A 229,304-nucleotide genomic window follows, 5' to 3' on the forward strand; every position below is an offset into this window, starting at 1 on the left:
GTGAGACCGAGGTGACCTCGGGTGGTTGGTTGCCGGAGTCCGAGGTGGCTCTGCAGCTGACCGATGCCGCGGGCGACCCGGTGGGCCAGCCGGTGACGGTGACGACGGACGGTGAGGGCAACGTGCCCGCGGGCACGGTCCTGCCGGTCCCGGAGGACGCTGCTCCCGGTGAGTACACCGTCGTCGGCACCGACCCGGATGGCGCTTCCGCGGAAGCTCCCGTCGAGGTCTACGCCCCGGCCGTCGAGGCCACATCGCCGGTTCCGGCCGGTGGTGAGACCGAGGTGACCTCGGGTGGTTGGTTGCCGGAGTCCGAGGTGGCTCTGCAGCTGACCGATGCCGCGGGCGACCCGGTGGGCCAGCCGGTGACGGTGACGACGGACGGTGAGGGCAACGTGCCCGCGGGTACGGTCCTGCCGGTTCCGGCGGATGCCGAGCCCGGTGAGTACACCGTGGTCGGTACTGACCCGGACGGCGCTTCCGCTGAAGCGCCGATCGAGGTCTACTGGCCGACCATGGAGGCCGAGACTCCGGTCGCCCCGGGTGACTGCTCGGTGATCACCTCTGGCGGGTGGCTGCCCAACAGCGAGGTCACGCTCCAGCTGGTTGACGCCGAGGGCAACCCGGTGGGTGACCCGGTGGTCGTCACGACCGATGGCGAGGGCAACGTGCCCGCAGACACCTGTGTCGAGATCCCTGAGGGGACCGAGCCCGGTGACTACGAGATCATCGGCGAGGACGACAACGGAGGACAGGTCTCGACTCCCGTGGAGATCACCGAACCCGACGCGATCACGCCGTCCGTCTCGGTCGACCCGGCTGAGGTCGAGCCGGGTGGGTCGACCACGGTGACCGGTGAGGGTTACACGCCGGACTCGACCGTGACCGTTCAGCTGGTCGACGGTGCTGGGGACCCGGTGGGTGACCCGGTGCCGGCGGAGACGGACGCGGCTGGTGCCTTCACGGTGGATCTGCCGGTTCCGGAGGATGCCGAGCCCGGTGAGTACACGGTGGTCGGTACCGACGACACGACCGGTGAGGCTGCGGAGGCGCCGCTGGCGGTGACCGACGGCTCCGGTGGGGGTGACGGTCTGTCCGTCTCGGTCGACCCGGCTGAGGTCGAGCCGGGTGGGTCGACCACGGTGACCGGTGAGGGCTACGCGCCCAACGCACCGGTGACGGTGGAGCTCGTCGGCCCCGAGGGCAACGTCGTCGCGACGCTGCCGGCGGAGACGGACGCGGCTGGTGCCTTCACGGTGGATCTGCCGGTTCCGGAGGATGCCGAGCCCGGTGAGTACACGGTGGTCGGTACCGACGACACGACCGGTGAGGCTGCGGAGGCGCCGCTGGCGGTGACCGACGGCTCCGGTGGCGGGATCGACCCGACCATCTCGGTCGAGCCCGCCGACGTGTTCCCCGGTCAGGAGGCCACGGTCAGCGGCGAGGGGTACACCCCGAACGCGACCGTGACCCTCCAGCTCGTCGACGCCGAGGGAACCGTGGTCTCGGAGGAGCAGGTCGAGACCGACGAGAACGGCTCGTTCACCCTCGAGGGCACGGTTCCGGAGGAGTTCCTCCCCGGTGACTACACCGTGATCGGCACTGACGACACCACGGGCGAGGCCGCCGAGGCCCCGGTCACCGTGCTGGACGCCTCCGCGGGTCCGGTCGTCAGCGCAACGTCTCCGGTCCCGGCCGGAGGTAGCACCGAGGTGGCATCGGGTGGTTGGGCACCGCAGTACGCGGTGACCCTCCAGCTGGTCGACGGCGAGGGCAACCCCGTCGGCGACCAGGTCGAGGTGATGACCGACGGTGACGGCATCATCCCGGCCGGCACCACCCTCGCCATCCCGGCCGACGTCGCAGCCGGCGAGTACACCGTGGTCGCCACGGGCGCCGACGGCGACGAGGCCTCGACCACCATCGAGGTCTACGCACCGCACATCTCCGCCACCACTCCGGTTCCCACCGGTGGCGAGACCGAGGTGACCTCCGGCGGCTGGCTGCCGGAGACCCGGGTGACGGTGCGGTTCGGCAACCCGATCGGTGAGCCGGTCCTGGTCATGACGGACGCGAACGGTGAGTTCGTCGTGACCCTGCCGGTGCCGGACGAGGCCGTCGTCGGAGAGACGTACGACCTCAGTGCCGTCGACGCCAACGGCGCCGAGGCGGCGACCCCCGTCCAGGTGGTCGCGGCCGACGGCGGTGACGGCGACGGCGACGGTACGGGCCCGTCGATCATCGTCGAACCCGACGAGGTCGACGAGGGCGGATCCATCGAGGTGATCGGTGAGGACTTCCCGCCGAACACCGACGTCATCGTCGAGGTCGGCGATGACAGTGGTCCGCTCTGCCCGCCGATCGAGGTGACCACGGACGACGAGGGCTCGTTCACGACGACCCTGGAGCTCTGCCCGGCCGTCGGGCCCGGTGACTACCTGGTGGTCGCCAGCCCGGCAGACGGCAGCCCGGGGGCGACGGCCGACCTGACCGTCCTTGGTGCCGGAGACGGTGGTGGTGACGGAAGCGGTGACGGTGACGACACCGGTGGCGGGAGCCTTCCCGACACGGGTGCCGACGTCGCGTCGCTGACGTTGCTCGCGATGACCATGCTGGTCGGAGGCGCAATCCTGCTGCGCACCCGTCGGCGGGCTCGCAGCCACAGCAGCGGACGATGACCTGACGCTGTGCCCTGGTTGTCCCCAGGCCGGGGCACAGCGCAGGCATCACCGCACCAGGGGGTCAGCATGACCTCCGACCGATACGGCAGGGCCGCCCGGCTTCGGCTGGGCGGCCCTGCTGCGCCACGATGAGACCCTGACGAGCCACGGAAGAACGATGCCCAGGATCGCCATCCGCAGACGGATTGCCACGGCGGCGGTGCTCTGCGCACTCGTCGCGGTCCCGGCGTGCACCGAGCAGCCGGTCGAGGAGGTGGGCGGCGCCGGCCCGAGCCAGGAGCCGCGGCACGAGTGCCCCGACGGTGAACCGCTCGCCGAGACGCTGTCCAACGACGCCGCCTGGCAGATGTGCTGGCAGGTTGAGCCGCAGCGGGGACTCGTGCTCACCGATATCCGCTACACCCCACCGGGACGCGAACCCGTCCGTATCGCCGTCTCGCTCTCCCTTGCCCAGCTGGAGGTGCCCTACGACAGCGGTGAGCGGCTCACCGAGGACCTCACCGACGCGGGCTTCGGCGGCACCGCCATGCAGACGCTCGGCGAGACCGAGTGCGTGGGGGAGCGGATCGCCACCGCGGTACCGAACATCGGTGACGGCACCCACGGCAGCAGCCCCACGCGAGAGGTCCTGTGCTCCGAGGTGCGGGACGCGGGTCTCGCGTACCGGCTGCAGGACGACGGCGAGGTGACGGCCGCGCGCCGCACCGACCTGACCCTGACGACGATCTCCAAGGTCGGCTGGTACGAGTACCTCAACACCTACACCTTCGGCGCGGACGGCTCGATCCGCCCCTCCCTGGGCGCGACGGGCGACCTGTCACCCGTCGACTACACCGACCATGACCACGGCTCCGCTGTCGGGCCGGGAGACACCGACCACGCGGCCAGCCACTCCCACAACGCCGTCTGGCGCGTCCACTGGGCGCTCGGCGGACGCGGCGGCCTCGCCGTCGAGCAGTACGACGCGGACCCGACTGGACGGGCCGGGCCGGAATCACCGATCCTCGCGGGGCGGCTCACCCCGCTCACCGAACCGAGCACCGCACGATGGACCGACCGACGCTGGTGGCGTGTGCTTGCCCCGGACCGGCGCAACGCCGACAACCACCCGATCTCGTACCAGATCGACCTCGGTGGCACGGACGGGTTCACGTTCGTCCGGGACCAGGAGCGCCACGGCGCCGAGACCGGCTACGACATCGCGTTCACCAACGCCGACGAGTGCGAGGTCTTCGCGGTCGCCAATCGCGGGGCCTGCGGGGACGGCGTCCTGGACTACGTCGCCGACGGTGCCGACGAGCCGTTGGATGACGTCGTGTCCTGGGTCGCGGTCGGGTACCACCACGTGCCCCGCGACGAGGACCAGTCGCCGATGGAGATGCACTGGCAGGGCTTCACCATGACGCCGCGGGGCCTCCTGGCGCAGCGGCCGGACGTCCCGGCCGGCCGCGAGGACCTCAACGGCCGTCCGCAGGACGCGGAGTACTGACGGCCCGGCTCACCCGACCACCGGCTCACACCGTGAGCTCGACCGGCCGACCCGCCCGCGCCGAGGCGTAGGCCGCCTCGACGACCCGTGTGGTCCGCACTCCCACCCGGCCGTCGGGCTGCGGCGCCCGCCCGGACCGCAGCGCGTCCACGAACTCGGCAACGAGATTGCCGTCGAGGTCCGTGCCGTAGGGCAGCCACACCGGGGACGTCCGCGGCTGCGAGTAGCCGTCCACCCGCTGCACGAACGCGTCCATGTCGGCGACGCCGTCCGAGCCGACCACCTGCAGCGTGAGGCCGCCCCACGTGGGGTAGTCGTCCGGCTTCGACCAGCTGCAGTCGACCGTCACGACGATCCCGCCCTCGTACTCGAGCGAGACGAGACCGCCGGTCTCCGCACCGGCCCGTCCGGCGTGCAGTATGCGGTTCGACTGGGCGTAGACGCTGCGCACCGGTGTGCCGTCCAGCAGCGCGTCCATGAGGTCCGCGACGTGGACGGTGTGGTCGGTCATCGCACCGCCGCCGGCCAGTGCGGGATCGGCGAACCAGGCACGCCCGGAGGGCAGCTTCCCGTTGTTGGTACCGGTGATCGCGCACACCGTGCCGAGGCTCCCGGCGTCGACCGCATCCCGCAGCGCGGCGAACGCAGGGGAGAAGCGGACCGGGAACGCCACCATGAGGTGCACGCCGGCGGCCTCGCACGCCGTCACCATCGCCTCGGCGTCGCTCACCGACGTCGCGAGCGGCTTCTCGCACAGCACGTGCACGCCGGCGGCGGCCACGCGTTCGACGTCCGCCCGGTGCCTGGCGTTCTCGGAGCACACCACCACGCCGTCCGGTCCCCACGCCAGCAGGTCCTCGAGCGTCTCCACATGGTCCGCGCCGAGGGCCGAGGCGAACGCGGCGCCCCCGCTCTCGCCGGGGCGCTCGCCGTGCGTCGGATCGGCGGTGAGCACCTCCACCCCAGGTGTGCGCAGGAGGTTGCCGATGTAGGCCCCGGCGTGCGGGTGGGCGAAGGAGAGCACGCCGATGCGCAGCGGGCGGGCGGTGGGGTCTGCGGTGGTCACGAGGCGCGCTCCAGGGTCGGTTCCAGGTCGACCACGTCCCCGGTCCGCAGGGACGTGCTTGCGGCCTCCGCCAGGCGGACCGCCTCGAGGCCGTCGCGGGCGTTCACCCGCGCGCGCCCCTCGCGGCGGACCGCGGCGAGGAGCTCCCGCAGCTCGGTGAGGTACGGGCTCTCGGTGAACGTCGCGCCCGGCAGCAGTCCGCGGCCCTCGCCCGCGGCGCCGTTGTCGAGCCGCAGCGGGGCGTGCTCGGCCGAGTCGTGGCGGACGAACCCGTCGGTGCCGGCGATCTCGAAGGTGGTCCGGAACGTGCTGCCGGGCGCAGCCCAGGTCCCGGTGACGTAGCTCAGTGCCCCGGAGACGTGAGTCAGCACCACCTGCGCGCTCACCACCCCCAGCCGGTCCGCCGCGTCCGGCGTGACCGACTCACGGGCGAAGACCCGCGCGACCTCGCCGGCCGTCCACCGGGCGAAGTCGAGGTCGTGGATCATCTGGTCCATGACGATGCCGCCGGAGAGGTGCGGGTCGGCGAACCACGGCTTGACCGGGCGCGAGCCCAGGCGGGTGAACCGCTGTACGGCCACCTCGCCAACCCCGCCGCCGGCGACGTGCTGCTGCATCGCCGCGTACTCGGGGAAGAACCGCACCACGTGCGCCGGGTAGAGCGCCACCCCGGCCGCCTCCGCCCGCTCGACGAGCTCGGTGACCTCCGCCGTCGTGAGCGCGAGCGGTTTCTCGCACACGACGTCGAGCCCGTGGGCCACGGCCGCGGTGACGATCTCGCCGTGCGTGTAGGTGGGCGTGACGACGTCAACGAGGTCTGCGCCGTCGAACGCCTCCTCCCTGGTGGCGGCCACGGTGCCGCCGCCGTGGGCCGCGACCAGCTCTTCCGCCCCCTCGTGCGAGTAGACGCGCACGTCGGCACCGAGCGTGAGCCACGCGTCGATGTGGGGGTTGGCGATGCCGCCCGCGCCGATCATGGCGACGCGGAGCGTGTTGTCGGTACTCACACCGTGGCTCTCTTCCTTCGATCTGTGGCGGCCTGGCTCAGCCCTTGGTCCCCGAGAGCGCGATGCCCTGGACGAAGTGGCGCTGCAGCAACAGGTAGACGACCAGCATGGGCAGGCTCGCGAGCAGTGACCCGGCCATGAGGACCGGGTAGTTCGTGAGGAACTGACCCTGGAGCGTGGTCAGTCCCGCGCTGATCGGCATGACGGCCGGGTCGGTGTTGACCACCAGCGGCCACAGCAGGTCGTTCCACGCCTGCATGAGCGTGATCACCGCGAGGGCGGCGAGCGCCGGGCGGACGAGGGGAAGCATGATGCTCCAGTAGATCCGCAGCCGTCCGGCACCGTCCAGCAGCGCGGCCTCCTCGAGCTCGCGCGGGATCGTCAGGAAGAACTGACGCAGCAGGAACGTGCCGAACGCGGAGAACAGCCCGGGCAGCACGAGCGCGGTCAGCGAGTTCAGCAGCCCCAGGCTCACCATGATCTCGTACTGCGGCAGGATGAGGAGCTGGCTCGGGACCATGAGGACCGACAGGAACAGGGCGAACAGCAGGTTCCGACCGGGGAACTCCAGCCGCGCGAAGGCGTAGGCCGCCAGCGAGCACATGACGAGCTGGCCCAGCGTGCGGACCAGCGCGACGATCGCGGTGTTGCCGAGCTGCTCGGCGAACGGCAGCACCTCGAAGACCTCGGCGAACGCCTCGGGCCGCCACTGCGCGGGCAGCAGGCTCACCGGCACGGCGATGGCCTCGGCCTGGGTCTTGAAGGCGGTCAGCACCTGCCACAGGAACGGGAAGACCATGACGACCACCCCGGCCGCCAGCACGGCGTGGGTGGCGACGGTCCCTGCCCGGGTGCCCCGGGCGGAGCCGCGACGCTGGTCACGCATACTGCACCCACCTCCGCTGGAGCCGGAACTGCACGGCGGTGAGGGCCGCGATGAGGAGCATCAGCAGGAAGGCCAGCGCGGTCGCCGTGCCCTTGTCGTTGTTCACGAACGCCGTCTCGTAGAACAGCGTCACGATCGACTGGGTGGCGTTGTGCGCGGGGTTCGCGCCGCTGGACTGCGTCATGACGTAGATGAGGTCGAAGATCTGCAGCGTCGCGATGACGTTGATGACCGTGCAGAAGAAGATGCTCGGGCTGAGCAGCGGCAGGGTGATGTGGAAGAAGCGGCGGAAGGGGCCGGCGCCGTCGATCTCCGCAGCCTCGGAGTACTCGGTCGGGATCGCCTTGATGCCGGCGATGAAGATGACCAGGTAGTAGCCCACCTGGGACCACACCTGGACGATGCCGATCGCGACGAGGGCCGTCGCCGGGTTGGCGACCCAGTAGGTGCCCGGGATGCCCACCATCTCGAGGAAGGAGTTGATGAGCCCGTACTCGCCGTTGTACAGCCACTTCCACACCATGCCGCTCGCGACGGGCAAGGTGATGAACGGGATGAAGTACAGGGCCCGGTAGACCGCCACGCCACGCAGGCCGGGCTTGTTGAGCAATGCGGCGATGACGATCGCGACGGGGATGACGAGCAGCCCGATCGCCATGTAGGCGATCGTGTTCAGCAGCGCCCGCCAGAACAGGTCCGAGGAGAACACCGCGGCGTAGTTCGTCAGCCCGCTGAAGGTGTTGCCGCCGAACGGGCCCCAGTGGGTGAAGCTGAGGAGGAAGGTCGAGATCGCCGGGTAGAGGTACAGCGCGAGCAGGCCCAGGGCGACCGGTGCCACGAAGAGGTACCCGACGACGGCGGACCTGCGGCGGCCGGACCTGCGGCGCCGGATCGGGGGAGCGGCGGGTGCAGTGGTGCCTGCGGTGCCCGTGGTCGCGCTCATGCGGTCGGCTCCGACTCCAGGACACGGTCCATCTCGACCGCGAGGGTCCGGGAGGCCGTGGCGATGTCACGCTCCGGGTCGCCGATCCAGGCGGGAGCGAGGTAGGTGTACTGCATCCGCTCCCACGCGTTGGTCTCCATGGAGGTGGGGTAGGCGGTGCAGTCGGGGATCTGGTCGATGAAGGCCTGCAGGTTGAACTCGGGTTTGGACGCCAGATAGTCCCCCTCGGTGCCCATGAAGCTCGGCAGGATCGACCCGCTCGCGCCCTGGATCTCGCCCACCTCGCGGCCGGCCATGAACTTCACGAACTCGTAGGCCGCGTCCGGGAACGGGGTGCGGGCGTTGACCACGTTGGCGAGGCCGTGGATGACGTTGCCGCGCCGGTTCCCCGACGGAAGGACCGCGATGCCGGTGCGCTCGCGGACCGCCGGGTCCTCGTAGGCCGGGACGGCGTCGTTCGGGAGCCCGTAGTACATGGCGACCTGACCGCCGAGGAACAGCGACCGTCCGTCGGTGTCCGAGGTCGCCATGGCGCTCGGCGCGAGATCGGCGTTGACCATGTCGGTCCAGAACTCCAGACCGCCGATCGTCTCCTCTGTCGCGAAGCCGGACCGTCCTTCGTCGACCACCCAGCCGCCGTTCTGGAAGATCGCGGGGTACATGTTGCGCTGCCGGTCCAGCGCCGAGCTGATGCCGTACTGGCCGCGCGAGCGGTCGCGGAACTCCTCGGCGGCATCCCGGACGGTCTGCCAGGTCCAGGTCTCGTCGGGGTGGCCGATGCCTGCCCGGTCGAAGATCTCGGTGTTGTAGTACAGGGAGATGCAGTCGTAGTCCTTCGGGATGCCGTACTGCTCGCCGTCGTAGCCGTAGAGCTCCACCAGGTTCGCCGGGTGGTCGGCGGCCAGGTCGACGCCGTCGGTGGCGAGGCGCTCGCCGAGCGGCAGCAACGTGCCGTAGTGGGCGAACCGCTGGATGTTCGGCGCGTTCATCCAGAAGACGTCCGGGGCGCCGCCGCCGGTGATCGACGTCTGCAGCCTGGTCCAGTAGGTGACGAACGGGGTGAGCTGCAGCCGGATCTCCACGTCCGGGTGCTCGGTCCGGAATGCGGAGACGATCTCCTGCATGGCGGGTAGCTGCAGCTGGTCCCAGATGCCGTAGGAGATGCGTGCGACGCCCGCGGGACGGTCCTCGTCGGCCGAGGAGCACGCGGCGGTCCCGCCGAGCGAGGCCAGGGTGCCGGCGGAGAGGAAGGTGCGGCGTCTCATGCGATCCCTTCGGTCGCCGTCGTCGGACCGGCGGCGGCTCTCGCGGCCGGCGCGGTCCGCGTGGTGGTCAGCAGGGGCCGCAGCCTGGGCGCCGAGCGCGCGGCGAGCAGCAGAGCCCGACGCACACCGCCGAGGGTGACGGCCGCGTCGGCGAGCTCGCCGAGCGCCAGCGGGGGCGCGACGTCGTCCGTCGGGACGTGCCGCCGGACGGCGTCGAGCAGCGCCTCGCCGGCACGGGAGACGCCGCCGCCGAGGACGACGACGTCGGGATCGATGACGTGGACGAGCGTCTCGACGTCGAGCGCAAGGTGGCGCGCGAAGGCCTCCACCCGGCGGCGCGCGGACCGGTCGCCGGCCGCGGCGGTCGCGAAGACCTCCGGGATCCGCGGGTCGAGCTGGGAGGCGCCGTCGCCGAGCAGGACGGTAGGGGTGTCGAAGAAGAGGGCCGGGATGCTGCCGATCTCGCCCGCGCCGCCGGTGCGTCCGGCATGCACCTTCCCGTCGATGAGCAGGCCCGCGGACGTACGACGTCCGACGTGGAGGTACACGACGTCCTGCGCCATCCGGGCGGCACCCGCCCAGTGCTCGCCGACGGCGGCCAGGTTCGCGTCGTTGACCACGTCCACCGGCTTGCCGGTCCACTGCTCGAGTGCGCGACCGACGTGGAAGCCGGACCAGTCCGGCACCACGGTCGAGCGCCGGATCCGGCCGGTGCCGTCGACGATGCCGGGGACGCCGACGCACAGGGCAGCGAGGTCCTCGACGTCGGCGGCGGCGCGGGCGGCGGCCTGCCCGATCACGCGCTGCACCCGGGCCAGGCGCTCCTCACCCGGGCACCCGGGCGGCAGGTCCGCCTCATGTGACGCCCGGACCGTGCCGGCGGCGTCGGCGACGACCGCCCGTGCCGTGTGGACACCCACGTCGACGCCGGCGACCAGCAGCACGCCGGCGTCGACCGTGAACGTCCGCGCCGGGCGACCGGTCCGTCCGGGGTTGGTCCCGGGACGCGACCGCACCCAGCCGTCCGCGACCAGCTCGCCGAGGATCGCGGTCAGGGTCGGGCGGGACAGCCCGGTCGCCTCCCGTAGTTGGGCCTGTGTCGGTGCGCCGTCGAACCCGATCGCGCGCAGCACCCGGTCCGTGTTCGCGGCGCGCTCGGACGAGCCGCGCACAACGGTGGTCTCGGGCACGCCGTCTCCTCGGCGAGTTCTGTCAATGGCCTTGACGGAAGTCGGACGCGACATTAGCGGCCCCTCGGCCGGGCTGTCCAGAGCCGGCCGATGCCCGGTGCCGGCGGGCGCCGGGCCGATCAGCGACCGTCTGCGACGAGCGGCGGGATGCGCCGCAGACCGAGCACGCAGCAGCCGGTGAGCACGAGCAGCGCGCCGGCGAAGCCGGCCACCCCGGCCCAGCCGGCCGCCGACCACGCGAGCCCGCCGGCGCCACCGAGCACGGCCGCGCCCGCGTAGAAGGCCACGAGGTACAAAGACGCCGCCTGGGACGTGGAGACGCCGCCGGCGTGCGCCCGGGCGGGGACCCATCCGCTCGCCGTGCCGTGCAGCGCGAAGAAGCCGCCGGTGAGCAGCGCCGCCCCGGCGACCACGACCGGCAGGGAGCCGGGCAGCGTCACCAGCAGCCCGACCACCGTGACGAGGAAACCCAGCGGGGCGACGGCGCGGCGGCCCCGCTGGTCCGCCAGACGGCCGGCCACGGTCGAGCCCAGCGTGCCGAGCGGGTAGACGAGGAACACCAGGCTCGCGGCGCCGAGGCCGAGCCCGAACGGCGGCGACGTCAGTCGGAAGGCGAGCCCGTTGAAGACCGCGACGAAGGCGCCCGCGCCGCACAGCCCGATCCCGTAGAGCATGAGGAGCGCCCGGTCCGTCAGCGCTCGCCGGGTCATCGTCAGCAGTGTGGCCCAGCCGATGCCCCGGGTCGGGACGAAGCCGCGCGAGGGAGGCAGCACCAGCCGGACCGCGACCGCGCAGACCAGCGCGACCAGGGCGGCGACCCCGAGCGCCCACCGCCAGCCGGCCGCGTCGGCCACGGCCCCGCTGAGCAGCCGGCCCACCATGCCGCCGAGCGCCGTGCCGCCGATGTACAGCCCGGCGGCGCGCGCCTGGGTCGTGGGGTGCAGCTCCTCCCGCAGGTAGGCGGTCGCCACCGCCGGGAAACCGGCGAGCGTGACGCCCTCCACGAGCCGCAGTCCGAGGAAGATCGGCCACGTCGGGGCCACCGCGCTCGCGGCAGCGAGCACGGCGGAGACCAGCAACGAGAGGTGGATGAGCGGTGTCCGCCCGACGAACTCCGAGACCGGGCCGACCACGAGGAGGGCGAGGCCCAGGCCGGCCATCGTGGCCGACAGCGCGAGCGTGGCCTGACCGGCCGCGATCCCGAAAGCCTGCTGCAGCGCGGGGTACACCGACTGCGCGCTGTACAGAAGCGCGAACGTGGCGACGCCCGCCAGGAAGAGGGCTCCCGTGACGCGGTAGTAACCCGAGCTGCGCTCTCGATAGCCGTCCGCGGTCACTCCCGCAGGCTGCTCCTCGTCGCGCCGGAGGTCCAACCGACACGTCGGACGGGGCACCCGTCGGCAGTCTGCGGCGCATTTTCGCGCCGTTTCACCCCGGATAGGCCGTTCGCTGGGTATCGTCGAGGTGAACTGTCCAGATTGTGAGAACTGCTGAAGAGGCCAAAGGAGCCCATCCGATGACGCAGCCAGCGGCATTGGCACCCGTCACCAACCCGACGACACCGCGTCGGGGGCCCGGACGACCACGTCACGCCGAGACCGAGCCGCGCGCCTACCGCGCGGCACTCGAGCTGTTCGGTCGGCGAGGCTGGGCCGGGCTGACGCTCGACGGCGTGGCCACCCACGCCGGGATCGGCAAGTCGTCGATCTACCTGCGTTGGCGCGGCAAGGAGGACCTGCTCCTCGACGCCGTCCGCGACCTGCAGTCCCGCCTCCCCGTGCCGGACACCACGGGCATGGGGGTGCGCGACTACCTCCTCACGCACGCCCTGGCCCGGGCGGAGCTCTTCCGCAGCGACTTCGGCCAGGCGCTGGCCAACCTCTATGCCGCCGCGGCGAGCGACCCCGAGGACTTCGCCGAGCTCTGCTCCGTCGACGTCGCCCGCGGCATGCGTACGCACGCGTGGCGCGTCGAGCAGGCCGTTGCGGACGGTGAGCTCGGGCCGCAGACCCGGGTGGAGCCGCTGCTCGAGGCGATCGAGGGAGCGATCTTCGTCCACGCGGTCTGCTCCCGCGCGGGACGCTCGGACCACGAGGGCGGCGTCGAGGACTTCGTGGCCACCGTCGTGGACGTCCAGCTGCGCGGGAGCCAGGGCTGACCGGTCCCACCCGTCCCACGTGACGGCGTCCGGCGAGCAGGTGACGCGGCGGCGATAGTGTCGAGTCGTGCGAGCGGCTTTCGGCGCGACCTACGACGTCCCGGACGGTTACCTCAACACCCCGAGCGTGGGCGTGCCGCCCCGGCAGGTGGCCGAGGCGGTGCACGACGCGGTGGCCCGGTGGCGCCGGGGCGCGGACACCCCTGCCGACTTCGACGGCGCCGTGCTGGCGGCCCGGTCCGGCTTCGCGCGGCTCATCGGCGTCCCCGAGGACCGCGTCGCCATCGGGGCGAGCGCGTCACAGGTCGTCGCGATGGTCGCCGCCGGCCTCCCGGCCGGCGCGCGCGTCCTGACCGCGACGGGTGAGTTCACGTCGGTGACGTTCCCGTTCGCCGCCCGACCCGGCGTCGTGGTGGAGGAGGTGCCGCTCGCAGAGCTGCCGCACCGCGTCGCCGGTCACGATCTGGTGGCGGTCAGCGTCGTGCAGTCGGCGGACGGGGCCGTCGCCGACCTCGCCGGCCTGCGTGCGGCGTGCGAGTCCGCCGGAGTCCCGGTCCTGCTGGACGCCACCCAGGCGGCCGGCTGGCTGCCGCTGCGGCTCGACTGGGCGGACTGGGTGGTCTGCGCGGCGTACAAGTGGCTGCTGGCCCCGCGCGGCGTCGCGTGGATCGCCGTGCATCCGCGGGCGCACGAGCGCACGGTCCCGGTCGCGGCGAACTGGTACGCGGGCGAGGACCCCTGGGACACCACGTACGGCCTGCCGCTCCGGCTCGCCGGGGACGCCCGGGCGTTCGACCTGTCGCCGGCCTGGATGTCGTTCGTCGGGGCGGCAGCCTCGATGACCTACCTCGCCGAGCTCGACCTCGACGCGGTGCACGCCCACTGCACGGGTCTGGCGGACAGCCTGCTCGAGCAGCTCAGCCTGCCGCCCGCCGGCTCCGCCATCGTCGCGCTGCCGGCCGAGGGTGCCGCAGACCGTCTGGCCCGCGCGGGCGTGGCGGCGAGCGTGCGTGCCGGCCGGGCCCGCGTCGGGTTCCACCTGTACAACACGTCCGAGGACGTGGACCGGGTGGTCGGGGCGCTCGCCTGACCGACCACCGCCCGGACGGGAGCGCACGGGCGAGGTGGGGTCATCAGGCAGACGGACGTGTCTCGTCGGTGTCCCCGGCATGCCGTCCGTGACCGGGAGAACGCTCGCCCGCCGTGAAGTCGTCAGCGTCGGGGTCGAGGGCCGAGGCGTCGCGTCGGTACCCGTCCGCCTCGTCCCGGACCTGCTCCGCCTCGGCGGCGCGGTGCTGCGCCTCGTGCTCGAGCCGGTCGGCCTCCGCACGGGCGCGCTGTGCCTCGGCGTCGATCGCGGCGGCCTCCGCGCCGCGCTCGCGAGCTGCGATGTCCCTGTCGTGCTCGGCCTCGCGGAGCTCCGCAGCCTGCTGGCGGCGCTCGGCAGCGCGCTCCTGCTCGCGACGTGCGCGGGTCTTCCTCGTGACGGCTAGGACGACGCCGATGACGATCACGACGACGACGACGGCGATGACGATCCAGATCCAGGTGTCCATCCGTACCTCCTCGGTCGGCTGCCCCCCGCTGAGACCATGGAACTCCAGGTCGGACCGACCGGCCACCTGAGACCGCTCAGCGACCGCCGTCGAGCAGGGTGAGGATCACGCGGGCCGAACGCTCCGCCGCCTCCCCCAGCCCGAGGTGGAAGCTCTCGACCTGCTCGCCGTACTCCTCGACCGGCCCGCACAGGTCCGAGATGCCGCGCACCGAGAGGAACGGCAGGCCGTAGGAGAACGCGACCTGCGCGAGCGCCGTGGACTCCATGTCCGTGCTCAGCGCGTCCGGGAAGCTCTCTCGCACGTGGGTGACGTTGACCGCGGTGACGAAGGAGTCGCCGGAGACCATCTGCCCGACGCGCAGCGTGCCGGCAGGCGGCGAGAGCGTCCGCGCTGCGGCGAGCAGGTCCGGGTCGGCGTCGTAGGCGACCGGCATGCCGGGGACCTGGCCGCGCACGTAGTCGAAGGCGGTCGCGTCGGCCCCGGTGTAGGTGTAGGTGTCCCCGGCGACGACGTCCCCCACGCGCACGGACGTCCCGAGCCCGCCTGCGGAGCCGGTGGACAGGACCGCCCGGGGGCGGCACTCGCTGAGCGCGGCGACCAGCGCCGCGGCCGCGTTGACCAGGCCGATGCCACTGCGGACCAGCAGGATCGACGCGCCACCGATCTGCACGAGCTGTCCGCGGGCCCGGCCGCGCTGCCGGACCGGCCCGGCGTCCGTGGCGGCCTGCGAGTACGGGCGGACCTCCTCGTCCATCGCCCCGATGACGACGGCGTCCACCTCGGGGCCCCGGCCCGGGGGCCGGGCGGTCCCGGGCGGGTCCGCGGTCGGTCCGTGCACGCCGCCGGTGGATCCGGTGCTCACGCGGTCACCGTCGCCCACTCCTGGCGCCGGGCGAGCATGGTACGTGCGGCCTGCTGGGCGCCGGAGAGCGTGTGGCTGGCGGCCCAGCCGCACTGCGTCTCGTTGGCGGCGGGCACCTCGTCGGCGTCCGCGACGTCCTGCAGCGTGGTGGCGACGAGGTCGAGCACCTGCTCGTAGGGGTGCTCACCGGCGAGCAGCAGGTAGAAGCCGGTCTGGCACCCCATGGGCGAGAAGTCGACGACGTCGTCGGAGTGGTTGCGCACGTGCTCGGCGAAGGTGTGCTCGAGCGAGTGCACGACCGGCATCTCGAGGTGCTCGACGTTCGGCTGGCAGAACCGTACGTCGTACTTCGTCAGCACGTCGCCGCCCGGCAACCGCTTGGTGTCCGCGACGCGCACGTACGGAGCCGCGACGGTCCGGTGGTCCAGGTTGAAGCTCTCGACGTTCATCGGCATGGCGATGCTCCTTCCGGTGCCTGTCCGGACACCATCATGGGGCCTGGACCGGGCGGCTGCTCGCCACCGGGTGGTCGGGGCGGGCACCGGCGCCCAGGACGCCACGCACCTCCGCGACGTCGACCTCCGCGAGATCCGACGGCGACCACGTCGGCGTGCGGTCCTTGTCCACGAGCACGGCGCGGACGCCCTCGGCGAAGTCCGGCCGACCGATGAGCCAGGAGGCGGCCCGGGTCTCGCGTTCGAGGCAGTCGGCGAGGGGCGAGGACCGGGCGGCAGCGAGCAGCTCGAGCACGGTCACGAGCGAGGTGGGGCACGCCGCACGGAGCGTCGCTGCGGTCTCGGCGGCCCAGCGCGCCGCCGGAGAGTCCGTGCCGGCCCGGGCGTCGAGGCGGGCGAGGATCTCCTCCGCACCTTCCCCGGCGAAGTCCCCCTCGACGGCGTCACGGATCGCGCCGGTGAGCGTCGCACCTTCCGCGGGGCGCCGGGCCCGGCGGTCCAGGGCGGTCAGGCCGTCCCGGATCAGTGCCTCGACGAGGTCGCCCGCCTCCTCGGTGGGGACGTAGTGGGTGGCGAGGCCGAGCGCCAGGGCGTCGGCGGCGCCGACACGGGCCCCGGTGAGGGCGAGGTAGCGGCCGACGGCGCCGGCCGGGTCGCCGTCGAGGCGGCTGAAGGCGTACGTCATCCCGACGTCCGTGGCGAACCCGAGCGCCGTCTCCGGCATGGCGAGCAGCGATCGGTCGGTGACCACGCGGACGTCGCCGTGCACGCTGACGCCGAGCCCGCCGCCCATCGTGACGCCGTCGAGCACGGCGACGTACGGCTTCGGGTACTCCGCCACGAGACGGTTGAGGGCGTACTCGTCGACGAAGTAGCGCTCGGCGGCGTCGTGCCGGCCGTCGAGCACGGCGTCCCGGGCGCTGCGCACGTCCCCGCCCGCGCAGAACGCCCGTCCGGCCCCGGTGACGACGACGGTGCCGACCGCCTCGTCGGTCCGCCACGACGTGAGGACCTCGTGCAGGCGTCGAACCATGTCGTGGTCCAGCGCGTTGAGCGCCTCCTGCCGGTCGAGCTCGATCCGGCCGACGCCGCCGTCGACCCAGGTACGCACGGTCATGGCGTCACGATCTCACGCCGCTCAGCCTCGGCTGACCAGGCCCTCCTCGACGAGCCAGTCCATCGCGACGTCCGCCGGTTCCTGGCCCTCGACGTCGATCCGGCCGTTGAGCTCGATGAGCTGCTCGGTGTCCAGCCGTGGCGAGATCTGTGCGAAGACCTCCTCGATCTCGGGGTTCTCCTCGAGGACCTCGGTCCGCACGATCGGCGCGACGTCGTACGGCGGGAAGAACTGCCGGTCGTCCTCGATGACGGTGAGGTCGAGGGACTGGATGCGTCCGTCCGTCGTGAAGATCTCGCCGAAGTTGCACTCACCGTTGGCCGTGGCCTGGTAGATCGCGCCGGTGTCCAGCACGGAGATGTTCTCGGACGGGATGCCCTGCGGGTCGTCCAGCGGGATCCCGTAGTGCTCGAGCATCGGCTCGAGACCGTCCGACCGGCTGCGGAACTCGCTCTCGACGCACAGCGTGCGCTCCTCGACGGGTACCTCGGCGAGCTCGGACAGACTGTCGATGCCGATCTCCTCCGCCGCCTGCGGCCCCATCGCGAACCCGTAGGTGTTGTTCATCGGTGCGGGCTCGAGCCAGGTGATCCCGTTCTCCAGGTCCGCGTCGTGGACCGCCTGGAACTGCTCGTCGAAGTCGGCGATCTTGGGCTGGCCCATGTAGGAGGTCCAGGCGCTGCCGGTGTACTCCCACTGGACGTCGGTGTTGCCCGAGAGCATCGCCTCGCGTGCCGCGGCCGAGCCGGGGATGTTCGTGGCGTCGGTGACGTGGTACCCGGCGGCCCGGAGGGCGAGCACGGCGATCTTGCCGAGCAGGAGCTGCTCGGTGAAGTTCTTGGCGCCGACCGTGATGGTGACGTCTCCGGCGCCCTCGATCTCCTCGATCCCGGCCGGCGCCACAGGCGGCGCGTAGCCGGACGCGGGCTCCAGGCCGCAGGCGGCCAGCGGCACGACGGTGGCCAGTGCGGCCAGGCTGGTGAGGGAGCGGGTACGGCGTTTCATCACACACCTCGGGGTCGGGCGACGTGCTCGACGACCCGGCCGAGCCAGTCGATGAGCAGGGCGAGCAGGGCGATGAGGAGTGCGCCGGAGACGAGCAGGCGGGGCAGGAAGAGGTTGACGCCCGTGGTGATGAAGATGCCCAGGCCACCGGCGTTGATGAAGACGGCCAGGGCCGCGGTGCCGACCAGGAGCACGAGCGCGGTGCGGAGACCGGCGAGGATGACGGGCACGGCGATCGGCAGCTCGACGCGCCACAGGACCGCGAGGGCGGACATGCCCATGCCGCGCCCGGCCTCGATGAGACGCGGGTCAACACCGGACAGGCCGACCATGGTGTTCCGGAGCACCGGGAGCGCGGCGTACGCGACCAGCGCGATCACCGCGGTCCACCTGCCGAACCCGAGCGTGGGCACCATGGCCAGCAGCACGAAGAGCCCGATCGCGGGTGCCGCCTGACCGATGTTGGCGACGGCCACGACCGGTCCGGCGAGCCCCTTGAGCCGCCCGCGGGTCAGCAGGATGCCGAGCGGCACGAAGATGACGATGACGATGCCGGCGGAGACGAAGGTCAGCCACAGGTGCTCGACGAACGCCGTGCCCAGGGCGCGCCAGGAGAGCGTCGGTGCCTCGCCGAACGACAGCTCGGCCGTCAGCCGCCAGACCAGCCAGCCGGCCGCCACGGCGAGGACGGCGACGGGCTGGACGATCAGGCTCCGCCAGGGCTTGGTCCCCTCGGTGGTGTCGAGGTCCGCCTGTGCGGTGCGGGTCTGGCTCACGACGCGCCCCCGGCGGAGGGCGCGGGGTTGTCCTCGGCCCGCGGCCCGCTCGACGGCGTCATGAAGGACATCACGGCATCGACCGTCAGGTAGCCGGCGTAGGTGTCCCGCCGGCCGGTGACGATGACCCCGTTCTGCGAGGCGGTGAGCATGGTGTCCAGCGCCTCGTTGAGCGTGGCGCGGCGGGCGAGCGTGGGCAGGTCCTCGTCGACCTGGCCGCCGATGGTGTCCTCGCGCTCGAGCTCCTCCAGCCGGTGCCAGCGCAACGGACGGTCCCGCGCGTCCAGGACCACGACGTAGTCGTCGCCGGCCGCACGTGCGCGGGCGACCGCGTCCGCCGCGGGCGTGCCGACCGTCGCCGTCGTGCCGGTCCTGAGCTCGACGTCGCTGACCCGGGTGAGGTCGAGGGTCTTCAGGGCGGCCCCCTTGCCCACGAAGTCGACGACGAAGTCGTCCGCCGGGTTGGTGAGGATGACCTCCGGGGTGTCGAGCTGCACGATGCGCGCGCCGACGTCGAGGATCGCGATCCGGTCGCCGAGCTTGACCGCCTCGTCGAAGTCGTGGGTGACCATGACGATGGTCTTGCCGAGCTCCTCCTGGATGTTGAGCAGCTCGTCCTGGAGGCGCTGGCGCGTGATCGGGTCGACCGCGCCGAAGGGCTCGTCCATGAGCAGCACGGGCGGGTCGGCGGCGAGGGCGCGCGCGACGCCGACGCGCTGCTGCTGACCGCCGGAGAGCTCCCGCGGGTACCGGTTCCGGTACGTCTCGGGGTCGAGGCCGACGAGGTCGAGGAGCTCCTCGACCCGGGCCTCGATGCGCGCCTTGTCCCAGCCGAGCATCCCCGGGACGATGCCGACGTTCGCGGCGACGGTCATGTGCGGGAAGAGTCCACCGGCCTGGATGACGTAGCCGATGCCACGGCGCAGCTCGTCGGCGTTCTTCCGGGTGACGTCCTCGCCGTCGAGGACGATCGAGCCCGAGGTGGGCTCGATGAGCCGGTTGATCATCTTCAGGGTGGTCGTCTTGCCGCACCCGGACGGACCGACGAGGACCAGGATCTCGCCGGCCTGGATGTCGATGTCGACGCTGTCCACCGCCGGCCGTTGCTGGCCGGGGTAGCGCTTGGTGACCTGCTGGAGCTGGATCGAGGCACCGGTGGCGCTCGACGCGGGTCCCGGTGCGACGCTCTCGGTGGTGGTGGGCTCAGGCACGGATCCCCCTGGAGATGGTGAGGCGGGCGACCAGCACGAGCAGCAGGTCGACCACGAGGGCGAGCAGGACGACGGCGATGGTGCCGATGAGGGCGAGGTAGGTGGCGTTGGCGCCACCCAGTCGCGACAGGCCGGAGAAGATGAGCCCGCCGAGCCCCGGGCCGAGGACGTAGGCGGCGACGGCGGCGATGCCCATGACCATCTGGGCCGAGACCCGGATGCCGGCCAGGATGACGGGCCAGGCAAGCGGCAGCTCGACCCGGGCGAGCGTGGCGAGCCGGCTCATGCCGATGCCGCGGGCGGACTCGACCATGCCGCGGTCGACGCCCGAGAGCCCGACGACGGCGTTCCGGAGAATCGGCAGCACGGCGTAGAAGGTGATCGCGACGACGGCCGGGACGACACCGAACCCGAGGGCCGCGAGCAGGAGGCCGAGGAGGGCGAAGGACGGGATCGTCAGGCCGATCGCCGAGGCGGAGTTCGCCATGGAGGTCAGCCGGGGGCTGCGGTACACGAGCACGGCGATCATGAGAGCGATGGCCGTGGCGAGCACCACGCACTGGAGCACGAGGCTGACGTGCTGGTACGAGAGGAAGAGGATCTCGTCCCGTCGTTCGACGACGTAGGCCCACATGTGGCTCTGATCCCCTCCGGTGGCGGTCGCTGGTCGGCGCCGCACACCTGGTGGCTGCCGCAGGTGTGCGCCAGTGGTGCGGCAGCCGTTGACCGTACAGGTATCCCCATGACCGTGCAGGTGCCAAGACATGGCGCCGGGCCACATCAGGCAAAGCGCGCGCCAAGTTCAGTGGTGAGGCCGGTGCGAACGTCGTCTCACATCGCAGACGAACTGTCCATACTCCGCGGGCTCGCCTTGCGGACCGCGCTGCAGTGTGCCTGCCTGGCGTCGCAGATCCGCGACCCGCCGGATCCGCGACACGCCGACCTGCCGCGACACGCCAGAACTTCCGGTCGAATCTCCGCCGACTGCCGCGGGTGGGTCTCCTGCGATGCCCACAGCGTGTGGATCGATCGCCTCCGGTGATGTCCACAGGTCCACGGCCGCCCGCGCCCGCGCCGCCGGAGAGCGCCACCGGCGGTGCGGGCACGGTCCATGTCAGTGGTCCGCGGAAGACTGGTCCAAGACCGGCTGGTCACCGCCGTCGAGGGGCGCTGCGAGCTCTGTCCACAAGGCGTCCCCAGGGGCGGCCCGGCCGGTCCACAACAGGGATTCAGGCCGAGCCGGCGGTTCGAGGCGCAACACGCCGAGACCCAGCATCTTGGGGTTCCACCACCCAGGGACCCCCAGGTGTAGTGTTGAGGGACCGCGGAGAGGCATACTCCCGGACAAATCACACGGATGTTGTTACACGAGGGTCAGACGTGGTTCTGACCAGTGACGACGCACAAGACAAGGAGTTCGGCCCGGATGAGCATCACCGTCTACAGCAAGCCGTCCTGCGTCCAGTGCGACGCCACCTACCGGGCGCTGAACAAGCAGGGACTCGAGTACGAGGTCGTCGACATCACGGCCGACGCCGAGGCGCTCGAGAGCGTCAAGGCACTCGGTTACCAGCAGGCGCCGGTGGTCTTCGCGGACGGTGACCACTGGTCGGGCTTCCGCCCGGACAAGATCAAGGCGCTCGCGGCGCAGAAGGCCGCGGTCAGCGCCTGAGGTCGACGGACGGGACACGCAGTCTTCGGCCGGACCACCGCGGCCCGGTGGTCCGGCCGAACACCAACCGTCACCGCTCACGGAGCGGACGGCGGGCAGGGGGAACAGGCATCGCTGAAGGAGGGCAGTGATGGGCACGATCGTCTACTTCTCCTCCGCCACGAACAACACGCACCGGTTCGTGGAGAAGCTCGGCATGTCCGCGCACCGCATCCCGCTACGGCCGCGCGACCCCTTCCTGCGCGTGGACGAGGAGTACGTCCTCATCCTCCCTACCTACGGGGGCGGTGACGGGAAGGGCGCGGTGCCCAAGCAGGTCATCCGGTTCCTCAACGACGAGCACAACCGGTCCTTGATCCGTGGGGTCGTCGCCGCCGGGAACATGAACTTCGGTACGGGCTACGGCCTGGCGGGCGACATCGTCGCCGCCAAGTGCGGGGTGCCGTACCTCTACAGATTCGAACTCATGGGAACGACCGAGGACGTGGAACGCGTCCGCGAGGGATTGGGGCAGTTTTGGCAGCAACGCTCACTGATACCGGCGTAAGTGTGGCCGGCGCGCCTCAGCTCGACTACCACGCGCTGAACGCGATGCTCAACCTGTACGACGCGGACGGCAAGATCCAGTTCGAGGCGGACAGGGAGGCGGCGCGCCAGTACTTCCTCCAGCACGTCAACCAGAACACGGTGTTCTTCCACACGCTCAAGGAGAAGCTCGACTACCTGGTCGAGGAGGGCTACTACGAGGGCGAGGTCCTCGCGCGGTACTCCCACCAGTTCCTCACCGAGCTGTGGGACCTGGCGTGGTCGAAGAAGTTCCGGTTCGAGACGTTCCTCGGCGCGTTCAAGTACTACACCTCGTACACGCTGAAGACCTTCGACGGGAAGCGGTACCTCGAGCGCTTCGAGGACCGCGTCGTGATGGTGGCCCTGACGCTGGCCGACGGCGACGAGACGCTCGCGCGCAGCATGGTCGAGGAGATCCTGTCCGGCCGGTTCCAGCCGGCCACCCCGACCTTCCTCAACGCCGGCAAGGCTCAGCGCGGCGAGCTCGTCTCCTGCTTCCTCCTGCGGGTGGAGGACAACATGGAGTCGATCGCCCGTGGCATCAACTCCGCGCTGCAGCTCTCGAAGCGGGGTGGCGGCGTGGCGCTGTCCCTGACGAACATCCGTGAGTCCGGCGCCCCGATCAAGAAGATCGAGAACCAGTCCTCCGGCGTCATCCCGGTGATGAAGCTCCTGGAGGACTCCTTCTCCTACGCGAACCAGCTCGGGGCGCGGCAGGGCGCCGGCGCGGTGTACCTCAACGCGCACCACCCGGACATCATGCGGTTCCTCGACACCAAGCGGGAGAACGCCGACGAGAAGATCCGGATCAAGACGCTCTCCCTCGGCGTCGTCATCCCGGACATCACGTTCGAGCTCGCGAAGAAGAACGAGGACATGTACCTGTTCTCGCCGTACGACGTCGAGCGCGTCTACGGCAAGCCGTTCTCCGAGGTCAACGTCTCCGAGTGCTACCACGAGATGGTGGACGACGCCCGGATCAAGAAGACCAAGCTCAACGCGCGCGGCTTCTTCCAGACCCTCGCCGAGCTGCAGTTCGAGTCGGGCTACCCGTACATCGTCTTCGAGGACACGGTGAACCGGGCCAACCCGGTCAAGGGCAAGATCACCATGTCGAACCTGTGCTCGGAGATCCTGCAGGTCTCGACGCCCTCGACGTACGAGGACGACCTGTCCTACGCCGAGGTCGGCAAGGACATCTCGTGCAACCTGGGTTCGCTGAACATCGCCAAGACGATGGACTCCCCGGACTTCGGCAAGAGCGTCGGCACGGCCATCCGTGCTCTCACGGCGGTCTCGGACCAGACCCACATCTGGTCGGTGCCGTCGGTGGAGAAGGGCAACAACGACTCCCACGCGATCGGGCTGGGGCAGATGAACCTGCACGGCTACCTGGCGCGGGAGCGGATCCACTACGGGTCCGACGAGGGCCTGGACTTCACCAACATGTACTTCTACACGGTGGCGTTCCACGCCATCACGGAGTCCAACAAGCTCGCCATCGAGAAGGGTCGGGCGTTCGCCGGCTTCGAGGATTCGAAGTACGCCACCGGCGAGTACTTCACGAAGTACATCGAGGGCACCTGGGAGCCGCGGACCGAGCGGGTGCGGCAGATCTTCGCCGACGCGGGCGTTCACATCCCGACGCAGGACGACTGGCGGGAGCTGGCGGAGTCGGTCAAGCGGCACGGGATCTACAACCAGAACCTCCAGGCGGTCCCGCCCACCGGCTCGATCTCCTACATCAACAACTCGACCTCCTCGATCCACCCGATCGTGTCCAAGATCGAGATCCGCAAGGAAGGCAAGATCGGGCGCGTCTACTACCCGGCGCCGTACATGACGAACGACAACCTGGAGTACTACCAGGACGCGTACGAGATCGGCCCGGAGAAGATCATCGACACCTACGCCGAGGCCACGCAGCACGTGGACCAGGGCCTGTCGCTGACTCTCTTCTTCAAGGACACCGCGACCACCCGGGACGTCAACCGGGCGCAGATCTACGCGTGGCGCAAGGGCATCAAGACGCTGTACTACATCCGGGTGCGCCAGATGGCGCTCGAGGGGACCGAGGTGGAGGGCTGCGTCAGCTGCATGTTGTGACCCGTCGGCGGGCCGGGTGTCCCCGGCCCGCCGCAGGGCGTTCACGACGGCGGTAGCGTCCGTCGTCGCCGGTGGCTAACCCACCAACCGCACGAACCGACCCGGCTGAGAGCCGGACAGACGTACAGGAGAGGCACCGAGAGTGTCGGAGAAGCTCAAGCTGGTCAGCAGCGTCCAGGCGATCAACTGGAACCGTGTCCAGGACGAGAAGGACGTCGAGGTCTGGGACCGTCTGACGGGGAACTTCTGGCTTCCGGAGAAGGTGCCGCTCTCCAACGACATCCAGTCGTGGGCCACGCTGAACGACGACGAGAAGCTCATGACCACCCGGGTGTTCACCGGTCTGACGCTGCTGGACACCATCCAGGGCACGGTCGGTGCGGTCTCGCTGATCCCGGACGCCGTGACCCCGCACGAGGAGGCCGTCTACACGAACATCGCGTTCATGGAGTCGGTGCACGCGAAGTCCTACTCCTCGATCTTCTCGACGCTGATCTCCACCAAGGAGATCGACTCCGCCTTCCGCTGGTCCGAGGAGAACGAGAACCTCCAGCGCAAGGCGCAGATCGTCATGGACTACTACCGCGGGGACGACCCGGAGAAGCGGAAGGTCGCCTCCACGATGCTGGAGTCGTTCCTCTTCTACTCGGGCTTCTACGCGCCGATGTACTGGTCCAGCCACGCCAAGCTGACGAACACGGCCGACCTCATCCGGCTGATCATTCGCGACGAGGCCGTCCACGGGTACTACATCGGCTACAAGTTCCAGAAGGCGCTGGAGAAGGCGGACGCCGCGCGCCGGCAGGAGCTCAAGGACTACACGTTCGAGCTCCTCTTCGAGCTGTACGAGAACGAGGAGCAGTACACCGAGGACCTCTACGACCCGCTCGGTCTCACCGAGGACGTCAAGGCGTTCCTGCGCTACAACGCCAACAAGGCACTGAACAACCTCGGGTACGAGGCGCTCTTCCCGTCGGACCAGACCCAGGTCAACCCGGCCATCCTGTCCTCGCTCAGCCCGAACGCCGACGAGAACCACGACTTCTTCTCGGGCTCCGGCTCCAGCTACGTGATGGGCAAGGCGGTCAACACCGAGGACGAGGACTGGGACTTCTGACGAGCCCGAGGCACGCAGAGCGAGCGCGTAGCGCACGGCTTTGGGACAGGGCAGGATCGCCCCGCCGCCCGCGTGACACTCAGCGGTCGCGGGTCCGCGGGAAGCGCCACACCACGAGCCCGACGGCGACGGCGATGATGCCGGCGCACCACGCCAGTGCCGCGCCGGTCGAGGTCTCGCCGCCGACCAGGAGCCCCCGGATCGACTCGATCACCGGGTTCACCGGCTGGTAGGTCGCCATCGGCTGCAGCCACTCCGGCATGGTCTCGATCGGGGCGAAGGCGCTGGAGAGATAGGGCAGGAAGAGCAGGCCGAACCCGTAGGCGTTGGCGCTCTCCGGGCTGCCGGCCACGAGGCCCACGAAGGCGAAGAGGGCGGTGATCGCCACGATCCACAGGGTCACCAGGCCGAGCGCACCGAGCCACTCCAGGACCGTGGCGTCCGGCCGGAAGCCGACCGCCAGGGCGACACCCAGGACCACAACGGTGGCGACGAGGTTGCGGATGACGCTGGAGACCGTATGCCCCACCAGGACGGTCGACGCGACGATGGGCATGGTGCGGAAGCGCCGCATCGCGCCGCGCGTGATGTCGTGGTTCACCGAGACCGCGACCGAGGCCGCGCCGAAACCGGCCGTGGTGAGGATGATCCCGGGAACGACGTAGTCGATGTACCCGTCGCCGGCGATGGCTCCGCCGAAGACGTAGGTGAACAGCAGCATGAGCATGATCGGCAGCACGATGGCCATCAGCAGGCCCTCGCCGTCACGCAGGCTGTGACGGATCGAACGTCCGATGAAGACCCCGCTGGATCGGAGCGGTCCGACGCCGATCGGGACGGCCGTGCGCGGCGATGGCGGGGCGGGTGAAGCGGTGAGCGTGCTCATGCGACGGCCTCCTTGGCTGGCGTGCTGCTGGTGAGGGTGACGAACGCGTCGTCGAGGGTGGGGGAGCGGAGCTCGACGTGCAGGTCGCGCTCGGCCGGGTCCAGGCCGGCGAGGGCGCGCTCGACGGACGTGACCGTGCCGTCGGTGTCGATGCTGCGGATCTCGGCGCCGTCGTCGTCGAGGACGACGAGGCGCTGTCCGCCGACGCGCGCCGTCAGCTGGGCGGCGGTTCCGTCGGCGATGACCCGGCCGTGGTCGAGCACCGCGATGCGGTCCGCGAGAGCCTCGGCCTCGTCGAGCGTCTGGGTCGTGAGGAAGATCGTGGTCCCGCTCGCGGCCAGGGTGCGCACGTCCTCCCACACCCGGCCACGGCTGACCGGGTCCAGACCCGTCGTGGGCTCGTCGAGGAAGAGGACGTTCGGCCGCCGCAGCATGGAGGCCGCCAGGTCGAGGCGGCGGCGCATACCGCCGGAGTAGGTGGCGACCGTGCGCCCACCCGCCTCGGTGAGGCCGAACTGCGCGAGCAGGCGGTCGGCGCGGTCCGGGGCGTCACCGCCGAGCCCGAGCAGGCGCCCGAGCATCACGAGGTTCTCCCGACCGGTGAGCAGGCCGTCGAGCGTCGTCTCCTGGCCGGTGACGGCGAAGTGCCGGCGCGCCCCGGCGGGGTCCCGCGCGACGTCGACGCCGCAGACCTGTGCGGTCCCGCCGTCCGGCCGGACCAAGGTGGTGAGGATCGAGACCACCGTCGTCTTGCCCGCCCCGTTCGGTCCCAGCAGGGCGAACACCCCGGCCGTGACGTCGAGGTCGAGGCCGTCGAGCACCGGTTGGTCGTAGGCCTTCCGCAGGCCCGAGATGTGAATGGTGCCGTCCATCGGCCTTCCCTCCGTAGTGTTTGCGTCGCACACAGTATGTAGTACATACAGTATGCGGTCAACACAGTTTGGCAGGCATACTGTGGTGCACGGTTCCTTGACGCCGGTCCGGAGGTGACGCGTGGCAGATGACGACGACGAGGTCTCGCGCGTGGTGGCGCTCGCGTGGGGCGTTGCCGCAGCACCGCAGCGCGGGCCGAAGCGGGAGCTGAGCCACGAGCGCATCGTCGAGGCTGCGATCGAGATCGCCGACACCGAAGGGCTGCAGGCGGTGACCATGCAGCGGGTCGCCCAGGCGTTCGGCTTCACGACGATGGCGCTGTACCGCTACGTGGCGACGAAGAGCGAGCTGTACACGCTCATGCTGGACGCCGCCGTGGGCGACGAGGTCGTCCCCGTCGACGCCGAGGACTGGCGGACAGGCCTCGAGCAGCTGTGCCGGTGGCTCCTCGGCATCTACGAGGCGCACCCGTGGTTGCTCGAGATGCGCCTGTCCCTCGAATCGCTGCTGCTACCGGGGCAGGTGCGCGTGGCGGACGCCGGGCTGCGCGCGATGGAGACGCTCCCGGCCACACCCGAGGAGCGCCTGGGCCTGCTGCAGCTGCTCTCGACCTTCGTGCGAGGACACGCGCGGATCATCCATGACGTCGAGCACGGGCCACCGGTGTCGGCGGCGACGGCGGGTCTGCTGCGCGAGGTGGTCACGCCGGCACGGTTTCCTGGACTGGCTCCCGTGGTGCAGTCGGGCGTCTACCACGGTGCGGACGAGCCGGACACACCGGACGACGTGGGGCTCGGTGACCCCGAGGGGTTCCGGCTCGGGCTGACGATCCTGCTCGACGGGATCGAGTCCGCCTTCGGCGGCAGGGACGCGCCACCGTCGTCCGAGTCCGTGCGCGCGCTGAGCCCGCAGGAGCAGCTGGAACGCGCGCAGAGCGAGCTCGAGCGAACGGTCGCGCTCCGGAAGGCGACCCAACGCCGCGCCAACGAGCTCGTCAAGGCGGAGAGCCGGGCTCGTACCGCCCGGGACCGGGCGAAGGAGGCGGCCAAGGCCGCCGCCAAGGCCGCGGCGGCCTCGGGCACGAAAGAACCTTGACTCGACCGGCCCGGACCCCGGGGGTCGGAGGAGGCCAGAGGCAGGAGCTCTCTTACGTCGGCTTCCTCCTCGACAAGTCCGACCTTGCGCGGCTGCGTGCCGCCCTGGTGTCGGCCCGGGGATAGCCCGTGCGGTACCGCGTCGGTGGCGTCCGGGTCGGCGGTCCCCCAAGGTGGTGGGAAACGAGCGATCAAGGCACATCTGTCTTCACGCGGTCAGGACGAGGGTTTCGGCGACCACAAGCCGTCCGCGTCCGTGACCGGCTCGGCGCCGTCGATGAGCTCGTCGATGTCGGTGACGAGTGCGGCACGCGGGGTGTCGCCGGCGAGCGCCGCCCGGATCGGATCCGGCTCGATGGGCGAGGCTGAGGCCACCAGGATGGCGATTCCCGAACCGAACGCCGTGCAGCACCGAGCCTCGGACAATCATCGCCACGTGCTCGAAGGTCTCCCGCAAGGTGGCGAGCTCGCGCCGCGTGAAGAGGAGGTCGGGCCCCGCGACGGAGTTGACGACCAGCCGACCGCCGGGGTTCAGGATCTCCCGCGCGCGGCGGAAGCACTCGAGCGAGGTGAAGGCCGGGGGGATGCGTCCGCCTGCGAACACGTCGACGACCACGCCGTCGAGGCCGGTCTCGTTCGTGCGGTCCAGCCAGCAACGGCCGTCGCCGACCGTGACCGTCACGCCGGCCGGGACGCCGAACCGGTTCCGCGCCAGATCGACAAGCGCGGGCTCGAGCTCCACGACGATCTGCCGGGAGGCGGGCCACCGGTCGGCCACTGCGCGCGGGAGCGCAAGCAGCGCACCACCGATATGTGCGCACGACCCCGTCGTGCCGACGTCGAGCGCGGCGAGCATCCAACGCGCCGCCGGGAGGGGCGGGCGAGCACCTGGCGACCCGACCTGGGACTGCCGGATGCGGTCCACCCACAACGACCACCCGTCGGCGAGTTCGATGAGCTCGGCGACGGTGCCGTCGGACAGGGTGACCTCATCGCGAGCCCGCTTGCGGGGCGCGGGCGGGATTGACATGCGGTGATCGTGCCAGACAGCATCCCGGCACCATCGGTACTCTCGATGCGCAGAAGACCAGGTTGCGCAGGGCGGCAGGAGGCATCGCGGTGACGATCTGGGAGGTCGACGACCGCGACGACACGGTCGAAGGGCTGGACGAGGACGGCAAGCCGGACCCCGCCTACGCCGCTGCGCTCGGCCTGGTCCCTGCACCGCTGGGGCGACGGGCGATCGGGTTCGCCATCGACGTCGTCGTGTATCTCATGCTCCAGGTGCCGTACTGGTTGCTGACGGTCCCCCTCCTGCTCATGTTCTTCCAGGGCCGGATCAGCTGGTACGGGGTCACGGAGCACCCGAACCTGGTGTGGGCGATCGTCGGTATCTCGGTGTCGTTCGGTCTGAGCCTGGCGTACTGCGTCGTGCAGATCGCCTTGCATGGCCGCGCCGGTCGGACGCTGGGCAAGGGCGTCATGGGGTTGCGGTCAGTGAACGTCAAGACCCTCGAGCGCCCGGGCATCGGTCGGGTTCTGCTGCGTGCCATCGTGCTGTGGGGGTCAGGACTCTTGATCGTCGGCCCTCTGGTGTTCCTTCTCTCCCCCCTCTTCGACGAGCAGAAGCGGGGCAGGGGCTGGCACGACATGGTGGGGCGCCTCTGGTTCGTCGACGCACGGAAAGGGCTCAACCCTTACGACAAGAAGCGCATGCGGGTCGCCCGCAAGACCGTCACCGCAGACCCGGTACCGCAGGCGAAGCAGCTTCCGTCGCTGGCCACCCGGCCAAGCGGCGACCCCGAGCCGTACCGACCGGGCACGCGGGTGAGCGCGGGGGTGCTCGGCGTGGCACGACCGTACGACGGCGGTCAGCGCCCGGTGGTGGGCCTCGGCACCCACGAGATGCGCGCGGAGCCCGAGGTCCAGAGCGCGGCGACACCGGGCACCCCCGTCCTCGGCGGTTACCGGCCGTCGGGGAAGCAGGAGGAGGCGCCGGCGTTCCCGTCGGCTTCCGCTCGGCCACGCCCGGTGGCTGGGCCGGACTCCGGCATCGTGACCGAGGCTCCGCATACACCGTGGCCGGCGGAGGAGCAGCCGGCACGACCGCCGTTCCCCCAGCAGTCCGCGCCAACCCAGCAGGGCCCGCCACCGGGCAGATCGATCCCAGCAGGGCCGGCGCCGGCCAGGCCGAGCTCGCCACCGGCGCAGGCACAACCGGTGCCCGAGTCGCGGCCGGCCTACGCACTACGCACGGACGCCGGGGAGACCCACGCCATCACCGGGCCGACGGTGCTGGGCCGGAACCCGGTGGCGACCGAGCGCGTCCGGGGCGCGCGGCTCGTCCCCGTACCCGATGACACGCGCTCGGTCTCCAAGACGCACTTCGCCGTACGTCCCGTGGCCCAGGGCGTGGAGGTCCTCGATCATCGCTCGACGAACGGAACCTTCGTGGTCCACGACGGTGCCGAACGCAGGCTGACGCCGTGGGAGCCGGCCATGGCGCTCGCCGGCGACACGATACGGTTCGGTGATCGCACTGCGGTGGTGGTGCGCGCATGAGGAACGTCGCTGGCACCGTCGACCGCATGAACCGGGGGCGTGAGGCGTGAAGGTCAAGCTGACGTTGCTTCGAGACGGCGTCCCACCGGCGGACATCGTGGTCCGCGCCGACTCCACGGCCACGGCGGCGGACGTCGCGCGGTACATCGCCGCCGGCGACCCGGCCAGGACGGTCAAGGCGCGGCCCGAGGATGTGCTCACCCTCGCGGTCGCGCCGCCGACCGCGGAACGTCTCGAGCCACTCCCACCGGATGTCCCGATCGGCGAGGCGCCGATCGGCTCAGGGTTCGCGGCGGCGGTGCACAACCTGGGACCGCAGAGCGCAGAACCGGCAGCTGTCGGCTCGCGTGACGTCGTCGGCGTGCTCCGCGCGGTCGAGGGCCCGCTGCGCGGCCAGGAGTTCCCACTCACCAAGGGACATGCGTCCATCGGGCGGGACCCGCGCAACGACATCGTGCTCGCGGATCCCATGGTGTCCAAGCGGCATGCGCGGATCGAGGTGTCCGGCCCCGTCGAACTGGTCGACCTCAACTCGGCCAACGGCGTGCTGGTCGACGGCGTTCCCGTCCAGCGCGTGCGCCTGATGCCCGGCGAGCCCCTGGTCATCGGAGGCACAACCCTGGTCATGTACCTCGCTCCCACACAGGAGGAAACGACCCAGGCAGAGCCGGTGCTTGAACGTGGCGGCGGGCTGCTGTTCAACCGGAGTCCGCGGGTCGAGGTGCGCTACCCGGGAACCAGGTTCCCCGCACCACGGATGCCCACCGAGAAACTCGGAAACCTCTTCCCGTGGACCGTGCTGCTCGCACCGATCTTCATGGGCGTCGTGCTGTACCTCATGACCGAGCGGCCGCGCGTGCTGCTGATGGTCATCATGACGCCGTTGATGATGCTCGGGAACTTCGTCAACCAGTCGCGCCAGGCGTCCAACAAGCAAAACCACGCGGCCGTGCTGTTCGAGCGGCAGTACGAGGAGCTGGAGGAGAAGTTCTACCGCGGCAAGCCCGAGGAGGAGCGGGCCCGGAACGAGGAGGTTCCACCGGTCGCCGAGGTGTTCGAGCACGCGATGCGCCTCGGGCCCATGCTGTGGACCCGACGTCCCGAGCACTGGAACTTCCTCGCCGTCCGATTCGGCACCTGCCGAGACGAATCTCGGAACTCCATCCTGGAACAGGACCAGCCCGATGGCCTGCCCGAGTACATCGATCGCATGGAGCGACTCGCAGAACGCTACAAATTCGTCGACGACGTGCCCGTTCTCGAGTCGCTGCCTGCCGTCGGCTCCGTCGGCGTCGCCGGGCCGACCGGCCCCGCCTCCGACGCGATCCGAGGTCTGGCCGTGCAGGTGTTCGGCCTCCACGCACCGAACGAGGTGGTGGCCGTCGCGTTCGCGGACGGCGAATGGGTCCCCGAGCTCGAGTGGATCAAGTGGCTTCCGCACACCTCCAGCGAGACGAGCCCATTCCGGGATCTACCTCTGGCGGACTCTGAGCCGACCGCCAACGCACTGCTCGCGAACCTCGAGGAGTACGTACTCAGTCGGACAGACAAGCCCGAGCGCAGGGGACCCTTCGATGAAGAGTGGAACCCGATGCTGTACGGATCGGACGTCAACCGAGCCAGTGAGGGATTGAGCATCAAGGGGCCCATCTCTGTCATCGTGCTCGTGACGTCCAACGCCCCGGTGGACCGGGCTCGGCTCACCCAAGTCCTCGAGCGTGGCGCGGACATCGGGGTGCACGCGCTCTTCGTCTCGCCGACGATCGAGTCCCTGCCGGCGGTGTGCCGGAGCTTTCTCGACGTCACCCCGGGACTCGAGGACGCGAACGCCGGCCTCGTCCGGAACGGCGAACTGATCGAGCACGTCAAGGTCGAGGGCGTCTCGGGCGCCTACATGGACAGCTTCGCCAAACGGCTCGCACCGGTCGTCGACGCCAGCACGGTGGTGCACGACGCGTCCGACATCCCGAGCGCGGTGGGCTTCGTGTCCCTCGTCGGGTACGAGGTGGCGGACGACCCGGACGCCGTTGTCGAGCGCTGGCGGCAGAACAACACGATCATCGACCGGTCGGACGCCCCGCGGCCTCGCCGCAAGAGCGCGGGAAACTTGCGCGCGATCGTCGGGCAAGGTGTCTCTGACGCCATGACGCTGGACCTGCGGTCGCAGGGACCGCACGCGCTCGTCGGCGGCACGACCGGCGCGGGCAAGTCCGAGTTCCTCCAGGCGTGGGTGCTCGGCATCGCCTCGGCGCACAGCCCGGACCGCGTGACCTTCCTGTTCGTCGACTACAAGGGCGGGTCTGCCTTCGCCGACTGCGTGGACCTCCCGCACTGCGTCGGCCTCGTGACCGACCTCAGCCCGCACCTCGTGCGCCGCGCCCTCACCAGCCTCCGGGCCGAGCTCCACCACCGGGAGCACCTGCTCAACCGGAAGAAGGCCAAGGACCTCCTGGAGCTGGAGCGGCGGCAGGACCCGGAGACGCCGCCAGCCCTGATCCTCGTCATCGATGAGTTCGCAGCGTTGGCGACCGAGGTTCCGGAGTTCGTCGACGGCGTGGTCGACATCGGTCAGCGCGGCCGCTCGCTCGGGATCCACCTCATCATGGCGACGCAGCGTCCGGCCGGTGTCATCAAGGACAACCTGCGTGCCAACACGAACCTCCGGGTCGCGCTGCGGATGGCCGACACGCAGGACTCGGAGGACGTCGTGGGGGAGCCGGTCGCGGCGACGTTCCCGCCGACGCTGCCCGGCCGCGCGGTCGCGAAGACCGGCCCCGGCCGGCTGGTGCACTTCCAGTCCGCGTACGCGGGCGGCTGGACGAGACGCGACGAGGTCGACGAGGTCGATGTCAAGGTTGCCGAGCTCCGGTTCGGTTCGACGACGGAATGGGAGCCGGAACGGGCACCGGAGTCCGACACGGTGGACGATCTCGGACCGAACGACCAGAAGCGCATCGTCGACACGCTCGTCCGTGCGGCTGACGTAGCCGACCTCCCCGTGCCGCGCCGCCCGTGGCTCGACGAGCTCGGTGACGTCATCGAGCTGCGCGACCTCCCTGGCGAGGGAGACACCCGCATCGTGCTCGGCATGGCCGACCTGCCCGAACGGCAGCGGCAGGACCCGGTCCACTATGCGCCGGACCGGGACGGCTCGCTGGCCGTCTTCGGGATGTCCGGGTCCGGGAAGTCGAGCGTGCTCAAGACCATCGCCACCGCGGCGGGCATGCAGCCCGAGATCGGGACGGCGGTCGTGTACGGCCTGGACTTCGCCTCCGGTGCCCTCGGCGTGCTCGAGCGGCTGCCGCACGTCGGATCGATCGTCGACAGCGACGACCCGGAACGCATCCAGCGGCTCCTGCTCACGATCCGGCGCGAGCTCGACCGGCGGTCCACGCTCTTCGCGAAGGCGAGCGCCGCCAGCCTCACGGAGTACCGAAAGCTCGCCGACCCGACGATGCCGCGGATCCTCCTGCTCGTCGACAACTTCGTCGACTTCCGCAAGGAGTGGGAGTACACGTCGGTCCGGATGCCGTACTACCGCGGCGGCTTCATGCGTGTGCTCGGCGAGGGGCGTCCCCTGGGTGTCCACGCGGTGATCACGGCGGACCGAGGTGGCTCGGTCCCACCCGCCGTGCTGTCGAACATCTCCCGCCGGCTGGTGCTCCGGCTGTCCGACCCGAACCAGTACGTCGTCGTCGGCGCGCCGAAGGACGTGCTCGACGAGGAATCGGCGCCGGGGCGCGCGCTCGTCGACAAGAACGAGGTGCAGATCGCGATCCTCGGCGGCACCACCAACGTCGCCGACCAGTCGAAGGCGCTGAGGACACTCGCGTCCGAGTTGCGGGCGGTCGGGGTGCCCGAGGCGCCCGAGATCGGTTCCCTGCCGACCCGTCTCGACGTCACGGAACTCCCGGACCGTGTCGATGACCTGCCTGTCATCGGGATGGCGGACGAGACGCTCGCCCCGCGCGGCTTCGACCCGGTAGGCTCGTTCGTCGTCACCGGGCCCGCCCAGAGCGGCAAGACGAACACCCTGCGAGTCCTCGTGACGGCGCTCGAACGATTCGACCCGGGCGTCCGGCTGTTCCACTTCGGGAGTCGGCGCTCCGAGCTGAACGACTACCGCGACTGGATCCGCAGCGCGGTGCGGCCGGACGACGAGAAGGCGCTCGCTGAGGAGCTCACCGAGCTCGTCAAGGACGAAGCGGCGACCGCCCGCATCCTGATCGTGATCGAGGACATGACGCACCTGGTGGACGGCCCGGCGGACCGGCCGATGCGTGCGTTGCTGCAGGCTGTCAACGACAGCGAGCACATGCTCGTAGGTGAGGCCGACGTCACCCGTGCAGGCGGGAACGTCGGTGTCCTCGGGGAGTGGAAGTCGCTCCGGCAGGGCATCGCGCTGAAGCCGGACACCTACGACGGCGACAGCATCTTCAAGGCGTCGTTCGGGCGGGTGAAGCGATCCGACTTTCCGATCGGGAGAGGATTCTTCGTCCAGGGCGGTCGGGTCATGCTCACCCAGACGCCGCTCGTCACCAGGGACGGTCGGCCGGCACGCCCCGCTCCTGTTCCCGGCAACGGTGCGCGCGCCGACGAGTCGGCCCCGGCCGCGCCCGTTGGGTAGTACTACCCATTGCAGCACGCTGAAGGCGGCTCCTAGATTGATGCGCGGCAGGACCAGAACGAGCCCGAAACCTGAGAAGCAGGGAGGCAGGAACGCATGTCTGACTTCAACATGAACTACGAGGAGATGCGGGACACCGCGACCAAGTTCCACAACGGGAAGGACGCGATCGACACCGTTCTCGACGAGCTCCGGCAGAACTCCTCCGACCTCACGGCGGAGGGCTTCACCACCCAGGTCGCCTCGGACCAGTTCGACGGCAACGTCGAGGACCTCATCAGCCAGCTCAAGGACGCGGGCGACGCGCTGGACGCCATCGCGGACCAGCTCGACCTCATGGTCCAGAGCACCGAGGAGTACGACGAGGTCCTGGCCGGCGGCTGAACCACCGTCCTTGGACCACATCTCGTGGGGTCGACCGCATGGTCGGCCCCACCGGTCTGTCCCGGCATGGTGTGCGCCGGCGTCGGTGACCTTGCCGGACGGCTCGGGGTGGAAGCCCTAGAATCGCCCGGGGCTTGCCACGAACGAGGAACGAGGGGGTCAGCGTGCCGCGAGGGTGGCGACGTCGCGCAGCGCTCGCCGTCGCGGGCGCGGTCACGCTGGCCGCGTGCGGGGCGAGCCCTATGCCCACGTCGGTGGTCCCCGATTCGCTGGTCACGGTCGGCTGGGCCGAGAACCTCACCGGCACCAATGCCGCGGCGAGAACCGGCGCCGCGCCGGGTAACCTCGACGTCGCGGCGCTGACCCGCAGCAGGTTCGCCACGGAGGTCGAGGGCGCCGTCGTTCCCGACGAGTCGTTCGGGACGGTGACGATCCGGGACCAGGAGCCGTTCACGGTGCGTTACGACCTTGCCGAGCCGAGGTGGTCGGACGGCATCCCGCTCGACACCGCCGACCTCCTGCTCGCGTGGGCGGCAGGTTCGAACTTCCACGCACCGGAGAACTTCAACCCCGTCGACGCGATCACCGAAGACGGTTCGCTGGATGTGCCGCAGGACGTGGCGTGGTTCGACTCGGTGCAGCGGGGCATCGTGCAGAGCGACCAGGTCCCGTCCTACGACGAGTTCGGTCGGTGGATCGAGGTCCGGTTCGCCGGTCCGGTCGTGGACTGGCAGACGGCACTCGACGTCGCGGTCCCAGCGCACGTCGTCGGGGCGCGCGCGCTGGACATCACTGACCCCATGGAGGCCAAGCAGGCCGTCATCAGGGCGATCGTCGAGGGCGACGCGGAGGATCTCGCGGCGATCGCCGACGTGTGGAACACCGGCTTCGACCTCACCGGCGATGACGCGCCTCCCGCCGGTGCCCTGCTCTCGTCCGGGCCGTTCCGGATCGAGGAGATCGACTCCAGCCGGCCGGACGCGCAACGGGTGCGTCTGATGGCCAACAACGAGTACGCCGGCCAGCCCACCCCGTTCCTGGAACGGGTCGAGCTCATCGAGGTCGGCACAAACCAGCTGGACGACGTGGGCGACCTGTACAACGTCACCCAGATCGCGCCGACGCCGGACAACCGGGAGGCTGTGCGGGACCTGGAGCGCCTCGACTTCCCTGTGACGTCCACCCACGACGGCACGATGTGGACGTTCATGCTCCGCACTGATCGCGGACCGTTCAGGTCCCGTGAGGCTCGTCTCGCCTTTCTCCGGGCCGTTCCCGCGGGCGAGATGCTCGAAGCGGGTGCCGGCGAGTGGCGAGACAGCTACGAGGCGGCGAATACGCTGCTCTTTCCTCCGGGTGCTGAAGGTGAGGAGATCGCCATGGAGGACTCGGGCTTCGTGGAGCTCATCGACGGCGCAGAGGGCGAGCCCGCACAATGGCGCGCCGGCGCCGGCGTCCCCGACGGTGCGGACGTGTGCGTGCTGTCCGAAGTAGGCGACCCTTTCGCCGAAGGCGCCCTGGACGCGATGCGGGACGGTATGGCGGAGGCCGGGTGGGACGTGTACGGCTGCGGCGGCGGCGACATCGCGGCGGCCTCTCAGATCAGCGACGAGTGGAACGCCGTCTTCACCCGGGTGCCGGTGCCCACCAGCCCAGCAGAGCTCGCGGTCCAATGGGGCTCCAGCGGGCTCGCCAACCACACCGGCCTAGCCGACGAGCGACGCGACCAGCTCATCCAGGCGTACGGACGAGCGACGGACCCATATGCCGTGCGGGACGCGCGGATCGCGATCGAGACCTCTCTCGTCAACGACGCCGTCGCCTATCCGATCGCGATGAACCCGGTGGTGACCGTCGCGGACCGTGACGTGACCGGGGTGGCGCCGGTGCCGGGCCGGGTCGCCGGCCTGGCGGCGTCCGCCGTCACGTGGCAGGTGGCGACCGACTGAGAGCCGGATACCCTGCCGACCGGAGGAGGGTGGGTGACATGACAGAGAACGAGGACAACCCGCACGCGGACCGGGAGAAGCGCCTGGAGGAGGCCATGAAGGGCGCCGAGCTCGCCGGGATGGATGTGACACCGGAGACCTTGCGTGACGGGCTCGACTACATCGACGGGCTCATCGACGAGGATGAGCTCGCCGAACGCGTCAAGGAGCGCTACGGCATCAGGGACGTGCCGGCGAAGTACTTCCCGGCCACGCCGCGCGACGACGAGGAGTGATCGATGTGGTCGAGCTCAAGGGCATCGGCCGCTGACGCTCCGTGTCAGCCCACCGTCCTCGCGGATGCCGACGACGGCTCGGGTGCGACGGCGAGCCCCACCCGCAGTGGTGAGTTCTCCCCATGGTGCGGCCTACGGGACGTGTTCTAGCGTCTGTGCTCGGTAACGGACCTTGGGGGACAGATGGGCATCAACATCCCGGGCGAGCTCTCGTTCGTGCTCGATCTCCTCGGCTACGAGTGGCCGGACATCGACGAAGATGAGTTGCAGAACGCCGCGGTGCTTCTGCGTGAGTACCGTGACGACCTCGAGCAGACCTTGCTCGACCTGGACACGCGCATCGACTCCGACTTGAATGACGCGTTCGTCTCCCAGGCCGGTCTGGCGATGATCCAGGCGTGGCAGGACAACCGCACGCAAAACACCGAGCAGGTGCTGGAGGTCCTGCCGGGTGCCGCGGACGGCGTCGATGCCCTGTCCTACGCGGTGCTGGGCATGAAGACGAAAGTGATCGTCGAGCTGACGATCACCGCGGCGCAGATCGCGGCAGCTGTGGCCGCGGCGGTCTTCACCGGTGGCATGAGCATGGCGGCGCAGGCCGCCATCATCGCGGTTCGGAAGAAGGCCCTGGACATCGCGACCGAGCTCGCCGTCGAGGTCATCGCGGCGGAGATGCTCGTGCGCGTCATGACCCCGCTGCAGGACGACGTCGAGACCTGGATCCAGGCCGTGCTGACAGCCCCGGTCGTCACTCCGGCCGGCAGCCCCGGCCAGCTCATGGAGGTCGACTACACGATCATGACCAACCTGGCCGACCTCATCGAGCAGACGGCTGACGAGCAGGAGGCCCTGGGCGAGGACTACGCCGCCCGCTTGCTCGCTCTGCCGATCTTCACCGCATAGGAGCCACCGATGCCACACCCGTTCAGAGAGCTGGTCCAGGAGATGCTGGACATCACGCCCGATGCTATGCGGAGAATCAGCAGGGGAAACGGCGATCGCGGCCGCGACACCGCGCAGCGCACCCGCGACAACACGAACGACATCCAGGACCACGACGGCAACGTCCACAACGACGTCAACAGCAACAACGGCCCGGTCAGGGAGTACGAGGTTGGCAGGTACGAGGACCTCAAGCGCCGGGAGCAAACAGGCGACGGCCTGGAGCACGACCACATTCCGTCGAAGCAGGCGCTCAAGCTGGCGGCGCAACGGAAGGCCGCCCGCGAGGGCAAGACCTTGTCCGAGGCCGACCTGCGGCGGATCGAGAACCGTGGAATCTCCATCGAGATCATGCGGGACCTGCACGTCGCGGGCCGTACCTGGGGCAGCAAGAACAAGGCTCTGGCCGACGTTGACTCCCAGGACCTCGGCGCGGCGATGTGGAGGGACCTCCAGGCCCACTGGGATAACCTGGTCGACAAGGAGGACGTGGACCTCAACGGGGTGCTGGACCAGTTCGCCGAGCTGGTGAGGCGCAACAAGGAAGCGGGGATCGACATTGGCGACGTCTGAGTGGACCGGCGAGATCGGGACCTACCTGGCGGCTATGGGGGGCCGTGAGGGTGATGCCGCGGTCGACCGGGCCATCGCGCTCGCCGGCGGCGCGCTCTCGGCCAACGAGTACAACATCGACGTACCGACGAAGTACGTCGCCTCTGAGGGCGGGACGGAGTTCATGTTCGAAGACGGGGTGCTCCACTCTGTCCTCCTCCACGGACCCGGATCGCAGGACGGCGCCTACCCGCGCCCGTCTGCTCTCATCGACGGCCTGAGCCTCGACTCCGGTCGGGAGCAGCTGGAGTTCGTGCTCGGCGAGCCGCACCGCTCGACACCCGGATACGTCAAGTACAAGGTCGGCGACTGCTTCGTGAACTTCACCTTCGCGGATGACGTCGTCAAGGACGTCCAGGTGCAGCGGACGGACGTGGGTGCCGACGCTCCCGTCGCGCCCGCTCCAGCGCCGGAGGCGGAGATCAGCGGCGAGCTCGCCACCATCATGGCCGCGCTGGGGACGGAGTACGGCTCCCGCGAGATGGGTGCCGTCGTCCTGCTGACCGGGCCGAACGCACGCGAGCACGCCATGGAGGACGGCAAGGCCGGGCGGTATGTCACCTTCGGCGACAGCGGTGTGGACCTCCTGTACCGAAACGACCGCCTCGTCGGCGCCACGGTATATGTCTCAGGGGAGGAGCGGGACCTCTACCCCCGCCCCGAGAAGCTCATCGACGGTCTCCGCCTCCCTGCGCGCCGCATGAAGGTCAACATGGTTCTCGGCAGCCCGACAGACAGGTCGTCCGACATCGACCTGTACAGCGTGGGGGAGATCGACGTCATGTTCGACTACGCCGACAAGTACGTCCGCACCATCTCGGTCGCGATGCCGGGCGCACAGGCGGAGTAGGCGCCGGCGCCGTCAGCTCAGGGCGGTCGCGGCGTGGTGCATCCAGCCCTCCACAGCGGTGCGCGCCTTGCGGGGGAGCGATCCCGGGCTGGGAGCCGGGCCGGGTGTTGCGAGGGCCGCCGCCCACGGGACGCGGATCAGGGGGAGACCGAGCAGCACGGTCGTCGACCGGGGTGACGTGCGCCGGTAGACCTGGTTGAGGACCAGGCTGACCCGTTCCATGAGTCGCGGGTCGCCGAGCGCGGAGGCCGCGTCGACGAACGCGCGTGCGTCGGCGACGCCGAGGTCGGTGGCCGGGGCGACGACGACGAGATGGCACTCGCCGGAGGCCAGGACCTCGGCAGCCGCGTTCGGCGTGTGCACGCCGGCGTCCCAGATCGCGGCGCGAGGGTTCACGGCGTGCACCTCGTCCCCGCCGGCGCGCTCGACCAGACCGCCGCGGTCGGTGCCGAGGAGCGTGGGGGCTCCCACCGGCGAGCCGCGCAGCCCGGCGAAGGCCGTTGCCGCCAAGGTGGTGGAACCCGCGCCGGACGAGGTGCTGAGGACGGCGAGCGTCATCATGCGATCTCCACCTCCGGCGTCGTGGCGACCTGCACGATGTGCGGGTTCTCGCCGCGGCGGAGGAATCGGCCCCGGCCCGGCGGGAAGCGTTCGGGGTAGATCCGCGGGGCGATCATCCCCTCGCTCCGCTCACCCGACATGAGCAGGAGGGAGCCGCCGGTCTCCCGCGTGGTCTGCATGAACGGGACGTAGAAGCCGCGGCTGGCTCCTGCGACGGGCCGGGAGACCACGACGTGCAGCTTGAGGTCGCGGGCCGCGACCAGGTGCGGCAGCAGCGCGTGGAACGGGTCGGCGCCTCCGGCGGAGACGAGGTCGAAGTCGTCGATCAGCACGACGATCCGCGGACTCTTGGCCTGCTCCTCCTTCGACCGCTCGGCCCGTTGCTGCAGCTCCTGGGCGATGGAGTTCGCCAGCCCGGCCGCCTGCCCGGCGTTCCGGGCGTGCGCGGCGAGGTACTTGTCCTCGACGACGCCGGGCACGTGCCCACGGATGTCGACGACGGCGATGGCGAGCTCCTCCTCGGTGAAGCGCTCCTGCAGCCCGACGGCGATCGTCCGCAGCAGGGTGGACTTCCCGCACTTCGCGTCGCCGAGAACCACGAGGTGCTGGTCCTCGCCGCTGAAGTCCCACCATGCGGTGTCCATCGTGTCCTGGCGGATCCCGAACGGGACGACGTCGGGCTCGTCGAACGCGTCTGGCAGCTCGTCGCGGGTGAAGTGGTGCGGGAGCAGCCGGATCGGTGCCGCCGACGGACCGTTCCACGCCTCGGCCGTGCGCTTGGCGAGATCCTCGAGCTCGTCGCCGACCTCGTCGTCCGGGACAAGGTCGAGGACCGGGAGGGCGACGTGCCCGAGGTGCTTGTTGTCCAGCAGCGCCCGGCCGGGGGTGTCGGCGGAGAGGTTGCCGGAGAGCTTGCGGTCGATCTGGGAGTCGCCGGGATCGTTCATCCGCAGCTCGACCCGGGTGCCGAACAGCGACTGGTGCGCGATGCGGAGGTCGCCCCACCGGTTCATCGCCATGACGAGGTGCAGGCCGAAGCTCGAGGCACGGAGCATGATGTCGACGAAAGCGTCCTCGAGCTCCTCGAAGTCCTGCCGCAGGGCCCCGTACCCGTCGACGAGCAGCACCACGTCCGGTGCGTTGAGCTCCGGCACCTTGCCGGCGGCATGCATGGTGCGCAGCTCGGTCATGGAGTCGACCGCGTACTTCTTGAAGATCCGCTCACGCAGCGCGAGCATCCCGGCGAGCTCCTCCAGGAGGCGCAGGAGCCGGTCGCGGCTCGAGCGTGCCGCCACGCCGCCCACGTGCGGGAAAGGCTCGATGCGCTGCAGCCCGCCACCGGTCAGGTCCATGCCGTAGATGGCGACGTGCTGCGGGGTGTACGTGAGTGCAAGGGACGCCGCTACGGTGCGCAGCAACGTGCTGCGGCCGGTCTGCGGTGCGCCGACGATCGCGACATGGCCGCCCGCGCGCGTCAGGTCCAGCACCCACGGCGCCTGGGACTGCTTGGCCGGGTCGTCCTCGAGCCCGAGGACGATCTTCAGGCCCTCCGTGTTGCGCTCCTCGAGCAGGCCGCCGAGCGCCACCCGCTCCGGCAGCGGGGGGAGCCAGACCGGACGCACGGCGATCTCGTCGTCGCGCAGCCGCTCGACCGCCTCGTCAACGAAGGTCCGTTCGGTCTCCGGGCGTGCCAGCTGAGGGGCGGAGGACTCCTGGCCCGACGCTCCCGCGGCGGAGTCGCGGCTGATGCCGTTGAACACGGGCAGTGCGAGCGGGCGTGGTGTGCTGTCGACCTGCTGGGGCCGGCGCTGCCGGTTGACGGGCCCGGAGACGTACCCGGCACGGAACCGCGAGTAGACGCTGGTGTCGACCTTGAGGTAGCCGTAGCCGGGGAGCGCCGGCAGGTGGTAGGCGTCCGGGGTGCTCAGCACGGTCTGCGACTCCGCCTCGCTGAACGTCCGCAGGCCGAGGCGGTACGAGAGGTAGGTGTCCAGGCCGCGGAGCTTGCCGCTCTCGATGCGTTGGCTGGAGAGCAGCAGATGCACCCCGATCGACCGGCCGATCCGGCCGATCTGGAGGAACAGGTCGATGAACTCCGGCTCGGCGGTCAGCAGCTCGCCGAACTCGTCGATGACCACGAACAGATGGGGCATCGGCGGCAGGTCCGGCCGCTCCTCGCGCAGCGCGCGGTAGTGCGTGATCGACGGGGAGGAGTCCGCGGACTTCAGCAGCTGCTGGCGCCGGACGACCTCACCCTGGATGGAGGCCCGCGCGCGGGTTGTCAGCTGGGGGTCGTCGGCGAGGTTGTCGATGAGACCGGCGAGGTGCGGCAACGGCGCGAACGGCGCGAACGCGGCGCCACCCTTGTAGTCGACGAGGATCATGCTGAGGTCCTCGGGACCGTGGGACATCGCCAGCGAGAGGATCAGCGTCCGAAGCATCTCGGACTTTCCGGACCCGGTGGCGCCGATGCAGATGCCGTGCGGCCCCATGCCGAGCTGGGCGGACTCCTTGAGGTCGAGGAAGACCGGGCTGCCACGGTCGTCGGAACCGAACGGCACCCGGAGGAACTCGGCGGGCGATCGGGGCCGCCAGAGCTCATCCGGATCGATGGTGGCAGGGTCCTCGACACCGAGGAGCTCGGTGAGGTCGAGGACCGGGGTGCCCTCCTCGTCCTCGCGGGCTCCGGTGGTCAGGGACAGCCGCATGGCGGACATGGCGCGCGCGGTCGCGGCGAAGAGCGTTGCCGACGCCTGGTCCGCCTCGAGCTCGACGTCCACGGCCTCGGGCGTGCCGGCCTGGGTGGTGACAACCCCGTCGCCGACGTTCAGCCGGACGTCGACGTTGTCGGGCTCGTCCATGCGGTCGGCGAGGACGTGGATCACGGTGATGCCGAGCTCGGCCAGCGTGGCGGACACCGGCAGCGTCGAGGCGCGGCGGCCGTGGTCGTCGACCAGGATCACCAGTCGCGCAGGGTCCGACCGGCGGGCCCCGGAGCGCCGGGTGCTGGTGGCGTGCTGGCTACGTGCGGCGAGCTCCTCGCCCAGCACCCGGGCGAGGCTCTCCATGTCCGGCGCCACCCGGCGGGCGGGGACGGGGCCGTCGAAGAGCTCCGGATCCTGGGCGTGCGGCAGCAGGTCGACGCCCTGCCAGTCAGCCGCTTGGTCGGGGCTGAACGTGGCCGCGATGACGACGTCGTCGGGTGAGTGGTGCGTGGCGAGCTGGAGCAGCATCGAGCGAGCCGCCGCCACCGCCTCATCGCGCGCGCCGACGACGGCCACGACGTGCGCTCCCCGTAGCTCGACCGGTACCGGCATGGCGGGCACGGACGAGTAGGCGGACGTCACGATGCTGACCTCGTGCAGAAGGCTCGGGTCATGCGGCTTCAGCGGGGACTCCGGTGGCGGGACCGACAGGGCGAACCACGGCACCGAGCCACGACCGAACCGGACGCGGAGGTAGTCACTGTCCTTCTTACGTCGCTCCCAGAGGCGGCTCGGGTCCCGCACCAGCGACATGAGGGCGGCGGGTTCCGGGTCGAGCGTCGCTGCGGCGTTCCGTGCCGTCGCCGCCCGCTCACGCAGGTCCCGGCGAGCCGTCTCGAGATAGTCCAGGTAGAGCTCGCGCTGCATCCGGGCCTGTCGCGCGGCGCGGCCTCGCTGGGACAGGGCCATGCCGAGGCCACCGACGATCGCGGCCACGAAGACGAGCGCGGCGATCATGAGGAACAGCGGGTTGCCGTTCCGCATCACCACCATCATCGTCACGGAGGTCAGTGCCCCGATCATCGGCATCATGTACTGCATCGGGGTACGGGCCTGGTCCTCGTCGACCGGAGGTGGCGGAGAGACGGTCTCCGGCTGGGGCCGTTCGAGGGGAACGGTGTGCCGCGTGGGTCGATGGACGAGCTTGACCGTCATGCGCGCCTCCCGCGAGCTCGGTCGACGAGTGTGGTCGCCAGCCGCAGCGCACCGAGGTTCGTCGTGGCGCGCAGGCGAGTGCTCGGGGCGGGCGAGGTTGCGGCGTGGGCGAGGTCGTGCGGCAGCACCACGGCCGGGATCGGTAGGCGATCCAGCACCACGCGCAGCGCTCCGGTGAGCCGCGCCTGGGTGTCGACGACGGCCAGCACGGCTCTCGTGCCGGCGCCTTCGGCGGTGTTCGCCAGGTCCAGGCCGTGCTGGATGGCGGGGAGGTCCGCGGCCGTGGTCACGCACACCAAGGACGAGGACGCGGTCACGTCACTCAGGTCGTCGGCCCGGCGGACACCCCAGTCGGTGACCACGAAGTCGAAGAAGCGGGATACCGGTGCCACGGTCTCCCACCAGCGGGCGTCGGCGGTCGTGCGATCGGCATCGGCGAGGTCGATCGCGTACCCACCGCCGGGTGTCCGGGCAAGCCCTTGCACCGCATCAGCGGCTTGCCGCGCTCCCGCCCGTTGCGCGGCGGTCCCCGGGTCCGGCGAGGCGTCGTCGGTCAGCCCGGCGCGCCAGAGCACCGATCGGCGGCCGGAGGAGGCGTTCACGGCCAGGATCCGGCCCCCGCGCCGGGAGACGAGCACGGACACGGCGAGGCCGGCCGCCGTCGAGGTGCCGACGCCGCCGGCGACGCCGACGAAGCCGACCCGGGTGCTCAGGGGCAGCGGTCCGCGCACGCTCGCGTCGAGCGAGGTGAGCTCGCGGATACGACTCTCGGCGCTCGTGGAGAGGACCGTGGAGATCATGCCCATCAGAAGGCCTCCACCAGGTCGGCGAACACCCCGAGCATGGCCAGCAGCAGCGGAACGACGGCGACCACGGACAGCAGCTCGAGGATGTTCCCCCACCGTCGCAGGCGTGCCTTGCTGTGCTCGCTCGGTCGGCTCCCGACCGCGACAGCCAGCGCCAGCACGACACCGACGGCGATGGTCAGCGCCCAGCCGGTCTGATCCGTGCTGATCTGCACGAGGAGGATGACCAGGCCGGTGCCTCCCGCGGCGAGGAGCGCCAGGCGCTGGGGCACGAGCGGCATCACGCGAGCCCGGAGCAGCAGGATCAGCGAGAGGGCGACGGTCAGCCACTGGCCCCACACATTGTCGTCGAGGGCAACGATCCACAGCGCGGCCCCCACCGGAAGGGCCGCGGCCACGACCGCCCACGTCAGTGCCCGGAACATGTCGACGACGGTCCGCGCGGCGTCATGACGGTCGACCGGCTCGCGGTCGAAGACTCGGTCGTCGAGCCCGGAGAGCCCGCTGAGCGTCATGGCGATCCCGGGCAGCAGCCCGATGGCGAGCGTGCCGACGGACGCGAGGAGGGCGGCGGCGTGCGAGACGGTGAGCCCGGCATGTCCGAAGCCGACCCAGGCGGCGACGAGCACGACGCCGGTCGCACCTCCGACGCCGAGCGAGGGGTCGCGGAAGCCTGCGACGCTGACGACTCCGGCGACCAGGCACACGAGCGCGAAGGCGACGAGCGCGGTCGCTGCCGGCAGGCCACCGGCGAGGCGAGCGGCGACGTCCGACGCCAGCACGAAGCAGGCCCCCACCGCCAGCGCCGCGATGACGACGGCGGGTCCGGCTGAGAGTCGGCGTGCCGTCACGACGCCCATTAGCACCACTGCCGCCGCGGCGAGTGCCAGGACGGAGGGCGCAGGCACGGACAGCACGGACCACCAGGTGGTGGCAAGGAAGCCGAGCAGCACGGCTGCGGCGGCTGCCGCGACGATTCCCCACACCGGCCGCCACGCGTCGCTCCGGACGGCACCGGCGTCGGCAACGATCTCCGTCACGTCGGCGACCTCGGGCGGAGGTGGCGCCTCGTCGATGCGGACGATGCGCAGGATCGAGCCATGGTCGACGCCCTGCTCGGCCAGGGTGAGCGAGCCGTCCAGCTGCTCACCGACCGTGGTGACCAGCACCACCGGGCGGGCCGAGCGTTGCTGGGCGTCGCCGACGAGGCCGAGCACGTCGGGCAGCAGCGCGGCAACCGGCTCGTCGTCCGGGAGGACGAGATCGGCCTTGAGGCTCTCACCCTGGATGGTGACGCGGGTGTAGTCGGTCATTCCTCCGCCTCTTCTTCGACCACCTGCTGGGTATCGGGGTCGATCGTCACTCCGGTCTCGGGATCCGTGTAGTGGCCGGTCTCCAGGTCGACGTACCAGTTCGTGCGGGGATCGACCGTTCGGCCCTGGGGATCGGTGGCCATCCCGGTCTCCTCGTTGATCTCCCAGCCGGTACGCGGATCGATCGTCACACCGGTCTGTGGATTGACCAGATACCCGGTCTCCTCGTCCTCCCGGAATCCGTTGCCGGGCTGGATCGGGCTGGCGCTGAGCGCCTCGCGGTAGGCGGCGACGGCCTGCTCCTGGCGTTGCTCGGCCAGCAGGTTCACGACGAAGGAGTATCCGAGGCACCCGACGCCGGCGACGGCTGCCAGCACCACCGACCCGATGAACCTCTTGAGGTTGGTGTTCACCGGGCGCCGGTAGCCGTCCCCGTACGCGATCGCCGAGGCGAGTCGGTCGCGGTGCGTCTTGGTGGTGTTGATGAGGGTCTTGTCGGGATCGATCATGCGAGCGCCCTCGATGCCTGGGTCCCCGGCGAGGCCGGCGCACTGTCGGTGATCTCCATGACCTTGTCGCCGAACGCGATGCGGGAGCCGACCGGGACGTTGACACGCGCTCGTGGCGGGATCCGCTCGAATCGTCCGCCCGGCCGCGCGACGGCGGTGCCGTTCGTCGAGCTGAGGTCCACCACGATGAGCGAGTCGACCGAAGGTTCTAGGAGGGCGTGGCTCTTCGACATCGTCCGGCTGAGGTCGGTGACGCCTACGAGGCGGTGGTCCATCCCGGGCGGGTTCGTCGGGTTGCGGCCGATGATCGTGGCGCTCTCGAGCCGGTGGGTGAAGCCGTCGTCGGCGACGAGGACGAGACGGGAGACGAGCTGGACGTTCTTTCCCCGGCCCCACTGGTTGCGGTCGGACACCGCCGTGGCGGGTGCGGGCTGCAGGTGGAGCGGATCTCGGCCTTTCCGGAGGTCCACGGTCAGGGCAGCACCACGTGCGAGCACGTGCGGGAGGGCGGTCCGTCGGTCCACCGTGCGAAGGCGGAGCAGTCGGTGACCCGCGCTCTGACCTGTTCGGTGTCGGTCGAGCACGAGCAGCACGGTGACCACGACGGCGGCCGCACCGGCGACGACGACGGGCGCGCGCCCCGAGCCGCCGGCCGACCCGGCCAGGCCGCCCGCAACCGCGGCTGCCACCAGGACCGTTCCGACGTCGAGGAGCAGGCTCAACAGCCGGCGGTCCGCTCTCACGACGCCGTCGAGCAGCCTCGTCGGCGAGACAGGTGTGCGGACGCCGTCGGACTGCAGGGGCGAGGTGCTGACGGGTTGGAACGCTCTCATCGTGGTCGTGGGCCACGTCCCGGTCCTCGGCGCGCGGGCGTGACCAAGCCTCCTCACTAGGTGGTCAGCAACGGACGCTAGCGTGCGACGGACGGTCTTGTCGTCGGTGGCTCAAACCCGGTGGGGAGTTGTCCCCATGGTTGTCGGCCCGCGGGATCCGTAGCATCGTGGTCGTTGGCTGTGCCACGACCGATCAAGCCTCATCAAGGCTCAGGGGGTTATCTGACATGAAGTTCTCGATGGAAGTCGACACCATGAACACGTTCGGGCAGACGTCCGAACGCCAGACTGACGATCTCGGCACGCTGGTGCGGAACTTCTTCGCCGCGACCGAGCCTGCCGAAGGCCAGCTCTCCGGCCCGCAGAAGGCCCGGCTCGACGAGTTCAAGCTGCGTCTGGACGACACGATCTCGGCGCTGCACCGCGGCTCCGGGGTGCTTGTCCAGACCGCGGCCGACCTGAACCAGACGCTGCACACGTTCGTGAACGAGAGCGCTGAGACGTACCGCAGCGCGCAGGGCTCCTCGAACTTCGAGGCAGCGACGACCAAGCTTGCGCCGGGCGGCTCGACGTCCGTCTGACGCGACCGGACAGACTTCGACTGGAACACAAGGAGCGGACTCATGGGCAAGAGCAACGACGGCGTCTTCGGCCACAACACCGGCGTCTCGCAGGAGGTCCAGTACGACCTGGACGCGCACGCCGGAAACCTCGAGAACTGGCTCTCGGAGAACATCGCCGCGGCCAAGGCGCTTGCGGGCGGGTACGTGCACGACGGCGTCTCCGACCAGCACCAGGCCATCCTCGCGGACTTCGTCCAGAACGGTGAGGAGACGAAGGGCATCATCCAGATGCTGCGTCAGGCGATGACCGAGAACGACGAGATCGGACAGGGCGCGCAGCGACGCGCCGAGGGTGCCCTCCCGATCTGATGCGCGTAACCCTCGGTGGCCGGCGCGGCGACCGAGGGCACCATCGCCCGTGCCGCGGAGTGCGGCACAGGGCTCTCTCCGGTCGGTGGCGGCATGATCGGCCACGCGGGTGGCACTCAGATCTAGGTGGCGAGGTTGGCGTGAGTAAGTGGAATATCAACCCCGAAGGGGTCGGGGGCGTCCTCGAGACGGTCGCGGAGGACAACCGGCAGCTCGGCAAGGCCCTGAGCGAGAGCAACTTCACCAGTGTGGTGAGCGGACTCGACTGGGGTGCACCCATCACGTCCGTGGTCCCGATGGCCTTGGGGAACCTGTTCACGGACCAGGAGCAGAACCTCAAGACCATCACGAACACCATCGCCGCGGGCACGCTGGGCGTCCTCAATGCGACACTCGCGTACAACCGTGGTCACTTCGAGATGGCGGCGACGTTCCAGTCGAAGATGAGCGAGACCGCTGAGGACGGGAAGTTCCGGTGGTGGGAGCAGCACGGCTACCACGTCTAGGCGGGAGTCTCTGATGCACGTCGTCCATCCCATCGTCGACGAGTGGACCGATACGTACGCGGTCTTCGTCGCATCGTCCCGTCACGTGCTGCTCACCGAGCCGCTGGCCGGGTTCCTCGACTTCACCAAGTCCGAGGGCCTCAAGCCGATCCTGGTGACCGGCCCGGAGGCGAGGATCAGCCCCTTCGTGTCGTTCGCGATGCTGCACGCCGGAGGACATTGGGTGCTGCAGACCGAGGACGGCGTCTTCGACGGGATGTCCGGATTCCGGATCGGGTCCTTCGCCGAGCTGTGGAGCTCGGTCCCGGGGCCGCGTGACCGCTGGCACACGTACACCGCGTGGAGCCCGGAGCCGGAGGGCGCACTGCTCTTCGACCTCTTCGCACACCAGCGTGCGGCGATCGACACGCAGGTGGGCCACGTCGGCGCGGCGATGGTGACGGCGCTGGGTGGCGGTGCGCTCGACATCTGGGGAACGACCGAGCCGCTCACCGAGACCTGGGACGTCGAGGCCGTCACCGAGACCGCTCGCCGCGGCATGCCGGTGTCCGACGTGATGCACGCGCGTGCTGCTGACGACTCCTTCTGCGACATCAGTGTGGAACGCACCAAGCGAGGCATCCTCGAGCACGTCAAGGGCGGCGTCCCGGTCGGCCCGTATCCCAGCGAGCCGGACGAGCTCATGGCCCGCGCGACGACGGCTCTGACGATGGCGGCAGAGCGGTTCCAGCCGACCGTCGGGTTCGTCTCGTTCACCGAGTCTGACGGCCAGTGGCAGGAAGCCCGCGCGAATCGGCCCGAGCTCCCGCTCGCCGTCGTGCTCGGGCCTCGCGCGGTCCACGACCTCAAGCTCGACGCGGACGAGCTCGGGAAGTGGTACGACCTGACCGTGCTGGGACGGAGGCGCACCCCGTGTGTGCTCGTACGGTTCACCCAGCCCGACACAGGGTTGTGGAGGCAGTTGACGATGTTCGCCTACGACCTCGGCATCGAGCGCATCTACGCCGCCGCCGGCTTCACGGAGAACTGATGCCGACCGAGATCGTCCTGCTGAGCGACATCGAGCCCACCGACGAGCTCCTGAAGAGTGCGGTCGGGAGCCTCCACCCGGACGGCACCTTCGTCAGCTTCCGTGGCGGCCAGATCCGGCAGCTCCTGGACCGTGACGGCCGCGCGCTGCTCTCAGTCTTCCCCACCCGGCCGGTGAACGAGGCGCGGGAGGCGACCGCCTCCGTGGCGACCGCGCCGGCGAGCTTCGGGCTGTGGACGGACATGACCATCCCGCACGGCGACGACGGCCGTGGCCGCGAGGCCGCGGAAGCCGTGGCGGCTGCCGTCGGCGGAGCGGTCACCGATCGGACCTGACGGGGACATCTCCCCATCGCGACCTGAACCAGACAATTCGTAGCATTCCCAAGATGCGCCGGAGTACGAGGAGAACGGACATGGGGGGCGTGAACCATGCTTGACGCGGGTGGTGGCGGCGGCAGCGGCCAGATCGGGAGCGGCTTCGAGGCACCCGTCGACGGCGAGGGCATGATCTCGCCGGCGATGTTCACGCTTCGGCACGAGACTCTGGACACAGAGCCGATCACCGATGCTGCCACCCTGCTGCGGGATATGGGCAAGAGGACGGCTCGCAACGTCAACCAGATCCACGGCAAGTGGGAGAATCTGAAGGCTCATTACGAGGCGCCGGAGGACCAGCAGGTCTACGCGCTGATGAACGATCCGAAGGAAGCGGCGGGGGAGTTCAAGCAGATCTGCTTCGACGCGGCGGACATCCTCGACACCTACGCCTCGAACCTCCAGAAGATGAAGCCGAAGCTGAGGACGTTCACGACCGAGGTCGAGAACTGGCGGAACCCGATCGTTGCGGACGGCTACAAGGTCGAAGTCGAGTCGTCCGAGGTCTCGACCGCGAGCGGCGCTTTCGACTGGGTGCCGGGCGTGGGTGACGACAAGGTGATGGCCCACTGGAAGGAGGACACCGCCTCCGTCCAGCAGAACGAGGACTTCCTGACCGAGTACGCAGGTTTCGTCCAGGAGGTCAAGACCTACGCTTTCACCGCCCACGACGACATCAACGCGTTGTGCCAGAACGTGGCGCCGAAGGCGAACAAGGATCTCGAAGCCCTGGAAGGCGTGACTGCCGAGCAGCTGGTGGCGAACTGGGGACCTGCCCAGGAGAACCGCACCTGCGGCGAGAGCACGGTTCACGGCCTCAACGAGTTCGGTAAGTCCACGTGGGAGGGCATCTACACCCTGGCCGGGTTCGAGCCGGGCGGCTGGTGGCCGGACGGCTGGTCCACAGAGAGCCTCGGCAACACGTGGAAGGGCATCGGCGACCTCGCCCTCTCCACCGTCGTGACCTTGGGAAGCCGGCCGACGGCCGCCGACTGGGCCACGGCGATCGCGACGCCGCCGGACGAGCGGAGCTGGTACCAGAACCGCCTGATCACCGCCCGCGACGCCGGCGCCGGGATCATCGGGTACGACCCCTATTCCGACGACCCGTGGCACAAGTGGAAGGACGACCCGGTCGCGGCGGGCTTCGAGATCGTCCCGGGCATCGTCACGGCCGTCGTGGGCACCAAGGGTGTCGGTGCGGCCACGAAGGTCGGGAAGACCGCACGCGGCGGAGGCGGCGGTGTGCCGGGCGGCGTCCCGGGTCTGCCGCGCTGGCTCACCGAAGGCGGCCTCAACACGAGCAGGCTGACTCCTGACTTCGATACGCCAGGCCGAGGCCGTGTCCCCGGCGTCGACATGAGTGATCTCGACTCGCTGACTCCCGGACCCGGCCGTACCCCGGACGGTGGTCACACGCCGAACGGCGGTGGACGCACTCCGGACGGTGGGGACAGCACGCCGGACGGCGGTCACCGGACTCCTGAGGGTGACCGGACTCCTGAGGGTGACCGGACTCCTGAGGGTGACCGGACTCCTGAGGGTGACCGGACTCCTGAGGGTGACCGGAGCCCTGAGGGTGACCGGACTCCTGAGGGTGACCGGAGCCCTGAGGGTGACCGGACTCCTGAGGGTGACCGGAGCCCTGAGGGTGACCGGAGCCCTGAGGGTGACCGGAGCCCTGAGGGTGACCGGAGCCCTGAGGGTGACCGGAGCCCTGAGGGTGACCGGAGCCCTGAGGGTGACCGGAGCCCTGAGGGTGACCGGACTCCTGAGGGTGACCGGACTCCTGAGCAGCAGGAGGTGCCGACCGGCAAGCTTCCCCCGAAGGGCCCGGCGAACTCGTTCGGTTACGACGAGAACGGCAACCGGCTCCCGTACGCCAACAGCCGCCCGAGCTACGCACCCGACCAGGTGGAGGAGGTCTGGCGGGATGCCATGGACGAGAACGGCGAGGTCTGGGTCCGGAACCGTGACGGTGAGCTCGTCCAGATCGAGTGGGAGCCTGGTCAGCCGCGCCGTGGCGTCTGGGACATGGGCCACACCCCCGGCAACGAGTACCGCGACCTGCGCCACCGGTACCTCAACCACGAGATCACGAAGGAGCAGTTCCTCCGGGAGTACCGCGACCCGGACAACTACCGGGTCGAGGACCCGGGTCGGAACCGGTCGCACGTCGACGAGGCCCCCAGCTCGAACGGTTCGTCGAATCCGGGTGGTCCGGCGTCGGCCGCCGCACCGGATGCTCCGCGGACTCCCGACGTCGACTCGGACGCCGGAGACGGAGCTCGGCCGACGCCGGACGACGACGGCTCACCTCAGCCGGCCGGCAGGCAGGGCGACGCTTCGGACACCGACCGCTCGACGCAGCAGGACGGTGACGACGCACCGGGTGACAGTGACGCCTCGCCCGACGAGTCTCGGCGCACCCCGGATGCCGAGACCGAGCCGGACGCCGGGGCCAGCCCGGACGCCGAGACCGACCCGGACGGCGGGAGCGGCTCGGACGGCGGGAGCGACCCGGATGCCGAGACCGACCCGAACCACGATGCGCTGCACCGGTATGACGACGTCGACGAGGCACCGGGAGACGGTGCCAGCGATGCCGAGGTCGAGGAGTGGGTCAACCAGACGCACGAACGGCACCCCGAGCTGTCGACGGACGACATTCGTGCTCTGCGTGACTACACCACCAACGACGGCTACACGGCGATGAACCCGGCCCTGCGCGACCCGTCGACCATGACGCCGGAAACGCAGGCCAGGATCGACCGCACGGTCAGCGCGCTCGGCGAGCTCCCGTCCTACGACGGGCTGACGTACCGCGGGACGAACCTTCCGCAGGATGTCTACGACAGCCTTCCCGAGCTCGCGCGCAGCGGTGAGCCGTACAGTGACCGGGCGTTCATGAGCACGTCGATCGACCCGGCCGTCGCGGACGGATTCTCGGGCGGTCCGACGGCGACGGTGTTCCACATCGACAGCTCGACGGGCGCGAACGTCACGCCGTTCTCCGCCTACCGCAGAGAGGCCGAGGTCCTCATACCGCCGGGTGCCTCGTTCGACGTGGTCGACGTGAACGACGTCAACGGAGTCCGGCACGTGGTGCTCCAGGACGTGCAGGCCGCCGCACCGCAGCCTCCGGCGGCCGCTGGGACCGCACCGGCGCCCGACGGCGGTGGCGGCGTAGCGCCGGGGCCGGGGGCGGCAGCCGCGGAGGAGGACGTGGTGCCCCCGACCGACACCTCGACCGCCGGCAACGGGAGCCGGGTGCGCGGGGCGACCAAGGAGTTCGGCGAGGCTGCGAACACCTTCAACGACCAGAGCGCGCAGAAGGGTATCCGGCAGGGTCGTGACCATGAGACCGTCGAACGCGGCCTGGATGAGGCCGACGAGATGGCACCGGCGAACCGCGGGGCCACGGAGTGAACGGACGAGGTGAGACCGTGGCGAAGCACCTCCCACGCGGTCTGTCTCGTGACCAGTTCCGTGAGTGGGTGCAGCAGAACTGGACGGATGGGCTCGCCGCGTCGTCACCGGTGGATCCGTCGCGGCTCAGCGCTGCGAAGCGTGACGACCACCCGCACCTGGAGCCGGCCGGCGGCTACGTCCTGCACCTGTTCGACGGTGCGTGGGTGTCCCTCGACGCAGACGGCGAGTCACGAATCGGTCGGGTGCGCGGTCTGTCCGAGGGCCGGCTCGTCGTCGAGATCGACGGTCAGACCTACCTCGCGGCCCGCCGCGACGGAGTCGCGTGGCCGGCCGGTGTCGATACGATGACGACGCCCGACCGTAGGATCGATGTCCTCGCCCGGCCCGCCGGCGCGGACGCGGATGACGAGCGCTGGTCGATCCGCACGGCATGGTTCGAGGAGGATCTATGAGCACCCCGTCGCCGGGCAACCTGACTGCCGCTCTCGAGAAGCTGCCGCCGCTCGAGTCGACAGCTTTCCGGGTCAGCCCCGAGGGCGCCGAGTTCGTCCGTGACGGTCAGATGGTGGTCACCGCGGGACCGCTCAGCGCGACGCGTGACCCCGCCCTCCTCGGCGCCGCCCCCGTCCTGTACGCGATCGCCGGCCGGACCGGCCGGGACATCTCGCCGTTCTCGGCGAACCGGACCGAGCAGGAGACGGTCTTCCTGCCGGGAACCGTCTTCGCGCTGTGGTCGACCATCGACGTCGACGGACGCGCCGTCCGGCTCGTCTTCGAGACGGAGATCGGGCAGACCATCGACGGCGAAACGGTGGAGGCGTTCACGGCCTCGGTCAGGGCGGCCGTGACAAGCCTCGACCCGGCGGCCGTGCCGCCCGACCGCTTCATCGGCGACATCGCGTGACTCGTCCGTGCGCCGCCGGCGCCGTTCGCCGCGATCTCCCCGTGGCCGCCGACCGTAAGCAGACATTCGATTGGAGAGTCAACGTTGGCTGACCTAGGACATCTCGCCCAGTACGGCTCGTTCGACGAGTTCATGGCGAGCTACGAGCCCTCCCAGGCGGCATGGACCGCCGGCTCGGGTCAGCCGTTGCTGATGTTCGCGCTCTCCAACCGGGACACCGACGCCCGAACGGCCATAGCGACGCGCCTCCTGGACGACGGTGCTGACGTGGGCGTCACCCTGTCGGACGGCTCGAACATGCTCCACGTCCTGCTCGCGCGCAAGACCCATGACGTGGAGGCCGAGGTGCCGATCCTCCGTCGGCTGATCGAGGGCGGGGCCGACGTCAACGGGGTGGCGGCCAAGTTCGGTACGCCACTGGAGACGGCCGCCGAGATGTTCAAGTTCAGTGACGAGACCCTGGCGCCGTTCTACGACGTGCTCCTCTCGCGTGAAGACCTGGACCTGCTGCGCGAGTCTCGCGGTCGCCCGGTCATCGACAACCTTCGCAGTCTCCGGGCGAAGCGTGCGATCCTCGTCGAGAAGGCGGAGACGTACCTCCGCGAGCGCGGCCTGGTCTGACGACGACTGAAAGGTGGATGCAGGTGCCTAGCTACCCCGAGTTCATCCCCAAGGCCGGGGCGTGCCTGACGACGAAGAACGTCCTGTCGGGTGCGGGTCGTGTCCGCTGGGCCGTGCGTGAGGAGCCCAAGGCGCCGGCCGACAACGGATGGCGGATCTTCTCGCACCTCGACAGCGAGGAGTACCTGGCAGACAGCTCCAACTTCCAGATCGTCGACTTCAACGAGGTCTGCGCGATCGAGCCTGCCCTGATCGGGATCTGGGACTTCGAGACGGGCTCCGACCTGCAGATCGTCGACGACGGTGACGGTGTCAAGATCGTCGACACCCCCAGCGGCCGGGAGATTTCCCCCGAGCATTTCTACGTCCCACCGCAGATGCGAGAGCAGGCCTGACTCGCCGGGCGACATGCTCGAGTCCGGCGAGCCGGAGCCCGGCTGACTGCCCGGTCCGCCGCCCTAGTCGCCCGACTCCCGGGTGACCTCCAGCACCGCGTCCACGGCCGCCGTCGCGCGTTCGACGTCGTCCGTGGCGAGGAGATCGACGAGCGCGCCGCGCAGGATCGCCAGCCCTGCCGTCCGGCGGGCGAGCCCCTCGGCCGTACCGCGCTCGCCGGGTGCCTGGTGGGCGGCGAGCAGGTCCAGCCAGTCCTCGACCGTGGAGCGGGCGAAACCTGCCCACGGCCCCGGCTCGCCGAGCAGGGAGCGGGAGTACCCCTCCAGCCAGAGGGTCAGCAGCGGCCGGTGCGACGGCGCGGCGAGCCATGCCCAGATGTGCCGCACCACCGCCTCGAGACCGCCCGCAGCCCCGTCGTCGGAGGGATGCAGGGACGCGATCGCCGCGAGCTCCTCGGCACGCGCCCGCTCGAGCAGCGCACGGACCAGCCCGTCCTTGCTCCCGAAGAGGAACAGCAGGACGCGGGGGCTGGAGCCGACGGCGGAAGCGAGGGGCCGCAGCGACAGGTCGCTCAGGCCGTGCGTGAGCGCGTACGCGTAGCACTTCTCCAGCAGCTCGGTCTTGCGCGCCGAAGGTGTTGCCGCCGCTTCCGTCATGGGGCTATCGTGCCAGTACTGACACGGTCGTTTCAGTAGGGCGGGAGGTGGACCGGCGTGGCACGGGACGTCCGCATCCGCCCGCTCGACCGGCCGGGCGACCTGGGCTGGATCGTCATGGCGCACGGCGAGACCTACCACCGAGAGTTCGGCTGGGACGCGAGCTTCGAGGCGCTCGTCGCCCGGATCGTCGCCGACTTCGCCGCCGGGCACGATCCAGCCCGCGAGGCCGTGTGGATCGCCGAGGTGGACGGCCGCCGGGCCGGCTGCCTCGGCTGCGTCGCCGCCGACCGGACCACCGCCAAGCTCCGGATCCTCCTCGTCGAGCCCTGGGCGCGCGGACTCGGCGTCGGAGGCCGGCTGGTCGACACCTGCGTGGAGTTCGCCCGATCGGCCGGCTACCACCGCATGACGTTGTGGACCGTCGACGTCCTGGAGGCCGCACGCGCGCTGTACCTCTCGCGTGGGTTCGAGCTCGTCGAGGAGGAGCCGCACCACGGCTTCGGCCACGCGCTCGTGGGCCAAAACTGGGAACGCGAGCTCGCGGTTGTCGGTCGGGCGCCCCGGTCGTAGCCTGACGGCGTCGTCGACCGGCCGGCCGCGACGGCGCGCCCCGGCCGCCCGTGAGGTGATCTGCGGTGGACGCCCGACCGTATGCCGACCGGCACGCCGCAGGCCGGGAGCTTGCCCGACACCTCGGCCACTACGCCGGCCGCGCCGACGTTCTCGTGATCGGCCTGCCGCGCGGGGGCGTCCCGGTGGCTGCCGAGGTGGCCCGGGCGTTGCGCGCCCCGCTCGACGCCCTCGTGGTCCGCAAGCTCGGCGTCCCCGGCCAGCCCGAGCTCGCGATGGGTGCGATCGCGCGGGTCGCGGGCCGCGTCGAGGTGGTCACGTACCAGGCGGTGCTCGATCTCGGTATCCCCGCCGAGGACTTCGAGCGAGTTCTCGAGCACGAGACCGTGGAGCTCGAGCGACGGGAGGCCCTCCTGGACAGGCACTCGCCGACAGTCGCCGGTCGGATCGCCGTCGTGGTCGACGACGGGCTCGCCACAGGGTCCACGGTGCGCGCGGCGCTGGCCGCCCTGCGGGCCGGTGACCCGGCACGCCTGGTCGTCGCGGTCCCGGTTGGAACGATCGAGGCCCGCGACGCCGTCGCGACGGACGCGGACGAGGTGGTCTGTCCCTGGACCCCGGAGCCGTTCGGCGGCGTCGGGGCCGGCTACGAGGACTTCACGCAGACGTCCGACGAGGAGGTCCGGGCGTTGTTGTCCGCGGCGCTCTGACCGGTCGGCTCACGGATGACCGAACAGGGCGCGCGCATGTGCCACGACGGCGTCCGGCCGCTCGTCCACGACCCAGTGCGCGGCTTGCGTGACCGTGGAGATCACGAGGTCGTCCGCGTGGGTGTCGTATCCCCCTAGCAGGTCCGCGCGCACGACCGGGTCCTCCGCGCCCAGGAGCAGGACGGTCGGTGTGCTGAGCCGCAAGTCGAGGTACGTGCCCCGCAAGATCCGGAGCCCTTCGCCGAGCACCATGCGGTACAGCCGCGACGCCGCCGCCGCGCGTGCCGGTTCGCGCAGCGGCCGGAGGTAGCACTCCAGGTCTGCGGCCGACCACACGTGCCCGTCCGCGGCGAACGCGGTGAACAGGTGGCGGGCGAGGCGCTGGTGGCCACCCCGCAGCATCCGTGGCCCGAGGACCGGGGTGATGATGACCTCCTGGAACCAGGTGTGCCGCATCCCGGCGAGGAGTCGGGCGTCGAACCGTAGGTACGGGTGCGGCACGCCGATGGCCATGTGGTGACTCACCCGGCCGGGGTGTCGGAGGCAGAGCTGGAAGGTCACGAGCGCCGACCAGTCGTGCGCGATGACGTCCACGTACGTCAGGTGGAGCGCGTCCAGCAGGGCGAGGAGGTCACCGAGGAGCTCCTCGCGGTCGTACGCCGAGTCCGGTGCGTCGGTCCAGCCGGCGCCGCGCAGGTCCGGCACGACGACGTGGTGGTCGCGGGCCAGGTCGGTGACGACGTGACGCCACACCCACCAGTGCTGCGGGAACCCGTGCAGCAGGAGCACGGGCGGCGCGCCCGTCGGGCCGGCCTCGGCGACGTGCGTCCGCAACCCGCCGGCGTCGACGAAGCGGTGCGTCACGCCGCCGATAGGTGGGAACGAGGCAGCTCCCGTGCCGTCCACGGCGACCATGGACCGAGTCTACTACGACCATAGTGTCCTGTCACTACGGATCTAGTGGCAGTGGCTAAGGTAGGCGTATGCCCACGACGCGGACCCGCGTCCTCGACGCCGCCATCGACCTCCTCGGGGGGCAAGGACTGCGTGCCCTGACCCACGGTCGGGTGGACGAGGCCGCCGGAGTGCCCCCGGGGTCGACCTCGAACTACTTCCGGACCCGCTCGGCTCTCCTTGTCGGCACGGCCGAGCGTGTCATCGAGCTTGAGATGCCCGGTGTCACGGCGGGCCTGGAACCGACGACACCGGAGGATCTCGTCGACGGTCTGTGCGCTCTGCTCGACCGGACGACCGGGCCCCAACGCACCCTGACGGCCGCCCGGTTGGTCCTGTTCCTGGAGGCCAGCCATCACCGAGCGCTGCGCGACATCCTCGACGGCGGCCGCGCCCAGATGGAGGCGGTCGTGGTGACGACGCTCGGGCGGGCCGGCGCGCGCGACCCGGGCGTCGCCGCCCGTGCGCTCATGGCCTGCCTCGAGGGCCTGATCCTCCACCGGATCACACGCGACGACCGCGGCGACGTTCGGCCGACCGTCGAGGCGGTGGTGCGTGGCCTCCTCGCGTGACAGGCCTGTCGCGCCGAGCGCCGGGTGCTGCGCCCGTGTTGCGGGTCACCCGCACCGCTCCTAGCGTCGCCGGTGGAGGGCGACATGACCCAGCAGCAGACCGCGACCGTGCTCCTCGAGCGGCACGGCACCACCTACGCGCGACAGGCGGGCCTGACGCTCAAGGACACGCCGTCGCCGCTGTACCGGCTCCTCGTCCTCAGCCTGCTGCTCTCTGCCCGCATCAGCGGGGATATCGCCGTCCGGGCGGCCCGTGAGCTGGGCACCTACCGCACCCCGCGGCGCATGGTGGACGCGACCTGGCAGCAGCGCGTCGACGCCCTCGGCCGCGGCGGCTACCGCCGATACGACGAGCGCACCGCGACCATGCTCGGCGACGGAGCCCGACAGCTCCTGACGACCCACCGAGGCGATCTGCGCCGGCTCCGCGACGAGGCCGAGAGCCCCGCGAAGATCCACGCCGCGCTGCAGCAATTCCCGGGCATCGGCCCGACCGGCGCGAGCATCTTCTGCCGGGAGGTCCAGGGCGTGTGGCCCGTTCTCGCCCCCTTCCTCGATGACAAGGTGCTCGACGGCGCCGGCCGGCTCGGTCTGCCCACGGACGCCCGGCGGCTGGCGCGCCTCGTCGACACGGCTGATCTGCCGCGCCTCGCCGCCGCGTGCGTGCGGGCCGCCCTGGACGAGGCCGTGGTCGACGACGTCCGCGCCCACACCCGCTGACCCTGCCGGGCGCGGAGGGCGAGATCCGGTCACTCCTGCAGCGCCTCGACCACCGCCGGCAGCGCCCGTGGGTCGGTCTGGATGACCAGCGTCGTGACCATCGACGCACGCCACGCCGCGACCTGCTGCCGCAGCTGTGCCGGGTTGCCGGCCAGCGCGACGTCGAGCACGAGCTCCGTCGGCACCGCGGCGGCCGCACCGGGCCGGTCGCCGTCGGCCCATCGACGCACGACCTCGGCGCAGGCGGCCTCGTGCCCCAGCCGCTCGACCGCCTGCCGGTGGAAGTTCGTCGACTCCGACCCCATGCCGCCGATGTAGAGGGCGAGGTGCGGCCGCAACCGGTCGGCGGCGGCCTCGACGTCGCTGCCCAGCGAGACCGGGACCGCCGCGGCGACCTCGAACTCGGCGGCCGGACGCAGGTCCGGCGAACGCCGCGCGAAGCCATCCGCAAGATGCTCCGCGTACGCGTTCGACATCCGGGGCGAGAACAGGAACGGCAGCCAGCCGTCCGCGATCTCGGCGGCGAGCGCCGTGTTCCGCGGACCCTGCGCGGCGAGGTGGATCGGGAGATCGGCCCGGTACGGGTGGACCGTGGACCGCAGCGGCTTGCCCTGACGGGTGCCGCCCGGGAACGGCAGCGTGTAGTGCCGCCCGGCGAGCTGGACCGGCCGGTCCCGGCGCAGCACCTGACGGACGATGTCGACGTACTCCCGGGTGCGCTCCAACGGGCGGGGGTACGACCGGCCGTACCAGCCCTCGACCACCTGGGGCCCGGAGGCGCCCAGCCCGAGGACGAACCGGCCGCCGGACAGGTGGTCCAACGTCATGGCGGCCATCGCCGTCGCGGTCGGGGTGCGGGCCGGCATCTGCGCGATGCCTGTGCCGAGGCGAACCTGCGCCGTGCGCGCGCCCCACCACGCCAGCGGCGTGAAGGCATCCGACCCGTACGCCTCGGCCGTCCACACCGAGTCGAGACCGAGGTCGTCGGCCGCGGCGACCGCCTCCGCGACGCCGGGAGGCGGTCCGGCGGACCAGTAGCCGGTGGCGAAGCCGAGTCGGAGCGTGGTCCGGCGGGTGTCGGTCATCCCGCCATCCTGCCCGGTCAAGGACGCCGAAGCAGACCCTCGACCGCGTCCGCTGCGGCCCGCGTGCCGCCGAGCGCCCGCAGCTCCGCGCCGAGACGTGCCGCCGCCTCGCGGAAGGACGACTCGCTCGCCACCTGCCGGTAGGCGGAGCGGATCGCCGCGGGCCTCGGGGTCCCGGTCCGCAGGTCGACGCCCGCGCCGGTCCAGGCGACGCGGGCCGCGACCTCGGGCTTGTCGAGGTCGCCGCCGGCCACCACGAGCGGCACGTCGTGACGCAGGGCCTGGACCACGCCGCCGAACCCGCCGTTGGTGATCATCAACGACGTACGGGGGAGCAGCGCGTCGTACGGCAGCATCTCGGCGACGCGGACGTTGCCGGGGAGCGCGCCGGGCAACGGGTCGGTCCGGTGACCGAGGCCGACGACGACCAGCACGTCCTCGTCGGCCAGTGCTTCGAGTGCGGGCCGGATCAGGTCGTCGGGGTCGACGTTGGCAGTGCCCTGGGTGAGGTGGACGACCGGGGTCTCGGCGTGGAGGACGTCGTCCCACCACGGCGGCAGGGGCGCCGACGTGCCGGCGGCCCCGCCGTCGTCGGTCAGGTCACCGACGAACCGGACGGAGCGCGGCAGGTCGGCGCGGGGGTAGTCCAGGCCTGCCGAACCGGGGGCGACCAGCAGCTCCGGGGAGTACCACATGGTCGGGAACCCGCCTCCGCCCGAGGGCAGACCGGCCGCGGAACGGCTGCGTCGGTAGGCCCGGTCCAACGGGGCCATGGCGAGGCGGGTCACCCCGGCGAGGGCGGTGTCGCGGATCCTCCCGACCACGCCCGCGCGGGGCCGCAGGCCGAGGCCCGGGGGCGGCACGTCCCGGCCGGGCAGCCAGGCGGGCACCGGGGAGAGCGTGGCCCACCGCGAGCCGGTGCGCTCGGCCGCGAAGCGGGTGCCCAGAGCCAACGGGTCGCCGGCCAGGACGTCCCACGGCTGCTCGTCGTGCGCGGCGAGCAGGTCCGCGGTCTGCGCCGGGGCCGTTCCGATGAAGAGATCCTCGAGGTTGTGCAGCACCTGACGAGGACCCTTGCGGCCCCGCATGCGGGGGAAGGTCGCCGCGAAGTCCCGCTCGTCGAAGTCCGGCGCCACCCGCCAGGGCACCCCGCGAGCACCGACCGCCTCGAACCCGTCCACGTAGGACCGGCCGGTGTACGCGCGGACGTCGTGCCCCCGGCGCACCAGCTCGGCAGCCACGGCCCTGATCGGGCGGGCGTGCCCGGCGAACGGCATGGCCGTGACCATCACCGAGGCCATGGGTCAGAGCTTCGCCATGACCTCGGCCGCGATGAGCTCCAGGTGGTCCAGGTCGGTCATGTCGAGGCACTGCAGGTAGACGCGGGTGATGCCCGCTTCGGCCAGTGCGCCGATCCCGTCGACGACCTCGGCCGGCGTCCCCGCCAGCCCGTGCTCACGCAGCTCGCCCGGCTCACGACCGATGACTGCGGCACGCCGGGCGAACTCCGCCTCGTCGGCGCCGACGCACGCGACGAGCGCCACCGACTGGACCACCTCGTCGGCATTTCTGCCGGCCTCCTCGCAGGCGGCGCGGACGCGGCCGGCCTGCGCCGCGATGTTCCCCTTCTCCGGGAAGGACTGGTTGTACTCCGCGGCGAAGCGGGCCGCGAGCCGCGGGGTCCGGCGGGGGCCGTTGCCACCGATGATCACGGGGAGCGGAGACTGAGCGGGCTTCGGCAGGGCAGGGTTGTCGGTCAGCCGGTAGTGCTCCCCGGTGAAGCTGTACGTCTCGTCGGCCGGGGTGGACCAGAGCCCGGTGAGGATCTCCAGCTGCTCCTCGAGCAGACCGAACCGCTTGTCCGGGAACGGGATGCCGAGCGCCGCGTGCTCGGCCTCGAACCAGCCGGTCCCGAGGCCGAGCTCCACCCGCCCACCGGACATCGCGTCCACCTGCGCCACCTGGATCGCCAGCACACCCGGGAACCGGAACGTGGCCGAGCAGACGAGGGTGCCGAGACGGATGCGCGAGGTCTCGCGGGCGAGCCCGGCGAGCGTGGTCCAGGAGTCCGTCGGTCCGGGGCCGCGGTCGCCGTCGCCCATCCTGAGGTAGTGGTCCGAGCGGAAGAACGCGTCGAAGCCGAGCTGCTCGGCTCGCTGGGCCATGGCCACGTGGTCGTCGTAGGAGGCGCCCTGCTGGGGCTCGGTGAAGATGCGCAGATCCATGGCTCAACAATGCCAGGTCTCTGGTCCGGACTTCGCGGTGCCGGTCAGGACTCGGCTGCGCGGTCCTCGGCCAGCGCGGCCCCCTCGGCGACGGTCTGCCGGTCGGCCCGCCGCCGCAGCAGGCTGAGCACGCGGTCCACGACGAGGCCGATCAGGGCACCGAGCACGGTGGCCGCCAGGATGCCCAGCACCGGGCGGTCGCTGAACCACGTGCCGCCGACCGTGCCCAGGATGAGCATGTAGGTGGCCCACAGCGTCGCACCGAGCGCGGTGAGCCCCCGGTAGACCGTGCGGCGGATGCCCGTCGCCCCTGCGGCCAGCCCGACGGCGACCCGGACGCCGGGCACGAACCGCCCGGCGAGGACCGCGGTCGAGACGCGGCGCGCGAGCCCCGCGGCCGCGCGGCCGGTCTGCCTGGAGAACCACGGGGTGCGCATCCAGCGGAACCGGTCGAGCCCGACGGCGCGACCGATCTCGTAGCTCAGGTTGTCGCCGATGAACGCGGCGACCGCGGCGACGGGTCCGAGGACGACCAGCAGTGGCCGGCCGGTGGTGGAGCCGATCGCCGCCAGGCCGATGACGAGCGACTCGCTCGGCAGTGCGGGCACCAGCCCGTCGATGACGGTGAGGACGAAGATGGCAACCAGTGCGGCCGGGGTGGCGGCGGCGTCGAGGATCCACTGGCTGATGTCGTCCACGGGTCTAGTTCACCTCAGTAGCGCCGCGGTCGACAGAGGGTCGGACCCTGACTTGTCCCCGGTCGGCCCCCGATCGTTCCCTGGCCGACCCTGATTTGCCCCCGGGTTACCGCGCCCGGGCAGGGAAGAACCCGCGGGGTCCTGGCTCACGGCCAGGGTCCGTGGTGGACGAGATCACGGCCCCGCGGGTTCCGGTGACCACCTGGTTCTCGCCGACTCGTCGAGAGGGGAGGACCACGGGTCCGTCCGTCGACGGGCTAGCGGGTAGCCACCTCACGCGTCCGAAGAATATTCACCTCTGGACCACCTCCCTTCTCGTGTGCCACCCACGCTAGGCGGGCGACGCGTCGTGTGTCACGCAGAATTCCCGGCTGGCACCATGGAGCCATGACCCGTCCCTTCCGCGTCCTCGTCGTCTGCACCGGGAACATCTGCCGCTCTCCGATGGCGGAGGTGGTGCTGCGCAGACGGCTCCGCGAAGCCGGTCTGGACGACGCCGTCGAGGTGACCTCCGCCGGCATCAGCGACGAGGAGCACGGCAACCCGATCGACACCCGCGCCCAGGCTGTGCTCGCCGAGCACGGGTACGAGGTCCCGAGGCACCACGCCCACCAGGTGGGTGCGGACGAGCTCGCGGAGACCGACCTGGCGCTCGCGATGACCAGCCAGCACGAGCGGGCGCTGCGCCGGATCGCGGAGCGGTCCGGCGGGGGGACAGAGATCAGGCTGTGGCGGGAGTTCGACGCCACCGCCCCGGACCGCGCGATCGCCGGCGAGTACGACCTCGACGTCCCCGACCCCTGGTACGGGGCGCACGACGGGTTCTACGAGACGCTCGACGTCGTCGAGCGTGGCGCGGAGGGGCTGCTCGCCCGCCTGCGGGACCGGCTCCCGGACCGGGCGGCTACCGGCCCCGAGGGCCGCGAGGCCTGATCCGGCCCGTCATTCCTCGGTGACCGGCGGCAGCGTGGACCAGGGGAAGTTGATCCACCGGTCGGTGTGCCGCCACACGTAGTCGGGGTCGATGATGGAGGCCGACTTGGCATAGATGACCGCCGAGCGGGCATCCACCGGTGCCGAGGACTCGACGGTGCCGTCGCGGTCCGCGTCCACCGGCAGCCCTTTGGCGCGGATCATGTCCATGACCAGCGCGAGGGTCTTCCCCGAGTCGGCGACGTCGTCAACCACGAGCACCTTGTGCCCGGGCAGCTCGGAGGTGTCCATGAGCGGCGGCAGCACGACCGGCTCCGGCAGCGTCTCCCCGACGCCGGTGTAGAACTCGACGTTGAGCGTCCCCATCGCCTTGACGCCGAGCGCGTACGCGAGGGCGCCGGCGGGCAGGAGCCCGCCGCGGGCGACGGCGATGACGAGGTCCGGCATCCAGCCGGAGGCGACGATGTCTCGTGCCAGCTCGCGGGAGAACCCGCCGAACTGCTCCCAGCCGAGTACCTCGCGGTCCTCGCCGGTGGTGGTCGTGGCGCCGTCGTCGAACGGTGTTCTCTCGCTCATCGTTGGTCCATCGTGCCCGAGCCGCGGCGGTGCGCGCCACGTCGTCCCGGGCGCAGGGCTCGCCGTGAGCCCTGGCTCACTCGTCCCGGGAACCGCTGAGCGCGTTGCGCAGCAGGACGAAGACCGCAACGGCGACGACGGCCACCACGGCCAGCTTGACCACGAACCACATGAGGGAGAAGAGGGCGTCGACGAGGAACCACGCCGCCACGATCGCGACGAGCACTCCGAGAACCGTCCAGATGGTGCCGCTCTTCACCGCATCAGCGTATCCGCCGACCGGCGACGCCTACCCCCGGACCGAGACGTGGACGTGGTCGAAGTGCCCGCCGGTCGCGTCCCCGGGGTCGTAGACGCCGGCGCCGTTGTAGGGGACCCAGCCCGCCTCCGGGCGGTCCGCCTCCCAGATGCGGCCCTGCCAGATGATGTAGTGGACGTGCAGCGCCTCGGCGTGGACCTGCAGCCACCGGGCCGCCCGCCACCCCTCGATGAGGTCCTGGCCGTCGGCGAACGCACCGGACCGGCCGTAGTACAGGTCGCAGCCGCGGCCGTGGGGATGGTCCGACTCCGGGTTCCACTCGTGCTCGGACCAGCACGTCAGGGACGCGTCGGTGAAGGTGAGCTGATCGACCAGCCAGGCCATCGCCGGCGTGACGCAGCCGTCCGTCCCCGCCGGATCCGGCTCGGTGCAGCCGCGGCCCTGGCCCGACCACGGTTCGGGCGCGGCGGGCAGCTCCACGTGCGGTGCGAGGTTCATGGCGGGCCGATACGTGGGTGGCCCGTCCAGCGCGTCGATGCTCGTCGCGGTGGTCACCAGGAGCAGGAAGACGAGGGCACTGCGCACCAGCCGCACGCGCCGCCGCGCCGCCAGACGCTGCGTGGGCGAGAGTCGTCGCTGTCGCCCGGATCTGCCCACCCGGATACTCAAGCACGGATGAGCGCCGTCCGTACGCAGCCGCGGTGCGGTGCCGCTCACCTACCATCGAGCCATGGCGACGACGCCGGGACGACGGCGGATCCTCGAGCGCCTCGCTCGAGGGCTTGCCCGCCGCGCCGCGGACCGACAGGTCCTGCGGGTCGCCGTCGACGGTCCCGATGCAGCGGGCAAGACGACCTTCGCGCGGGACCTGGACGGGCTGCTGTACCCGCTGCTCCCCGCGGGCGCCGAGCTGCGGCGGTTCAGCACCGACGACCTGCTCGCCCCCGTCGTGCTGCGGGGGGAGCTCCGGCACCAGGATCCGCACTGGGTGTACGAGCACGCCTACCCGCTGGACTTGATCCGGGAGATCGCGGTCGGGAACCCCGCGCACGACCACCCCGGGACCGTGGTCATCGCCGAAGGGATGAGTCTGCTGCGCCCCGAGCTCGCGGACCTGTGGGACGTGACCGTCTACCTGACGGTCTCCGAGGAGGTGACGCTCGAGCGCGTCCGGGACCGGCTCGACGAGGACGACGACATCGAGGGCGTCCTGGGTCGCTACCGCAACCTCTACCTGCCCGCGCTCGCGTTGTACCGGGCGATCGCCGATCCGATGGATCGCAGCGACGTCGTCATCGACATGACCGACGTGGAGGCCCCCGCCGTGCAGCACTGGAACGGCCTCTGAACCCCGCCGGCTACTCCTCGAGTGCCGCGTTCCCGGCTTCCTGTGCCTCCCGGAGCGCCTCCGGCACCGGGACGTCACCGAGGAACATGTCCTGCAGGATCGGCGTCGCGGCGTTCATCCCGGCGTTCGTGTTCGGGCCGGTGGGGGCTGGCGTGGTCTCGCCCTGGGCAGCGTCGAGGAACGGCTGGACGTCGACGTCGCGGTCGGCCCAGTAGTCGACGAACGTCTGCTGAGCGTCGACCGCGGCCGGGAAGGCGATGCCCTGGCTCGCCAGCGCGGACTGGCCGTCGGCGGAGCCGAGCCACCGCAGCACGGTCGTGGTCGCCTCGATGTTCTCGCTGTGCGCGTTGCCGACCGCCGCGACTCCGTGCACGACGCTCACGCGGCCCTCAGGCCCGCCGACCATGGGCGCGATGCCCCACTCGAAGTCGGCGCTGTCGGCGATGGTCCGGAGGCGGTACGGCCCGGACTGGAAGAGTGCGAGCCGCCCCTGGAGGAACAGCTCCTGCGGCAGGTCGCCGTTGGGGTTCGTGTCGGCGGCCGAGGGCGCCACGTGGTGGGTGTTGATGAGGTCGACGAGGTACTGGAACGCCTCTTCGCCCTCGGGGCTGGCGAAGGCGAACCGGTCACCGTCCTGCCACTGGCCGCCGTTCTGGGCGAGGAAGTCGATGTAGATCGCCTGCAGGTCGGCCTGCGAGTTGAAGCCGTACACGCGGGTGGAGCTCGGGTCGAACCCGTCCTCGCCCGGGTGGCGTCCCTCGTCGTCGACCGTGAGGGACCGGGCCGCCGGGAGGAGGGTGTCGTCGGGTGCGACCCGTCGGCCGCCCGGGGAGGGCTGCCACGTGAGGTCGTTCGGATCCACCCCGGCCCGCTCGACCATCTCCGCGTTGTAGTACAGGGCGATCGAGTCCCACAGCTGGGGGACGCCCCACAGCGACCCGTCCCGCCGGTACAGGTCGGTGATCGCCCCCTCCCACTCGTCGTGCTCGGTCCCGAGCGTCTCGGAGATGTTGAGCAGGTCGCCGCTGTCGGCGTAGCGGCCGAAGTTCGAGGTGTTCGTCCAGAAGATGTCGGCCATCTCGCCGGAGCTCAGGTCCAGCGGGAGCCGCTCGAAGTAGTCCGCCCACGGGACGGTCTCGACCTCGACCCGGATGTCCGGGTTCTGGGCCATGAACGCGTCGAACGATTCCTGGTAGGCCGGGGCGGCCACCTCGTCCCACAGCCGGAAGGTCACGGTGGTGGCGCCTCCGGCCTGGGTGTCACCTTCCACCGTCGGGTCGTCGTCCGTGGCCGGCGAGCACGCCGCGAGGACCATCGCCGCCGCGGCGACGGCAGTACCCAGCAAGCGGCCTCGGCGCGGCGCGCTCCCCATCTGCCCTCCTCGATGCCCCCCGTGGGCCCTGCACCTCAACCTAGTGCCACGCGAGGCGTGTGCGGGTGCGCCACGGCGGGGCGGCGCGGAACCGTGACCTCACCGCAACCCGATGCCGATGGAGCGGGTGATCTGGCGCTGGAAGACCACGAACAGGATGACGAGCGGCGCCAGCGCGATGGTCGTGGCTGCCATGACGAGCGTCCAGTTGCCCGAGTACTGCGTCTGCAGGGACGCGGTCGCCACCGTCATGACGTTCCACTCCGGTGCCGGGGCGATGACCGACGGCCAGATGAAGCTGTTCCACTGCGTCACGACCGTGATGAGCAGCAGCGTCGCCAGGATCGGCCGGTTCAGGGGCAGCATCACGTACCACAGACGCCGCAGGGCGCCGGCGCCGTCGATGGTGGCGGCGTCGAGGAGCTCCGTGGGCAGGGACCGGAAGTTCTCCCGGAGCAGGAAGATCGCGTACGGGCTGCCGAGAAGGAACGGCACCACCAGGCCGGCGAAGGTGTTCCGCAGACCGGCGGAGGTGAGCATCGAGTACAGCGGGATGATCGTCACCACCGCCGGGATCATGAGGGTGGCGAGGTAGGTCCAGAAGAGGGCGTCCCGGCCGGGGAAGCGCAGCGTGGCGAACGCGTACGCCGCGAGCACCGAGGAGATCATCTGCCCCGCCACCAGGACCGCCACCATCTGCGCAGTCACCGCGATCGGAACCACGAAGTCGTACGCGTCGGTGAACAGCGCGGTGAAGTTCTCGAACGTGACGGGGTCCGGCAGCGACAGCGGCACGGTCGTGCTGAACTGCCGCGGCGTCTTCATGGCGGTGAGGACCGAGAAGACGAACGGCCCGACGACGAGGCCCGCGCCGGCGATCAGCATGAGATACGTCAGGCCGTTGGCCAGCCAACGCGCCGAGCGGGCCGACGTCGGCCGGCCGCCGCGCGTCGTCGTACGCGGCTTTCCGGAACGGGTCGGGGGCAGCGTCGTCATGACATGTCGTACGTGATCCGGCGGCTGAAGTACCGCTGCTGGAGGAGCGTGACGGCGACGAGGACGACCAGGAGCAGGACCGCCATCGCCGAGGCCCGGCCCAGGTTCAGGGCGACGAACGCCTCGTCGTAGATGTGCGCCGCGATGACGTCGGTGGAACCGGCGGGGTAGCCCCGGGCGGCACCGGTGAGGCCGTAGACGAGGTCGAAGACCTGGAACGAGGCGATGACCGAGGTGACCGAGACGAAGAACGTCGTCGGTCGCAGCAGCGGCACCGTCACGGAGAAGAGCGTCCGGACCGGACCCGCACCGTCGAGCGTGGCCGCCTCGTACACCGACGGCGGGATCTGCTGCAGGCCGGCCAGGAAGAACAGCGAGATGTACCCGACCGTGGACCACACGTACACGAAGGCGACGGCCGGCAGCGCCAGGGCCGGGTCGGACATCCACTCGATCCGCGTGCCCAGCAGGGCGTTCGCCGCTCCCGTGCTGGGGTCGAGCAGCCACCGCCAGACGACGCCGAGGGCCAGCGGCGCGCACACCCAGGGCAGGACGTACACGACGCGGAGCGCCGAGGTGCCCGGAAGGCCGCGGTTGATCGCCAGCGCCAGCAGGAGCGCGAGGACGATCGACGTCGGCAGCGCCATGAGCGTGAACAACGCGGTCACCCGCAGCGAGTTCCAGAACGCCGCGGACCCGGCGAGGTCGGTGTAGTTCGCCAGGCCCGTCCAGGACGGGTCGGAGATGAGGTCCCACCGGGTGAGGGAGATGAGCACGACGAGCACCACCGGCACCAGGAGGAACCCGCCGACGCCGACGAAGCTCGGCAGCAGCAGGCCATACGCCGTCAACGCCTCGCGTCGGCGGCGCGCGCGACGGGCGGGCCGGTCGGCTAGCACGACCCGCTCAGGCTGGCGTCGGTGTCGACGAGCGCGAGCGAGGGACGAGCGGAGGGCGAGGAGACGCCGTGGTGCGCGCTGCGGTCGGCGAGCGCGAGCGAGGCGTCGGTGGCGTCCACTCCGCTGCCGGCAAGGACGCTGTGGTCCGCCGTCGCCAGCAGCCGGGCGAGCTCGCGCTCGTAGACCGGTCCTGGCGAGACCGACTGCCCGCGGTAGGTCCACCGCAGCAGGAAGTCCGTGTTGAAGCCGCGGTCGCAGCGGGCGCAGCTCGCGGGGCGGGACGGTCGGCGGTGGCGCTCGTAGGTGTGCCCACGAGGGCACGTCCCGCGCCACGGTGCCGGTGGCCGCGGGGCGTCCGCATCGACCAGCCGCTGGCCGCTGCAGCCGATCCGGTGTGCCTGGGCCCGCCAGACGGCGTCGTGCCCGTGCTCAGGGCCCACGAGCGCGTGGGCGATCTCGTGCAGCAGGGTGTCGCGGACGTGCTCCTCGGTGTACAGCGCCATGAGATGGCGTGACACCGAGATCACCTTGATGTCGAACCGGCACGCGCCGGCGCGCCGTTTGGCGTTGTCGAACCGCAGCCGCCAGTCGGCGAGCCCGTGCTCGGCGAGCAGCTCCTCGCCCAGGACTCGCACCGCCCTCAGCTCCACCGGCACCTCCGCATCCGTGCTCCCGCCCTCGTCGCGCGCGCGGTGAGGGCATCGCGGTGCCCACAGCCTACGAGGAGCCACCCACGTCCGGCACGGTGCACCTCCTGGAGCCGCCCGGGAGGAAGTGGCGTTTCATCGCCACGGCGCGTGCGCCCGCATACGCTCCGACCATGGCCGGAGGGACAGGGTCGGTGGGCGACCTGCTGCGTGAGTGGCGCCATCATCGACAGCTGAGTCAGCTCGATCTCGCGCTGCAGGCGGAGGTCTCGGCGCGTCACGTGAGCCTGGTGGAGACCGGCAAGTCTCGGCCGAGCGCTGAGATGGTGCTGCGGCTGGCCTCCGCGCTGGATGTGCCGCTGCGGCACCGCAACCGGCTGCTGCTGGCCGCGGGCTTCGCCCCGAGGTACCAGGAGCGGGACCTGGAGGCGCCGGACATGTCGTCCGTCCGGGAGGCTCTCGTCACCATCCTCCGGGCGCACGAGCCGTATCCCGCCGTGGTCATGGACCGGCGGTGGAACGTCCTCATGACGAACGCGGGCGTCGAGCTCCTCCAGGACGGTGTCGACGCCGACCTGCTGCACCCCCGGGCGAACCTGGTCCGCCTCAGCCTGGATCCGCGCGGGCTCGCGCCCCGGATCGGGAACATCGCGGACGTGCGGAACATGTTCCGTGCCCGGCTGTCCCGTCAGCTCGCCGAGGACGCCGACCCCGAGATCACCGACCTGTACGACACGTACGTCGCGCCGCACGTGGACGGCAGCGCGGCGGCGCCCGCGGGCGGTGAGGTCGTCGGTGCGATGACCTTGCAGACGCCGGAGCAGGAGGTGCGGCTCTTCTCGACCGTCACGACCTTCTGCACGCCGCAGGACATCACGTTGCAGGAGATCGCCGTCGAGCTGTTCTACCCGGCCGACGGCCGGACCGCGCAGGTGCTGGCCTCCGGCGCCGGCGGCCGCGAGATGGCGGGCACGCTGCCGGGCGGGGGTGTCGCCGGCCCATGAAATGCCATGTCATCGACAAGCCGCGCCGGACGGCGGAGGCTCGTCCGGGTGAGTTCGAGCACTGCGGCGCGCACCGATGTACTGGTCCCGGCAGACCTCCCGTGCCGTACGCACGACCCCGAGCTCTGGTTCGCGGAGCACCGTGAGCAGGTGGAGCAGGCCAAGGCGCTCTGCCGGGGCTGCTCGCTCCGGCCTGGCTGCCTGAACGCGGCGCTCGCGCGCGGCGAGCCCTGGGGCGTGTGGGGCGGCGAGGTCCTCCGTGACGGCGTCGTGGTGTCCGGCAAGCGTGGCCGCGGTCGTCCGCGCACCCGGGTGCGCGTCGACCCGCCGAGGCGTCGACACGTCCCCGCCGGCGGACCGGACACCGGCGCATGACCCCGGCACCGCGATGGGTCGTGTGGTGCGCGTCCGGAGCCTTCCTCGCCGCGCTTCCGACGGCGCTGTGGCGCCTCGCGCTCGCGGCCGGCCATCCGCTCGGGACACCCGACGAGTGGCGGGCGTTCCAGGACATCCCGGGCGCGGGCACCGGGTACGTCCTCGGGCTCTCCGCGCTGCAGCTCCTGGCGGCGGCATGCGCGTTCGCGCTCGTGGTCGACGTGCGGCAGCTCATGCCCGGGCGGGTGCCCGGCTGGGCACGGCGGCGGATACCCACGTTCGTCGCGGTGTGCGGACTCGTCGGTGCCGCGGTGCTGGGCCTGATCGTGACGATGAGTGTCGTCGCGTGGGACCGGGTGGACCCCTTCGCCGGGCAGCCGTACGACGGCTGGGCATGGCTGTGCGCGGCCTGCTACGTCTGCGCCGCGTTCTGGCCGCCCCTCCTGGCCGCGGCGTCCGTCGGTCACCTCCTCCGGGAACGCGCCGTGACGCGGGAGCTCCGGGATGCGTCGGTCGAGTCCGGCGAACACCGGCGGCCGTCGACCCTGTCGTCGTGATGCGCGATCACGTGGCGCATGACGCGTCGCGTTACCGGCGTACCTTCGGCTCGGGTATCTCCGGCGGCGTCGCGGCGGGCTTCTTCTTCAGCAGCCGCAGCGCCTCCTCGATGGCCCGGTCGAGCTGGGGATCGTCGTCGGCGAAGAGCTGCGCCGGGGTGTGGACCACCTCGACGTCCGGGTCGACGCCGTGGTTCTCCACGCCCCAGCCCTTGCCCTCGAGCCAGAACGAGTACCGGGGCTGCGTGATCGACGTGCCGTCGACGAGGTCGAACCGGCCGTCGATGCCGATGACGCCGCCCCACGTCCGCACCCCGACCACCGGGCCGACACCGAGCGCCTGGCCGGCGGCGTTGACGATGTCGCCGTCGGAGCCGGAGAACTCGTTGGCCACCAGCACCACCGGGCCGCGGGGCGCCTGGTACGGATAGGAGCCGGCGCGCTCGTAGTACCGGGACCGGTCCCAGCCGACCACCCGGGCGGCGAGCTTGGTGATGACCAGGGCGGATGTGTGGCCGCCGCGGTTGTACCGCACGTCGGCCACGATGCCCTCGGCCCGGCTCGCCACTCGCAAGTCACGGTGCAGCTGGGCCCAGCCGTAGCTCATCATGTCCGGCACGTGCAGGTAGCCGAGCCGGCCATCGGTGCGTTCGCGGACGTACTCGCGGCGCGAGCGGACCCAGTCCTGGTAGCGGATGACCTCCTCGTCGGCCAGCGGCACGACGACGACGCGACGGCTCTCGCCGCCCCGGCGCAACGTCAGCTCGACCGGCTTGTTCGCCGCGCCGGTGAGCCCGGCGGCCGGACCGGCGACCGGGTCGACCGGGACGCCGTCGACCGCGACGACGAGGTCGCCGACCCGGGCGTCGACGCCGGCTGCACGCAGCGGGGACCGGGCGTCCGGCTCGCTGGACTCGCCCGGCAGGATGCGGTCGATCCGCCAGCCGCCCTCGGCCGGCGAGAGGTCGGCACCGAGGAAGCCGAGTCGACGGTCGGGATCCCCCAACGGTTTCGCGGGCATGACGTAGGCGTGCGAGGTGTTGAGCTCGCCGACCGTCTCCCACAGCAGGTCGACGAGGTCGTCGTGGCTGCGGACCTGGTCCACGACGGGCCGCCACCGCGCCACGACGCCGTCCCAGTCCACGCCGTCCATGTCCTCGCGCCAGAAGTGGTCGCGCATGATGCGGGCGTTCTCGTCGAACATCTGGCGCCACTCGGCCGCCGGGTCGACCTCGAGCCGGAGCCGGCTCAGATCGACCGAGACCACCTCGGCGTCGTCCTCGCCGGCCTTGCGAGTGGCGGGGGTGACCACGACGTCGTCCTTGTGGCGGACCACCAGCCGCTCGCCGTCGCCGGAGACCGCGTAGGAGTCGACCTTCTCGACGATCGTCGTGACCTTGCGGTCCGGGAAGGACCAGCGCTCGAGGCTGTCCGGTGTCTTCTCGCCGGTGACGCCGGCACGGCGGGTGCCGAGGGCGCCCTCCTCCTGGACGACCCTGACCCAGACGACACCGTCCTTGGCGGCACGGAGGTCCCGGTACTCGGCCGACGGCACGGGGAACGGGACGATGCGCTCCTCGGCACCCTCCGCGTCGAGGTCGGGGGAGGCCGGCGCGGACGGCTGCTGGTCCTTGGCCTGCTCCTTGCCGTCCTGCTCCTCGGGCTTGGACAGACGCCAGCCGTCCGCGCTCGGTCCGAACGGCGCGGGTTCCGTGGCGGCGATCGGGATGAGCCACGGACGCGTGGCGCCGGCGAAGGCCAGCGCGAAGTCGTGCTTGTCGTACTGCGGGTCGAAGGTGCGGTCGGAGAGGAAGACGACGTACTTCCCGTCCGCCGTCACCACCGGCGAGGTGTCGTGGTACTGGCCCGAGGTCAGGGCCACCGGGTCCGCGTCCGTGGAGGTGTCGAGCACCATGATCTGGTGCATCTCGCCCTCGACGCCGGTGGGCTGCGACCAGATCAGGTAGCGCCCGTCGGGTGAGAAGCTCGGGGTGAGGGCCTCCCCGTGCCGGGAGCTGGTCACCTCGCGCACCGACGGTGCCCGGCGCCCGCGGCGACCGGTCGCGCCGAGGGTGATCAGGCGGATCGCGCCGTCGTGGGAGATGGTGGCGAGGCGCTCGCCGGCCGGGTCGGCGGCCAGGTGCAGGACGCGGCCGAGCGAGCCGCCGAGGATGCGCCGGGGCTCGGCGGAGCCGTCGAGCGTGTGGATCTCCAGCGCGTCCTCACCGTCCGCGTCAGTCACGACGGCGGCGTGTCCGGTCCGACCGAGCACGACGGGCTCGCGGACCCGGACACCTTGGTCGGCGGCCAGGGCGTGCGCCGGGCCGTCGCGGTGGGCCAGCCAGAAGGCCTTGCCCCGCCACGCGACGAGGCTGTGGTCGCCGCCGTGGTCGGGCACGAGGGCGTCGAGGTTCTGCGTCGGGGCGACGGCGGTCCGCACCGGTGCCGTCGCGGGGAGCGTGACCTCGAGGCGGCGGGGCTCGGCGTCGAGGTCCTCGAGGCCGTCGTGCAGCCAGATCTGGCCGCGGCTGTGCCACGCGATGGTGGTGCCGTCCGTGGTGGCGTCGCGGACGTAGCCGGTCTCGGCGTCCTGGAACGTCAGCTGCCGCGGGCGCCGCTTGCCCGGGTTGTCCCAGACCCACAGGTTCGCCTGCTCCTCGGTGCGGTCCGGGAACGTCGCGGCGCGGTCGGAGACGAACAGCAGCGCGTCGCCGATCCACATCGGGTCGACGAGCGAGGCCTCCTCCTCGGGCAGCAGCCGCTCCCAACGGCCCTTGCCCGCCTTGTCCAACCACAGCCGCGGGGCGGTGCCGCCGCGGTACCGCTTCCAGTGCGCCGGAGGCCGGCTCCACGGGGTGGTCAGCGCGACAGCCCCCTTCGAGCTGATCGCGAGACCGGACGCCATGCCGTAGGTGAGCCGCTCGGCGGCGCCGTCGAGCCCGACGGCCTTGACCACGGCGTGCCGGATGTTGGCCTCGCCGGCGTTCGACGCCACGAGGATCCGGCCGTCCGGTCCCCAGCCGAGCACGGTCGTCACGGATCCGCCCCACCACGTCAGGCGGCGCACCTCGCCGGAGTCGATCTCGGTGGCCATGACCTCGGGGTGACCGTCGCGGTAGGAGACGAAGGCGACGTGCCTCCCGTCCGGGGAGAGCCGCGGCTGGCGGACCGGTGCGCCGTCGTGCGTCAGCCGCCAGGCGCGGCCGCCCTCGACGGGGGCGAGCCACACGTCGTCGGCCGCGACGAACGTGACGAGATCGCCCTGGACATGGGGGTAGCGGAGGTACGCGGGGTTCACTCGCGACACGGTACTGAGGCCGCGACGGCACGGCGACGTCTTTGGGGGCTCCGTCTCCGGCGGGTGCTTGGCGCGGCCCGTGGCCTGCCTCCGCCGGTCACGGCGCATGCGGCACCATGATGGGCACGAGTCATCCGATGTCTGGCGGCCGCGAGGACGGTGCCGCCGGCACGGGCCGCCGACGAAGGAGAGTGCACGTGTCCCGAGCTGAGCACGAGTGGTTCGGTCACGCCCGGTTCGGGCTCTTCGTCCATTTCGGGCTCTACTCGACGCTCGCACGGCACGAGTGGGTGATGACCCGCGAGCGGATCGACCCGGAGGTCTACGAGACCTATGCCGAGTTCTTCGACCCCGACCGGTTCGACGCAGCCGACATCGCCCGCACCGCGAAGCGGGCCGGGATGCGGTACGCGGTGCTGACGGCCAAGCACCACGAGGGCTTCTCGCTCTTCGACAGCCGGCTCAGCGACTTCACCAGCGTCCGGACGTTCGGGCGGGACCTGGTACGCGAGTTCGTCGACGCCTGCCGCGCCGAGGGCCTGCGGGTGGGCCTGTACTACTCGCTGCTGGACTGGCACCACCCGGACTTCACCCTCGACCACCACCACCCGCTCCGCGACGTCCCAGACGCGCACGACCGCAACGCGGGACGGGACATGGCGCGGTACCGCGAGTTCCTCCACGGCCAGGTGCGCGAGCTGCTGACCGGCTACGGCACGATCGACTACCTCTTCTACGACTTCACCTATCCCGAGACCGTCGGCGGCTGGCCCGGCAAGGGGCCGCACGACTGGGGCGCCGAGGGCCTGCTCGCGATGACCCGGCAGCTGCAGCCCGGCATCGTCGTCAACGACCGGCTCGGGATCCCGGGGGACCTGGTCACCCCGGAGCAGTACCAGCCGAGCGCACCGATGCGGCGCGACGGCGTCGACGTCGCCTGGGAGGCGTGCCAGACGCTCAACGGCAGCTGGGGCTACGACCGGGACAACCTCGGCTTCAAGACGCCCGACCTGCTGCTGCGGATGCTCGTGGACTCCGTGTCGAAGAACGGCAACATGCTGCTCAACATCGGCCCCGACGGCCGCGGGGCGGTCACCCCGCGAGACCGAGAGTCGCTGGCGACGATCGGCAGCTGGATGGACCTGCATGCCGATTCGGTGGTCGGCGCCGGACCGGCCGACCACACGGCACCGCCCGGGACGGTGCTGACGCAGCGGGGCGACCGCCTGTACGTGCACCTGTTCCACTGGCCGTTCGGGCACCTGCACCTGCCCGGGCTCGCCGGGAAGGTCCGGTACGTCCGCTTCCTCCACGACGGCTCCCAGATCCGCGCGGAGGCGACCGATCCCGACCAGCAGGCGCTGACCACCGAGCCCGGCGGGCAGCCGGCCGGGACGCTGACGCTCCACCTGCCCACCGTCCGCCCCGACGTCGAGATCCCGGTGGTCGAGCTGTTCCTGGACGACGGCGCGGCCGCCGGGGCGGACCGTTCCTGAGAGGAGCCGACATGGATCGCATCGCTCTGCACACACGCCTCGCACCCGGCAAGGAGGAGGACTACGACCGCATCCACGCCGTCATCCCTGCCGATCTCGACGCCGCGCTGCGAGCCGCCGGGGTACACACCTGGCGGATCTGGCGCGACGGGCGCGAGCTGTTCCACGTGGTCGAGTGCGAGGACTACCGCGCGATGCGTGCGGCCCTGCGCGACCACCCCGCGAACGTCCCCTGGCAGGCCCGCATGGCCGAGCTCCTCGAGGTGGAGGACGACTACAGCGGCGAGGACGACGGGCTGCGCCACGTGTGGGAGCTGCCCGCGGAGCCGCCGGCATGACCGACCGCGTGCGGCTGACGCGCTGGGGATTCGGCGCGGCCGAGCTGGGCAACCTGTACGAGACGGTCGCGCCCGACGCCGCCCGCGCGGCGGTGGATGCGGCCTGGGAGGCCGGGATCCGCTACTTCGACACCGCGCCGCACTACGGCATCGGCCTGTCGGAACGGCGCCTCGGCGACGCGCTGACCGGCCGGGCGCGGGAGGAGTACGTCCTCTCGACCAAGGTGGGCCGGATCCTCGAGCCCGACCCCGGCTACCGCGAGGGCGACCTGGACCCCGGCGGGTTCGTGGTGCCCGCGACGTTGCGCCGTCGTGCGGACCTGAGCCCGGCGGGGATCGAGCGCAGCCTCACCGACAGCCTCGAGCGGCTCGGTCTCGACGCCGTCGACGTCGCCTACCTCCATGACCCGGAGGAGACCGCCCGCACCACCGAGGAGATGCTCGGTGCCCTCGAGACCCTCGTCACCCTCCGGGACAGCGGGGTGGTGCGTGCCGTCGGTGCCGGCTCGAAGGACCCCGAGATCCTGCGGGCGGCCGTCACCCGGAGCGACCTCGACCTCGTCATGCTCGCCGGCCGGCACACCCTGCTCGAGCAGTCCGCGGACCCGCTGCTGGGCACGTGCCTGGAGCACGGCGTGGGCGTGGTCGCCGTCGGGGTGTTCAACTCCGGCATCCTGGCGGACCCCGCACCCGGTGCCGGCGCGCGTTACGAGTACGCCGCCGCCCCGCCGGACGTGCTCGACCGCGCCCAGCGGCTCGCGGCGGTGTGCCGACGGCACGGCCTGTCCCTGCCGCACGTGGCCGTGCACTTCCCGCTGCGGCACCCCGCCGTCGTCGACGTGACGATCGGGATGCGCAGCGCCGCCGAGGTCCGGGACCTGGCGCGGTGGGCCGCCGAGCCGGTGCCGGAGGCGGTGTGGGCAGACCTCGCCGCCGAGGGTCTTCTGGGCGCCGCCGACCCGGCGGTGGCGCCGTGACACACACCGTGATCGACACCCACCTGCACGTCTGGGACCCCGGTCTGCTCGACTACGGCTGGATCCCGCCGGGTCCGCTGTTCCGGCGGTTCACCGTCGCGGATGCGCGGGCCGCGGCCGCCGAGCTGGCGGCGCCGGTCCGCGGCGCCGTCCTCGTGCAGGCCGCCGACAGCCTCGAGGAGACCCGGCACCTGCTGCGCCAGCAGGAGGCCGACGAGTGGGTCCTCGGCGTCGTCGGCTGGTTGCCGCTGCGCCGTCCGGACCGGGTGCGCGCCCTGGTGGAGGAGGGCTTTACGGAGAACCTCGTGGGCGTCCGGCACCTCACGCACGACGACGCGGACCCACGGATGTTGAGCCTGCCGGTGGTCCGGGAGTCACTCGCGGCCGTGGCAGCCGCGGGCCTGCCCCTGGACATCCCGGACGCCTACCCCGGGCAGCTGGACCAGGTCCCGGACCTCGCGGCCGACGTCGACGGGCTGCGCGTCGTCGTCGACCACCTCGCCAAGCCGCCGCTCGGCGGAGACGACGCCGAGTGGGAGGCGCAGCTGCGCGCCGCCGCGCGGCTCCCGAACGTGGTGGCCAAGGTCTCCGGCCTCGCGACCTCCGTGGCGCCCGGCGCCTCCTGGGGACGGGACCTGGCGGCCCGGGCGTGGGACCTGGCGCTCGAGTCGTTCGGCCCGGACCGGCTGATGCTCGGCAGCGACTGGCCCATCGCGCCACGGGTGGGGGACTACGCCGCGACCCTCGGCGTCGCCCTCGAGCTGCTCGAGGAGCTCACGCCGGCGGAGCAGGCAGCGATCCGCGAGGGCACGGCACGTGCCGTCTACGGGCTGCCCGGCTGACGACCCGCCCGGCCCTGGGCAGGTCCCTGGGCCGCGAGGTCGGCCTGCTGCGCCACCCACATCTCCACGCCGGCGATGTGCACCCGCGACCACGCCCCGGCCACGTCCGCCCGGCCCGCGGCGAGCGCCGCGTAGATCGCCTCGTGCTCGGCGAGGGTCCGCTCCAGCGACCCCGACTCGGTGATGCCGCGCCAGATCCTCGCCCGGGCCGTCGGGCCGGAGATCCCCTCGATCGTGGCCGAGAGGTAGGAGTTCCCGCAGTAGGAGTTCACCGTCCGGTGGAACTCCAGGTCCGCGGCGAGGAGCTCCTCGGCCGAGGACTGCGGACCTGTCCGGTCCAGGATCGCGCGGACCTGCGCCAGGCCCGCGTCGTCGATGCCGTGCGCGGCGAGCTCCACGGCGGCGGGCTCGAGGATCCGGCGCATCTGCAGCAGCTCGACGATCGAGGAGTCCTCGTGCAGGTCGATGATGAACGAGATCGCCTCGACGAGCATCGACGGCGCCAGGTTCGTCACGTAGGTGCCGTCGCCCTGGCGCACGTCGAGCACCCGGATGAGGGAGAGGGCCCGCACCGCCTCGCGCAGGGAGTTGCGGGACAGGCCGAGCCGCGCGCCGAGGGCGGCCTCCGGGGGCAACCGGTCGCCGGGCTGCAGCTCGCCGGAGACGATCATCGACCGGATCGCCGCGATCGCGCTGTCGGTGACGGCCATGGCGTCACCGTACGGCCCCCGCGCGCCCGAGGCGGTGCCACCCGTGACAGAGCCCACCGGCCGGCCGGGAACGACGCCGTGCCGGGGCGTGTTCCCCCGGGTATGGGTGCGTTGCCGGATCGTGCCGACGTCGTGGTGATCGGCGCCGGCCAGGCCGGCCTGTCCGCTGCCTACCACCTGCGGCGGCGCGGGTTCCGCCCTGCGGACGGTGCCGATCCGGGCGACGGCGCACGCGGCACGTTCGTCGTCCTCGACGGTGAGGACGGTCCCGGCGGCGCCTGGCGCCACCGGTGGCGCTCGCTCCGGATGGCGACCGTCAACGGTATCCACGACCTGCCCGACATGGCCCGCCCCAGCGTCGACCCGGCCGAGCCGAGCGCCGAGGCGCTGCCGCGCTACTTCGCGGACTACGAGCGGACCATGGACCTGTCCGTGCGCCGGCCGGTTCGCGTCCGCGCGGTCCGCCGCGCCGACGGCGACCCGGACGGCGCGCTCCTCGTGGACTCCGACGGCGGGACCGTCGAGGCCCGTGCCGTCATCAACGCCACCGGCACGTGGACGAAGCCGTTCTGGCCGCGATACCCGGGCCAGCTCGGCTTCCGTGGACGGCAGCTCCACGTGGCCGACTACGTCAGCGCCGAGGAGTTCGACGGTCGGCACGTCGTGGTGGTCGGCGGCGGCATCTCCGCCGTCCAGCTGCTCGACGAGATCTCGCGGGTCACGACCACCACGTGGGTGACCCGCCGGGAGCCGGTCTGGCGCACCGACGCGTTCGACGCGGCGGCCGGGCGGCGCGCCGTCGCGCGGGTCGCCGAACGCGTCCGGCAGGGCCTGCCCCCGCTCAGCGTCGTCTCGGTCACGGGCCTGGTCCGCACGCCCGCCATCCGTGCCGCGCAGGAGCGCGGTGTGCTGCGGCGGCATCCGATGTTCGTCCGCATCGAGCCGGCCGGCGTTCGCATGCCCGACGGGTCCTTCGTGCGCGCCGACGTGATCCTGTGGGCCACCGGCTTCCGCGCCGCGCTGGACCACCTCCGGCCGCTGCACCTGCGCGGGCACGGCGGCGGGATCACGATGGTCGGCACCCAGGTGGCGGACGAGCCGAGACTCCACCTCGTCGGCTACGGGCCGTCGTCGTCCACGGTGGGGGCGAACCGGGCGGGCCGCGAGGCCGTGAACCGGATCACCCGCCGTCCTTCTCGACCGCCTCACCATCGCCGCCCGATGACGGCTAGTTGCGCAGAGTAAGCAACTTCGGTACAAACTGTTGCGTCATTCGTGCATGTGCGCCACCGGTGTCGCACCGGTCCAGAGAAGGGCTGCCCCATGGATCTCCAGCTGCTGCTGGCACTCGTCCTCGGCATCGCCACGATCGTCGTGGTGGTGCTCCGGACCCGCCTCGACGCCTTCGTCGGGCTCATCCTGGCCGGTCTGGTGACGGGTCTGGTCGCCGGCCAGTCCGCGGTCGACGTCATCACCTCCTTCACCACCGGCTTCGGCACGACCCTGACGAGCATCGGCATCGTCATCGGGCTCGGCGTCGGGATCGGCAAGATCCTCGAGGTCTCCGGCGCGGCCGACGCGCTGGCGCGGGCCTTTCTCCGCGCCTTCGGCAAGGGCCGCGAGGAGTGGGCGCTCGGCAGCGTCGGCGCCGTCGTCTCGATCCCCGTCTTCTGCGACTCCGGCTACGTCATCATGAACCCGCTCGCCCGCTCCATCGCGCGGGTCAAGCGGGGCGGCTACGTCGCCCTCGCCCTCGCGCTGGGGTGCGGCATGACCCTCACGCACCACATGGTGCCGCCCACGCCCGGCCCCCTCGGCGTCGCCGGCATCCTCGGCGCCGATCTGGGGCTGCTCATCCTCACCGGCCTGGTCTTCGCCGTCATCCTGCTGCCGGTCGTCATCCTCTACGCCCGCTGGATCGGTCCGAAGCTCGAGGACGAGATCGTGCCGAGCGTTCGCGAGGTGGTCTACCCCGCGCTCGCGGCGGTCAGCGGCGGCCGGAGCACCGGCGGGGCTTCGAGTGCCGGCACCGACGGCGACGTCGCCACTGCCGGGGCGGCACCTGCCGACGCCGAGCCCGCGCCTGCCGCCGCGTTGGGCGAGCCGCCCAGCGGCGCCCGCCCCCACCGCGTCGGCCCGCTGCTGGGCGCCCTGCCGCTGCTCGTGCCGCTCCTGCTCATCGTCGCCAACACCGCCACCGCCGCGATCGACCGCAGTCAGCAGGGCATCCTCGAGGGTGACTACGAACCGGCCGCCTGGACCCTGCCGTTCGCGTTCGTCGGCAACCCCAACGTCGCACTCGTCATCGGCCTCGTCCTCGCCGTCTACCTGCTGCTGCCGCGCTGGACGCCGCGGAACGCCGTGCACGGCTGGCTCGCCGATGCCGCGGCCTCGGCCGGACTCATCCTCCTCATCACGGGCGCCGGCGGCGGGTTCGGCCTCGTGCTGCGCGACTCCGGTGTGGGCGACGCCCTCGCCGAGGCCATCGGCTCGATCAACCTGCCGGCCTTCCTCGTGCCCTTCCTCGTCGCCACCGTGGTGCGCATCGCCCAGGGCTCCGGAACCGTCGCCATGATCACGGCGGCGTCCGTCACGGCCCCCATCGTCCCCGCCCTGGGCATCGACCCGCTGCTCGCGGCGATGGCCTGCACCGCGGGGTCGATGGTCTTCAGCTACTTCAACGACTCCTACTTCTGGGTCGTCACCCGGTTCACCGGGCTCGAGGGCGTCGCGGCGCTGCGAGGCTGGTCCGGCATCACCACGGCCGTGTGGGCGGCGTCCATCCCGCTGCTCGTCATCCTCAGTCTCATCCTGGGCTGACGCCGTGGACGTACTCGTCGTCGCCGACGACCTGACCGGCGCGAACGCCTGCGCGGCGGGGTTCTCCCGCGCCGGCTGGCGCGCGGTCACCGTCGGTCCCGGCAACCGGTGGGGCGCGATCGCCGAGTTCCACAGCAGGTTCGACGTCGTCGTCGCCACCACCGAGTCCCGGCACGCGCCCGGAGCCGAGGCGCGCCGGAGCGTCACCCAGGCCGTCCGCGCCGGCTGGCCGGTGCGGCTGGTCACCGCCCGGATCGACACCACGCTGCGCGGCAACGTCGGGGTCGCGGCCGAGGCCGTCCTCGCCACGGCACGCGAGCTGTCCGGCCGCCGGGTCGTGGGACTGTGCCTGCCCGCGCACCCCGCGGCCGGCCGGCAGACCGTCGAGGGACGGCAGCTGCTGGACGGCGTCCGCCTCGAGGAGACTGAGCTCGCCCGCGACGTGCGCTCCCCGGTCCGCACCTCCGCCGTCGCCGACGTGCTGCGGGTGGGCACCGACCTGGTCACGAAGCCCATCTCGCTGTCCACCGTCACCGGCAGCCGGGCCGACCTCGTCGCCCGCATCGGCGAGGCGATCGACGGCGGGGCGGACGTCGTCGTCGCCGACGCCCTCACCGAGGAGCACCTGGCCCGGGTGGCCGAGGCGGCCGCCGACGTCGCCGCGGACCGCGACATCCTCTGGGCAGGCATCGACCCGGGTCCCGGCTCGGTCGCGCTCGCTGCCGCGCTCGGGCTGAGGGGCGCGGGAGCCTCGGCGACCCCGGTCCTGGCGGTCAGCGGCTCCGCCACCGGGCTCACGCAGACCCAGCTGGCGCGCCTGGTGAGCGAGCGCGGCGCGCACGTCGTGCGGCCCGTCGGCGGACCGGTCCCCGACGTCGACGCGACGGCGGCCCGGCTGCGGGAGGCCCTCGCCGACGCCGCCGGCGGCGAGGTGGTGCTGCTCGCCACCGTCATCGAGCCCGGCGACGTCGGCCGCCTCACCCCCGAGCAGTCGGCGCGCCTGCCCGTCGCGCTCGGCCGGGTCACGCGCCGTGTGCTGACCGAGACTCCGGTCGACGGGCTCTACACGACCGGCGGCGACGTCACCGCCGCCGTGCTCGCCGAGCTCGGCGGCCAGGGCATCGAGGTCACCGGCGAGGTCGTGCCGCTCGCTGTCGCCGGTGAGGTGGTGGACGGTCCCTGGGACGGGCTTCCGATCGTCACCAAGGGCGGGCTCATCGGCGGTCCGGACACCGCCGTCGCCTGCGTCGACCACCTCGTCCGGACCGCGGCGCAGCGCCGCCGCTGGGTCCGCACCGCCGTCGGGAACGCCCCGGACGCACCATGACGCCCAAACGTCACGAAGGAGAGATCAGATGACCCGCCCCGTGCTCGCGCTGACCGTCGGTGACCCGGTCGGCATCGGCCCCGAGATCACCCTCCGGACCCTCGCCGAGGCGGCGGGCGACCCGGAGCACCACGGCATCGCGGTCGCCGACCTCGCCGCCATGGCGCGCGCCCGCGACGTGCTCGGCCTCGACGTCGAGCTCCGTGCCGTCGGCGACTGGGACACCGAGCCCGCCGGCGAGGGTGTCGTCGACGTCTTCGACATCGGCGTGCTGGGGGAGGACCTGCCCGACTGGGGCACCGTCGACGCCCGCGCCGGCCGTGCCGCCGTGACGGCGATCGAGGTCGCCACCTCGGCCGCGATGGCGCAACAGGTCTCCGGGATCGTCACCGGACCCATCAACAAGGAGGCGATCTGGGCCGCGGGCAGCGAGCACCTCGGGCACACCGAGATGCTCGGCGAGCTCACCGGCGTGACCGACCAGGACACGATGTTCGTGGTCCGCAACACCCACGTGCCAGGCCATCACCTGCGGATCTTCTTCGCCACCCGCCACGTCTCCCTCCGCGGGGCGCTGGAGAAGATCACGCGGGAGACCCAGCTGACCTCGATCCGCCGTGCCGCCACGGCGCTGCGGGTCTTCGGTGTCCCGGACGCCCGGCTCGCGGTCGCGGCGATCAACCCGCACGGCGGGGAGAACGGCGCGTTCGGAGACGAGGAGATCGTCCACCTCGCGCCGGCGGTGGAGGACGCCCGGGCCCTGGGCCTCGACGTCGCAGGACCGATCCCGGCGGACTCGGTCTTCCACCACGGCCTCGTCGGCCGGTACGACGGCGTCCTGTCGCAGTACCACGACCAGGGGCACATCGCCGCCAAGACGGTGGACTTCGACGGCACCATCTCGGTGACCGTCGGGCTGCCGATCCTGCGCACCTCGGTGGACCACGGCACGGCCTTCGACATCGCGGGCACCGGCCAGGCGGACCACGGCACCATGCGCTCGGCGTACCTCGCCGCCGTGGACTACAGCCCGTTCGTCGAGGGTATCCGCGCCGAGTACCTGCCCACCGCGGCACGGTGACGGCACGGTGACGGGGGGCATCGGTGGGCGGTGAGCCGAGGCGCGGCACCCGCGAGCGGCACGAGCGGCTGCTGGAGCGGGTCCGCGACGGGGTCACGCACGTGGAGGAGCTCGCGCGGGCGCTCGGCGTCTCGAGCTCGACGGTGCGCCGCGACCTCGCGCGCCTGGTCGAGACGGGGGCGCTGACCCGCACCTACGGTGGCGCCGTCCTGGACTCCCCGTTCCGGGAGAGCGCCCTGGCCGACCGGCTGCGGGTGGAGACCGCCGCGAAGGACGCCATCGGGCGCCGGGCCGCGGAGCTGGTGCCGGAGCACGGCACGATCTTCCTCGACGCCGGGTCCACCACCGCCCGGCTCGCCGAGCACCTGCGCGGTCGTGCGGGCCTGACGGTGCTGACCCGGGGCCCGGAGATCGCGCTCCTGCTGGCCGGCCACGAGGGGCCCGAGGTGGTGCTCGTCGGCGGGACGGTCGCCCCGACGAGCCACGGACTGGTCGGCCCGCTGACCACCCACGCCCTCGAGCGGTTCGCGCTCGACGCCGCCTTCCTCGGCGTCGACGCGGTCCACCCCCTCGACGGCGTGGGCGAACCGACCCTCGCCGAGGCCGAGACCAAGGAGGTCGCGGCCGGCCGGGCCGGCCACGTCGTCGTCCTGGCCGACGCGACGAAGCTGGGCCGCCGTGGTGTGCCGGCGTGGGCGCCCCTGCCACCGGGCTGGACCCTGGTGACGAACGGGACCGGGGAGGCGGTCGAGCCGTTCGTCGCGGCCGGGGTCCAGGTGATCGGTACGGCGGGCTGAGCGGCCCGAGCACGGCGCGGCGGGGGTGCCGGCCGGTCAGAACTTCGCGCGCAGGGTCTCCCGCGCCAGCAGCGTGCAGACCGTCGAGATGACGCCGAGCGCCATGATGTAGAGGCTGATCCCCCAGGTCGCGCCGCCCTGCGCGTTCAGCAGCGCGGCCGCGATCAGCGGCGAGAACCCGCCGGCGAGCATCGCGCCGATCTGGTAGCCGATCGACGCGCCGGACAGGCGCACCTTGGTGCCGAACAGCTCGGCGAAGTACACCGCCTGCGGGCCGTACACCATGTCGTGCAGGAGGTTGGCGCCGATGATCATGCCCACGGTCACCCACAGCACGTCCGCGGTGTCGATGAGCAGGAACGACGCCGGGAAGTACAGCGTGCCGAGGATGCAGCCGGCCAGGTAGACCGGCTTGCGGCCCACCCTGTCCGACAGCCAGGACCAGCCCGGGATGGTGGCCAGGCCGATCACGGAGGCGATCATGACGGCGTTCAGGCCCACCTGGCGGTCCATCCCCAGCGTCCCGGAGATGTAGGCAAGCATGAAGACCGTGTAGATGTAGAAGACGGCGTTCTGGAACAGCTTCATGCCGATCGTCAGCAGCAGGTTCCGCCAGTGGTGGACGAGCACGTCGCGGGACGGCTTCTCGGAGCGGGTGTCGGTCTCGACGAGCCGCTGGAAGGCGGGGGACTCGGCGACGGTGAGCCGCACGACGATGCCGACCACGATGAGCACGGCGGAGAGCAGGAACGGGATGCGCCAGCCCCACGCGGTGAACGCCTCGTCGCCGACCATCGTGCTGACCAGGCCGAACACCCCGGAGGAGAGCAGCAGGCCGACCGGCACGCCCAGCTGGGGGAAGGAGCCGAACAGGCCCCTCCGCCCCTTCGGGGCGTGCTCGACCACCATCACGACGGCGGACCCCCACTCGCCGCCGACCGCGAAGCCCTGGATCAGGCGCATGAGGCACAGCAGCGCCGGCGCCCACAGCCCGACGGTCGCGTAGGCGGGCAGCAGGCCGATCGCGAACGTGGAGACGCCCATGAGGAGCAGCGAGATCATCAGCATCGTCTTGCGGCCGATCCGGTCGCCGAAGTGACCGAAGACGAAGCCGCCGAGCGGCCGGGCGGCGAACCCCACGGCGTAGGTCGCGAAAGCCTTGATGACGCCGATCGCCGAGTCGTCGCCCGGGAAGAAGACGGCCGGGAAGATCAGGGCCGCGGCGGTGCCGTAGAGGTAGTAGTCGTACCACTCGATGCTCGTGCCGACGAAGCTGGAGATCGCGGCCTTCCGGGACTCGCGGCGGACGTCGGGCTCGTCCGTGCGGGACGCGGTGGCGGTGCTGGTCATGAGGGGTCCTCGGGTGGGTGTCGTTCGGGATCAGCTGACGGTCTCGAGCAGGACGGCGAGTCCCTGCCCGCCACCGCCGCAGAGGGTGGCGACGGCGTGCCGGCCGCCGTGCTCGCGCAGGGTCCGGGCGGCGGTGAGGGCGAGCCGGAAGCCGCTCGCTCCGAGCGGGTGGCCGACGGCGACGGCGCCGCCGTGGACATTGACGACGTCCTCGGCCAGACCCAGGTCGCGGGCCGCGGCGACGGCGACGCCCGCGAACGCCTCGTTGATCTCCCAGACGTCCACGTCGGACGGGCGCAGGCCGTGCCGGTCGAGCACCAGGCGGGCGGCCCGGGCCGGCTTGAGGTGCAGCGAGGTGTCCGGACCGGCGACGAACCCCCAGTCGACGACGCGGCCGAGCGGCGTCGCGCCCGCCCGCTCGGCGACGGTGGCGGAGACCACGAGCCCGGCGCTCGCGCCGTCGGCGGTCTGCGACGCGTTGCCCGCGGTGATCGTGCCGTCGGCGCCGAAGGCGGGTGCCAGGGCGGCGAGCGCCTCGGGCGACGACCCGGGCCGGACACCCTCGTCGTCGGTGTGCGTGCCGCCGCCGGGCAGCGGCACCGGGACAGTCTCGCCGCGCAGGAACTCGCGGCTCTCGGCGGCCCGCACGTGCGAACGGTGCGCCCAGGCGTCCTGGTCCTCGCGCGTGACGCCGAGCTCGGCGTTGACGGCGTCGGAGACCACGCCCATCGAGCGTCCGGTGGCGGCGTCGAGCAGCCCGTCGTGCAGGACCACGTCCGTGTCGCCGCCGACCCGCCTGGTCGCGGACATGGAGTCGAACCCGCCGACCAGGTAGGTCTCGCCCTCGCCGACGGCGATGCGGCGCGCCGCGTCGCAGACCGTCTCGAGGGAGGCGAGGCAGACGCTGTTGAGGGTCAGCGCCGGCACGGTGGCTTCCAGGCCGCCGGCCAGGGCGGCGACACGGGCGGGGTTCTGGCCCAGCCCGGCCTGCACGACGACGCCCAGCACGGCGACGTCCGGCCGCAGGCCGGGATGGCGGCGGAGCAGCTCGGCGACCGGAAGGGCACCGAGATCGGTGGCCGACAGGCCGGACAGCGCCCGGCCGACGCGACCGAACGGGACGCGGACGCCGTCGAGGAGGTAGGTCGGGGGGACGGTCACTGCGGTGTCTCCTTCACCACGGCTGCGATCGTGTCCGGGCCGACGCGGGTCGGCCGGACGGCCACCCGGTCGCCGACGTGCACATCGGCCGGGTCGGCGAGGACGTGGGCGAGCATGCGGGGCCCCTCGGCGAGGTCGACGACGGCCAGCGGGTATGGCGCGGTCGGCGCCCAGCCCGGGTGGCCCGGCCGGTGCACCACAGACCAGGCCGCGACGGTGCCGCGACCGGAGGCGGCCCGCCAGCCCCACTGCTCGCGCCAGCAGGTCGGGCAGACCGCACGCGGGTAGAAGAACCAGCGCTCGCAGGCGGGGCAGTACGGCAGCTCGAACCGTCCTTGGGCCAGCGCGTCCCAGAAGCGGCGGGACTCGGCGGTGGGCGTGGGGCCGGGGACGTCGAGTCCGGCGAGCAGCGTCGCGCGCTCGGCGACCGCGTCGCGGGCAGGGTCCTGCGGCTGCGTCATCGTGTCTCCTCCGCGCCGAGTACCAGGGCAACGGCCTCGCTGAGGGTGGCTCCGTTCCCGGTGACCAGTGCGGTGCGCGGGCCGGCGTCGGCGCGGCCGTGGTGCTGGCGGCCGTGCGCGGTGCCGCGGAGCTGGTGGACGGCCTCGATGGCGTGGCTCATGCCGCCGGCGAGGTCGGCCTGGCCGCAGCCGAGCTGGCCGCCGTGCGGGTTGTAGGCGACCTCGCCGGCGTGCGAGACGTCCCGGTCGCGGAAGAAGTCCGCGAACCGGCCGGGCGGGCAGATCCCGGCGTCCTCCAGGGTGAGCGCGGTGACCACCGTGTAGCAGTCGTAGAGGGACAGCACGTCGAGGTCCGCCGGCCCGACTCCCGCCTGCGCGTAGGCCTGGGCGATCGCGGGCCGCAACGGCCCCGAGGTCAGCGACGGGGAGAAGCTCATGGCCCGGTGGCTGACCTTCTCGCCGGCGCCGAGCAGGTGCACGGGGCGGCGCGGGCCGGGCCATCCGGTCGCGCGCTCGGGACTCACCACCACGACCGCCGTCGCGCCGGCCACCGGCATGACGATCTCGAGCAGGTGCAGCGGCTCAGCCACGTACGGCGAGTCCAGCACGTCCCGGAGGGTGGCCGGCCGGCCGTGGAAGATCGCCGCCGGATTCAGCTGGGCGTGCGCGCGGGAGACCGCCGCGATCTGCGCGAAGTCCTCGTCGGTGGTGCCGTAGGCCGCCATGTGGGCGGACTTCAGGAACGCGTAGGAGGTGTTGGCGCCCGAGGCACCGTGCGGCACGTCGAGCTCCCGGATCGGGTTGCGGTTGGGCGAGCGCAGCGGCTTGGGGTTGCGGTGGTTGCCGACCAGGCACAGGACGACGTCGGCCATGCCGGCGTCGACGGCGGCACCGGCCCGCCAGATCATCCCGGGGCCGGTGGCGCCGCCGAGGTCGACGACGTCTGCCATCCGGGGCTGCAGGCCCAGGTACTCGGCCACCGTGGCCGGGACGTGCTGCGGGGTCTCGCCCACCTGCGGTGCGACGAGGAGGCCGTCGACGTCGGACGGCTCCAGCCCGGCGTCGTCCAGGGCGGCCCGCGCCGCGCGCGCGAGCAGGCCCATCGTGGTGGCGCCCTCGGTGCGGCGCACCGGTGTCAGCTCGCCGACGCCCACGATCGCGGCTCGCGAGGCTCCGACCGCACGGGTCATGGGGTGGCCTCCGCAGGCGTCGCCGCGAAGAGCGCCTCGTACGCCGCGAGGCACTCGGGGTTGGCGAGCGAGGCCCGGTTCCTCACCGGCAGGCCGGCGGCCGCCGCCCGTGCCGCGCCCTCGGCCTTCTTGCCGTTGTGGGTGACCGGCACCGCCGGGACGGCGAAGACGTGCGCCGGGACGTGCCGGGGCGAGGCCTGGGTACGGATGTCGGTGCGCAGGCTCGCCGCGAGGTCCGCGGTCAGCGCGGAGCCCGCGGCCGGGACGACGCACAGCACCACGTCCTCGTCGGTGCCGCAGGAGTGCCCGAACACGACGGCGTCGGCGATCTCGGCTCGGGCGTCGACCACGCGGTAGATCTCGGCCGTCCCGATCCGCACGCCTTGCGGCTTGAGGGTGGTGTCGCTGCGGCCGTAGATCACGACGGAGCGCCGGGGGGTCAGCTCGGCGAGGTCGCCGTGGGTCCAGAGGTCGGGCCGCTCCGCGAAGTACGTGTCGTGGTAGCGCCGCAGGCCCTCCTCGCCGAGGAACGTCAGCGGCATGGACGGGAACGGCTCGGTGCACACCAGCTCGCCCTTGACCCCGACCACCGGTGCGCCGCGTTCGTCCAGGACGGCCATGGCGTGCCCGAGCGCCAGGCAGGTGATCTCGCCGCGCCGGACGGGGTGGACGGGTGAGCCGAGCTGGAAGCAGCCGTGGATCTCCGTCCCACCGCTGATCGAGGCGAAGACCATGTCCTGCTTGACGTGGGTGTAGAGCCAGTCGTACTGCTCCGGGCTGACCGGTGCGCCGGCGGAGAGCACCGAGCGCAGGGCGGACAGGTCGTGGTGCTCGGCAGGGTGGTGGCCGGCGGCCATGAGCCCGCTGAGGTAGGCGGGGGACGTGCCGAAGTGCGTGATCCGCGCCTGCTCGGCGATCCGCCACAGGTGGCCGTGATCCGGCGTCCCGTCCCGCTTCGGGGTGGGGCTGCCGTCGAGGAGGACGACGGTGGCCTCCGCGGCCAGCGCCGAGACGAGCCAGGCGTACATCATCCAGCCGGTGGAGGTGAACCACGAGTGCACGTCGCCGGGCCGGACGTCGCCGTGCAGCACGTGCTCCTTGAGGTGCTGCAGGAGCACCCCACCCGCGCTGTGCACGATCGCCTTCGGCAGCCCGGTGGTGCCGGAGGTGAACATGATGAGGCCGGGCGTGTCGAAGGGGTGGCGCTCGAACGTGGGCTGGCCGTCCGCGCCGGCTCGGCCGGTGAAGTCGGACTCCCACGCGGCCGAGCGGGTGAGCACCAGCTCGGTGGGGTGGCCGAGTCGGTCGAGGACCTCCTCGGCCTTCCCTCGCACGTCGAACGTGCGGCCGTTGTAGACGTAGCTCTCGGCGGCGACGACGACGGCGGGATGCACCTGCCCGATCCGGTCCACCAGCCCGGGGACGCCGAAGTCCGGCGAGCAGCCGGCCCAGGCCGCGCCGAGCGAGAGCGTGGCGAGCATGGTGACGAGGTTGTCGACGTCGTTCGGCATGATCCCGGCGACGACGGAGCCGCGGCGGACCCCGCGGTCCCGCAGCCCCGCCTGGACGGCGGCGACCCGGCCGCGCAGCTCCGCGAGCGTGAGGCGGCCGCGGACGCCGGTCTCGTCGGCGGCGACCACGGCGAGCCGGTCGCCATCGCCGCGCAGCAGGTTCTCGGTGACGTTCAGGCGGCCGCGCGGGAAGAACCGGGTGCCGAACATGTGGCCGTGCCGCAGCGAGGGCAGCTCGTCGGGGCCGCCGAGGGCGGCCGGGTCCGGCGCCTGCTCCACGACGTCCCCCTGCTCGCCGAGGACGCCGGTGAAGTCCCACAGTGCCGACCAGAACGCGGACCGGTCGGTGACGGACCAGGCGTGGAGCTCGTCGTACCGCCGTGGGTCGAGACCCTGGGCGTGGGCGAAACGTGCCATCGCGGAGTCGGTGAACGCCGACTCCGGTGGCGTCCACAGCGTGGCGGGTCCGGTCATGGGGCCGAGGGTCCTCCGGGTTCTCTCGTCCGTCGACGGGTGCGCCGATCTGGCTCGTCCGACGTTCCCAGCCGGGGCGGCCACGCGCGCGATCCCGTCGTGGCGCTCTCGTCATCTGAGACGAGGTGTCCACGGTCAGTCCGGGCCGATCCTGCCACGGGCGCCCGGAGCGCCGGACCGGAGGTACAGTGACGGACGACGCGGGGTGCCGTGCACGCACGGCTGAGAGCACACCCGTTGAACCTGATCTAGTTCGTACTAGCGAAGGGACGTCGCCTTGGGTGCAGCCACCGCCGCCGGCGCGGCCGTCACCGCCGACCGCCTCGCGACGACGGTCGCGGAGCTGCGGACGCGGGGGCCGCTCGTGCAGTGCCTGACCAACGTCGTCGTGGCGCAGTGGACCGCCAACACGCTCCTCGCCGCGGGGGCCAGCCCCGCGATGGTCGACAACACCCACGAGGCCCGGGCGCTGGCCGGTGGGGCCGGCGCCGTGCTGGTCAACCTCGGTACGCCCCAGGAGGACACCGTCGCGGCCATGCGCGAGGCGGTCGCCGGGGCCACGGACGCCGGAACACCCTGGGTGCTGGACCCGGTGGCGGCCGGCGCGCTGCCCTGGCGCACCGGCGTGGCGCAGGAGCTGCTGCAGATCGCGGCCCCCGCCGTCGTGCGCGGCAACGCCTCGGAGATCCTCGCCCTCGACGGCGGCCGGGGCGGCCGCGGGGTCGAGAGCGTCGACACCGCCGAGGACGCCCTGCCCGCCGCGGAGGCGCTCGCCAGGCGGCACGGTTGCGTCGTCGCCGTCAGCGGCGCCGTCGACCACCTCACCGACGGCGACCGGCTGATCCGCGTCGCGAACGGCGACGTCCTGCTGACCAAGGTCACCGGCGCCGGCTGCGCCCTGGGCGCACTCATGGCCGCCTGCACCGCCGTCACGGACGACGCCCTGGTCGCGGCCGCCGCCGCGACCGCGCTGTACACCGTCGCCGCCGACGCCGCGGCGACCGCGGCCCGCGGCCCGGGCAGCTTCGCCGTCGCCCTGCTGGACGAGCTGGCCGCGCTCGAGCCTGCGCAGCTCGCCGACCGGGTCCGGCTCTCGTGAGCACCCCGGCCCGGCCCGGCCGCGCGCCGCTGGACCTGTCCGTCTACCTCGTCACCGACACCGGGATGTGCGGTGCCCGCGGGGTGCCCGCCACGGTCGAGGCCGCCGTCGCGGGCGGGGTGAGCGTGGTCCAGCTGCGCGACCACGACCTCACCGACGAGGAGTTCGTCGCGCTCGGCCGACAGGTCCGGGAGGTGCTGGCCGGCACCGGGGTCCCGCTGATCGTCGACGACCGGGTGCACCTGGTGGAGCAGATCGGGGCCGACGGTGCGCACGTCGGCCAGCGGGACGTGCCGGCCGCCGACGCACGCTCGGCACTCGGGCCGGACCGGTTGCTCGGGCTGTCGGTCTCCACGCCCCAGCAGGTCCGGACCGCGATCGACCTGGACCCGGGAGTGCTCGACTACCTCGGCGTCGGCCCGATGTGGGCGACGGCCACGAAGCCCGGCCACGCCGACCCGCTCGGCCCGGACGGCGTCGCCGAGGTGACGGTCGTCAGCCCGTGGCCCTGCGTGGCAATCGGCGGCATCGACGTGGCACGAGCCCCCCGGCTGCGGGGGCGTGGCCTGGCCGGGATCGCCGTCGTCAGCGCGATCTGCGCGGCATCCGACCCGTGTGCCGCGGCCGCCGAGCTGCGCCGGGCCTGGGGGGACGGCTCGTGACCCGGCCGCCCGTCGCCCTGACGATCGCCGGCTCCGACCCGTCCGGCGGCGCAGGCATCCAGGCCGACCTGAAGACCTTCTCGGCGCTCGGTGCCTACGGCGCCGCCGTGCTGACGGCGCTGACGGCGCAGTCCACCCAGGGCGTGACCGGTGTGCACGCGGTGCCGCCGGCGTTCGTGCGGGAGCAGCTCGACACGCTGTGGGACGACGTCGCGGTGGACGCCGTCAAGATCGGGATGCTCTCCGGCGCGGACACCGTCCGCGCCGTCACCGGCTTCCTGCGCGAGCGGGCACCGCAGAGCCCCGTGGTGCTCGACCCGGTCATGGTCTCCACCGCGGGATCGCGCCTGCTCGACGACGACGCCGTCGAGTCCGTCCGCACGATGCTCCCGCACGTCTCGCTCGTCACCCCCAACCTCGCCGAGGCCGCCGTGCTGCTCGATGCGGCGGAGGCGGTGGACGTCGAGGGGATGCGTTCCCAGGCCCGTGCGCTGCGGGACCTCGGCGTCCCCCGGGTCATGCTCAAGGGCGGTCACCTCGCCGGTGATGACGCCACCGACCTGTGGCTGGACGGCGACGGCGAGCAGGTCCTGCGCCAGCCCCGCGTCGCGACCGACAACACCCACGGCACCGGCTGCTCGCTGTCCTCGGCGATCGCCGCGCTCGTGCCGCGGTCGGCGACCTGGGCGGATGCGGCAGCCGCCGCGAAGACCTGGCTGACCGGGGCCCTGCGCGCCGCGGACGACCTCGACGTCGGCCGCGGACCCGGCCCGGTGCACCACTTCTACGACGTCTGGAGGCAGTCATGACCGCCGGAGTGTTCACGGCCGAGGCGTGGCAGCGTGCCGCCGGCGTCCGGGAGGCCGTCGACGCTCTGCCGTTCCTGCGCGAGCTCGAGGACGGCACCCTGCCGCGCGCCACCTTCCGGCAGTACCTCGCGCAGGACGCCCTGTACCTCGCCGAGTACGGCCGGGCGCTCGCGGCCTGCGCCCGGCAGGCCGGCACCGCCGAGGAGCTGATCTTCTGGTCCACCGCGGCCGCGCAGACCGTGGAGGTCGAGCGTGAGCTGCACGCCGCGCACGTGGACGACCTCGCCAGCGCCGAACCGTCCCCGACGACCACCGCCTACACCTCCTACCTGCTGGGACTGGCCGGCGGGGGCTCGCACCCGGTGCTAGCCGCCGCCGTGCTGCCCTGCTTCTGGGTCTACGACGACGTCGGCACGCGGCTTGCGGCGCGGCTCGGCCCGCTCGAGGGCCACCCGTACGCCGACTGGATCGGCACCTACGGCGACCCGGAGTTCGCGGCCACGACGGCGACGGCGCGCGATCTGGTGGACGGCCTCGCGGCGGCGGCCGACGAGCGCACCAGGGAGCGGATGCACGCCGCCTTCCGCCGCGGCATGCAGTACGAGTGGATGTTCTGGGACGCCGCGTACCGCGGGGAGACCTGGCCGGTCTGACGCGCCGCGTCAGAGCGCCGCGAGGGCCTTGCGGATGCGCTTCTCCGAGACCTTGATCGGTGTCCCGAGCTGCTGGGCGAAGAACGAGACGCGCAGCTCCTCGAGCATCCACCGCACCTCCTCGACGGCCGCGTCCCGCGCCGGGTCCGGCGCGAGTCGCTCGGACGCCTCGGCCTCGGCCCGGTAGGCGTCCTCGAGCTCGCCGACCGTCCACGCGAGATTCGCGTCCTGGTGCACGTTCTGCTGCGCCCGTTCGATCCGCCGCTGTGCCGCCCGCAGGTATCGCGGCAGATGCACGAGCTTCTCCGCGGGGGTCTCGGAGACGAACTCCGGACGCACGAGCCGGGCGACCTGGTCCTTGACGTCGGTGAGGGTGTTGAGCAGGTGCATGGACGTCGCGTCCTTGATCGTGGCGTCCAGCTCCCGCCGCACCTCGAGCGTGGCCACCACCTGCCGGATCACCTGGTGCACCCGCTCCTCGAGCAGCCCGCGGACGTGCCCGAGCAGCTCCCGGTAGGCGTCGGCGTCCCACGGCTGACCGTGACCGCCGACCCACTCGTCCACCAGCGCCGTGACCGCGGCGAGCTGGACGTCGGCCACCAGGGCGTCGGTGCTCGGGTAGGGCGAGGTCGCCAGCGTGAGCGCCTCGGCGCCGGTCCACCGGGTGGTGATCCGCTGCGGGTTGAGCGCCGTTTCGGTCAGCACCAGCCGGCGCAGCCCGAGCCGGTGCGCCCGCACCTGCTCGGCCGCACCGGCCAGCACCCGCAGCGACGCCGAGAACGCCGGACCCGCGCCGGCGCCCTTACCGCCCTTGCCCGGCACCTCGACCAGCGCCGGATACCCGCGCACCACCAGCCCGTGCGCCCCGGCCGACTCCACCTGCTTCGGGATCACCCCGCCCGCCACGTCCGGCCACGAGCTCAGCCCCTCCTGCTCAGGGAGCGGCGCGGATGGGGTGGTCGCGCCGGACGGGTGACCGGCCACCTGGGACGGGGAGGGCTCGCCCGTGGGTTGGTGACCGTGGAGGGCCGGGGGGTAGGTGGTCGCGGGGCTGGTTGGGTCTGGCTGTCGCGACGAGGAACGAGGAGCGACCGGACGTCCCGCGACGCCTGCCCCCGGCCCTTCGCCTCCGACACCACCGGCCTCGGCCATGGCCGCCGCGACCGCACCCCGCACGGCGGACGAGACCGCCTCCTGCGTCTGCGGCGCGAGCTCACGCTGCAGGGCGAGGAGGTCCTTGCCTTCGGACAGGACGGCACCGCGCCGGGAGAGGACCCGGAAGGTGACGCGCAGATGGTCGGGGAGCCGGTCGTCGTCCCAGGCGTCGTCCGGGATCTCGACGTCGCGGAGGTCGCGGACGGCGGCGGCGAACGCCTCGCGGTAGGAGGGTGCGCCGTCGGGAGCCGGGGCGACCTCGGACCAGGCGGGCAGCCGGGCGACGACGTCGCGGGCGACGTCGGGAGCGGGGACCAGCTGCCGGCGGGTGGGCTTCGGGAAGTGGCGGATGGTCGCCGTCGCGAGCTCGAGGGCCAGGCCGGGCACCATCCAGTCGAAGCCGTCGGGACGTAGGCGCCCCAGGACCTCGACCGGGACGTGCACGGTGACGCCGTCGGCGTGGGTGCCGGGCTCGAACTGGTAGGTGAGCGGGAGCGTGAGGTCTCCCTGGCGCCAGGTGTCGGGGAAGTCCTTCCGCACTCCGGTGACCTCGTCCTGGCGGACCAGGAGGTCCATGGTGAAGGTGAGCAGGTCCGGGTCGTCCCGGCGGGCCTTCTTCCACCATGCGTCGAAGTGCCGTGCCGAGGTGACGTGCTCGGGGATGCGCTCGTCGTAGAAGTCGAACAGGCCGTCCTCGTCGATGACGAGGTCGCGGCGCCGTGCCCGGTTCTCGTACTCCCCGGCCTCGGCGAGGAGCTCACGGTTGCGCTCGTAGAACTCGTGGTGGGTGCGCCACTGCCCGCCCACCAGCGCCTCGCGGATGAACATCTCGCGCGCCAGCTCGCGCGCGGTGACGTCCCCGAGCCGCGTGCTCGTCAGCGTCCCGAGCGGCACCGCCCGGTCGGCCACCAGGGTCATGCCGTACAGCAGGACCTTCTCCTTGACCATGGCCGCGCCCTGCTTGGTGGACCAGTACGGCTCGGAATAGGTCCGCTTCACCAGGTGCGAGGCCAACGGCTCGACCCACTCGGGCTGGATCCGGGCCACGGTCCGGGCGAACAGCCGCGAGGTCTCCACCAGCTCGGCGGCCATCACCCACGCCGGCGTCTTCCTCGCCAGGCCGGACCCGGGCCAGATGACGAACCGCGTCCCGCGCGCGCCGGCGTACTCGCGGCGGCGCTCGTCGTAGGAGCCGAGGTTGGACAGCAGACCGACCAGCAGCGACTGGTGGATGGCGTCGGCGCTCGCGGCATCGGCGGACGCCCCGACGGCGACGGCGGCCCGCGCGGTGTCGGGCCGCCCGTCCTGGGTCTTCTCCGCCGTCGCCGCGATGTCCTCGGCGTGCGGGAGGGCGATCGGCTTCATCGACAGCCCGAGCGGCTTGGCGAGCTGGCGCAGCTGGGTGACCACGTCCTGCCACTCGCGCACGCGTAGATAGTTCAGGTACTCGTTCCGGCACAGCCGGCGGAACGCGGAGCCGGACAGGTCCCGCTGCTGGGTGCGCAGGTACCGCCAGAGGTTGAGGTAGGCGAGGAAGTCCGACGTCGGGTCGGTGAACCGGCGGTGCATCTGGTCCGCCTGGGCCTGCTTGTCCGCCGGGCGCTCGCGCACGTCCTGCGTGGACAGCGCCGCGACGATGACCATGACCTCGGCCGCGCAGCCGTTCCGCTGGGCCTCGAGCAGCATGCGACCCAGGCGCGGGTCGATCGGCAGCTGCGCGAGCTGGCGGCCGACCGGGGTGAGGCGCTTGCGCGGGTCCGTGGCGTGCGGGTCGAGCGCGCCGATCTCGTGCAGGAGCTGGACCCCGTCGCGGATCGCCCGCGTGTCGGGAGGGTCCACGAACGGGAACTCGGCGACCTCACCCAGTCCGAGCGCAGCCATCTGGAGGATGACGCTGGCCAACGAGGTCCGCAGGATCTCCGGCTCGGTGAACTCCGGACGGGCCTGGAAGTCCTGCTCGGAGTAGAGCCGGATCGCGATGCCGTCGGCCACGCGGCCGCACCGGCCGGAGCGCTGGTTGGCGCTCGCCCGGGAGACCGGCTCGATCGGCAGCCGCTGGACCTTGGTGCGGTTGGAGTACCGGGAGATGCGGGCGGTGCCGGGATCGACGACGTACCGGATGCCCGGGACCGTCAGCGACGTCTCCGCGACGTTCGTGGCGAGCACGATTCGGCGGGTCGAGTGCTGCTCGAAGACGCGGTGCTGCTCGGCGGCGGAGAGGCGGGCGTACAACGGGACGACCTCGACGGCGTCGGGCCGGTGGCCGGATCCCTTGGCGGCGCCCGGCGCGCGGTAGCGCTCGCCGAGGTGCTCCTGGAGCGCGACGTGGGTGTCCCGGATCTCGCGTTCGCCGGAGAGGAAGACGAGGATGTCGCCCGGTCCTTCGGTCATGAGCTCGTCGACGGCCAGGGTGATGCCGGTGACCTGGTCGATCGGGTCCTGCTGCACGGGGGAGGCGTCGTCCTCATCGGTGGTGTCCGGGACGAGGGGCCGGTACCGGATCTCGACGGGGTAGGTGCGGCCGGAGACCTCGACGACGGGGGCCGGCTGCCGCTCGCCGTCGGGCCGTTCGCCCGCCCGGGGGCCGAAGTGCGCGGCGAAGCGCTCGGAGTCGATGGTGGCCGAGGTGATGATGACCTTGAGGTCCGGTCGCTGCGGCAGCAGCTGTGCGAGGTAGCCGAGTATGAAGTCGATGTTGAGCGACCGTTCGTGCGCCTCGTCGACGATGATCGTGTCGTAACGGCGCAGCAGCGGGTCCTGCTGGATCTCGGCCAGCAGGATGCCGTCGGTCATGAGCTTGACCAGCGTGGTGGCGGAGACCTGGTCGGTGAACCGCACCTGGTACCCGACGGCGCCGCCCAGGTCCACGCCGAGCTCCTCGGAGATGCGCTCGGCGACCGTTCGGGCCGCGATGCGGCGGGGCTGGGTGTGCCCGATGGTGCCGGCGATGCCGCGGCCCAGCTCCAGGCAGATCTTCGGGATCTGGGTGGTCTTCCCGGAACCGGTCTCGCCGGCGACGATCACCACCTGGTGATCGCGGATCGCCTCGGCGATCTCCTGCCGCCGTGCGGAGACGGGCAGCTGGTCGGGGTACGTGATCCGCGGGAGGGCGGACCGGCGGGCGGCGAGCTGCTCCTCGGTGAACGGTCGCCAGCCGCGGCGACCCGCACGACGCCGGTTCCGTCCGCCGCGCCGACGGTCGCCGCTCGCGGCCCGCGTCTGCGGAAGGTCCCGGTCCGTACTCACGATCCTCCATTCTCACCGATGAGGCGGGTCGGGCTCAGCCGATATCTCCGACGGCCGACCCCCCCTCGACTCGTCGTCGGCGTGGGGGCGGCTCGGCGGGAGGGGTCAGCCGGCGGCGGGGGCGGGGGCGCGGCGGAACCGGTGGCGGTACTGCTGCGGGCTCAGTCCGCGGATCCGGGCGAGGTGGTGGCGCAGGGTCGCGGCGTTGCCGAAGCCCACGTCCGAGGCGATGCGGTCGACCGTGCGGTCGGTCTCCTCGAGCAGCTGCTCGGCCCGGTGCACGCGCTGCGCGGTGATCCACGCGTGCGGCGTGGTCCCGGTCTCGGCCCGGAACCGGCGCGCGAAGGTGCGCGGTGACATGGCGGACCGTGCCGCGAGCTGCTCGACCGACATCTCCTCCTCGAGGTGCTCCACGATCCACGTCAGCACCGGGCCGAGCGTCTCGACGTCGCACTCGGGGACGGGCCTGGCGATGAACTGGGCCTGCCCGCCCTCACGCTGCGGGGGCACGACCATCCGCCGGGCCACCAGGCTGGCGGCCGCCGCGCCGAACTCGGCGCGCCACAGGTAGAGGCTGGCGTCCAGGCCTGCGGCGGTTCCCGCGCTGGTGAGGACCCGGTCGTCGTCGACGTACAGCACCTCGGGCTCGACGTGAGCCAGCGGGAAGCGCCGGGCGAGCTCGTCCGTGTGCATCCAGTGCGTCGTGCAGCGCCGGCCGTCGAGCAGCCCGGCCTCGCCGAGCGCGAAGGCGCCGGAGCACACAGACATGACCCAGGCTCCGCGGTCGTGCGCGTCCCGGAGGGTCTGCAGCACCCCGGGTGGCGTCTCCTCGCCGCGCTTGACCGCTGGGACCACCAGCAGGTCGGCCTCGGCCGCGCGGTCCAGGCCGTGGTGGACGCTGAGGTCGAAGCCCACGGACGTGCGCACGAGACCTGGCTCCGGCGCGCAGACGGCGAAGTCGAACACCGGCAGGCCCATGTCCGACCGGTCGATGCCCCATGACTCGCAGACCACGCCGAGCTCGAAGGGCGCGACCCCGTCGTAGGCGAGGGCGACGACATTGCGGATCCGGGCCATGCACCGATCGTGCCACAGAGTTGGCAGAAAATCGACGAGAAGCGGCATATCTGCCACTCGTGGCAGAAGTTCGACGGAGGAAGGATATCTGCCATGGATATCGCACTGCTGACCCTCGTGGTTCTCGGCATCGCCGTCCTCGCGTACACCGCCTACCTCGTCCGGGTCGTCCACGACGACGACCGCGGGCACGCGTTCACGGGTCGTGAGGCACCCCGGAGCCATCGTCTTGAGTCCACCGCCTGGCCGCCGCGGAGCCTCTAGCCGGATCCCACCAGGAGGGCACCGCTGAGAACACCGGTGGGCCGGTCGTAGGCTCGCAAGGTGACCACCGATGAGCCCCGGACCCCCGGCGGGCTCGTCGTCCTCCTCGGTGCGCTCACGGCCATCGGCCCGCTGACGATCAACCTCTACCTGCCGGCCTTCCCGCTCATCGCCGAGGAGCTGGACGCCTCCAACGGGCACGTCCAGCTGACGATGACGGCCACGCTCGTCGGCATCGCCGTCGGCCAGCTCATCCTGGGATCGCTCTCCGACGTGGTCGGCAGGCGGTTGCCGCTGCTCGTCGCGTTCGGCGGCTACGCCGTCGTCTCGGTCGGCATCGCGGTCTCCGGTGACATCCTCACCCTCACGGCGCTCCGGTTGCTGCAGGGGTTGTTCGGCTCCGCGGGGATGGTCGTCGCGCTGGCCGTCGTGCGGGACACCACCAGCGGACTGCTGGTGGGCCGGACCATCTCGCGGCTCATGCTCGTGGTCGGCATCGCGCCGCTCGTCGCGCCGGCGCTCGGCTCCCAGCTGTTGCTCGTCGGGTCCTGGCGGTTGCTGTTCGTGGTGCTGGCGGCCCTCGCGGGCGTGCTGTTCGTCCTGGTGGTCCTCCTCCTGCCGGAGACGCTCCCGCCGGAACGGCGACGGCGTGGCGGCCTGCGCACCGCCACCACCGCTTACGCCGGGCTGCTCGCCGACCCGGCCTTCCGGGGACTGGTGATCGTCGCGGGCCTCACCATGGCGGGGCAGTTCACGTACATCACGGCCTCCGCCTTCGTCTTCCAGGGCGAGTACGGCCTCAGCGCGCAGCAGTACGGCATCCTGTTCGGCGCCGGGGCGATCACCGTCACCACCGGGACCCAGGTGGCCGGCTTCCTCATGGGTCGGGTCGAGCCCACGAGGATCGCCGGCGTGGCGCTCGCCGTCGCGCTCGCGGGTGCGCTCACCATCGGCATCCTCGCCATGACCGTCGGGACCGGCCCGGCGCACTTCTGGCCGATGGTGGCGGTGCTCCTGCCGACCGTCGGATGCATCGGTGTGATGATCCCGACCATCCCCGGCATCGCTCTGGCGCGGCAGTCGCGGGACGCCGGCAGCTCGGCCGCCCTCATCGGCGCGGCGCAGTTCGGGCTCGCCGCGGCCGGTGCGCCGCTCTCGGGCCTCCTCGGCGGCTCGGTGCTGGCGATGGCCGGGGTGATGGCCGCCTGCTACGCGTGCGCGGCGCTCACGCTCGCCACCGCGGTCCGCCGGCGATGAGCCGCCGGGTGTTTCAATGACCTGGTGCGCACCCTCGGCTGGATCGTCGTCGCCGTCCTGTCCGTCGCCGCAGTGCTCACCCTCGACCCGGAGTGGGTCGGCGTGGTGGTTCCGGGCTGGGCAGGCCTGACCGTCACCTACCCCGTCAACCAGGTCATCGCGCTGCGTGCCCTGCTCGCGGGCGTGTTCGGCGTGATCGCCGTGATCATGCTCGTGGTCGGGCTGGTGCGGAAGCTCGGCTTCAGGGCGGGCACCCACTCGCTGGTGCTCGCCCTGGTCCTGGCCCTCGTGGGCGTCGGGCACTTCGGGTACCTCTGGATGCGCGGGATCCACAACCCTGCCGAGCTCGGACCCGACCGGGGCGTGCGACCCGCCGACACCGGCGACGGATCGGTCACCGTCCTGGCCCTCAACACCCAGGGCGGGGCGAGCAACGCCGACGACGTCGCCGCCGTGGCCGAGGAGACCGGCGCCGACGTCCTGGTGCTCACCGAGACGGTGCCCCAGCTCGCCGAGCAGATCGCCTCCTTCCTCACCGGCGACGGCGAGTCCTTCCAGGTGTTCACGGCCGGCGACGGCCAGGACGCTCAGGGCGCCACGGCGATCCTGGTCTCGGAGACCCTGGGGGAGTACGTGGGCGCCGACGGGCCCGACACCCGGCTCGGCTCGGTGCGCGCCGAGCCGGCCTCCGGCGCGGGACCGGTCTTCGTCGGGGTGCACACCGTGCCGCCGGTCGAGGACCAGCACGAGCAGTGGCTGACGGACCTGGAGACGGTCTCTGCGCTGTGCCACGACGGCGCCGACGGCCTGGTGCTGGCCGGCGACCTCAACGCCACGCTCGACCACGCGCCGCTGCAGGACCTCGGCGGCTGCGCGGACGCTGCCGTCGAGGCCGAGGTCGGCGGGGTGTCGACCTGGCCGACGTCCCTGCCCGAGCTCCTGGGCGCCCCGATCGACCACGTGCTGCTCGACAGCGCCGCGTACGAGACCACGCAGGCACGCGTGGTCGAGACGGGCGACAGCGACCACCGCGGCCTGGTGGTGCGCGTGCGGCCGCGCGAGGGCTGAGCCGGCGCGCGTCCAGACCCTCCGGGGAAGGCGCGAAAAATATGGTGCCGCAGGGCCGCGACGGTGCGACCCTCCTCGGCATGAGCGCAACGTCGCCGCAGATCCGGATCCTCGAGGTTCCGCCGCCCTCCTCGGCGGACGCCGAGCCCACGCCCGCCATCGTCGGCTGGAGCGAGATCGATGCGGAGGCGTCTCGCGAGGTCTTCGGCCATGACGACTTCACCGAGACCCCGGCCCAGTACGTCGCCCGGTTCGCCGACCAGCGGCACAGCACGAAGACCCTCCTCGTCGCGGTCCCCGAGGGCGTCACCGGCCAGCCGACCGAGCCCGGGCAGGTGCTCGGCGTCGCGCCGTTCGGCCTGCCGACCGACGACAACCTGCATCTGGCCCAGGGTGGGGTGAGCGTGCGGGCCTCGGCACGCCGGCAGGGGATCGGCACCGCCCTGTGGCGCGCGGCCGAGGAGCGCATCCGCGCGGCCGGGCGCACCACGGTCACCGAGTGGACCGCGCACGCCGCGGAGGTTCCCGACGGAGTCGAGGTGCTCGAGGCGAAGACCGGCGTCGGGAAGATCCCGGCGACCGACGCCGCGGCGCGCTTCGCGCTCCGGCACGGCTTCACCCTGGAGCAGACCGAGCGTCAGTCCACCCTGCGGCTGCCCGTCGCCCCGGAGACCGTGGCCGCCTGGCGTGCCGAGGCCCAGGGCGTCGCCGGCGCGGACTACCGGGTGGTGCAGTGGGAGAACCGGACCCCGGAGCAGTGGCTGGAGCCGATGGCCGAGCTGAACCGGCGGATGAGCACGGACGTGCCGATGGGCGGGCTGGAGTTCGAGGAGGAGGCCTGGGACGCCCAGCGCGTGCGGGACCTCGACGAGCGTGCCGCCGCACGGGGGTACCGCTACGTCCTCTCGGCGGCGGAGCACGTCCCGTCCGGCACCCTGGTCGCCTACACCCAGCTCGACGTCTCGAAGCACAAGCCCGAGGTGTCCTACCAGGAGACGACGATCGTGCACGGCGAGCACCGCGGCAAGCGGCTCGGCCTGCTGGTCAAGAGCGCGAACATCGAGCTGCTGGCCGCCACGCACCCCGCGGTGCGGCGGATCCACACGTGGAACGCGGGCGAGAACGAGCACATGCTGGCGATCAACATCCGGATGGGCTTCGAGCTCGCGGCCGTCGAGGGCGCCTGGCAGGCAAAGCTCGGCGCACCGGCGACGGCGGAGAGTACGCCGGCCGAGTCGACCGCCGTGTGAGCGGTGTCGCGGCCGACTAGACCGCCGTCCTGAGCTGGTCGGCCACCCAGCCGACCGCGAGGTCCGCGAGCGCGTCCAAGCCGTCCCGGCCGCCCGGCGGGTCGAGGACCTCCAGGCGGGAGCCCGCGGGCAGCAGGGGCAGTGCCTCCCGGGAGAGCTCGATCATCTCGGGGACCGTCGCGCCGTCGTCCCCGTGCACCAGCAGCACGGGGACCTCGACGTGCCCGAGCAGCTCGGCGGGGTCGATGAGGCTGTAGTCGGCGAGCGTCTGCCGCGAGATGATCGAGTACTCGCGGCCGGAGGTCTCGTTGTCGTCCGGGATCCGCGCGTACCCGTGGTCGTCGAGGTCGTCCAGCTGCTCCGCCGAGAAGATCTCCTCCCACGGGTAGGACATCGGCCCCGTGATCGGCCCGGTCAGGACCATGGTCGTCACGTCCCGCAGGTGCGCCTGCAGCGCGGCCAGCGTGCCGAAGTCGTGGGCGTGGACCACCTGGCGGGTGAAACCCTGCTCGCTGAGCCACGCCGAGGCCGAGCGGAGGTCCTCGATCTCCCCGGCGACGGTGACGACGTCGTCGCCGGAGGCGCCGCACCCGGAGAAGTCCAGCTGGAGGGTCCCGTGACCGGCCGTACGGTAGGCCGAGGCCAGGATGTCGAACCGCATGGACGAGTGCCGGTCGGCGAGGAAGCCGTGCGCGAAGAGCACCGCGCTGCCTGCATCCCCGGGTTCGAAGGTGCCTGCCAGCGGGACCCCGCGCGGCGTCGTGATCTCCACCTCGGCCATGGCTCCACGGTACGTGGGCCGCCGACGGCGGGACCCTCGGTTCGTGGGTGTCTCGCGATCCGGTTCACGCGGCCGGGGCGCCGTGGTGGGTGTGCAGCCAAAGCCAGGTGGCGAGGTGCCAGTCCTGGTCGTTGGCGAGCGGGTCGCCGAGGCGCATGACGCTCGCGCTCACGTGCCGATCCCTTCGTCGACCTGCCGGGCGTGCACTGGCAGGTGCGGGCCGCCAACCGAGTCGGCCGGCGGTGCGGGGCCTGCGAGGATCGAGCCCGACCGCACCACCGAGGGAAGCGACGACGATGCGACAGCAGCAGCGGCTGAACCGGATCCTGGACGCGTTGAGCGCGGACGGGCACCTGAGCATCGACGAGATCGTCGAGCGCTTCGACGTCTCCGCCGCGACGGCCCGCCGCGACCTGGGCCTGCTCGCCCAGCAGCGGCTCGTCACCCGGACGCACGGTGGAGCGGTGGCCGTGGGCAGCGCGTACGAGCTGCCCCTGCAGTACAAGATCGCGCGGAACGCGGAGGCAAAGGTTGCCATCGCGGCCCAGGCGGCCGCCCTCGTCTCGCCCGGTGACGTGGTGGGCCTGACCGGCGGCACCACGACGACCGAGGTTGCCCGGACGCTCGGTGCCGAGCCGCGGATGTCCGACGAACGCAGCCCCGGTGTCACCGTGGTCACGAACGCACTGAACATCGCCTACGAGCTGGCGATCCGCCCGCACGTGAAGCTCGTCGTCACCGGCGGCGTGGCCCGGCCGCAGACGTTCGAGCTGGTCGGCCCGATGGTCGGTGCCACGCTCGACGAGGTGGTCCTGGACTGGGCGATCGTCGGCGTGGACGGCCTGGATGCCCGCTACGGGGCCACGACGGTGGACGAGGGCGAGGCTGCGGTCAATCGGGAGCTGGTCCGGAACGCCCGGAAGGTCGTCGCGGTGGCGGACAGCTCGAAGATGGGCCGGTCCACGTTCGCCCGCATCTGCACGCTGGGGGAGATCTCGACGCTGGTGACCGAGGCACGCCCTGACGCGAAGCTCGCGAACGCCCTGGCGAGCGCCGGCGTCGAGGTGCTGGTCAGCCCGCCGGCCTGAGCCCGTGGCCACGCCGCGGGACGTCGCCCTGGCCGCCGGGGGAGGTCACGCGCCACCGGTCGTTGCGGTGCCCGCGACCAGCCGCAGCACGGAGGCTGCCTCGAGAGCCATGGCCTCGCGCCCGGCCGCGAGGTACTTCCGGGAGTCGACCAGCGCGGGGTCGGCGGCCAGCCGGTCGCGCACCGCGGTGGTGAACGTCTGGACGAGCTGGGTGGAGACGTTGATCTTGCGCATCCCGGCGCGGACGGCCTCGGCGAGACTCTGCTCCGGCACGCCGCTGGAGCCGTGGAGCACGAGCGGCACCGGGACGCTCCGGGCGAGGCGCGCGACGAGATCGACGTCGACCGCGGCCGACTTGGTGACCATGGCATGGGAGCTGCCGACCGCCACCGCGAGGGCGTGCACCCCGGTCTCGGCCACGAACGTCGCGGCCTCGTCCGGGTCGGTCCGCACCCCGGGCGCGTGCGCGCCGTCCTTACCGCCCACCTCGCCCAGCTCGGCCTCGATCAGCACCCCGGCGCGCTCCGCCTCGGAGACGATCGTCCGGGTGGCGGCGACGTTGGCGTCGTAGGGCAGCCGCGCGCCGTCGTACATCACCGACGAGAAGCCGAGATCGATCGCAGCACGGACCAGGTCCGCGTCCTCCGCGTGGTCGAGGTGGAGCGAGAGCCGGGCCGTCGACGCCTCCGCGACGGCGCGCGTGGCCGCGGCGATCGGAGCGAGGCCGCCGTGGTACCGCACGCAGTTCTGCGAGATCTGCAGCACGGCGCCGTGCCCGGTCAGCTCGGCGGCCGCGGCGATCGCCTCCGCGGACTCCAGGTGGATGACGTTCAGCGCCGCCAGGCCGGACCCCGCCTCGGCGGCGTCCGCGAGCAGCTCGCGCGTGGACACGATCATCGGAGCACCTCTCGGGTGTGTGCCCGGTGACGGCCGGCGTCCGGCCGTGTCACCGGTCCAGGATCACGGAGCGTGTCAGCGAGCGGGGCCGGTCAGCGTCCAGTCCCAGCCGCCGGGACCGCTCCAGGGCCACGCGCTGGGCCAGCACCAGGTCGGCCAGTGGGTCGGTGCCCGGGTGCTCGAGGAAGTCAGCACCGGTGCGCCGCACCTCCTCGCCCAGGCCGTCGGGGGTGGGCCCGAACGACCAGGTGGCCCTGCCGGGGGCGGCGACAGCGATCGGACCGTGCCGGTAGTCCATCGCGGGGTAGGACTCGGTCCACGACTGGGAGGCCTCACGGTTCTTCAGGGCGGCCTCGTGCGCGAGACCGACCGTCCAGCCGGTCCCCAGGAAGGTCAGCTGGGTCGCCGTCACGGCCGCCTCGGGGAGCGGGCCGTCCAGGACGCCGGCGCAGTCGTCGATCGCGGCGGAGACGTCCAGGCCCAGGCTCGCCCGGAGGAGCGTCAGGGCCGCGGTGGCGAACCGGGTCTGGACCACGGACTCCTCGTCCGCGAAGTCCAGCGCGACGACGTCGTCGACCTGCTCGGCGAGCGGCGTTGCGGGGTCGGCCACGATCCCGACGGTCCTCGTGCCGGGCCTGCGACGCGCGATCGCGTCGATGACCTCCGTCGTCGTGCCCGACCGCGAGAGCGCCACGATCACGTCGTAGTCCCGGCGCAGCGGCGCCTCGGAGGCGACCCATGCGTCCGTCTCACCGGCGCCGACCGCCTCGCGGAGCACGGCGTAGGACTGCGCCATGAACCATGACGTCCCGCAGCCGATGACGGCCACCCGTTGACCGGTGACGGGGAGTGGCGCGTGACCGGCCAGCTGGGCGGAGCGCCGCCAGGCGCTGGGCTGGCTACGGAGCTCGGCCTCCATGAGCGCGCCGGCCGCGCCGTTCTGCGGTGAGGTCATGGGTTCCACCTTCCCAAAGACTGCGGGGCTGCGCCGCGCAAGTGGCGCGTTGGTGAGCAGAATGAGCGTATATCGATCATGACCGCGCGCGAGCGGTGGATCGCTCGCGCCGGTGCCCGCCTGACCCCGGCTGCGGCTGGGCCCGCCTTGCCGGCGCGGCCGGAAGATCTTGGCCGAGGAGGCGTCGTGAGGAATGCCGGCCTACGGGAGGGCTGACGGACGCCGATAGGCTCGTGGACCCGGCCTGTCGACCGCCGGCCGGGTCCACGGCGTCCGCCGTCGTGAACGTGCCCAGACCGAAACCAGCCCGACGCAGCGAGGTCTCCGTGCCCATCCCCACCTACCTCACCGACTACAGCCCTGGCCGTGGGGCTCTTCCGGCCCGGTCCCGTCTGGCGAGCGATGCCCCGTCGCTCGACCTGACCGGTACGTGGGACTTCCGCCTGCACCCGGTCGCCGACCCCGGGATGCTGCCGCACGAGGACGACGGCGCGGCTCCCTGGGACACCATCGACGTCCCCGCGCACTGGGTGCTGCGGGGCGACGGCCGGTACGGCCGGCCCATCTACACGAACGTCGTCTACCCGTTCCCGGTGGACCCGCCCTTCGTGCCGGACGAGAACCCGACCGGCGACTACCGCCGCACCTTCACCCTCGACGAGCCCTGGCAGCAGGCCGAGCGCATCCTGCTGCGGTTCGACGGCGTGGAGTCGACCTACCAGGTGTGGCTCAACGGCACGGAGGTCGGCGTCGGGAAGGGCAGCCGGCTGGTCCACGAGTTCGACGTCACCGACCACGTCCGGACGGGCGAGAACCAGCTGGCCGTCCGGGTCCACCAGTGGTCGGACGCCTCCTACCTGGAGGACCAGGACCAGTGGTGGCTGCCCGGGATCTTCCGTGAGGTGACCCTCCTCGCCCGGCCCACCGGCGGCGTCGAGGACGTCTGGCTGCAGGCCGGGTACGACCACACCACCGGGACGGGTTCGCTCGCCGTCGAGCTGCGGGCCGACCCCGCCGCCGCCTACCCGGTTCGTCTCGAGATCCCCGAGCTGGGCGTCACCGCCCGCTGGGACCGGCCCGAGGACGTGGCCGAGCTCGACGCCGGCAGCGTGGAGCCGTGGAGCGCCGAGGTGCCCCGCCGGTACGAGGCAGTCCTGACCGCGCAGGGCGAGGAGATCCGCCTGCAGGTCGGGTTCCGCACGGTGCGGATCATGGGCGAGACGTTCGAGGTCAACGGCCGACAGGTCATCTTCCGCGGCGTCAACCGGCACGAGATCGAGGCCGAGCGCGGCCGGGTCTTCGATCCGGCGCACGCCCGCGAGGACCTGGCCCTGATGAAACGGCACAACGTCAACGCCATCCGCACCTCGCACTACCCGCCCCACCCCGGGGTGCTGGACCTGGCGGACGAGCTCGGCTTCTGGGTCATCGACGAGTGCGACCTGGAGACCCACGGTTTCTACCGGGCGGGCTGGCGCTCGCACCCGGCGGACGCGCCCGCGGACGACTCGCGCTGGCGGGAGGCGCACCTGGACCGCATCGCCCGCACCGTCGAGCGGGACAAGAACCACCCCTCGATCATCATGTGGTCGCTCGGCAACGAGACCGGCAGCGGCCGGAACATGGCGGCGATGTCGGCCTGGGTGCACCGCCGCGACCCGGGCCGGCCCGTGCACTACGAGGGCGACTACGAGGGTGAGTACACCGACGTCTACTCCCGCATGTACCCCTCCCTCGAGGCGCTCGACGCGATCGGGGGCGAGTCCGGCCAGATCGCCTACTGCGACGCCGCACAGGCCGAGCGCCTGCGCCGCAGGCCGTTCCTCATGTGCGAGTACATCCACGCCATGGGCAACGGGCCGGGCGCCATCGCCGAGTACGACGAGAAGATCCGCGCCTACCCGCGGATCCACGGCGGCTTCGTATGGGAGTGGCGCGACCACGGCCTGCTGACCCACACCGACGACGGCGTGCCCTACTACGGCTACGGCGGCGACTTCGGCGAGGTGGTGCACGACGGGAACTTCGTCACCGACGGGCTGATCCTGTCCGACGGCACCCCCTCGCCGGGGCTGCTCGAGTTCGCCGCCGTCGTGGCACCCGTGACGGCACATCTCGACCCGACCACCGGATCCGTGACGGTCGTCAACGACCGACACACCATTGACACCGCGGACCTGGTGTTCCGCTGGCGCCTCGAGGTCGACGGCGAGCCGGCGGGCTCCGGCACGATCGACGTCCCGCCGGTCGCGGCCGGGGCGACGGCGGAGGTGCCGGCCCCGAAGGAGCTCACCCGGGCACTCACGCGGCTGCCGAAGAAGGCGCAGGCCGGCAGCGAGATCTGGGTGACGTTGACCGCGGAGCTCGGCGCCGAGACCCCGTGGGCTCCGGCCGGCCACGTCCTGGCGACCCGCCAGTGCGACCTGAGCACCTCGACGCTCGCCGGCCGGTCCGCCACCACGGTCATCGGCCCGGCGGCCCCCGCCACCGGTACCGCGGCGCCGCTGCCGACCGCGACCGACGTCGCCGTCGGCCCGGGCACCATCGACCTGCGTACCGGTCGGCTGACCCGGCTGTGGGACCTGCCCACGGCCGGGCCCACCCCCGAGCTGTGGCGCGCCCCCACCGACAACGACCGTGGCGGCGGCTCGGGCATGTACGAGGAGGCGGGCGGCGCCATCGCCGAGCGCTGGGCCGCCCGCGGCCTGGACCGGCTGGTCCACCGGCTGGTGAGCGTGGAGACAGGGGAGGACCGCGTGGTCACCCGCCTGCGCAGCGCCCCTGCCACCGAGGCGTTCGGCATCGAGACGACCCTCACCTACCTGGCCGGGGAGGTGGACGACATCGGTGACTCGGACGAGCTGATCCTGCGCGTCGACGTCGCGGCCGTCGGCCGGTTTGAGGGCAGCTGGCCGCGGGTCGGCGTGCGGTTCGACCTGCCGCCAGAGCTGGAGACCGCACGCTGGTTCGGCCCGGGGCCGGACGAGGCCTACCCGGACTCCGCGGCGGCCGCCGCCGTCGCGGTGCACGAGCGTGCCGTCGACGACCTCGGCGTCCAGTACGCCAAGCCGCAGGAGACCGGCCACCGGCCGGACGTGAGGTGGCTCGAGCTGACCGGGCCGGGCGGGGCAGGGTTGCACGTCCTGTCCTACCCCGAGCCCGGCCGTCCCGGCTTCACGGCCTCCCGCCACACCGCGCAGGAGCTCGGCCGGGCCGGGCACGCGCACGAGCTGCCGCCCAGCGAGCACGTGTACCTCTACCTCGACGCCGGTCAGCACGGCCTGGGCACCGGCTCCTGCGGACCCGGCGCGCTGCCGCAGCACCACCTCGTGCCCGGTGCCTACGGCTTCACCGTGCGGCTGCGCCCGATCGCGGCGGGTGGCCGATGAAGGTCGGGGTCGTCGGGTACGGGCTGCGCGGCGGGCTCGCGAAGCACGCCCACCACCCCGCGGAGGGCACGGCCATCACGATCGTGTGCGACACCTCCGAACGGGGCCGGTCGGACGCACGGGCCGCCTTCCCGGACGCCGTCCTCACCGCGGACCTGGACGAGCTGCTCGCCGCCGAGCCGGACGCGGTCCTGGTGCTGACGCCCGACCACACGCACCACGCCGTCGCGTCCCGGACCCTCGCGGCGGGCATCCCGACGTTCGTGGAGAAGCCGCTCGCCACCACGGTCGAGGATGCCACCGCGCTGCTGGAGGTCGCCCACGAGAACCGGGCACGGCTGTACGTGGGGCACAACATGCGGCACATGCCCGTGGTGACCCAGATGCGGGACCTGGTCCGCGCCGGCCGGATCGGCGAGGTCAAGGCCGTGTGGTGCCGCCACTTCGTGGGCCACGGCGGCGACTTCTACTTCAAGGACTGGCACGCCGACCGCCGGAACAGCACCGGGCTGCTGCTGCAGAAGGCGGCCCACGACATCGACGTCATCCACTGGCTCGCGGGCGGCTACACCCGGCGCGTGGCGGCGATGGGCGGGCTGCAGGTCTACGGCGGCATCACCGACCGGCGCGAGCGGCCCGGCGAACGGATGACGGACTGGTACAGCCTGGACAACTGGCCCCCGGCGAGTCAGACCGGCCTCAACCCGGTGGTCGACGTCGAGGACCTCTCGATGGTGCACATGGCCCTCGACGACGACGTCTTCGCCTCCTACGAGCAGTGCCACTTCACCCCGGACTACTGGCGCAACTACACCGTGATCGGCACCGCAGGCCGGATCGAGAACCTCGGCGACGGGCCCGGCGGTCGCATCCAGGTCTGGGACCGCCGGCACGCGGGGTGGGCCGAGCCCGACGAGGTCGTCCCGATCGAACAGGCTGCGGGCGGGCACGGCGGGGCGGACCCGCGCCTCATCGCCGAGTTCCTGCGGTTCGCCCGCGAGGGCGGGGAGACCGACACCTCCCCGGTGGCGGCCTGGCAGTCAGTGGCCACCGGCGTGCTGGCGACCCGGTCGCTGCGCGACGGCGGCTCCGCCGTCGACGTGCCGCGTCTCGCGCCGGACGTCGAGGCCTACTTCGCCGCCGGCCAGCCGCGCGGCGCCTGAGGCGGCATGCGCCACCGGCGCGGACTGGGCCCGGCGGCCGTGGCCGTCGGCCGTCGGCGCCGCCGAGGTTCCTCCTCGACCACCTCACGCCTGGCCCGGACGGCACGCTGACGACCTTCCCCTCCACGTCCCCGTGAACAGCTCGACAGCGAGCGCTGACCTGGTAGGAGACGCCCGGCCCGCGTCCTGGAGCATCCCGCCGCGGGGAGTTCTCACCCTGGCTCCGCGACCTCCCGGCCGCAATACTGCCCAGCATGACGAACCCCGACGCGGGCTGGTACCCGGACCACCACGACCGAACGCTGCTGCGGTGGTGGGACGGGAACGGCTGGACCGCCCACACGCAGCCGACGCCCCCGGCACCCGGGAGCCGGCGCGAGGCCGCCGCGCCGCCAGCGCCGCCCGCGCCGCCAGCTCCCGCCGGCGCGCCCGCACCTGCTCAGGCGGCACCGCCTGCTCCCGCGGCAGCGCAAGCCCCGGCCGCTGTTGCCCAGGCCTCATCCGGCGAAGGACCGCCGCTGTACACCGCGCCCGAGGTAGTCGTCGTCCAGCAGGACCGGGTCGTCGGGGTGGACCCCGAGGCGGGCCGGTACCTGCTGTACGACCCCGCCGGCACCTACCTCGGCATGTTCAAGGAACCCCGGACCACCGGTCAGAACGTCTTCTCCTTCGTGAACCCGCTGGAGACCTGGCGCACCCGCCACTTCGAGCTCACCGACGCCGCCGGGCGCGTCATCCTGCACGCTGCTCACCCGCAGGGTGTCACGACCCCGCTCAAGCCGTCGTTCGAGGTGCGCTGGGGGAACGGCGCGCCGGTCGGGACGGTCGAGAAGGAGAACGCCTCGGTCATCGCGACCCCCACGCTGCGCTTCGTCTTCACGGCCGGCGGCCACCGGGTCGGACACTTCGAGAACGTCGCCGGGGACCACCGGTCCATGACGTTCGCGTGCTGGGACGGCGCCGGGAACCAGGTTGCCGACTTCGTCAAGCAGACCTCGGTGACCGAGCAGATGGCGACGCTCTTCACCGGCGGCGACACCTATGTCCTGCGCCGCCCCCGGCCGATCCCCGAGCCGCTCGGCAGCCTGGTGCTCCTCTCCGCTTGCCTCATCGACACCGCCTACTTCGACGCGCACCCGGGCCAGGCGATCCGGCTGAGGTGGTGACCGACGGCGGGGGAGTGAGAAGCGTCCGTCCGGTCAGGCCTCGCCGTTCGCGACCGCCAGCATCTGGTCCACCTGATCCGCCGTCACACCCGACCCCGGCAGGTCGGGCAGGCGACCGACCGGCATGGACGAGATCAGCCGCACCATCTCCCCGCTGAGCAGGTCCGACGCACGTGACTCGACCAGCCGTCCGGCGACCGGGTGCGCGAGCATCTCGGCCACCGAGGACTGCCGGGTCAGGGGCGGCGGCTGTTCCTCGCCGGGGACGTCCACGGTCACGGTGCACCGGACGTCCCGGCTGGAGGCCCCGACGTCGACCCGGTAGGCACCGCCCTCGACCATCCAGCGGCCGTGGCGGACGCTCCAGTACGCGAGATCGGCCCGCGGCACGGCCAGCTCGACCACCCGCGACCCACCCGGTTCCAGGTCCACGACGGCGAAGGCCGCGAGCGCCCGCGGCGGCCGGGGCACCTCGGAGTCCTCCTTCCCCAGGTAGCACTGCACGACCTCCCGGCCCGCCCGTGCACCGGTGTTGGTGACCCGGACCCGCACCCGGATCCCGCCGGCACCGTCGTCGTCCGCCGCGAGGTCGGCGTGCTCGAAGCTCGTGTAGGACAGGCCGTGCCCGAACGGGAACTGCACCGGCATGTCCCGCCCGTCGTACCACCGGTAGCCGACGAAGATGCCCTCGCCGTAGGTGACGTGCAGGTCGCCACCCGGGAAGCTCAGGTGCGCAGGCGTGTCCTCGAGCCGCAGCGGCACCGTCTCGGTCAGCCGGCCGGAGGGGTTGACGCGGCCGTACAGCACGTCCGCCGTGGCGCCGCCGCCCGCCTGGCCGAGGAGCCAGCCCTCGACGATGGCGGGGACCCGGTCGGCGAACCGCGCGAGCCGCACCACCGACCCGTTGGACAGCACGACGATGACGCGCGGGTTGGCCTCGAGCACGCGGTCCAGCAGGTCCAGCTGGACCGCCGGCAGGTCGATGTGCGGGCGGTCCCGGCCCTCCGCCTCGGACCAGTCCGGCAGGCCGGCGAAGAACAGCACGACCTCGGCGTCGCGGGCGGCCGCGACGGCCTCCGCCGCGAGGCCCTCGTCGGTGGACGCGTCCTCCTCGAGCGTGTAGCCGGGTGCGAAGGCCACCTCGCCCGCGGCGTCGTCACGGATGGCGGCGAGCGCGTCGTCGAGGCGGGTCGGGACGATCTGGGAGGAGCCCGCGCCCTGGTACCGCGGCGTCCGGGCCAGCTCCCCGACGACGGCGACCCGGGTCTGCGGGGCGAGGGGGAGCAGGCCGTCGTCGTTCTTGAGCAGCACGACGGCGCGGCCCGCCGCCTCGCGCGCCAGCGCGTGGTGGGCGTCCGGGTCGGCCTGCGGTGCCGGCGTCGCGGCCCGGGCGTGGCAGTCGTGCACCAGCCGGACCAGTCGGGTCACGCACGCGTCGACGTCGGACTCGGTGAGCCGGCCGTCCCGGACCGCGGCCAGGAGCCCCCGGTCCCGATCCTCACCGCTGTGCGGCATCTCCAGGTCCAGGCCCGCGCGCACGCCGGCGATGCGGTCGTCCACCGCACCCCAGTCGGACATGACCAGGCCGTCGAAGCCCCACTCCTCGCGCAGGATGTCGGTCAGCAGCCGCCGGTCCTCGCCCACGTAGGTGCCGTTGACGCGGTTGTAGGAGGACATGACGGTCGTCGGCGCGGCCTGCTGGACCACCCGCTGGAACGGCTTGAGGTAGATCTCCCGCAGCGTGCGCTCGTCGATGTCGGCGGAGATCCGCTTGCGCTCAGTCTCCTGGTTGTTCGCCGCGTAGTGCTTCAGCGACGTGCCGGCCCCGCCGGACTGGATGCCGCGGACCATGGCGGTGCCGATCTCGCCGGCCACCAGCGGGTCCTCCGAGACGTACTCGAAGTTCCGCCCGCACAGCGGGCTGCGCTTGATGTTGACGCCCGGGCCGAGCACCACGTCGACGCCGAGCGCACGGGCCTCCGCGGCGATCGCGGCGCCGACCCGCTCGACGAGGCTCAGGTCGAACGTGGCGCCGAGTGCCACGGCCGGCGGGAAGCACGTCGCGGGCTCTGCGCCGCCGATGGCACCGGAGTCCGCGGGCACCTTCCGCACCCCGTGCGGCCCGTCGGCGACGGTGATCGACTCCAGTCCGGGCGCAGGCGTCGTGGTCCAGAACGTCTCGCCGGACAGGAGCGAGACCTTCTCCTCGAGGGTCAGGGCGGCGACGATCTGCTGGGCATCCGTGTTCGCGTCCATGGGGTGATCCTCGCTGATCGTCCGTCCGCGGCGCGGGATTCGGGGCCCCGGCGCTCCGCGCGTGCCACGCCCGCATACGCTGGTCCGGTGATCGACCTCAAGACCCCCAGCGAGATCGAGGCCATGCGGCCTGCCGGCGTGTTCGTCTCCGAGGTGCTCACGGCGCTGAAGCAGCACGCCGCCGTCGGGGTGAACCTCTTGGAGCTCGACGAGCTCGCGCACGGGATGATCCGGGAGCGGGGCGCCACGTCCTGCTACATCGACTACCACCCGTCCTTCGGTGCCAGCCCCTTCGGGCACGTGTTGTGCACCTCGGTCAACGATGCCGTGCTGCACGGTCTGCCGCACGACTACACCCTGCGCGACGGCGACCTGCTGTCGGTGGACTTCGCGGCCTCCGTGGACGGCTGGGTCTCCGACTCGGCGCTGAGCGTGGTCGTCGGCACGCCTCGCGAGGAGGACCTGAGGGTCATCGAGGCGACCGAGAGGGCGCTCGAGGCGGCGATCGGCGCGGCGGTCACGGGCAACCGCCTCGGCGACATCTCGGCCGCGATCGGGGCGGTCGCCGCCGACTACGGCTACGGGGTCAACACCCAGTTCGGCGGGCACGGCGTCGGGCGCGAGATGCACGGCGCCCCGCACGTGCCGAACGCGGGCCGGGCCGGCCGCGGCCTGCCCCTCCGCCCGGGCCTGGTGGTCGCGCTGGAGCCGTGGTTCATGACCGGCACGGACGAGATCTACACCGACGACGACGGCTGGACCCTGCGCAGCCAGGACGGCTCGCGCGGCGCGCACTCCGAGCACACCGTCGCGGTCACCGAGGACGGGCCCGTGGTGCTGACCGCCCGCGCCTGAGCGGTGCATCCGCGCCAGGTCAGCTGGAGCCCGCGCTGACCTCCGGCAGCCGCCAGGCCATCACCACGCCGGCCAGCCCCAGGGCCGCGAGCAGTGCCAGTGCCGCCTCCGGACCCCACACCGCCAGTCCACCGGTGACGGCGCCGGCGGCGAGCAGCAGGCCACCCATCGCCGAGTTGGCGACCGCGACGTACGCGGTGCGCGTGTCGCCCTCGGCCATGTCCACCACGTACGTCTTGCGGCCCACGCGGGCGCCGGTGTGTGCCAGCGCGAGGAGGAGGAACGCCAGCGGGTGCAGCAGCCGCCAGCCGGCGACGCCGGGCAGGCTGGCCAGCAGCAGGAGCGCGAGGATGACGCCGGACGATGCCGCCGCCATCGCCGCCATGAGCGTCCGGCTCGAGCGGTCCGCCCACCGTCCGAACATCCGGCCGCCGACGAGACTGGCGAGGCCGGAGGCGATGACGAAGGCGCCGAGGTCGCTGAGACCGCCGCCGTGCTCCGTCGCGAGCGCGACGACGAACGGCGGGCTGAGCGCCGAGACGAGCAGCAGCCCACGGACGGTGACGAAGCGCCGGAAGGCGACGTCGTCCCGCAGCAGCCGCACCACCTGGGACGCCCAGCGGGAGGCCGGGACGTCCTCCGGGTCGACCCGCGGCTCACGGACCGTGGCGTAGACGGCTGCGGCGCCGACCCAGGCGACGGCGCCGCCGCCGAGCAGGACGGCGAGGTGCGTGGCGTCGTCGCCCCCGAGGACGCGGACCGCGACGCCCACCGTGACGGCGGCGAGACCGGCGAGCACGGTCGCCAGGCCCGTGACCTGACCCCGCTGGCCGGCCGGGATGGTGCGCCCGAGGACGTCCTTGCCGGCCAGTGAGGTGAGCGAGCGGCTCACCGAGAACACCGCGAGCGCCAGCAGCACGGCGACGCCGGCGACCATGCCGGAGGCCAGCGCGGTCGCCGTCGCCATCGCGGCCACCGCGACCGCCTGGCCGGCGGCACCGAGCAGCCACACCCCGCGGCGCCGCGGCCGGCGGCGCACCCACGGCAGCGCCAGGGCCTGCGGAAGCAGCGACCCCGCCTCGCGGACCGGGACCAGCAGCCCCAACAGTGCCGCGGGCACACCGAGCGTGGAGAAGACCCACGGCAGGACCGTCTTGGGGTTGACCACCTGGTCGCCGGTGGCCTGCAGCGCCTCGGCCGCGATCTGTCGCAGCCCGTTGCCGGGGATCGCGCGACGCGCCTGCGGCGTCAGCTCGGTGTCGGCGTCATCTCCGCGGACCAGCCGCGTGTAGAGCCCGGAGGCGGTCATGACAGTGTTGTATCCGCCCGCGCCGGGTCCCGCACCGTGGCCGGGCGCTCGGGGGGCGCGCTCAGGGCTCGGTCAGCGCGGTGGTGAGGATGAAGGCGGCGGAGACGACGGCGATCCCCACCGACATGGTGGTCACGACCGCGAGCATCGCGCCGCCGGGCAGCACCGGCCGGTCCGGGTCGTCGGTGCCGCTCGCGTACAGCTCGTCGTTCAGCCGCCGGAACCGGACGGTGCCGGCTTGCAGCAGCACGACGCCGCCGAGGAGCGCCAGGAGCGGAAGTGCCAGGCCGAGCACCACGCTGCTGGCGCCGAGGTAGCGGGCGGCGATGACGGTGCCGGTGGTCACCGCGAGCACGGTGCGCCGCCAGGCCAGCTCGGTGCGCTCGGGCTGCAGCCCGGCGTCCCAGGGGCGCATCATCGGCGTCTCACGACGGGCCGACCAGCAGCGCCACGCCGATGAGGACGGCGACGATGACGACGCCGATCGTGGCGGGCAGCGCGGACAGTGGTGAGGGCAGCGGCTCGTGGTTGCGCAGGGCCCGCTCGGTGCGCACCCAGCCGAACCAGGCCTGCAGGACCAGGGCCAGTCCGGTGGCCACGAGGATCAGTGAGGCGGCGAGGCGTAGCGTCGGGTGCAGCGGCGTGGCGAGGGCCTCCAGGGCGACCGCGGCGGCGATGAAGGCCAGCGCGGTGCGGATCCAGGCGAGGAAGGTCCGCTCGTTCGCCAGCGAGAAGCGGACGTCCGGTTCCTTGCCGGTGCCGTACACGCTGCGCGGGAGCCGGCTGCCGCTCACCGATGCCTCCTCATGCGGTGCTCCCCTCGGCCGCGGTCTCGCCGTCGGCCGGATCCGGGTCCGCGACGACCCGGAAGCCGGTGTTGCCCGAGGACGAGTCGCCGGTGTTCCGCGTCCGGGCCGCCACCCGGTAGCGGTTGCAGTACGACGCGTGGCACAGGTACGACCCGCCCCGGATGACCCAGACGTCGTGGGCGGTCGCGTCCCACGGCGAGGACGTCCATTCCCACACGTTGCCGGCCACGTTGTACAGGCCGTACCCGTTCGCCGGGTAGGACTTCGCGGGCGCGGTGCCGACGTGCCCGTCCGCAGCGGTGTTCACGTCCGGGAAGACGCCCTGCCAGATGTTGCACATGTGCTTTCCGCCGGGCTCCAGCTCGTCCCCCCACGGGAACCGCGCGCGCTGCAGCCCGCCGCGTGCCGCGTACTCCCACTCGGCCTCGGAGGGCAGCCGCGTGCCGGACCACGCGCAGTAGGCAAGCGCGTCCTCGCGGGAGACGTGCACCACGGGGTGGTCGCGCCGGTTCCACAGGGAGGAACGAGGGCCGTCGGGGTGCCGCCAGCTCGCCCCGTCGACCGCCAGCCACCACGGCGTCCCGCCAGCGGTGCCCCGGACGCCGGCGGGGTCGACGTCGGCGGTGAAGAGGTGGAAGACGTAGCTCCAGCCGAACTCCTCCGCCTGTGTGCGGTACCCGGTGGCCTTGACGAACCGGTCGAAGTCGGCATTGGTGACCGTCGTCGGGGCGACCCGGAACGGTGCGACCGTCACGGGCCGGACCGGCCCTTCGCCGTCGCCCGGGACCACGTCAGCGTCCTCGCTGCCCATGTCGAAGGTGCCCCCGGGAAGCTCGACCATCCGCGCCCGGGCACGCCGGGCGGCCGCCCCGCTGCGCTCCGGGAGCGGGCGGGGTGACGGCGCGGCCAGGCGCAGCGGGGCGCGGCCGTCGGTCGGGTCGGTCGGGTCAGGCATGACGTCCTCTGCGTGCGTGGGAGCCACCCGTCACGATAGTGGTCGGAAGAGGCGGCGGTCGGCGATGATCGCTACGCTCGCCTGCACGCACTCCAACCGCACGGAGGTTCCACGCATGGGCAAGATGTCATTCTTCGTCGGCGCCGGCATCGGGTACATCCTCGGTGCGCGCGCCGGGCGTGAGCGCTACGAGGCGATCAAGCGCGGGGGCGCCAAGGTCTGGGAGAACCCCAAGGTCCAGTCGGGAGTGCAGAAGGTCGAGGCCAAGGTCGGGGACGTCGCCCGCGAGCGTGGCAGCGTCGTGACCGACAAGGTGGCGTCGGCCGTGAAGTCCAAGCTGCGGGGCGGCCAGACCCAGCCGCCGACCCCGCCGCAGCCGCAGCCCTGACCGGGCAGACCGACCCGGCCGGCGCGAGCGCACGCCCGAGCCGGGAGCAGGTCCGCCGCTGGCGCCGTCACCTCGCCGACGAGCGCGCGGAGGGCGCCGTCTACCGGCACCTGGCCGCGCGCCGCGAGGGCGAGGAGCGCGAGATCCTGCTCGGGCTGGCCGACGCCGAGCGGCGGCACGAGCAGCACTGGCGGGACCTGCTCGGCGACCACGCCGGCCAGCCCGGCAAGGGAGCGCTGCGCACCCGCTTCCTCGGCTGGCTGGCCCGGACCTTCGGCGGCGTCTTCGTCCTGGCGCTGGCGCAGCGCGCGGAGAGCCGCTCCGCGTATGACGCCGACGTCGACGCCACCGACGCCATGGCGGCGGACGAGCGGATTCACGGCGAGGTGGTCCGGGCGCTTGCCGCGCGCGGCCGAGCCCGGATGTCCGGCACGTTCCGGGCCGCGGTGTTCGGCGCGAACGACGGGCTGGTCTCGAACCTGGCGCTCGTCCTGGGAGTGGGGGCCACCGGCGTCGGGAGCGGCACCGTCCTGGTTGCGGGCGTGGCGGGCCTGCTCGCCGGTGCCCTGTCGATGGGTGCCGGGGAGTACGTCTCGGTGCGCTCGCAGCGGGAGCTGCTCGCCGCGTCGGTGCCGAACGAGCACGCCCAGGACCGGCTGCCGGCGCTGGATGTCGACGCGAACGAGCTCGCGCTCGTCTACCGGGCCCGCGGCATGGACGCCGCCGAGGCCGAGGAGCACGCGGCCGCCGTCATCAGCCAGGTGAAGGCGGGCCAGCGGGTTCCCGCGCCCGACGTCGAGCGGTCCTACGAGGAGATCGGCAGCGGCTGGTCCGCCGCGCTGTCCAGCTTCTGCTTCTTCGCCTCCGGTGCGCTCGTGCCGATCCTGCCGTGGGTGCTCGGGATGACCGGCACCGGTGCCGTGCTGACCGCCGCCGGCATGGTCGGCGTCGCGCTGCTGTGCACCGGTGCCGTCGTCGGGGTGCTCTCGGGTGCCTCGGCGTTGCGCCGGGCGCTGCGCCAGCTCCTCATCGGGTACGGCGCCGCCGCCGTCACCTACGTCCTCGGGCTCGTCTTCGGCACCACGGTGGTGTGAGGCTCGGCGCCGGTCAGCCGCTGAGCATCGCGGCGGCGAACTGGTCGGCGAGTTCCATCAGCCGGGCATCGTCGAGGCTCTCGACCTCTCCGGGCGCGCTGGATCCGGCCGGGGACCCGTTGACCGTGAGGACGACCCCGCCGCGCGTGATGGCGCACAGTCCGGCGCCGAGCGAGTTGTCCACGCAGACGCCCGACCCGACCTCCCGCGGGTTGTCCCGGTACCCGATCACGTCTTCGACGTCGCTCGAGGGGCGGTACAGATCGACGAACTCGCTCTCCGTGGGGGAGTTGTACACGAGGCCGACGACCTCCTCGATGTCGGAGCCCACAGGAGGCTCGGCGAAGGGGTTCTGGTAGTTGGGGTCCCGCTCGAACTCGCCGACCGTGTCCGGGATGACCGGTTCGACCGCCTCCTCCGGCGGGACGTAGTTCGGGTCGGTCCCGAGCACCTGGACCACCACGACGGTCGCGATCACCGCGGCGACGACGACGGTGCCGAGTACCACGGCGATGATCCAGCGGGGCGTCCCCCGTCGCGGGGCGGCTGACTGCGGGAACGGTTGCTGGAACTGGTTGGGTGGGCCCGGCTGGTTGGGTGGGCCGCCCCACGACTGCTGTGTCATGTGTCTCTCCGGTGTCGGGTTCGTGTGTCAGTCAGCTGAGGAAGGCCTCGGCGACGGTGTGGGCGAGGTTCGCCTGGCCCTCCTCGCTCCGGAAGTCACCGGTCGTCACCGAGTACCCGATGGCCGTCAGGACCCGGCCGTCCGCGGCCACGGCGCAGATCGGGAACTCGTCACGCATCGAGGAGTCGGCGCAGCGGGCCCCGGCGACGTCACGGGGGTTGGCGCGGTGTGCCATGACTGCCTCGACGTCCTCCGTGGGGCCGTAGACACTGACGTAGGCGATCTCCTCGGCGGAGACGTACCGGAGATGTACGACGTGCTCGACGTCCGTGCCCGGTGGCGGTCCCGGCCCGAACGGGGTGTCGTAGTGCTCGTCGATCTCCAGCTCGCCGATCGTCTCGGGCACCTGCTGCCCGGCGATCTCGACGGTCGCCGTCTCCCACGGGCGCAGCACGAGCAGCGCCACCGCCACCGCGATCACGACGGCGAGCACTCCGGCCGCAGCGCCGATGACCCAACCCGGCGTGCTGCGCCGCCGAGCCGGCCGCGTCGGTGGGGGTGGGTACGGCGGCACCGCCGCGTGCGGCGTGCCTTGAACGGGCCCACCCGGGCCTTGAACGGGCCCACCCGGGCCTTGAATCGGCCCACCCGGGCCCCACTGCTGTCCCATGTCCCCCCTGGTCGCGTCCGCGGTCAGCCGAGCATGGCCGCCGCGAACTCCTCGGTGATCTCCATGAGGCGCGCGTCGTCCGTGAGCCACTCGCCGGTGGCCTCGTCCATCAGTGCCGCGGTCAGCACCACCCCACCGCGGTTGACGGCACAGATCCTCGTCCCGTCGCCCGGATCCGTCATGCACTGGCCGGACCCGACAGCGGTGGCCTCGCCCTGGTACTGGGTGTAGTCGCCGATGTCGTCCGTCGGGCCCCAGAGATGGACGAACACCGACTGCTCGGAGGTCACGTAGTAGAAGACGCCGCCCCACGCCAGATCCGGGAAAGGCGAGACGTCCGCGTAGTAGTTGCTGCTGTCCTGCTCGTTCAGCTCGAACTCGCCCACGGTGTGCGGCACCGTCGGTTCCACGGCGTCGATCCCGCCGTCGGAATCGGAGCCCGGGCGTACGAGGAGGACGACGACCGCGAGCACCACGACCACCGCGACGACGCTGATCACGGTCGCAATGATCCATCGCGGCGTCCCGCGCCGCGGCGCGGGCATACCGGGAGGACCGGCCTGCCCGTACGGCGGCCGTCCGACCTGCTGCTGTGGTGCCGGCCCCTGCCCCCAGGACGGCTGTCCCATCTTCCCCCCGCTACGTCAAGGACGTACCGCAGCACTGTAACGGAGGCGCGGAGGCGTGCAAGGTCCCTGCGGGTTGCGAGTTCGCGGAACCTGTCCACGCGGTCGTGATCCGTCGTACCGTGGTGTCACGAGCGGGAGGAGGACACGATGGACCCTGAGCTGGTCGAGCTCCTCGGGCGCGTGCTCCTCATCGGGGTCGGCGCCCTGGCCGTCATCGGCCTGCTCGGTGTCGCGGCCACCTGGTATCTGGTGCGGCGGATCCGCCGCTCGCGACGCCTGCGCCGTGGTCTGGACCGTGGACGGCTGACTGTGCGAAGCGTCGCCGCCGACGATGTCGGGCGTCAGGTCGCGCGCCTGCGGCTGCAGGTGCAGCGCTCGTCGGCCGCCACCGAGCGCGCCCTGGCCGCGGCCGAGCTCCGTGCCGCCCCGGTCGGCGCCGTGGTCCCGGTGGTCGAGGGGCTGCGACAGGCCGGCGAGCAGCTCGACCGCGAGCTGGCCCTCGCCGAGTCCGAGCCCGACGCGGAGTTGCGCAGCATGTGGGCCGGGCTGCTGGCCGACAAGGTCACGGAGCACCAGCGTGTCTCCGCCGCCCTGCGCCGGTCGCTCGTGGACGCGGCGGCGAGCGCGGCGCCCGACCAGCTCGGACGAGCCGCGGACCACGCGCTCATCGAGGTCGAGGCGCTCACCACCTGGAGCCGCACCTACCGGACCGGCCCGTTCCGTCCCGGCCAGGCAGCCTGAGGCCGGACGTGTCGACCGTCCGCCGGATCGGCCGGCTCATCCGATCGAAGCGAGCCAGCCGGCAGCAGCCCGAGAGCCCGATGGAGGCACTTCAGCAGGCACACGCCCAACGGCTGGACCGGCTCGACGGCGCACGCCGCGCCGTCGCCGATCTCGCTGCGAGCCGCCGCCGCGTCGAGGTCCTCGCCGAACGCACACGCGCCGAGATCGCCCACCTCGACCAGCAGGCCGAGGCGGCGGTCGCCGCCGGCGACGAGGTGGCCGCGCGGGAGCACCTGCGGCGCTCGGTGATCGCAGCCGGCCGGCTCGAGGACCTCGCAGCCCAGCACCATCGGCTGACCGAGCAGGTACGGGGGCTGGAGTCCGACCTGAACAGGCTCGAGCACCAGGCCGAGGACTCCTACCTGCGCGCCCAGTCGCTTCGCGCTGACCACGACGCCGCCCGGGCGGCTCTCGCGCGGCGCGAGGACGCCGTAGCGGCCGGCCGGCTCGAGGCGAGCGGCTTGGAGCGCGACGCGGCGGACCGGATCCGGCGGCTCCAGGCCGAGGCCGAGGCCTACGAGGAGATCGCGGGGACCGACCCGGGTTCGGAGCCGGTCCGGGCCGCGTTCGACGAACTCGGCACGGACGAGGACGTCAACCTCCGCCTCGAGGCGATGCGCCGCAGGATCGACCCGCCGCGACACTGAGCGGACGGCGGAAAGAGCGACGACAGTCCGTCTCGGTTCGCGGCTTCTGCTACACGCCGAGTGCCGCGGGGTGGCCTAGCTGAAGCCAGGGATCTGGCTTTCTGGGCCGTCCGAGGGACCTCGCTCCGGTGCGGTAGGGCCTTCGCGCTTCCGGTCTGGACCGGTCCGGTCGCCCGCGGAGCGGCCAACTCAGAAGGGCGGGTCGCCGTAGTTGTCGGTGTCCGTCTCGCCAGGCTGCTGGGGTGGTGTGGTCAGGCCGAGGAAGGTGAGGGTCCCAGTCGTGTCGCGGCGGTAGGTGTGTCCGGAGGGCGTGACCCATTCGAAGACGCCGGGGACGGGTTGGGTGACGTGCATGGCGCCGACGGTCTTCAACGCGTGGTCCCGCCCGCACAACGGGCCGAGATTCGCGGCGGCGGTGGCGCCGTGGGCGGACCGGGCGATGGTGTGGTCCAGCTCGCAGTGCTCGGCGTCGGTGGTGCAGCCGGGCCGGTGGCAGGTCCGGTCCCGCAGCCGCACATGCTCGGCCAGTCCGGCGGGGGGCCGGTAGCGGGTCCGGCCCACGTCCAGGACCGTGCCGGTGGCCGGGTCGGTCAGCAGCCGCCGCCACGTCCCACCCGCGGCCGCAGCCAGCGCCAGAGCCTGGGCGGGGTTGAGCGCGCCGTACCCGGACAAGGTCCCGACCGGGCCGGCAGCATCCTCGAACGGCAGACCCGCATCCGAGCCACCGGCAGCAGCGGCGGTCGTGTCGGTCTCGGCGGGCAGAGTGGCCCCCTCCTCGCCGGGCAGAGTCGTCCCCTGACCGCCGGGCGGGGGCGTCCCCGTGCGTGTGGGCAGACTGCTGCCTTGGCCGTCCGGCAGGGTCTCGTCGTCGAGGACAGCCTGGGCAAGCAGGTCGATGGGGACGGTGACGTTGATGCGCGGGCGGGCCACTGGCAGGTCCTCGACCCTCTCGTGACGCAGCAGCGCGGCCAGCAGCGGGGAGATCACCGCGACCTCCGGCACCCGCCCCTTGGGCAGTTCCGGGAACCGTCCCTGGATGGTCCGCCGCTTCCCCCGACCAACCCGACCAGCCCGGCCGGCGAGGCCGGCGGTGTCGAGGGTGAGGCTCCGCAAAGCAGAACCTGCCGGGCCCGTCGCGCCAGCGTCTGCGCCTGCGTTCGGGTCGCTCGAGCCGTCCGTCGCGCCGGTGCTGCCGGCACCCGCCGCGCCGGCGTCGCCGGCCGTACCGGAGCGGGCGTCGTGCTTGCTGGTCTTGTCGATGGCTGCCGCGTGGTCACCATCGCGGGCGTCCAGTCCGGGCAGCACGCCCTGCACAGGCAGTACGGGGTTGGTGTCTCGGAGGGTGGGGATGGTCTCGGGGTCGGTGTGCGGGCCGGTGGTCCCGGTCAGGATCCCAGCCCGGGTCAACGCGACCAGCGCATCGGCCCGCAACTGGTCCACGTTGCGGGTGTCTCCGCCATTGCGGGCACCGGCCGCGATCCCCGTGAGGGTCTGGTCGATCAGGACGCAGTCCTCGGCCGGGAGCACCGCGGTCAGCGACCCCATCCCGTCCGGCAGCACCCTGGTGTGGGTCACGTGCCGACCGGCCCGGGCCCGGGCGTGGCGGGCCGCGGCCTCCACCGGATCCACCCGCACGACCCGGTCCGCCACCCGCCGGGTGATCTCCGCCGCCGGCAACCCAGGAGCCTGGGGCAGCACGTCCTGCTCGACCATCCACGCCACCTCGGTCGGTGAACCATCCAGCCCGGTCACGATCGCGGCCGCCTTCCGGAAATCCACCAGCCCACTGTCGAGGGCGTCGGCGGTGTCGGTGAACGACCCGGCCAGGCCCCGACCCACCCGCACCAGCATCCCCGCCTCGGCACGGGAGACCGCCAGCCGCATCGCGACCTCCTCCACCGTCGGATTGATCACGCGGCCGGCGACCCGGGCGACCTGCTCCGGATGCGTGAACAGCTCCGAACCCCGCGACAGCGCCCCGGCGGTGGCGGCGGCCTTCCCGGCCGCCCAGGCCTCCAACCGCTTCGCCGCCGCCAACACCTCCACCTGCCCCGCCCGACTCAGGCCGGAGATCTCCGCGCCGTCCAGCACGGCCGCCAGCTCCGGACCCGGCGCCATCACCGCCAACTCCGCGACCGTCAACCCCAACCGTTGCGCATCACCGTCAACCGTCCCGGCATCCCCGGCGGACCCGAAAGTCTCGAAGGGCTCGGCGTCCCGCGTGGTTCCGGCGTGCCCGCGGTGCCTGGAGGGCTCTACGGTCTCGGCGTCCTCGCCGAACAGGCCCTCCGCGTCCCCGCCGAACAGGCCCTCGACGTCGGAGTCGAGCAGGCACCGGATCTCCGCCTCGCAGACCTCCCGGTCCAACTCGGCCACCAGCGCCCGAGCATGCACACAGATGCCGCCCGCGGACTCGACCGCACAGCAGTACCCGCTGTCCGCGACCACCACTGCCGACCTGTCCATGACTCAAACATATGTGCGACCACTGACATGGAACCCGGGCCGGAGGCACCCTGTGGACAAGCCGGCACGACCCAGGAACGCCGAGCTCGTGGTCACCGTCACCCTCACTGTCACCGCCCGGTCGGATGAGCAACCGTCAACTACGGCATCGGGGCCTGGCCATCCCTGCCCAGCAGCCGGACTGCCACTCCCGACCCAGCAGCCGGACGACACCCGACGCCACCCAGCCCGAGCGCACACAGGCGGAACACTCGGACGGGCGGAGCGCCTGGCGGCGAAGCACCCGCACAGGCGCGAGCACGGCACCAGCCACCCCTTGGCGCGAGCTCCGTAACCGCGGCTGTGGGCAGCCCGGGACACCGGGAGTGGCGGGAGCGCGGACCATACCCAGGCTCGCCGACCTCGCCGACGGACAGGGGAGCGGAATGGCGACAGCCCCGACGTCTACGCTTCGCGATCTCCGGATCTGGAGCGCTCGTGAGGCCCAGCATCCGCGGGTCTGACTGATGGCTACTGGGTCGTCGCCAGGTGGATCGCCGCTGCGAGGTCCTGCGGCCGGCTGAACATCGGCCAGTGCCCCGTCGGGAGGTCGACGAGCGTGAGGTCGCGCCCGGCCAGCTCGGCCGTGAAGGGCGCGCCGTCCCGGACGGCCTCGTTCAGCACCCCGCCCGGGGTGGAGCAGCACAGCACCGTTGCCGGGACCTGCTTGCGGGCGGGGTTGGTCCATCGGGCCTGGGTCCGCACCACGCCGATCGGCTCCGCCACGGCGCGACGCCGGAACTCGGCGAGCGTGGCCGGGTCAATGCCCGCGGTGCTCAGGCCCATGCGCTCCAGCTCCGGCCAGGCCGGCAGCGGGAGGGCCTTGGCGCGGCCCGGGAGCTCGAACGGGAACCGTCCGCCGTCGGGGAGCGGCCCGTCGTCGACGAACACGAGCCGGTCGATGCGGTCCGGCATCGCGTCGGCGAGGGCGTTGACCGACGTCGCGCCCGCGCTGTGGCCGACCAGCACCACCGCGCCGTCGAGCCCGGCGACCACCTCCCGCAGCGCCGCCACGTGGTGCTCGAGGGTGGTGCGCACCACCGGCCCCGGGCGGCGACCCGGCAGCGTGACCGGGTGTGGACGGATGCCGTGCTGGGCGAGGTAGGGCGCCACCCCGTCCCACGCCCAGCCACCGAGCCAGAACCCCGGTACGAGGACGACGTCGACGGGATCACTCATGTGCCGAACATTCCCACGATCGCCCGCCGCCTCGCCACCGGGCCCGCCGACCGGGACGCGACGCGGGTTACCCGACCGGCCCGTGCGGGCCCCGCAGCGGACGTGGCAGCCGCAGACCCTCCTCGGCCATGACCTCGCGGAGCCGGTCCGGCCGGTCGGTGATGAGGCCGTCGATCCCCGTCGCGATGAGCGCGCGCATGGTGTCCGGGTCGTCCACCGTCCACGGGATGACCTCCAGGCCCGCGGCATGTGCGTCCCGGACCATCTCGCGGGTCACGTACGGCTCGTAGTCCGGGTCGGCGACCACGCCGTCCTGCGGGAAGCCGTGCACCGGTGAGATGGCGTCCACGTCGAGGTGGTCCGCCATGGCGACCAGGTCGCCGTCGAAGTCGTCCGCGTCCAGGCCGCCGAGCCAGGGCGAGGCGCCGGGCCGGCCGATCTCGAGGAAGTCGTGGTTCGTCAGGGCGACCCGCGGCAGCCGCGGGTTGAGCTGCTCCACCAGCTCCAGAGCACCCCAGTCGAAGCTCTGGATGGCGACCTGCCGCCCCATCCGGTACTGCGAGATCTCCGCGAGCACGGCGCGGACGAACTCCTCGCGGGGAGCCGTCTCCTCCGGCGCGCCGGCCTCCACCTTGGTCTCGATGTTGAGCGTGACGTGGTGGGCCCGGTAGTGGCGGACGAGCCGGAAGAGGTCCCGAAGCTCGATCATGGGGCCAGGCACCGCCTGCTGGTCCGGGTGCTGGGGGAGCGGCTGGTAGCCGCACTCGACGGTCTGCACCTGCGCGAGCGTCAGGTCGGTGATGTAGTCGCCGACGTACGGGAAGTCCGTGTCGCCCGGGAAGGCCGGACCCGTGTCCCGACACTTCTCGGCACTGATCTGCCGGTCGTGCGTGACGACGACCGCGCCGTCAGAGGTCACCTGAGTGTCCAGCTCGAGCGTGCTGACGCCGAGCTCCAGCGCGTTCGCGAAAGCCGCGAGGGTGCTCTCGGTGTACAGGCCCGTACCGCCGCGATGGGCCTGCAGGTCGAAGCGGTCGCCGGGTCGCTCAGCGGCCGCGGGGGTCGCGGCTGCCGGGACGGCCGCGCAGGCGACGGCGGTGGCGAGTGCCGCGACGAGGCGGCGGGTGCTGCGAGTGGTCTGCTGGCGCACGGCGGTCCTCCGGTGGGCGACGTGGATGGCCTCACCGTAGAGCGCCCGCGTGAACGCCGCGTGACGGCCCGGTGAGCGGGTCAGCGGAGCGTGAAGCCCGTGCCGGTCTCGTCGTCCGGGCGCAGGACGAACGTGTGCCGGCCTGTCAGCGACGCCCGGCCGGTGACCTCCGGGACCACCCGGCCCGCGTCGTCGCGCTCGCGGACGCGCGCGGTGAAACGGGTACCGACGATCGAGTCGTGCGTGAGGACCTCGCCGTCACCGAGCAGCCCGTCCGCGAGCAGCAGCGGGAGCCGCGCCGAGGTCCCGGACCCGCACGGCGAACGGTCCACCTGGCCGTCGGCGAAGACGGTGATGTTGCGCTGGTGCGGCCCGGAAGCGGTGCGGCCGAGGTCGTCGTAGAGGATCGTGCCGTAGATCCCGGACAGTCGCGGGTCCTGCGGGTGCCGGGCCACGTCGTGCCCCTCGAGGGCGTGCTTGACCAGGCGGCCGGCGGCGATGAGCTCGCTGTACCGGTCCGGGGTCACCTCGAGCCCGAACGCGGAGGCCGGCACGGACGCGAACAGGGCGCCCCCGTACGACACGTCGACGTGGACGGCGCCGTGCGGCGCGTCGAGACGGACGTCGCGGGCCGCCACCCACGAGGGCACGTTGACGAAGGTGGCGGAGCGCGCGACGCCGTCACGCACGTCGACGGCGGCCCGCACCCGGCCCGACGGGACGTCGAGGACCACGTTCGTGACGCCGTCGGGATCGGCCGGCACGACGCCGCTCTCGACCGCCCACATCCCGAGCGCGATGGTGCCGTGGCCGCAGGCCGTCGAGTAGCCGTCCGTGTGCCAGAAGACGACGCCGAGGTCGGCGCCGTCGTCGTCCGGCGGCACGAGGAAGCCGCCGTACATGCCCGCGTGGCCGCGCGGCTCGTGCACCAGCATCCGCCGAACCGTCTCGACGTCCCGCTCGTGCGCCGCGTTGACGCGCCGCTCGGCCACGGTGGCGCCGGGGATCTCCGGGACGCCCCCGGTGACGATCCGGAACGGCTCACCGGCGGTGTGGTAGTCGGTCGTCTCGACGCTCAGCTCTCGGTGCATGTCCTCACCTGCCCGTCCGGTGCACACAGTACGGGCGGCAGAGCAGCGCGCGGCACCTTCGTGGGAGCCTCGTGAGGTCCACGTCCGTGAGCCCTGGAGGACCCGTGACCCTCAGCATCGTCAACGCCCTCGTCTTCGACGGCTGGTCGGAGGACCTCACGGAGGGCTCGATCCTGCTCCGTGACGGCGAGATCGCCGCCGTCGGGGACGTCACCCCCGAGGGCGAGGTGCTCGACGCCCGCGGCGCCGTGGTCGTCCCGGGACTCATCGACGCCCACTTCCACGCCTACGCCCACAGCCTCGACGGTCTCGAGATCGAGCGCGGACCGCTCAGCTACGCCGCCCTGGTCGGTGCCCGGCGCCTGCGGGACGCGCTGCGGCGCGGCTTCACCACGGTGCGTGACGTCGCCGGCGGGGACATCGGCCTCGCCCAGGCGATCGAGCGCGGGGTGGTCACCGCGCCGCACTACCTCTACTCCGGCCCCGCGCTCAGCCAGACCGGCGGCCACGGCGACCCGCGTCGCGCCGAGGTCGACCTGTGCTTCGCCCACGGGCACATCAACGAGATCGTCGACGGCGTCGACGCCGTGCGTCGGGCCGTGCGGGACCGGCTGCGTACCGGCGCGCACTGCATCAAGATCATGGCCTCCGGCGGCGTGTTCTCCCTCTCCGACCCGCTCGCCGTCCCGCAGTACTCGCCGGAGGAGGTGCGCACCGCGGTCGAGGAGGCGACGCGCCGCGGGTCCTACGTGGCCGCGCACGCGTACTCCTCCGACGCCGTCACCCACGCCGTGACGAACGGCGTCCGCTCCGTCGAGCACGGCAACCTCATCGACGGCGCGACGGCGCGGCTCATGGCCGAGCACGACGCGTTCCTCGTCCCGACCCTGGCCGCCTACGACGCCATGGACCGGCGCGGTGCCGAGCTCGGCCTCAATGCGATCTCGCTGGCCAAGAACCTGGAGGTCCTCGACCACGGGAAGCGCGCCGTCGAGCTCGCGTACGACGCCGGCGTCGCCGTCGGGTTCGGCTCCGACCTCATGGGCGGCCTCGACGACGACCAGCTCGTGGGGGTGCGGCTGCAGATGGAGGCGTCCAGCCCACTCGCGACGCTCCGTGCGATGACCCGCGTCAACGCCGACCTCATCGGCGACGCGCGGCGCGGGCGCATCGAGCCGGGCGCCGTGGGCGACGTCGTCGTCCTCGACGGGAACCCGTTCGAGAACCCTGCCGTCCTGTGGGACGAGACGATCCCGCGCACGGTCACGCGGGCCGGACACGTGGTGCGAGACTGACGCGGTGAACGCCGCAGAGCTCCGGGCCGTGCAGGGCCCGCTGAAGGAGAAGTACCGCAACGACCCCGACTCGGCCGCGACACCGGTGCGCGCCAGCGCGACGTTCGCCGAGGACGGGCTGACCGCCACGGTCGACGGCTTCGCCGGCACCGTCCGGGCCGGACTGCACCCGGCGGCCGGCGGCTCCGGGGACGACGCCTGCTCGGGCGACATGCTGCTCGAGGCGCTGCTCGGCTGCGCCGGCGTCACCCTGCGGACCGTCGCCACGGCGATGGGCCTGCAGGTGCGCTCCGCGCGGCTGGAGGCGACCGGGAGCTTCGACGTACGCGGCACGCTCGGCGTCGACCGCACCGTCCCGGTCGGCGTCACCGGCATCGAGATCACCGCGGAGGTCGACACCGACGCGGACGACGAGGCGCTCGCGAAGCTCGCGCGGTCCACCGAGCGCTACTGCGTCGTCGCCCGCTCGCTCGCCGAGCCGCCGACGTTCACCGTTCGCCGCGCCGGCTAGCACCTTCCCGGGAGCCCTCCGCGGACGCGGGTCCGTGCGTGAGCCAGTGGTCGGCGCCGGTGATGCCGGCACGCCGCGGGTCGAAGACCGGATCCAGGCCGTCCCGCCGCTGCGCCTCGTAGTCGGCCAGCGCCCGGGCGACGGGCCGGACGAGGAAGAGCAGGCAGATCATGTTGACCCAGCCGATGGCCCCGTACCCGATGTCCCCGATCGCCCACACGAGGTCGGCGCTCTCGACCGCGCCGTAGTACGTGATGCCGAGCATCCCGAGACCCAGCACCACGTCGAGGGCCGGGGTCGCGGCTCGACCGGTCAGGTACACGAGGTTGGTCTTCGCGATGTAGTAGAAGGCCACGAGCGTCGTGAACGCGAAGAACGTCAAGGCGACGGCGACGAACACCCCGCCGGCGCCCGGCACCGTCGAGTTCACGGCGGCCTGGGTGAAGGCCGGACCGGCCTCGGTGCCCGGCAGGTGCTCCACCAGCGGCGTGCCCGCACCCTCGGGGAGGACGTTGTAGGCGTCCGTGACCAGGATCATCAGGCCCGTGGCCATGCAGACGAAGAGCGTGTCGATGTAGATCGAGAACGATTGCACCAGGCCCTGCTTGACCGGGTGGGAGACGTCCGCCGCCGCGGCCGCGTAGGTGCCCTCGCCCACGCCCGCGACGTTGGAGAAGACGGCCCGCCGCACGCCCCAGGAGACCGCGGCACCCAGGATGCCTCCGAAGGTCGCGTGGGTGCCGAACGCGCTGCTCAGCACCAGCGCCACCATCGCCGGGATCCGGTCGGCGTTGAGCAGCAGGATGACCACCGCCAGCAGCACGTAGCCGACGGCCATGAACGGGACCACGGTCTGCGCGAAGTGGGCGATGCGTCGTGTCCCGCCGAAGATGACGAGGGCCATGAGCGCGACCACCGCCAGCCCGGTGACCCAGGTGGGCGCTCCGGTCGCGCCCTCGAGCGCGGAGGCGATGTTGTTCGACTGCACCCCCGGGAACACGAACCCGTAGCCGACGAGGACCATGCCCGCGACGACGCAGGCGAGCCAGCGCTGACGCAGGCCGTGCTCGATGTAGTACGGGATGCCGCCGCGGTCCTCGCCGTCGACCCGCCGCTTGAAGATCTGCGCGAGCGTGGACTCGGCGAACGCCGACGCCGCACCGAGCGTCGCACACACGGCCATCCAGAACAGCGCGCCCGGTCCGCCCGCAGCGATGGCGGTCGCCACGCCGGCGATGTTGCCGACACCGACGCGGGAGGACAGCGCCAGCGACAGGGCCTGGAAGGAGGAGAGGCCGGATGCGCTGCTCTTGCCCCGCAGCAGCCGCAGCGCCTCCGGGAGCCGCCGGATCTGGATCACCTTCGTCAGGACGGTGAACAGCAGGCCGACGGCCAGCGCCAGCACGGCCATCGGGTTCCAGATCAGGTCGTTGATCGTGGTCAGCAGCTCCATCGGCGAGACCTACCCCCAGTGGCCGGGCTCCCTGCCGCCCGTCGAGTTGGTGACATGTGGCATACCACCGTAGCGGGTGTGCGGAGCCACCGGCGAAGCGCCCCGGCTCAGGCGGGATCCGGGTCGTCGACGAGCTCGGCGAGCGTGCCCATCGGGACGTGCGCGGCCAGCGGGCGCGCAGCGGAGGTGCGCAGGTCCTCCGGCCGGACGGGCGCGCCGCGCCGGGCGGCCAGGAGGTCCGCCGTCGCGAACCCGCAGATCCGGCCCTGGCACCGGCCCATACCGACCCGGGCGAGCGACCGGGCGCCGCGCGGGTCGTCCGCGCCGAGCCGGTCGCAGGCGTCGGTGACCTCCCCAGCCGTCACCTCCTCACAGCGGCAGACCAGGGTCTCCGGGGTGAGCCAGTCGGCCCACCGCTCCGGCACCCGGTGGACCGCGTGCATCGCACGCGCGAAGGCACGATGGCGCAACACCTCCCGCCGGTGGAGGCGGTCCGGCTCCGCGCCGGCCGCCGCGCGCCCGGCCACGTGCCCCTCGGCGACGGCCAGCATCGCACCGCCGACCCCGGTGGCCTCCCCGGCGACGTGGACGCCCGGGACGCTGGTGCGTTGCCGGGGGTCCACCCGGACCACCAGGGAGCCGTCCGCCCCGAGGGCGGTCTGCACGCCGAGCATGAGCGGCAGCTCGAGCTGCGGAGTGAACCCCCAGCCGAGGGCGACGGCGTCCGCCTCGACCACCGGGCCGGAGTCGGCCGGCCGGCCGCGCGGGTGCAGCCGGCCGAGTCGTACCGCCTCCACCCGGTCGGTGCCGAGGATCTGGGTCACCACCGTCCGCGTGCGTGGCCGCACCCGGTGCCGCGCGAGCACCGTCGCGTACTCCGCGAGCTGGGCGAGCTTGGCGGCCTTGCCGAGCGCGGCGCCGGAGTGCCGCAGCCACGCGCCGGGCGCCGCGGCCTCGCACAGCGCGACGACGTCGGCTCCCGCCTCGGCGAGCCCGGCGGCCACGGGCAGCAGGAAGGGGCCGGTCCCGGCCACCACCACCCGGGCACCCGCCACCACGCCGCCGCCCTTGAGCAGTGCCTGGGCGCCGCCCGCGGCCAGCACGCCGGGCAGGTCCCAGCCGGGCACCGGGAGCTGCCGGTCGTAGGCGCCGGGGCACAAGACCACGCGTCGTGCGACGGCGGAGCCCGCCGCGGCCTTCGTGACGGTCGGCGTGGTTCGCAGCCGGAAGCCCTGCTCGTGCCGCTCGAGCAGCCACACCGTGGTGCCAGGCCGGAAGGTCAGCAGCCCGGCGGCCTCCGCGTCGGCCAGGCGCCGCCTGAGATCCTGGAAGACGGCCCAGTCGTGGTGCCCAGCGGCGTCGTCGCCGTGGCCGATTGCGGCGTCCCCTTGCTCTCCGCTCGTTCCTCGCTCGTGCTCGTCGTCGCCGTGGCCAGTCGCGGCGTCTCCTTGCTCTCCGCTCGTTCCTCGCTCGTGCTCGTCGTCGCCGTGCCGGTGGCGCCAGTACTGGCCGCCGGGCCGCTCGCCGGCATCCACCAGCAGCACCTGCGCACCGGCTTCGGCCGCGCTCACGGCCGCCGCCAGACCAGCCGGCCCGGCTCCCACCACGGCGACGTCGTGCACCGTCATCCGTCCACCTCCCCGGGGCTCGTCCGCGCGCCGTCGCTCTCGATCACCTGGCCGGGCCGCCAGGGCACCAGGCAGGCACGCTGGTTCGGGACGCCGTCGACCGTGACGAGGCAGTCGTGGCACACCCCGATGCCGCAGAACAGCCCGCGCGGCCTGCCGCGGCGGCGCGTGGTGCGCCAGGACACGATGCCCGCCGCCACCAGCGCGGCGCCGACGTTCTGGCCAGGCTCGCCCGGCAGCGGCTCGCCGTCGAACGTCGCGGTCATGCTCGCGCCATCCCGAACCGCTCCGGTGCGAACGGGGCGAGGTCCAGGGCCGGCTCGCCGCCGGTCAGGGCCTCCACCAGCAGCGCGGCGGTCCCGGCAGCCAGGCCGATGCCGGCGCCCTCGTGGCCGGCCGCGTGCCACAGCCCGGGTGCCCGCGGGTCCGGCCCGATCACCGGCAGGTGGTCGGGGCAGTAGGGCCGGAAGCCGTGGTAGTGCCGCATGACCGCCACCCCGGCCAGCACCGGGAACAGCCGCACGGCCGCGTCCGCCATGCGCGCCAGCGCCTCCACCGAGACGTCCGCGTCGAAGCCGACGCGCTCGCGGGAGGAGCCGACGAGGATCGTGCCCGCCGGGGTCGCCTCGACCACGGGGGAGGACTGCAGCCCCGCGTCGGAGGAGGCCACGTCCCCGACATACTCCGCCGCGTAGACCTTGTGCCGCACCAGCGGCCCGACCGGCTCGGTCACCAGGACGAACCCGCGGCGCGGGGCCACCGGGAGGTCCACGCCGGCAAGCTCCGCGACCTCACCGGACCACGGTCCCGCGGCGTTGAGCACGGCGCCGGCCGAGAGATCACCGGTCGGCGTGCGCACGCCGGTGACGCGCTCGCCGTCCCGGAGCAGGCCGGTGACCGGACGGTGCGGCAGCACCTGCGCGCCCAGGTCGCGTGTCAGCCGCAGCAGGTGTGCCACCGCGAGCATCGGCATGAGCTGGGCGTCCTGCGGGTAGAACGCCCCGCCGACCAGGTCCTGGGCGAGGTGCGGCTCGTGGTGGCGCAGGTCCGCAGCCTCCACCCGCTCGGCCAGCACGCCCGCCTCGCGCTGGACCCGGGTGAGGTCGTCCAGGCCCGTCATGCCCGCCTCGGTGGCCGCCACCACCAGGCCGCCCTTCGGCTCCAGCTCCCACAGCGCGGCGTGCTCGCCGAGCTCGGTGCGCCACACCTCGTTCGAGTACAGCGCGAGGTCCAGCTCCGGGCCCAGCTCCTTGTCCGAGACCAGCACGTTGCCCTCTCCGTGCGAGGAGGTGCCGGACGCCGGGGAGCCGCGATCCACGACCGTCACGGACAGTCCGGCGCGTGCGGCGAGGTAGGCGGTCGTCGCCCCCACGATGCCGGCGCCGACGACGAGCAGGTCGGACGTCACAGCTCGAACCCGGCGGGGAACGGGTCGGTGGGGTCGAGGAAGTACTGCGCGGTGCCGGTCAGCCAGGCCCGGCCGGTGATGGTCGGGACGACCGCGGTGAGGTCACGGACGCGTGCCTCCTCGACCAGTCGCCCGACGAATCGGGTGCCGATGAACGACTCGTTGAGGAAGTCCTCTCCGAGTGCCAGCTCGCCGCGGGCGTGCAGCTGCGCCATGCGCGCCGACGTGCCCGTGCCGCACGGCGAGCGGTCGAACCAGCCGGGGTGGATCGCCATCGCGTGCCGAGAGTGCTGGGCGGTGGAACCGGGAGCCTTGAGGTAGACGTGGTGGCAGCCGCGGATGTCCGGGCGCTCCGGGTGCACCGGTTCCTCGTCCGCGTTGATCGCGTCCATGATCGCGAGCCCGGCCGCCATCAGCCGATCCTTCGCCGCCCTGTCGAAGGGCAGTCCGAGATCGTCCAGGTCGACGATCGCGTAGAAGTTGCCCCCGTAGGCGAGGTCGTACGGCACCGCGCCGAACCCGGGGACCTCGACGCGACGGTCCAGCCCGACGGCGAAGCTCGGCACGTTCCGGATCGTCACCGCCGTCGCGGCGCCGTCCTCGACGGCGACCTCGGCCACCACGAGACCGGCCGGGGTGTCCAGCCGCACCGTGGTCAGCGGCTCGGTCACCTCGACCATGCCGGTCTCGACGAGCACCGTCGCGACGCCGATGGTGCCGTGGCCGCACATCGGCAGCAGGCCGCTGACCTCGATGAAGAGCACGCCGTAGTCGGCGTCGTCCCGGGTCGGGGGCTGGAGGATCGCGCCGCTCATGGCGCTGTGCCCGCGCGGCTCGCGCATGAGAAGCGTGCGGAGGTGGTCGCTGTGCTCCGCGAACCAGGTCCGTCGCTCGGCCATCGATCGGCCCGGGATCGTGCCGACCCCGCCGGTGATGACGCGCGTCGGCATACCCTCGGTGTGCGAGTCGACGGCGTGGAAGACCCTGCTGGTGCGCACGTTCGCCTCCTACGACTGCTACGACGTGACACACTACTGGCCTTGTCGCTGGATCCAGGGGGCCGACCGGACATGACCTCGTCGCCGACGTTCTCGCCCGTGGTGCACGGTGCCAGCCTCCGCAGCGTCGTGGAGGACTCGATCGCGGCGGCCATCGCCTCAGGACAGATCCCGGCGGGCGAGCTGTTGTCCGTCCCCGCGCTGGCGAGCAGCTTCAACGTCTCCGCGACGCCGGTCCGCGAGGCCATGATCAACCTCCAGCACCGCGGGTTCGTGGTCCCGGTGCGGAACAAGGGCTTCCGGGTCACCGAGGTGTCCCGCCGCGACCTCGAGGAGATCGTCCATGTCCGGCGCCTGGTCGAGGTGCCGACGGTCCGGGAGCTGGCCGGCGCGGTTCGGCCGGAGGACGCCGAGCGGCTGCGCGGGCTTGCCCAGGCCATCGTCGACGCCGCGGCGGGCGGCGACCTGCCCGGCTACCTCGTGGCGGACATCGAGTTCCACCACGAGCTGCTGACGTTGGCCGGGAACGAGCGGCTCGTCGACCTCGTGACCGACCTGCGGCGCCAGACCCGGCTGAGCGGCCTCTCGGACATGCTGCACACCGAGCAACTCATGGAGTCGGCCCGCGAGCACGGAGCCCTCCTGGACCTGGTGGTGGCGGGCGACGCCGACGGCGCGGAAGCCCTGATGCACCGCCACATCGGCCACGTGCTGGGCTGGTGGTCGGGCAACGCCGAGCCGGACTGAGCAGGCCGCCGGGCAGGGTCGGCGAGCCCGCGTCCTGCTATAGGGTGTGACATATTACTTGCTGCTTCACGATCTCCGGGAGGAACCCATGGCCGAGCGGGACCTGGGTGGCGTCGTCGTCGCGACCGCGCTGCCGTACGTCGAGAATCCGTCGGCGCCGGCGGGCCTGGAGGTCGCGTACGACCGCTACGCCGAGCACTGCACCTGGTTGATCGACAACGGCTGCCACGGCGTGGGCCCGAACGGGTCGCTCGGCGAGTACTCCTCCCTGACGGACGACGAGCGCCGCCGGGTCGTCCAGACCGCCGTCGCCGCGGTCGGTGACCGCGCCACGGTGATCGCCGGCGTCCACGCACCCGGCTGGCACGAGGCGCGCCGGTGGGCCGACCTGGCGGGCGAGGACGGCGCGCACGCGGTGCTGTGCCTCCCGCCCACCATGTACCGCTCCGGACCCGTGGGGATCGTCGAGCACTTCGCGAAGGTGGCCGAGGCCGGGCTGCCGGTGATGATCTACAACAACCCGCACGACACCAAGGTCGACCTGACGCCGGACCTCGTGGCCGAGATCGCCGCCATCGACAACGTCGTGGCCGTCAAGGAGTTCTCCGGGGACGTCCGCCGCGCCTTCGCGATCGCGGAGGCCTGCGAGGCCCGCGGGTCCAGCATCGAGGTGATCGCCGGCGCGGACGACGTGCTGCTGGAGCTCATGCTCGACGGCGCCACCGGCTGGTTCGCCGGCTACCCGAACGTGTTCCCGGCCGAGGCGGTCGCCCTCTACGAGCACATGCGCGCCGGCCGGTTCGCCGAGGCGCGCACGCTCTACCGGAGCCTCATCGCCGCGTTCCGGTGGGACTCGCGCACGGAGTTCGTCCAGGCCATCAAGCTGGGGATGGACATGGTCGGCCGCCACGGCGGGGCCTGCCGCCCGCCGCGCACCGCCCTCAGCCCCGACCAGGCCGAGCAGGTCCGCGCGGACACGCGGCGTGCGCTGGACGCCCTCGCCGCGCTCACCGTCTGACGCGCCCGCCCAACGCGCCTACCCGACCTGCCTGACGCACGGTACGCCCGCATGCGAGCGGGCAGCAGAACGGCTGCCCGGTAAACGCACGGAAACCGCCCGGAGAATTCCTGGTGGCGCGCAGGTGGATATTTCATGAAATCGCCGCTCCGGCGATGAGAACAATGGTCTCGAGGGCTTCGTCCTCCGGAGGGGTCTGGGGGCCGTGGCCGCACGACACCGCAGGTAGAGACGTTACACGCCGAACACCGCTGCAAGGAGCAGCGCATCTTCGGCAACTGCTCGGTATCGAGGATGCCCCCATTCCTGCCGCATGAGAAAACTCTCATGAAGCCCTCATCTGGGCCTCATCCGGGTTCACTGGACTGGACCCGTCCGAGATTGCATGACCTCATTCTTCGGGAGTTCCCATGCGGCAGGCCTCGATCACCGATCCCCGGTCGGACATCACCGCCGACCTCGCGTCGCCCGCCCACCTCGTCGAGATCCACCCCGACGACGTGACGGCCTCACTCGTCGCCTACACGGCCAGCCGGGTGGACCTCACCCGTACCCGTGCCGTCCTCACCGAGGGCGTCCCCCGCTTCGGGGACCTGGTCCTGGCGAGCGTCACGTCCGTCGGCCACCACGCGCGACTCGAGAACGTGCACGGCCGCAAGGCGCCACTGGTCGAGGGGACACGTGTCGTGGTCGCGTACGGCCGGCGGTACGCGCCCGACCAGTTCGAGGCGGTCGTGCCCGAGGACCTCGGGCCGTGCCAGCTCGTGGCGGCCGGTGGGGTCGCGGGTCGGGTCCTGAGTCGGCACGCCCGGGTGCGCGGCGCCACGGAGCTGGAGCCGGTCGGGCTCCTCGTCGACCCGAGCGGCCGGCGTCTGAACACCACCGACGGCGCGTGGTCGCCACCCGCCGCGCCGGCCGGCCCCGGTCCCGTCGTCGTGCTCGTGGCGGGCGCGTCGATGAACTCGGGGAAGACCACCACCGGGGCGATGCTCTGCGCCGGCATGCGCGCCGCGGGCCTGCGGGTCGGGGCCGCGAAGGTGACCGGGACCGGTGCCGGCAACGACCTGTGGGCCTTCCGGGACAGCGGCGCGCACCACGCGGTCGACTTCACGCACGCCGGCTACCCGAGCACGTGGCAGGTGCCCGTCGAGCAGCTCGTGGAGGTCTTCCTGCAGAGCCTCGACCACCTGGCCGCCGCCGGGTGCGACGTCGTCGTGGTCGAGATCGCCGACGGGCTCTACCAGCCGGAGACGGCCGCGCTGCTGCGCCACCCCGTGGTGCAGGCCCGCCACGACGGCCTGCTGTTCGCCGCGACCGACCCGCTCTGCGCGACCGCAGGTCTGGGCTGGCTCCGGGACAACGGCCTGGAGGCACTGGCCGTCACGGGGCTGCTCAGCGCGTCCGTCCTCGGCACGCGGGAGTTCACCACCGCGGTCGACCATCCGGTGTGGGACTCGGCCGTCCTCAGCGACGGCGGGCATGCGGGACAGCTCCACGCGACGCTCCTGGAGAGGCGGAAGGTGACGACGTGAGGCCGCTGCCTCGACCGATCGGGCGCGGCCGCCGGCTGCTCCTGCTCGGTCTCGTCGCCATCGGCGTCGGCCAGGCCGCCGGCGCCGTGGCCCTGGCGAGGATCGTGCAGTGGGTCTTCGACCGGCTCGTGACGGAGTGGGCCGCCGGTACGGTCTCCTCCCTGACCCCGGGGGAGCTCACCCTGCTGGTGGCCGGCCCGCTCGCCGCGGTGCTGACCACCGCCGCATGCCGCGCCGCCGAACGCGTCACCGCGGAGCGGCTCGGCCAGCGGTACGTGACGGAGGTCCGGGACCTGCTCTTCGACCACCTCACCACGGTCCCCGCACGCTCGATCCGCGGACGACGATCCGGGTCGCTGCTCATGCGGTTCGTCGGCGACCTGAACGCGCTGCGGTCCTGGGTCAGCCTCGGGCTCGCCCGGATGATCGTCGCCGGCGTCGCCGTGAGCCTCGTGGTCGTCATGCTCGCCCTGATCGCGCCCGGCCTGACCATCGCGGTGGCCGTGGTCCTGGCGCTCGGGGCGGCCGTCACGGTCCTGACCAGCCACCGGCTCGTGGTCACCTCGCGCCGGGCACGCAAGCGGCGGGCACGGCTGGCCGGTGAGGTGTCCGAACGCCTGACGCACGTCGGCGTCCTGCAGACCGGGGGACAGGGCCAGCGGGAACGACGTCGGGTCGGCCGCAAGAGCCGACGCGTCGCCGAGGCGATGGTGGCGCGGGCACGCGCCGCCGGCGCGGCACGGGCCGTCGCGGAGGCGACGGCGGGCCTGGCGACCGTCGCCGTCGTCTTCGTCGGTGCGCTCGAGGTCCACCGGGGCAGCACCAGCCCGGGTGCCGTCGTCGGCGCGCTCGCCGTCGTCGGGCTGCTCGCGGCCTACCTGCGTGACCTGGGGCGCGTGGCGGAGTACGCCAGCGGCGCCCGGGTCGCGCGCGAGGCGGCCCGCCGATTCCTCGCCCTCGAGCCGCTCGCCGACGACCCGACCCAGCCGGACGTCCCGCCGGGCGGGGGCCATCTCGAGCTCCGCGACGTGCACCTCGAGCCCGGCGTGAAGGGCGTCTCCGTCGAGGCCAGGCCCGGGCAGGTCGTCGCGATCGTCGGGCCCAACGGCGCCGGCAAGTCCAGCCTCGTCGCGCTCGCGGCACGACTCGTGGACCCCGATCGCGGCGCGGTCAGCCTCGACGGAGCGGGGCTCCGGGAGGTCAACCTGGAGTCCCTGCGGCGGGAGGTGGGCGTCATGAGCCCTGACCTGCCGCTCATCGGCGGGACCGTCCGGCGGAACGTCACCTACCGGCACCCGAAGGCGACCCTGCCGATGGTCGTCGCCGTCTTCGAGGCCTGCGGGCTCGCACCGGTGATCGAGTCCCTGCCCCGGCGCTGGGAGAGCGACGTCGGCGAGAGCGGCCGGCTGCTGTCCTCCGGTCAGCGTGCCCGGGTCGAGCTCGCCCGTGCGATGCTCGGCGACCCACGCCTCCTCGTGCTCGACGAGGCGGACGCGCACCTGGACCACCAGACCCGGGACATCCTCACCGCCGCCGTCCTCGCGCGCCGGGGCACCACCCTCGTCATCACCCACCGACGTGACCTCGTGCGGATCGCGGACGTCGTGTGGCACCTGGAGGACGGACGGCTCCTGGAGGAGGGGCCGCCGGAACGACTGCTCGGCGGTGACGGGCCGACCGCGCGGCTCTTCCGCGAGGCGGCCCCCGGCGACGTCGTCGGGAGCGGCCGGTCCGAGGGACTGCCGGGTGGGGGCGCGCGATGAGAGCCGCCGCCCGCTGCCGGCTCCGCGTTCACACGGCAATGTTGCCGGCCGTTCCGGCGGCCACGACCATCGGAGGAACACCATGACCGACGCCAGACCCGTCGCGCTGCTGCTGGGGGCGGCGTTGGTGGCCGCCGTCGCGAGCCCCGTCCGCCAGAACTGGTCCGCCGAGAAGGTGGACGACTTCCCGCTCTCGTACTACCCGATGTTCAGCGCACGCCGGCGCCGGCACGGCCGGGTGGTCCACGTGGTCGCCGACCACGCGGACGGCACCACGCGGGACGTGCCCTACCGGCGCCTCGGCGACGGCGGCTTCAACCAGGTGCGGCGCCAGGTCGCCAAGCGTGCCTCGTCCGCCGCGGGTGCCGACGACCTGGCCCGGGAGGTGCTGGCGCGCTTGTCCGGCGACCTCGAGCCGCCGGTGCGCGTCCGGGTCCTGCGGTCGACCTACGTCTACGACGACTTCTTCGCCGGGCATCGTGCCCCGCTGCGCTCGGTGCAGCTGGGTGCGGCGGAGCCCGTTCCCGCCGCGACCCCGCCGCCGGCGCACGTCGTGCCCGCCGCACCTGCCGCGTCGGCCGCTCCCGCCGGGCCGGCCGCACCGGTCGTGCCGGGCGGGGACCACGACGAGCGGAAGGCGGGCTGATGCGCGCCGCGCGGACGTTCGCCCGGTGCCTGGCGGACCTCAGCGCCCGGGCCGGCCGCACCGGTCGTGCCGGGCGGGGACCACGACGAGCGGAAGGCGGGCTGATGCGCGCCGCGCGGACGTTCGCCCGGTGCCTGGCGGACCTCAGCGCCCGGGCCGGCCGGCGGCTCTTCGAGGCCGTCCCGCCGGAGCGGCTCGCCGGGTCCCGCATCGTGCTCGGCGCGTACACCCTCGCCTACCTCGTCCCGCGCCGCCGGATGTTCGCCCGGGTGCATCGCACCGACCCGGTCCTCTTCGCGCCGGTGGGTCCCGTTCGCGTGCTGCGCCGCCCACTGCCCGCACCGGTCGCCGACGCCCTCGTCGTCGCCGAGCTCGCGGCGGGCACCGCCTTCACCCTCGGCCTCTGGCACCGCGTGACCGGTCCTGTCCACGCGTGCCTGTTGCTGTGGACCGTCAGCTACCGCAACTCGTGGTCGATGATCTTCCACAGCGACAACACCGCCGTGCTGCACACGCTGGTGGCCGGGTTCAGCCCGGCGGCGGACGCCTGGAGCGTCGACGCCCTCGTACGGGTCCGCCGCGGCCGCCCGGTGCCGATACCGGACTGGCGGTACGGCTACCCGGCGCACGTGGCGTCCGCGGTGACGACGGTCGCCTACTGGCTCGCCGGCATGGCCAAGATCCAGGGCCCGCTCGGCTGGCGCTGGGGCACCGGGGACGCCCTGCGCAGCCAGGTTGCCGCCGACGGCCTGCGCAAGGAGGTCCTCGGGTCCTCGGCGGCGCCGCTCGGGAAGGCGCTGTACCCCTACCGGGCGCCCTGGACGCTGGCCGCGGCCCCGTCGCTGGCGCTCGAGCTCGCCGCACCGGCCGCCCTGCTCCACCCGCGCATCGCCCAGGTGTGGGTGGCCTCCGTCTTCGGGATGCACTGGGGGATCAAGGCGCTGATGGACATCACCTTCCGCTACCAGCTCTCCGGGGCCGCGTACGCCTCGTTCGTCCCGTGGGACCGGCTGGCCGGGACGGCGCGGCGCCTCGCCGGCCGCCGCAGCCGGCGCCGCTAGAGGTCGCCGCCGGTCGGCTCGGGGCCCTCGCCGTCGCGCGGCAACGTGGCGAACACCTCCGGCGGCTCGCGCCACGGGTCCTGCGGCCGTCCGGCCCGGGCCGCCTGGATCGCGGTCCAGACCCGCTGCGGCGTGCACGGCAGGTCGACGTGCCGCACGCCCAGGTGGGAGAGCGCGTCGACCACGGCGTTCTGCACCGCCGGGGTGGAGCCGATCGTCGCGGACTCGCCGATGCCCTTCGCGCCGAGCGGGTTCAACGGCGTGGGGGTCTCGGTGTTGCTCGTCTCGAGCATGATCGTGTCGGCCGCGGTCGGGATCGCGTAGTCGGCGAACGTCGAGGTGATCGGCGTGCCCACCTCGTCGTACACGAAGTGCTCCCACAGCGCCTGGGAGATGCCCTGGACCGCGCCGCCGTGCTGCTGCCCGGTCACGATGAGCGGGTTGAGGACGCGGCCGCAGTCGTCGACCGCGATGTGCCGGACCGGCACGACATGCCCGGTCTCGGTGTCGACCTCGACGATCGAGACGTGCGCGCCGAACGGGAAGGTGGCGCCCGGCAGCGTGAAGTCGGTGTCCGAGCCGAGCTCGACCCCGTCCTCCGCGGCCCGGGCGGCCAGGTCGGTCCAGGTGACCTGCCGGTCCGGGACGCCGCGGACCCCCAGGCCGTCCTCGACGATCTCGATGTCCTCCGGGCTGGCCTCGAACAGGTTCGCCGCCAGCTCACGAGCCTTGTCGTACACCTCGTCGGCGGCCTTGCCGACGGCGGAGCCGCCCAGCTGCAGCGACCGCGATCCGCCCGTGCCGCCGCCACTACGCACCAGCGCCGTGTCCGACTGGACGTAGCGGATCTTCTCCAGCGGGATGCCGAGCCGCTCGGAGACGATCATCGAGAAGCTCGTCGCGTGCCCCTGGCCGTGCGCCGACGTCCCGGACATCACCGTGGCGCTGCCGTCGTCGTGGATGCGGACCGAGCCGAACTCCGAGCCGCCGAAGCCGGTGATCTCCACGTACGTGGCGATCCCGATGCCGAGCAGGCGGCTCTCGCCGGCCTCCAGCCGGCGGCGCTGCTCGGCGCGGGCGCCCTCGACGTCGGCGACGCGCAGTGCCTCCCGCAGCGGCAGGTCGAAGTCCGCGACGTCGTACGTGGCCCCGGTGCGCGTCTCGTACGGGAACTTCTCGGGCGCGATGAAGTTGCGGCGCCGGATCTCCTCGGGTGCCAGGCCGAGCTCGTCCGCGGCGATGTCCATCATCCGCTCGAGCATCGCCGTCGCCTCGGGCCGGCCGGCCCCGCGGAAGGCGCCGACCGGAGCGGTGTTGGTGAGCACGGCGAGACCGTCGACGGCCACCGTGGGGATCTCGTACGGCCCCTGCGCCATGAGCCGGGTCGGTCCCGTCGGGAAGCCGCCGGCGAAGCCCGCGTACGCGCCGCAGTCGCCGAGGATCCGGGCCCGCAGGCCGACGATCGTGCCGTCCTCGCGCAGGCCGAGCTCGGCGTACTGCACCTGCCCGCGCCCGTGCATGGAGAGCATCGCCTCACTGCGGGTCTCCGCCCACTTCACGGGCCGGCCGAGGCGCAGCGCGGCCGACGTGACGGCGGCGTGCTCGGCGCCGATGCCGGCCTTCCCGCCGAACGCGCCGCCGACGTGCGGGGCGATGACGCGCACCTTCTCCGGGTCGAGACCGGTGTGCTGGGCGACCAGGTCGCGGGCCATGTGCGGCTGCTGGGTCGAGACCCACACGGTCAGGCCGCCGTCGTCGGTGGGCTGGACGAGGATCGCGTGGCCTTCGATCGGGGAGGTCGCGACCCGCTGGTTCTCCAGGCGCGCGCGGACCACGTGGGCGGCCCCGGCCAGCGGGTCCACGCCGTCCTCGAACCGGCTGGCCGCGACATTGCGCGCGATGTCCTCGAACTGCAGCGGCGCCCCGTCCGCCACCGCGGACTCGACGTCGGCGACGACGTCGAGGTCCTCGTAGTCGACGTCGACCAGCTCGACGGCGTCCACCGCCTGGGTGCGGGTCTCGGCGACGACGAGCGCCACCGGGTCCCCCACGAAGCGGACCTTGTCGGTGGCGAGGACGGACCGCGCGCAGGCGGGGTTCGCGATGGCGAAGGCGGGCACCGGGTCGGTCCCGAGCTCCTCGGCCGTGAAGACGGCGAGCACCCCGGGGGCGTCGGCGGCCTCGCTGGTGTCGATGCCCGTGATGCGAGCGTGCGCGAACGGGCTGCGCACGAAGACCGCGTGCACCAGCCCGTCCACGCGCTGGTTGTCGACGTACGTGGAGCGGCCGACGAGCAGGTCCGGGTCCTCGACCCGGCGGACTGAGGTTCCAAGAATCGATCCCGGCATGGCCGCAGCCTAAGGGCAGGGACCGGCCCCGCGCCCGAGGTCATGCCGCGTCGTGGAAGCCAGGCCGGCGCGGTGCCGGGGACGTCGGGTGTCGGCGCCGTCATGGCGAGTGATCCGGCCATGTCGGACTCCGCCGGGGGAACGGGTAGGAGAAGTGCCCGCGCGGCGGGCCGATTCGTGTGCGCGCGGCTCACGTGTTCCCCTGGGACGGGTCTGCTGACCCGACGGGAGGTTCCATGAGCAGCGAGCAGGAGGACCGGAGACCGGACGTCGCGCCGCAGGTGGTGGGCATCAGCCTGGCCGCGGCGCTCGGTGGCTTCCTCTTCGGCTTCGACACCTCGGTCATCAACGGCGCGATCGATGCGATGAGCGCCGACTTCGGCATCAGCGGCTTCCTGCAGGGCTTCGCGGTCTCCTCGGCACTGCTCGGCTGCGTCGTGGGCGCCTGGTTCTCCGGGACGCTCGCCGCACGCTGGGGGCGCGTGCGCGTCATGCTCCTCGCCGCCATCCTGTTCTTCGTCTCGGCGGTCGGCTCCGGGTTCGCCGTGGGGACCGCGGACCTTATCGCCTGGCGCGTGCTGGGCGGCCTCGCGGTCGGGGCCGCGTCGGTCATCGCGCCCGCCTACATCGCGGAGGTGGCGCCGACGAGCGTGCGCGGGCGGCTCGCCTCGCTCCAGCAGCTGGCGATCGTGCTGGGCATCTTCGCGGCGCTGCTCTCGGACGCCGCCCTCGCGGGCGCGGCAGGCGGGGCGGCCGAGACCTTGTGGGCGGGCCGCGAGGCCTGGCGGTGGATGTTCTGGGCGGAGGCCCTGCCGGCAGTCGGCTACGGGCTGTTCGCCCTGACGATCCCCGAGTCGCCACGGTTCCTCGTGGACAAGGGCCGCATCAAGGAGGCGACCCGGGTCCTGCGGGACTACACCCGGGTGCGGGACACGGCGCGCAAGGTCGAGGAGATCCGCCGGTCCCTGGCACGGGAGTCGGCCGAGAGCCTGAGGGACCTCCTCGGCCGCACGTTCGGGCTCAAGCCGATCGTCTGGGTCGGTATCGCGCTCGCCGTCTTCCAGCAGTTCGGCGGCATCAACGTGATCTTCTACTACTCGACCACGCTGTGGCGGTCGGTCGGATTCGCCGAGGAGGAGGCGCTCACCACGTCGGTCATCACCTCGGTGATCAACGTGGCGGTCACCGTCCTGTCCATCCTGCTCGTCGACAAGATCGGTCGCCGGCCCCTGCTGCTGGTCGGCTCCGGAGGCATGGCCGTCACCCTCGCCACGGTGGCCGTGGCCTTCTCCCAGGCGCAGGCCGGCGACGGCGGCACGAGCCTGCCGGATCCCTGGGGGCTCATCGCCCTCGTCGGTGCGAACGGCTTCGTGGTGTTCTTCGGCGCCACCTGGGGCCCGGTGATGTGGGTGATGCTCGGCGAGATGTTCCCGAACCGCATCCGCGCCACGGCCGTGGCGGTCGCGACCGCGTTCAACTGGGTCGCGAACTTCACCGTCTCGACGACCTTCCCCGTGCTGTCGGAGATCGGGCTGAGCTTCGCCTACGGACTCTACGCAGCCTGCGCGGCCATCTCCTTCTTCCTGGTGCACCGGTTCGTCAGCGAGACGAAGGGGCGCGAGCTGGAGGACATGACCGACGAGACCGGGCGGCCGTCCCGGCGCCGGGCGGCGAGCGCAACGGGCTGACCGGTCATCCTGCCGACGACCGTCTACCTGGGGTGGTGCGGGTTCCTGTTCCACAGCTGATGTGTCAGGCCACTGGCCGTGCTGATGGACTCGACGCTGAATCGTTCTTCGAGGCCGGCGAGGTCGTCCCAGATCCGAACACCGGCACCGAGCACGATCGGGACGATCGCCAGATGAAGGAAGTCGACGAGGTCGGCCTTCAGGAACTCGCTCACGGTCGACGGCCCGCCACCGATGCGCACGTCCAGCCCGCCGGCCGCGGTCTGCGCCAGGCGAAGCGCCTCCTCCGGCGAGGCGTCGACGAAATGGAAGGAGGTGCCGTTGTCGAACTCGATCACGTCGCGCGGGTGATGGGTCAGCACGAAGACGGGGGTGCGGAACGGCGGCGCGTCTCCCCACCACCCGGTCCAGCCGTCGTCCGGCCACTCACCCGTCTGCGGTCCGAACTTGCGACGGCCCATGATCTCCGCCCCGACGCCCTGGCCCCACATGCTGAACAGGGCGTTGTCCACGGTCACCGGCTCCTCGACCCCGTGGATCCCGTGGATGACGCGTCCGTCGAACCTGCCGAAGAGCGCGCCCGCGTCCCCGATCGGCTTCTCGAAGGTCACATGGTCGCCGGCGGCGTACCCATCGGAGGAGACGAGAAGACTGTGGACTCGCGTCCGGGACATCGGCACTCCTGGGTGTGTAGTTGCAAAATAAGATCACCCGAACCCTAGTGTCGAGTGATCTTGATCTGCAACCAGTTGGGAGGTCGAACGTGAGAGGGCAGCCGCGGTCGGGGTGCGCCATCAATGCGGCGGTGGAGGTGCTGGGTGATGCGTGGAGCCTGATCGTCCTCCGTGACATCGTGTTCGGCGGTCGCCGGCACTTCCGCGAGCTCCTGACCCGCAACGACGAGGGCATCGCATCGAACATCCTCGCCAGCCGGCTCCGGAAACTCGTCGACGAGGGCTTGCTCTCGCGCGACGACGCGACGCGGGGTCGGCGAGCGACGTACTCGCTGACCGAGGCAGGGATCCAGACGCTTCCGGTCATGGTCGCGCTCGGGACGTGGGGCATGCGCCACCGCCCGACGTCGCCCGAGCTGACCATCCGGGCCCGCCTCCTGGCCGAGTCACCCGCTCTTGTCGACGACCTCATCGACGAGCTCCGGGAGATCCACGTCGGAGTCCCGCGCCCTCACCCGGGGCGCCCGCTCGCGTCCGAGCGCCTCCAGCAGGCGTACGAGGAAACCGTCGGTCGCGAGGGGTCTCCCTGAGGCCTCCGGCATGCCCCGACGTCGGACCGGGGTCCCTCAGGTGGGAGGCGCCGTCGACTCACGCACCACGAGCTCGGTGGCGAGGTCGATCCGCGGCATCGTGAGCGTCTCCCCGGCCGCGAGCCGCACCAGCATCGTCGTGGCCACGTGCGCCATGTCCACCAGCGGCTGGCGGACGGTGGTGAGCCGCGGCGTGGTCCACGACGCGACCGAGAGGTCGTCGTAGCCGACGATCGACAGGTCCCCAGGCACGGAGAGGCCACGATCGCGCGCCGCCCGCACCAGACCCATGGCCTGCAGATCGTTACCGGCGAAGATCGCCGTCGGCCGGTCGGGCGTGTCCAGCAGCTGAAGGCCGCGGTCGTAGCCGCTCTCCGCGCTGAAGCGGCCGTCCCGCACGATCGTCGGGTCGACCGGGATGGCCGCCTCGTCCAACGCCGCTCGGTACCCGTCCAGGCGCTGCCGGCTGCACATGACGTCCGGCGGACCTGTGATGACGCCGATCCTGCGGTGGCCGAGCTCGAGCAGGTGCCGGGTGGCGACCAGCCCGCCGTTCCAGTTCGCCGAGCCCACCGCGTGCACGCCAGCGGGCAGCTCACCGGCCGTGTCGACCACGACGAACGGGATGTTGCGCGTCTCGAGCTGCCGGCGCTGACCTGGATCCAGGTCCGACAGGACGAGGATGACGCCGAGCGGTCGCCTGGCGATCACGCCGTCGAGCCAGGTCTGCCGGGGCCGGTGCGCGCCGGCCAGCTCCGAGAGCACCACGTTCAGCCCGTTCTCGTGCGCCGCCCGCTCGACCCCGCGGATGATCTCCACGGCCCACGCGGAATCCAGCTCGTGGAACACGAGATCCACCAGCCGCGAGCCGGCGGACCGGGAGGTGTTCCGGCGACGGTACTGATGCTTCTCGAGCACCTGCTCCACCCGTTGCCGGGTGGCCTGCGCGACGTCCGGGCGGCCGTTGAGGACCTTCGAGACGGTGGGCACCGAGACGCCGGCCTCCTCCGCGATCGTCGCGATGGTGGTGGTGCTCATCTCGGAAACGTCCTTGTCAATGGTCCGGCCACGCCAGTCTAGGGCGAAACTCTTTCGAGATCGTACGGGTCGGACAACCTGCTGGTCGAGACCATACTTGGCGCAGATGTCCCGGGGGCACGGCTCGCCCCGGGTGGCATTTGACGAGGGACATTCGCCTCTCTACTGTCCTGTTTCAGGGGCATTTTCGCCCTCGCCAGCGATAATTTTCGCCGTCGACTTCGCGGAGGCGGCACCGACGCTCGACCCACGGAGCCGTGGGACCCGGAGGCCGACATGACGGACGATCACGCGCCCACGCTCGCCGTGGAGCCGTGGCAGGACAGCCGCCGCCCCGTCGCGGAGCGGGTCGAGCACCTCGTGCAGCACATGACGCTGCGGGAGAAGACCTCGCAGCTCGTCGGCCTCTGGGTCGGTGCCGACGCCACCAACGGCGGCGTCGCCCCGTACCAGTCCGACCTCACCCGTGAGCCGCTCACCTGGGAGAACGTCATCGCCGACGGTCTCGGTCAGCTCACCAGGCCGTTCGGCACCACCCCGGTCGAGCCGGCCGCCGGGGCGCGTGGGCTGGCGCGGTCGCAGCGGGAGGTCGTCGCGGCCAACCGCTGGAACATCCCTGCCCTCGTGCACGAGGAGTGCCTCGCCGGGTTCGCCGCCTGGAAGGCCACCGCCTACCCGGTGCCGCTCTCCTGGGGTGCTTCCTTCGACCCAGAGCTCGTCGGCGAGATGGCCCGCCGCATCGGCACCTCGATGCGGTCCGTCGGGGTCCACCAGGGCCTCGCGCCGGTCCTCGACGTGGTCCGCGACTACCGGTGGGGCCGGGTCGAGGAGACCATCGGTGAGGACCCCTACCTCGTCGGCACCGTGGCCACGGCCTACGTCAAGGGCCTGCAGGACGGCGGCGTCCTCGCCACGCTCAAGCACTTCGCCGGCTACTCCGCCTCCCGTGCGGGCCGCAACCTGGCTCCCGTCTCGATGGGCCGCACCGAGCTCGCCGACGTCATCCTCCCGCCGTTCGAGATGGCGGTCGTGGAGGGCAAGGTCGGCTCGGTCATGCACTCCTACTCCGAGATCGACGGCGTCCCCTCGGCCGCGGACCGCGACCTGCTCACCGGGCTGCTGCGCGAGACATGGGGGTTCGACGGCACCGTCGTCGCGGACTACTTCGGCGTGAAGTTCCTGCTCATGCTGCACGGGGTCGCCGGGACCGAGGCCGAGGCGGCGCACCTCGCGCTCAACGCCGGCGTCGACGTCGAGCTGCCCACCATCCACTGCTACGGCGAGCCCCTCGTGGAGGCGGTCGAGCGCGGCGAGATCGACGAGGCGCTCATTGACACGGCACTTCGTCGCGTCCTCGTTCAGAAGGCCGAGCTCGGGCTGCTGGACGCCGACTACGCTCCCGAGGTGCCCGACCCGGACGGCATCCGCCTCGACGACGCCGAGAGCCAGGACGTGGCGCTGCGGCTCGCGCGCGAGGGCATCGTCCTGGTCGACAACGACGGCACCCTGCCGCTGCGGCCGCAGACCCGGGTGGCACTCGTCGGCCCGCGCGCCGACGACGCCATGGCCATGCTCGGCTGCTACTCCTTCCCCGCGCACGTCGGCGTGCGTCACCCCGAGGCGGAGATCGGCATCGACATCCCCTCGGTGCTTCAGGAGCTGCGGGACCAGGTCGACGACGTCACCTACGCCCTGGGCTGCGAGGTGACCGGCGAGGACACCTCCGGCTTCGCCGCCGCGGTCGAGGCGGCGCGGGCGGCCGAGGTCGCCGTCGTCGCCGTCGGCGACCAGGCCGGCCTCTTCGGACGCGGCACCTCGGGCGAGGGGTGCGACGCGACCGACCTGCGTCTCCCCGGGGTCCAGGCGGACCTCGTCGAGGCGATCCTCGACACCGGTACCCCCGTGGTGCTGGTGCTGCTGACGGGCCGCCCCTATGCCGTCGGACCGTTGGTGGAGCGGGCCGCCGCGACGGTGCAGGCGTTCTTCCCCGGCCAGCTGGGCGGGCAGGCCCTCGCCGAGGTGCTCACCGGACGGACGAACCCCTCCGGACGTCTGCCGGTGAGCCTGCCTCGGAACGAGGGCGCCCAGCCCGGCACGTACCTGACCCAGCGGCTCGGGACGAAGACGGACGTGTCGAACATCGACCCCACGCCGCTGTTCCCGTTCGGGCACGGCCTGTCCTACACCACCTTCGCGTGGGAGGACGCCGCGTCCGACCGGACAGACTGGGCGGTCGACGGCGAGGCGAGTGTCGAGGTCACCGTGCGCAACACCGGCGAACGTGCCGGCACCGAGGTCGTCCAGCTCTACCTGCACGACCCGGTCGCCTCCGTGACGCGACCGCTCGTGCGCCTGATCGGCTACACGCGGGTGCCGCTCGAGGCGGGGGAGGCGAGGCGCGTGCGGTTCACCGTGCCGGCCGACGTCACGTCCTTCACCCTGCGGGACGGCCGCCGCGTGGTCGAGCCGGGCGACGTCGAGCTGCGGCTCGCCCGTTCCGCCGCCGACGTCGAGTCGGCCCTGCCGTTGCGGCTCGTCGGTGACCTGCGGGTCGTCGACCACACGCGGCGCCTGACCGTCGACGTGACCGTCGGATCGTGACCGCGGTGTCACCGAGGCGCGAAAGTTTCAGAAGCCGCCTCGTGTGACCATGGGTCACCGGGATGCGAGGTGTGCCGTGCCTCGACTGGGCTTCGGGGGGTATCACATCTTGATCACGACGGCTGGCCTCGTCTTGACGTGATGTGGTAGGCCCCCTAATCTTCGAAAACCCGCAGCGTCCGTATCGATAGTTTCGGCACGGCGATCACGACGAGGTGAGAAACATGCGCCGACCCGGACCCCTCGACCGGGTGCGTCTCCGGTGAGCACGACGCGTACCCCGGCCCCTACCACGGAGGAGCCGCTCGCCGAGCCGGTGGCGCCCCCCGAACCCCCCTCGGCCCGTCGTGGCTGGCTGCGTCGTCACGCCGACGAGTGGCGCCTCGCGCTGCGCAAGGACTGGCGGCTCTACACCTTCCTCATCCTGCCGGTCGTGTGGCTGCTCATCTTCCGCTACACCCCGATGCTGGGGAACCTCGTCGCGTTCAATCGCTTCCGGCCCGGCAGCTCGATGTTCGGCGACGAGTGGGTCGGCTTCTACTACTTCGAGATGTTCATCCAGGACCCGATGTTCTGGCGGGTCTTCACCAACACGGTGATCCTGGGTGCGCTGACCCTGATCGTCGTCTTCCCGATGCCCATCGCGCTGGCGCTGATGCTCAACGAGCTCCGCTCACGGAAGTTCAAGCGGATCACCCAGACGATCACGTACCTGCCGCACTTCATGTCGATGGTGATCGTCGCCGGCTTCGTGTTCCAGCTGACGGCGGTCAACGGCACGGTCAACCAGATCGTCGAGGCGTTCGGCGGCGACGCCATCACCTTCATGCAGGAACCCGGGTGGTTCCGGCAGATCTACGTCTCCTCCGAGATCTGGCAGACGGTCGGCTTCGGCACGATCCTCTACCTGGCCGCCCTGACCACGATCGACGACCAGCTCTACGAGGCGGCCCGGATCGACGGGGCCAACCGGTGGCAGCAGACCTGGCACGTCACGATCCCCGGCCTCGTGCCCACCATCGTGGTGCTGCTGGTGCTGAACATCGGCACGTTCATGGCCGTCGGGTTCGAGAAGGTCCTGCTGCTGTACAACCCGCTGACGTATCCGACGGCTGACGTCATCGCGACCTACGTCTACCGCGTGGCGCTGAACAGCGGGAACTTCTCCTACGGCGCGGCCATCGGGCTGTTCGAGGCCCTGATCGGCCTGATCCTCGTCCTCTCGGCCAACGCCGTCGCCCGGCGTGTGACGGGAGCGTCACTATGGTGAGCACGACCCCGCAGGTCCCCGACATCACGCGGGTCCGCAGCGTCCCGACCACCGTCAAGGACACGCCGTCCTACCGGGTGTTCCGGGTGGTCAACGGCACCGCACTCGTGGTCATCTGCGCGATCACCCTCTACCCGTTCATCAACCTGGTGGCGAAGGCGTTCAGCTCCCAGGGCGAGATCATGGCCGGGAACGTGAACCTGTGGCCACGGGGCTTCAACCTCACGACGCTGGAGTGGGTGTTCAACCAGGAGCGGTTCTGGACGGGGTACATGAACACCCTCATCCAGACGTTCGGTGGCACCGCGATCGCGATGGTGCTCACGACGACCATGGCCTACGCCCTGGCGAAGAAGCACCTCAAGGGCCGGGCGTTCTTCATCGGCATGGTCGTGGTCACCATGTTCTTCAACGGCGGACTGGTCCCGAACTACCTGCTGATCTCCGGGCTCGGCTTCAAGAACACCGTGTGGGCGATCGTCATCCCCAACGCGATCAGCGCCTTCAACCTGCTCGTCATGAAGGCGTTCTTCGAGAACTTCTCGAGCGAGCTGGAGGACGCGGCCGCCGTCGACGGACTCAGCACCTACGGCATCTTCTTCCGGATCGTGCTGCCGCTGTCGAAGGCGGTCATCGCCACGATGATCCTCTTCTACGCCGTCGCGTTCTGGAACTCGTGGTTCCCCGCCATGCTCTACCTCAGCGACACGGATCTGCAGCCGGTGACCCTGTACCTGCGCAACCTGCTGTCCGGGGCCAGCGGTGCCGGGCGGGAGGCCGGCATGGAGGAGTCCCAGATCGGTGCCAACCTCCAGTCGGTGGCGATGCTGCTGACCGTCCTGCCGATCGTCTGCCTCTACCCCTTCGTCCAGAAGTACTTCGTCTCCGGCGTGATGCTCGGATCCGTGAAGGGGTGAGGCGGGTGCCGTGCCCGACGGCCCGTCGGGAGTCGACGAAGACGTCCACCGGACCGTCGTAGCGACGAGAATCCAACAACACGAGGAGAACAACGATGATCACTCGCAGAAGGGCCATCGCGGGTCTCACCGCGTCGGCCGCGGGCATCACGCTGGCGGCGTGCTCGGTCGACACCGGGGGCGGCGGTGGTGGTGGCGGCGGTGGTGGTGGCGGCGAGGTCGACATGGAGAGCCAGGTCGGCCACATGGAGGACTTCCAGGCCGGCACGACCTTCCGAGCCACCGAGCCGGTGGAGTTCAGCCTGCTCTACCGGGACCACGTCAACTACCCGTTCCAGGGCGACTGGCCGATCATCCAGCACCTCGAGGAGGACCAGAACGTCACGTTCCAGTACGAGAACGTGCCGCTGGAGGACATGGAGCAGCGGCGTTCGGTCCTCGTCTCCTCCGGGGACGCGCCGGACATCATGCCGGTGACGTACGCGGGTGATGAGACCCAGTTCGTCAGCGGCGGCGCGCTGCTGCCGATCTCGGAGTACGTGCAGTACATGCCCAACTTCCAGCAGAAGGTCGAGGAGTGGGGACTGCAGGCGGAGATCGAGCAGCAGACCCAGGAAGACGGCCGGTACTACATGATCCCCGGCCTCCACGAGGTGCCGATCCCGGGTGCCTACACCATCGTGATCCGGCAGGACCTGTGGGACGCCGCCGGCCTGGAGCACCCGCGCACCTGGGACGAGTTCCAGGAGCAGCTGGTGACCATCCAGGAGGAGAACCCGGACCTGACCTACCCGTACACCGACCGCTGGTCCATCGACGGTCCCATCGAGGCCACGCTCAGTGCCGCCGCGCCGAACTTCGGCACGGTCGCCGGCTGGAGCTTCGGCGAGGGCCTGCAGTGGAACCAGGACGACGGCGAGTACGTGTACGCCGGCGGGTCGGACGAGTACCGGTCGCTGGTCGAGTACTTCGCCGGCCTCGTCGAGGACGGCCTCCTCGACCCGGAGGCGATGACCCAGTCCGACGAGCAGGCAGAGCAGAAGTTCGCCTCCGGACAGGCGGCGGCGATCGGCGGCAGCGACCAGATCATCCTCGAGTACCGGCAGGCGTTCGAGGAGCTCGGGAACACGGAGGCGGAGCTGTCCCTCATCACCGTGCCGGGCGGCCCGGCCGGTGACTTCATCGCCGCGGGCTCGCGGCTGGAGTCCGGCCTGATGTTCTCGGCGCGGGCAGCGGAGCGGGACGACTTCCTGGCCATGCTGCAGTTCGTCGACTGGCTCTACTACTCCGACGAGGGCCTCGAGTTCGCCAAGTGGGGCGTCGAGGGCGAGACCTTCGAGCGGGAGGGTGACCAGCGCGTCCTGCACGAGGACATCAACTGGGGCCACATCAACCCCGGGGCGCCGCAGCTGCTGAACGCCGACTACGGGTACTACAACGGCGTCTTCTCGCTGGCGCACGGCTCCACCGAGGAGCTCGACATGTCGATGCGCAGCGACGAGGCGGTCCAGTTCATCGAGGACATGAACGCCGTCAAGGAGGAGCTCGAGCTGCCGCCGCCAGTCACGTACGACGAGATGGAGCAGGAGCAGGCCGGTCTGCAGCAGACCACGCTGCAGGACATGACCCGTCAGGCCACGGCCCAGTTCATCCTGGGCGAGCGCTCGCTGGAGGAGTGGGACGCTTGGGTGTCCGAGCTCGAAGGCGCGGGGATGAACGAGTACGTCGAGCGGGCGAACTCCGCCGCCGGCGTCACCGAGTGATCCCTACCTGACCCGCCGGGCCGGCGGCCGCAGCCCCTGAGCGGTCGCCGGCCCGTCATCTGTCCATCCCGCAGAGGAACACGTCGATCGTGACCATCATCCACGTGCCCGACCGCCCGGTCGGCACCCTCACCGACGCGTGGCGCGCCTGCGTCGGCACCGGCCGGTTCAACCTCGCCCTGCGGAAGGACTACCAGGACTCGCTCGCCCTGGTGCAGTCCGAGATCGGGTTCCACCACATCCGGGGGCACGGGCTGCTCGGGGACGACGTCGGCGTCCACCGTCCGTACGAGGTGTCCGGGGAACGGCGGCTGCTGCACTCCTTCACGTACGTGGACCAGGTGGTCGACGCCTACCTCGCGCTCGGGATCAAGCCGTTCCTCGAGCTGGGATTCATGCCCTCGGCCCTCGCCTCGGGCGACCGGACGGTGTTCTGGTGGCAGGGCAACATCACCCCGCCGGCCGACCACGACGAGTGGGCGGACCTCGTGCGCGGCGTCGTCGGGCACCTGGTGGGCAGGTACGGGATCGAGGAGGTGCGGACCTGGCCGATCGAGGTGTGGAACGAGCCGAACCTCGCGCAGTTCTGGTCCGGTGACCAGGACGCGTACCACCGTCTCTACGAGGCCAGCGCTCACGCGGTCAAGGAGGTCGACGCGGACCTGCAGGTGGGCGGGCCGTCCCTCTCGCCCGGCTCGGACGAGTGGTGGGCACCGTTCGCCGAGTTCGTCACGGCGCGCGACGTGCCGGTGGACTTCGTCTCCCGCCACGCCTACACCACCGGCCCGGCCCAGCACGTCCCGTTCGGGACCTATCAGACGCTGCGTGCGCCGTCGTCCCTGCTGGAGCAGTTCGACGCCCCGCGCCGTCACCTCGAGGGCACCGCGCTCGCGGGTCTGCCGGTGCACATCACGGAGTTCAACTCCTCCTACCGCCCGGACAACCCGGTGCACGACACCGCGTACAACGCCGCCTACCTTGCTCCCGTGCTCGCGGCGGGCGGAGACCTGGTGGACTCCTTCGCCTACTGGACCTTCTCGGACACCTTCGAGGAGGTGGGGATCCCCACCGGCATCTTCCACGGCGGTTTCGGGATGCTCACGCACGGCCAGATCAAGAAGCCGACCTACCACCTGTACGCGTTCATGGCCCGGATGGGCAGCCACCTGCTCGCCCGCGGCGCGGACCACCTCATCACCCGGGACGACGCCGGCCGCATCACCGTGCTCGGGTGGCAGCCGGTCGGCGGGACCGAGGACGGGCCGGAGCCCGAGCGGCACACGCTGCGGCTGAGCGTGCCGGTCGACGCCGCCACCGCCTTCGTCATGCGGTCCTCCGTCAACGAGACCGAGGGCAACGCCTGGGCCGCCTGGCGGGAGATGGGCCGTCCGCGCTTCCCGACCTCGCGTCAGCTCGACGCGCTGCGGGAGGCGGCCGAGCCCGTCCGCCGCCACACGTCGGTGGCGGTCGACGGGTGCCGGATGAACCTGGAGCTGACCCTCGGCCGGCACGAGGTCACGCTCGTGGAGATCGACCCGGTGCGTGACGAGTCACCACCATGGGTGGACGACGTGAGGATCCTCGGACGGTGAGCGCTCGGTTCCGGAGCACGTCGATGTGCCGGAACGTGCCGCATACCGCACGCCCGAGCACATCGACGGGAGGGTGGTGGGCCTGATGGCGCAGGCGCAGCCCCGCGAGGGACCCCTGAGCCGGGTGTCGGGCGCCGTGTACTGGTACCTCGTGGTCGGGGTGCTGCTGATCCTCACCACGCTGCCCGGCACCCTGCCGCTGATGGTCCTGGACCGTTCCGCGGGCAACATCCCTCTGGTGGCTCTGTGCCTGGTGCCGGTCGGGCCGGCCGTGGCCGCCGGCCTCTTCGCGTTGCGGGACCGGACCCGGGCCGAGGCGCTGGAGCCCGCCCGATCGTTCCTGCGCGGGTACCGGCTCAACGTGGGCGACGTGCTCAGGCTGTGGGTGCCGGCGCTCGCGGTCGAGGCGATCATCGCGATCAGCCTGGCGAACCTGGAGGTCACGGGCGTCCCGGCGGGGTACCGGTCGGTGCTCGTGGTCATCGCGGCGATGGTCGCGGTCTGGGCCGGCCTCGCCCTCGTCATCGCCTCTCTGTTCGCGCTGCGCACCCGGGACGTCGCCCGGCTCGCGGCCTACTACATGGCGCGCACGCCGCTCGCGGCGCTCGGGGTGCTCGCGCTCCTGGTCGTCATGGCGGGGCTCGTCTACCTCACGTTCGACGCCGTGCTCGGCCTGGTGGGGCCGCTGCTCGTCCACCTGCTGCTGCGCACCTGCGACAGGATGGTGCAGGACGTCGAGGCGAACTTCGTCGCCTGAGCGCCGGCGTCGTCGCCCGACCGCCCGACCGAACCGACTCGAGGAGAGCCGTGACCGCTCGTCTGCCGCGCACCGAGAAGATCCTCTACGGCGGGGACTACAACCCCGAGCAGTGGCCACGCGACGTGTGGGAGGAGGACTACGCGGCCTTCGGCGCGGCGTCGATCGAGACGGTCACCCTCGGTGTCTTCGCCTGGTCCCACCTGCAGCCCGACGAGGACACCTACGACTTCTCCCGGCTCGACGCGATCGTGGCGCGGGCGGTCGAGGCCGACGCCCGGATCGTGCTGGCGACGGCGACCGGCGCGATGCCGCCCTGGCTCGCCCACCGCCACCCCGAGGTGGCCCGGACCGACTTCGAGGGCCGGCGCCACGTGTACGGCGGGCGCCACAACCACTGCCCCAGCTCACCGGTCTTCCAGCGGCTCTCCGCGGCGCTCGCCGGCCGGATCGCCGAGCGGTACGTCGGCACGCCGGGGCTGGTCGCCTGGCACGTCGGCAACGAGTACGGCGGGGCGCCGCCCTGCTACTGCGAGAGCTGCGCCGCCGCGTTCCGGGTGTGGCTCCAGGAGCGGTACGGCACCCTCGGGCGCCTCAACGAGGCCTGGAGCACGATGTTCTGGTCGCACCTGTACACGGATTTCGAGCAGATCGTGCCGCCCAGCGCCCTGAGCGAGCACTGGCGCGGCCCGAACCACACCGCGTTCCAAGGCATCACGCTCGACTACATGCGGTTCTTCTCCGACGCCCTGCTGCGCAACTACGTGGACGAGAAGGCCGCGATCCAGGCGGTGGACCCGGGAACGCCGGTGACGACGAACTTCATGGGGATGTTCCGCGGGCTGGACTACCACCGGTGGGCGGAGCACCTGGACTTCGCGTCGTGGGACAACTACCCGCGCGGCGAGCACGCCCCGAGCCGCATGGCGCTCGCCCACGACCTCACCCGCGGCCTGAAGGACGGCGCCCCGTTCTGGGTGATGGAGCAGACGCCGTCGACCACCGCGAACCGGGACGCGAACCCGGTCAAGCGGCCGGGCGTGCTGCGGCTGTGGTCGTGGCAGTCGGTGGCGCACGGCGCCGACGCGGTCCTGTACTTCCAGCTCCGGCAGTCCCAGGGGGCCTCGGAGAAGTATCACGGCGCGGTGCTCGACCACGCCGGCCGCACGGACACCCGCACCTTCCGCGAGGTGGCCGCACTCGGGAAGGAGCTCGAGGACTTCGGCGACGCGACGCTCGGCGCCCGCACGCCCGCCCGGGTCGCCGTCCTGTGGGACTGGGACTCCTGGTGGGCGGCCGAGATCACCGACGGTGTCCACCGCCGGCTGACCTACGTCGAGCACGCGCTGCGCTGGTACCGGGCGCTGTGGGACGCGAACGTCGGCGTCGACGTCGTGCCGGTGACGGCGGACCTGACGCGGTACGACGTCGTGCTGGCGCCGCTGCTGCACATGCTCAAGGGTGACGTCGCCGAGCGGCTCGCCGCCGTGGTCGAGCGCGGCGGGTCGGTGCTCGCGACCTGCTGGTCCGGCCGCGTGGACGAGGACGACAACGCCTTCCTGATGGACCCGCCCGGCCCGCTCGCCGCCCTCATGGGGGTCCGGGTGGAGGAGACCGACTCGCTCGATCCCGGCACCGTCAACCCGGTGACGCTGGGCCTGTCGGAGCCCGGGCCGGGCGAGGCCATCGTCTCCGACGCCGAGCTCGTCTTCGACGTGCTCGTCCCCGAGGGCGCGGACGTCGTGGGCACCTACGGCGCCGACTTCTACGCCGGACGGGCCGCCGTCACCCGCCACCGGCACGACGGCGGAGGCGAGGCCTGGTACGTCGGCACGGTGCTGGACCGGCCGGGCACGGCGTGGGTGGTGCGGCAGCTGCTCGAGCGGCACGGGCTGCTCGGCCCGTACGCCGACGTCCCCGACCTCGAGCTCGCCGTTCGCGAGCGCGAGGGCCGGCGCACCGTCTTCCTGCTCAACCACGCCGCCGAGGCGGTCGAGGTGCCCGCGCACGTGGGCGGGACCGACCTGCTCACCGGGCGGCGCATCGACCAGGGCGAGACGCTGCGGCTGGAGCCGACTGACGTGGTCGTGCTGCGCGAGGACTGATACCCGTCAGGGGGTGATGTTCACCGAGCGGGTCACTCTCGGTCGCCGCGACGTCACCGAGCCTCGCTAGCGTCGTCGGCACCCACTCGACGACGAAAGGTCCCCCGTGCCCTCGCTGTCTCGTCGTGCGTCGGTCGCCGGTGCCGTCAGCACGCTCCTGGTCTGCTCGCTCGTCTCGACCGCGGGTGCCAGCCCGGGTGGTGAGCGACCCGACAGCACCGGCCGCCCCACCGACGGGGTGCTCGTGCGCCAGAGCTTCGACTCCCTCGCCGACCGGCTGCAACCCCGGGCCGAGGACCCTGGGATCGAGCCCGGCACCGTCGGCTTCACCCACGAGCCGCCGGAGGGCTGGTCCGTCGAGACCCCGGGGGCGATGGCAGGGGGCGGGATCGAGGAGTGGCGCGGCTGGTCCTTCACCACGCGCGAGTTCTGGAACGACGCCGAGGACCAGATGCGCTACCGGTTCGGCCGAGCGCACGACGTGATCGCCGTCGCCGACTCCGACGAGTTCGCCGACGGCGGCGACGTGCCCGAGACGTTCGCCTCCACGCTCTCCTCCGAGCCCGTCGACGTGCGCGGGCGCCGCGAGGTGCTCCTGACCTTCGACAGCCACTACCGCGGCTGGGAGGGCCAGTCGGCCACCGTCACGGTCTCGTTCGACGGCGGGGAGGAGACCGAGCTCGTCCGCTACGACAGCAGCACGGTCACCGACGACTACGACGGCGCCGCGATGAACGCCAACGAGGAGGTCGTCGTCGACGTGCCGGCCGGAGCACGCGACGCGACGTTCCGGTGGCACTTCGAATCGGGCGCGAACTCCTGGTACTGGGCCATCGACTCGGTCGCCGTCCGCGAGGCCGAAGGCGCGCCGCAGGGCACCCCCACGTCGGCGTGGGTGGTCAGCGACATCCAGGGCGACCCGGACGACCTCGGCCACGCCCTCGAGGACCTCGCCGCGGTGCGGCCGGCCGCGTCGGGCCTGCTGATGGTGGGCGACATCGTCGACACCGGCAGCGCGGCGCAGTGGCAGGAGATCGACGACGTCATGTCCGGCGCGGAGGGCCTGCTGCCGGAGCAGGTCGCCGCCGCGATCGGTAACCACGAGAGCTACACCGGCGAGCCGTGGACCGTGCTGCGCGACCGGTTCCTCGACTTCGCCGGCCGCGACGAGGTCTGGGGCGAGTACCTGCTGACCGGCGAGGGCGGCGTCGACGTGCCCGTCCTCGTCCTCGGCCAGGAGGAGGCGCGCCCGCCCGAGGTCCCGATGAGCGAGGCGCAGCTCGACTGGCTCGACCGGCGCCTCGATCACTGGTCGCGGCAGCGGACCCAGGTCCTGGTGATCTCGCACTTCCCGCTCGGGGACACGGCGTCGGCGTCGTGGATCCCCTGGTACCACGACCACTACGAGTTCAACGACCGGATCACCCGGATGCTCGGCGAGCACCCGAACGCCGTCATCCTGAACGGGCACACGCACTACCCGTTGGAGCTGGGCGACTGGGCCGTGCAGCGGCGCACCGATGGCGGCCACCCGGACGGCTTCTGGGCGGTGAACACCGGCGCTGTCCAGGTCGAGTGGGACGCACGCGGGGAGAGCACGGACGGCATCAGCGAGGTCGTCACGCGGGACATCAACCGCGGGCTGACCGTCGACGTCTATCGCGATCGGATGGTCGTCACCGGCCGGGACTTCGGCCCCGTCGATGGCGCGACACCGACCAACGACGTGAACGACGTCGTCCGCGAGGTCACGATCCCCAACCCCTACGTGCACAGCGCCCAGCGGCGCGGCTGAGCGGAACCGGCCCGCTCGCCGGCAGGCCGGGCGGCGGCAGCACGGACGTCAGTAGATCGTTCGGCCCTGCTCGTCCGGGATGCCGGACTTGCGGAGGAAGTACGTGTTGATCTGGTCGCGCCACTCGACGGCGGAGCGCAGCTGCTCGGCAAGCCGCTCGCCCACCCGCTGCGCGACCGCCGACGGCGCCCGGTCGGCCACCGCCTCCCACGCGGCGACCATCTCCTCGACCCGCTCGACACCCTCGAAGTGCGAGTCGTAGATGTGCTGGATGACCGTCTTCCCGCTGTGCAGCCGGTGCGTGTACGGCACGTGGTGGAAGAACAGGAGCAGCTCGTCCGGCGTCGTCTCGGGACGCTCGTAGCGGCTTGCCCACGGCTCGGGGTACAGGCCGGCGTAACCGGTCCCGGTGGCGACGGACCGGTCCACACCGATGCCGTCGCGGTCGGCGAAGTGGTACGTGCCCCAGGGCGTGTACTCGTACCCGTCGACGTCGGGTCCGTAGTGATGCCCGGGGCGGACCATCCAGCCGACCCCTAGCGGGGCGGTGTACGACTCGTAGGTCTGCCAGGAGCCGGTCATGATCGACCGTGCCGCGTCCCGGACTGCGTCGTCATCGAAGGTGGCGCCGAGCCACTCGTCGAGGATCCCCTCCGGTGACAGGTCCGGGTCCCAGGCGAGCCGGCCCAGGGCGTAGAGGTTCGCCTGCGCGAACGGATGGCCGGTCCAGTGCTCGTCGGCGCCCACGTTGGAGACGGCGACCACGCCGCCGGAGTGCGCTTCCGCGGAAGCGTCGGCCGCGGCACCGGCGGCGCCGGCGACGAGCTGGCTGACGGATGGTGCGGCGTCGTCCCCGAACGGGAAGCCCAGCACCTGCGACCACATCGGCGCCAGGTAGCACGCGTGGCGTTGCTGGCCGGTGTACTCCTGGGTCACCTGAAGCTCCAGCGCGAGCCGGGTGCGCGGAACGGCGCCGATGACGGGGGAGACCGGCTCGCGGACCTGGAAGTCCATGGGGCCATGCTTGACCTGGAGGATGACGTTGTCGTCGAACGTGCCGTCCAGCGGCGCGAAGTGGTCGTAGGCAGCGCGGGCACGGTCGGTGGAGCGGTCGCGCCAGTCCTGCTGGTGGTTGTAGACGAAGGCGCGCCAGAACACCTCCCCGCCGTGCGGGGCGAGCGCCCGGCCCAGCATGTTGGCGCCGTCGCCGTGCGTGCGGCCGTAGCCGAACGGCCCGGGCTGGCCCTCGGAGTCGGCCTTGACGACGAACCCGCCGAAGTCCGGGATCGCGTCGTACACCCGGTCGACGGCGGCCCGCCACCACGACTGCACGGACTCCTCCAGCGGGTCGGCCGTCGGCAGCCCGCCCAACGTCATCGGCGAGGAGAAGCTGACCGAGAGGTACACGGTGATGCCCTGCGGCCGGAAGACCTCGGCGAGCCGGACGACGTCGTGCAGCCGGTCCGTCAGCAGCCTGGCCTCGGCGGCGTGCACGTTGACGTTGTTGAGCGCGACGCGGTTGATCCCGACCGACGCCAGCAGGCGCGCGTAGTGCCCGACCCGTGTCAGGTCCGGCCGGAGCCGACCGTCGTCGTAGAAGAGCGAGCCGCCGGAGTAGCCCCGCTCCACCCGCCCCATGACCGGGTGCACGGCCACGTTGTCCCAGTGGTCGAGCATGCGGATCGGGTGTGCCGGCGCATCGACCTCGACGCCGTCCGGGGCGTCGAGGTCGAGGCCCGCTCGTCGGACGTGATGGAAGCCGTAGAGCAGACCGCGGTCCGAGCCGCCGACGACGGCGACGTTCCCGGCGGCACGGACCAGCGCGAACCCGTCGTCCGGGATGTCGCCGACCTCCTCCAGCGCTTCCAGGTCGATGCCGGCGTCGGCCGCCCGGTCCGCCGTCATGAGCACGACGGTGGCCCCCTCGGGCGAGCTGACCGATCCCCCGTGGCGGGCAGTCAGCGCGACGAGCTCGGCCCGGACGGTCTCCCCGAGGGGGCCGGTTGCGTCGATCGCGACGGCGCGTGAGCCGAGGTCATGGCCGGGGTCGGGGGGTAGCCAGGCGTGGTCGGCGGTCGGGGGAAGAGGGGACATCACATCTCCGGAAGGGTTGCTCGCCCGTGGCACTCATGTGTGCCGGACGGTCGTCGAGGTTGAGCGCTGTGCGTCACCGTTCGTCGGCAGGGCACTCGCGGCCGGCGCTGGGACGGCCTCACCGTCGGTGCGCCCGTGGTGTGACGACCGACGACTCGCGTTCGACGATGTGGAAGCGGGCCTTGTGCAGGCGTGGCGGTCGCTGCGTCCGCGGGCCCCATTCGATCCGTTCGACGAGCATCCTGACGGCAGTCTCGGCGATCTCGTCACGGCCCGCGTCGACCGTGGAGAGCGAGGGGAGGGTGAAGCGTCCGTCGGTGATGTTGTCGAAGCCGATCAGGGCGACGTCCTCCGGGATGCGCCGGCCCGACTTCCCGAGCGATCGGAGCGCGCCCAGGGCCAGCGCGTCGTTGAGAGCGAAGACCGCGTCGAACTCCACGCCGGAGGCGATCAGCTCGTTGGTGGCGTTGGCGCCGTCCTCCTGGTGCCAGGGCGCCACGGTCCGTTCGAGGCTCCGGTCGTGCGGTATCCCGGCAACTTCCAGCGCCTGGCGGTATCCGCGGACGCGCAGGTCGGCCGCACGGAGCTGATCTTCGCGCCGGTCCGGATGGGCGCCGAGAACGGCGATCCGCGTACGCCCTTGCGCGATGAGGTGATCCACTGCGGCCCGCGAGGCCGAGACGTTGTGCATCGTGACGTGATCCGTGGGTCCTCCGAAGATCCGTTCGCCGAGCATGACGAGCGGGTAGTCGACGACGTCCAGGAGATCTGTGTCCTCCGTGCCCAGCCGCTCCGGGCTGAACAGAAGCCCGTCCGTCTGGCGCAGGCCATGAGCGAGCACGTCGATCTCGTGCTGGCGATCTCGGCCGGCCTGCCCGACGATCACGCTGAGGTTGCGCCGCTCGGCGGCCAGGATCACGGCGTCCGCGAGCTCGGCGAAGTAGTTCTGCCGTAGCTCGGGTACGGCGAGTCCGATGACGCCGGTGCGTCCGGAACGAAGCCCTCGTGCCGAGAGATTGGGCCGGTAGCCGAGCTCCGAGATCGCCTTCTCCACGCGCGAGCGCGTGCTCGGATGCACGTGGGGTTGGTTGTTGACGACGTTCGAGACGGTCTTGACCGACACGCGCGCCAACCGTGCGACGTCCCGCATAGTCACGCTCAACTGCGCATCCCCGCGTTCTCTCCAGTGCCGGTCAGCCGGACCCGACGCCTCACGCGGAGGTGCTGTACCGCGACATCCGCAGCCCTCTGGGCGGACCCGTACGACTGCGTTCGTTCCCGCGGATCCGGGAGCCCGAGTGTATATCGGCCCATCGTTGGGTCCTCCAGGTGAGCGTGCCGGTGTGTGTCGTGCGCCGTGGGTGTGCTGCTGCGTTGCCTTGACACGGGTCGACGGTGCGCACAAGAATGATTCGCGCGAGCATACAACGTGATAAACGCGCAGGTCAGCGAGCATACATCGTGGTAACGTCTCGCTGAGCTGCTGGACCAGAGGTCGGTCGCCGTGCCCGGGGGTACTGCGGTGGTGCGACATCCCAACGAGGGGAGTCAACGTGAGTGACCTTCGGCAGGGCCGCCCCGCCGCGGCCGGAGCGTGGCGGCAGATGATCGCCGGTGCGGCGGGAATGCTCGTCGCCCTGGGGGCGGCGGTGACGCCGGCCGCGGCGACGGAGCCGTGGCTGACGGTCGACGACGAGGGCTTCGCGACCTTCACCGTGCCGGTCGACGAGCTCGAGGCGATGGTGGGTGGCGAGGTCACCCAGATCGTCGCTGAGGGGAACTTCGGTCCTTCCGCCAACTGGGCGGAGTTCGGACTCACCCTGAGGGGCGACGTGGCCACCGCAGTCCTGGGACCGCTCGAGCCGGGGCAGTACTACTACCAGATCACGGCGGACGACCATCTGACGGTCAAGGACCCGACGAACGACACGAGCGTCGCCTCCGAGCCGGAGTGGAGCACCTTCTTCGTCCCGGGGGAGGGTGCAGAGCTCTTGGCCGACGCACCGGCCGCGGACCGCGGCGAGCTGCAGGAGCTCACCTATCGCAGCTCTGTGGCGCGCGAGCAGCGGGTTGCACTCGCGTGGACGCCGCCGGACTACGACGCGGATCGGCCGGAGCCGTATCCGGTCCTCTTCCTCCAGCACGGCGGAGGCCAGAGCTACCGCGACTGGACCGAGGTCGGACGTGCCGCGCAGATCTTCGACAACCTCTACGCGGCGGGCAGGATCCAGCCGATGGTCGTGGTCATGGGCAACGGCAACGTCGATGACTTCCCGGCCGAGCTACGGCGACACATCACCAGGGTGGCGCAGCGGACGTTCAACATCAGCCGTGACCCGTCGCAGCGGGCGCTTGCCGGCCTGTCGATGGGCGGAGGTCAGGCGTTCGACGTGCTCGCGACGCGTCCCGGTGACTTCGGGTACGTGGGGACGTTCGGCGCCGGGCGCTTCGACCACCTCGATGACCTCCCCGTCGAGGCGATCAACGAGGGGACGGAGCTCTTCCGGCTGTACGTCGGGAACCAGACCGACATCGCGTACAACGACGTCTTCACGGCGATGGACGCCCTGGACCGGGCCGGTGTCGAGCACGAGTTCGACGGTGCCAACCCGGACGCAGGTCACAACTGGGACGCGTGGCAGGAGAACCTCGTCGACTTCGCCCAGCGCCTGTTCCAGGAGCCCCCTTTCGAGGGCATGAGCCCGGGTCACCTCCCGATCGAGGAACCGTTCGAGACGCCGGCGCCGGGCACGACGCCGACGCCGTGGGTGGACGAGAACGGATACGTGACCTTCGAGACCTCCACCGAGTTCGCGGACGCCGAGCACGTCACCGTCTGGGCGAACTGGGGCCCGAGCCACCTGTGGACGCGGGTGGAGCTGAGCAAGGCCGGTGACCGGTGGCGCGGGACCGTGGGGCCGCTCTCGCCGGGGTGGTACCACTACCGCTTCATCGTCGACCTCGAGTCGACCAAGGACACGGGGAACCCGACCTCGGTGACGAGCGAGCCGACGTGGAGCCAGTTCTTCGTCCCGGGCGAGAGCGCCCGGATGGTCACCCCCGTCCCCGACGGCGAAGGTGGCGAGATCAGGGAGCTGAACTACCACAGCGACGTGACGGAAGGGGAGCGCACCGCGCTCGCCTGGACACCACCCGGTTACGACGTCGACCGCGAGGAGCCCTACCCGGTCTTCTACCTCCAGCACGGTGGCGGCCAGAGCTACACGGACTGGACCGAGATGGGGCAGGCGAAGAACATCCTCGACAACCACTTCCGCGACGGGAACCTGGAACCGATGGTCGTCGTGATGGGCAACGGCAACGTCGACGACTTCACCTCCGAGCTGCTGGAGAACCTCGCCCCTGCGGCCGAGGAACAGCTCAACGTCAGCGATGACCCGGATCGGCGCGCCCTGGCGGGCCTGTCGATGGGCGGCGGTCAGACGATGCAGATCCTGACCACCCGCCCGGGCGAGTTCGCCTACGTCGGGACGTTCTCCGCGGGGTACTCCGGCGACCCCGCCGCACTCGATGCCGATGCCATCAACGACGGGACGACCCTGCTGCGGCTGTACAACGGCAACGTCACCGACTTCACCTACGACTCCGTGGTCGGGACGCTGGAGACCTTCGACCAGGTGGGCATCGAGTACGAGTTCGCGGGCTTCTTCGAAGGGCCGCACGGGTGGGACACCTGGCAGCACGACCTCATCGACTTCGCGCCGCGGATCTTCCGGTAGTGCGGCCGATCCGCGCCGGAAGCACGTGACCGTGCCCGCTCGCCCGCGCAGCCGTTGCTCCGACGCCCCGTGCCGCGTGCCCGGCGCTGCGAGACGACGTTCGTCCAGAAAGGTTCAGCACGAGTGAAGAAGCTGTTGTACTCGCAGCGCATGGCGCCCTACCTCTTCATCGCGCCATTCGTGATCACGCTCCTGGCGTTCTGGGCGGTGCCGCTCGTGAGGTCCGTCGTCATGAGCACCCAGCAGGTCCTGTACGGCGACGCCACCTTCATCGGGGCGACCAACTACGAGCGCCTGTGGAACGACCGAGTCTTCTGGCAGGCACTCTTCAACAGCGTCCGCTACATGGTGCTGACCCTGGTGCTGCTGATCCCCATCCCGATGATCCTGGCCGCCATCATCAACTCACGGATCGGCAGCGCCCGCATCAAGGCGTTGTTCAAGGCCTCGATGTTCGTCCCGGCACTGACCTCCGTCGTCGTCGCGGGCATCATCTTCCGGCTGATGTTCTCGGAGACCGAGTCCGGCCTCATCAACCAGGTGGTCACCTTCTTCGGCCTGGATCCGGTGCGGTGGCTCCGTGAGGACGTCCCCGGCCTCGTCGCGCTGCTGGCGCTCGCCATGTGGCGGTACACGGGCGTCAACATCATGTACTTCCTCGCCGGGATGCAGTCGATTCCCACGGAGTACTACGAGGCGGCATCGCTTGACGGCGCGGGCCGGGTACAGCAGTTCTTCCGGATCACGATCCCCAACCTCAAGCCGACGATCATCTACGTGATGACGATCAGCATCTACGGCGGCCTGGCGATGTTCCTCGAGAGTTTCATGCTGTATGCCGGCAACAACTCGCCGAACAACCAGGGCCTGACCGTCGTCGGATATCTGTACCGAAAGGGAGTCGAGGAGAACGACCTGGGATTCGCCTCGGCAGTCGGCGTCGTCCTGCTCGTCGTGGTCATGACGATCAACATCACGAACCTGACCCTGTCCGGAACCTTCCGGAAGGAGGCGAACCGATGAGCCGTCGCAGCCTCGAACGCGAGAAGTACGCCCTGCCGCGGTGGCTGTTCGGCGCCATTCAGGGGCTGTTCCTGCTTGCCCTGACGCTCATCGTGCTGATCCCGTTGGTGGCGATCTTCGTCGGGACGTTCCAGGACGGGAACGAAGTGATCCGCCGCGGCATCAGCTTCGACGTCGACCTCGCATCACTCTCGCTCGACAACTACGTGATGCTCTTCACCGACTCCGGGCCGTACTTCCGGTGGTTCCTCAACACCTTCGTGCTCACCGTCGTGCAGGTGGCCGGCACGCTCCTGGTCAGCTCGTTCGTGGCCTACGGGTTCGCCATGTACGACTTCGTCGGAAAGAACGCCGCGTTCGTCGCCGTGCTGCTCCTGATGACGGTGCCGTTCGAGATGATGATGCTGCCGCTGTACGTGATGGTGAACGACGTCGGTCTCGCCGACAACTACGCGGTGATCGTGCTGCCCTTCCTGGCGGCCGCGGTGACGATCTTCTTCTTCCGGCAGTACTTCCTCGGCATTCCGAAGGAGCTGCTCGAGGCCGGGCGCGTCGACGGCGTGACCGAGTTCGGGATCTTCTTCAAGCTGGTGCTGCCCATATCGAAGCCCGCGATCGCGGCGATGGCGATCCTCAACGGCATGATCATCTGGAACAACTTCCTGTGGCCGCTGCTTGTTCTGCGCTCGCCCGAGAAGTTCACGCTGCCGATCGGTCTGAACACGCTTCTGACGCCGTATGCGAACAACTACGAGCTGCTGATCATCGGCGCGTTCTTCTCGCTCATACCCATCCTGATCCTCTACCTGGCATTCCAACGGTTCTTCGTCGCCGGAATGACCGCCGGCGCCCTCAAGGGCTGAAAATCACGAGCTGATCGGAGAAACAAGATGACTCGAATGCGACGCGCGATGTCGCTCACGGCGCTGGCAGCGGCCGGCGCGATGCTCACCGCCTGCGGCGGTGGTAGCGCGGACGAGGGTGGACCGGGCGAGGACGGCCGCTACAGCCTCGACATGTGGGTGTTCGCCGAGCTGCACGGCACGTACTACGAGCAGATGGCCGAGCAGTGGAACGAGGCGAACCCGGACCGTCCGGTCGACCTCAACATCACCGTGTACCCGTACGACGAGATGCACAACAAGCTGCAGCTCGCGGTGAACTCGGGCACCGGCCTGCCCGACCTGGTCGACATCGAGGTGAACCAGTTCTCGAACTTCGTGCAGGGCGACAACCCGCCGCTCGCCGACCTCACGCAGGCCGCGGAGCCGTACCGCGACGAGATCGTGGAGGCCCGTCTCGACCTGTACTCCCGTAACGGGATGGTCTACGGCTACCCGACGCACGTCGGAGCGTTCGTCGCCTTCTACAACAACGCGCTGCTCGAGGAGGCCGGCGTCGACTACACGACGATCGAGACCTGGGAGGACTTCCAGGAGGCCGGTCAGCAGTACCACGAGGAGACCGGCAACGCCTTCGGGGTGGCGAGCACGGCCGTGAACTTCATGACGCCGCTGATGGTCGGCCAGCTCGGCGGGAACCTGTTCAACGACGACGGCACGGTCGCCGTGAACAGCCCGGAGGCCGTCGAGGCGCTCGAGCTCCAGCAGGAGATGCTGGAGTCCGGGGCGACGTCGACCATCCCCGGTGGGAGCCCGGACATCGAGGAGGCCTACGGGGCCATCAACGACGGGAACTTCGCGGCGATCGTGTACCCGGCCTGGTACACCTCGCGGTTCGTCGACTACATGCCGGACCTCTCCGGTGACATCGCCATCGCGCCCGCCCCGGTCATGGAGGGCGGCGAGTACGACACGATCGGTGGTGGCGGCACCGGCACCGCGGTGATCGCCTCCTCCCCGGACGCCGAGATCGCCGCCGACTGGCTCGCCTTCGCCAAGCTCTCCCCGGAGGCGAACGTGGCCGTCTGGGAGGTGCTCGGGTTCGACCCGGTGAACATGGCCGTCTGGGAGGACCAGGAGGTCACGCACGCGGAGGACAACGAGTACAACCAGTACTTCCAGACGAACCTCTTCGACGTGCTGAACGAGGTGCAGGGCAACATCGGGCACTTCGACGGGTTCACCAACCCGGCGTGGCCCGCGATCGACGACATCTTCACGACGGTCACCCTGACCGAGGTCTTCGAGAACGGGACCCCGGCGCAGGACGCCCTCGACCAGACGCAGGCCGACCTGCAGAACCAGCTCGGCCAGTAGCGGCGGCATCGCGGGTGGCCGGCGGCGACAAGCCGCCGGCCACCGCTGTGTGCCGGCCTTTCGGCTGTGGACGGATGCCGCCGCGGGGGTGGACCGCCGTAGGCTGACTCCGGGTCACCGGAGGGAGGCGAGGCAGTGCTGCACCTGCACCGCTCCGAGCGCGCGGACGCGCTCGTCGCACCGCTGGCCGCACTGCTCGCCGAACCGCCCGAGGATCCGTTCACGCCCGACGTCGTCGCCGTCCCCACCCGAGGGGTCGAGCGGTGGCTCGCGCAGCGGCTCTCGCACCACCTGGGTGCCGGGCCCGACGGCGAGAGCGGGGTCTGCGCGAACGTCACATTCGACTCCCCGCGCCGCCTCGTCGCGCAGGCGCTGGCGTCCGCGGTGAGCCGGGATCCCGACGACGACCCCTGGCGCACCGACCGGCTGACCTGGCCGCTCCTCGAGGTCCTCGACGCCACGCTGGCGGAGCCGTGGGCGGCGCCCGTCGCCCGGTACCTCGGGCAGGACGACGACCCGCGCGCCGTGCGCCGGGGCCGCCGGCTCAGCCTCGCGCGGCACCTTGCCCGGCTGTTCGCCGGCTACTCCTCGGGCCGCCCGGACCTCGTGCGTGCCTGGGCGGCCGGCTCGGACGAGGACGGCGCCGGCAGCCCGCTGCCGCCCGACCTGGCCTGGCAGGCCGAGCTGTGGCGCCACGTGCGCGACCACCTGGGCGTCCCCGGTCCGGCGGAGCAGCTCACCGCCGGGGTCGAGGCGATCGAGGCGCGCCCGGACGGGATCGACCTGCCCGCGCGACTCTCCGTGTTCGGCCCCACCCGGCTGCCGGAGGACCAGCTGCGCGTGCTCGTCGCACTCGCCGAGCACCGTGACGTCCACCTGTGGCTGCCGCACCCGTCCCCGGTGCTGTGGGACCGCGTCGCGCAGACGTCGGCGACCTCGCGACGTCGCCGGGACCAGCCCATGGCCGCCCGGCACCCGATCCTCGCGTCCATGGCCCGCGACACCACCGAGCTGCAGCGCCGACTCACCGAACGTGCCGCCGCCGTCGCGCACCACCACCCGGCGCCGGACCCGCCGGAGAACCTCCTCGGCGCCCTGCAGCAGCGGCTCCGCCGGGACGACCCGGAGATCGCGCCGCACGTCCTCGCCCCGGGCGACCGCAGCGTCCAGGTCCACGCCTGCTACGGCCTCACCCGGCAGGTCGAGGTCCTCCGCGAGGTCCTCGCCGGCCTGTTCGCGGACGACCCCACTCTCGAGCCGCGTGACGTCATCGTCATGTGCCCGAACGTCGAGGCCGTCGCGCCGCTCGTCACCGCGACCTTCGGCCTCGCCGTCGACGGCGCCGGCCCGGACGGCGACACGACCGTCCACCCGGGCCATCGCCTCCGGGTGCGCCTCGCCGACCGCGGCCCGGGCCAGACCAACCCGGCGCTCGGGCTGCTCTCCGACCTGCTCCGGCTCGCCGACGGACGCGTCAGCGCCTCCGACGTCCTCGACCTGGCCGCCTCCGAGCCCGTCCGGCGGCGGTTCGGATTCGCCGACGACGACATCGACCGGATCCGCGAGTGGTCCGTCGCCGCCGGGGTCCACTGGGGTGAGGACCTCGAGCGTCGCGCCCGGTTCGGGCTCCCAGAGCTGCGCCAGGGGACGTGGGACGTGGCGCTCGACCGCATCCTGCTCGGGGCCGCCATGGCCGAGGAGGACCACCGTTTCGTCGGGCCCGCCCTGCCGATGGACGACGTCGACTCCACCGACATCGACCTCGCCGGCCGGCTCGCCGAGCTGCTGGACCGGCTCGCTGACGTGCTGGACACGCTCGACGGCGCGCGGCCCCTGGCCGAGTGGCTGGACGCGCTCGACCGCGCCCTGACCCTGCTGGCCGAGACCTCACCGGCCGAGACCTGGCAGCTCGTCCAGGCCCGCCGCATCCTCGGCGACGTCCGCACCGGCGCCGAGACGCACGAGGACGTGCCGCTCCGGCTCCCCGACCTGCGCGCCCTGCTGGCCGGCCGGCTCGAGGGCCGCCCCACGCGCTCCGGCTTCCGCACCGGAGCACTGACCATCTGCTCCATGGAGCCGATGCGCGCGGTGCCGCACCGCGTGGTCTGCCTCCTCGGCGTCGACGACGGCGTCTTCCCGCGGTCCGCCTCGACCGACGGTGACGACGTCCTCCTGCGTGACCCGTGCGTGGGCGAGCGAGACCGCCGCAGCGAGGATCGCCAGCTCTTCCTCGACGCCGTCACCGCGGCCGAGGAGCACCTCGTGGTGCTGTACTCCGGCGCCGACGAGCGCACCGGCGCCGCCCGCCCGCCCGCCGTCCCCGTCGGCGAGCTGCTCGACGCGCTCGACGTGGCCGCCACCAGCCCCGACGGCGGCGACCTGCGGGATCGGGTCCTCGTCCGGCACCCGCTCCAGGTGGTCGACGAACGCAACTTCACCCCCGGCGTCCTGGGCCGGCCCGGACCGTTCTCCTTCGACGCGCACGCGCACGCCGCGGCGCGCGCGGGCCGCGGCGGTCGCGCCGGGACGGGGCCGTTCCTCGCCGAGCCGCTGCCCGCCGAGCCGTGCGAGGACCCGCCGCAGGTGGACCTGGACGACCTGATCCAGATGCTGGAGCACCCGGTGAAGTGGTTCCTCCGGCACCGCCTCCGGATCTCCCTCGCCGGCGAGGTCGAGGACGTCGAGGACCGCCTCCCGCTCACGCTCGACCCGCTGACCAGGTGGCAGATCGGGGACCGGATGCTTGCCGCCCGGCTCGCCCGGGTGGAGCCCGAGCGTGCCTTCGCCGCCGAGTGGCGACGCGGCCAGGTGCCGCCCAAGCAGCTCGGCTACGCCAGCCTCAACGAGGTCAAGGAGCAGGTCATCCCGATCGGCAACGCCGCGGTGCGCCACGCCGTGGGGGAGGCGAGCGCCGTCGACGTCGCCACGAGCCTGCCGGACGGGACGGTGCTGACCGGCACAGTGCCGGGCGTCCACGAGACCGCCGTCGTGCGCGCGGTGTTCTCCAAGCTCGGTCCCAAGCACCGCATCCGGGCCTGGGTCCAGCTCCTCGCGCTCGCCGCCGGCCGTCCCGGCCGGCAGTGGACCGCCCACACGGTGGGGCGGCCGCTCGGCAACCGGTCCGCCGCCGCCATCTCGCACCTGACCGCTCCCGGCCAGACCGAGGCGGCCGGGTACCTGGCCGAGCTCGTCACGCTGCGCGACCTCGCCGCCCGCGAGCCGCTGCCCATCCCGGTGGGCGTCGCGGCGATGTACGCCAAGGCCCGGTTCGGCGGGGACTCGGTGGACATGGCCCTGCGGGACGTGGTCCGGGAGTGGGACACCGGGTTCGAGCGGAAGGACGACTACCACGAGCTGTGCTGGGGCCCGGACTCGGACCTCAACGACATCCTCGGCACCCCCACCGCCGAGGAGCAGGCGTCCTCGCCCGAGGAGACCTCCCGGCTCGGGGTGCTGGCCCGCCGCGTGTGGCACCCGCTGCTCGCCCACGAGCGGACGGAGATCGCATGACGGCCGCCGAGCGGGCCCGGGCGGACGCCGTCTTCGACGTCTGCGGGCCGCTGCCGTCCGGCACCACGGTCCTCGAGGCCAGTGCGGGCACCGGCAAGACGTTCACCATCGCCGCGCTCGCCACCCGCTACGTCGCCGAGGGCGTGGCCGAGCTCGCCGACCTCATGCTCGTCACCTTCGGCCGCGCCGCCACGTCCGAGCTGCGCGACCGGGTCCGGGAACGGCTGCTGAGCACCGAGCGGGCCCTGCGTTCGCCCGTGGCACGGCAGAGCGAGGACGCCGTCGTGCGGCACCTGGCGGACGTGGACGACGCCGAGCTGGTCCGACGCCGGCAGCGGCTCACGGCGGCCCTGGCCCAGCTCGACACCGCCACCATCACCACCACGCACGGGTTCTGCCAGCAGATGCTCCGTGCGCTGGGCGTCGCGGCTGACGTGGACACCGACTACACGTTCGTCCCGGACATCGCCGACCTCGTGGACGAGGTGGTCGACGACCTCTACCTGCAGCGGTACGCCGACACCCCAGCCCCCGTCCTGTCGCCGACCGAGGCCCGGCGGATCGCCCGCGAGGCGGTCAGCGACCACCAGGCCGAGCTGGAGCCGCGGGACGCCCCGGCCGAGTCGCTGCCCGGCCACCGGTTCGCCATGGCCCGCGACGCCCGCGAGGAGGTGCTGCGCCGCAAGCGGGAACGGCACCTCATGGACTACGACGACCTGCTCGTGCTGCTGCGCGACGCGCTCATCCACCCCGAGCACGGGCCGGCGGCCGCGGAACGGGTCAGGCAGCGGTACCAGGTGGTCCTCATCGACGAGTTCCAGGACACCGACCCGGTCCAGTGGGACATCCTGCGCACCGCGTTTCACGGCCACCGCACGCTCGTCCTCATCGGCGACCCCAAGCAGGCGATCTACGCCTTCCGCGGCGGCGACGTCGTCACCTACCTCGACGCGCGCGGCGTCGCCACCGCCGAGGCCACGCTGGGCCGGAACTGGCGTTCGGACGCCCCGGTGCTCACCGGCCTGGGGCACGTCCTGCGCGGCGCGGCCCTCGGCGACAACGACATCGTGGTGCGACCCGTGGACGCCGAGCACACCGGCCGGCGGCTCGACGGCGGCGCCCCGGTCCGGATCCGGCAGGTCACCCGGAAGCCGTTCACCCGCTTCCGCGGCAAGGACCCGATCATCGCGCCCGTCCGTGAGCTCATCGCCGCCGACGTCGCGGCCGACATCGTCGAGCAGCTCGAGTCCGCCCGACTGCGCGACGGGGAGACCTGGCGCCCGCTGGAGCCCGGCGACGTCGCCGTCCTGACCAGGCGGAACGCCGACGCGGCGGCGGTCCGTGACGCGCTCGCGGCCGCCGGCGTGCCTGCCGTCGTCTCCGGTCTCTCCAGCGTCTTCGGCGCGCCGGCCGCCGAGCAGTGGCTCACCCTGCTCACCGCGCTCGAGCAGCCGGGGCACGCCGGTCGCACCGCAGCGCTGGCCCTGACCCCGTTCGTCGGCTGGTCGGCGGCCCGGCTCGCGGGCGCGAGCGAGGCCGACCGCGAGGCGCTCTCGGACCGGGTGCGCAGCTGGTCCCGGGTCCTGGCCGAGCGGGGCGTGGCCGCCCTGCTGGAGGCGGTCACGTCCTTCGGGGTGGCCGAGCGCCTCATGCGGACCGCGACCGGCGAGCGGGTCCTGACCGACCTGCGGCACGTCGGCCAGTCGCTGCACCTGGCCGCCGTGCAGGACCGGCTGGGCATCGCGGCGCTCACCGACTGGCTGCGGCGGCGCATCGAGGAGGCCAAGGACGACTACGCCGAGGAGCGGAGCCGCCGGCTGGAGACGGACGCGGCAGCCGTCCAGGTGGTCACCGTCCACGCCAGCAAGGGGCTGGAGTTCCCGGTGGTCTACGTGCCGTTCGGGTGGGACCGGTTCGAGTCGCGGACGCCGGCCTTCCTGCACTTCCACCGCGAGGACCGGCGCCGGATGCTGCACGTCGGTGGCCAGGAGGACCCGGGTTACTCCGAGGCGCGTGCGCGTCACCTCGACGAGGAGCGCGGCGAGGACCTGCGGCTCCTGTACGTCGCACTCACGCGAGCCGCCGCCCAGGTGGTCCTGCACTGGGCGCCGTCCACCAACTCCAGCGGCGGGCCGCTCACCCGGCTGCTGCTCGGCGCCTTCTCGCCCGGGCAGGTCCCGCCCGACCACGTCCGGGCCCTGACCGACGAGAAGGTCACCGCCGCGCTGACGGCGCTGTGCGACGGCTCGGACGGGACCGTCGGACTGGAGACCGTCGCGGCCTGGCCCCGGCCGCCGCGCTGGACCCCGCCGGGGCGGGACCGCGCCGACCTCGCCCTCGCGTCCTGGCGGCGCACGCTCGACCACTCCTGGCGCCGCACCTCCTACAGCGGCCTGACCGCAGCCGCCCACGCCGAGGGGGTGCTCAGCGAACCGGAGACCACCGGCATCGAGGACGAGGCCGAGGTCGCGGTGCCCGCGGCGGGCGGCGGGTCCGCCGAACCAGGCCGTGACCTGCCCTCACCCATGGCCGACCTGCCGGCGGGTGCCCAGTTCGGCTCGCTGGTGCACGAGGTGCTCGAGCAGGTCGACACCGGGGCGGAGGACCTGGCCGGGGAGCTGCTCACCCGGTGCCGCGAGGCCGGTGGCCTGCCCGGCGTGGACCCGGCCGAGCTCGCCGCGGCGCTGGCGCCGGTGATGGCGACGCCGCTCGGCCCGTTCGCGGACGACCGCACCCTCGCGGACATCCCCACGGCGGACCGGCTCGCCGAGCTCGAGTTCGAGCTGCCGCTCGCCGGCGGCGACCTGACCGGCACGGCCGCCGCGGCGACCCTGACCGACCTCGCGGACCTGCTGCGACGTCACCTGCCGGGCGACGACGTCTTCGCGCCGTACGCCGACGAGCTCGCCCGGCTGGACCGGCACACCGACCGCACCCGGCCCGCCGCCCGGCTGCTGGGTTACCTCACCGGCAGCATCGACGCCGTCCTGCGCATCCGCTCCGGACCGGAGGTGCGGTACCTCGTCGTGGACTACAAGACCAACCGGCTGGGCCCGATGGAGGAACCGCTCACCGCGTGGGACTACCGGCCGGAGTCGATGGCCGAGGCGATGATGCGGGCGCACTACCCGCTGCAGCTGCTGCTGTACTCCGCGGCGCTGCACCGCTTCCTGCGGTGGCGGCAGCCCGGCTACGACCCGGAGGTGCACCTCGGCGGCGGGCTGTACCTGTTCGTCCGCGGCATGTGCGGTCCGCAGACGCCGGTGGTCGAAGGCACTGGCGGCACCCCGTACGGGGTGATGGCGTGGCGGCCGCCCGCGCGGCTCGTCGTCGCGCTCTCGGCGCTGCTGGACGGCACGCGTGACCGGACGGAGGCACGCCCATGACGGCCGAGGTGGTCACCGACGTCCGGCGGGCGCTGCACGCCCCGCCGCTGCTCGCCACGTTCAACGCGGCCGGCCTGCTCGCCGCACCGGACATCCACGTCGCGACCCGTCTCGGGCGCCTGACCGGCGAGGGCGAGGAGTCGGTGCTGCTCGCCGTCGCGCTGGCCGTGCGGGCCGTCCGCGCGGGCTCGGTGTGCGTGCGGCTGGGCGACCCGGAGGAGCTGGCCGCCCTGGCCGTGCCGGAGGCCGAGGACCCCGACGCCGACGCGGCCGCGCCGCAAGACCTGCCGTGGCCCGAGCCCGCCGCGTGGGCGGAACGGCTCCGTGCCAGCCCGCTGGTCTCCGTCGGTGTGGACGGGCCGGCCGACCTGCCCGTGCGGTGGGTCGACGGACGGCTGTACCTGGACCGGTACTGGCGGGACGAGCTGCTGGTGCGCCGCGCCGTCGACGCCCGCCTCGGCGAACGCGTCCCGGGCATCGACGACGACCGGCTGGCGGCGGCCGTCCACCGCCTCTTCCCGGCCGCCGGTGACGACCGGCAGCGGCTCGTCGCCGCGCTCGCCACCCACGGCCGGTTCACCGTCCTGACCGGCGGGCCCGGGACCGGGAAGACGACGACGGTCGCCCGGCTGCTCGCGGTCCTGCAGGACGTGAGCGGTGGCGGGCTGCGGGTGGCCCTGGCCGCCCCGACCGGCAAGGCCGCCGCCCGGTTGCAGGAGGCGGTGCACCGTGAGGTGGCGGGCCTGGAGCCGGAGGACCGCGCCCGGATCGGAGACCCGCCGGCCAGCACCGTGCACCGGCTGCTCGGCTGGAGGCCCGGCTCCTCCACGCGGTTCCAGCACGACGCAGGCCACCACCTCCCGCACGACGTCGTGGTGGTCGACGAGACGTCGATGGTCTCCCTCTCACTCATGGCACGGCTGCTCGAGGCCCTGCGCCCGGACGCCCGCCTGGTGCTGGTGGGCGACCCGGACCAGCTCGCCTCCGTCGAGGCCGGCGCGGTGCTCGGCGACCTCACCGCCCGCCGCCCCCTCCCCGCGAGTCGTCAACCTTGTGCCGACTCGTCAAACTTGTCCGCGCCTCCCGTGCCTGCCGGGCTCGTGCCCGCCACGCTCGGGGACGAGGAGCACGAGCGGCTGCGCGCCGGCGTCGTCCGCCTCACGCAGGTGCACCGGCAGGCGGCGGACAGCCGGATCCTGCCCCTCGCCGACGCGATCCGCGCCGGGGAGGCGGACCGGGTGCTCGAGCTGCTGCGCGACGGCGGAGGTGGGGTGGAGTTCGTCGAGATCGCGGGGGAGCGGCCCGCCGAGGAGGAGATCCGGCCCGTCCGGGAGGACGCCGTGGCCGCGGGCTCCCGGTTGGTGACGGCGGCACGCGCCGGTGATGCCACGGGTGCCTTGAAGGCCCTGGAGGAGCACCGCCTCATGCTCGCCCACCGCCGCGGGCCCGCCGGCGTCGCGCACTGGGCGGCGCTCGTCGAGGAGTGGGTGAGCGAGGCGGTCGGCGGGCATCCCGGAGCCGGGTTCGGCGGTCGGGAGGAGACTCCGTGGTACCTGGGCAGGCCGCTGCTGGTGACGGCGAACGACCGTGAGACCGGCCTGTACAACGGCGACACCGGTGTGGTGGTCGCGGTCGGCGGGGGCGGCACCGCGGGCGGGGACAGCGAGCCGAGCCCGCTTTGGGACGAGGACGTCGAGGTGATCGCCGCGTTCGGCGATCCCGCCGCGCCTCTGACGATCCGGCCGCACCGCCTGCCACCGGTGGAGACCGTGCACGCGATGACCGTCCACCGCGGCCAGGGCAGCCAGTTCCGCACCGTGTCGCTGGTCCTGCCGCCGTCGACGTCCCCGCTGCTCAGCCGCGAGCTGCTCTACACGGCGGTGACCCGGGCACGGGAGTCGGTGCGGGTGGTCGGCGCCGCGGACGCGGTGCGGACCGCCGTCGAGCGGCCGGTGCGCCGGGCGTCGGGGCTGCGTGACCCGCTGCCGTTGAACGGAGGCTAGGTGACTCGACTGTCAGGACGGATCGCGCCGGTCTCCTGAGCCACGTGGACGGGAAGGAACGGTGCGGCAAAGACGTGGCCGTCCGCCGTCGGGCTGGCCTACCGTCCGGCTGTGTCCGCTTACGTCCGTCCGCCGCTGCCGCGCCAGGTCTTCCGCGACGCCGACGGCAAGCCGTTCGAGTACGGCGAGCGGTGGGGCGTGGGCGGGCCGCCGGAGGAGACCTACAGCCACGACTCGCATCCCGAGCGGTTCGCCCCGCTGCACGAGGTGGCCGATGCTCTCGTCGAGCATCTGGTCGCGACCTACGACGTCGAGCTCAGGACCGAGCCGTGGGACCGGGCGGCCGAGCGCCGTTGGCAGGACGCGGCGCGCGTGGTCGGCCTACGCCCCCGGGCGTCCGAGGCGGCGCCATTGACGCTGGTGTACACGGACTACCCGGGCCTGCTGCTCGAGGCCGGCGAGCTGACGACGTTCCACTTCCCAAACTGCGGGTGCGACGCGTGCGACGAGCCTCTCGCGGTCCAGGTCGACGAGCTCGAGCAGCACGCCTTCGCCGTGGTGGAGGGCCGGTTTGCCGAGTGGGTCCGGGTGGGCGCTGCGCGGTGGGAGTGGCACTGGATCGGCCTGTCGGACGGCGAGGCCTCCGGCGAAGGCAGGAGTCGTATGCCGTGGCCGACGGTCTGGTCGGTCCGCCGTCGCCTGGGCTCGTTGCCGGACGGTCGCTGGCAGCCCTGGCCGCGCCGGTAGCCGATCACGAACCGCGCTTCCGGATCGCCAGCTCGACCAGGGCGGTCGACCCCGACGCGAGCTCGGCGGCGACCGTCGCGCTGTCCGTGCCCTCCGGTGCCCGGACGACGGCGACGACCCGGTCGGTGACCTCGTCGCCCGCGGTCGGGGCCGGTTCGGAGGCCGCGATCGGCGCGCCGTCGTCGACGACGACCGCCTGCTCGAAGGGCCACTCCGATCCGGCCACGATGTCGACCTGGAACCTGGTGCGGTCCGCGCGGTGCCACGCGGCGAACCACTCCAACGGCCGGCCGTCCGACGTGCGGCTCGCGCTGCACAGCAGCAGCACCGGGCTGCCACGCTCCAGGCCCAGCCGCTCGGCGACGTCGGCCTCGGCCGCTACGGCCTCGACGGTGCGGAAGCCCGAGTGCACGTGCAGGCCGTAGACGTCTCGAAGGTGCGCGTACAACGACCGGTCGGTCAGGTCGAACCGTTCCAGGCCCGGGCAGCGCTCGGAGGCGAGATACGTGCGCACGTACGCCAGCACCCTGCCCTCGACCGAGCGCACCCGGTCGATACGGACGGCCTCGTTGACGCCGAGGAACTCCCGCACCTCCCGCGGCACCGGCTCGAGCGCCTGGTACACCACCCGGGTCTCCACCCGCATGCCCATCCGGGTGAGGTCGTCGTAGAAGCCCGTGGCGCGCTGGACGAACCGCTCCGAGAGCTTCGGCTCCGCCACGAAGGACCCGCGGCCACGCTCGGTCCGTACCGTTCCGGCCTGCGCCAGGTGCTGCAGGGCCTGGCGGACCACGGATCGGGACAGCTGGTAGCGGGCGCAGATCTCGCTCTCGGAGGGCAGCATGTCGCCCGGCCGGTACGCCCCCTGCTCGATCTCGCTCCGCAGGGCCTCCTCGAGCTGCCGGTAGAGCGGGACGTTGCTGCTGCGGTCGATGGCCGGTGCCGCCGCCCGGCGTGTCCCGCTCACCGCGCCCCCTCGATCATGTCGAACACCGAGTCCAGCGCGTCGCCCATCGCCCGGTGCGCGGGCTGGAGGCGTCCGTACACCTCGTGCGCCTCGGGTCGCGGACGGACCGGCTCCCGGGTGCTCTGCCAGGACTCGATCGTGGCGACCATGTCCGGTGCGTGTCCGGTGGCGGCCGCGGCCACCAGCGCGTCGCCGAGCACTCCCGCCTCCGGGACCACCGTCGGCACCCAGTCGATGCCGAGGACGTCGGCCTTGATCTGGTTCCACAGCCCGCTCGCCGCACCGCCGCCGAGCGCCCGCGCCTCGGTGAGGGCGCCGCCGCCGGCAGCGGCCGCGAGCCGCGCCCACTCGGCGTACTCGAACGCCACCCCCTCGAGGATCGCGCGGTACAGGTGGCCACGGCCGTGCTGCGCGGTCAGCCCCACCCAGGCACCACGCGCATGCGGTGACGGCGGAAGGACCCGGCCCTGCACGTGCGGGTACCACAGCAGCCCGTCACTGCCCGGCGGGACCTCGGCGGCCAGCGCCTCCAGCAGGTCGTAGGCCGCGGGTGCCTCGAGCTCCTCCAGCCCGGCCACCTCGCCGGCGAACCACGGCGGCGCGAGCCCGCCGCCGTTGATGAACGCCAGGTTGAGGAAGGTCCCGGGCACGATGCCCCGGGTGGCCATGAGGGTGTGACGCTCCTGATCCGGGTGGAAGTCGTCCAGGCAGATCGCCAGCACGCTCGCGGTCCCGGCGACGTCGAAGGCGCGGCCGGGCAGCACCGCGCCGGCCCCCAGCGACGCGGCGGTCGTGTCGCCCGCACCGGCGGCCACGGGAGTGCCCGCCGGCAGGCCCGTAGCCTCCGCCGTCGCGCGCGTCACCTCCCCGACGACCTCGGTCGGCGCGACGATCCGCGGCAGCACCTCCGGCGGGACACCGAAGGCCTCGAGGAGCTCGGCAGACCAGGTGCCGGCGCGGGTGTCGGCGAGGTTCGAGAAGTGCAGGTGCGTGTGGTCGACGAACGCCTCGTCGCCGGTCAGGCCGGCGGCCCGCGCGGCGACGAAGGAGCCGATGGGCACGAACCGGTGGATGCGTGCGAACGTCTCCGGTTCCTGCTCGCGCCACCACAGGATCTTCGGGCCGTGGGCGTAGGTCGGCGGGCAGCCGGCGAGCTCGACGACCCGCCCGGCGGCCTCCGACATCCGCTCGATGTACGGCTCGCACCGGGTGTCGAGCCACGAGTCGTACCGGGTGACGGGGCGAAGTTCGGCATCGACCGCCCCGATCCCGGACATCTGGCCCGAGAACGCCACGGCGGCGACGTCGGCGGCCCGGCCGGATACCGCGAGCGCCCGGCCGATCACCGCGTGGGCGGACGCCTCGATCACCAACGGGTCCTGCTCGACCCAGCCCGGCCGCGGCCGCGACAGCGGGACCTCCTGGTGCGCCTCGCCCAGGAGCGTGCCGGACTCGTCCACGACCGCGGCCTTCGACCCGGTGGTGCCCAGGTCGCAGCCGACGAAGACAGGTGACCTGCTCACGGCGCCTCCAGGTCGACGACTGTGCGCAGCGCGGAGCCCGGTTCCGGCACCGTCACGGCGCCGGAGGCACCGGCCAGGTCGGTCCGCCGGACGGGCAGCCGAGCCAGGTCGACCGTGCCGCGGCGCACCAGCTCGGCGGCGGCCGCGTAGTCGACCAGGCCGCTGCCGGTGCTGCCGACGAGGGTCAGGTGGCGGTAGTGGACGAGGTTCGCGTCGACGCTCGCCCCGCCGGGGCTGCCGGCGAAGGCATGCACGACCCCGGCGGTCGCCACCCGCTCGAGGGCCCAGGTGAGCGCCTCCGCACCGGGGGCGGTGACGAAGACCGCGGCCGGCGGCTCACCGAGGCTCGCGACGACGTCGTCGTCGGGACCGAGCACCGCGTCGGCCCCCAGCTGGGCCGCCCGCGCACGCCGGTCGGGGGAGCGTTGGCACACCGCGACCCGGTGCCCCTCGGCCTGGAGCACCCACATCAGCAGCAGGCCCATCGCCCCTGCACCGACTACGAGCGCGGGCCCGTCGAACGCGCCCGCGCGCCGCACGGCGTGCACGCAGCAGGCCAGCGGCTCCAGCAGCGGCGCCACGGCGAGCGGGACGCCGTCGAGCGGCACCGCGTGGGCGGCCGGCACCGCGACGGCCTGGGCGAGACCGCCGTCGCGGTCGATCCCGACGGCCTGCTTGTCCGGGCACAGGTTCGTCTGGCCGCGGCGGCAGGCGGCGCAGCGGCCGCAGCCTGTGTCCGGATGGACCCCCACCGGGGTGCCGTCGGCCAGTCGACCCGCCACCTCGTGGCCGGGGACGCGACCCACCAGCTGGCCCCTCGCCACCAGCTTGCGGTCGGTCGAGCAGATCGCGGCGCAGGCGACCTCGACGAGCACCTCGCCGGCGACCTGCCCCGGCCGGTCCAGCTCGGCGATCTCCACCGTTCCCGGACCGGTGATCCGCACAGCCCTCACCCGGTCACCTCGCTCACCGCGACCGGGGTGCCGGACGCCATCGACCGGTTGATCGCCAGCACCGTGGCGAGGGCCTGGTACCCGTCCTCAGCGGTGGTCCGCGGCTCCTCCTCCCCGCGCGCCGCGGCCACGAAGTGCCGGTCCTCGGCGCGGTACGCCTCCGCGAACAGGGACCGCCAGGACCGGACCGGGTCGGCGGTCGAGGACCCCGGGCGCACCAGGAGCGCGCCGCCCGCCTCGGTGGGCCCGCCGACCAGGAGCGTGCCCTCCGAGCCGTAGACCTCGACCCGCGCGTCGTAGCCGTAGTCCGCCGGGCAGGCCCCGTCGACCTGTGCGAGGGCGCCGTCGGACATCTCGAACGTGGCGGCCAGGACGTCGACGAAGCCCGGGTGGCTCTCTGCGATGTCCGGGCGCTTGGCCGCCCGGCCGACGGCATGGACCTTCACCGGTTCCTGGCCGGAGAGCCACCGGACCGTGTCGATGTCGTGCGAGTTGACCTCCGCGGCGAGGCCGCCGGAGAGCTTGGTGTCCCACGCCCATTCCGGCGGCAGTCCCGGACCCCGGGTGGTCGACCGGACGAGCAAGGGCTCGCCGATGTCTCCGGCGGCGATGCGTTCCGCCACGCGCGCGAAACCCGCGTCGAAGCGACGCATGAACCCCATGAGGAGAACCCCCGGGGACGCCGCCGCGGCGTCTCGGACGCGACGGGCGCCGTCGAGGGTGTTCGAGATCGGCTTCTCGCACAGCACGTGCTTGCCCGCCGCCAACGCGGCGACGGCCACGTCGGCATGCACGGGGGTCGGTGCCGCGACGACGACGGCGTCCACGGCGTCGTCCGTCGCGGCGTCCAGCGGGTCGTGCAGGGTGCGGTCCACCCCGAGCTCCGCCGCGGCCGCGGCGCACGCCTCCTCGCTGCGGTCCGCCACCGCGACCAGGCGCGCGCCGGGGACACCGGCGGCGAAGTCCCGTCCGTGCACCATCCCTGCCCGGCCGGCCCCGACCAGGGCAACCCTCAGTGCTGTGCTCATGCGACTCTCTCTCCTCAGAAGGGCTCAGGTGGAGCTGCGCCTGCGCCGCCACTGGTCGAGGGCGACGACGGCGACGATGATCACGCCGGTGATGATGCGCTGCCAGAAGTCCGAGACGCCGAGGATGTTCAGGCCGTTCGCGAGGACCCCGATGATGAACACCCCGATGATGGTGCCGCTCACCCGGCCCTGGCCGCCGTAGAGCGCGGTGCCGCCGATGACGACGGCGGCGATCGTGTCGAGCTCGAGCAGCTCACCCATGAGGGCGTTGGCGCTGCTCAGCCGGCCGGCCAGCATCATCCCGGCGACGCCCGCGAGGAGGCCGGAGAACGCGTAGACGGCGATCTTGGTCCGCGCCACCGAGATGCCCGAGACGTGCGCGGCCTGCCGGTTGCCGCCGACCGCGACGATCGAGCGGCCCAGCCGGGTCCGGTTGAGGACGTACCAGCCGATCGCGCAGCACACCAGTGCCACGACGATGATCAGGGGGATCCGGCCGAGGTTGCCCGCACCGAGCGTGGCCACCGGCTCGGGGATCCGCCGGCCCTCGATCGCCTGCGCGAAGTCGGGCACCGGCAACCCGTCGGTGAGGACCAGGGCGACTCCGCGCACCGCGGTCAGCGATCCGAGCGTGACGATGATGTCCGGGACCTTCAGGACGGCGACGGCGAGCCCGTTGAGCAGCCCGACGGCGAACCCCGACAGCAGGCCGAGCCCGATCGCCACCGCCTCGGACAGGCCGAGATGCGCGTACGCGACGCCCATGATGGAGCCGGAGAGCGCGGCGGTCGCGGCGACGGAGAGGTCGATGCCCGCGGTGATGATGACCAGGGTCTGGCCCACCGCGAGGATCAGCACCACCGCGTACTGCCGCAGGATGTTCAGAAGGTTGTCGACCGTGAGGAACTCGTCCGTCACCAGCGAGAAGACCAGGACGAGGGCGGCGAGGATGGCGACGGCGCCGCCGAACGAGCCGGCCTGGGCGGCCAGCCGGCGCAGCGGGCCGGCGTCGGCCCCCGAGCGGGTCGGGGAGGGGGTCCGGCGGGCGGTCTCAGACACGGACGCCTCCGGCAGCGGTCATGATCTCGTCCTCCTCGGCAGTCGGTGGGAACTCGGCCGCCACGGCACCGTCCGCCATGACGAGCAGGCGGTCGCCGAGGGCCCGGGCCTCACGGAGCTCGGACGTCAGGTAGAGGACCGCGACGCCGGTCTCGGCCAGGTCCCGCACCAGCCGGAACACCTCCTCCTTCGCCCCCACGTCCACGCCTCGCACGGGGTCGTCGAGCAGCAGCAGTCGGGCACCGGAGCAGAGCCACCGCGCGAGCACGACCTTCTGCTGGTTGCCTCCGGACAGCGAGGAGACCGCACGGTCCTCGGACGGCGTGCGGATGGCGAGCTCCTCGACGTACCGGGCGCCCAGCCGCCGTTCGTCCGCACGCGCGTACGCGACGGCGGAGCCGAGCCGGCGCAGCGAGGCGAGCACGACGTTCTGCGCGATCGTCATCTGCGGGACGAGGCCGGCCGCGCGGTCCTCGCCGACGTATCCGATGCCGGCCTCGATGGCCTGCTGCGGGCTCGTCGGCCGCAGCTCGCGCCCGAAGAGCTCGAGCGTGCCCTCGGTGGCCGGCTCCAGGCCGAACAGCGTCGACGCCAGCCGTGTGCGGCCGGCGCCCACGAGGCCGAAGACGGCGACGACCTCACCGGCCCGCACCTCCAGGTCGACGGACTTGAGGCGCGGCGGACGGGCGAGCCCGGACGCGCGCAGCACGACCTCGGCCGGTGGCGCCGCCGCGCCGCTCGAGCCTGCGGCGGGTCGGCGCGGACCGGACCGGTCGGTCAGCGTCACGGCCTGACCGACCATCATCCGCGCCAGCTCGGCCTCGTCGACCTCGGTGATCCGCCGGTCGGCCACGGGCTCGCCGTCGCGCAGCACGGTGACCGTGTCACAGATCTGGAGCACCTCGGGCAGCCGGTGGGAGACGTACACCACGGCGACGCCGTCGCGTGTGAGGGAGCGGACGACGTCGAAGAGCCGTCGTGCCTCACGGTCGGAGAGCGCCGAGGTCGGCTCGTCCAGCAGCAGCACCCGCAGGTCCGCCGAGAGCGCCTTCGCGATCTCCACCAGCTGCCGCTCGGCGACCCCGAGTCGCTCGGCCGGCGTCGACGGGTCGGCCGTGACACCGACGCGGTCCAGGTGGTGCCGCGCCGCGCGCTCGGCCGCCGTGGCGCTCGTCGCGACTGCCGACCCCGGCCACCGCCCCAGGAGGACGTTCTCGCCGATCGACATCGTCGGGACGAGGGAGAGCTCCTGGTAGACGATGCCGATCCCGCGGGCCCTCGCCGCGTGCGGGGACCCGAACGGCACGGTGGCGCCGTCGACGCGCATCGTGCCGGAGTCGGGAGGTTCCGCGCCCGCGATGATCTTCATGAGCGTGGACTTGCCGGCCCCGTTCTGCCCGAGCAGGCCCCGGACCTCGCCGGGATCGACGTGCAGGTCGACCCCGGCCAGGGCCCGCACGCCCGGGTAGGACTTGGTGACGCCGGTGAGCTCGAGCATCACTGACCGCACTCTGCGGCGATGCCGTCCCAGTCGATCTCGGGGAGCTCCAGGTCGGGGTAGAACATGTCGGCGTTGCCCTCGTAGACCGTCCTGGGCCGGATGTCCTGGAGGCGCTCGACCTCGGAGCCGCACGCCAACCGGACGGCCGAGGCGGTACCGAGCCATCCCCACTCGGCGAAGCCGTGGTGGGTCTCGGCCACGATGCGTCCCTCCCGGATCATGTCCACGGACTCCGGTGTGACGTCGTTGGTGAACACGGCGACCCGGCCCTCCTCCGGCGGGCTCTGGCCGCCCGAGGTGTCCAGTCGTCCGCGTTGCGATGCTGCCGCGGCGGCGCCCATGCCCATCTCGTTCGAGGAGGCGTAGATGAAGTCGAGCTGGTCCGGGCCGAAGCGGCTGAGGAAGTCCTCGGCGGCGGATGTGCCCATCTCGCGGTTCCAGTCCGCGGCGATCGGCTGGGCGAGGATCTCGACGCCGGAGGCCTCCTCGATCGCGGCGTTGAAGCCGTTGTTGCGTTCGTTGGAGAACAGGGAGCCGGCGATGCCCTCGATGATGACGCCGTTCGCCTCGACCCCGCCGAGGTCCGCGCCCACGTAGACCGAACGCCACCAGTCGATGTCGAGGTAGCCGTCCTCCGGCGGGTCCACGGTCTCGCCGTCGCCGAGAACGCCGGGTCCGCCGTAGTAGTCGAGCACGGCGTAGCCGGAGACTTCGGCAGCCTCGCTGTTGGAGAAGCCGATGTAGGTGGCGACCTCGACGCCCTCGAGCTCCTCAAGCAGGTTGACGATGATGACCGGGATGCCGGCCGAATTGGCCTGCTGGATCGCCGGGAGGATGGCCTGGGTGTCTGCCGGCGAGATGGCGATCACGTCGACCTGCTGGGTGATGAAGTCCTCGACGATCGCCAGTTGGTCGGCGTAGTCGGTGTGGGTGGCGGGTGAGCGGGACTGCACCGTGACGTCGATGCCGTGATTGCCCGCCTCCTCGGCCGCCTGCTCGAAGTAGTTGGTGGCGGTCTGGAACACCCCGGTGATGTCCGGTGGGGTCCAGCCGATGGTGACCGAGTCGACGGCCTCGCCGCCGTCGCCTCCGCCGCCGCCATCGCCGCCGGCGTCCTCACCGCACGCGGCCAGCATGAGGGCCGCGGCGCTGATGGGTGCAGTCAGGAGCGCCGCACGTCGTCGAGCTCGTGTCCTGACGGGTCGTACGTGGGTCATCTCTGGTCCTCTCTCGATCATCCGGCGGTGAAGCCGCCGTCGATCACCAGCTCGCTGCCGGTCAGGTACCCCACGTCGTCGCCGAGGACGAACGCGATCGCCGCGGCGATCTCCTCGGGACGGCCCAGGCGCCCGGCCGGACGCGAGGCGGCCAGCTGCTGCTCGTGCGCCACCGGGTCGGCGGCGCTGTCGATCGCCGCGCGTACGAGCGGCGTCATGGTCGTGCCGGGGCAGACCGCGACGGCGCGGATGCCCTCGGCGGCGTGGTCGACCGCGACCGAGCGGGTGAGCATGATCATCGCGGCCTTCGAGACGTTGTAGGCGACCTGGCCGGGGACGGCGGCCAGCCCGGCCTCGCTGGCGACGTTCACGACGACACCGCCGGTCTTGGTCATGGCCGGGATCGCGGCTCGGACCAGCCGGAACGCCGCCGTGAGGTTGACGGCGAGGATCTCGTCCCAGGTCTCGTCGCTGGTCTGGGTGGCGGTGGCCAGGGTGTGCACGCCTGCGCTGTTGACGACGGCGTCGAGCCGTCCGTGCGCCTTCACCGCACCGTCGACGAGTCCGTTCGGTGCCGTCGGGTCACGCAGGTCCTCCAGGACGACGTCGACGCCCGCCTCCTGCAGCGCGGCCCGCACCGCCGGGGCCGGTTCGACGCGTCCGACACCGACGACCTGCCACCCCTCGCGGGCGAGGCGGACGGCGGCGGCCTGACCGATGCCGCTCGTGGCGCCGGTGACGATCACGACGTGGGCGTCCTCGCCCATGGTCTGCCTACTTCCGTAGGAGGCGGACAACGGTGACAGCCTGTACGGACAAGAGGCAAACATATCCGTACGAGTAGTGTCAACGGTGTGCTCGGCACCGATGCCGAGCTGTGACGTGACGTCGGAGAAGGGACTCCGCAGATGGCCGCCACCTTGCTGCCCGTCCACCTCGAGGACGCGCCGACCGACACCTTTCGCCGGCAGCTCGCGGCGCTGCACGAGCATGCGGGCTCGCTCGCGACCTGGCTCGAACCGGCCCCGCTGGGGGGAACCGTCCCGGGCGACGTCAGCGCCGTCGTCGTACCCGACATGAGCGGTGTCGCGTATCGCCGCCTGGCGGACCTCCAGGATCTTGACGTGCCGATCCTCGTGGTCACCTCGGAGTTCGGGACGGTCTCGATGTGGGACTGGGAGATCCGCGACTACCTGCGCCGACGATCCGTGCAGACCGTCGCGCCGACGTCGGCGGAGGAGTTCCGGGACCTCTGCCGCGCGCTGGGCCTCAGGGAGCGGCTGCGCGGTGCGCGGATGCTCGCCTACCAGGACGACCTCGGCGCCGGCATGCAGCCGGACATCTTCAAGCGGTTCTACTGGTGGGAGGACGAGTGTGTCGCCGACCTCGAGGCGCGGTTCGGCCTGAGCGTCGAGCACCGCAGCTACCGGGAGCTCGCGGCGCGCGCCAAGGCCGTTCCCGAGGACCGGGTCACCGACGAGCTCCGGCGCATCGCCGCGACGGTTCCGATGCCCGGTCTGGCGCCGTGCGCCCAGCGTGACGCCGTCCGGATGTACCTCGCGCTGCACGACGAGGTCGACGAGACGCCCGACGCGGTGGCGGTCGGCGTGAACTGCCTGAACGAGTCGGCCTCCGCGACGACGACGCCGTGCCTCGCCTTCGACCTGCTCTACGAGGAACGCGGCCTGCTGTGGGGCTGCGAGGCCGACCTGACGTCGATGCTGACCGAGATCTTCGTCGACAAGTCGCTGAACAGCCCGGTGATGATGACGAACCTGTACCCCTTCCTCATGGGGCAGGCGGCGCTGAAGCACGAGGGGATCCCGTTCTTCCCGGAGGTGCCCGACCACCCCGAGAACCATGTGCTCGTCGCTCACTGCGGCTACTTCGGAGAGATCCCACGCACGTGCGCCGCGGAGTGGGCCTGCCGGCCGCCGGTGCTGGAGATCATCGACGAGAACGCCCACGCCATCGACGCCCGGTTCCCGGAAGGACCGACGACCCTGGTCAAGATCGCCAGCGACCTGACCACCCTGACCGTCTGCCCGGCGGAGCTGACGGGGTACGTGCAGTACGAGGACTCCGACTGTCTCAACGGCGGGGTGCTGCGGGTCGAGGACGGCTTCCGGTTCGTCGAGTCGATCCCGTCCCACCACACGGTCCTCACCACGGGCGACCAGGTCCGCCGGCTCCAGCTCGTCGGCGAGGTGCTGGGCCTCGACGTCGTGCGGATCTGACCACCGGCCGATCGGCAGGTGATCGTGGACAGGCTTTCTTACCCGGTGTAAGAATGTGCTCGGACCGGTCGACGCACCCTCGGCGCCGGCCCCGCTCAATGGAGAGATGCGATGTCCGAGATGACCAAGCCCACTCGCACGAACCCGGACCTGAGCCGGCGCGGCGCCCTCCGCCTCGGCGCGCTAGGGGCGGCCGTAGCCGGTGCCGCGCCGATCCTCGCCGCGTGCGACTCCACCAGCGCCGGCGGCGGTGGTGGTGGCAACGGCGGCGGTGCAGGCGGCGGTGGTGGCAACGATTCCACCGTCCGCGTCTGGACCTGGTACCAGGAACAGGTCGACGAATGGCCACGCCTGAAGCAGGAGTTCGAGGCGGCGAACGACGGGATCACCGTCGAGATCCGCACCTTCGGCAACGCCGACCAGTACCTGCCGGCGCTGCAGGCGGCTGTCACGGCGGGTGACGTCCCTGAGATCTTCGGTCCGCACGTGCGTGCGCTCGAGTACGGCCGCAACGGCATCTCGGCCGACCTCAACGCCGAGCTCGGCGCCGAGTTCATGGCGGACTTCTTCCCCTCCACGAACAGCGCGTTCCAGCTCGACGGCGCCCAGTACGCCGTCGGCTGGATGGCACAGACCTTCGGCGTGTTCTACAACCCGGACCTCATGGAGGCCGCGGGCGTCCAGGACGAACCGGAGACCTGGGACGACCTGATCGCCGCGGCACAGCTCTTGCGGGAGAGCGGGACCACGCCCATGGCGTTCGCCGCCAGCCCGGCCACCTCCGCGGGGGATCTGTTCCTGCCGATGCTCGCCCAGGTGACCGACGACCCCGAGTTCTACATCCGCCTGGACAACCTGGACGGCGTCACCTACGAGGACCCGGCCGTCGTCGAGGCGCTCACGCTGTTCAAGCGGCTCTCCGACGAAGGCGTCTTCCAGGACGGTGCGGCGGCGACGATCGGTGACCAGGCGAGCCAGCTCTTCTACACGGAGGGGGCAGCGATGTTCTACTCCGGCTCCTGGAACCCCCAGGGATTCGTGCAGAGCGCCTCCCCGGAGTTCGTCGACAAGTACCGGATCATGCGGATCCCCGCCTACAGCCCGGGAGCGCGGCACTGGACCGCGAACCAGGCCGGTGCGGCGCTCGGCGTGGCCGCCGAGAGTCCGGCGAAGGAGGCGGCGCTGGAGTTCCTGCGGTTCATCTACCAGCCGGACCAGTACGCGCAGACCATGAACAACTCCAACTCGATGCCCTCGACGCAGTCCGCCGCAGAGCAGATCGAGAACGAGGAGATGCAGCTGATGACGCAGTGGCTGCTCGACGGCGACGGCGTCCCGCACATCCCGTTCGGGTCAGGATCCGCCGCCGCGCTCGACCCGCTCACGGCGGTCCTCGAGCAGGGCGCGACGCCGGAGGAGACAGCGACTGCGATGCAGCGCGCCGTGGAGCAGGCCCGGGGCTGATGTCCGCGGCAGACGTGCGGGTGAACCGCACCGGCTGGCGGTCGCCCATCCACCGGTCGGAGCGTCGAACCGGCCTGCTCATGATCGTGCCGACCGTGGTGCTGTTCGCCGCGTTCGTCGGCTACCCCATCCTGCGCACGATCTACCTGAGCCTCACCGAGTGGTCCGGGTTCGGCGAGGCGCAGTTCGTCGGCCTCGACAACTTCACCCGGATGATCGGTGACTCGGTGGCCCGGCAGAGCTTCGTCAACATCCTGCTGTTCACCCTGGCCACCACGGTGCTGCAGACGGTCGTCGCGCTGCTGGTCGCCGTCGTCATCAACACGACCTGGCCACGGTTCGCCGTGCTCGTCCGCACGATCCTGTTCATCCCCGCCGTCATCTCCTTCGTGGTCACCGGGGTCGTGTGGCGACTGCTGCTCGATCCCAACCTCGGCACGTTGAACCAGGTGCTGCGCGCCGTCGGGCTGGACGGCCTCGCCACGGCCTGGCTCGCCGAGCGCTCGACGGCGATGGTGGCGCTGATCGCCGTCGCGCTGTGGCAGTCGCTCGGGCTCAACGTCCTCATCTACTTCGCCGGTCTGCAGGGCATCGATCCGACCCTGTACGAGGCGGCGGAGGTCGACGGAGCCAACGCCCGGCAGAAGTTCTGGTTCGTCACCGTCCCTTCCCTGCGAACCATCACCGCACTGGTGGTCAGCCTCAGCCTCATCAACGGGTTCAAGACGTTCGACCTGGTCTTCGTACTGACCGGCGGCGGCCCGAACCACGCCACCGACGTCCTCGGCACCTACCTGTACAACCTCGCGTTCGGTTCCACCGCCGGCTCGATCCCACAGTTCGGGTACGCCTCGGCGATCAGTGTGCTCGTCATGGCGTTGTGCACCGTCGCGGTCGTGGTGCAGATGGCGCTCACCCGGAGGGCGGACCGGTGAGCGCGGCGGCCACCCGGGAAGCGCGTGTGGGGCGGCGCGGCACCCCCGAGAGCACGGGCGGACGACGTCGCCGACCGCCGCTGTGGACGGGCTTCGTCCTGTCGGTCCTGGCGATCCTTGTCGGCTTCCCGTTCCTGTGGCTGGTCCTCACCTCGCTCCGGACCCGCAACTCCGTGTTCTCCGGGACGTTCTTCCCGGAGTCGATCACCTTCGACGCCTACGGAGCGGTGTGGGAGGCGACGAACTTCCCGAGCCACTTCCTGACCTCGCTCGTGCTGTCGGTGCTCACGGTGGTCTTCGTGGTGGCGCTGGCCTCGTTGAGCGGGTACGCGTTCGCGCGTCTGCGGTTCCCGGGGCGGAACGTCATCTACCTCGTGCTGCTGAGCACGCTGATGATGCCGGCGACGGCGCTGATCCTGCCGCTCTACCTCCAGCTGCGCGACATCGGCCTCCTCGACACCCGAGAAGGGCTGCTGCTCCTGTACGTCTCCGGCGGCGTGCCGTTCGCCATGTTCCTCATGCGGGCGTTCTTCTCGACGGTGCCGATCGAGCTCGCCCAGGCCGCCCGGATCGACGGCGCGAGCGAGTTCCAGATCTTCTGGCGCATCTACCTCCCGCTCACCAAGCCGGGGATCGCCACCGTGGTGATCTTCCAGTTCCTGTCCACCTGGAACGAGTTCCTGTACGCCAACACCGTGCTGCAGAGTCCCGAGCGCCTGCCCCTCCAGCCCGTGCTGTTCACGCTGATCGGCCAGTACCAGACCGACTGGCCGATGCTGACCGCGGGTCTGGTGCTCTCGATCGTGCCGGTGGTCCTGGTGTACGTGAGGATGCAGAAGCAGTTCGTGGCGGGGATGACCATGGGCGCGGTGAAGGAGTAGGCCGCATGAGCCGCACAAGTCGCACGAGTACGGAGTCCAACCAACGAAGGGTGTCCCTGTGTCTGTGAAGTCGGTCGTCGTGAACACCGTCGACGTGGCCAGGTCGGTCGAGTTCTACCGCGAGTTCCTGGCCGCCGAGCCGGTGGGGGAGGTGACCTCCGAGCGTGCCGAGCTGGACCTGGTCACAGCGACGCTGCGACTCGTGCGGGTGTCGCCGGGTGGTGAGCCGTCGTCGTGGGAGAAGGACGACACCCAGCGCGGGTTCCGCCACATCGGGTTCAAGGTGGCCGCGGTGGACCCGATGGTCGAGCGCCTGAAGGCGGCCGACGTGCCGTTCCACATGGACCCGATCGACGCGACCGGCGGTGTCCGGATCACGTTCTTCTACGACCCCGACGGCACGCTGCTGGAGCTCGTCGAGGGCGACCTGAAGTACACCGCCGTCCTCGACGAGCGGGGCGCGGCCGCGGAACGGGCGCTCGGCGTCCCGGAGCGCCCGCGGTTCGACCACGTGGCGGTGACGGCGGCGGACGCCGATGCGATCGCGGCGCGCTACGAGCCGCTCGGGTTCGCGCCGGTGGGCACCATCGCCCAGACGAAGGACCCGCGCGGGTTCAACATCCTCTTCCTGCACTCCTCCGTCCCGACGATCCTGGAGATCTTCACCTACGAGTCCGGGACCCACGGCCGCGACGCCCAGGTCGGCGTCCCCGGGTTCCAGGCCGTGGTGCTCGACAGACCGCTGGACGGGCTGGACGGGTTCACGCCGGTCGGGGCGCCGGCCGACGGCGTGCCGCTGAACGTCGACTCCGACAGTCTCGTCGTCGCGGTGGAGCCGTGACGCCCGGCGGCGACGGCTGGCTCCGGCCGCTCGGCCGGACGGGGCTGGAGGTCACTGCCGTCTGCGTGGGCGGTGGCCCGCTCGGCGGGATGCCGGCCATGTTCGGTGAGGTGCCCGCGGAACGGGCCGTCCGGTTGGTGCAGGAGGTGCTGGCCAGTCCGATCCGGTTCCTCGACACGGCGAACGGCTACAGCGACGGTGAGTCGGAGCGACGCATCGGCGCGGGGATCGCGGCCGCCGGTGGCCTGCCCGCCGACTTCCTCGTCGCCACGAAGGTCGACCCGCGCGACGGCGACTACTCCGGTGCCCGGGTGCGCGCGTCGGTGGCCGAGAGCCGCGAGCGGCTGGGGATCGACGAGCTGCCGCTGGTGCACCTGCACGACCCCGAGTTCCACGACTTCGCGATGATGACGGCGCCCGGCGGAGCGGTCGAGACGCTGGTCGCGATGCGCGAGGCGGGGGAGGTCGGGAGTATCGGGCTCGCCGGCGGGGACGTGCGCGTGATGCGGCGCTATCTCGAGCTCGACGTCTTCGACGTGCTGCTCGTGCACAACCGGAACACCCTGGTGGACCGCAGTGCGGACGCGATCATCGACCAGGCGGTGGAGCGAGGTCTCGGCGTGCTCAACGCGGCGGTGTACGGAGGTGGGGCGCTCGCGCGTCAGGATGGACCGGTGGAGACCTACGGCTACCGCCCTGCCAAGGCGCCCGTGGTGGACGCGATCCGGGCGCTGCGTGAGCTGTGCGCCGAGTACGGCACGGACCTGGCGACGGCGGCGCTGCAGTTCTCGCTCCGTGATGCCCGGGTGTCCTCGACGATCGTCGGCATCACCAGGCCGGAACGCCTTCCCGGCCTGATGGAGGCCGCGGCGGCCGACCTGCCCCAGGAGTTCTGGGACCGGGCGGAGGCGCTCTGCCCACCGTCCGAGCTCTGGCTCGACGCGGCTTGATGTCTCAGCGGTTCCGCCAACGCTCGGCCGCCGACACCGCGGGCGCCGTCGTCGACCTCGTCCGGTCCTCGGGTGCGATCAGCCGTACCGAGCTCGCCGAGAAGTCGGGGCTGACCGAGGCGTCCATCTCGCGCATCGTCAAGCGCCTGCTGGAGCGGAACCTGCTCGTCGAGGTGGGCCAGGCGAGCTCGACCGGTGGCAAGCCGCGCACCCTGCTGCAGCTGCGTGGCGACGGCCGGCTCGAGGTCGGCGTGGCGGTGGACGTGGACCAGGTCGACTACGTGCTCATCAACCTGGTCGGTGAGCGGTTGGCGAGCCGGTCCGGCCGCGGGCTCGGGAAGGAGCGCCCGCCGGATGCGGTGCGGAGCATGGGTGAGGAGATCGCGGGCATGCTCGCCGACGCCGGCGTGAGCCGGACGGAGGTGGCGGGCATAGGTCTGGCGCTGCCCGGCCGGCACGACCCGATCCGGCGCCGTCTGCGCTCGCAGCGGCTGACGAGTGACTGGGAGAAGTTCGCCGTCGAGCCGGAGCTCGCCGAGGTCACGGGGTTGCCGGTCACCCTGGAGCACGACTACGTCTCAGCGGTGGTGGGCGAGTTCTGGGTGGGCCGGGTGCCCGCGACCAGCAACATGGCGTGCCTGTACATGGCCACCGGGTTCGGACTCGGGATGTTGCTCGGCGGGCAGGTGTACCGGGGGTCCTCGCACAACGCCGGCGAGATCGGCCACCTGGTGCTCGACGTCGACGGGCCCGACTGCTGGTGCGGCTCGCAGGGTTGCCTCGAAGCTGTCGCGGGACCGCGGCGGGTGGTGGAGCGGGCGCGGGAGCTGCCCGGAGTCGCCCGCGCGCTCCAGCTCAGTGGCGACGGCGGAGCGGTCAGGGACGAGTTCGCCAAGGTCGCGAGGGCCGCGATGGCGGGCGACGCCCAGTGCCGGGAGATCGTCGAGGACTCGGCCAGGTACGTTGCCGCCGCGGTGCTCTCGACGGTGAACACTCTGGACCTCGACCGCGTGATGTTCGCCGGCCGAGGCTTTGCCGACGCCGGTCCGATCTATCTCGAGGCGGCGCGGACCGCCGTCTCGAAGCTGTCCTTCCTCCGTGAGGTGAGCCGGGTGACGATCGAGATGTCCCAGCTGGGTCTGGCGGCCGCGGCCGTCGGCGCGGCGACGTTGTCGATCAGGAAGGACCTGGCGACGACGGTGGGAGGCCCGAGCGACGGACGTGGAAGTACCCGCTCGGGATAGTTCTCGACGACCGAGTGCGCCGTCAGAGTCCCGCAAGACGCAGCGTTCAGGCAGCGATGAGGTCGCGACGGAGTTCGGCGTCTTTCCCGAGCCCCAGCTCGCGGAACATGCGGACAGGTCACGATGCGGCGCGCTTGCGCCGCGTGTGCGTAGATGTCCCGTGATGCTCGCCGTTCAGGGTTAGTCGACAGGGCCACTGTCCACAGGTGAGCATCGACTCTGGTCCGAGGACGGGGCGGCCGTTATGGTCTTCTGCCATGACGCAGGGGGTCTCCGGTCGGCGCCGACTTGCAGCCGTGGGTGCTGCTGCGCTCGTGGTGGCGGGTCTGGCGGCGTGCGATGGGGCAAGCGGGGAGCCGACGGAGACACCGAGCGAGACGGAGAGTGCGACACAGACCGGGAGTCCGACGCCCGAGGAGACGCCGTCGGCTCCGGAGAGCCCGACACCAGACAGCCGCATCGAGGTCGAGGACGTAGGCGGCGCGATCGCGGCGGCGGAGTACTTCCTCGAGCTCTACACGTACTCGCGGGCGACCGGGGATCTGAGCGCGTGGCGCGAGATGTCCGACCCAGAATGCAATTTCTGCAGCAACATCGCAGAGAATACCGAAAGTCGGTACTCGTCGGGCGGCCACATCGAAGGTGGTGAGATGACGATTGAGCGTACTTCCGGTACGGCGCCAACTGATAGCTCTCCCTACTTCGGCGTCGACGCACACATTGTTGAGGGCGTGTCCGAACATTATTCCCCAGACGAGGCCGAACCAGAGGTTCTCCCTGCCGTACGTCACGTCATGGTGATGGCGCTTCAGTACGAAGACGGGCGTTGGATTATCCGCGGCGTGGAAGTCCTCAGTTCTGAAGAGGTCGAGGGTGGGAACTAAGCAGAATGCGGCTGCGGTTGCCACGTTGGCAGTCGCCGCTTGTTTGCTTCTACCGTCCGTAGCCGCTGCCGATACGCCGGCTGCTGGTATCCGTGACGTCGGAGATGACGTGGTGATTGATCTGCTCGACAGGCAAACGCAAACAATCCAGCAGTATGCCGATCAATCCGAATCTGACGGGGTAGGGTCGCCGCCCGCCTCGGAGCCGGCAGGCAGTGGCGACATTGTGTCCGAGGAGCTTGACCCGAATGCGCTGTGTACTGAGCTGTCTGGTCGCCCTGGCAGTCTCGGGATGATGCACGTTGGGCTGTGCACCGGCGGGCGTGACGGTGGTCCGCAGATCGCGAGCGAGCTTGCCGAGATCCCGGAGCCGGAGCCGGAACCGGAAGCTGAGGAGCCCGAGCCCGAGCCCGAGCCTGTCGTGGTGACCGCAGAGGACTTCGCGCGGTTGCCGATCGATCCAGGTGGGCTGACGGTCCAGCCGGATCGCGGCTGGGTCATGGTCAACATCGAGACGATCGCTTACACCGGCGCGGCCGAGCAGACGTTCGACATCGAGCTGCTCGGCACTCCGGTCCGGGTGCACGCGGTGCCGTTGGACTACACCTGGGATTACGGCGACGGGACGGTGTTCACGACCGACGACCCTGGGGCGCCGTACCCGAACCACACGGTCCACCACACCTACACCGACGCCACCGATGAGGGCGGTCCGGCGGTGACGCGTCAGATCACTCTGACCACCCAGTGGGTGGGGGAGTTCTCCGTCGCCGGGGGACCTTGGCAGCCGGTCGCCGGGGTTGCTACGACGACGCAGACCACGGACCCGTTCGAGGTCCGGCAGTACGACACCTCGCTCGTCGCGGGAGACCGGGCCTAGGTCCGGCCATCCCCGCGCCGAGAGACGCCTCAACCCCGGCGCTTTCCCCAGCCCAGCGGCGCCAGCGCGACGAACAGGCCGCCGGCCACGGCGAAGGCGGCCGCGACGGGCATGACCGCGACCGCGCCGGCCATCAATGCCGGGCCGGCAAACATCCCGGCCGAACGGAAGTTGCCCAGGGTCGCCACGGCGTCGCCCTTGTCGACCTCGGCCACGCCGTCGACCGCCACCGCACTGCCGAGCACTTGCAGCAGCCCGGCCGCCGCACCCGAGAGCACGAGCATGATCAGTGCCGCCACCGTGTTGCCGGCGACGGCGCCGAGCACCCCGGTGGTAACGCCGGCGGCCAGCGTGGAGCCGATGAGGGCTCGCTTGCTCGAGCGGCGGCCCAGCGTGGCGGACAACCAGCTGCCGAAGACCACCGCGCCGTTCGCCGCCGCGGACAGCAGGCCCACCGCGGACGAGGAGTGGCCGGCCTCGCTCAGCACCACGGGCACGTACGAGGTGAGGATGCCGCGCCAGCTGCCGGCAGACGTCGTTGCGACACCACCGGCGACGAACCCGGGCTGGGCGAACAGCCGCTCGCGGTAACCGACCCCGGGCTCGCGGGGCGGGAACGGCGGGAAGTACCGCAGCAGTACGGCGACGAGCGCGGTGACCACCCCCGCCGCCGTCGCGACCAGCAGGGCCGGGACCACCGTCTCACCTGAGAGCCACCCGGCGACCGCCGGGCCGAGGAGGGAGCCGACCACCGAGGCGCCATTGATGATCGAGAACCCCCGAACCGACGAGCGCCCCTCGCGCACCACGTGGGTCTGGATCCCGGTCCAGAAGAACGCGCGGGCCAGGCCGTGCGTGACCTGCGCGACGACGAGCACCGCCAGATGCGTCGAGAGCACCATGAGCACGCACGTCAGTGCCATGAGGATGCCCGACGCCACCACGAACCATTTGTCCGAGATGCGTCGCAGCATCGGCCCCATAGCGAGACGGATGAGGAACTGCGCCACGGCCGCCAGGGCCACCAGGACGCCGACCGCCGTCGGGCTGTACCCGGCGTCGAGCGCCAGCAGCGGGAACGCGACGCCCTGGACGCCGATGGTGATGGAGAAGACCGCAGCCGAGACGGCGACCGGGCCATCGTCTCGATCGCGGGCGTTCACCCGGCCATGGTGCCGCGAGTCTTCAGGGCCCGCGCGGGGCGTCCATCGGTCGGGTCCGCGGCATGCGCCGATGGCAACCCCATGACGACAGGGCCGTACCGAGCCCGCCTTGAGGCCCGGTCGTTGGCGGTCTCAACCATTGACGCTCACCAGGGCCACTGCCATCATCGCCGCGAGTCGACAAGGGAGTTGATGACAGTGACGGACGTCTGGCAACGGTGCAAGCGAATCGTGCTGCTCCTCGCGATGGGCAGCCTGCTCGGCACGGTCGGCATGACCGGTGCGTTGGCCGAGGGCCATCGGGACGGCGGTCGTGGACACGGTCACGGCCACGGCGGCCCGTCGTTGGGTCACGTCGAGGAGGGGCCGGAGGGCTCGTCCTTCTGGGACACCGTGCCGAACGAGGTCGAGGAGGGGTCCGAGCCGGGCGACATCTACTGGGTGCAGCCGCGCGACGACGCCCCGCGCGGTGCCCGCGGCTGGAACGTCATCTACGTCTCGGAGATCGCCGAGGGCCAGCTCGCCTACGTCTCCGGTGAGATCTACGTCCCGAACGCCCGGCGCGGCGGCGAGGTCCCGGTCGTGCTCTGGAACCACGAGACCGCCGGAAACGCCGACGCCTGCGCGCCCTCGCGGCGGGACCACGGCAGCGCCGACTTCCCCCGCGTGCCGGCCCTGGGGGAGCTCCTCGAGGACGGGTACGCCGTCGTCGCCAGCGACTATCCGGGACTCGGCCTCGCAGGCCCGGCCTACTACATGGCCGGTGAGCCCAATGCGCGGGCGTCGCTCGACGTCGTCCGGGCCGCGCGGAGCCTGCCGCGCCTACGACTCGGCGACGAGGTCAGCATGTACGGCTGGTCGCAGGGTGGGCAGACGACCCTGTGGGCCACGCAGATCGCGCGGACGTACGCGCCCGAGCTGGACATCCGCGGCTCCGCGATGATTGGCCCCGCGACGCACATCCGTGACCTCACCGCCCGGTCGATGACCTACGACGAGTTCGCCGGCTACGTGATCTCCACCCTGCCCGGGATCAAGGCGGCCTACCCGGAGCTCGACTACGCCGACTTCCTCACCGTCGAAGGACTCACGGAGTTCCCGTCGATGGCCGCCGGCTGCTGGGACATCTGGTCCACCGGTGCCGACCTCACCGACCCGTACCAGCCGGACGCGATGGCCGAGGGCGGCCCGTGGTGGAACGCGATGACCGACGCGCAGGACTTCGACTACGCCACGATGAGCGATGTGCCCTTCGTGGTCTTCCAGGGCCTGGAGGACACGACGACGCCGCCGGAGATGACCGTCCGCACGCGCGACGACATGTGCGCCGCGGGCGTCAGCGTCGACTACCGGGAGATGCCCGGACGGGACCACGGCTCCGGTGTGCCGGTGGCGGCCGAGCAGCTGCCCGGCTGGTTCGCCGACCGGTTCGACGGGGCGCCGGCCGAGTCCACCTGCTCGTAGCTGCGGCCCGGATCAGCGGTCGCGGCTCGCGGTCGGGCCTGCCGGGCCTGCCGAGGCCTGTCGAGGAGGTTTCTCAGGTTGTTCCTGAGGGATCGACTCAACAGGCCGAGCGAGCAACGAACGCGGCCGGCCCTCACCGCGTGGCGAAGTCGACGACCCGGTGGATCACGCCCTCGTCCCGCAGGATCCGCTGGTGGCCAAGCCCCTCGGTCGTCACGAGCTCGGCGCCCGGCCATGCGGCCGCCAGTCGCTCACCCTCCGTGTACGGAACCTCCTTGTCCTGCCGGTCGTGCACCACCAGCGCCGCGGGCAGCTCGCCGGTCAGGGCGGAGGGGTCGAAGTCGCTCAGCGGCCGGCGGGCGAACCGCGAGACCCGCCCGAGCATGGCCTCCCTGGTGCGCGGGCCGACGCCGAAGGTGCCGCAGACGGCGTCGACGTACAACAGTGGGTCCACGCTCGGGGCGACAGCCACGAGCCGGTCGACGGCGAGCCCGTCCCGGATCGCGAGGGCGGTGGTCGCGCAGCCGAAGGAGTGGGCGACCACCGCCGTCGGGTGGCCGTGCTGGGCGGAGACGACGGCGAGCGAGCGGGCGAGCTCCAGGCCGTTGCCGCGGCCCTTGCCGAGTGAGCCCGGCTCGGAGGTGCCATGGCTGGGCGCGTCGAACGCGACGACCTTCCGGCCGGCCGCCACGAACGGCTCGACGAAGCGGCCGAGCTGGCCGCGCCACCCGCCCCAGCCGTGCACCAGGTAGATCGCGGGACCCTCACCCCAGGTCTCCACGCTCACCCCGACGCCGTCGACGTCGGTCGTCGAGACCGTCCCCCCGGCGGGTCGCTCGTCGCGACGCCGACCGCTGTTGCCCGGCAGCGTGCACCACAGGTCGAACGCCCACCGCGACGCCGGCCCGGGCGCGGTGCGCTCGAGCACTGCGAAGGCCGCACGGGTGGCGGTGAGGCGAACGTCAGTAGAACGAACGGTCGTGCTTTTTCGGGTGCGGGTCTGGCTCGCGGTCATGGGATCGTGCCTCTCGTCAGGTGCGAACGGAGTCGAGCAGCGCCTCGAAGCTGCGATGCGCCCGGTCGGGCGCGGCGGAGTCGCCCACCAGCCGGTTCCACTGGTAGGCGACGAGCATGATGCCGTCCAGGTCGAAGGCGAACTGGTCGGGGTCGGTGTCGGCGCGGAAGTGTCCTTCCGTCACGCCGCTCCGGACGATCTGCGCGACGGAGTCGTACATGTCGCGGTGGTCCTGGACGAGCTGCTCCCGGACCGCCCCGGCCTGCCCCTCGAACTCGGTCGCCGCCTTGACGAAGAGGCAGCCGCCCGGCATGCGCGTCCGGCCGCACTCGAGCCACCGCTCGAACAGCGTGCGCACGCGCGGCTCACCGCGCGGGGCGGCCAGTGCGGGCCGGAGCACGAAGTCGACAAACTCCTCGCGGGCCTGCGCGAGGACCGCGAGCTGCAGCGCCTCCTTGGACCGGAAATGGGCGAACAGGCCGGACTTGCTCAGGCCTGTGGTGCGCGCCAGCTCGCCGATGGTCAACCCGCCGAGGCCCACCCGGTAGGCCGCCTCGACGCCGTGGTGGAGGATCGTCAGCCGCGTGGCCTCGCCCTTGGTCGCGGTCACCGGGCAAAAATAGCACGGTCGTTCTGGTCGCGGAAGGGTTGTGCTGTGCCCTACTGCGGCTCGCGACTGGACCTCAATCAAGCTTGAGGTCATAACGTGCCGAGCGCGACGGTTTCGAGACGACGAGAGGCACGCGATGCGCGCGATCCAGGTGAACGAGTTCGGTGGTCCCGAGGTGCTCCGGCCCGCGGACCTGCCTGCGCCCGAGGCCGGACCCGGCGAGGTCCTCATCGACGTCGAGGCCGCCGACGTCATCTACCTCGACACCATGCTGCGGCAGGGCTGGGGAGGCGAGTACTTCCCCGTCGAGCCGCCCTACGTCCCGGGTGGTGGCGGCGCGGGCTGGGTGGTCGCCGTCGGGGAGGGTGTGGACCCCGGCTGGGTGGGCCGCCGCGTGGCCGCCCGCTGCTCGGCCGGATACGCCGAGAAGGTCGTCACCACGGTGGAGGACATCGTCGCGGTGCCCGGCGGCGTGGGGTCGGCCGAGGCGGCGGCGCTCGTCCACGACGGCGTCACAGCGCTCGTGCTGCTCCGGGCCGGTGCGATCGCCCGGGGTGAGCGGGTCCTCGTGGCCGCGGCCGCCGGCGGCGCGGGCTCCTTGGTCGTCCAGCTCGCGCACGATGCCGGGGCGCAGCTCGTCGCCGCCGCGCGCGGGGACGGCAAGCTCGCCCTGGCGCGCGAACTCGGCGCGCGTCACGGCGCTGACTACTCCGAGCCCGGCTGGCCGGACCGGGTCCGCGCGTCGCTCGGCGGCCGCGGCGTCGACGTCGCCTTCGACGGTGCGGGCGGACCGCTGGGACTGCAGGTGTTCGAGACGGTCGCCGACGGCGGACGGTTCGTCACGTACGGCACCTCCGACGGCTTCACCGAGATCGACCCCGACGTCGCCCGTCGACGGCGCATCCGGGTGACGAACGCCCTCGAGGGCATGCCCGGCAAGGCGGAGGTCCGCGAGCTGTTGTCGACGGCGCTCGATCTCGTCGCGCAGGGGCGGATCCGGCCGGTGATCGGCGCGACCTTCCCGCTCGAGCGCGCGGCGGACGCGCACGCCTCGCTCGCCGAGCGCACCACGGTGGGCAAGTCGTTGCTCTTCGTCTGACGCGATGGGCGTGCGCGCAGGCTCAGTCCGCCGTCGGGATCGGGAAGCTCGTGCCGAGACGTTCTCCGGGTCGTACTCGTGCTTGAGGTGCCGGTGAGGGGGTGCCCGTAGCCGGTCATGCCGGGTGCAACATCGGTCCGGTTCCCGGCATGCCGGGATCGCCGAGCGCACCTGGCCGGTCGGCTGTGCGAAGAAGAACCCCCGCGGGCTCGTGAGCGGGCCGGGCGCCGGTACCGCCGGACGAAGGTGGGGCTGCCGACCCGGCCGGCCCCTGGCCGGGTCGACAGCCCCGATGCGGCGCCGTACCGCCGCAGCTCAGTGGTCCTCGTGCTCCTCGCCGTGGTCGTGCTCACCGTGCTCCTCGGCCCCGGCCGGGAAGCCGGTCCCCGAGGTGATCTCGTCCGGGGCGTGCGGCAGGTCGTAGCTGCGCACGACCTCACCGGAGGCGAGGTCGACGGCGTGGACCTGGCTGCTCGCCGGCTCGGTCACGTAGGCGATGCCGTCCGCGACATGGATGGCCGGGCGAGCCTGCTGCCACTCGACGGGCTCCTCCCACGGCTCGACGACGTCGATGCTGCGAACCTCCTCGCCGGACTCCTCGTCGATCACGCGCAGCGAGCCGTCGGTGGTGAGCACGAGCGCCTCGCCCTCCGGTCCGCGTGCGATGGAGCGGAAGGAGTAGCTGGCGCCGAGGTCGACGAGCTCGAGGCTCGCGTCCCGGGTGTCGATGAGCGCGATGCGCTCCGGCCGCTCGAGCTCGGCGTCGGGGTCGACCTTGTAGTCGCCGAGGACGATCGGGGAGTCGTGGTCGCCGGAGAGGTTGCCGCTGCGGGCGTAGTCCTCCTCGACGTCGACCTTCGTGAACTCGCCGTCCCGCAGGATCACCGGGCCGTCCTCGCAGCCGAAGACGATGGCCTCGTCCTCGGCCGTGGCCTCACCGTGCAGGCCGGGGCACCGGTCGGTGGCGGCGGCCTCCTCGCCGTCGGGACCGATCAGCGCGGCGCCCGTGGCCGCCTCCTCGTTGCCCACGGAGACGGCCATGCTGTCGTCCGAGAGCGGTACGGCGACGCCGTGGTGAGGCTCCGGCGCGGTCCAGCTCTCGGTCCGTGGCTCCCCGTCCGTCAGCTCGGCCGGGTCGAAGAGCGTGACCTCGCCGCTGCCGTCGGCGAAGAGCGCGGTGGTGCCGTCGTGGCTGACGACGTGGCCGCCGTGGTCGGCGGGCAGCACGAGGTCGGTCAGGCGCGGGTCGGAGGCGTAGTAGTGGTGGTGATCGCCGTGCTCCTGCGCCTCGAGCCCGGTGTCGTAGACCCGGAACCCCTCCGTGGTCGTCACGAGGACGTGCCGGCCGTCGCCGGCCTGGTTGACGCGTAGGTACCCCTCGAGCGGGGCGTCGTCGATCACCTCACCGGACCCGGTGTCGAGGGTCATGACGCCGCCCTCGTAGGTCAGGACCAGGCGCGGATCGAGCGTGTCGACCTCGACGGCCTCGGACTGCGCGGTGGAGGAGCCCTGGCCCTCGGGCTCGGTCGTGCTCTCGTCCGACCCGCTCGGGCCGGTGGCGGCCTGGCCGCAGGCGGACAGGACGAGCAGGGCGGCGAACGAGGCGGCGAGGGTGGGCAGCCGGCGGGTCAGCGTCATCGTGGGTGGACTCCTCAGGCGGGGTGTGGGTGGGTCGAGGCCGCGCGGTGCGACGAACATTAGAGACTGAGAATCGTTATCGTCAAGGGTGAGGTGTGGCCAAGCCGGTCCAGGCCCGACAGACTCCCGTCATGGGCTCCGCGCCCCGGCCCTGGGTGCTGCACGTCGACCTCGACCAGTTCATCGCCGCCGTCGAGGTGCTGCGGCGGCCCGAGCTCGCCGGCCTGCCGGTCATCGTCGGTGGCCGCGGGGATCCCACCGAGCGCGCGGTGGTCTCCACCGCGTCCTACGAGGCCCGCGAGTACGGCGTCCGCTCCGGGATGCCCCTGCGCCTCGCCGCCCGGAAGGCCCCGGAGGACGCCGTCTTCCTCCCGGTGGACGCGGCCGCGTACGAGGCGGCCTCCGAGCGCGTGATGGCGGCGCTGCGGTCCGTGGACGGCGTCGTCGTCGAGGTTCTGGGCTGGGACGAGGCGTTCCTCGGTGCCACCACCGAGGACCCCGAGGCGCTCGCCCGCACCGTCCAGTCCTCCGTGCTGCGGGCGAGCGCGCTGCACTGCTCGGTCGGTATCGGCGACAACAAGGTCCGGGCGAAGATCGCCACCGAGTTCGGCAAGCCGCGTGGCACGTTCCGGCTGACGGCGGAGAACTGGTTCGAGGTGATGGGGGAGCGTCCCACCCGGGCGCTGTGGGGCGTCGGGTCGAAGGTCTCCCAGCGGCTGAAGGGACTCGGCATCGAGACCGTCGAGCAGCTCGCGGCCGCACCGGTCGACGACCTGGTCGGCGAGTTCGGGCCCCGGATGGGTGCCTGGTACGCCGAGCTCGGCCACGGTCTCGGCCCGGCCGTGGTCGACGACTCGCCGTGGGTCGCGCGGTCGCACAGCCGGGAGACCACCTACCAGCAGAACCTCACCACGCCGGACCAGGTCGAGGAGGCGGTGCGCGCGCTCGCCGTCGCGGTCCATGCCGACGTCGCGGCCGAGGGCCGGCCCGCGTTCCGGGTGCACCTGAAGGTCCGCTACGCCCCGTTCGTCACCAGGACGATCGGCAAGAAGCTGCCCGCGCCGACGGCGGACCGCGAGGAGATCGTCGCGGCCGCCCTCGCGCTCGCTCACCGGCTCGAGCCCGGGCGCGAGGTCCGACTTCTGGGCGTCCGCGCCGAGCTTGTCATGCCGGAGGATGGTGATCCCGCCGAGCGGACACCGGTCCGCGGCCGGATCTGAACCGGCCCGCCGGCACCTCTTGTCAGGACCGGGTATCGGACAGGTACCGTCTACCGACCAAGACGGACGGGGCAGCCGCCGAGGGGTCGCCCACGCCCGCACAAGGTGAGGAGGCCCCGATGCAGTCATCCATCCGCACGCGTACCCGACGGGCTGCCCGAGTCGCCGCGACGGCGGTGCTCGCGGCGATGCTCGCCGTGGCCGGCCAGACGGCCGCCACCTCCCAGCCGGACGAGGACGTGGCCGGCGACGACCTGGGCGAGGGCCAGATGGGCGTCGGCGTCCGCGGCGAGCAGCAGCCCCGTGCTGCCGGGTTCTCCGCGACGGCGACTCCCAGCGGGCCGCAGGGCATCGACGTCTCCCACTGGCAGGGCGACGTCGACTGGCAGTCGGTGCGGGACGCCGGCATCGAGTTCGCCTGGATCAAGGCGACCGAGGCCGACAGCTACACCGACCCGCAGTTCGCCGACAACTACATCGAGGCCCACGAGGCCGGCGTCATCCGCGGTGCCTACCACTTCGCCCGGCCCGCGCAGTCCAGCGGCGCCGCCCAGGCGAGCTTCTTCGCCTCCAACGGCGGCGCGTGGTCGGCCGACGACCTGACCCTGCCCGGGGTGCTCGACATCGAGGCCAACCCGTCCGGCGAGCAGTGCTACGACATGACCCAGTCGCAGCTGCGCAACTGGATCCTCGACTTCCACACCACCTACAAGGAGCTGACCGGCCGGGACGCCATCATCTACACCTCGCCGTCCTTCTGGCGGGACTGCACCGGCGGCTGGGACGGGATGGCCTCCCGAAGCCCGCTGTGGGTGGCGAACTGGATCGACGCCGACGGACCCAACATCCCCCCGGGCTTCTCCGTGTGGACGGCGTGGCAGTACACCAGCACCGGGTCCGTGGCGGGCGTGAGCGGCGACGTCGACCGCAACGTCTTCAACGGCACCCGCGAGCGCCTGCTCGCCCTGGCCAACAACGGGTAGGCCGCGAGCGGGTGCCGACGAGCCCGAGAGGCGCTGACGACGGCGCACGGCGCCGCCGTCAGCGCCCCGGCTGTCCGCTCGAGCGCTGCAGCTCCTCGCGCAGAGCCCGCATCTCGGCCCGGAGCTGCTCGACCTGCCGGCGGGTGGCGACCTCTTCCTCCTCGTTCGCCTCGGAGACCTTCTCCACGAGCCAGGACGCGAACGTCGCGGTGACGACACCGAGCAGCGCGATGCCGCCGAGCATGAGGGCCAGCGCGATGTACCGGCCCATCGTCGTCACCGGGTACATGTCCCCGTAACCCACCGTCGTCATGGTCACGACTGCCCACCACAGGCCGTCCGCCACGGACTGGATGGACGCGTCGGGGTGGCCTCGCTCCGCGTCCGTCATCGCCAGACCACCGCACAGGACGAGCAGGATCGTCCCGCCGGCGAGGTAGGTGACCACGCGGCCGCGCAGCTGGTGCGAGCCGGCACGGTTGAGGATCGTCAGCAGGGTCACGAGCCGGAGCAGCTGGAGCGGCCGCAGCAGCGGGAGCACGATGATCGCGACGTCGAACAGGTGCTCGCGCAGATAGCGGCGGCGGTTCTCCGCGAGGTAGAGGCGCATCGCGAGGTCGCCCGCGAAGAGGACCCAGACCAGCGCCGCCACCACCGTGCAGGCGTTGCCCAGCCACGGGGGGATGCCGGGATCGATGATGGGCAGTGCGTAGGCGCCGAGGAAGAGCAGCGCCGCGGCGGCGAGCCACCACTCGGTGCGGTTCTCCCACTGCTCGACCCTGCTCACGGCGGGCTCCTCGGGCCGCGTGGTGCTCTCGGTCCGTTCTGCGTCCATGCCCCGACTATCTCAGCAGAGCGGTTCGCGGTCGGAACCGCGGTGGTGAGGTGCGCGTCGTCCACGCGGGATGCGTCCGAGCCCGACCCGGAGGTCCTCGGCCCCGGCCGCGAGCGAGATCCGCACCCACCCCTCGCCGCCGGGCCCGAACGCGGACCCCGGCGCCAGGGCGACCCCGTGGTCGGTGACGAGCCGGGCCGCCCAGGCCTCGACGTCGTCGCCGCAGAGGTGGCGGACGTCCGCCCACAGATAGATCCCGCCCCGCGCCGGCAGCCACGGAATCCCCGCGGCGTCGAGCAGCTCGGTGGCGAGGTCGCGGTGGTGCCGGTACGTCCGGGCGGCCTCCTCGACGGTGTCCTGCGGCCCCTCCAGCGCGGCCAGTGCGGCGTACTGGGCCGGGCTGTTCACGCAGCTGACGATCGACTCCTGGACCGCAGCCATTCTCGGCACCAGCGCGTCCGGCACCACCAGCGCACCCACCCGCATCCCGGTCATCGCATAGGTCTTGGAGAACGTGTGCAGCGTGATGACGCGGCCGTCGGTGTCGAACCGCGCCGCCGGCACGTGCGGCACGTCGTAGGTGAAGGCCTCGTAGCACTCGTCCGAGACGATCCACAGGTCATGGCGCCGGGCGAGGTCCACCAGACCCGCCACGACCGCCTCGTCCAGGACGGTGCCCAGCGGGTTCGACGGCGAGTTCAGCAGCAGCACCCGGGTGCGCGGACCGATCTGCGCCTCGATCGCCTCCGGGTCCGGCACGAAGCCGTGAGCGGGCAGCAGACGGTACGGGACCGGGACGCCCTGCAGCACGTGCGTGACCATCGGGAAGGTCGAGTACCCGGGGTCCGGCACGAGCACCTCGTCACCGGCGTGCAACGTCAGCGTCAGGGCGAGGTGCAGGGCTTGTGCGCCGCCGGCCGTGACCCACACCCGCTCCGGAGGTACCTCGACCCCGTGCGCCGTCCGCAGCCGCCGCGCCAGGGCCGCCCGCAGCGCGGGGATCCCGCCGTTGGGCGTGTAGCGGGTGTCGTCGCGGTCCAGCGCGTCGACGGCCGCGTCGAGGACGTGTCGCGGGGTCGGCATGTCCGGCTCGCCGAGGCTCAGCACCACTGCGCCGGGCGTGGACCAGGCGAGCTCGGTGACGCGGCGGATGCCCGAGCCGGGCATGGAGGCGATGTGTGAGGCCATGGTGGGCACGGCCCGGATGCTAGGGCAGGCGCGTCACGCGCGCGTCTCGCAACCACGCAATCCCGTACCGCCTCCGGACCGCCAGCCCTACGATCACGGGTGTGAACAGTCGCGGCCGCCGGCCGGCGATCGTCCTCGTCTCCGGGGAGCACGCGCAGCACCTCGTCGACGAGTTCTGCCGCTATGACCGTGACTACGAGCTGCACCCCGCCACCTCCAGCGCCGAGGCCCTCGAGCGCACGAGGCAGCTGCGCGACGCCGGCACCCAGGTGGCCCTCTTCGTCAGCGACTCCGAGCTGCCGGACGCCCACGTCCTCGCCGCCTTCAAGGAGTGGCGTGCCGTCGTGCCCACCGCCAGGCGGGCGATCGTCACCCCGATCGAGCGGTTCCTGCGCGACGCGCCCGCGCTGCGCGCCCCGATGGCGAACGGGAAGTACGACGCGTACCTCCTGCTGCCGCGCGGCCCCCGCGACGAGGAGTTCCACAGCGCGATCACCGACCTGCTCTCCGACTGGGGCTCCACCGTCCCGGAGCCGGAGGCGGTCACCGCGAAGATCGTCACGCCGGCGACGACGGCGCTCACCCTGGAGATCCGCGACTTCTTCGACCGGATGGGGATGCCGAGCCGGACCTACCACCCCGACAGCGAGGTCGGTCGCATCGTGCGGGAGAGGTTCCCGCCGGACGCCGAGTACCCGCTCGTGTGGTCGGTCGTGCGGGACCCCGTCGAGGCCCGCTCGGTCGCCGACGTCGCCCGGTCCATCTACGGCACGCCCGACGAGCCGTCCGTGCCCGGCGTCGTCGACCTGGTCGTCGTCGGGGCCGGACCGGCCGGCCTGGCCGCTGCCGTGTACGCCTGCTCCGAGGGACTCTCGACCGTGGTGCTCGAGGAGAGCGCGATCGGGGGGCAGGCCGGGACCAGCTCGATGATCCGGAACTACCTCGGCTTCCCCCGCGGCATCTCCGGGATGCGGCTCGCCGCGCGGGCCCGCAATCAGGCCCTCCGGTTCGGCGCCCAGTTCTTCACCGGCTGGCCCGTGACACGCCTGGAGCCAGGAACACCGCACGTCGTGCGCACCGAGGGCGGCGACGTGCGCGGCCGGGCGGTGGTGATCGCCTGCGGCGCCCGATACCGGCGCCTGGGCGTCCAGGCCCTGGAGGCGCGCGTCGGCACCGGCGTGCACTACGGCGCCGCGCTGACCGCCGCCCGGGAGATGGAGGGCCGCGACGTGGTCGTCGTCGGTGGCGGGAACTCGGCCGGCCAGGCCGCCGTGCACCTCTCCCGCTTCGCCCGCAGCGTCCGGGTCGTGGCCCGTCGGGCGGCCCTCGAGCAGACCATGTCCTCCTACCTCATCGGTGAGATCGCCACCACGCCGTCGATCACCGTGCACGCCCCCGCCACCGTCGTGGATGGCGGTGGCGAGGACGCGCTGGAGTGGCTCACGCTGGAGGACGGCCGCACCGGTGAGCGCACCACCGTCGACGCCGGCGGGCTGTTCCTGCTGCTGGGCGCCGAGCCGCAGTGCCGCTGGCTTCCGGGCTCGATCGCGATGGACGACCAGGGCTTCGTCCTCACGGGTCGGGACGTGCCGCGGACGGCCTGGATGGACGGCCTGCCACCGTCCGACCTCGCCACCACGGTTCCCGGGGTCTTCGCCGTCGGCGACGTGCGGTCCGGCTCGATGAAGCGGGTCGCGGCGGCCAGCGGGGAAGGCGCCTCCGTGGTCCCGCTCGTCCACCGCTGGCTCGCCGGCCTGCGCGAGTCGGCCGGCGCGGCGTCGTGAGAGGGCTCGACGCGGGGACGTCGGCGTCCCTGGCGTAGAGTCCGAGACCGACCCGGCCGGAGGCGCGGCTTCGACGACGCAGCGAGGGGGAGGAACAGCCATGGCGTCCAGCTCGCTGCACCGGCACGTGGCCGACACGCTCGGGCGCCGGGTCGCCGGTGGTGAGCTCCCGGCCGGGAGCGTCGTGAACCTCGCTGGCCTGGAGCGGGAGTTCGGCGTCTCACGGACGGTGGCGCGCGAGGCGATGCGGCTCCTCGAGTCGCTCGGCATGGTCGAGGCCCGTCGCCGTGTCGGCCTCATCGTGGCCGACGCGGCGCGGTGGAACGTCCTCAGCCCGCAGGTCATCGAGTGGCGGCTGGCCGGGCCAGGGCGGGACGCCCAGCTGCGGTCGCTGCTGGACCTGCGGGTCGCGGTGGAGCCGACGGCGGCCCGTTCTGCCGCGGTCCACGCCACCGACGAGGACCGCGCGCGGCTCAAGGTCCTGGCACGCCGGCTCCGCGACCTCGGTGAGCAGGGACTGGGACAGACGGACGAGTACCTGCAGACCGACGTCGACTTCCACCAGACCCTGCTGCGTGCCAGCGGCAACGAGATGCTGGCGGCGCTGGACCGCGTGGTCGAGGCCGTCATGGTGGGACGCACCCGGCTCGGCCTGTCCCCGAAGATCCCCGTGGCGGAGGTCCTGGATCACCACGAGACGACGGCGCGGGCGATCGGGGAGCGACTGCCGGAGGCCGCCGAGGTCTACTCGCGGATGCTCGTGGCGCGGGTGCGGGCCGAGTTCGTCCTGCCCTGAGCCCAGCCCTGCGCGGCCGTGACCAGCGCCCGCCGGAGCGGGTCGACGTCGAAGGCCCGGCGGCGCGGGTGCACGCGGTTCGTCAGCAGCACCACGACGGTGTCGCGGTCCAGGTCCACGGCCAGCAGCGTCCCGGTGAAGCCCGCGTGCCACAGCAGCTCCGGCCCGCCCGTCACGGCCGGACCGCGACCACCCACGCGCAGTCCCACGGCCTGGTCGAAGCCGACGCGGCGCGCCTCCTCGGCCGGGAGCGTCCCGGTGCGCAGCAGGGCGCGGCTCTCCGGTCGCAGCAGACCTCCGGCACCGGTGCGTACCTCCTCGGCGAGCCGGAGCAGGTCCTCGGCGGTGGAGAACGCGCCGGCGTTCCCCGCCCCGCCGAGAGCCCAGGCGGTCTCGTCGTGCACCTCGCCGCGGACCAGGCCCCGGGGTGGCTGGTCCTGGTACTCGGTGGCGGCCACGGGCGCGCCCGGCGCCGGTGTCCAGCTCGTGCTCGCCATCCCGAGCGGGCCGGTGACGGTCGCCCCGACGAGCGAGGGGAGGTCGCGCCCGGTGACCTCGGTCAGCAGCAGCCCGAGCACCAGGTGGCCGACGCACGAGTAGACGTGGCGGCGGCCCGGCCGGGCGGTGATCGGCTCGGTCAGCACACGGCCTGCCCTGCGAGCGGGTGGGACCTCCCAGAGCGCCGTGACGGGGGGCAGGCCCGCGGTGTGGGTGAGGAGGTGCCGGACGGTGACCGCCCGGCGCTCGGGCTCGCCGTCGCCGGCGAAGGCGGGCAGGTGCTCGACGACCGGCGCGTCCAGGTCGATGGTGCCGGCGTCGTGCTGGACGAGTGCCGTCGTCGCGGTGAGGAGCTTCGTCAGCGACGCGATGTCCCACCGGGTCCGCGCCGTGACCGGCTCGCGCTGCGCCACCGGCAGCAGGCCGCCGTCGGGGTCGTGCAGCACGGCGTGGCCGTCCCACGCATGGGCGACCACCCGCCCGCGGTGCGCGACCAGCGCCTGCGCACCTGGCGTCCCGGCCCGCGTCGGCGCCACCTGCGGGACACGGGCAAGTGCCGTCCTGGTCGCCTCCGCGAGCAGCGCCGCGACCGCCTCGCGCAGCTCGGCGTCGGCGACCGTCGTGGCGCTGGAGGTGGACATGGGGCCGCGCTCCCGAGGTCGGCGACGTGGCGCCCAGGGTATCGGTGCCGCGCGCCGCGTGAGGCGGCTAAGCGAGGTGGCACGTCCGGTCATTGGGATTACTTGTGCGTCCGTCCGCGGCGGTGGCAGCATACGGATCGACAACGGGTGACGGCGTCAGGTCGGTGGTGACCTTGGCGAGCCCCGGCAGGCGCACAAGCACCGGAGCGCGCCATCGGGGTCGCGACGCGTTCGGCCCGGGCACATGGAGGAGAACGATCATGCAGCGTCGCAGACGAACTTTGATGATATCAATCGCGTCACTCGCGGCGGCCAGCGTGCTCGCCGCGTGCGGTGGCGGAGGCGGCGGCCAGGACGAGACCCACACCCTCCGTTTCAACCACGTGCTCGCCGAGAGCGAGCCGTTCCACCAGGGGTTCCTGGACTGGGCCTCCGCCGTCGAGGAGCGCACCGACGGCGGGCTGACGATCGAGGTCTACCCCTCGGCCCAGCTTGGTGTCGAGGAGGACATCATCGAGCAGATCCAGGGCGGGGCGAACATCGGCCAGAACACCGACGCCGCCCGCCTCGGCCAGTACGTCGAGGAGCTCGCCGTGGTCAACGGCCCGTACTTCGTCGACACCCTCGAGGAGGTCGAGTCGCTCTCCGAGTCCGAGACCCTCCAGGGCCACCTCGACGCGCTCGAGGAGCAGGGCCTGAAGGTCATCTCGTTCAACTGGGTGCAGACGCACCGGCACTTCTTCACCAACCAGGAGGTCAACACCCCCGAGGACCTGGCCGGGCTGCGGATCCGGACCCCCGGCGCACCCATCTGGCAGGAGTCCGTCCGCGCGCTCGGCGCGGAGCCGGTCGCCATGGACTTCGGTGAGGTGTACTCCGGCCTCCAGCAGGGCGCCCTCGACGGCGCCGAGCTGGTCTACGCCAACATCCCCGGCGGGAACCTCTTCGAGGTGGTCGACCACGCGACGGAGACCAACCACATCCTCCTCATCAACTTCGAGGTGGTCAGCGCCGAGTGGTTCAACTCGCTGCCGGAGGAGTACCAGCGGGCCCTGGTGGAGGAGGCCGACCGGGCCGGCATGGAGACCTCCCAGGCGATGGAGGACCAGATCCCCGAGATCAAGGAGCAGCTCGAGGCCGAGGGCATGACCATCAACGAGAGCCCCGACATCGAGGCGTTCCGCGAGGCCGGCAACGCCGCCTACGAGGAGCTGGGCCTCACCGAGGTGCGGGACCAGATCTGGCAGGAGATCGGCCGGGAGTGAGCAGCGTCCCCGACGGCGAGAACGGCGGCCCGAGCCGGGGCGCCACCGAGGACGACGGGTCCGGCCGCGGCTTCTACCACCTGCTGGGACGGGTCGAGCTGCGGTTCGCCCAGGTCTGCGTGGTCCTCATGACCGTGCTGGTGCTTCTCTCCGCCGTCGCCCGGACCGCAGGGCAGCCGATGAACTGGACGGTGGACCTCGCCACGTTCACCTTCGCGTGGGCCGTCTTCGTCGGCGCCGACGTCACCTGGCGCCGCGGACGGATGGTGAGCATCGACCTGCTCGTGGACCGGGTGCCGCCGACCCTGCGGAACTGGGTCCGGCTGGCCAACTACGTGCTGATCGCCGTCTTCCTCGTCGCCCTGGTCGTCACCGGGGTCGTGCTGGCCGGCGACGCCGCCGACCGCAGCTTCGACGGACTGCCGGCCATCAGCTACACGTGGGTCACCATCGCCGTGCCGGTCGGCTCCCTCCTCATGCTCTACACGACGGCGCGCAAGATCCGTGACCACGTCGCAGCCATGCGCGGCCGGGCGACGCCGGAGGGGGAGGGGACGCCGTCATGACCCTCGTGCTGATCGTCTTCCTCGTCCTCGTCGCCCTCGGCATGCCGGTCGCGTTCGCGATCGGGATCTCCGGGTTCGTGTTCTTCCTCAGCCAGGACCTGGACGTGAACATCCCCGCCCAGGTGGCCGTCACGCAGACCCAGAACTTCGCGATCCTCGCGATCCCGCTGTTCGTGCTGGCCGGCAACTGCCTCAACGAGACGGGCCTGACCAGGCGCCTGCTCGACTTCGCCTCCGCACTCACCGGCCACATGCGGGCAGGCCTCGGTCACGTCAACGCCGTCTCGGCGTTCATGATGGGCGGCGTCACGAGCTCGGCGATCGGCGACGCCACGATGTTCGGTCGGGTGCTCGGCCCGGCCATGATGGCGAAGAACTACGCTCCGGGCTTCGCCGCGGGCGTCATCGGCACCTCGGCGATCATCACGACGATGGTGCCCCCCGGCACCGGCCTGATCCTGTACGGCACCCTCGGCGAGGTCTCCATCGGCCGGCTGTTCGTCGCCGGCGTCGTTCCCGGCGTGGTCATGACGCTGCTCATCATGGCCGCGGTGTCGATCACCGCGCGGCGCGGCGACTACCCGCGCGAGCGGGACCGGCGGGCGCCGCTGGCCGAGGTGCTGCGCACCGGCGTCCGGGCGATCTGGGCGCTGCTCTTCCCGGTCATCCTGATCCTCGGGCTCCGCTTCGGCTTCTTCACCCCCTCCGAGGCCGGCGCCTTCGCCGTCGCCTACGCCCTGGTCGTCGGGGCCCTGTTCTACCGCGAGCTGACCTGGGCGCGGTTGCGTCGCGCACTGTCGGACACCGTGGTCGACGTCGGCATGATCATGCTGCTCATCGCCCTCTCGGGCGGCTGGGGCTACGCACTGACCTGGGACCGGGTGCCGCAGACGATCATGGACGTCCTGCTCGGCATCTCGGAGAACCCGACGGTGATCCTGCTGGTCCTCGTGGTCTCCCTGCTCGTGGTCGGCATGTTCATGGACTCCACCGTCCTCATCCTGCTCCTGACCACGATGCTCGTCCCCGTCGCGGAGATGATCGGTCTCGACCCGATCCACTTCGGGATCGTGATGGTGCTGACGCTCACCCTCGGCCTGCTGACGCCGCCCGTCGGCATCGTCATGCTCATCGTCTGCCAGCAGTTCCGGACCGACGTGCCCACCTACCTGCGCCAGTCCGTCTACCTCTGGCTCGCGCTGCTGGCGCTCGTGGTGCTCGTGATCCTCGTGCCGGGCACGACCACGTGGCTCCCCGAGCTCATCTACTAGGAAGGACGCGAGGTGGACTTCAGCGGCAAGACGGTCCTCGTGACCGGTGCGGGTGCCGGCATCGGCCGCGCGACCGCTCTGCTGCTCGCGCGGCACGGCGCGTCCGTCGTCGTCAACGCGACCGCGGGCTCCGACCGTGGGCCGGCCACCGTCGAAGCGATTGCGGCCGGCGGCGGACGCGCGGTGCTCGCGGCCGGCGAGGTGCAGGACGCGGCGGCGTGCGAGGCGGCGGTGGAGACGGCCGTGGCGACGTTCGGCGGGATCGACGTCCTGGTCAACAACGCGGGCCTGGCCATCCCCGGCACGGTCGAGACGACGACCGAGGCGGACCTGGACCGGATGCTCGCGGTCAACGTCAAGGGCACCGTGCTGATGTCCCGGGCGGCGCTGCCCGCGCTGCGGGACTCGCGCGGCGTCATCGTGAACGTGGCTTCCGTCGCCGGGCTCAAGGGGCACAAGGACCGCGCCGGGTACGCCGCGTCCAAGGGCGCCGTGGTGGCGTTGACCAAGTCGATGGCGGTGGATCACGTGGGGGAGGGTGTCCGGGTCAACTGCGTCTGCCCCGGGACCACGCTCACCCCGGCCCTCGAGGCGAAGATCCGCGGCGCGCAGGACCCGGCGGAGACGGAGCGGCAGTTCGTCGCCCGCCAGCCGCTCGGCCGCCTCGCCGCGCCCGAGGAGATCGCCCACGCCATCGCCTACGCCGCGTCCGCCGAGGCATCGTTCATGACCGGCTCGGTGCTCGTGATCGACGGCGGCATGACCATGTGACCTGCGGCGTTGGGGGTACCGCGCCGTGGAGAGTGCTTCGCGCCGCCGTCGTTCCGTCTCGCGAACCGTGTGATAACGGTCGCACCTCCCTGTGATAACGGGCCTTTCGCCACGTAGCCTCAGGTCCATGCGTCGCACCCGGTCCCTGGCTGCCCTGGCACTCGTATGCCTGGTGCTGGCGGCCTGCCGCTTCGGGCCGGGGGGGACCGAGCCCACCGACGGCGCGACGACGGCGACCGAGAGCCCGACCGCCGAGGAGCCGACGGACGGGACGACCGGCGGCCCGACGGACGAGCCGACGGACAGCACCGGCTCCCCGAGCGAGGAGCCGTCGACGCCCGAGGAGACGCCCTCCCCCGAGGAGACGACCACTGAGGAGCCGACCTCCGAGGAGCCGACCACCAGCGAGCCGTCCCCGTCCGACGACGGCGAGGGCTCGGGCGGTGGCGACTCCGACGGTGGCGGTGACTCCGACGGCGGTGGCGACTCCGACGGCGGGTTGGGCGGCGACGAGGAGCCGGACGACGACGGCGACCTGGGCGGTGCGCCGAGCACCCCCGAGGAGGTCCAGGGGCCCGAGGTCGCCGTCGGCTTCGGCGAGACCTACGTGTGGGACAACGGTCTGTCGGTGCGGGTGGACCCGCCGCGCGAGCTCCGGAGCGAGGACCCGGAGGAGAGCCCGTCGACCTCCGGCGAGATGTCCGGATCCGCGGAGGGCCAGATGTCTGGTTCCGCAGCGCCGGAGTCCGACGACGACGCGCCGGCTGCCGACGAGGGCACGCCCTCGGACGACGCGCCCACGAACGACGCCCCCACCGAGGACGACGGCGACGAGGTTCTCGTCTTCGACGTCACCGTCGTCAACGGCACCCCCGAGGGCGTGAACCCCGGCTTCTTCTTCTCGCTGACCTCCGGCGGGCAGCAGGCCCAGGAGTACTTCGACAGCGGCGCCGGACTGACCGGGTCGCCCAACACCACGCTGCCGCCTGGTGAGCAGATCACCTTCCCGCTCGCGTACACCGTGACCGACCCGGACGAGCTCGAGCTCGAGATCTGGCCCGAGTACCGGTACTGGCCGGCCTACTTCGTCCTCACCGTCACCTCGAGCTGACGCACCCGCGGGCAGAATGGGCGCCATGCCCGCACCAGCCGACCTCGTGCACGCGGTCCTCTCGGCCACTCCGCTCGTCGACGGTCACAACGACCTGCCCTACGCGCTGCGCACCACGGCCGAGTCCTCCGTCGAGGGCCTCGAGGGGTCACGGCCCGAGCTGCACACCGACCTTCCCCGCCTGCGCGCGGGCCGGGTCGGGACCCAGTTCTGGTCGGTGTTCGTCCCGTCGCCCCTCACCGGGCCGGACGCGGTGCTCGCCACGCTCGAGCAGGTCGACACCGCGCACCGGCTCATCGCCCGCTACCCGGACACCTTCGCCTTCGTCCGCACGGCGGAGCAGGCACGGGAGGCGTTCCGCGGCGGCCGGATCGCCTCCCTGCTCGGCGCCGAGGGCGGCCACTCGATCGGCGAGTCGCTCGGCGCCCTGCGCGTGCTGGCCCGGCTGGGCGTGCGCTACATGACGCTCACGCACAACGACAACACCCCGTGGGCCGACTCGGCGACGGACAACCCGACCGTCGGAGGGCTGAACGAGTTCGGACGCTCCGTGGTCGCGGAGATGAACCGGATCGGCATGCTGGTCGACCTCTCGCACACCGCCGAGACCACGCAGCTCGCGGCGCTGGAGGTCACGACGGCGCCGGTGATCTACTCGCACTCCTCGTGCCGCGCCGTCTGCGGCCACCCGCGCAACGCATCGGACGCGGCGCTCGAGGTGCTCGCCCGCAACGGCGGGGTGCTCCAGGTGACCTTCGTGCCGAAGTTCGTCTCGAACGCCGCGGCGGACTGGGTCGCGGCGCGCCGCGAGGTGGAGACGGGCGCGACCGCAGTAGCGGTCGCGGAGTGGGAGGCGGCCCACCCACGGCCGCGGGTGCGGCTGGAGGACGTCGTCGTCCACGTCGAGCACGCCCGCGAGGTGGCCGGCATCGACCACATCGGCCTGGGTGGCGACTACGACGGCACCGACTGGCTGCCCGAGGGCCTGGAGGACGTCTCCGGCTACCCCCGCCTCCTCGAGGCCCTTGCCGAGCGGGGCTGGTCCCGCTCCGACCTCGCCGCGCTCGCGGGTGAGAACGTCCTGCGGGTCATGCGCGACGCCGAGGACGCGGCGACCGAGGCGCTCTGACGGCAGCTGCCCGTCTGAAAAGAACGTCTCAATGATCCAGACGAAGTTTCCGGGCGAAGCGCGCTCAGGGCCCGGCGGTCAGAAGGTGTCGTGGTCCCAGGCGCCGCAGGCCGCGCAGAAGCCGTCGACGACGTCTGCCGGGCCCTCCACGTCCGTGCACCAGACCGTGACGTCCGCGTAGGGATCCTTCTCGACCGCCGGCTGGGTCTCGGGGCTGGTGACTGCCATGTCGGTCTCCCTCCCGGTCGTGCGCTGCCACCTCCATGGTTGCCCCGGGGGACGACATGCGATGGAAGGACGCGCCGCCCGGCGGCGGATTGCGGCCGTCGGCCGATCGCGGACTGTCAGCCGATCGCCGCCAGACGCGGCAGCAGCGGTGCCAGGACGTCGACGGCGTCGCGGCGCACGACGAATCGGGTGATGCCCCAGCGTCGGTGGTGCTGCTCGATCCGTCCCACGATCTCGTCCTCGGTGCCGGCGAGCACATACGGCACCTCGAGGAGCCGGTCCGCGGCAATCCCGGTCTGCTCGGCCACCTCGGCGGTCGCGCCGTCGACGTCGTCGGTGACGGCGACCAGCTGGACGAGTGCCTCGAGCTGCGGACGATCCCGCCCGGCCGCGCGGGCGCCCTCCTCGACCAGGGCCACCTGCTCGTCGACCACCTCCGGCGTCCAGCGCACCTCGTGCTGGTGCCCGTCCGGCAGCGTCCGGCCCAGCCCCGCGAGCCCCACCACGTCCGCGTGCTCGCCGGCGAACCGCAGCAGCCGGGAGTTGGAGGTGCCCACCAGCAGCGGCAGCGGGTCCTGGATCGGTCTCGGGTTCGTCAGCCGGCCCGTCATGCTCACGTGCGGCCCACGGGCCGTGACCTCCTCGCCGCGCAGCAGGTCCCGGACGGCCAGGGCGACCGCCTCGCACCGTGCCACCCGGCCCGCCACCCCGGGCCGGTCCCGGCCGACGGCCTGCCACTCCGCGGGCGTGTGGCCCGCCCCGATGCCGAGGACCGCCCGGCCGCCGGAGACGACGTCGAGCGTGGCGGCGTCGACGGCGATCTGATGCGGCTCTCGGACGCCGGCGTTGACGACGTACGTACCGAGCCGCAACGTCCGCGTCACGGCTGAGGCCGCCGCCAGCGTCACGAACGGCGCCGGCGTGGCGCCGGGATGGTCCGCCGCGTAGAGGGTGTCGAACCCCGACTCCTCGACCGTCCGGGCGAGGTCCAGCCACTCGCCGGACCCACGCGGGGCGGCCTGGACGGCGACGGAGACCATGCCGTCCAGCCTGCTCCTGCCCGCGACGCGGGGCAACGCCTATCTGCTGCGGGCAGCGGACGTGGCCGGACGCTCCCGGCGCCGCCGGGTCCGCACGTCACGCAGCCGAGCCAACAGGACCAGGAACGGTGCGGCGGTGAGGCCGAGGAGGACGAGAACCTCGCTGCCCGACCACTGCGGCACGAGGGCGACGGCGCCGGCGAGCAGCACGAGCGCGGGGCACCCGCGGCGCGGCCCTCGGACGAGGCGGGCGAGCAGCAGGACCCAGCAGGTGAGGAGCCCGACCAGGTAGACGACCGCCGGGCCCCACACGATCCACGCCGGCTGGTCCATCGTGCCGCCCTCGATCGGGGAGTCCCACGTGGCGTCGATCGAGGAGGCCATGAACTGCACGGTCAGCAGCAGCGAGCCGGCCGCCAGCACCACCGGCGCGCCGCGGACCAGGACCGGGTGCCACCGGTACCGCCGCGGCGCCGTCGCGACGAGGTAGGGCAGCAGCCCGAGGACCACGAGCGTGACCACGGTGACCAGCGCCGTCAACGGCGGGCCGAACGGACGTTGCTCCCACACGTCGATGGCGTCGCCGCTGGTCGGTTCACGGAGCATCGCGAGCGAGGTCTCGGTCCTGGCCAGCTGCATGGTCACGCCGAAGAGCAGCAGCAACCAGCCCACGCGGTCCGCGGCGCGCCGCCACAGCAGCATCGCCCCGGCGAGCGCGTAGGGCACGCCGAGCATGCCCGCGAGCATGCGGACCGGCCATTCGGAGATCTGCCGTTCGAGGTGGTAGCTCGCCTCGGTCCAGCCGCCCCACGCGGCAGCCGCAAGGGTCACCCCGAGCAGCAGGACGACGGCCGCGCGGGACCGGACGGCGGAGGAGGCGGGCATGGGCGCAAGTCTGTCCCGGGATCGGCCGTCCGGCGAGGGGCAGGGCTGCCCATGCGGGCCGACCCGGAAGGTCCGGCCGCCCGCCGTGGTTGTGCCTGGCAGGGCTGAGCGGCGCGCGGACGCAGAGCCGGCGGGCCGCACGAGGAGCACCGGGAGGTGCGCATGGAGGAGATGGACTCCTACTCCCGCACCGTGAGCGCGGTTGCCGCCGAGGTGACCGGCAAGGTCGCCGCCGTCCGCCTCGGCACGGGCAGCGGGTCCGCGGTCGTGGTCGACGGCGGTGCGCTGCGCGATCCGTCCCCCGACCATCCGGCCCGGACGACGGCGAGCACCGTGCTGGTCACGAACGCGCACGTCGTCGGTCGCTCGCGCCGCGGCACGGCGTCGTTCGTGGACGGCACCGAGGTCGCCGTCGTCGTCGCCGGCAGCGACCCGCTCTCGGACCTTGCCGTGCTCCGGGCGCCCGAACCCGCCGAGCTTCCCGCCCCGGTCCGGCTCGGTGACGCGGACGGCCTCGTCGTCGGCCAGCTCGTGGTCGCGGTCGGCAACCCGCTCGGCCTCATCGGCTCGGTGACCGCGGGCGTGGTCAGCGCCCTCGGCCGCGCCCTGCCCACCCGCAGCGGCAGGGCCGGCCGGGTGGTGGAGGACGTCATCCAGGTCGACGCCGCGCTCAACCCCGGGAACTCGGGCGGGGCGCTCGCCGACCACCGCGCCCGCGTCGTCGGCATCAGCACCGCGGTCGCCGGCGTCGGGCTGGGCCTGGCGGTCCCGGTCAACCGGACGACCCGGCACATCCTGACGACGCTGCTCGAGGACGGACGGGTCCGCCGGGCCTACCTCGGCATCGTCGGCGCGCCCGCACCCGTGCCCTCCGACGTCGCCGAGCGGTACCAGCGCAGCAACGGCCTGCGCCTCGCGCAGGTCGTCGCGGGCAGCCCGGCCGACCACGCGGGCCTGCGCGCCGGTGACCTGGTGCTCGAGGTCGGCCGGCAGCCGGTGGAGGACGCCCAGGGGGTGCAGCGTCAGCTGTTCGGCGACGCGATCGGCAGCCCGCTGCCCGTCACCGTGCTGCGCAACGGCGCGATGGTGGACGTCGTCGCGGTGCCGACCGAGCTGAGCTGACGCGAGCCGAGCGCGGGAGGGCCGAAACTCTTTCGGTTCGACATCGGTTGTCCGTCCGTCGGCCGCTCCGTAGTGTCGGGTTTGTTGTGGCGTAGGGCGAAACCGGGCGACGGCGCTCGGTCGGGCCCGTGGACGAGGCGGTCCGAGAACGGTCTCGGCGCCGGGGAGGCAGACATGCGCACACGAACCGTGACGGCAATGATCGCCGTCGGGGCCGCGACCGGGATGCTCGCCTGCGCGGCACCGGCCTCGGCGCAGCCGCCGGGACTCGCCAAGCAGGACACGCTCGCGTGGCTGGCTCCGCCGGGGCTCGAGGTGGGGGCCGCCGTCGCCGGGGGAGGGCACCACGAGAACCAGGAGTACCCGGACCCGTTCTTCTTCGACACCGAGTACCGCGAGCTGCTCGCGAACGAGTTCACCTCGCTCACCCCCGAGAACCAGCTCAAGTGGGACTTCGTCCACCCCGAGCCGGACGTCTACGACTTCGAGGCGGCCGACGCGATCGTGGAGTTCGCCGAGCAGAACGGCCAGGACGTGCGCGGCCACACCCTCCTCTGGCACAACCAGAACCCGGCGTGGCTGGAGGAGGGCGACTTCACCGCCGCCGAGCTGCGCGCCATCCTCCGCGACCACATCCGCACGGTCGTGGGCCGCTACGCCGGTCAGATCGACCAGTGGGAGGTCGCCAACGAGATCTTCGACGACTCCGGCAACCTGCGCGCGCAGGAGAACATCTGGCTGCGGGAGCTCGGTCCGGGCATCGTCGCCGACGCCTTCCGGTGGGCCCACGAGGCCGACCCGAGCGCCGAGCTGTTCCTCAACGACTACAACGTCGAGGGGATCAACGCGAAGTCGGACGCCTACTACGCCCTCGTCCAGGACCTCCTCGCCGACGGCGTCCCGATCCACGGCATGGGCCACCAGGCGCACCTGGGACTGCAGTACGGGTTCGACCCGGGCCTGCAGCAGAACCTCGAGCGCTTCGGCGACCTCGGCCTGGTCACCGCCATCACCGAGCTGGACATCCGGATGGAGCTCGGCGAGGACGGCGTCCCGACCGCCGAGCAGGTGGCGGAGCAGGCCCGCCGGTTCAGTGCCGTGCTGGAGGCGTGCCTCGCCGTCGACAGCTGCGAGTCCTTCACCCTGTGGGGCGCGAGCGACCTGTACTCCTGGGTGCCGCACACCTTCGCCGGGCAGGGATCCGCGACCCCCTGGACCGAGGACCTGGAGCGGAAGCCTGCGTACTGCGCGCTGCAGCGCACCCTCGCCGAGGCCAGCCCGGGCGGCGCGCAGCGGTTCGCCCACCACCCGGCCTATGCGGAGTGCCGCGCGCTGCTGAGCTGAGGCCGGGGCTGCCCCCACCAGAAACCTGGACGGATCGCACCGGCCGGACCCTAGAGTCGGGTCATGGGACTCCTCGAGAAGGTTCGCCTCGCCGTCGACAAGGACTCAGCCGGACCGGACTGGGTGATCCTCGACCTGCACGGCGAGTACCCGACGTACCGGTCCACCGACCCGGTGCAGGCGGTGGTTCGCCGGGGCGAGTCCTTCGAGGGGCTGGTCGAGCGGCTCGAGAAGCTCGCGGACGCGGAGTGGCTACGCGGCGTCGTCGTGCGGGTCGGCGATCTCAAGACCGGTCTGGCGACCTCCCGCCGGATCGGGCTCGCGCTCGGCCGGCTCGCCGCGCGCAAGCGGGTGATCGGCTACCTGCCGCAGGTCTCGATGCGCAGCCTGCTGACCACGGCGACGCTCGCCGAGGTGGTCGCCCCCGAGTCCGCCGAGGTCCAGCTGCCCGGGTTCGCCGCCGAGCAGGTCTTCTTCGGCGCGTTCCTGTCCCGGCACGGCATCGGGTTCGAGAACCTCCGGATCCGCGAGTACAAGTCCGCGCTGACGCAGTTCTCCGAGGCGCAGATGGACGACTACCAGCGCGAGCAGCTCACCGCGTATCTCGACTCGGCGGAGCGCACGTGGGTGGCGGACGTCGCCGCACCCCGGGGCCGTGACGGCGCCGTGCTGGATGCCGGCATCACGAGCGCGCGGCAGCTCGCCGAGCTGGGGCTGATCACCCGCATCGCCTACGACGACGAGCTCGTCACCACGGTCGAGCCGAGCTGGCCGCGGACGCTCGAGCTGCTGCTGCCCGACCTCCGCGGGGCCCGGCGCGGCAAGAAGGCCGACCACATCGCGGTCGTGACCGTCCAGGGCCCGATCGTCCCCGGCCGCTCACGGGGCCTGCCGCCCGTGCCCTTGCTGCCC

Annotated in this window: 201 protein-coding genes, 1 pseudogene and 1 riboswitch (1 of these 203 cut by a window edge); of the genes and pseudogenes, 112 read left to right on the forward strand and 90 right to left on the reverse strand. The window is 72.2% G+C overall.

Going from position 1 to position 229,304, the window contains the following annotated elements; translation table 11 throughout:
* Together ACFQQL_RS02420 and ACFQQL_RS02425 are read left to right on the forward strand one after the other, a co-directional pair.
* Positions 1–2,678, forward strand: a 2,678-nt coding sequence (locus ACFQQL_RS02420) for an MG2 domain-containing protein (RefSeq protein ID WP_382390883.1), incomplete at its 5' end; no start/stop codon positions are given.
* 160 nt (positions 2,679–2,838) lie between these two features.
* Complete coding sequence (locus ACFQQL_RS02425; RefSeq protein ID WP_382390884.1) at positions 2,839–4,170, forward strand: copper amine oxidase; 1,332 nt, start codon at positions 2,839–2,841, stop codon at positions 4,168–4,170.
* 25 nt (positions 4,171–4,195) lie between these two features.
* Here the strand turns inward: ACFQQL_RS02425 and ACFQQL_RS02430 are convergent, their stop codons facing one another.
* The 7 genes from ACFQQL_RS02430 to ACFQQL_RS02460 all read right to left on the reverse strand — a co-directional run bounded on the left by ACFQQL_RS02430 (position 4,196) and on the right by ACFQQL_RS02460 (position 11,864).
* The gene (locus tag ACFQQL_RS02430; protein WP_382390886.1) at positions 4,196–5,236 is read right to left on the reverse strand and encodes a Gfo/Idh/MocA family protein; all 1,041 of its coding nucleotides are present in this window, start codon (positions 5,234–5,236) and stop codon (positions 4,196–4,198) included.
* Positions 5,233–6,243 carry a Gfo/Idh/MocA family protein gene (locus tag ACFQQL_RS02435; RefSeq protein ID WP_382390888.1) on the reverse strand — a complete coding sequence of 337 codons (1,011 nt, stop codon included), beginning with the start codon at positions 6,241–6,243 and terminating at the stop codon, positions 5,233–5,235. The genes ACFQQL_RS02430 and ACFQQL_RS02435 overlap by 4 nt, the downstream gene beginning before the upstream one ends.
* A 37-nt stretch (positions 6,244–6,280) precedes the next feature.
* Entirely contained in the window at positions 6,281–7,129 is an 849-nt protein-coding gene (locus ACFQQL_RS02440) for a carbohydrate ABC transporter permease (RefSeq protein ID WP_382390890.1), read from the reverse strand.
* The gene (locus ACFQQL_RS02445; protein ID WP_382390892.1) at positions 7,122–8,072 is read right to left on the reverse strand and encodes a carbohydrate ABC transporter permease; all 951 of its coding nucleotides are present in this window, start codon (positions 8,070–8,072) and stop codon (positions 7,122–7,124) included. The genes ACFQQL_RS02440 and ACFQQL_RS02445 overlap by 8 nt, the downstream gene beginning before the upstream one ends.
* Positions 8,069–9,337 (reverse strand): ABC transporter substrate-binding protein, encoded by a 1,269-nt coding sequence (locus ACFQQL_RS02450; RefSeq protein ID WP_382390894.1) that lies wholly within the window; start codon positions 9,335–9,337, stop codon positions 8,069–8,071. Before ACFQQL_RS02450 ends, ACFQQL_RS02445 begins: the two co-directional genes overlap by 4 nt.
* Positions 9,334–10,527 carry an ROK family transcriptional regulator gene (locus tag ACFQQL_RS02455; RefSeq protein ID WP_382390896.1) on the reverse strand — a complete coding sequence of 398 codons (1,194 nt, stop codon included), beginning with the start codon at positions 10,525–10,527 and terminating at the stop codon, positions 9,334–9,336. Before ACFQQL_RS02455 ends, ACFQQL_RS02450 begins: the two co-directional genes overlap by 4 nt.
* A gap of 119 nt (positions 10,528–10,646) precedes the next feature.
* Complete coding sequence (locus ACFQQL_RS02460) at positions 10,647–11,864, reverse strand: MFS transporter (RefSeq protein ID WP_382390898.1); 1,218 nt, start codon at positions 11,862–11,864, stop codon at positions 10,647–10,649.
* 179 nt (positions 11,865–12,043) lie between these two features.
* Here ACFQQL_RS02460 and ACFQQL_RS02465 point away from each other — a divergent pair, with 179 nt between their 5' ends.
* Both ACFQQL_RS02465 and ACFQQL_RS02470 read left to right on the forward strand, forming a co-directional pair.
* Positions 12,044–12,685 (forward strand): TetR/AcrR family transcriptional regulator, encoded by a 642-nt coding sequence (locus tag ACFQQL_RS02465; protein WP_382390900.1) that lies wholly within the window; start codon positions 12,044–12,046, stop codon positions 12,683–12,685.
* A 67-nt stretch (positions 12,686–12,752) separates the two neighbouring features.
* Positions 12,753–13,775 carry an aminotransferase class V-fold PLP-dependent enzyme gene (locus ACFQQL_RS02470; protein WP_382390902.1) on the forward strand — a complete coding sequence of 341 codons (1,023 nt, stop codon included), beginning with the start codon at positions 12,753–12,755 and terminating at the stop codon, positions 13,773–13,775.
* Between the two features lie 43 nt (positions 13,776–13,818).
* Here the strand turns inward: ACFQQL_RS02470 and ACFQQL_RS02475 are convergent, their stop codons facing one another.
* From ACFQQL_RS02475 to ACFQQL_RS02510, 8 genes are all read right to left on the reverse strand, one after another.
* A complete protein-coding gene (locus tag ACFQQL_RS02475; protein ID WP_382390904.1) occupies positions 13,819–14,241 on the reverse strand; it encodes a hypothetical protein in 423 nt (140 codons plus the stop codon).
* Positions 14,242–14,317: 76 nt separating this feature from the next.
* Positions 14,318–15,106 (reverse strand): 5'-methylthioadenosine/S-adenosylhomocysteine nucleosidase, encoded by a 789-nt coding sequence (mtnN, locus tag ACFQQL_RS02480; RefSeq protein ID WP_382390906.1) that lies wholly within the window; start codon positions 15,104–15,106, stop codon positions 14,318–14,320.
* Positions 15,103–15,561, reverse strand: coding sequence for an S-ribosylhomocysteine lyase (locus tag ACFQQL_RS02485; RefSeq protein WP_465253987.1), 459 nt, complete (start codon positions 15,559–15,561; stop codon positions 15,103–15,105). The genes mtnN and ACFQQL_RS02485 overlap by 4 nt, the downstream gene beginning before the upstream one ends.
* Before the next feature lie 34 nt (positions 15,562–15,595).
* Complete coding sequence (locus ACFQQL_RS02490) at positions 15,596–16,678, reverse strand: enoyl-CoA hydratase/isomerase family protein (protein WP_382390908.1); 1,083 nt, start codon at positions 16,676–16,678, stop codon at positions 15,596–15,598.
* A gap of 21 nt (positions 16,679–16,699) precedes the next feature.
* Entirely contained in the window at positions 16,700–17,683 is a 984-nt protein-coding gene (locus tag ACFQQL_RS02495; protein ID WP_382390910.1) for a glycine betaine ABC transporter substrate-binding protein, read from the reverse strand.
* Positions 17,683–18,459, reverse strand: a complete 777-nt coding sequence (locus tag ACFQQL_RS02500) for an ABC transporter permease (protein ID WP_382390912.1) — start codon at positions 18,457–18,459, stop codon at positions 17,683–17,685. The genes ACFQQL_RS02495 and ACFQQL_RS02500 overlap by 1 nt, the downstream gene beginning before the upstream one ends.
* Positions 18,456–19,670 (reverse strand): ABC transporter ATP-binding protein, encoded by a 1,215-nt coding sequence (locus tag ACFQQL_RS02505; protein ID WP_382390914.1) that lies wholly within the window; start codon positions 19,668–19,670, stop codon positions 18,456–18,458. The genes ACFQQL_RS02500 and ACFQQL_RS02505 overlap by 4 nt, the downstream gene beginning before the upstream one ends.
* Complete coding sequence (locus tag ACFQQL_RS02510) at positions 19,663–20,304, reverse strand: ABC transporter permease (RefSeq protein ID WP_382390916.1); 642 nt, start codon at positions 20,302–20,304, stop codon at positions 19,663–19,665. Before ACFQQL_RS02510 ends, ACFQQL_RS02505 begins: the two co-directional genes overlap by 8 nt.
* A 792-nt stretch (positions 20,305–21,096) precedes the next feature.
* Between ACFQQL_RS02510 and nrdH the strand changes: the two genes are divergently transcribed.
* From nrdH to nrdF, 4 genes are all read left to right on the forward strand, one after another.
* Positions 21,097–21,342 carry a glutaredoxin-like protein NrdH gene (nrdH, locus tag ACFQQL_RS02515; RefSeq protein WP_382390918.1) on the forward strand — a complete coding sequence of 82 codons (246 nt, stop codon included), beginning with the start codon at positions 21,097–21,099 and terminating at the stop codon, positions 21,340–21,342.
* A 130-nt stretch (positions 21,343–21,472) separates the two neighbouring features.
* The gene (nrdI, locus tag ACFQQL_RS02520) at positions 21,473–21,889 is read left to right on the forward strand and encodes a class Ib ribonucleoside-diphosphate reductase assembly flavoprotein NrdI (RefSeq protein WP_382390920.1); all 417 of its coding nucleotides are present in this window, start codon (positions 21,473–21,475) and stop codon (positions 21,887–21,889) included.
* Positions 21,859–24,015, forward strand: a complete 2,157-nt coding sequence (gene nrdE / locus ACFQQL_RS02525) for a class 1b ribonucleoside-diphosphate reductase subunit alpha (protein WP_382390922.1) — start codon at positions 21,859–21,861, stop codon at positions 24,013–24,015. The genes nrdI and nrdE overlap by 31 nt, the downstream gene beginning before the upstream one ends.
* A 142-nt stretch (positions 24,016–24,157) precedes the next feature.
* Positions 24,158–25,132 carry a class 1b ribonucleoside-diphosphate reductase subunit beta gene (gene nrdF / locus ACFQQL_RS02530; protein ID WP_382390924.1) on the forward strand — a complete coding sequence of 325 codons (975 nt, stop codon included), beginning with the start codon at positions 24,158–24,160 and terminating at the stop codon, positions 25,130–25,132.
* A 79-nt stretch (positions 25,133–25,211) separates the two neighbouring features.
* Here the strand turns inward: nrdF and ACFQQL_RS02535 are convergent, their stop codons facing one another.
* Both ACFQQL_RS02535 and ACFQQL_RS02540 read right to left on the reverse strand, forming a co-directional pair.
* A complete protein-coding gene (locus ACFQQL_RS02535; protein WP_382390926.1) occupies positions 25,212–26,018 on the reverse strand; it encodes an ABC transporter permease in 807 nt (268 codons plus the stop codon).
* Complete coding sequence (locus tag ACFQQL_RS02540) at positions 26,015–26,890, reverse strand: ABC transporter ATP-binding protein (protein WP_382390928.1); 876 nt, start codon at positions 26,888–26,890, stop codon at positions 26,015–26,017. Before ACFQQL_RS02540 ends, ACFQQL_RS02535 begins: the two co-directional genes overlap by 4 nt.
* Positions 26,891–27,011: 121 nt before the next feature.
* Here ACFQQL_RS02540 and ACFQQL_RS02545 point away from each other — a divergent pair, with 121 nt between their 5' ends.
* A complete protein-coding gene (locus tag ACFQQL_RS02545) occupies positions 27,012–27,986 on the forward strand; it encodes a TetR/AcrR family transcriptional regulator (RefSeq protein WP_382390930.1) in 975 nt (324 codons plus the stop codon).
* A gap of 215 nt (positions 27,987–28,201) precedes the next feature.
* Here ACFQQL_RS02545 and ACFQQL_RS02550 read toward each other — a convergent pair whose 3' ends face one another.
* Positions 28,202–28,360, reverse strand: a complete 159-nt coding sequence (locus tag ACFQQL_RS02550) for a hypothetical protein (RefSeq protein WP_382393836.1) — start codon at positions 28,358–28,360, stop codon at positions 28,202–28,204.
* A 112-nt stretch (positions 28,361–28,472) separates the two neighbouring features.
* Positions 28,473–29,015 (reverse strand): annotated as a pseudogene (locus ACFQQL_RS02555) (spermidine synthase); the annotation flags it as partial.
* A gap of 89 nt (positions 29,016–29,104) precedes the next feature.
* Between ACFQQL_RS02555 and ACFQQL_RS02560 the strand changes: the two are divergent.
* The 8 genes from ACFQQL_RS02560 to ACFQQL_RS02595 all read left to right on the forward strand — a co-directional run bounded on the left by ACFQQL_RS02560 (position 29,105) and on the right by ACFQQL_RS02595 (position 40,186).
* Complete coding sequence (locus ACFQQL_RS02560) at positions 29,105–30,547, forward strand: RDD family protein (protein ID WP_382390932.1); 1,443 nt, start codon at positions 29,105–29,107, stop codon at positions 30,545–30,547.
* 46 nt (positions 30,548–30,593) lie between these two features.
* Positions 30,594–35,174, forward strand: a complete 4,581-nt coding sequence (locus ACFQQL_RS02565) for an FtsK/SpoIIIE domain-containing protein (protein ID WP_382390934.1) — start codon at positions 30,594–30,596, stop codon at positions 35,172–35,174.
* Between the two features lie 96 nt (positions 35,175–35,270).
* Positions 35,271–35,558, forward strand: a complete 288-nt coding sequence (locus ACFQQL_RS02570) for a WXG100 family type VII secretion target (protein WP_382390936.1) — start codon at positions 35,271–35,273, stop codon at positions 35,556–35,558.
* Between the two features lie 242 nt (positions 35,559–35,800).
* Positions 35,801–37,507, forward strand: coding sequence for a periplasmic substrate-binding domain-containing protein (locus ACFQQL_RS02575; RefSeq protein ID WP_382390938.1), 1,707 nt, complete (start codon positions 35,801–35,803; stop codon positions 37,505–37,507).
* Between the two features lie 38 nt (positions 37,508–37,545).
* Positions 37,546–37,782 carry an antitoxin VbhA family protein gene (locus tag ACFQQL_RS02580; protein WP_382390940.1) on the forward strand — a complete coding sequence of 79 codons (237 nt, stop codon included), beginning with the start codon at positions 37,546–37,548 and terminating at the stop codon, positions 37,780–37,782.
* Positions 37,783–37,965: 183 nt separating this feature from the next.
* The gene (locus ACFQQL_RS02585; RefSeq protein WP_382390942.1) at positions 37,966–38,685 is read left to right on the forward strand and encodes a WXG100-like domain-containing protein; all 720 of its coding nucleotides are present in this window, start codon (positions 37,966–37,968) and stop codon (positions 38,683–38,685) included.
* Between the two features lie 9 nt (positions 38,686–38,694).
* Entirely contained in the window at positions 38,695–39,297 is a 603-nt protein-coding gene (locus ACFQQL_RS02590) for a hypothetical protein (RefSeq protein WP_382390944.1), read from the forward strand.
* The gene (locus ACFQQL_RS02595; RefSeq protein WP_382390946.1) at positions 39,284–40,186 is read left to right on the forward strand and encodes a hypothetical protein; all 903 of its coding nucleotides are present in this window, start codon (positions 39,284–39,286) and stop codon (positions 40,184–40,186) included. Before ACFQQL_RS02590 ends, ACFQQL_RS02595 begins: the two co-directional genes overlap by 14 nt.
* Before the next feature lie 12 nt (positions 40,187–40,198).
* Here the strand turns inward: ACFQQL_RS02595 and ACFQQL_RS02600 are convergent, their stop codons facing one another.
* From ACFQQL_RS02600 to ACFQQL_RS02625, 6 genes are read right to left on the reverse strand one after another with little or no spacing between them, the layout of a single operon-like run.
* Entirely contained in the window at positions 40,199–40,747 is a 549-nt protein-coding gene (locus tag ACFQQL_RS02600; RefSeq protein ID WP_382390948.1) for a hypothetical protein, read from the reverse strand.
* Positions 40,744–44,667: a type VII secretion protein EccCa gene (eccCa, locus tag ACFQQL_RS02605; RefSeq protein ID WP_382390950.1), complete on the reverse strand. Its 3,924-nt coding sequence runs from the start codon at positions 44,665–44,667 to the stop codon at positions 40,744–40,746. The genes ACFQQL_RS02600 and eccCa overlap by 4 nt, the downstream gene beginning before the upstream one ends.
* Entirely contained in the window at positions 44,664–45,473 is an 810-nt protein-coding gene (locus ACFQQL_RS02610; RefSeq protein ID WP_382390952.1) for a hypothetical protein, read from the reverse strand. The genes eccCa and ACFQQL_RS02610 overlap by 4 nt, the downstream gene beginning before the upstream one ends.
* A complete protein-coding gene (gene eccD / locus ACFQQL_RS02615) occupies positions 45,473–46,786 on the reverse strand; it encodes a type VII secretion integral membrane protein EccD (RefSeq protein WP_382390954.1) in 1,314 nt (437 codons plus the stop codon). The genes ACFQQL_RS02610 and eccD overlap by 1 nt, the downstream gene beginning before the upstream one ends.
* A complete protein-coding gene (locus ACFQQL_RS02620; protein ID WP_382390956.1) occupies positions 46,783–47,295 on the reverse strand; it encodes a hypothetical protein in 513 nt (170 codons plus the stop codon). Before ACFQQL_RS02620 ends, eccD begins: the two co-directional genes overlap by 4 nt.
* Positions 47,292–48,128: an FHA domain-containing protein gene (locus ACFQQL_RS02625; RefSeq protein ID WP_382390958.1), complete on the reverse strand. Its 837-nt coding sequence runs from the start codon at positions 48,126–48,128 to the stop codon at positions 47,292–47,294. Before ACFQQL_RS02625 ends, ACFQQL_RS02620 begins: the two co-directional genes overlap by 4 nt.
* Positions 48,129–48,367: 239 nt before the next feature.
* Between ACFQQL_RS02625 and ACFQQL_RS02630 the strand changes: the two genes are divergently transcribed.
* The 10 genes from ACFQQL_RS02630 to ACFQQL_RS02675 all read left to right on the forward strand — a co-directional run bounded on the left by ACFQQL_RS02630 (position 48,368) and on the right by ACFQQL_RS02675 (position 56,325).
* The gene (locus ACFQQL_RS02630; protein ID WP_382390960.1) at positions 48,368–48,709 is read left to right on the forward strand and encodes a hypothetical protein; all 342 of its coding nucleotides are present in this window, start codon (positions 48,368–48,370) and stop codon (positions 48,707–48,709) included.
* 42 nt (positions 48,710–48,751) lie between these two features.
* Positions 48,752–49,060 (forward strand): hypothetical protein, encoded by a 309-nt coding sequence (locus ACFQQL_RS02635; protein ID WP_382390962.1) that lies wholly within the window; start codon positions 48,752–48,754, stop codon positions 49,058–49,060.
* 140 nt (positions 49,061–49,200) lie between these two features.
* Entirely contained in the window at positions 49,201–49,566 is a 366-nt protein-coding gene (locus tag ACFQQL_RS02640; protein WP_382390964.1) for a DUF6507 family protein, read from the forward strand.
* Positions 49,567–49,579: 13 nt separating this feature from the next.
* Positions 49,580–50,596, forward strand: coding sequence for a DUF6177 family protein (locus tag ACFQQL_RS02645; protein WP_382390966.1), 1,017 nt, complete (start codon positions 49,580–49,582; stop codon positions 50,594–50,596).
* Entirely contained in the window at positions 50,596–50,931 is a 336-nt protein-coding gene (locus ACFQQL_RS02650; RefSeq protein WP_382390968.1) for a hypothetical protein, read from the forward strand. The genes ACFQQL_RS02645 and ACFQQL_RS02650 overlap by 1 nt, the downstream gene beginning before the upstream one ends.
* Before the next feature lie 96 nt (positions 50,932–51,027).
* Positions 51,028–54,402, forward strand: a complete 3,375-nt coding sequence (locus ACFQQL_RS02655) for a GH-E family nuclease (protein WP_382390970.1) — start codon at positions 51,028–51,030, stop codon at positions 54,400–54,402.
* A gap of 17 nt (positions 54,403–54,419) precedes the next feature.
* A complete protein-coding gene (locus ACFQQL_RS02660; protein ID WP_382390972.1) occupies positions 54,420–54,857 on the forward strand; it encodes a hypothetical protein in 438 nt (145 codons plus the stop codon).
* Positions 54,854–55,309, forward strand: coding sequence for a hypothetical protein (locus tag ACFQQL_RS02665; RefSeq protein ID WP_382390974.1), 456 nt, complete (start codon positions 54,854–54,856; stop codon positions 55,307–55,309). The genes ACFQQL_RS02660 and ACFQQL_RS02665 overlap by 4 nt, the downstream gene beginning before the upstream one ends.
* An 84-nt stretch (positions 55,310–55,393) precedes the next feature.
* Complete coding sequence (locus tag ACFQQL_RS02670; protein ID WP_382390976.1) at positions 55,394–55,930, forward strand: hypothetical protein; 537 nt, start codon at positions 55,394–55,396, stop codon at positions 55,928–55,930.
* A gap of 17 nt (positions 55,931–55,947) precedes the next feature.
* Positions 55,948–56,325, forward strand: coding sequence for a DUF2185 domain-containing protein (locus tag ACFQQL_RS02675; RefSeq protein WP_465253988.1), 378 nt, complete (start codon positions 55,948–55,950; stop codon positions 56,323–56,325).
* A gap of 63 nt (positions 56,326–56,388) precedes the next feature.
* On the opposite strand, the gene ACFQQL_RS02680 is transcribed toward ACFQQL_RS02675, so the two are convergent.
* A complete protein-coding gene (locus tag ACFQQL_RS02680; RefSeq protein ID WP_382390980.1) occupies positions 56,389–56,982 on the reverse strand; it encodes a TetR/AcrR family transcriptional regulator in 594 nt (197 codons plus the stop codon).
* Between the two features lie 117 nt (positions 56,983–57,099).
* Between ACFQQL_RS02680 and ACFQQL_RS02685 the strand changes: the two genes are divergently transcribed.
* Together ACFQQL_RS02685 and ACFQQL_RS02690 are read left to right on the forward strand one after the other, a co-directional pair.
* Positions 57,100–57,555 (forward strand): GNAT family N-acetyltransferase, encoded by a 456-nt coding sequence (locus ACFQQL_RS02685; protein ID WP_465254014.1) that lies wholly within the window; start codon positions 57,100–57,102, stop codon positions 57,553–57,555.
* Between the two features lie 65 nt (positions 57,556–57,620).
* The gene (locus tag ACFQQL_RS02690) at positions 57,621–58,265 is read left to right on the forward strand and encodes a phosphoribosyltransferase (RefSeq protein WP_382390984.1); all 645 of its coding nucleotides are present in this window, start codon (positions 57,621–57,623) and stop codon (positions 58,263–58,265) included.
* A gap of 9 nt (positions 58,266–58,274) precedes the next feature.
* On the opposite strand, the gene ACFQQL_RS02695 is transcribed toward ACFQQL_RS02690, so the two are convergent.
* Complete coding sequence (locus ACFQQL_RS02695) at positions 58,275–59,180, reverse strand: alpha/beta fold hydrolase (RefSeq protein ID WP_382390986.1); 906 nt, start codon at positions 59,178–59,180, stop codon at positions 58,275–58,277.
* Between the two features lie 68 nt (positions 59,181–59,248).
* Here ACFQQL_RS02695 and ACFQQL_RS02700 point away from each other — a divergent pair, with 68 nt between their 5' ends.
* Both ACFQQL_RS02700 and ACFQQL_RS02705 read left to right on the forward strand, forming a co-directional pair.
* The gene (locus tag ACFQQL_RS02700) at positions 59,249–59,791 is read left to right on the forward strand and encodes a TetR/AcrR family transcriptional regulator (RefSeq protein ID WP_382390988.1); all 543 of its coding nucleotides are present in this window, start codon (positions 59,249–59,251) and stop codon (positions 59,789–59,791) included.
* An 84-nt stretch (positions 59,792–59,875) separates the two neighbouring features.
* A complete protein-coding gene (locus ACFQQL_RS02705; RefSeq protein ID WP_382390990.1) occupies positions 59,876–60,511 on the forward strand; it encodes an endonuclease in 636 nt (211 codons plus the stop codon).
* Between the two features lie 29 nt (positions 60,512–60,540).
* On the opposite strand, the gene ACFQQL_RS02710 is transcribed toward ACFQQL_RS02705, so the two are convergent.
* From ACFQQL_RS02710 to ACFQQL_RS02725, 4 genes are read right to left on the reverse strand one after another with little or no spacing between them, the layout of a single operon-like run.
* A complete protein-coding gene (locus tag ACFQQL_RS02710) occupies positions 60,541–61,596 on the reverse strand; it encodes an LLM class F420-dependent oxidoreductase (RefSeq protein ID WP_382390992.1) in 1,056 nt (351 codons plus the stop codon).
* A gap of 17 nt (positions 61,597–61,613) precedes the next feature.
* The gene (locus ACFQQL_RS02715) at positions 61,614–62,897 is read right to left on the reverse strand and encodes a glycosyltransferase (protein WP_382390994.1); all 1,284 of its coding nucleotides are present in this window, start codon (positions 62,895–62,897) and stop codon (positions 61,614–61,616) included.
* A gap of 3 nt (positions 62,898–62,900) precedes the next feature.
* Positions 62,901–63,821: an LLM class F420-dependent oxidoreductase gene (locus tag ACFQQL_RS02720; RefSeq protein WP_382390996.1), complete on the reverse strand. Its 921-nt coding sequence runs from the start codon at positions 63,819–63,821 to the stop codon at positions 62,901–62,903.
* A gap of 44 nt (positions 63,822–63,865) precedes the next feature.
* A complete protein-coding gene (locus ACFQQL_RS02725; protein ID WP_382390998.1) occupies positions 63,866–64,519 on the reverse strand; it encodes a DedA family protein in 654 nt (217 codons plus the stop codon).
* Between the two features lie 387 nt (positions 64,520–64,906).
* Between ACFQQL_RS02725 and ACFQQL_RS02730 the strand changes: the two genes are divergently transcribed.
* Positions 64,907–65,452, forward strand: coding sequence for a low molecular weight protein-tyrosine-phosphatase (locus tag ACFQQL_RS02730; RefSeq protein ID WP_382391000.1), 546 nt, complete (start codon positions 64,907–64,909; stop codon positions 65,450–65,452).
* 9 nt (positions 65,453–65,461) lie between these two features.
* On the opposite strand, the gene ACFQQL_RS02735 is transcribed toward ACFQQL_RS02730, so the two are convergent.
* From ACFQQL_RS02735 to ACFQQL_RS02745, 3 genes are all read right to left on the reverse strand, one after another.
* Complete coding sequence (locus ACFQQL_RS02735) at positions 65,462–66,028, reverse strand: phosphoribosyltransferase (RefSeq protein WP_382391002.1); 567 nt, start codon at positions 66,026–66,028, stop codon at positions 65,462–65,464.
* 76 nt (positions 66,029–66,104) lie between these two features.
* Entirely contained in the window at positions 66,105–66,287 is a 183-nt protein-coding gene (locus ACFQQL_RS02740; RefSeq protein ID WP_382391004.1) for a hypothetical protein, read from the reverse strand.
* Between the two features lie 30 nt (positions 66,288–66,317).
* Positions 66,318–66,944 (reverse strand): VldE C-terminal domain-containing protein, encoded by a 627-nt coding sequence (locus tag ACFQQL_RS02745; RefSeq protein WP_382391006.1) that lies wholly within the window; start codon positions 66,942–66,944, stop codon positions 66,318–66,320.
* A gap of 73 nt (positions 66,945–67,017) precedes the next feature.
* Between ACFQQL_RS02745 and ACFQQL_RS02750 the strand changes: the two genes are divergently transcribed.
* Complete coding sequence (locus ACFQQL_RS02750; protein ID WP_382391008.1) at positions 67,018–67,635, forward strand: AAA family ATPase; 618 nt, start codon at positions 67,018–67,020, stop codon at positions 67,633–67,635.
* Positions 67,636–67,645: 10 nt separating this feature from the next.
* Here the strand turns inward: ACFQQL_RS02750 and ACFQQL_RS02755 are convergent, their stop codons facing one another.
* The 4 genes from ACFQQL_RS02755 to ACFQQL_RS02770 form a co-directional block, all read right to left on the reverse strand.
* Positions 67,646–69,007, reverse strand: a complete 1,362-nt coding sequence (locus ACFQQL_RS02755) for an ABC transporter substrate-binding protein (protein WP_382391010.1) — start codon at positions 69,005–69,007, stop codon at positions 67,646–67,648.
* 99 nt (positions 69,008–69,106) lie between these two features.
* Complete coding sequence (locus ACFQQL_RS02760) at positions 69,107–69,892, reverse strand: carbohydrate ABC transporter permease (RefSeq protein WP_465254015.1); 786 nt, start codon at positions 69,890–69,892, stop codon at positions 69,107–69,109.
* 107 nt (positions 69,893–69,999) lie between these two features.
* Positions 70,000–70,854: a carbohydrate ABC transporter permease gene (locus ACFQQL_RS02765; RefSeq protein WP_382391014.1), complete on the reverse strand. Its 855-nt coding sequence runs from the start codon at positions 70,852–70,854 to the stop codon at positions 70,000–70,002.
* A gap of 41 nt (positions 70,855–70,895) precedes the next feature.
* A complete protein-coding gene (locus tag ACFQQL_RS02770; protein ID WP_382391016.1) occupies positions 70,896–71,552 on the reverse strand; it encodes a SprT-like domain-containing protein in 657 nt (218 codons plus the stop codon).
* A 170-nt stretch (positions 71,553–71,722) separates the two neighbouring features.
* Here ACFQQL_RS02770 and ACFQQL_RS02775 point away from each other — a divergent pair, with 170 nt between their 5' ends.
* From ACFQQL_RS02775 to ACFQQL_RS02785, 3 genes are read left to right on the forward strand one after another with little or no spacing between them, the layout of a single operon-like run.
* Positions 71,723–72,553, forward strand: a complete 831-nt coding sequence (locus ACFQQL_RS02775; protein ID WP_382391018.1) for a helix-turn-helix domain-containing protein — start codon at positions 71,723–71,725, stop codon at positions 72,551–72,553.
* 48 nt (positions 72,554–72,601) lie between these two features.
* Positions 72,602–72,928 carry a WhiB family transcriptional regulator gene (locus ACFQQL_RS02780; RefSeq protein ID WP_382391020.1) on the forward strand — a complete coding sequence of 109 codons (327 nt, stop codon included), beginning with the start codon at positions 72,602–72,604 and terminating at the stop codon, positions 72,926–72,928.
* Positions 72,925–73,485 (forward strand): hypothetical protein, encoded by a 561-nt coding sequence (locus ACFQQL_RS02785; RefSeq protein ID WP_382391022.1) that lies wholly within the window; start codon positions 72,925–72,927, stop codon positions 73,483–73,485. Before ACFQQL_RS02780 ends, ACFQQL_RS02785 begins: the two co-directional genes overlap by 4 nt.
* Positions 73,486–73,516: 31 nt before the next feature.
* Here ACFQQL_RS02785 and ACFQQL_RS02790 read toward each other — a convergent pair whose 3' ends face one another.
* Positions 73,517–76,783: a S41 family peptidase gene (locus tag ACFQQL_RS02790; RefSeq protein ID WP_382391024.1), complete on the reverse strand. Its 3,267-nt coding sequence runs from the start codon at positions 76,781–76,783 to the stop codon at positions 73,517–73,519.
* A gap of 197 nt (positions 76,784–76,980) precedes the next feature.
* Here ACFQQL_RS02790 and ACFQQL_RS02795 point away from each other — a divergent pair, with 197 nt between their 5' ends.
* The 4 genes from ACFQQL_RS02795 to ACFQQL_RS02810 are packed head-to-tail and all read left to right on the forward strand — an operon-like array spanning position 76,981 to position 80,436.
* Entirely contained in the window at positions 76,981–78,279 is a 1,299-nt protein-coding gene (locus ACFQQL_RS02795; protein WP_382391026.1) for an alpha-L-fucosidase, read from the forward strand.
* An 11-nt stretch (positions 78,280–78,290) separates the two neighbouring features.
* Complete coding sequence (locus tag ACFQQL_RS02800) at positions 78,291–78,617, forward strand: L-rhamnose mutarotase (RefSeq protein WP_382391028.1); 327 nt, start codon at positions 78,291–78,293, stop codon at positions 78,615–78,617.
* A complete protein-coding gene (locus tag ACFQQL_RS02805; RefSeq protein ID WP_382391030.1) occupies positions 78,614–79,594 on the forward strand; it encodes an aldo/keto reductase in 981 nt (326 codons plus the stop codon). Before ACFQQL_RS02800 ends, ACFQQL_RS02805 begins: the two co-directional genes overlap by 4 nt.
* Positions 79,591–80,436, forward strand: coding sequence for an amidohydrolase family protein (locus ACFQQL_RS02810; RefSeq protein WP_382391032.1), 846 nt, complete (start codon positions 79,591–79,593; stop codon positions 80,434–80,436). The genes ACFQQL_RS02805 and ACFQQL_RS02810 overlap by 4 nt, the downstream gene beginning before the upstream one ends.
* Here ACFQQL_RS02810 and ACFQQL_RS02815 read toward each other — a convergent pair.
* Positions 80,418–81,146, reverse strand: a complete 729-nt coding sequence (locus tag ACFQQL_RS02815; RefSeq protein WP_382391034.1) for a FadR/GntR family transcriptional regulator — start codon at positions 81,144–81,146, stop codon at positions 80,418–80,420. The genes ACFQQL_RS02810 and ACFQQL_RS02815 overlap by 19 nt on opposite strands.
* Before the next feature lie 102 nt (positions 81,147–81,248).
* On the opposite strand from ACFQQL_RS02815, the gene ACFQQL_RS02820 reads away from it, so the two are divergent.
* The 5 genes from ACFQQL_RS02820 (at position 81,249) to ACFQQL_RS02840 (ending at position 87,171) form a co-directional block, all read left to right on the forward strand.
* A complete protein-coding gene (locus ACFQQL_RS02820; RefSeq protein WP_382391036.1) occupies positions 81,249–82,391 on the forward strand; it encodes an NAD(P)-binding domain-containing protein in 1,143 nt (380 codons plus the stop codon).
* A gap of 78 nt (positions 82,392–82,469) precedes the next feature.
* The gene (locus ACFQQL_RS02825) at positions 82,470–83,966 is read left to right on the forward strand and encodes a GntP family permease (protein ID WP_382391038.1); all 1,497 of its coding nucleotides are present in this window, start codon (positions 82,470–82,472) and stop codon (positions 83,964–83,966) included.
* 4 nt (positions 83,967–83,970) lie between these two features.
* Positions 83,971–85,293, forward strand: coding sequence for a four-carbon acid sugar kinase family protein (locus tag ACFQQL_RS02830; RefSeq protein WP_382391040.1), 1,323 nt, complete (start codon positions 83,971–83,973; stop codon positions 85,291–85,293).
* A 28-nt stretch (positions 85,294–85,321) separates the two neighbouring features.
* Positions 85,322–86,374, forward strand: coding sequence for a 4-hydroxythreonine-4-phosphate dehydrogenase PdxA (gene pdxA / locus ACFQQL_RS02835; RefSeq protein ID WP_382391042.1), 1,053 nt, complete (start codon positions 85,322–85,324; stop codon positions 86,372–86,374).
* A gap of 23 nt (positions 86,375–86,397) precedes the next feature.
* Complete coding sequence (locus ACFQQL_RS02840) at positions 86,398–87,171, forward strand: DeoR/GlpR family DNA-binding transcription regulator (RefSeq protein ID WP_382391044.1); 774 nt, start codon at positions 86,398–86,400, stop codon at positions 87,169–87,171.
* 36 nt (positions 87,172–87,207) lie between these two features.
* Here ACFQQL_RS02840 and ACFQQL_RS02845 read toward each other — a convergent pair whose 3' ends face one another.
* Genes ACFQQL_RS02845 through ACFQQL_RS02865 form a run of 5 tightly spaced genes read right to left on the reverse strand, consistent with a single transcriptional unit; the run spans position 87,208 to position 93,318 of the window.
* Positions 87,208–88,521, reverse strand: a complete 1,314-nt coding sequence (locus tag ACFQQL_RS02845; RefSeq protein ID WP_382391046.1) for an MFS transporter — start codon at positions 88,519–88,521, stop codon at positions 87,208–87,210.
* Between the two features lie 30 nt (positions 88,522–88,551).
* Positions 88,552–89,682, reverse strand: a complete 1,131-nt coding sequence (locus tag ACFQQL_RS02850; RefSeq protein WP_382391048.1) for a thiolase family protein — start codon at positions 89,680–89,682, stop codon at positions 88,552–88,554.
* On the reverse strand, positions 89,679–90,143 hold the full coding sequence (locus tag ACFQQL_RS02855; protein WP_382391050.1) for a Zn-ribbon domain-containing OB-fold protein: 465 nt from the start codon (positions 90,141–90,143) through the stop codon (positions 89,679–89,681). Before ACFQQL_RS02855 ends, ACFQQL_RS02850 begins: the two co-directional genes overlap by 4 nt.
* On the reverse strand, positions 90,140–91,333 hold the full coding sequence (locus tag ACFQQL_RS02860; protein WP_382391052.1) for a thiolase family protein: 1,194 nt from the start codon (positions 91,331–91,333) through the stop codon (positions 90,140–90,142). Before ACFQQL_RS02860 ends, ACFQQL_RS02855 begins: the two co-directional genes overlap by 4 nt.
* Positions 91,330–93,318, reverse strand: a complete 1,989-nt coding sequence (locus ACFQQL_RS02865; RefSeq protein ID WP_382391054.1) for an acetoacetate--CoA ligase — start codon at positions 93,316–93,318, stop codon at positions 91,330–91,332. The genes ACFQQL_RS02860 and ACFQQL_RS02865 overlap by 4 nt, the downstream gene beginning before the upstream one ends.
* Before the next feature lie 191 nt (positions 93,319–93,509).
* Positions 93,510–93,605, forward strand: a riboswitch (TPP riboswitch).
* Between ACFQQL_RS02865 and thiM the strand changes: the two genes are divergently transcribed.
* From thiM to ACFQQL_RS02885, 4 genes are all read left to right on the forward strand, one after another.
* The gene (gene thiM / locus ACFQQL_RS02870) at positions 93,596–94,417 is read left to right on the forward strand and encodes a hydroxyethylthiazole kinase (RefSeq protein ID WP_382391056.1); all 822 of its coding nucleotides are present in this window, start codon (positions 93,596–93,598) and stop codon (positions 94,415–94,417) included. It overlaps the preceding riboswitch by 10 nt.
* Positions 94,414–95,079 (forward strand): thiamine phosphate synthase, encoded by a 666-nt coding sequence (thiE, locus tag ACFQQL_RS02875; RefSeq protein WP_382391058.1) that lies wholly within the window; start codon positions 94,414–94,416, stop codon positions 95,077–95,079. Before thiM ends, thiE begins: the two co-directional genes overlap by 4 nt.
* On the forward strand, positions 95,076–95,888 hold the full coding sequence (thiD, locus tag ACFQQL_RS02880; RefSeq protein WP_382391060.1) for a bifunctional hydroxymethylpyrimidine kinase/phosphomethylpyrimidine kinase: 813 nt from the start codon (positions 95,076–95,078) through the stop codon (positions 95,886–95,888). The genes thiE and thiD overlap by 4 nt, the downstream gene beginning before the upstream one ends.
* Positions 95,885–96,541 carry a TenA family protein gene (locus ACFQQL_RS02885; RefSeq protein ID WP_382391062.1) on the forward strand — a complete coding sequence of 219 codons (657 nt, stop codon included), beginning with the start codon at positions 95,885–95,887 and terminating at the stop codon, positions 96,539–96,541. Before thiD ends, ACFQQL_RS02885 begins: the two co-directional genes overlap by 4 nt.
* Before the next feature lie 9 nt (positions 96,542–96,550).
* Here ACFQQL_RS02885 and hrpA read toward each other — a convergent pair whose 3' ends face one another.
* Entirely contained in the window at positions 96,551–100,942 is a 4,392-nt protein-coding gene (gene hrpA / locus ACFQQL_RS02890; protein WP_382391064.1) for an ATP-dependent RNA helicase HrpA, read from the reverse strand.
* Between the two features lie 105 nt (positions 100,943–101,047).
* Complete coding sequence (locus tag ACFQQL_RS02895; protein WP_382391066.1) at positions 101,048–102,019, reverse strand: GlxA family transcriptional regulator; 972 nt, start codon at positions 102,017–102,019, stop codon at positions 101,048–101,050.
* Between the two features lie 93 nt (positions 102,020–102,112).
* Between ACFQQL_RS02895 and ACFQQL_RS02900 the strand changes: the two genes are divergently transcribed.
* The 4 genes from ACFQQL_RS02900 to ACFQQL_RS02915 all read left to right on the forward strand — a co-directional run bounded on the left by ACFQQL_RS02900 (position 102,113) and on the right by ACFQQL_RS02915 (position 105,858).
* Positions 102,113–102,283, forward strand: coding sequence for a hypothetical protein (locus ACFQQL_RS02900; RefSeq protein ID WP_382391068.1), 171 nt, complete (start codon positions 102,113–102,115; stop codon positions 102,281–102,283).
* 60 nt (positions 102,284–102,343) lie between these two features.
* Positions 102,344–103,540, forward strand: coding sequence for a multidrug effflux MFS transporter (locus tag ACFQQL_RS02905; RefSeq protein WP_382391070.1), 1,197 nt, complete (start codon positions 102,344–102,346; stop codon positions 103,538–103,540).
* Positions 103,541–103,564: 24 nt separating this feature from the next.
* On the forward strand, positions 103,565–104,608 hold the full coding sequence (locus ACFQQL_RS02910) for an endonuclease/exonuclease/phosphatase family protein (protein WP_382391072.1): 1,044 nt from the start codon (positions 103,565–103,567) through the stop codon (positions 104,606–104,608).
* An 80-nt stretch (positions 104,609–104,688) separates the two neighbouring features.
* Positions 104,689–105,858 (forward strand): GNAT family N-acetyltransferase, encoded by a 1,170-nt coding sequence (locus ACFQQL_RS02915; protein WP_382391074.1) that lies wholly within the window; start codon positions 104,689–104,691, stop codon positions 105,856–105,858.
* A gap of 16 nt (positions 105,859–105,874) precedes the next feature.
* Here ACFQQL_RS02915 and ACFQQL_RS02920 read toward each other — a convergent pair whose 3' ends face one another.
* Positions 105,875–106,639 (reverse strand): alpha/beta hydrolase family protein, encoded by a 765-nt coding sequence (locus tag ACFQQL_RS02920; RefSeq protein ID WP_382391076.1) that lies wholly within the window; start codon positions 106,637–106,639, stop codon positions 105,875–105,877.
* 296 nt (positions 106,640–106,935) lie between these two features.
* On the opposite strand from ACFQQL_RS02920, the gene ACFQQL_RS02925 reads away from it, so the two are divergent.
* Positions 106,936–107,727, forward strand: a complete 792-nt coding sequence (locus ACFQQL_RS02925) for a DeoR/GlpR family DNA-binding transcription regulator (RefSeq protein WP_382391078.1) — start codon at positions 106,936–106,938, stop codon at positions 107,725–107,727.
* A gap of 45 nt (positions 107,728–107,772) precedes the next feature.
* On the opposite strand, the gene ACFQQL_RS02930 is transcribed toward ACFQQL_RS02925, so the two are convergent.
* Both ACFQQL_RS02930 and ACFQQL_RS02935 read right to left on the reverse strand, forming a co-directional pair.
* Entirely contained in the window at positions 107,773–108,624 is an 852-nt protein-coding gene (locus tag ACFQQL_RS02930) for a class II fructose-bisphosphate aldolase (protein WP_382391080.1), read from the reverse strand.
* Positions 108,625–108,673: 49 nt separating this feature from the next.
* A complete protein-coding gene (locus ACFQQL_RS02935) occupies positions 108,674–109,579 on the reverse strand; it encodes an SIS domain-containing protein (RefSeq protein ID WP_382391082.1) in 906 nt (301 codons plus the stop codon).
* Positions 109,580–109,905: 326 nt separating this feature from the next.
* Between ACFQQL_RS02935 and ACFQQL_RS02940 the strand changes: the two genes are divergently transcribed.
* The 3 genes from ACFQQL_RS02940 (at position 109,906) to ACFQQL_RS02950 (ending at position 115,297) form a co-directional block, all read left to right on the forward strand.
* Positions 109,906–112,968: a glycoside hydrolase family 2 TIM barrel-domain containing protein gene (locus ACFQQL_RS02940; RefSeq protein WP_382391084.1), complete on the forward strand. Its 3,063-nt coding sequence runs from the start codon at positions 109,906–109,908 to the stop codon at positions 112,966–112,968.
* Entirely contained in the window at positions 112,965–114,131 is a 1,167-nt protein-coding gene (locus ACFQQL_RS02945; protein ID WP_382391086.1) for a Gfo/Idh/MocA family protein, read from the forward strand. The genes ACFQQL_RS02940 and ACFQQL_RS02945 overlap by 4 nt, the downstream gene beginning before the upstream one ends.
* A 254-nt stretch (positions 114,132–114,385) precedes the next feature.
* Positions 114,386–115,297, forward strand: a complete 912-nt coding sequence (locus ACFQQL_RS02950) for an LURP-one-related family protein (RefSeq protein WP_382391088.1) — start codon at positions 114,386–114,388, stop codon at positions 115,295–115,297.
* A gap of 33 nt (positions 115,298–115,330) precedes the next feature.
* Here the strand turns inward: ACFQQL_RS02950 and ACFQQL_RS02955 are convergent, their stop codons facing one another.
* The gene (locus ACFQQL_RS02955; protein WP_382391090.1) at positions 115,331–117,553 is read right to left on the reverse strand and encodes a glycoside hydrolase family 3 C-terminal domain-containing protein; all 2,223 of its coding nucleotides are present in this window, start codon (positions 117,551–117,553) and stop codon (positions 115,331–115,333) included.
* Between the two features lie 87 nt (positions 117,554–117,640).
* Here ACFQQL_RS02955 and map point away from each other — a divergent pair, with 87 nt between their 5' ends.
* Entirely contained in the window at positions 117,641–118,408 is a 768-nt protein-coding gene (map, locus tag ACFQQL_RS02960; protein ID WP_382391092.1) for a type I methionyl aminopeptidase, read from the forward strand.
* Positions 118,409–118,427: 19 nt separating this feature from the next.
* On the opposite strand, the gene ACFQQL_RS02965 is transcribed toward map, so the two are convergent.
* From ACFQQL_RS02965 to ACFQQL_RS02980, 4 genes are all read right to left on the reverse strand, one after another.
* Complete coding sequence (locus ACFQQL_RS02965; protein WP_382391094.1) at positions 118,428–119,717, reverse strand: MFS transporter; 1,290 nt, start codon at positions 119,715–119,717, stop codon at positions 118,428–118,430.
* Between the two features lie 61 nt (positions 119,718–119,778).
* Positions 119,779–120,132: a DUF202 domain-containing protein gene (locus ACFQQL_RS02970; protein ID WP_382391096.1), complete on the reverse strand. Its 354-nt coding sequence runs from the start codon at positions 120,130–120,132 to the stop codon at positions 119,779–119,781.
* Between the two features lie 10 nt (positions 120,133–120,142).
* Positions 120,143–120,511 carry a YidH family protein gene (locus tag ACFQQL_RS02975; RefSeq protein ID WP_382391098.1) on the reverse strand — a complete coding sequence of 123 codons (369 nt, stop codon included), beginning with the start codon at positions 120,509–120,511 and terminating at the stop codon, positions 120,143–120,145.
* A 10-nt stretch (positions 120,512–120,521) separates the two neighbouring features.
* A complete protein-coding gene (locus tag ACFQQL_RS02980; RefSeq protein ID WP_382391100.1) occupies positions 120,522–121,481 on the reverse strand; it encodes a formylglycine-generating enzyme family protein in 960 nt (319 codons plus the stop codon).
* Positions 121,482–121,596: 115 nt separating this feature from the next.
* Between ACFQQL_RS02980 and ACFQQL_RS02985 the strand changes: the two genes are divergently transcribed.
* Together ACFQQL_RS02985 and ACFQQL_RS02990 are read left to right on the forward strand one after the other, a co-directional pair.
* On the forward strand, positions 121,597–121,869 hold the full coding sequence (locus ACFQQL_RS02985; RefSeq protein ID WP_382391102.1) for a hypothetical protein: 273 nt from the start codon (positions 121,597–121,599) through the stop codon (positions 121,867–121,869).
* Entirely contained in the window at positions 121,866–122,963 is a 1,098-nt protein-coding gene (locus ACFQQL_RS02990) for a VIT1/CCC1 transporter family protein (RefSeq protein WP_382393764.1), read from the forward strand. Before ACFQQL_RS02985 ends, ACFQQL_RS02990 begins: the two co-directional genes overlap by 4 nt.
* Before the next feature lie 13 nt (positions 122,964–122,976).
* Here ACFQQL_RS02990 and ACFQQL_RS02995 read toward each other — a convergent pair whose 3' ends face one another.
* The 3 genes from ACFQQL_RS02995 to ACFQQL_RS03005 all read right to left on the reverse strand — a co-directional run bounded on the left by ACFQQL_RS02995 (position 122,977) and on the right by ACFQQL_RS03005 (position 124,758).
* Positions 122,977–123,588 carry a hypothetical protein gene (locus ACFQQL_RS02995; RefSeq protein ID WP_382391104.1) on the reverse strand — a complete coding sequence of 204 codons (612 nt, stop codon included), beginning with the start codon at positions 123,586–123,588 and terminating at the stop codon, positions 122,977–122,979.
* Positions 123,589–123,619: 31 nt separating this feature from the next.
* Positions 123,620–124,081: a hypothetical protein gene (locus ACFQQL_RS03000; protein ID WP_382391106.1), complete on the reverse strand. Its 462-nt coding sequence runs from the start codon at positions 124,079–124,081 to the stop codon at positions 123,620–123,622.
* Between the two features lie 200 nt (positions 124,082–124,281).
* Complete coding sequence (locus ACFQQL_RS03005) at positions 124,282–124,758, reverse strand: hypothetical protein (RefSeq protein WP_382391108.1); 477 nt, start codon at positions 124,756–124,758, stop codon at positions 124,282–124,284.
* Between the two features lie 276 nt (positions 124,759–125,034).
* On the opposite strand from ACFQQL_RS03005, the gene ACFQQL_RS03010 reads away from it, so the two are divergent.
* Both ACFQQL_RS03010 and ACFQQL_RS03015 read left to right on the forward strand, forming a co-directional pair.
* On the forward strand, positions 125,035–125,628 hold the full coding sequence (locus ACFQQL_RS03010) for a hypothetical protein (RefSeq protein WP_382391110.1): 594 nt from the start codon (positions 125,035–125,037) through the stop codon (positions 125,626–125,628).
* An 8-nt stretch (positions 125,629–125,636) separates the two neighbouring features.
* Positions 125,637–126,317 carry a PspA/IM30 family protein gene (locus ACFQQL_RS03015; RefSeq protein ID WP_382391112.1) on the forward strand — a complete coding sequence of 227 codons (681 nt, stop codon included), beginning with the start codon at positions 125,637–125,639 and terminating at the stop codon, positions 126,315–126,317.
* 189 nt (positions 126,318–126,506) lie between these two features.
* Here the strand turns inward: ACFQQL_RS03015 and ACFQQL_RS03020 are convergent, their stop codons facing one another.
* The 4 genes from ACFQQL_RS03020 to ACFQQL_RS03035 all read right to left on the reverse strand — a co-directional run bounded on the left by ACFQQL_RS03020 (position 126,507) and on the right by ACFQQL_RS03035 (position 132,242).
* Entirely contained in the window at positions 126,507–128,783 is a 2,277-nt protein-coding gene (locus ACFQQL_RS03020; RefSeq protein WP_382391114.1) for an HNH endonuclease signature motif containing protein, read from the reverse strand.
* Positions 128,784–129,293: 510 nt separating this feature from the next.
* Complete coding sequence (locus ACFQQL_RS03025; protein ID WP_382391116.1) at positions 129,294–130,001, reverse strand: alpha/beta fold hydrolase; 708 nt, start codon at positions 129,999–130,001, stop codon at positions 129,294–129,296.
* Between the two features lie 67 nt (positions 130,002–130,068).
* Positions 130,069–131,151, reverse strand: coding sequence for a glycerophosphodiester phosphodiesterase family protein (locus tag ACFQQL_RS03030; RefSeq protein ID WP_382391118.1), 1,083 nt, complete (start codon positions 131,149–131,151; stop codon positions 130,069–130,071).
* 80 nt (positions 131,152–131,231) lie between these two features.
* Complete coding sequence (locus ACFQQL_RS03035; protein ID WP_382391120.1) at positions 131,232–132,242, reverse strand: proline racemase family protein; 1,011 nt, start codon at positions 132,240–132,242, stop codon at positions 131,232–131,234.
* 104 nt (positions 132,243–132,346) lie between these two features.
* Between ACFQQL_RS03035 and ACFQQL_RS03040 the strand changes: the two genes are divergently transcribed.
* Positions 132,347–133,537 carry a metal-dependent hydrolase family protein gene (locus ACFQQL_RS03040; protein ID WP_382391122.1) on the forward strand — a complete coding sequence of 397 codons (1,191 nt, stop codon included), beginning with the start codon at positions 132,347–132,349 and terminating at the stop codon, positions 133,535–133,537.
* A gap of 4 nt (positions 133,538–133,541) precedes the next feature.
* Complete coding sequence (locus tag ACFQQL_RS03045) at positions 133,542–134,048, forward strand: OsmC family protein (protein ID WP_382391124.1); 507 nt, start codon at positions 133,542–133,544, stop codon at positions 134,046–134,048.
* Here the strand turns inward: ACFQQL_RS03045 and ACFQQL_RS03050 are convergent.
* The 5 genes from ACFQQL_RS03050 to ACFQQL_RS03070 all read right to left on the reverse strand — a co-directional run bounded on the left by ACFQQL_RS03050 (position 134,026) and on the right by ACFQQL_RS03070 (position 139,535).
* Positions 134,026–135,501, reverse strand: a complete 1,476-nt coding sequence (locus ACFQQL_RS03050; RefSeq protein WP_382391126.1) for an alanine/glycine:cation symporter family protein — start codon at positions 135,499–135,501, stop codon at positions 134,026–134,028. The two genes, ACFQQL_RS03045 and ACFQQL_RS03050, sit on opposite strands and share 23 nt — an antisense overlap.
* Before the next feature lie 107 nt (positions 135,502–135,608).
* Positions 135,609–137,129 (reverse strand): FAD/NAD(P)-dependent oxidoreductase, encoded by a 1,521-nt coding sequence (locus ACFQQL_RS03055; RefSeq protein ID WP_382391128.1) that lies wholly within the window; start codon positions 137,127–137,129, stop codon positions 135,609–135,611.
* Positions 137,126–137,395 (reverse strand): (2Fe-2S)-binding protein, encoded by a 270-nt coding sequence (locus ACFQQL_RS03060; RefSeq protein ID WP_382391130.1) that lies wholly within the window; start codon positions 137,393–137,395, stop codon positions 137,126–137,128. Before ACFQQL_RS03060 ends, ACFQQL_RS03055 begins: the two co-directional genes overlap by 4 nt.
* A complete protein-coding gene (locus ACFQQL_RS03065) occupies positions 137,392–138,537 on the reverse strand; it encodes an NAD(P)/FAD-dependent oxidoreductase (RefSeq protein WP_382391132.1) in 1,146 nt (381 codons plus the stop codon). The genes ACFQQL_RS03060 and ACFQQL_RS03065 overlap by 4 nt, the downstream gene beginning before the upstream one ends.
* On the reverse strand, positions 138,534–139,535 hold the full coding sequence (locus ACFQQL_RS03070) for a proline racemase family protein (protein WP_382391134.1): 1,002 nt from the start codon (positions 139,533–139,535) through the stop codon (positions 138,534–138,536). Before ACFQQL_RS03070 ends, ACFQQL_RS03065 begins: the two co-directional genes overlap by 4 nt.
* A gap of 72 nt (positions 139,536–139,607) precedes the next feature.
* Between ACFQQL_RS03070 and ACFQQL_RS03075 the strand changes: the two genes are divergently transcribed.
* The 6 genes from ACFQQL_RS03075 to ACFQQL_RS03100 all read left to right on the forward strand — a co-directional run bounded on the left by ACFQQL_RS03075 (position 139,608) and on the right by ACFQQL_RS03100 (position 146,302).
* Entirely contained in the window at positions 139,608–140,282 is a 675-nt protein-coding gene (locus tag ACFQQL_RS03075) for a GntR family transcriptional regulator (RefSeq protein WP_382391136.1), read from the forward strand.
* 88 nt (positions 140,283–140,370) lie between these two features.
* Positions 140,371–141,300 carry a dihydrodipicolinate synthase family protein gene (locus tag ACFQQL_RS03080; protein WP_382391138.1) on the forward strand — a complete coding sequence of 310 codons (930 nt, stop codon included), beginning with the start codon at positions 140,371–140,373 and terminating at the stop codon, positions 141,298–141,300.
* A 410-nt stretch (positions 141,301–141,710) separates the two neighbouring features.
* Positions 141,711–142,832: a P-loop NTPase family protein gene (locus ACFQQL_RS03085; protein ID WP_382391140.1), complete on the forward strand. Its 1,122-nt coding sequence runs from the start codon at positions 141,711–141,713 to the stop codon at positions 142,830–142,832.
* A complete protein-coding gene (locus tag ACFQQL_RS03090) occupies positions 142,829–144,595 on the forward strand; it encodes an ABC transporter ATP-binding protein (protein WP_382391142.1) in 1,767 nt (588 codons plus the stop codon). The genes ACFQQL_RS03085 and ACFQQL_RS03090 overlap by 4 nt, the downstream gene beginning before the upstream one ends.
* Before the next feature lie 82 nt (positions 144,596–144,677).
* Positions 144,678–145,241, forward strand: a complete 564-nt coding sequence (locus ACFQQL_RS03095; RefSeq protein WP_382391144.1) for a hypothetical protein — start codon at positions 144,678–144,680, stop codon at positions 145,239–145,241.
* A 104-nt stretch (positions 145,242–145,345) separates the two neighbouring features.
* On the forward strand, positions 145,346–146,302 hold the full coding sequence (locus tag ACFQQL_RS03100; RefSeq protein WP_382391146.1) for a hypothetical protein: 957 nt from the start codon (positions 145,346–145,348) through the stop codon (positions 146,300–146,302).
* Here the strand turns inward: ACFQQL_RS03100 and ACFQQL_RS03105 are convergent.
* Entirely contained in the window at positions 146,299–148,650 is a 2,352-nt protein-coding gene (locus ACFQQL_RS03105) for a xanthine dehydrogenase family protein molybdopterin-binding subunit (RefSeq protein WP_382391148.1), read from the reverse strand. The two genes, ACFQQL_RS03100 and ACFQQL_RS03105, sit on opposite strands and share 4 nt — an antisense overlap.
* Positions 148,651–148,886: 236 nt before the next feature.
* Here ACFQQL_RS03105 and ACFQQL_RS03110 point away from each other — a divergent pair, with 236 nt between their 5' ends.
* Complete coding sequence (locus ACFQQL_RS03110; RefSeq protein WP_382391150.1) at positions 148,887–150,338, forward strand: sugar porter family MFS transporter; 1,452 nt, start codon at positions 148,887–148,889, stop codon at positions 150,336–150,338.
* 23 nt (positions 150,339–150,361) lie between these two features.
* On the opposite strand, the gene ACFQQL_RS03115 is transcribed toward ACFQQL_RS03110, so the two are convergent.
* Positions 150,362–151,012, reverse strand: a complete 651-nt coding sequence (locus ACFQQL_RS03115; protein WP_382391152.1) for a dihydrofolate reductase family protein — start codon at positions 151,010–151,012, stop codon at positions 150,362–150,364.
* Between the two features lie 89 nt (positions 151,013–151,101).
* On the opposite strand from ACFQQL_RS03115, the gene ACFQQL_RS03120 reads away from it, so the two are divergent.
* Positions 151,102–151,602, forward strand: a complete 501-nt coding sequence (locus ACFQQL_RS03120) for a winged helix-turn-helix transcriptional regulator (protein WP_465254016.1) — start codon at positions 151,102–151,104, stop codon at positions 151,600–151,602.
* A gap of 36 nt (positions 151,603–151,638) precedes the next feature.
* On the opposite strand, the gene ACFQQL_RS03125 is transcribed toward ACFQQL_RS03120, so the two are convergent.
* Positions 151,639–152,640 carry a LacI family DNA-binding transcriptional regulator gene (locus ACFQQL_RS03125; RefSeq protein WP_382391156.1) on the reverse strand — a complete coding sequence of 334 codons (1,002 nt, stop codon included), beginning with the start codon at positions 152,638–152,640 and terminating at the stop codon, positions 151,639–151,641.
* 276 nt (positions 152,641–152,916) lie between these two features.
* Here ACFQQL_RS03125 and ACFQQL_RS03130 point away from each other — a divergent pair, with 276 nt between their 5' ends.
* The 8 genes from ACFQQL_RS03130 (at position 152,917) to ACFQQL_RS03165 (ending at position 165,440) form a co-directional block, all read left to right on the forward strand.
* A complete protein-coding gene (locus ACFQQL_RS03130) occupies positions 152,917–155,241 on the forward strand; it encodes a beta-xylosidase/alpha-l-arabinosidase (protein WP_382391158.1) in 2,325 nt (774 codons plus the stop codon).
* Between the two features lie 262 nt (positions 155,242–155,503).
* Complete coding sequence (locus ACFQQL_RS03135) at positions 155,504–156,511, forward strand: ABC transporter permease (protein WP_382391160.1); 1,008 nt, start codon at positions 155,504–155,506, stop codon at positions 156,509–156,511.
* Positions 156,505–157,428 carry a carbohydrate ABC transporter permease gene (locus ACFQQL_RS03140; RefSeq protein ID WP_382391162.1) on the forward strand — a complete coding sequence of 308 codons (924 nt, stop codon included), beginning with the start codon at positions 156,505–156,507 and terminating at the stop codon, positions 157,426–157,428. Before ACFQQL_RS03135 ends, ACFQQL_RS03140 begins: the two co-directional genes overlap by 7 nt.
* 95 nt (positions 157,429–157,523) lie before the next feature.
* Positions 157,524–159,191, forward strand: a complete 1,668-nt coding sequence (locus ACFQQL_RS03145) for an ABC transporter substrate-binding protein (RefSeq protein WP_382391164.1) — start codon at positions 157,524–157,526, stop codon at positions 159,189–159,191.
* Positions 159,192–159,286: 95 nt separating this feature from the next.
* The gene (locus tag ACFQQL_RS03150) at positions 159,287–160,783 is read left to right on the forward strand and encodes a GH39 family glycosyl hydrolase (protein ID WP_465254017.1); all 1,497 of its coding nucleotides are present in this window, start codon (positions 159,287–159,289) and stop codon (positions 160,781–160,783) included.
* An 85-nt stretch (positions 160,784–160,868) separates the two neighbouring features.
* Positions 160,869–161,540 carry a glycosyltransferase gene (locus ACFQQL_RS03155; protein WP_382391168.1) on the forward strand — a complete coding sequence of 224 codons (672 nt, stop codon included), beginning with the start codon at positions 160,869–160,871 and terminating at the stop codon, positions 161,538–161,540.
* Positions 161,541–161,590: 50 nt separating this feature from the next.
* Entirely contained in the window at positions 161,591–163,645 is a 2,055-nt protein-coding gene (locus ACFQQL_RS03160) for a beta-galactosidase (RefSeq protein ID WP_382391170.1), read from the forward strand.
* Between the two features lie 106 nt (positions 163,646–163,751).
* A complete protein-coding gene (locus ACFQQL_RS03165) occupies positions 163,752–165,440 on the forward strand; it encodes a metallophosphoesterase family protein (protein WP_382391172.1) in 1,689 nt (562 codons plus the stop codon).
* Positions 165,441–165,488: 48 nt separating this feature from the next.
* On the opposite strand, the gene ACFQQL_RS03170 is transcribed toward ACFQQL_RS03165, so the two are convergent.
* Positions 165,489–167,534, reverse strand: a complete 2,046-nt coding sequence (locus ACFQQL_RS03170) for an alpha-glucuronidase (protein WP_382391174.1) — start codon at positions 167,532–167,534, stop codon at positions 165,489–165,491.
* A gap of 118 nt (positions 167,535–167,652) precedes the next feature.
* Positions 167,653–168,696 (reverse strand): LacI family DNA-binding transcriptional regulator, encoded by a 1,044-nt coding sequence (locus ACFQQL_RS03175; protein WP_465253989.1) that lies wholly within the window; start codon positions 168,694–168,696, stop codon positions 167,653–167,655.
* A 391-nt stretch (positions 168,697–169,087) separates the two neighbouring features.
* Here ACFQQL_RS03175 and ACFQQL_RS03180 point away from each other — a divergent pair, with 391 nt between their 5' ends.
* The 8 genes from ACFQQL_RS03180 (at position 169,088) to ACFQQL_RS03215 (ending at position 184,162) form a co-directional block, all read left to right on the forward strand.
* Positions 169,088–171,274, forward strand: coding sequence for an alpha/beta hydrolase (locus ACFQQL_RS03180; protein WP_382391176.1), 2,187 nt, complete (start codon positions 169,088–169,090; stop codon positions 171,272–171,274).
* Positions 171,275–171,424: 150 nt separating this feature from the next.
* Positions 171,425–172,297: a carbohydrate ABC transporter permease gene (locus ACFQQL_RS03185; protein WP_465254018.1), complete on the forward strand. Its 873-nt coding sequence runs from the start codon at positions 171,425–171,427 to the stop codon at positions 172,295–172,297.
* A complete protein-coding gene (locus tag ACFQQL_RS03190; RefSeq protein ID WP_382391180.1) occupies positions 172,294–173,160 on the forward strand; it encodes a carbohydrate ABC transporter permease in 867 nt (288 codons plus the stop codon). The genes ACFQQL_RS03185 and ACFQQL_RS03190 overlap by 4 nt, the downstream gene beginning before the upstream one ends.
* 27 nt (positions 173,161–173,187) lie before the next feature.
* Positions 173,188–174,516 carry an ABC transporter substrate-binding protein gene (locus ACFQQL_RS03195; protein WP_382391182.1) on the forward strand — a complete coding sequence of 443 codons (1,329 nt, stop codon included), beginning with the start codon at positions 173,188–173,190 and terminating at the stop codon, positions 174,514–174,516.
* A gap of 135 nt (positions 174,517–174,651) precedes the next feature.
* The gene (gene recC, locus ACFQQL_RS03200) at positions 174,652–178,026 is read left to right on the forward strand and encodes an exodeoxyribonuclease V subunit gamma (RefSeq protein WP_382391184.1); all 3,375 of its coding nucleotides are present in this window, start codon (positions 174,652–174,654) and stop codon (positions 178,024–178,026) included.
* The gene (locus tag ACFQQL_RS03205; protein ID WP_382391186.1) at positions 178,023–181,412 is read left to right on the forward strand and encodes a UvrD-helicase domain-containing protein; all 3,390 of its coding nucleotides are present in this window, start codon (positions 178,023–178,025) and stop codon (positions 181,410–181,412) included. The genes recC and ACFQQL_RS03205 overlap by 4 nt, the downstream gene beginning before the upstream one ends.
* Positions 181,409–183,415 (forward strand): exodeoxyribonuclease V subunit alpha, encoded by a 2,007-nt coding sequence (gene recD / locus ACFQQL_RS03210; protein WP_382391188.1) that lies wholly within the window; start codon positions 181,409–181,411, stop codon positions 183,413–183,415. The genes ACFQQL_RS03205 and recD overlap by 4 nt, the downstream gene beginning before the upstream one ends.
* A gap of 111 nt (positions 183,416–183,526) precedes the next feature.
* Complete coding sequence (locus tag ACFQQL_RS03215; RefSeq protein WP_382391190.1) at positions 183,527–184,162, forward strand: DUF6226 family protein; 636 nt, start codon at positions 183,527–183,529, stop codon at positions 184,160–184,162.
* 4 nt (positions 184,163–184,166) lie between these two features.
* Here ACFQQL_RS03215 and ACFQQL_RS03220 read toward each other — a convergent pair whose 3' ends face one another.
* From ACFQQL_RS03220 to ACFQQL_RS03255, 8 genes are read right to left on the reverse strand one after another with little or no spacing between them, the layout of a single operon-like run.
* A complete protein-coding gene (locus ACFQQL_RS03220; RefSeq protein WP_382391192.1) occupies positions 184,167–185,129 on the reverse strand; it encodes a GntR family transcriptional regulator in 963 nt (320 codons plus the stop codon).
* Positions 185,126–186,652, reverse strand: coding sequence for a xylulokinase (locus ACFQQL_RS03225; RefSeq protein WP_382391194.1), 1,527 nt, complete (start codon positions 186,650–186,652; stop codon positions 185,126–185,128). The genes ACFQQL_RS03220 and ACFQQL_RS03225 overlap by 4 nt, the downstream gene beginning before the upstream one ends.
* Positions 186,649–187,605, reverse strand: coding sequence for an alcohol dehydrogenase catalytic domain-containing protein (locus ACFQQL_RS03230; protein ID WP_382391196.1), 957 nt, complete (start codon positions 187,603–187,605; stop codon positions 186,649–186,651). Before ACFQQL_RS03230 ends, ACFQQL_RS03225 begins: the two co-directional genes overlap by 4 nt.
* The gene (locus tag ACFQQL_RS03235; RefSeq protein WP_382391198.1) at positions 187,602–188,633 is read right to left on the reverse strand and encodes a Gfo/Idh/MocA family oxidoreductase; all 1,032 of its coding nucleotides are present in this window, start codon (positions 188,631–188,633) and stop codon (positions 187,602–187,604) included. Before ACFQQL_RS03235 ends, ACFQQL_RS03230 begins: the two co-directional genes overlap by 4 nt.
* A gap of 24 nt (positions 188,634–188,657) precedes the next feature.
* Entirely contained in the window at positions 188,658–189,692 is a 1,035-nt protein-coding gene (locus ACFQQL_RS03240; RefSeq protein WP_382391200.1) for an ABC transporter permease, read from the reverse strand.
* A complete protein-coding gene (locus ACFQQL_RS03245) occupies positions 189,685–191,190 on the reverse strand; it encodes a sugar ABC transporter ATP-binding protein (RefSeq protein ID WP_382391202.1) in 1,506 nt (501 codons plus the stop codon). The genes ACFQQL_RS03240 and ACFQQL_RS03245 overlap by 8 nt, the downstream gene beginning before the upstream one ends.
* Positions 191,190–192,410 (reverse strand): sugar ABC transporter substrate-binding protein, encoded by a 1,221-nt coding sequence (locus ACFQQL_RS03250; RefSeq protein ID WP_382391204.1) that lies wholly within the window; start codon positions 192,408–192,410, stop codon positions 191,190–191,192. The genes ACFQQL_RS03245 and ACFQQL_RS03250 overlap by 1 nt, the downstream gene beginning before the upstream one ends.
* 17 nt (positions 192,411–192,427) lie before the next feature.
* Complete coding sequence (locus ACFQQL_RS03255) at positions 192,428–193,177, reverse strand: SDR family NAD(P)-dependent oxidoreductase (RefSeq protein ID WP_382391206.1); 750 nt, start codon at positions 193,175–193,177, stop codon at positions 192,428–192,430.
* Positions 193,178–193,318: 141 nt separating this feature from the next.
* Between ACFQQL_RS03255 and ACFQQL_RS03260 the strand changes: the two genes are divergently transcribed.
* The 9 genes from ACFQQL_RS03260 to ACFQQL_RS03300 all read left to right on the forward strand — a co-directional run bounded on the left by ACFQQL_RS03260 (position 193,319) and on the right by ACFQQL_RS03300 (position 202,726).
* On the forward strand, positions 193,319–194,647 hold the full coding sequence (locus tag ACFQQL_RS03260) for a hypothetical protein (RefSeq protein ID WP_382391208.1): 1,329 nt from the start codon (positions 193,319–193,321) through the stop codon (positions 194,645–194,647).
* Between the two features lie 120 nt (positions 194,648–194,767).
* Positions 194,768–196,111 (forward strand): ABC transporter substrate-binding protein, encoded by a 1,344-nt coding sequence (locus ACFQQL_RS03265; RefSeq protein ID WP_382391210.1) that lies wholly within the window; start codon positions 194,768–194,770, stop codon positions 196,109–196,111.
* Positions 196,111–197,046, forward strand: a complete 936-nt coding sequence (locus ACFQQL_RS03270) for a carbohydrate ABC transporter permease (RefSeq protein ID WP_382391212.1) — start codon at positions 196,111–196,113, stop codon at positions 197,044–197,046. The genes ACFQQL_RS03265 and ACFQQL_RS03270 overlap by 1 nt, the downstream gene beginning before the upstream one ends.
* The gene (locus tag ACFQQL_RS03275) at positions 197,043–197,927 is read left to right on the forward strand and encodes a carbohydrate ABC transporter permease (RefSeq protein WP_382391214.1); all 885 of its coding nucleotides are present in this window, start codon (positions 197,043–197,045) and stop codon (positions 197,925–197,927) included. The genes ACFQQL_RS03270 and ACFQQL_RS03275 overlap by 4 nt, the downstream gene beginning before the upstream one ends.
* 58 nt (positions 197,928–197,985) lie before the next feature.
* Positions 197,986–198,768: a VOC family protein gene (locus ACFQQL_RS03280; RefSeq protein WP_382391216.1), complete on the forward strand. Its 783-nt coding sequence runs from the start codon at positions 197,986–197,988 to the stop codon at positions 198,766–198,768.
* Positions 198,765–199,718 (forward strand): aldo/keto reductase, encoded by a 954-nt coding sequence (locus ACFQQL_RS03285; protein ID WP_382391218.1) that lies wholly within the window; start codon positions 198,765–198,767, stop codon positions 199,716–199,718. Before ACFQQL_RS03280 ends, ACFQQL_RS03285 begins: the two co-directional genes overlap by 4 nt.
* Positions 199,718–200,962, forward strand: a complete 1,245-nt coding sequence (locus tag ACFQQL_RS03290) for an ROK family transcriptional regulator (RefSeq protein WP_382391220.1) — start codon at positions 199,718–199,720, stop codon at positions 200,960–200,962. Before ACFQQL_RS03285 ends, ACFQQL_RS03290 begins: the two co-directional genes overlap by 1 nt.
* A gap of 257 nt (positions 200,963–201,219) precedes the next feature.
* The gene (locus ACFQQL_RS03295) at positions 201,220–201,846 is read left to right on the forward strand and encodes a DUF6318 family protein (RefSeq protein ID WP_382391222.1); all 627 of its coding nucleotides are present in this window, start codon (positions 201,220–201,222) and stop codon (positions 201,844–201,846) included.
* Between the two features lie 112 nt (positions 201,847–201,958).
* The gene (locus tag ACFQQL_RS03300; protein WP_382391224.1) at positions 201,959–202,726 is read left to right on the forward strand and encodes a hypothetical protein; all 768 of its coding nucleotides are present in this window, start codon (positions 201,959–201,961) and stop codon (positions 202,724–202,726) included.
* A gap of 29 nt (positions 202,727–202,755) precedes the next feature.
* Here ACFQQL_RS03300 and ACFQQL_RS03305 read toward each other — a convergent pair whose 3' ends face one another.
* Positions 202,756–203,889 carry an MFS transporter gene (locus ACFQQL_RS03305; RefSeq protein WP_382391226.1) on the reverse strand — a complete coding sequence of 378 codons (1,134 nt, stop codon included), beginning with the start codon at positions 203,887–203,889 and terminating at the stop codon, positions 202,756–202,758.
* 192 nt (positions 203,890–204,081) lie between these two features.
* Here ACFQQL_RS03305 and ACFQQL_RS03310 point away from each other — a divergent pair, with 192 nt between their 5' ends.
* The gene (locus ACFQQL_RS03310; protein ID WP_382391228.1) at positions 204,082–205,353 is read left to right on the forward strand and encodes a lipase family protein; all 1,272 of its coding nucleotides are present in this window, start codon (positions 204,082–204,084) and stop codon (positions 205,351–205,353) included.
* A 133-nt stretch (positions 205,354–205,486) separates the two neighbouring features.
* Here the strand turns inward: ACFQQL_RS03310 and ACFQQL_RS03315 are convergent, their stop codons facing one another.
* Entirely contained in the window at positions 205,487–206,368 is an 882-nt protein-coding gene (locus ACFQQL_RS03315; RefSeq protein ID WP_382391230.1) for an alpha/beta fold hydrolase, read from the reverse strand.
* Between the two features lie 16 nt (positions 206,369–206,384).
* Positions 206,385–206,978, reverse strand: a complete 594-nt coding sequence (locus tag ACFQQL_RS03320; RefSeq protein WP_382391232.1) for a TetR/AcrR family transcriptional regulator — start codon at positions 206,976–206,978, stop codon at positions 206,385–206,387.
* A gap of 136 nt (positions 206,979–207,114) precedes the next feature.
* Here ACFQQL_RS03320 and ACFQQL_RS03325 point away from each other — a divergent pair, with 136 nt between their 5' ends.
* The gene (locus tag ACFQQL_RS03325) at positions 207,115–208,077 is read left to right on the forward strand and encodes a zinc-binding dehydrogenase (RefSeq protein ID WP_382391234.1); all 963 of its coding nucleotides are present in this window, start codon (positions 207,115–207,117) and stop codon (positions 208,075–208,077) included.
* A gap of 315 nt (positions 208,078–208,392) precedes the next feature.
* Here ACFQQL_RS03325 and aztD read toward each other — a convergent pair whose 3' ends face one another.
* Positions 208,393–209,715 (reverse strand): zinc metallochaperone AztD, encoded by a 1,323-nt coding sequence (gene aztD, locus ACFQQL_RS03330; RefSeq protein ID WP_382391236.1) that lies wholly within the window; start codon positions 209,713–209,715, stop codon positions 208,393–208,395.
* A 131-nt stretch (positions 209,716–209,846) separates the two neighbouring features.
* Between aztD and ACFQQL_RS03335 the strand changes: the two genes are divergently transcribed.
* Both ACFQQL_RS03335 and ACFQQL_RS03340 read left to right on the forward strand, forming a co-directional pair.
* A complete protein-coding gene (locus tag ACFQQL_RS03335) occupies positions 209,847–210,935 on the forward strand; it encodes a DNA polymerase IV (protein ID WP_382391238.1) in 1,089 nt (362 codons plus the stop codon).
* 119 nt (positions 210,936–211,054) lie between these two features.
* Complete coding sequence (locus tag ACFQQL_RS03340) at positions 211,055–211,918, forward strand: GH25 family lysozyme (RefSeq protein ID WP_382391240.1); 864 nt, start codon at positions 211,055–211,057, stop codon at positions 211,916–211,918.
* Positions 211,919–211,976: 58 nt separating this feature from the next.
* Here ACFQQL_RS03340 and ACFQQL_RS03345 read toward each other — a convergent pair whose 3' ends face one another.
* Together ACFQQL_RS03345 and ACFQQL_RS03350 are read right to left on the reverse strand one after the other, a co-directional pair.
* Positions 211,977–212,753 carry a potassium channel family protein gene (locus ACFQQL_RS03345; RefSeq protein ID WP_382391242.1) on the reverse strand — a complete coding sequence of 259 codons (777 nt, stop codon included), beginning with the start codon at positions 212,751–212,753 and terminating at the stop codon, positions 211,977–211,979.
* A gap of 12 nt (positions 212,754–212,765) precedes the next feature.
* Positions 212,766–213,941, reverse strand: a complete 1,176-nt coding sequence (locus tag ACFQQL_RS03350) for a pyridoxal phosphate-dependent aminotransferase (RefSeq protein WP_382393768.1) — start codon at positions 213,939–213,941, stop codon at positions 212,766–212,768.
* A 101-nt stretch (positions 213,942–214,042) separates the two neighbouring features.
* On the opposite strand from ACFQQL_RS03350, the gene ACFQQL_RS03355 reads away from it, so the two are divergent.
* Positions 214,043–215,725 carry an NAD(P)/FAD-dependent oxidoreductase gene (locus ACFQQL_RS03355; RefSeq protein WP_382391244.1) on the forward strand — a complete coding sequence of 561 codons (1,683 nt, stop codon included), beginning with the start codon at positions 214,043–214,045 and terminating at the stop codon, positions 215,723–215,725.
* 100 nt (positions 215,726–215,825) lie between these two features.
* Positions 215,826–216,521 carry a FadR/GntR family transcriptional regulator gene (locus tag ACFQQL_RS03360; RefSeq protein ID WP_382391246.1) on the forward strand — a complete coding sequence of 232 codons (696 nt, stop codon included), beginning with the start codon at positions 215,826–215,828 and terminating at the stop codon, positions 216,519–216,521.
* On the opposite strand, the gene ACFQQL_RS03365 is transcribed toward ACFQQL_RS03360, so the two are convergent.
* Positions 216,470–217,660: a serine hydrolase domain-containing protein gene (locus ACFQQL_RS03365; RefSeq protein WP_382391248.1), complete on the reverse strand. Its 1,191-nt coding sequence runs from the start codon at positions 217,658–217,660 to the stop codon at positions 216,470–216,472. The genes ACFQQL_RS03360 and ACFQQL_RS03365 overlap by 52 nt on opposite strands.
* A gap of 284 nt (positions 217,661–217,944) precedes the next feature.
* On the opposite strand from ACFQQL_RS03365, the gene ACFQQL_RS03370 reads away from it, so the two are divergent.
* The 6 genes from ACFQQL_RS03370 to ACFQQL_RS03395 all read left to right on the forward strand — a co-directional run bounded on the left by ACFQQL_RS03370 (position 217,945) and on the right by ACFQQL_RS03395 (position 223,773).
* Positions 217,945–218,925: a C4-dicarboxylate TRAP transporter substrate-binding protein gene (locus ACFQQL_RS03370; protein ID WP_382391250.1), complete on the forward strand. Its 981-nt coding sequence runs from the start codon at positions 217,945–217,947 to the stop codon at positions 218,923–218,925.
* Entirely contained in the window at positions 218,922–219,491 is a 570-nt protein-coding gene (locus ACFQQL_RS03375; RefSeq protein ID WP_382391252.1) for a TRAP transporter small permease, read from the forward strand. The genes ACFQQL_RS03370 and ACFQQL_RS03375 overlap by 4 nt, the downstream gene beginning before the upstream one ends.
* Entirely contained in the window at positions 219,488–220,762 is a 1,275-nt protein-coding gene (locus ACFQQL_RS03380; RefSeq protein WP_382391254.1) for a TRAP transporter large permease, read from the forward strand. The genes ACFQQL_RS03375 and ACFQQL_RS03380 overlap by 4 nt, the downstream gene beginning before the upstream one ends.
* 12 nt (positions 220,763–220,774) lie before the next feature.
* On the forward strand, positions 220,775–221,533 hold the full coding sequence (locus ACFQQL_RS03385) for an SDR family NAD(P)-dependent oxidoreductase (protein ID WP_382391256.1): 759 nt from the start codon (positions 220,775–220,777) through the stop codon (positions 221,531–221,533).
* A 127-nt stretch (positions 221,534–221,660) separates the two neighbouring features.
* Positions 221,661–222,644 carry a hypothetical protein gene (locus ACFQQL_RS03390; RefSeq protein ID WP_382391258.1) on the forward strand — a complete coding sequence of 328 codons (984 nt, stop codon included), beginning with the start codon at positions 221,661–221,663 and terminating at the stop codon, positions 222,642–222,644.
* Between the two features lie 25 nt (positions 222,645–222,669).
* On the forward strand, positions 222,670–223,773 hold the full coding sequence (locus tag ACFQQL_RS03395; protein ID WP_382391260.1) for a dipeptidase: 1,104 nt from the start codon (positions 222,670–222,672) through the stop codon (positions 223,771–223,773).
* 78 nt (positions 223,774–223,851) lie between these two features.
* Here ACFQQL_RS03395 and ACFQQL_RS03400 read toward each other — a convergent pair whose 3' ends face one another.
* The 3 genes from ACFQQL_RS03400 to ACFQQL_RS03410 form a co-directional block, all read right to left on the reverse strand.
* A complete protein-coding gene (locus ACFQQL_RS03400) occupies positions 223,852–224,001 on the reverse strand; it encodes a hypothetical protein (RefSeq protein ID WP_382391262.1) in 150 nt (49 codons plus the stop codon).
* 116 nt (positions 224,002–224,117) lie between these two features.
* A complete protein-coding gene (locus tag ACFQQL_RS03405; protein ID WP_382391264.1) occupies positions 224,118–225,041 on the reverse strand; it encodes a TIGR03621 family F420-dependent LLM class oxidoreductase in 924 nt (307 codons plus the stop codon).
* Positions 225,042–225,080: 39 nt separating this feature from the next.
* Positions 225,081–225,926 carry a hypothetical protein gene (locus tag ACFQQL_RS03410; protein WP_382391266.1) on the reverse strand — a complete coding sequence of 282 codons (846 nt, stop codon included), beginning with the start codon at positions 225,924–225,926 and terminating at the stop codon, positions 225,081–225,083.
* 162 nt (positions 225,927–226,088) lie between these two features.
* On the opposite strand from ACFQQL_RS03410, the gene ACFQQL_RS03415 reads away from it, so the two are divergent.
* The 3 genes from ACFQQL_RS03415 to ACFQQL_RS03425 all read left to right on the forward strand — a co-directional run.
* Positions 226,089–227,048: a S1C family serine protease gene (locus tag ACFQQL_RS03415; protein WP_382393770.1), complete on the forward strand. Its 960-nt coding sequence runs from the start codon at positions 226,089–226,091 to the stop codon at positions 227,046–227,048.
* Positions 227,049–227,222: 174 nt separating this feature from the next.
* The gene (locus ACFQQL_RS03420; RefSeq protein WP_382391268.1) at positions 227,223–228,392 is read left to right on the forward strand and encodes an endo-1,4-beta-xylanase; all 1,170 of its coding nucleotides are present in this window, start codon (positions 227,223–227,225) and stop codon (positions 228,390–228,392) included.
* 63 nt (positions 228,393–228,455) lie between these two features.
* On the forward strand, positions 228,456–229,304 hold the 5' portion of the coding sequence (locus ACFQQL_RS03425) for a S49 family peptidase (protein ID WP_382391270.1). The gene runs 744 nt beyond the window's last position; 849 of the gene's 1,593 nt are visible here — the first part of the coding sequence; the start codon lies at positions 228,456–228,458; its stop codon lies off the right edge, out of view.

It is taken from the genome of Georgenia alba, assembly GCF_042665525.1.
Lineage (GTDB): Bacteria > Actinomycetota > Actinomycetes > Actinomycetales > Actinomycetaceae > Allobogoriella > Allobogoriella alba.

What these genes read in the sequence shown, in the direction of transcription:
- ACFQQL_RS02425 (WP_382390884.1), top strand. Translation starts at nt 2,839, where the DNA reads ATGCCCAGGATCGCCATCCGCAGACGGATTGCCACGGCGGCGGTGCTC.
- ACFQQL_RS02440 (WP_382390890.1), bottom strand. Translation starts at nt 7,129, where the DNA reads ATGCGTGACCAGCGTCGCGGCTCCGCCCGGGGCACCCGGGCAGGGACC.
- ACFQQL_RS02445 (WP_382390892.1), bottom strand. Translation starts at nt 8,072, where the DNA reads ATGAGCGCGACCACGGGCACCGCAGGCACCACTGCACCCGCCGCTCCC.
- ACFQQL_RS02450 (WP_382390894.1), bottom strand. Translation starts at nt 9,337, where the DNA reads ATGAGACGCCGCACCTTCCTCTCCGCCGGCACCCTGGCCTCGCTCGGC.
- ACFQQL_RS02465 (WP_382390900.1), top strand. Translation starts at nt 12,044, where the DNA reads ATGACGCAGCCAGCGGCATTGGCACCCGTCACCAACCCGACGACACCG.
- ACFQQL_RS02475 (WP_382390904.1), bottom strand. Translation starts at nt 14,241, where the DNA reads ATGGACACCTGGATCTGGATCGTCATCGCCGTCGTCGTCGTCGTGATC.
- ACFQQL_RS02485 (WP_465253987.1), bottom strand. Translation starts at nt 15,561, where the DNA reads ATGCCGATGAACGTCGAGAGCTTCAACCTGGACCACCGGACCGTCGCG.
- ACFQQL_RS02490 (WP_382390908.1), bottom strand. Translation starts at nt 16,678, where the DNA reads ATGACCGTGCGTACCTGGGTCGACGGCGGCGTCGGCCGGATCGAGCTC.
- ACFQQL_RS02495 (WP_382390910.1), bottom strand. Translation starts at nt 17,683, where the DNA reads ATGAAACGCCGTACCCGCTCCCTCACCAGCCTGGCCGCACTGGCCACC.
- ACFQQL_RS02510 (WP_382390916.1), bottom strand. Translation starts at nt 20,304, where the DNA reads ATGTGGGCCTACGTCGTCGAACGACGGGACGAGATCCTCTTCCTCTCG.
- nrdH (WP_382390918.1), top strand. Translation starts at nt 21,097, where the DNA reads ATGAGCATCACCGTCTACAGCAAGCCGTCCTGCGTCCAGTGCGACGCC.
- nrdI (WP_382390920.1), top strand. Translation starts at nt 21,473, where the DNA reads ATGGGCACGATCGTCTACTTCTCCTCCGCCACGAACAACACGCACCGG.
- ACFQQL_RS02535 (WP_382390926.1), bottom strand. Translation starts at nt 26,018, where the DNA reads ATGAGCACGCTCACCGCTTCACCCGCCCCGCCATCGCCGCGCACGGCC.
- ACFQQL_RS02540 (WP_382390928.1), bottom strand. Translation starts at nt 26,890, where the DNA reads ATGGACGGCACCATTCACATCTCGGGCCTGCGGAAGGCCTACGACCAA.
- ACFQQL_RS02570 (WP_382390936.1), top strand. Translation starts at nt 35,271, where the DNA reads ATGTCTGACTTCAACATGAACTACGAGGAGATGCGGGACACCGCGACC.
- ACFQQL_RS02575 (WP_382390938.1), top strand. Translation starts at nt 35,801, where the DNA reads ATGCCCACGTCGGTGGTCCCCGATTCGCTGGTCACGGTCGGCTGGGCC.
- ACFQQL_RS02580 (WP_382390940.1), top strand. Translation starts at nt 37,546, where the DNA reads ATGACAGAGAACGAGGACAACCCGCACGCGGACCGGGAGAAGCGCCTG.
- ACFQQL_RS02585 (WP_382390942.1), top strand. Translation starts at nt 37,966, where the DNA reads ATGGGCATCAACATCCCGGGCGAGCTCTCGTTCGTGCTCGATCTCCTC.
- ACFQQL_RS02590 (WP_382390944.1), top strand. Translation starts at nt 38,695, where the DNA reads ATGCCACACCCGTTCAGAGAGCTGGTCCAGGAGATGCTGGACATCACG.
- ACFQQL_RS02600 (WP_382390948.1), bottom strand. Translation starts at nt 40,747, where the DNA reads ATGATGACGCTCGCCGTCCTCAGCACCTCGTCCGGCGCGGGTTCCACC.
- eccCa (WP_382390950.1), bottom strand. Translation starts at nt 44,667, where the DNA reads ATGACGGTCAAGCTCGTCCATCGACCCACGCGGCACACCGTTCCCCTC.
- ACFQQL_RS02610 (WP_382390952.1), bottom strand. Translation starts at nt 45,473, where the DNA reads ATGGGCATGATCTCCACGGTCCTCTCCACGAGCGCCGAGAGTCGTATC.
- eccD (WP_382390954.1), bottom strand. Translation starts at nt 46,786, where the DNA reads ATGACCGACTACACCCGCGTCACCATCCAGGGTGAGAGCCTCAAGGCC.
- ACFQQL_RS02620 (WP_382390956.1), bottom strand. Translation starts at nt 47,295, where the DNA reads ATGATCGATCCCGACAAGACCCTCATCAACACCACCAAGACGCACCGC.
- ACFQQL_RS02625 (WP_382390958.1), bottom strand. Translation starts at nt 48,128, where the DNA reads ATGAGAGCGTTCCAACCCGTCAGCACCTCGCCCCTGCAGTCCGACGGC.
- ACFQQL_RS02630 (WP_382390960.1), top strand. Translation starts at nt 48,368, where the DNA reads ATGGAAGTCGACACCATGAACACGTTCGGGCAGACGTCCGAACGCCAG.
- ACFQQL_RS02635 (WP_382390962.1), top strand. Translation starts at nt 48,752, where the DNA reads ATGGGCAAGAGCAACGACGGCGTCTTCGGCCACAACACCGGCGTCTCG.
- ACFQQL_RS02645 (WP_382390966.1), top strand. Translation starts at nt 49,580, where the DNA reads ATGCACGTCGTCCATCCCATCGTCGACGAGTGGACCGATACGTACGCG.
- ACFQQL_RS02650 (WP_382390968.1), top strand. Translation starts at nt 50,596, where the DNA reads ATGCCGACCGAGATCGTCCTGCTGAGCGACATCGAGCCCACCGACGAG.
- ACFQQL_RS02655 (WP_382390970.1), top strand. Translation starts at nt 51,028, where the DNA reads ATGCTTGACGCGGGTGGTGGCGGCGGCAGCGGCCAGATCGGGAGCGGC.
- ACFQQL_RS02665 (WP_382390974.1), top strand. Translation starts at nt 54,854, where the DNA reads ATGAGCACCCCGTCGCCGGGCAACCTGACTGCCGCTCTCGAGAAGCTG.
- ACFQQL_RS02675 (WP_465253988.1), top strand. Translation starts at nt 55,948, where the DNA reads ATGCAGGTGCCTAGCTACCCCGAGTTCATCCCCAAGGCCGGGGCGTGC.
- ACFQQL_RS02680 (WP_382390980.1), bottom strand. Translation starts at nt 56,982, where the DNA reads ATGACGGAAGCGGCGGCAACACCTTCGGCGCGCAAGACCGAGCTGCTG.
- ACFQQL_RS02685 (WP_465254014.1), top strand. Translation starts at nt 57,100, where the DNA reads ATGGCGCACGGCGAGACCTACCACCGAGAGTTCGGCTGGGACGCGAGC.
- ACFQQL_RS02695 (WP_382390986.1), bottom strand. Translation starts at nt 59,180, where the DNA reads ATGGTCGCCGTGGACGGCACGGGAGCTGCCTCGTTCCCACCTATCGGC.
- ACFQQL_RS02700 (WP_382390988.1), top strand. Translation starts at nt 59,249, where the DNA reads ATGCCCACGACGCGGACCCGCGTCCTCGACGCCGCCATCGACCTCCTC.
- ACFQQL_RS02705 (WP_382390990.1), top strand. Translation starts at nt 59,876, where the DNA reads ATGACCCAGCAGCAGACCGCGACCGTGCTCCTCGAGCGGCACGGCACC.
- ACFQQL_RS02710 (WP_382390992.1), bottom strand. Translation starts at nt 61,596, where the DNA reads ATGACCGACACCCGCCGGACCACGCTCCGACTCGGCTTCGCCACCGGC.
- ACFQQL_RS02715 (WP_382390994.1), bottom strand. Translation starts at nt 62,897, where the DNA reads ATGGCCTCGGTGATGGTCACGGCCATGCCGTTCGCCGGGCACGCCCGC.
- ACFQQL_RS02720 (WP_382390996.1), bottom strand. Translation starts at nt 63,821, where the DNA reads ATGGATCTGCGCATCTTCACCGAGCCCCAGCAGGGCGCCTCCTACGAC.
- ACFQQL_RS02730 (WP_382391000.1), top strand. Translation starts at nt 64,907, where the DNA reads ATGACCCGTCCCTTCCGCGTCCTCGTCGTCTGCACCGGGAACATCTGC.
- ACFQQL_RS02735 (WP_382391002.1), bottom strand. Translation starts at nt 66,028, where the DNA reads ATGAGCGAGAGAACACCGTTCGACGACGGCGCCACGACCACCACCGGC.
- ACFQQL_RS02750 (WP_382391008.1), top strand. Translation starts at nt 67,018, where the DNA reads ATGGCGACGACGCCGGGACGACGGCGGATCCTCGAGCGCCTCGCTCGA.
- ACFQQL_RS02755 (WP_382391010.1), bottom strand. Translation starts at nt 69,007, where the DNA reads ATGGGGAGCGCGCCGCGCCGAGGCCGCTTGCTGGGTACTGCCGTCGCC.
- ACFQQL_RS02760 (WP_465254015.1), bottom strand. Translation starts at nt 69,892, where the DNA reads ATGCTGATCGCCGGCGCGGGCCTCGTCGTCGGGCCGTTCGTCTTCTCG.
- ACFQQL_RS02775 (WP_382391018.1), top strand. Translation starts at nt 71,723, where the DNA reads ATGGCCGGAGGGACAGGGTCGGTGGGCGACCTGCTGCGTGAGTGGCGC.
- ACFQQL_RS02785 (WP_382391022.1), top strand. Translation starts at nt 72,925, where the DNA reads ATGACCCCGGCACCGCGATGGGTCGTGTGGTGCGCGTCCGGAGCCTTC.
- ACFQQL_RS02800 (WP_382391028.1), top strand. Translation starts at nt 78,291, where the DNA reads ATGGATCGCATCGCTCTGCACACACGCCTCGCACCCGGCAAGGAGGAG.
- ACFQQL_RS02805 (WP_382391030.1), top strand. Translation starts at nt 78,614, where the DNA reads ATGACCGACCGCGTGCGGCTGACGCGCTGGGGATTCGGCGCGGCCGAG.
- ACFQQL_RS02815 (WP_382391034.1), bottom strand. Translation starts at nt 81,146, where the DNA reads ATGGCCGTCACCGACAGCGCGATCGCGGCGATCCGGTCGATGATCGTC.
- ACFQQL_RS02820 (WP_382391036.1), top strand. Translation starts at nt 81,249, where the DNA reads ATGGGTGCGTTGCCGGATCGTGCCGACGTCGTGGTGATCGGCGCCGGC.
- ACFQQL_RS02825 (WP_382391038.1), top strand. Translation starts at nt 82,470, where the DNA reads ATGGATCTCCAGCTGCTGCTGGCACTCGTCCTCGGCATCGCCACGATC.
- pdxA (WP_382391042.1), top strand. Translation starts at nt 85,322, where the DNA reads ATGACCCGCCCCGTGCTCGCGCTGACCGTCGGTGACCCGGTCGGCATC.
- ACFQQL_RS02845 (WP_382391046.1), bottom strand. Translation starts at nt 88,521, where the DNA reads ATGACCAGCACCGCCACCGCGTCCCGCACGGACGAGCCCGACGTCCGC.
- ACFQQL_RS02855 (WP_382391050.1), bottom strand. Translation starts at nt 90,143, where the DNA reads ATGACGCAGCCGCAGGACCCTGCCCGCGACGCGGTCGCCGAGCGCGCG.
- ACFQQL_RS02860 (WP_382391052.1), bottom strand. Translation starts at nt 91,333, where the DNA reads ATGACCCGTGCGGTCGGAGCCTCGCGAGCCGCGATCGTGGGCGTCGGC.
- ACFQQL_RS02865 (WP_382391054.1), bottom strand. Translation starts at nt 93,318, where the DNA reads ATGACCGGACCCGCCACGCTGTGGACGCCACCGGAGTCGGCGTTCACC.
- ACFQQL_RS02885 (WP_382391062.1), top strand. Translation starts at nt 95,885, where the DNA reads ATGACCGCCGGAGTGTTCACGGCCGAGGCGTGGCAGCGTGCCGCCGGC.
- ACFQQL_RS02895 (WP_382391066.1), bottom strand. Translation starts at nt 102,019, where the DNA reads ATGGCCCGGATCCGCAATGTCGTCGCCCTCGCCTACGACGGGGTCGCG.
- ACFQQL_RS02900 (WP_382391068.1), top strand. Translation starts at nt 102,113, where the DNA reads ATGGATATCGCACTGCTGACCCTCGTGGTTCTCGGCATCGCCGTCCTC.
- ACFQQL_RS02915 (WP_382391074.1), top strand. Translation starts at nt 104,689, where the DNA reads ATGAGCGCAACGTCGCCGCAGATCCGGATCCTCGAGGTTCCGCCGCCC.
- ACFQQL_RS02920 (WP_382391076.1), bottom strand. Translation starts at nt 106,639, where the DNA reads ATGGCCGAGGTGGAGATCACGACGCCGCGCGGGGTCCCGCTGGCAGGC.
- ACFQQL_RS02925 (WP_382391078.1), top strand. Translation starts at nt 106,936, where the DNA reads ATGCGACAGCAGCAGCGGCTGAACCGGATCCTGGACGCGTTGAGCGCG.
- ACFQQL_RS02930 (WP_382391080.1), bottom strand. Translation starts at nt 108,624, where the DNA reads ATGATCGTGTCCACGCGCGAGCTGCTCGCGGACGCCGCCGAGGCGGGG.
- ACFQQL_RS02935 (WP_382391082.1), bottom strand. Translation starts at nt 109,579, where the DNA reads ATGACCTCACCGCAGAACGGCGCGGCCGGCGCGCTCATGGAGGCCGAG.
- ACFQQL_RS02945 (WP_382391086.1), top strand. Translation starts at nt 112,965, where the DNA reads ATGAAGGTCGGGGTCGTCGGGTACGGGCTGCGCGGCGGGCTCGCGAAG.
- ACFQQL_RS02950 (WP_382391088.1), top strand. Translation starts at nt 114,386, where the DNA reads ATGACGAACCCCGACGCGGGCTGGTACCCGGACCACCACGACCGAACG.
- ACFQQL_RS02955 (WP_382391090.1), bottom strand. Translation starts at nt 117,553, where the DNA reads ATGGACGCGAACACGGATGCCCAGCAGATCGTCGCCGCCCTGACCCTC.
- ACFQQL_RS02965 (WP_382391094.1), bottom strand. Translation starts at nt 119,717, where the DNA reads ATGACCGCCTCCGGGCTCTACACGCGGCTGGTCCGCGGAGATGACGCC.
- ACFQQL_RS02970 (WP_382391096.1), bottom strand. Translation starts at nt 120,132, where the DNA reads ATGCGCCCCTGGGACGCCGGGCTGCAGCCCGAGCGCACCGAGCTGGCC.
- ACFQQL_RS02980 (WP_382391100.1), bottom strand. Translation starts at nt 121,481, where the DNA reads ATGCCTGACCCGACCGACCCGACCGACGGCCGCGCCCCGCTGCGCCTG.
- ACFQQL_RS02985 (WP_382391102.1), top strand. Translation starts at nt 121,597, where the DNA reads ATGGGCAAGATGTCATTCTTCGTCGGCGCCGGCATCGGGTACATCCTC.
- ACFQQL_RS02995 (WP_382391104.1), bottom strand. Translation starts at nt 123,588, where the DNA reads ATGACACAGCAGTCGTGGGGCGGCCCACCCAACCAGCCGGGCCCACCC.
- ACFQQL_RS03010 (WP_382391110.1), top strand. Translation starts at nt 125,035, where the DNA reads ATGGACCCTGAGCTGGTCGAGCTCCTCGGGCGCGTGCTCCTCATCGGG.
- ACFQQL_RS03020 (WP_382391114.1), bottom strand. Translation starts at nt 128,783, where the DNA reads ATGGACAGGTCGGCAGTGGTGGTCGCGGACAGCGGGTACTGCTGTGCG.
- ACFQQL_RS03025 (WP_382391116.1), bottom strand. Translation starts at nt 130,001, where the DNA reads ATGAGTGATCCCGTCGACGTCGTCCTCGTACCGGGGTTCTGGCTCGGT.
- ACFQQL_RS03035 (WP_382391120.1), bottom strand. Translation starts at nt 132,242, where the DNA reads ATGCACCGAGAGCTGAGCGTCGAGACGACCGACTACCACACCGCCGGT.
- ACFQQL_RS03050 (WP_382391126.1), bottom strand. Translation starts at nt 135,501, where the DNA reads ATGGAGCTGCTGACCACGATCAACGACCTGATCTGGAACCCGATGGCC.
- ACFQQL_RS03055 (WP_382391128.1), bottom strand. Translation starts at nt 137,129, where the DNA reads ATGACGGTGCACGACGTCGCCGTGGTGGGAGCCGGGCCGGCTGGTCTG.
- ACFQQL_RS03060 (WP_382391130.1), bottom strand. Translation starts at nt 137,395, where the DNA reads ATGACCGCGACGTTCGACGGCGAGCCGCTGCCGGGCGAGCCTGGCCAG.
- ACFQQL_RS03075 (WP_382391136.1), top strand. Translation starts at nt 139,608, where the DNA reads ATGACCTCGTCGCCGACGTTCTCGCCCGTGGTGCACGGTGCCAGCCTC.
- ACFQQL_RS03080 (WP_382391138.1), top strand. Translation starts at nt 140,371, where the DNA reads ATGGCCGAGCGGGACCTGGGTGGCGTCGTCGTCGCGACCGCGCTGCCG.
- ACFQQL_RS03085 (WP_382391140.1), top strand. Translation starts at nt 141,711, where the DNA reads ATGCGGCAGGCCTCGATCACCGATCCCCGGTCGGACATCACCGCCGAC.
- ACFQQL_RS03095 (WP_382391144.1), top strand. Translation starts at nt 144,678, where the DNA reads ATGACCGACGCCAGACCCGTCGCGCTGCTGCTGGGGGCGGCGTTGGTG.
- ACFQQL_RS03100 (WP_382391146.1), top strand. Translation starts at nt 145,346, where the DNA reads ATGCGCGCCGCGCGGACGTTCGCCCGGTGCCTGGCGGACCTCAGCGCC.
- ACFQQL_RS03105 (WP_382391148.1), bottom strand. Translation starts at nt 148,650, where the DNA reads ATGCCGGGATCGATTCTTGGAACCTCAGTCCGCCGGGTCGAGGACCCG.
- ACFQQL_RS03110 (WP_382391150.1), top strand. Translation starts at nt 148,887, where the DNA reads ATGAGCAGCGAGCAGGAGGACCGGAGACCGGACGTCGCGCCGCAGGTG.
- ACFQQL_RS03115 (WP_382391152.1), bottom strand. Translation starts at nt 151,012, where the DNA reads ATGTCCCGGACGCGAGTCCACAGTCTTCTCGTCTCCTCCGATGGGTAC.
- ACFQQL_RS03125 (WP_382391156.1), bottom strand. Translation starts at nt 152,640, where the DNA reads ATGAGCACCACCACCATCGCGACGATCGCGGAGGAGGCCGGCGTCTCG.
- ACFQQL_RS03130 (WP_382391158.1), top strand. Translation starts at nt 152,917, where the DNA reads ATGACGGACGATCACGCGCCCACGCTCGCCGTGGAGCCGTGGCAGGAC.
- ACFQQL_RS03140 (WP_382391162.1), top strand. Translation starts at nt 156,505, where the DNA reads ATGGTGAGCACGACCCCGCAGGTCCCCGACATCACGCGGGTCCGCAGC.
- ACFQQL_RS03145 (WP_382391164.1), top strand. Translation starts at nt 157,524, where the DNA reads ATGATCACTCGCAGAAGGGCCATCGCGGGTCTCACCGCGTCGGCCGCG.
- ACFQQL_RS03155 (WP_382391168.1), top strand. Translation starts at nt 160,869, where the DNA reads ATGGCGCAGGCGCAGCCCCGCGAGGGACCCCTGAGCCGGGTGTCGGGC.
- ACFQQL_RS03170 (WP_382391174.1), bottom strand. Translation starts at nt 167,534, where the DNA reads ATGTCCCCTCTTCCCCCGACCGCCGACCACGCCTGGCTACCCCCCGAC.
- ACFQQL_RS03185 (WP_465254018.1), top strand. Translation starts at nt 171,425, where the DNA reads ATGGCGCCCTACCTCTTCATCGCGCCATTCGTGATCACGCTCCTGGCG.
- ACFQQL_RS03190 (WP_382391180.1), top strand. Translation starts at nt 172,294, where the DNA reads ATGAGCCGTCGCAGCCTCGAACGCGAGAAGTACGCCCTGCCGCGGTGG.
- ACFQQL_RS03195 (WP_382391182.1), top strand. Translation starts at nt 173,188, where the DNA reads ATGACTCGAATGCGACGCGCGATGTCGCTCACGGCGCTGGCAGCGGCC.
- ACFQQL_RS03205 (WP_382391186.1), top strand. Translation starts at nt 178,023, where the DNA reads ATGACGGCCGCCGAGCGGGCCCGGGCGGACGCCGTCTTCGACGTCTGC.
- recD (WP_382391188.1), top strand. Translation starts at nt 181,409, where the DNA reads ATGACGGCCGAGGTGGTCACCGACGTCCGGCGGGCGCTGCACGCCCCG.
- ACFQQL_RS03235 (WP_382391198.1), bottom strand. Translation starts at nt 188,633, where the DNA reads ATGAGCACAGCACTGAGGGTTGCCCTGGTCGGGGCCGGCCGGGCAGGG.
- ACFQQL_RS03245 (WP_382391202.1), bottom strand. Translation starts at nt 191,190, where the DNA reads ATGCTCGAGCTCACCGGCGTCACCAAGTCCTACCCGGGCGTGCGGGCC.
- ACFQQL_RS03250 (WP_382391204.1), bottom strand. Translation starts at nt 192,410, where the DNA reads ATGACCCACGTACGACCCGTCAGGACACGAGCTCGACGACGTGCGGCG.
- ACFQQL_RS03255 (WP_382391206.1), bottom strand. Translation starts at nt 193,177, where the DNA reads ATGGGCGAGGACGCCCACGTCGTGATCGTCACCGGCGCCACGAGCGGC.
- ACFQQL_RS03260 (WP_382391208.1), top strand. Translation starts at nt 193,319, where the DNA reads ATGGCCGCCACCTTGCTGCCCGTCCACCTCGAGGACGCGCCGACCGAC.
- ACFQQL_RS03265 (WP_382391210.1), top strand. Translation starts at nt 194,768, where the DNA reads ATGACCAAGCCCACTCGCACGAACCCGGACCTGAGCCGGCGCGGCGCC.
- ACFQQL_RS03270 (WP_382391212.1), top strand. Translation starts at nt 196,111, where the DNA reads ATGTCCGCGGCAGACGTGCGGGTGAACCGCACCGGCTGGCGGTCGCCC.
- ACFQQL_RS03290 (WP_382391220.1), top strand. Translation starts at nt 199,718, where the DNA reads ATGTCTCAGCGGTTCCGCCAACGCTCGGCCGCCGACACCGCGGGCGCC.
- ACFQQL_RS03295 (WP_382391222.1), top strand. Translation starts at nt 201,220, where the DNA reads ATGACGCAGGGGGTCTCCGGTCGGCGCCGACTTGCAGCCGTGGGTGCT.
- ACFQQL_RS03310 (WP_382391228.1), top strand. Translation starts at nt 204,082, where the DNA reads ATGACAGTGACGGACGTCTGGCAACGGTGCAAGCGAATCGTGCTGCTC.
- ACFQQL_RS03315 (WP_382391230.1), bottom strand. Translation starts at nt 206,368, where the DNA reads ATGACCGCGAGCCAGACCCGCACCCGAAAAAGCACGACCGTTCGTTCT.
- ACFQQL_RS03325 (WP_382391234.1), top strand. Translation starts at nt 207,115, where the DNA reads ATGCGCGCGATCCAGGTGAACGAGTTCGGTGGTCCCGAGGTGCTCCGG.
- aztD (WP_382391236.1), bottom strand. Translation starts at nt 209,715, where the DNA reads ATGACGCTGACCCGCCGGCTGCCCACCCTCGCCGCCTCGTTCGCCGCC.
- ACFQQL_RS03335 (WP_382391238.1), top strand. Translation starts at nt 209,847, where the DNA reads ATGGGCTCCGCGCCCCGGCCCTGGGTGCTGCACGTCGACCTCGACCAG.
- ACFQQL_RS03340 (WP_382391240.1), top strand. Translation starts at nt 211,055, where the DNA reads ATGCAGTCATCCATCCGCACGCGTACCCGACGGGCTGCCCGAGTCGCC.
- ACFQQL_RS03345 (WP_382391242.1), bottom strand. Translation starts at nt 212,753, where the DNA reads ATGGACGCAGAACGGACCGAGAGCACCACGCGGCCCGAGGAGCCCGCC.
- ACFQQL_RS03350 (WP_382393768.1), bottom strand. Translation starts at nt 213,941, where the DNA reads ATGGCCTCACACATCGCCTCCATGCCCGGCTCGGGCATCCGCCGCGTC.
- ACFQQL_RS03360 (WP_382391246.1), top strand. Translation starts at nt 215,826, where the DNA reads ATGGCGTCCAGCTCGCTGCACCGGCACGTGGCCGACACGCTCGGGCGC.
- ACFQQL_RS03365 (WP_382391248.1), bottom strand. Translation starts at nt 217,660, where the DNA reads ATGTCCACCTCCAGCGCCACGACGGTCGCCGACGCCGAGCTGCGCGAG.
- ACFQQL_RS03370 (WP_382391250.1), top strand. Translation starts at nt 217,945, where the DNA reads ATGATATCAATCGCGTCACTCGCGGCGGCCAGCGTGCTCGCCGCGTGC.
- ACFQQL_RS03380 (WP_382391254.1), top strand. Translation starts at nt 219,488, where the DNA reads ATGACCCTCGTGCTGATCGTCTTCCTCGTCCTCGTCGCCCTCGGCATG.
- ACFQQL_RS03390 (WP_382391258.1), top strand. Translation starts at nt 221,661, where the DNA reads ATGCGTCGCACCCGGTCCCTGGCTGCCCTGGCACTCGTATGCCTGGTG.
- ACFQQL_RS03395 (WP_382391260.1), top strand. Translation starts at nt 222,670, where the DNA reads ATGCCCGCACCAGCCGACCTCGTGCACGCGGTCCTCTCGGCCACTCCG.
- ACFQQL_RS03400 (WP_382391262.1), bottom strand. Translation starts at nt 224,001, where the DNA reads ATGGCAGTCACCAGCCCCGAGACCCAGCCGGCGGTCGAGAAGGATCCC.
- ACFQQL_RS03405 (WP_382391264.1), bottom strand. Translation starts at nt 225,041, where the DNA reads ATGGTCTCCGTCGCCGTCCAGGCCGCCCCGCGTGGGTCCGGCGAGTGG.
- ACFQQL_RS03410 (WP_382391266.1), bottom strand. Translation starts at nt 225,926, where the DNA reads ATGCCCGCCTCCTCCGCCGTCCGGTCCCGCGCGGCCGTCGTCCTGCTG.
- ACFQQL_RS03415 (WP_382393770.1), top strand. Translation starts at nt 226,089, where the DNA reads ATGGAGGAGATGGACTCCTACTCCCGCACCGTGAGCGCGGTTGCCGCC.
- ACFQQL_RS03420 (WP_382391268.1), top strand. Translation starts at nt 227,223, where the DNA reads ATGCGCACACGAACCGTGACGGCAATGATCGCCGTCGGGGCCGCGACC.